Consider the following 228508-nt stretch of genomic DNA (forward strand, 5'->3'; position numbering starts at 1 on the left):
ATGACGGTAGACGAAGCCAACCACGCCAACACGGTCGGAAGTTCCTGGCGGCGGGTGCTGAGCCTGCTGGAACAAGACGATCGCGTCACACCCCGGCAGCGCGGTTTCGTTATCCTTGCGCAGGCGCAGGGCCTGATCGGTTCGACCCTCCTGGTGGCCGTACCCAACGAGCTCACCCGCGAGGTCCTCCAGACGCAAGTCAAGGACGCCCTCGATGATGCCCTCCGCAGCGTCTTTTCCGACGACATCCGGTGCGCGATCGACGTCGACACGGATCTGGTGCCCATCCACGAAGAGCCGGCCCCCGCCGTCGAACTCGCTTCCGCGAACGACCTTGCCGTGGAATCTAAGCCACAGCCCACCCCGCCGAGTACTTCGCACGAATTCGGCCGGCTCAACCCGAAGTACGTCTTTGACACCTTCGTGATCGGTTCTTCCAACCGGTTCGCCCATGCTGCCGCCGTCGCGGTCGCGGAAGCACCGGCCAAGGCCTACAACCCTCTGTTCATCTACGGTGACTCCGGACTCGGCAAGACGCACCTCCTGCACGCGATCGGCCACTACGCCCGCCGGCTCTACAGCGGCATCCGGGTGCGCTACGTGAATTCCGAAGAGTTCACCAACGACTTCATCAACTCCATCCGCGACGACGAGGGCGCCAGCTTCAAGACCACGTACCGCAACGTCGACGTGCTCCTGATCGACGACATTCAGTTCCTGGCAGGCAAGGACCGCACGCTCGAGGAGTTCTTCCACACCTTCAACGCCCTGCACAACAACAACAAGCAGGTGGTCATCACCTCGGACCTCCCGCCCAAGCAGCTCGCCGGTTTCGAGGACCGCATGAAGTCCCGCTTCGAATGGGGCCTGCTGACCGATATCCAGCCGCCCGAACTCGAAACCCGTATTGCGATCCTCCGCAAGAAGGCCCAGAGCGAAGGATTGTCCGCCCCCGACGACGCCTTGGAATACATCGCTTCCAAGATCTCCAGCAACATCCGCGAACTCGAAGGCGCGCTGATCCGCGTCACTGCGTTCGCCAGCCTCAACCGCCAGCCCGTGGATGTAGCCCTCGCCGAGATGGTACTCAAGGATCTGATCACCGACGACGGTGCCCAGGAGATCACGGCCGACCAGATCCTGAAGCAGACGGCCGAGTACTTCAAACTCAGCATGGAAGAGCTTTGCAGCAAGTCCCGTACGCGCACCTTGGTGACCGCGCGGCAGATCGCTATGTACTTGTGCCGCGAGCTCACGGACATGTCCCTGCCGAAGATCGGCCAAGAGCTTGGCGGCCGCGACCACACCACAGTGATCCACGCGGACCGCAAGATTCGCGAACTGATGGCCGAGCGTCGTGTGATCTACAACCAGGTGACTGAGCTGACCAACCGCATCAAGCAGCAGCAACGCGATTCCTAAGCGGCCACTACATACCTTATTAACAGGCACATGTGGATAAGCCTGTGGATACTTAAGGGGACAAACACGGTTAATGGGCTTAAAACCCTTAAGTCGTCTGTGGATCGTTAAAAAAGGCCCTGGGGGTTATCCACGTCCACACCCTGTTTAAAACCCCTGTCACCCACATATGGTGAACAGGGCTTAACCGCGGAATTGCGGGTCCAGAGGCGGTTATCCACAGTTTCCACAGGAGTTATTAACACTACTAATCCCAAAAAAATGAATTCCCTCAAATAACAATCTCCTTCCGCCCACCCAGCGACGCAGCCCGAGGCTGCTTCGAACCACAAGCCAGCAACCCGGGGATGGGTTAATGCCCGAAGTTCCGGCTAAGCTGTCTGCATCGCGTCCATCCTTGGCGCTGCTTTGTAGTTCGCTCGCTGCGGACCATGCAGCTCTTGGGTTCCGGGCGCTGATTTTCGGGACTCCTGGGGGAGTTTCCGGTGGAACACTGGCAGCAGCAATGAAAGGCGGCACCCTTCCGTGAAGTTCAGAGTCGAGCGGGATGTCCTGGCAGAAGCCGTCACATGGACAGCCCGGTCCTTGTCTCCGCGGCCGCCCGTCCCGGTACTCTCAGGCCTCCTGCTCAAGGCAGAATCCGGAACAGTGAGTCTCTCGAGCTTTGACTACGAGACTTCCGCCCGCCTTGAGATTCCGGCGGACATCACCACCGAGGGAACCATCCTGGTTTCCGGGCGCCTTTTGGCCGATATCTGCCGCAGCCTCCCTTCGGCTCCCGTCGACATCGAAACCGACGGCAGCAAAGTGACTCTCACGTGCCGTCGAAGCAGCTTCCATCTCGCTACGATGCCGGAATCCGAATACCCGCCGCTTCCGGCGCTTCCCGCCATCAGCGGAACCTTGCCCGGCGACGCCTTCGCTCAGGCTGTTTCCCAGGTCATCATCGCCGCCAGCAGGGATGACACCCTGCCGATACTCACCGGCGTCCGGATGGAGATCGAGGATGACATGATCACCCTGCTCGCCACGGACAGGTACCGCCTCGCCATGCGCGAAGTCCCGTGGAAGCCCGTCACTCCGGGAATTTCCACAAGTGCTTTGGTGAAATCCAAGACACTCAACGAGGTGGCAAAGACCCTCGGTGGCAGCGGCGACATCCATCTCGCCCTCGCCGACGACGACAGCCGTCTGATTGGCTTCGAAAGCGGCGGACGAACCACCACTTCCTTGCTCGTCGACGGCGACTACCCCAAGATCCGGTCGTTGTTCCCGGACTCCACGCCGATCCACGCAACGGTCCAAACCCAGGAACTTGTTGAGGCCGTTCGCCGTGTGTCCCTGGTCGCCGAACGAAACACCCCGGTTCGCCTGGCGTTCACGCAGGGCCAACTAAGTCTCGACGCCGGTACAGGCGAAGACGCGCAGGCATCCGAGGAACTGGAAGCCCAGCTCAGCGGCGAAGACATCACAGTAGCCTTCAACCCGCACTACCTGGTGGAAGGCCTGAGCGTGATCGAGACCAAGTTCGTGCGTTTCTCGTTCACCACGGCACCGAAGCCGGCCATGATCACCGCCCAGGTCGACGCCGACGGCGATGACAAGGGCGACTACCGCTACCTCGTGATGCCTGTCCGCCTCCCCAACTAGCTAGCAGTTGATGTCGTTTTGGGGGCCCAGAACGACAACAAATGCGAGTCAGTTGGGACAACACAACAACCAACGCAGAAAAGAGTTCACACCGTGCACATCGGACTGATCGGCCTTGGAAAAATGGGTTTCAACATGCGCGAACGCATGCGCAAAGGCGGAATCGAAGTCACTGGCTTCGACCGCAATCAGGACATCGCCGACGTCGCGTCCGTTGATGAACTGATTGCCGCCCTTCCGACGCCGCGCCTTGTCTGGGTCATGGTTCCCTCCGGAGACATCACCAATGCCGTGATCAGCGAGCTCGGCGAGAAGCTTTCTGCAGGTGACATGGTGATCGACGGCGGCAACTCACGTTTCACCGAAGACCAGAAACACGCGGCATTCCTGGACTCCAAGGACATCCGCTTCGCTGATTGCGGTGTTTCGGGAGGTGTCTGGGGCCTGCAAAACGGCTACGGGCTCATGGCAGGCGGCGCGGACGAGGACATCGAACTCGCCATGCCGGTATTCGACGCCCTCCGCCCTGAAGGCGATCGTGCCGACAGCTTCGTCCACGTGGGCGGTGTCGGAGCGGGCCACTACGCGAAGATGGTCCACAACGGCATCGAGTACGGCCTCATGCAGGCCTACGCCGAAGGCTACGAATTGCTCGCGGCCAAGGACATCATCAAGGACCTTCCCGGCACCTTCCGTGCTTGGCAAAAGGGCACAGTTGTTCGTTCCTGGCTGTTGGATCTCATGGTCAAAGCCTTGGACGAGGACCCGGGCCTGGCCTCCATCGGGGACTATGTCGAGGACTCCGGCGAAGGCCGATGGACCGTCGAAGAAGCCATTGCCAACGCGATCCCGGCGCCGGCAATCACCGCGGCGCTCTTCGCCCGCTTCTCCTCCCGCGAAGACAACTCACCAGCCATGAAGATGGTGTCAGCGCTGCGCAACCAGTTCGGCGGACACGCCACCCGTCCGGCCAACTAGGCCCAGGCCAACCAGCAGCACGCGTGTACCTCGAACATCTTTCGCTGACCGATTTCCGCAGCTACGCGCAGGTTGACCTCAAACTCGGTCCCGGTGTCACGGTCCTGGTGGGGTCCAACGGCATCGGCAAGACCAACCTCATGGAAGCCATCGGGTATCTGGCTACCCTGAGTTCGCACCGCGTGAGCACGGATGCGCCCCTCCTGCGCTTCGGCACGGACCGGGCTTTAATCAGGGCGAAGCTTGTCCGCGGTGAACAATCGACGGTGGTCGAGCTCGAAATCAATAACGGCCGCGCCAACCGTGGCCGTATCAACCGCGGAAATCCTGTCCGTGCCCGCGACATCCTGGGCATTTGCCAGACGGTGCTTTTCGCCCCCGAGGACCTCGCCTTGGTCAAGGGTGATCCGTCCAACCGCCGGCGGTTCCTCGACGAACTGCTGGTCAGCCTCATGCCGGTTCACGCGGCCACGCGCAGCGACTACGACCGCGTGCTCAAACAGCGCAACGCCTTGTTGAAATCGGCCCGCACCGGGAAATTCACCTCGGGCCACGAAGCAACGCTTGATGTCTGGGACCAGCATATGGCGCGGGCCGGCGCGGAACTCCTGCATGCGCGGCTGGAACTCGTGGAACGCCTGCGTCCCCACCTCAAGAGTGCCTACGCGCAACTAACGGACGGATCCAAGGAAGCGGGAGCGGTCTACCGCTCCACCATCCAGGGCGTGTTGGACGACGACGGCGTGTCCGCCGAGGGTCTCACTGATGGTTCAGAGGGGGTTGAGGACCTCCGGTCGCTGTCCGTGGAGCAACTCACCGAGCGCTACGTCCAAGCCTTCGCAGGATCGCGCCGCAAGGAGTTGGAACGCGGGATTTCCTTGGTCGGACCCCACCGCGACGAACTTGAGCTGGTTCTCGGCCAGGCTCCGGCAAAGGGCTATGCCTCCCATGGCGAAACATGGTCCATGTGCCTCTCCCTGCGCTTGGCCTCGTACTATGTCATGCTCGATGACACCCGTACTGGCGGTTCGGCTCCCATCCTCATCCTCGACGATGTCTTCGCCGAACTGGACGTGCAGCGCAGGCGTAAACTGGCTGGAATAGTGGCCGGCGCCGAGCAGGTTTTGGTGACGGCCGCCGTCGACGCCGACATTCCCGAAGAGCTGGCGGGACGACGCGTGAAAGTTGTGCCCGGAGGCATTGATGGAGAAGGATAGCCCCGGCGGACGCCAGCCGGGCAGGGACCCTGACGAGATCGACGCCGCCCAATCGGCGTTGAACCGGATGCGCGAAGCGGCGGCCGCGCGCGGCGAAATCCGCCGCGCTGCCCCGCGGACAGGCGCCGCGCCTCAACGTAAGGGCGTCCGCGACACCCGAGGATTCAGCCAATTCCACGGCACGGGCCGGGATCCGCTTGGCCTGGGGAAGGTCGTCGGAAGGCTTGTGGCCGAACGCGGCTGGACGTCACCAGTGGCCGTCGGCTCCGTGATGGCCGAGTGGGATGCCCTGGTAGGGCCGGAGATTTCCGCGCACTGCACCCCGGAGAGCTTCACCGACACCACGCTTCATGTCCGCTGCGATTCCACCGCTTGGGCAACACAGCTCAGGCTCTTGAGCACCAGCCTCCTGGACATGTTCCGAACGGAACTCGGAGACGGCGTAGTGACGTCGATTCAAGTGCTCGCGCCCACCGCACCGAGCTGGCGCAAGGGCGGCCGAAGCGTCAACGGGCGGGGCCCCCGGGATACTTACGGGTAACTTCCCGGGCACCCGTGTCTGCACTTTTGCTTGAATGGCGCACAGGGGCGAGAAACCTCCCCGGACCGTACAGCTCCCTAGAGGGTGCCGTTTTGGCAGCTTGCAGATGGGGCCAGCGGCCTCCCAGAGCTACTTTCCTGATCATAAGGGCCGGGTTTTGCAAGGAACTGCGCCCAGTCACGATAGAATCGGCATAGACAACTGGGCGCCGGTGAACGTTGATTGGCTCCGCTGAACAGCACTTGTAAAAGCGGATCCGCCAATCACGAAGTAGCCGGCGTTAGCAGTGACGTCCCTGTTGGCGGCTGCCGTATCCCTGTGGTGTGTCCTGACGGACGTGCTTCCTTGGTGCGGTGACGGCCGGCGACCATCGAACACGGAGGAGTCGAAAGCGCCTGTGGCTAACGACAATGCAGAGACCTTGGCAGTAGATCCCGCAAAGGAGAACGCCCATAAGCCTGACACACCCTCGGGGTCGAAGGAGTACGGTGCGAGCGACATTACCGTTCTTGAAGGTCTCGAAGCGGTGCGCAAGCGCCCGGGTATGTACATCGGATCCACAGGCCCGCGCGGCCTCCACCACTTGGTGTACGAAGTGGTGGACAACTCGGTGGACGAGGCCCTTGCCGGGTACTGCAGCCACATTGAAGTGACTCTCCAGGCCGACGGCGGCGTCAAGGTCGTGGACGATGGCCGCGGCATCCCGGTGGATATGCACCCCACGGAGAAGAAGCCGACAGTCGAAGTCGTCATGACCATCCTCCATGCCGGCGGCAAGTTCGGCGGCAGCGGCTATGCCGTCTCCGGTGGACTTCATGGAGTGGGTATTTCCGTTGTCAACGCGCTTTCGCGCAGGGTCGACACCGAGGTGCGTCGCCAGGGCCACGTTTGGCGGATGACCTTCGCCGACGGCGGCAAGCCACAGGGCGGACTCGTCCAGGGCGAAGAAACGGACCAGACCGGAACGTCCCAGACGTTCTACCCGGACGGCACCATCTTCGAAAGCACCGATTTCGATTTCGAAACCCTCCGCGCGCGATTCCAGCAGATGGCCTTCCTCAACAAGGGCCTGCGCATCACCCTGACGGACGAGCGTCCCGTCGCCGGAGCAGCCGACGATGACTTGGATCTTGACGCGGTTGCCACCGACGGCGAAGTGGCGGCAGAACACCGCACGGTGGTTTACCAGTACGACGACGGTCTGCTCGACTACGTGAAGCACCTGAACTCGAACAAGAAGGTGGACGTCGTCCACGAGGACGTCATCGCCTTCGAAACCGAAGACACTGAGCGGCACATCGCCGTCGAGGTCGCGATGCAGTGGACCACGGCCTATTCCGAGAGTGTGCACACTTACGCCAACACCATCAACACGCACGAGGGCGGCACGCACGAAGAAGGTTTCCGTGCCGCGATGACGTCGCTCATCAACCGGTACGCGCGCGAGAAGACCATCATCAAGGAAAAGGAAGACAACCTCACTGGTGACGATATCCGGGAGGGCCTCACGGCCGTCATCTCTGTGAAGTTGTCCGAACCCCAGTTCGAGGGCCAGACCAAGACCAAACTGGGCAACTCCGAGGTCAAGGGCTTCGTCCAACGGGTCGTTACCGACCAGCTTGGCGACTGGTTGGAACGAAATCCCGGGCCGGCCCGCGATGTAATCCGCAAGGCTGTCCAGGCGGCCCAAGCCCGCATGGCCGCCCGCAAGGCACGTGACAACGCACGTCGCAAGAGCCCCCTGGAATCCTTCGGCATGCCGGGCAAGCTGTCCGACTGCTCCTCGAAGGATCCCGCGCGCTGCGAGGTCTACCTCGTGGAGGGTGACTCAGCCGGCGGTTCGGCCAAGCGTGGCCGTAACCCCGAGACCCAGGCCATCCTGCCGTTGCGCGGCAAGATCCTGAACGTGGAACGCGCACGGCTGGACAAGGCCCTCGGCAACAATGAAGTCCAGTCCATGATCACGGCCTTCGGCACGGGCATCGGCGAGGACTTCGACATCTCCAAGCTGCGGTACCACAAGATCGTCCTCATGGCCGACGCTGACGTGGACGGCCAGCACATCACCACGCTGCTGATGACGCTGCTGTTCCGCTACATGCGTCCGCTGATCGAGAACGGCTTCGTCTACCTGGCCCAGCCGCCGCTGTACCGCATCAAGTGGTCGAACGCCCCTCACGACTACGTGTACAGCGACCGTGAACGTGACGCCAAGCTGGTCTCCGGCCAGGCCGCCGGCCGTCGCATCCCGAAGGACAACGGCATCCAGCGCTATAAGGGCCTCGGCGAAATGGACTACACCGAACTCTGGGACACCACCATGGACCCGGACCACCGCACGCTCCTGCAAGTCACCATGGACGATGCCCTGGCGGCGGACCAGACCTTCTCCGTACTGATGGGTGAGGACGTGGAATCGCGCCGGAACTTCATTCAGCAGAACGCCAAGGACGTCAGGTTCCTGGATATCTAGAGACTTCAAAGCCCCTAGGAATATTCCAGTACTGACATATACCTGAAACGGAAATCATAAACTATGAGTGAAGAAACACCCGAGGTTCCCGCCGAGTCGGCCGGCATTCCGGAACCCGTACTTGAGGGCGATGTGCTGACGGACCGCGTAGACCAGGTGGACCTGCAGACGGAAATGCAGCGTTCCTACCTGGACTACGCAATGGCGGTGATCGTTGGCCGTGCGCTTCCGGACGTCCGCGACGGCCTGAAGCCCGTCCACCGCCGAGTGCTCTACGCGATGTTCGACGGCGGCTACCGCCCGGACCGCTCCTTCAACAAATGTGCCCGCGTGGTGGGCGAGGTCATGGGCCAGTACCACCCGCACGGTGACACCGCGATCTATGATGCCCTGGTCCGCCTCATCCAGGACTGGACGATGCGCTATCCGCTTGCGCTGGGCCAGGGCAACTTCGGTTCCCCGGGCAACGACGGCGCCGCTGCTCCGCGATACACCGAAACCAAGATGGCTCAGCTGGCCATGGAAATGGTCCGCGACATCGACGAGGAAACTGTCGACTTCCAGGACAACTACGACGGCAAGAACCAGGAACCCACCATCCTGCCGGCGCGTTTCCCCAACCTGCTGGTCAACGGTTCCTCCGGCATCGCCGTCGGCATGGCCACCAACATTCCGCCGCACAACCTTCGCGAAGTCGCCGATGGCGTGCAGTGGTATCTGGCGAACCCCACGGCGAGCCGTGAAGAGCTGCTTGAGGCGTTGCTCGTGCGCATCAAGGGTCCGGACTTCCCAACCGGTGCCACCATCCTCGGCCACAAGGGCATCGAGGATGCGTACCGGACGGGCCGCGGTTCCATCACCATGCGTGCCGTAGTGAACGTCGAGGAACTCCAGGGCCGCACGTGCCTGGTGGTCACCGAGCTTCCGTACCAGGCAAACCCGGACAACCTGGCGATCAAGATCGCCGAACTGGTCAAGGACGGCAAGATCCAGGGCATCGCGGACCTCCGCGACGAGACGTCCGGCCGTACCGGACAGCGACTGGTGATCGTGCTCAAGCGCGACGCCGTTGCCAAGGTGGTGCTCAACAACCTCTACAAGCACACCCAGCTTCAGGACAATTTCGGTGCCAACATGCTGGCGATCGTCGACGGCGTGCCCCGCACCCTGAGCCTGGACGCCTTCATCCGGCACTGGGTCGCCCACCAGATGAGCGTCATTGTCCGGCGGACCCGCTACCGCCTGCGTAAAGCCGAGGAAGAGGCGCACATCCTGCGCGCACTTCTCAAGGCCCTGGATATGCTGGACGAGGTCATTGCGCTCATTCGGGCCTCCAACACCACCGAGGCTGCCCGCGATGGCCTGATGGGACTCCTGGACATCGACGAGCTCCAGGCCCGCGCCATCCTCGACATGCAGCTCCGCCGCCTTGCCGCGTTGGAACGGCAGAAGATCCAGGACAGGCACTCTGAGCTGGAAGCCATGATCACGGAGTTCAACTCGATCCTGGCCTCCGAGCAGCGCCAGCGCGACATCATCAGCCAGGAACTGGCTGAGATCGTGGCCAAGCATGGTGATGACCGCCGGACCCACATCCTCATGGGCTTCGACGGTGACATGTCCATGGAAGACCTCATCCCCGAGGAAGAAGTGGTGGTCACCATCACCCGCGGCGGATACGTCAAGCGCACCCGCAGCGACAACTATCGTTCGCAGCAGCGAGGCGGCAAGGGCGTCAAGGGTGCCCAGCTGCGCGGCGACGACGTCGTGGAGCACTTCTTCGTTACAACAACGCACCATTGGTTGCTGTTCTTCACCAACTTGGGCCGCGTGTACCGGGCCAAGGCGTACGAGCTGGCCGAGGCCGGCCGCGACGCCAAGGGACAACACGTGGCAAACCTGTTGGCCTTCCAGCCGGACGAGCACATCGCGCAGGTCCTGGACTTGCGCGACTATGAGCAGGCCCCGTATCTGGTACTCGCCACCAAGAACGGCCTTGTGAAGAAGACGCGCCTGGAGGACTACGACACCAACCGCACAGCCGGCGTCATCGCCATCAACCTTCGCGATGAGGACGAGCTCGTCTCGGCGCAACTTGTGTCCGAGACGGACGATCTCCTCTTGGTTTCCCGCAAGGGCCAGTCGATCCGCTTCACGGCCACCGACGAGGCACTGCGTCCCATGGGGCGCGCCACCTCGGGTGTGACCGGCATGAAGTTCCGCGAAGACGACGAACTCCTCGCGGCCGATGTCGTCCAGGATGGCTCGTTCGTGTTCGTGGTGACCGAAGGCGGATACGCCAAGCGCACCGCGGTCGAGGAGTACCGGCTCCAAGGCCGTGGCGGCCTGGGCATCAAGGTGGCCAAGCTTCAGGAAGAGCGAGGCGACCTTGTCGGTGCGTTGATCGTCAACGAAGAAGACGAAGTCCTGGTGGTCATGGAGGGTGGCAAGATTGTCCGCTCCGCCGTGGCCGGTGTTCCTGCCAAGGGCCGTGACACCATGGGCGTCATTTTCGCGAAGCCTGACAAGAACGACCGCATCATCGAGGTGGCCCGCAACAGCGAACGCGGCCTTGAGGAGTCCGACGAACAGGGCGAGGGCTCAGACGACGCCCCAAGCGTCAATAGTGTCGAAAATCCCGCCGGAGGAACGTCTGAGGCGGACGATGACGTAACGTTGGCTGCAAACGGCGGCGCCGATCAGGCGACCGCGACGGCCGAATCGGGATCGGCCGCAGGATCCGGCAATGGGTCCGGCGTCGAGCTGAACGAAGACAACACCGGAGGTAACGAGTGAGCAATTCGGACTCATATCCCAAGCCGAGTACGGGTGTCCCTGGAGGATTGCGGCAACCGTCGGCTACTCCGCGGGTAGACGCACCGGCCCGTCCCCAGCAGCGCCCTGCAGCATCCGCGTCGGGTGCGGCAGGAACTGGCGCGGAGAGGGTCCCGGGTCAGCGCCCGGCCGTCCCAGGCCAGCGCCCCGCCGTCCCAGGCCAGCGTCCCGCAGGGACGCAGCGCCCGGCGGGCCAGCGTCCCGCAGCGCCCGGCCAGAGGCCCGTGCAGGGCCAGCAGCGGCCAGCCCCCGGGGCTCCGGGGCTTGTGAAGCCGGCACCCAAGGCGAAAGTCCGCCGCGCCCGGCTGCTCGTCAGCAAGGTTGATCCTTGGTCCGTCCTGAAGATGGCGTTCCTGTTGTCCGTTGCCTTGGGCATCGTGACTGTGATCGCCGCAATCGTGCTTTGGACCGTCCTGGACCTCACCGGAATTTTCAACCAGGTGGACAGCCTTCTGGGCACCCTGGCCGGCTCGGAAAGCGGTGGTTTCGAACTCAAGAAGGTCGCATCACTCGGACAGGTTGCATCCTTCGCCACCATCATTGCCGTGGTGAATGTTGTTCTGCTGACTGCCCTGTCCATGCTGAGCGCCGTGCTTTATAACATTGCCGCAACACTCGTCGGCGGCATTGGCGTGACCCTCACCGACGACTAACCCAAACGGTCGGAAATTGAGGGAAACTGCTGGAAAACAGTGGTGAAAATACCTCGATTTGAGATCGGGCCGGGATGTGCTGTAAAGTCATGTCTCGGCCCGAAGAGGTATCGGGGCGTATAGCTCAGGCGGTTAGAGCGCTTCGCTGATAACGAAGAGGTCCCAGGTTCAAGTCCTGGTACGCCCACGGAACCTGCACAGGTTTTGCTAAAGGTTCGGGAAACTGAACCGGAACGGGGTGCGTGTGAAGAAGTTGCTCATAGTCGCAGCTGCAATCGCAGGCGTCCTGCTCTACAGAAAAGTGCAGGAAACCGAAGCCCAGAAAACGGTCTGGAGCAAGGCAACCGACACGGTTGACTAGCGAAGGCGCCCCAGCCTGGAGATGGTGAAAACCATTGAAGGAACTAGGGTAAGATGGACGGGTTGCTTCTTATGGGGGCATGGCGCAATTGGTAGCGCACCTGCTTTGCAAGCAGGGGGTTCGGGGTTCGAGTCCCCGTGCCTCCACCATAAGAAAGAGTCCCGGTCAGAAATGACCGGGACTCTTTGCTTTAAGCCGCCCCACTAAGGTTGGAATGTGAACTTCATTGTTGCTGCTTTGGGTGTGCTCGGCGTCGCATCATCCGGGCCCCTCATCGCCGGAACGCTTGGAGCTACTTCCGTCACCGCACTGGCCATCGCCTTCTGGCGCAACGCGATCGCCGCCGTCGTGATGGCCTCGCCGGTCCTGATCCGTGAACCGCGCCAGTTCCGCAAGATCACCCGCAAGGAGTTCACCTGGTCTGCTGTCGCAGCAGTGGCACTGGCCTTCCACTTCGCCTGCTTCATCACCGCGCTCCAGCTCACGTCAGTCGCTGCCGCCACCGCGTTGGTCTGCCTGCAATCAGCATGGATCGCCGTTTTCCAGCTCCTCCGCGGCACCAAGCACCGCTGGCCTGTCCTCGTGGGCCTGGGTATCGCGCTGGGGGGCGTCGCGGCCATCACCGGCTTCGATATGGGTTCCTCACCGAAAGCCCTCCTTGGCGACATCCTGGCCCTCGCCGGAGGCGCCTTGGCCGGCCTCTATACCTTGGCTGGGGGCAAGGCCCGGCAGAGCATGGGCATTGGAACGTACACGACGCTTTGCTACGGGATCTGCGCGGCCATCGTCGCCGTGCTGGCCCTCGCGGGCGGCCAGCCGCTTGTAGGGTTCGACGCCGGCGGCTGGCTGGGGATCGTGGCCATCACCGTGTGCGCGCAACTGGTGGGCCACACCGCCTTCAACCATCTCCTGGCGACCATGAGTCCGCTCCTGGTGTCCATGATCATCCTGCTGGAGATTCCGGGCGCAGCCCTGCTCGCTGCGGTCTTCCTGCACGAGACCCTGCCGGCCGGTACTTACGCGGGACTCGCGTTGATCCTGGTTGGACTCGCCGTCGTCGTCGCCGGTCAGCGGCGCGGCAAGGGCGATGCTGAGGGCAAGATCGCCGAGCTCGGTGCCGACTGAGCGGTATTCGTGGGGCTACAGGCCGCCGCGGCGGACGCCCTGGCCTGCATTGGCCGTGTGAATGGCCCGGAGAAGTTTGGCCGGGAAGTAGACAGAGAAGAACACCACCATGGGGGCCTTCAGGGCCATCTTCTTGACGTTGTGGGCCTTATAGGTGCGGTCGAAGCGGGTCACGTAATAGCGGTAGTCGCGTGGTGAATCCTCAAGCCTGCGGGCAGACATGCCCGAGACCATCTGCGGCCAGTACTGCACCCTGAGATCGTGGTCGGAAAGGTGCAGGGAAAGATCGATGTCCTCGTGCATCTCGTCTTTCTCATCCAGGCAGGTTTCGTCCCGGATGATTTCCCATGCGGAACGGCGAAGCGCCATATTGGATCCAAAAAGGAAATGGTACTGGTGCTTCGCAAGCCGAAGCATGAGCTGGCGCATTTTGTCGTCGGCCTTGAGTCCGAATCGACGCATAGGCATGTCGTAGTAGACCACCGGACCCGTGGCCGCTTGCACCGAGGGATCGGCGAAGGCCTTTTGGACCTGCTCAACCCAGTCAGGTTCCACGACCGAGTCGGCATCGATCCGGCCGAGGATATCCGACGTGGCCCTATTGAGGCCAAAGTTCCGTGTAGGGATGAGTCCCTGCGCCTGCTCCTGGCTCAGCAGGATGATAGGGCTTTCCGGGTATTCCTGCTGCATCTGGTGGACGATCTGCACAGTGCGGTCGGTGGACCTGTTGTCCACGACGATGATCTCGTCGGCAGGTACTGACTGGTAAATGGCCGCGATCAGGCATTGCCGTATGACGCTTTCCTCGTTGTATGCCGGGATGACGATTGAAACACTCGGCCTTACGGGAGCGACGGCTGCGTTGGTGGCTGCATCTACGAAAGATCTATCGGCTGGCATCTCCATAAATCTAACATCAGGGCGGTGTTCCTAGAGGAAGCCTCCGGTGACAAGTGGCCAAACAATTGAAGGGATCCCGGCGAACCGGAATCCCTTCAACGTGGAGCAAATATGGCTGTCGCCTAGGCCTCGTGTTTGCCGGTTTCGTCGGTAGCTGCTTCGTCCTTCGCTGCTTCGTCCTTGTGCAGGCTGGCGGCGATGTTCTTTACCGCGGTCTTGGCGTCGGTTGCCACCTTGGCTGCGGTGTCCGTAGCGTCCTCGACAGCGTGCTTTGCCTTCTCGGCTACGGTTTCGGCTTTATCAGCTACGTTGAGTTTCACCTCGTCGACCTTGTCGGCTACCTTGGTGGCGGCCTCGTTGGCCTTGTCGGCGACCTTCTCGGCTGCCGCTGCGGCCGGCACGGGTGATGGTGTTACCGGGACTGGAGTCTTCCACGGGTCCTCCACCGGACGGCTGGCCTTCCACGCAGCGACGCCGGCCGCGGCTGCTGCTGCGATGATCGTGAAGATCAGCAGTCCCCGCTTTTTGGGCTTCCGGGTCTTGGCGAGTTCTTTCGAGACTGTTTTGGATGCTTCCTCGGCCGCGGCTTTCAGTTGGGCCCCTGTGGCTTGTGCTTGTTCCTGCAGATTGTGAACCACTCCCGAGTCCACCAGCTTCTGGGCGACGGCGTCCACCTGCGCGGGTGCATTCTCAAGGGCTTGATGAACCACCACGGAGGCTTGCCCGAGCTGCTCTGAGAGCTTGGGCAGGTACTCCTCAACAACTTTGTCCCGTGCGTGGCTGAGCGCCGGAGTGGCTTTGTTAAGGGCTTCCTGGATCTTGGGCGAGGCGTCCTCGACGACGTCGTGGATCTTCGGTGCGAGGTTCGCCAGGCCTTCCTGAAGCTTCGGCGTGACGGTCGCAACGCCGTCGGCGAGGTTGTACGCAGCTGACTTCAGGCCTTCCTGAAGCTTCGGCGAAGCGGTGTCGATTCCGTGCTGGATGCGGGGAACCGCCCAGTTCACAGCTGCTTCGACGCGCGGTGTCGCCCAGTCCTTGGCATTTTCGACACCATTCGCAACGGTGTGTTCAAGTTCGCGGGCAATCCGGTCCGATTTCTTCACAACTACCTCCCGATCAACATGCTCGTTTGTTGTTAGCCTACGTCGCTTGGTCGGCACCGGCTATTCATCCAGCGGATTCATGGAAGATTTCACCTAGCGCGGAACCGCCTTCCTGGCCGCCTCGGCGTTGACCCTGCGTGAAACAATGGCGATATGACCATCGCAACCGCAAAAGCAACTTTCCACACGAGCCTCGGTGACATCGTGGTTGACCTCTTCGGCAACCACGCGCCCAAGACGGTCGCCAACTTCGTTGGCCTGGCCACAGGCGAAAAGTCCTGGACGCACCCGGAGACCGGTGAAGACAAGACCGGTACCCCGCTGTACAACGGCACCATTTTCCACCGCATCATCAAAGACTTCATGATCCAGGGCGGCGATCCCCTCGGTCGCGGCATCGGCGGACCGGGCTACAAGTTCGACGACGAGATCCACCCGGAACTCAACTTCAACGCCCCTTACAAGCTGGCCATGGCCAACGCCGGCGTCCAGATGGGCAAGGGCACCAACGGTTCCCAGTTCTTCATCACCACGGTCAACACCGACTGGCTTTTCGGCAAGCACTCCATCTTCGGTGAGGTTGCTGACGAAGAGTCCAAGAAGGTCGTAGACGCCATCGAGGCTGTCCGCACCGGCATGGGCGACCGTCCTGTTGAAGACGTCGTCATCAACAGCATTGACATCGTCCAGCTCTGATACCCGGAGCCTGACCAGCATATGAGTTACGGAATCCCGGCGGCAGAGCCGTCAGCAGACATTCCGGTGTGCCCCAGGCACCCGGACAGGCCCTCCTATGTGCGGTGCCAGCGTTGCGGGCGTCCTGCATGCCCCGAGTGCCAGCGGGCGGCCGCCGTCGGGTTCCAATGCATTGACTGCGTCAATGAAATGAAGCGTTCGACGCCGGTAGTGCGTTCCGCCTATGGCGGCGCCGTCGCGACCGGCCGCCCCTTGGCGACGTACATACTTATCGGGCTGTGTGCCCTGGTGTACGTGCTGCAATGGCTGATTCCCGCCGGCGCGGTTTTCCAGCAGTTGGCTTTCGCGTCCGTTTACGCCAGTCCGCAATACGGGGCATTCGAGCCATGGCGGATGCTGACGAGCGCTTTCGTCCACTCACAGGGCTTTGTGTTGCACATCGTGCTCAACATGTACATGCTGTGGATTTTCGGCCAGGTACTCGAGCCCGTCCTAGGGCGTGTTCGCTTCCTCGCCGTTTACTTGTTGTCCGCAATTGGTGGCTCTGTCGGTTTCCTGCTGCTGACGCCGGCGTTGCCTGCGATCCCGGTGGTAGGTGCGTCAGGTGCGATCTTCGGCCTGTTTGGGGCACTGTTGGTGATCCAAAGCCGGAGCGGCGGCGACACCCGGCAATTGTGGATCCTTATCGTCATCAACGGGGTGATTGGCTTTGTCGTCCCGGGAATCGCCTGGCAGGCCCACTTGGGCGGCCTTGTCACGGGCGGCCTGTGTGCTGCCGTGATTGCTTTTGCACCGCGTGGACCGCGCCAAGCGCTGTTGCAGAGTGCGGGCATGGCCCTGGTGGCCGGAGTCCTGGTCCTGGCCACCGTCCTTCGGGCCACGGCGGGCTAACAGCTCCTTAGTCCTCTACCCCAGGAGCTCCTCCAAGCGGTCCATCGACTCTTTGATGCCCACATCCATGCCGCTGGCTACTGCCATGTCACGGGCCTCCACCGAAGGAAACACGGAGTGCTGCACCACACGTGTGCGGCCTCCGAGGTCCTCAAACCTGGTGGTATCCAAGGTAACTTGGCCCGGTGCGCCGTCGAATTCGAAGGTCTGGATGATCCGCAATGGCTCCTGGACCTCGTGGAAGACCCCGCGGAAACCGAACTCGTTGCCCTGCCCGTCCACATGCGTATAGCGGTAGCTGCCGCCCGTCCGCGCGTCGTAGGACTCCAGGCGCATTTCCAGGCGACGCGGACCCAACCATTTGACGACGAGCTCGGGGTCCGTGAATGCCTGGAACACGCGCTCCGGTGCGGCGTCGAAGTCGCGGCTCGTGTCGATGAACGGCGTGCCCGCCGCGACGTCAATGGTTGTTGTGTTGGTGCTCATTGTCCTTCTCCTTTTGCGGATTATCCTTGTGGGTTGTGCTGGCCAATAGTTCGTCCAGTCGGGCGAAACGCTCCTCGGCCTGACGACGGTAGTTCTCGATCCACTCGGCCAAGGGACCCAGCGCTGCGGTGTTCAGGTGGCAGGGACGGCGCTGCGCTTCCCGGCTCCTCGTGATGAGCCCTGCACCCTCGAGCACTTGAAGGTGCTTGGAGATGGCTTGGAGGCTGACTGTGAAGGGCTGCGCGATCTCATTGACAGTGGCATCGCCCAAGGCCAACCGTGCCAGGATCTTGCGCCGGACAGGATCGGCGAGGGCCATGAACGCCCTGTTGAGCTGGTCTTCCGGATCCAGCACCGCTGTACCCATCGTGTCCGGCATGCGTCTCCCCTGCCTGGCTCGAGACTCAAGCATCACGGGTCTCCGAGTCTTCCGTAGTGCTCAATCAAGTGGTTTATCAACTGGATCATTGAATAATGTCAGCTTAAAACTGTGCACTGAGTCCGTCAAGACCCTTTAGGCAGGTTTTCCACAGGGGTTATCCACAATGTGCGTAACTTACAAACGTGTAGTTCGATGCTGAATGGACTCTTTGGAGCGAGATGGCAGGGGCTGCGCTTTCCCCTGGGGATTAACGTCCACACCTGTGGATAACTTTTGCCCACGCGCCTGTGGGTATGTGGATAAGGCGTGCGTTTTCCGGGCGCATGTGGACAACCTCGGCATGAGGAGCTGCAACGGCGGAGTATCAACAGAGTTATCAACATTGTTAATAACTCACAACCCTGTAGTTCGCTGTTTTTCCTGCAGCTTGAGGCCCGCCGTTCTGGGAGTTTTCCACTCTGCGGGCACAGCTTTTCCCCAACTGTGGATAACTTGTGGGTAGCTGCCTGTTGTTAAGTGTGTAACTCCGGTTCGAGCCACAGGTGCCGGATCAGGTGGCAAGCCTGAATCGCGGACTGGAGTCAGACCGGCACGTGTTCGGTCTGCGAAGCGACCGTCTGGGGCCTGCGGGCTGCGTCGCTGATCCGCAACAGCAGGGCGACGATGATCCAGTTGGCCAGGAGGGAGGACCCGCCCGCGGAGAGGAACGGCGTCGTCAGCCCGGTGAGGGGAATAAGGCGGGTGACGCCGCCGATAATAATGAAGCACTGGAGGGCCATGGAGAATGCGAGCCCGCAGGCAAGGAGCTTCCCAAAGGCATCCCGGATGCCCAGGGCGGCCCGGAATCCCCTGGTGAAAAGCAGCAAATAGAGGAGTACGATCGCGAAAAGCCCGATCAGGCCGAGTTCTTCACCAAGGGAAGCGATGATCATGTCGCTGTTCGCGAAAGGCACCAGGTCCGGGCTTCCGAGCCCGAGGCCTTTGCCGATCAAGCCGCCGTCGGCCATTCCGAAGAGCCCCTGGACAATCTGGGCGCTGCCTCCCGGGAAGCGGGTGTAGACCTGGGGGTCGAAGGCGTTGATCCAGGCGTCAATGCGCAAGCCGACATGGGAAAAGATCTTTGCTGCCGCGTAGCCGCCCAAAAGCATGAGCACGACGCCGAGGACGAGCCAGCTGGCCCGGCTCGTGGCAACGTAGATCATCACGATGAACAGTCCGAACAGCAGTATCGACATTCCGAGATCGTGCTGGAAGACCAGTACGCCCACGCTTGCTGCCCAGGCGGTGATCATCGGACCGGTGTCCTTGATCCTGGGGAGCTGGAGGCGTCCGAATTTCCTGCCGGCCAGCAGGATCAAGTCCCGGTTGGATGACAAGTAGCCTGCGAAGAAGACGGCCAGCGTAATCTTCACGATCTCGCCGGGCTGGAACTGCAGCGAACCGAGGCGTATCCAGACATTCGCGCCGTTGATGTCGCCGGCCGAAATGCCCGGCACGAGGGGAAGGATAAGGAGGGCGGCGCTGACCGCAAGTGCAATGAAGGTGTACCGGCGCAAAAGCCGGTGGTCCTTCAAAAGCCACAAAACGGCGGCCGCGACCAGGACCGAGACGATCGTCCATGTGAGCTGATTGGCCCCGGCAGTCGTACCGTTTGAGGCATCCAAACGCCGGATCATGGCAATGCCGAGGCCGTTCAAGGCCACCACTATCGGGAGGATCACCGGATCCGCATACTTTGCCTTGAACCGCAGGACAACGTGGAAGATTGCGGCCAGCGCCGCCAAGGTACCGGCCTGAAGCCAGAATCCAACGTCGAGGGCTTCTTTCTTGTCGACGCTGGTCATTGCAAGGGCACCAATGCCGACGCCAAGTGCCAGGACCAACAGCACCATCTCCACGTTTCGGCGAGGCTTCGCCAGAATCGCTTGCTGGCTCATGGGCATCTTCTTTCGTGGATCCGGGGCGGCCGGCGGATCCGGTTCGATGGCTCAAGATCGGGTCAGCGGCTCAACATAAGGTTCAGTGGGCCATCATAGCCGCAGCGGCTGTGCAGCGGTTGGGAACAGGATCCGGCTGATCAGCGGCCAGCTTCCGTAACGGTCTGTATGACCATGTCGTCGAGCTTAGGGAGCGCGTGTTCAAGCCGGTGCCTGGCCTCCCCGACAGTTTCTTCCACCCCTGACAGTGGCGCGTTCGCGACGACGATGGTGGCGGCGCCCTGGAGGCGATGGCCGACCCAACGAAGTTGGAGCCTTGGTACCGAGAATACGCCGGGTGTCATTTCCAACGCCGCCTGCGCGCTGTCCAGCAGTTCCGGCTCTATACCGTCCATCAAGCGCCGTCCGATGCTGCGCACGGTACCCCAAAGCAGGACGATGATGGCCGCCGAAATCAGCAGGCCGACAATCGGGTCCGCCAACGGGAAGCCGAGCAGCACGCCGCCGGCTCCAAGGACCACTGCGAGGGAGGTGAATCCGTCAATGCGCGCATGCACGCCGTCGGCAACCAGCGCGGCGGACCCGATCTGCCGGCCGACCCTGATCCTGTAGACGGCCACAATTTCATTGCCCGCAAAGCCGATGATTCCGGCAGCAAAGACCCACCACAGATTGTGCAGGGGTTGCGGGTGGAACAGGCGATCGATGGATTGCCACGCGGCGACCACCGCCGATAGCGCCACCACGCCGACGATGAACAGTCCGGCGAGGTCCTCCGCCCGCCCGTATCCATAGTTGTAGCGACGGGTTGCCGCACGACGTCCCAGAATGAACGCAATCCACAGTGGCACTGCGGTGAGTGCGTCCGAGAAATTGTGGATGGTGTCGGCCAGCAATGCGACGGAGCCGCTGATGAGGACCACCAGGAACTGAAGGACGGTGGTTCCAAGGAGTATGAAAAGGCTGATCTTCAGTGCCCGGACGCCCTGTGTACTGGACTCGAGCGCGTCGTCGATTGAATCGGCGGCATCGTGGGTGTGCGGGACGAAAAGCTCATACAGCCACCCCTTGAGGCCCTTGTGGTGCTCGTGCGAGTGTCCGTCGTGGTCGTGGTCGTGGTCGTGGTCGTGGTCGTGCACGTGGTGCTCGTGATGACCAACTTGCTGGTGACCGCTCATGCCGATTCCTGTTCCGAGCGGTGGTGTGCGGGGGTGCCGCCCAACGCGTGCTCTGCCTGGAAAATTGCATCCGCGACCAGCTGGCGGGCATGCTCGTTCTCGAGGCGGTACATGACCCTGGTTCCGTCCTGTCGCGTGGAAACCATTCTCGCCAAGCGCATTTTGGCAAGGTGCTGTGATACTGCGGCCGGGGACTTCCCGACGACGTCTGCCAACGCTCCGACGGCCATTTCTCCGTTCCGGAGCGCGAGGACGATCCGGACCCTCGTGGCGTCAGCCAGCATCGCGAACACTTCCACAGCCAATTCAACGTATTGGCTGTCGACGCCCAGCGAGCAAGAACTCTTATCTGCATTCATATGCAGATTCTTTCACATATTCCGGCCGAACCACGTCGAGGGCACGGGATGGCGATCCGGAGGTCGATGAGGCGCAGCTATCGGCGGGGCCAGAATGAAGTTCTCAATACCTCGGGAGTGAACTCTCAGTGAACCCGCGGACACTATCCACAGCCTTGTGCACACTGGGTAAAACCGCAGATCCAACGTGTATGGCCCCGGTTATCACCTGAATATCGGGGATCCTGGCTTCATGTACATGGATGTCCACATGAATTGTCCACAGCTGTGGATAAAGTTACGCACTTCTGTGGAAAGCGGTGTATATCAGAGCCAAACTCCGGAGCTGCCACGACGGTGGCTGTCAAGAAGGTGGGTATCGATCATCCCGATCGCCTCCATCAGCGCATACATGGTGGTGGGGCCCACGAAAGCGAAGCCCTTCTTACGCAGGGCTTTGGACAGAGCAACTGACTCCGGCGATTGGGTGGCGACGTCGGCAAACGTACGCGGTTCCGGCGTCGACTCCGGTTGGAACGACCACACGAAGTCCACTAACCCGCCCTCGGTCCGCAAGGCGATGGTGGCCTTGGCGTTGGTGATGGCTGCACGGATCTTGAGGCGGTTGCGCACGATTCCCGAATCCTGCATCAGCCGTTCGACGTCGGCCTCCGTGAAAGCCGCAACGCTTTCCGGGTGGAAGTCCAAGAAGGCGGACCGGAAGCCGTCGCGCTTGCGCAAGATCGTCGCCCAGGACAAGCCCGCTTGGAATCCCTCGAGGCTGATGCGCTCATACAAGCCCCGCTCGTCCCGGACGGGCATGCCCCACTCGTGGTCGTAGTACTCGCGCATGAGCGGATCGACGGAAGCCCACGGCGGACGCGCAAGGCCGTCGTCGCCAATGATGGTGCCGTTCTCGGGCGGGTTCATAGGTGTTCCTCCAGAGGGAGCCGGGCAAAAGCTGTTGTTGACATTGTGCCCCCGTCCTACGACATTCCCGTGGCACGCATGGTGATGTTGATCCGCCCCCGCGGCAGCCCGCAGCCTTCGGGAGCCGTTCCGGGGAGAACCTTGGTGACTCCGTGGTACGCAAAGCGGGATGCGCCACCGAACACGAAGAGGTCTCCTGAGGAGAGTTCGACGTCGGTATACGGCTTGGTGCGCGTCTCCGTGTTTCCGAAGCGGAAGACGCAACTGTCTCCGATGCTGAGCGACACCACAGGGGCCCGGGACCTTTCGTCCTTGTCCTGGTGCATCCCCATCTTGGCGGCCTCGTCGTAGAAGTTCACCAGCGCAGTGTCCGGCGCGTAGCTTGCGGCTTCGGCGGCGTCGCCGTAGGCCTCGAAGAGCGCTTTGCGGCCCAGGCGCACCATCCAGTCAGGAAAGTCGAGGACCCGCCGCCCGTTGACGTCAAAGGCCTCGCGTGTGTACCGATAGGGCTGCCAGTGCCAGCCGAGGCAGACCGTCCGGACGGACATCGGGTGCCCGCCTGGAAGGACGGCGGCGCGCAAGGGGACAGGACCCCGCGTCCACTCCTCGAAACGGGCTGCGATCCACTGTTGCTGCTCAAGGCTCAACCAGCCCGGAACGTGCACCGCGCCGGGCGCGATCTCCCGGGGACCGGCGTCGGGCGGGTCCGGCAACTCAAGCGGAAACAGCGGCTCCGTCCACCCTGAACTCATGCCGCCTCCAGGGCCAACATGGTGCGGTTGGCCTCCGCGACCAGCTCGAACGGCTTCTTGGGCTCCATTAGAAGAGCTTGCTTTCCTTCGCCGCCGCTGGTTCTTCGAGTTCCAGGAGGAACCGTTTGTTGTCGAGGCCGCCGGCGTATCCGGTGAGCTTCCCGTCGCGCCCCACAACCCGATGGCACGGGATGATGACGCTCAATGGATTCCGGCCAACTGCCGAGCCGACGGCCTGGGAAAGGTTGCGATCGCCCAGTTCAGTCGCCAGCTCTCCGTAGCTGACGGTTTCCCCGTACGGAATTTCTTCGAGCCTTGCCCAGATCCGCTGCTGGAACGGGTTCCCGGAAGCCTTGAACGGGACGTCGAACACCGTCCGCTCACCAGCCAGGTATTCGCCGAGTTCAACGGCAGTTTGCTGGAACAGGGGATCCTCGGCCGGGACGGCTTCACCGAAGAATTCCGAAGGCGGCATATGCCAATGACCCTCGAAGAAAATGCCGGTCAGCTGATCGTCCTGGGCAGTCAGTGTGAGCCGGCCCAGCGGGGAATCAATCGTTGTGTGCCTAGTGGTCATGTCTAGTAGACGCTTCAGGCGGCGGAAATGTGAGGTCGCCGCTCAGGAACGCCAGCGCGTGGTCATGAGGAAGCCGACAATTGCGATGCCGAAACCTGCCACGATGTTCCATGACGCCCATGCGGCCACGGGAAGCTGGCCGCTGGTGATGTAGAAGGTGATGATCCACAGCAGGCCGATGATCATGAGACCGAACATGACAGGCTTGTACCAGATGGGGTTCGGCTTGTATTGCTGTGCGGTGGCCGCCTCGGTGGGGCGGGCGGCCCTCTTGCGGGGCTTGGACTCGGGCACGGATCCTCCTTGGCCGGCTGAATGAAAGGCCGCGCGCCAGCTTGATATCCTGCAGGAAGGAAAATTCCAGCGGTCAACGCGCACGCGGCAATTCCGGGGTTCGTTCTAGCAGTCAAGTCTAGCCGGATTTCGGAGGCTGCTCGTCGTCGGGCATCCGCGCCTGCAAAGAGGAGATCCAGTGGCGCAGCAGCAGACGCAGCAAGCCGCTGCCGTGCCGGACGACGGCACAGGAACCGGCGCGGAGGGTCCCCGCACGAGGGGACACAAGACGCGCTCGGCGAGGCGCAAGGGACGGTCAAGCACGGGCGACGCTGTGCGCAAGATCGTCCAGATCGTAGGCGAGTTGCTTGTCACCGCGGGACTCATCCTGTTGCTCTTTGTGGCTTGGGAACTGTGGTGGACCAACGTCGAAGCCGACGCCAAGCAAAGCCAGGCCGTCCAGGGTTTTGCGAAGAGTTTTGCGGGACCTGTGGCGCCCGTTGCCCCCGCCAACCCTGCTGCACCGCCGGACTACGGGAAGCCCGTGGTTGCCGAGGCTCCCGAGCACGGCGGCATGATCGGCGTCATGTACATTCCTCGATTCGGCCCGGATTATTCGCGGCCCATCATCGAGGGAACCGGTTCCGACATTCTGGACACGCTGGGCCTTGGCCACTACGGGACCACAAGCATGCCGGGAGCCCCGGGCAACTTCGCCGTCGCGGGGCACCGCCAGACCCATGGCGCCGTGCTCGACAACATCCATCTCCTGGTACCGGGCGACAAGATATATGTGCAGACCAAAGACGGTTATTACACATACGTTTTCCGCAACAACCAGATCGTGCTGCCTTCCCGGACGGACGTCCTTCTTCCGGTTCCCACACAGCCTGGTGCGACGCCCACCCAAAGCTACTTGACCATGACCAGCTGCAATCCGCGCTTCGGTGCGCAAGAACGCATCATTGCTTACTCCGTTCTGGAAAGCTGGCAGCCGGCATCCGCCGGGCCACCACAGGACATCGCCACGCAAGTCGCCCAGACGGCCGGAAAGGGTTAAGCCATGTACGGATGGATCTTCCGCCACCTACCGGGACCCCTCTGGGTGCGTATCCTGACATCAGCGGCCCTCGTGGCATGCGCGCTTGTCTTGATGGTCCAGTTCCTCTTCCCCTGGATGTCACAGTTCACAACTTTCACCGACTCAACGATTGGTTCAGCACAGCAGCCATGAGCACAACAAAAATCCTCGTCGTGGACAACTACGACAGCTTCGTCTACACCTTGGTCGGCTACTTGCAGGAACTCGGTGCGGAAACCACAGTGGTCCGGAACGACGACGTCACCCTCGCCGAAGCGATCGAGCTTGCGGACGGACGCGACGGCGTGCTGATCTCCCCCGGCCCTGGCACCCCGGCGGACGCCGGAGTCTGCATTGAGTTGATCAGGTGGTGCGGAGACAACAACAAACCGATGCTCGGGGTCTGCCTCGGGCACCAGGCCCTGGCCGAGGCCTACGGCGGGACCGTCACGCACGCGCCAGAGCTGATGCACGGCAAGACCTCACCTGTGCAGCATGACGGCAAAAGCGTTTTCGCCGGTCTGCCTTCGCCGGTAACGGCCACCCGCTACCACTCCCTGGCGGCTGTCCGGGAAAGCATTCCCGACGTCCTGGAAATCACCGCCGAAACCGCCAGCGGGGTTGTCATGGGCCTGCAGCACCGTTCGGCGCCGCTGTGCGGTGTGCAGTTCCACCCGGAGTCGGTGCTCACCGAAGGTGGCTACCTCATGCTCGGCAACTGGCTTGAATCACTCGGGATGCCCGGGGCGGCCGCCCGTGCAGCCACCCTGAGCCCCCTGATCCAGCGCTAGCCGCCTAGTCCGCCCAGGCCTCCGCCGCCCTTGGTGTCGCTCGGAGACGGAGTAGGGGTCGGAGTGGGACTCGGGGGCGGGGCGGGAGCCTTCGCGACAATCACGCTGATGGTCTTGCCCTGCTCCACGAGGGAATTGAAGGCATCTCCCTGGCCAGTCACCTTTCCAGGGGCTACTTGCGAATTCTCCTGTTCGGTGACCGCGATGGCCAGGCCGTTTTGCTTGAGCAGTGCCTCGGCATCGGCCTTGCTCAATCCAACGAGTTGAGGCACGGCTACTTTGCCCGTGGACACCACCAAGTCAACGGTGCTGCCCACGCCCACCACGGCTCCGGAAGCCGGCTTCGTGCTGATGACGGAGCCCGCGGGGACCGTGGCACTATTGGCCAAGGTGCTTGACCCGCCTACGAGTCCGGCCTGGCGCAGGAGGTCGCGGGCAGCGGCTTCGGTGAGGCCGCTCAGGCCTGCCGGGACGGTCGCCGAGACCGGCCCGTCTGAAACCTTCAGCGTGACTTGTGATTTCGGCGCCACTTGGGACCCCGCGCCGGGGTCGGTGCTGATCACTGTCCCCTTGGGTACCTTGTCATCCGGGACATGATGAGACTCCGGGCTGAGATTGGCGCCGTAAAGCGTCTGCAATGCCGTGGCCTCGCTCATGTTGGCGACCGCCGGTACCGCGATCAACGGGGGCGGGGGCGGCTTCTGGTTCACCGTGGTGTACACCCAGAATCCGCCGCCGGCCAAGACCAGCAGCACCAAAATGACCACCACTGCGGTCCACGCACGGCGGCGGGACTTCTGCCTGGCGGTCCGCTCCCGTTCAGGGGCGAAACCAAGCGGCATGGCGCCGTCGTGCTCTGCCTCAGACTCCGATTCGGCTGCCTCCCGGGCGAGCAGGTCCTGGTCGCCGGCGGCCTCGTCGTTGCCTGGCCCTCCGCTCAGGGTGCTGTCCAGGAATTCCGCGCCCATCAGGCCGCGAGCCAGGCCGCCTTCCGGAATCTGCTGTGTCGACGGCACCGCCTCGTGGACGTCGGTGGGTGTTCCGGCGGCAACTGCCGGAACCGCAACACCGTTCTTGGCCGCACGCAAGGCGCGCCGGAAGGCAGCAGCATCCTGGAAACGATCCGCGCGGTTCTTCTGCAGGCCTTTGGCCAGGACACTGTCCAGTGCCTCTGAAACGGCCGGATTGAAGGTGCTGGCGGGTTCCGGGATCTCGCGGACGTGCTGGTAGGCCACCGAGACAGGGCTGTCGCCCGTGAACGGAGGACGGGACGTCAGCATTTCGAACAGGAGGCACGCTGCAGAATACAGATCGCTGCGGGCATCCACGGTCTCGCCGAGGGCCTGCTCGGGCGACAGGTATTGGGCAGTACCAACCACGGCCTGCGTCTGGGTCATGGTGGCCGCGGAATCGGCCATCGCCCGCGCGATTCCGAAGTCCATGACCTTCACATCATTTGACTCCCCGGTCACCATGACGTTGGCCGGCTTGATATCGCGATGGACGATTCCGGCCTTATGGCTGTATTCCAGAGCGGCGAGGACGCCAAGGATGAATTCGATGGCTTGATCGATGTCCAGTTCCTTGGCCCGGATCAGATCGCGGACAGTCCGGCCGGACACGTATTCCATGACGATGTAAGGGACCCGGACGTCCTCGCCCGGGCCACCGGGCACGGTGTACTCGCCGGTGTCGTAGATGGCGACGATCGAGGAGTGGTTCAGGGCCGCCACCGCCTGGGCCTCGCGCTTGAAGCGGGCATGGAACTGCGGATCGCGGGCAAGATCGGCACGGAGCAGTTTCACCGCGACAGTTCGTCCGAGCACCGTGTCGACGCCCTTGTAGACATCGGCCATGCCACCACGGCCGAGCAATTCACCGAGTTCGTACCGCCCGTTGAGGACGCGCTGGGATGTCATTGGAGTGCTGTCCTCTCTGTGGGCAGGGGTGGGGCGTCCGGTTGGCATGGTGTCCTACGGGGTGGTCTTAGGGGAAGGAGACGACGGGTTCGCGGCCGGCTTGGACAGGTGATAGGTCACGACGGACCCGGCCGCTACTTTCTGCCCGGCTGCAGGATCGGAACTGACGAATGTTCCCGGCGCCTGGCCGGTTGCTCCGTCAACGGCGGCTCCGGTCACCCAGCGCAGGCCGGCACCTTCGATGATGGCCTGTACTTGTGATTCGGTGGCTCCCTTGCCGATGGTCGGCACCGTGACCATCTGCGGTCCCTTGGAGTAGTTGACGGTGATGGTCGATCCCTTGGCCACGGGACCGGAAGGATTGATGTCGATGACAGTGCCGGGCGTGGATGGATCGAAGACCTGCACGCCGTTGACCGCGAGGCCGAGTGCATTGAGGTCCGAGCGCACCTTGTCGTACGGCTGTCCCTTGTACTGCTCAGGGATCAGGTTGATCGTATCGGGGGTGGACGTGGTGGGCGTGGGGCTGGCCGAGGTCTCCGTGGGGCTCGGAGTTGCCGAGGTTGGCGGTGCGCTCGAGACCTGGGCCGGAGGGGTGGTGCCGGCCGGTGCCGGCCTGCTGGGCGAGAACAGCCCGGACTGGGTCAGGATCGCCCCCACCACGGCGAGCAGCACGAGCACGATCAGTGCAATGAGCGGCCACGTCCACGGGCTGCGTTTCTTCCGCGGCGGCTCCTCCTGGTACTCCTCTTCCTCATGGATGTACTGGTTGTGCTCGCCGGCCTGATCCAAACTGCGTTCAGCAGCCAGGGCGTTGGCACGGGCCAGCGGATTTCCACCTTCGGCTGCGGCCCCTACCGCTGCGGCTCCCGCGGCGGCGGCGCCGACCACCGGGAGCGCCGACGTCGACGTCGACCGTGCTTCCCTGCCGTACGGCGAGGTGACAATGCCGGTGGGCGCGGTGGCGATGTCCGTGGGTGCGGTGATGGGGCCCGTTGCGGATTCGAACAGCAACATCCCGGGCACGGCGGCGTGTGCCTTGGCAATATCGCCGGCGCGGATCGCCTCTGCGGCTTCAGCCAGCTTGATGGCATCCGCAGGACGGTTCTTCGGATCCTTGGCGAGCATGGACATCAGCAGGGCGCGTACCGGGGTAGGCAGGCTTTCAGGCAGCGGCGGCGGGGCGTCGTTGACCTGGGCCAAGGCTATCGCGATCTGGGATTCGCCGGAGAACGGGCGATGCCCCGTGAGGCACTCGTAGCCGATAATCCCGAGGGAATATATGTCCGAGGCGCCTGTGGCCGTTTGTCCGGTGGCCTGCTCCGGAGCCAGGTACTGCGCCGTACCCATGACTTGGCCGGTCTGCGTGAGCGGAACCTGGTCTGCAAGGCGGGCGATACCGAAGTCGGTGATCTTGACACGGAAGTCCGGCGTGATCAGCAGGTTGCCCGGCTTGATGTCCCGGTGCACCAGACCCTGGGCATGAGCGGGGGCCAGCGCCCGGGCTGTCTGGGAAATGATGGACAGGGTGCGGTCCGGGGAAAGGACCTGCTCGTGTTCCAGCATGCTGCTCAGCGGCTGACCCGGTACCAATTCCATGACCAGGTAGGCGGAGCCGTCTTCCTCTCCGTAGTCGAAGACGTTGGCGATTCCCACGTGATTAAGCAGCGCAGTGTGGCGGGCCTCGGCGCGGAACCGCTGGAGGAACCCGGGGTCACCCGTGTATTCCTCCTTGAGTACCTTGATGGCGACGATCCGGCCGAGGATCTGGTCCTTTGCCCTCCAGACCTCTCCCATGCCGCCAATCGCAATGCGACTGGTCAGCTGGAACCTGCCGCCGAGGGTGATTCCTGACGTAGGCCTCACTTGTTCAACACCGCCTCAAAAATCTTCTTCGCGTTCGGACTGGTTAGCTTTGCGCCTGTAGACACATCAACGCCTTCCATGACAATGGTGACGGCTACCTGCGGGTCGTTGGCCGGGGCGAACCCGGTAAACCATGAGTTGTTCAAGCCTGAATCGCCGAGTTGCGCCGTACCGGTCTTGCCGGCCACCTGGACTCCCGGCACGGCGGCACCGCTCGCAATGCCCTTGGATACGACGTCGGTCATCCACTGTGTGATCTGGCTGGCGATATCGGGCGTGGTGGAAGTACGCAGCGCCTCGGCCTTGGGCTCGCTGATGACACGCAGGTCAGGTGCCCGCACAGTCTTGATGAGGTTCGGCTTCATCTGGACGCCCTTATTGGCAATAGCGGCGGTCATCATGGCGATTTGCAGGGGAGTGGCCCTGACGTCACGTTGCCCGACGGCGGACTGGGCCAACGCCGCCTGGTCCAGATTCTTGGGGAAGACACTGACCGCTGACTGCAGCTTGAGGTGGTCCCCGAAATCCTGTCCGAAGCCGAACTTGCTGGCCTGGTCCGCGATGGCGTTCTGACCCAGGTCCAGGGCGATGCTCGCGAAGGGCGTGTTGCACGACTGTTCCAAGGCGAAAGGGAAATCGGCTGTGTTGCGGGTTGAGCAGTTGCCGCCGGCATAGTTCGGCAGGGAGGCGTTCGAACCGGGCAAGGGCAGGCTGTCCGGGTTCGGCAAGACACTGTCCTTGTTGTACTTCCCGGAGCTCAATGCAGCCGCGGTATCGACGAGCTTGAACACGGAACCGGGCGCCAACAGCTCGCCGGTGGGCCCGCTCACGGACTGGTTGAGATTGATGCCGGGGACCTGGTTGATTTGATCGTAACCGGCCTTTTCCTTGGCGGGATCGTGCGTGGCGATCAGGTTGGGGTTATAGGACGGCTTGGAAACCATCGCGATAATGGCGCCCGTCTTCGGGTTGGTGACGACAATTGAGCCGCGCTGACCGTCAGGAATGAGGTCGTAAGCCAGCTTCTGGATCACGGGATCGAGGGTCAATTCCACCGAAGCGCCCTTCGGCTGGCTCCCGAGGAAAATCTGGCTCACACGGTCAAGGAAGAGCTGGTCGGAGCTGCCTGCCAACTCATCCCGGAGCTGCTGCTCGAGCCCGGTGGATCCGTAAGTCCTGGAGAAGTAGCCCGTGATCCCGGCATAGAGCTCCGGTTGCGCGTAACTGCGCTGGTACTTGCAGGTTTCGTCTCCGGCGACGGATTCAGCGATCGGCTTGCCGCCCACGATGATGGCGCCGCGGTCGTTGCAGTAGTTCGCCAAGACCGCGCGCTGGTTCCACGGATTGTCATTGAGGTCGCCGGCGCCGATGACCTGGACATAGCTGATCGCGCCAAAGAGCAGGGCGAACATGGCAACTGCTGCCATCCACGCATTGCGTATGGAATGGTTCATGAGGTCTGCACCGCCTCTGTGGGGGCATGGGTAATGGGCGTAGTGTCCACCGGGCCGCGCGCGGTGTTCGAAATCATGAGTAGCAGGCCCACGATGATCCAGTTGGCAAGCAAGGAGGAGCCGCCCGCCGCAAGGAATGGAGTGGTCAGCCCCGTCAGGGGGATGAGCCGCGTGACGCCGCCGATCACTACGAAGCACTGCAGCGCTATGGCAAAGGACAGGCCGCAAGCCAAGAGCTTGCCGAACGCGTCCCGCGCGCCAAGAGCCGCGCGGAACCCGCGGGTGAAAAGGAGCATGTAGAGCATCACGACGGCAAAGAGACCGATCAGTCCGAGTTCCTCACCGATGAGGGCCACGATCATGTCGCTGTTGGCAAACGGCACCAGATCCGGCCGGCCTTGTCCGAGCCCTGTGCCTCCGAGGCCGCCATCGGCCATGCCGAAGAGGCCTTGGACGATCTGTCCGCTGCCGCCCGGGGAGCGGTCGAAGACTTCCGGGGTGAAGGCGTTCCACCAGCTGTCCAGGCGGAACGCGACGTGCGAGAAGAACCTGGACGCCAGGAATCCGCCACCTATGATCAGCGCGACGCCGATGACCACCCAGCTGATTCGGCTTGTTGCCACGTAAATGATGACGATGAACAAGCCGAAGAAAAGGATTGACGTGCCAAGGTCCCGCTGGAACACGAGGATGCCGATGCTCACGAGCCAAGCCGTGATCATCGGTCCAAGATCCTTGAAGCGCGGCAATTGCATCGGGCCGATTTTTCGGCCGGCAAGCAGGATGAGGTCCCGGTTGGAGGAAAGATAACCTGCGAAGAATATAGCCAAGGTGATCTTGGCGATTTCGCCTGGTTGGAAAGTCATGGGACCGAGCCGGATCCAGACGCTGGCGCCGAGCACCTCGCCAGCCGAGATGCCGGGAACGAGCGGCAGTACAAGGAGAACTGCGCTGGCCGCCAGCGAAATAAAAGTGAAACGGCGAAGGAGGCGGTGATCCTTGAGGAACCAAATCACGACGATTGACACCGCCATGGCCAGGAGGGTCCAGCGCAACTGGTTGTTACCCGTGTCCTCGCCTGGCTGGTCCATGCGATGGATGAGGGCCAGTCCCAAGCCGTTGAGGGCAACGACGATCGGAAGGATGATCGGATCGGCATATTTTGCGCGGAACCTGAGGATCATGTGAAAAGCGAATGCCGCGACGATCAAGAGACTCGACTGGAACCAGAAATCGCCGTCGAAAGCGGCCGGACTGTTGAGCCCGACCATGGCGCTGGCGCCGATTCCCACAGCGAGGGCAAGGACCAACAGGACGAGCTCGACGTTGCGGCGCGGTTTGGGTGTGGTGATGGCCAGGATCATGGCGCCACCGCGCACGTAGGGGCAGCCGTGGAGGTGGGTGACGATGTTGGCGGGTTCGAAGGACTCGGGCTTGCCGGCGTCGGGCTTGCCGTGGGGGTGGGACTCGCCGTCGGCTTGGCTGTGTCGGTGGGGCAATTGACGGGCAGCCCGGTGGTGCCCTTTTCCTGCAGGTTTTTCACGATCTGCTGGGCATCGGAGAGATCCCGCGCCGGAACGGTCTGGCGAACGACTTGTTGCGTGAATTCAGGCAAAGAATCCATGCGGATGTTCGTCGTGGCCTCTACTTTCGAGAGCTGGAACGGGCCAAGGCTTTGTGAAATGCCGTTGAAAATCGCGACGTGCTGATTGAATTCACCGACGTAGTAGCGTGTCTGGGTCCACGCATAGCCGAGCCACAGCCCGGCGACCACGAAAATCGCCAAGACCGCGGCAACGGCCGGCGTAAGCCAGCGCCGTTTCCGGGCGACAAGCGGTTGTGGATCCTGGCGGTCCTGTTCAGCCTTGTGGGTCAGCACCGTGGCAGCCCGGCGTGCAACGCTGCGTCCGGCTACGGTCGGGATCGAACCCGTGTCGGCCGCCGTCGCGGCAGCACCGACCAGTTCGTGGGGACGGCTTGCGAGCTCTTCGCGGAGGATCTCGGCCGACAGGTGCTCGCCAAGGTGCGGGTCTGTCGCCGTCGGAGGCTCAGGAGCCCCGGCGGGTTTTGCCGAACCCGCTACGGGACCCGCCGCCGCGGTGGGATTTGCGGTGGCCGCCGGGCTGTTGGCTCCGGACTCTTTGGGCGAGGCCGCCGCATCTCTCTCGTGCGCGCTGTCTTTGATCGGCGCGGACTTTCCGGGATCGGCCGCTTTCGGCGGCGCTGGGGCTTCCCGGACGACGTCGACGGCGGCCGTGCTGAGGTTTTCGCCGGTCTCTTCCACGATTTCCAACAGCACCACGGTGACGTTATCCGGAGCGCCGTTGGCGAGCGTGAGCTCAACGAGGAGCTCGGCGCACTCGGCGAGGTCCTTGGTTTCGCGGACGACTTGCTCCACGACTGCGCCTTGGACGTAGTTCAGGCCATCGGAGCAGAGGAGCCAGCGTTCGCCCGGTACGACGTCGAGCTCGTCCAGGTCCAGCTCGGGGCTCGCGTCCACGTCGCCCAGAACGCGCATGAGGACGTTTTTGTGCGGGTGGGTCTCGGCTTCCTCCGGGCGCAGGCGGCCTTCGTCGATCAGCCTCTGGACGAAAGTGTGGTCCACGCTGATTTGCTCGAATTTGCCATTGCGCAGGCGGTAGGCGCGGGAATCGCCGATGTGCGCGAAGTGCAGCCGCCTGCCTTCGAGGAGCAGGGCGGTGACCGTGGTGCCCATGCCTGCGAGCTTCGGGTCTACGTGGACGAGCTCGGAGAGGAGGGAATTGGCGGTCTGGATTTCGTCTGCCAGGACTGTTTCCGCGCCATCCGGGTAGGAATCGTGATCGAGGTGGATCATGTCCAGCACGGTGGATGCCGAGGCGACGTCCCCGCCCGCGTGTCCGCCCATTCCGTCCGCGACGACGGCGAGATGCCGGCCGGCATACGCAGAGTCGTCGTTCTTCGAGCGGACACGCCCGACGTCGGACCGCGCCGCGTAACGCATGATCAGGGGGAGTTCCGGGGGCAGAGCCTTGCCCTCGGAAGCCTGGGGGGAAGCCATGGGCTACGCCCTCAATTCGATGACCGTCTTGCCGATCCTCACGGGGACACCAAGCTCCACCGGCAGGGCGCGAGTCAGTTGCTGATCGGCGAGGTAGGTGCCGTTGGTAGAGCCAAGATCTTCGATGAACCATCGGCTGCCCTGGGGGAACAAGCGCGCGTGCCTGCCCGAAGCATAGTCATCCTCGAGGACCAATGTGGCTTCTTGTGCGCGGCCCAGCAGAATCGGGCTCGCGGCCAAGGGAAGCGTGGTCCCCTTGAGCGGGCCTTCGACGACGACGAGTTGGTGCGCCTGTTGCTTCACGGGCTGGGGTGGCGAGGGTGCGAGTTCCGGGTGCTTGCGTACTTCGCGCGCCGTCGGAGTTCCCATGGCTGCTTTGCGGCCGATCACGAGATCACGACGCATGGTCGAGACGATGCTGAAGATCAAAATCCACAGCAACAGCAGGAAGCCGAAGCGGAGTGCGGTGATGGTCAGTTCACTGATGTCGCTCACGGGCGCCCACCGGCGGGCTGGGGGAGAAGTCTGAAGATGATCTTGGTCCGTCCCATGGTGATGGTGGATCCGTCAGTAAGTTCCACACTGCCGTCCACTTTATGGCCGTTGACGTAGCTTCCGTTGGTGGAACCGAGGTCGACGGCGCGGATGACTCCGTCCGCCGTCTGGATTTCCAAGTGCTTGCGCGAGACGCCGGTATCGTCCACCAGGATGTCGGCCTCGGATGACCTGCCCAGCACGATGGAAGGCGCGTTGAGGGAATAGCGTTGTCCGCCGATGTCCAGGACAGGCTGGAGCCGCGTGGGCTCGCGGTTCGGCGCCGCGGGGACAACGGGCCGAGGAGCAGCGGGCGCGGCAGCCCCGTCGGATTTCTCCGTGCGGGACGTGATTTCGAAATGGCCTTCGCGCTGGGCACCGTCGTGACGGAAGGAAATCCGTACCGGACCCTGCAGGATGTAACCCTGGCTGCGCACGTGCTGGATGACGACGTCGCACAATTCTTCGGCCAAGGGAGTTCCCCAGTCCTGGGCGCGCGCGAAGTCTTGATCGCTCAAGAGGACATCGAAGACGTTGGGAGCCAAGGTACGGCCGGCCGAAATAGTGATGGACTGGTTGTCCAGTTCCCGGCGGAGTTTGCTCGCTATCTCTACCGGCTCCACCCGAGCCCGCGAACCGGTGGAGAAGACGCCGCGGACGGCCTTTTCGATGCCACGCTCAACCCTGTCAAGCAAGCCCATGGTCTTTCTCCTTCCGCTTCGTTGACCCTGCAGTATCAGTAGCCAAGACGAATCCCCACAGAGGCCGGAGCGCACGCGGGAAGCCTGTCTTCAACCCCGATACTACTGGGCAAGACTGTGAATGGCCTTATTCCACAACGGCTGGAACGCCGGAAAAGTTCGCCGGCGTGCATCATTTCGGGATGCTCCTCGCGGGATTTGCGCATCCCGTGGGCAACCGGCAATCCGTGGCGTCACGGGGTTTTACGGCCTCGTCCCTGGTCGATTGGTGTTTTCAACGGGTTGTCCGTTATGCTTGATCTCGCTGCTTTCGCAGGGGTAAGGCCGGGGAAACCTGGCACGGCCCGGGCGAAGGAAGTTGCGCGCGAGTGGCGGAACGGCAGACGCGCTGGCTTCAGGTGCCAGTATCCGAAAGGGTGTGGGGGTTCAAATCCCCCCTCGCGCACGCAATTCAAAGGAACCCCGGTCTTCTGACCGGGGTTCCTTTGTTTAACGCCCCAACTCCCTCTTAACACCCAACTAGCTCGCATTTGTTGTCGTTATGACGGCCCATAACGACAACAAATGCGAGTCAGTTGGGCTATACGCGGAGCGCGCCGAGCCCGGTGATCAGCGCATCCAGGCCCATGCTGAACGCGAGGTCGGACGGGTAGTTGTTCCGTTCGGGTCCAAGGCTGCGGACCGCCGAAGTGAAGTGCGGCGTGGAGTCGGCCAAGCGGCCGGAATCGAAAATGTCCGCCGGCGCGTTCGCGTCGAAAGCAGCCCCGAAAATATAAGCCTCGAGGGCCACGATGCTGGGGATGATCTGCTTCTCCGGGAAACCCGCACGGAGAAATCCCTCCGTGACGGCTTCGTACATCGCGAGCGTCTGCGGGGCGTCCGTCACGGGAAGGACCGCGATCACCGAGATCAGCGGGGTGTGCCTTGCGAAGATGCCGCGGTAGGAATATGCCCATTGCCTGACGGCCTCCTCCCAAGGGAGCGTGCTGAAACCGCCGAAGTCGACCTTGGACATCAGGTCTTCTTCCACGAGCTTGAGGACTTCATCCTTGGAGGACACATGGTTGTAAAGGGCCGACGGCGCCACCCCCAGGGAGCGCGCGAGTGCGGCCATGGTGAGACCGTCGTAGCCCTTCTTGCTGATCAGTTCCAGCGCCGCTGCAGTGATGCCGTCCTGGTCCAGGACCGCCGCCATTGGCCGTCCTGCCCTGCGGCGCGCTTTGGTCTCGCCGGGGGCGGGGGTGGGTTCAGGCATCGCTGACCTTTCTGGAGGCTGTGTCAATGCATTATTCCATTTGGGTCTTCACAGCCGGGGCCAAGCCAGCTACAGTTGAGATAAATGAACGTCATTCATTTATTGGTCAGCCAACGGGGACGGCCACAGAAAGGACATCATGTTGAATCTTGATCGCGACGTCGTAATTGTCGGTGCCGGTCCGTCGGGACTGACGGCCGCCCGCGAATTGAAGAAGGCCGGACTCAGCGTTGCCGTGCTCGAAGCGCGCGACCGTGTCGGGGGCCGCACGTGGACCGACACCATTGACGGGGCCATGCTGGAAATCGGCGGACAATGGGTGTCCCCGGACCAGACCGCACTCATGGGACTCCTGGACGAACTGGGCCTCAAGATGTACTCCCGCTACCGCGACGGCGAATCTGTCTACCTAGCGCCGGACGGCAGCCGCACCCGCTACACCGGGGCTTCCTTCCCGGTCAGCGAAACCACTGCAGCCGAGATGGACAAGCTCATAGCCATCCTGGACGGCCTCGCCGCCGAGATCGGCCCGGAGGAGCCCTGGGCCCACCCCAAGGCCCGCGAACTGGACACCATCTCCTTCCACCACTGGCTGCGCCAGAACTCGACGGACGAGGAAGCCTGCAACAACATCGGCCTCTTCATCGCCGGCGGCATGCTGACCAAGCCGGCCCATGCTTTCTCAGCCCTGCAAGCAGTGCTGATGGCAGCTTCGGCGGGATCCTTCTCCAATCTGACGGACGAAGACTTCATCCTGGACAAGCGGGTTATCGGCGGCATGCAGCAGGTCTCCCTGTTGATCGCCGCGGAACTGGGTGACGACGTCGTACTTAACAGCCCGGTCCGCACCATCAATTGGGAGCCCGCCGGTGAAGGCCACCGCGTCACCGTCGAGTCCGAGCGTGCAACCGTCAACGCACGATTCGTGATCATGGCCGTTCCGCCGAACCTGTACTCCCGCGTGTCCTACAACCCGCCGCTGCCGCGCCGCCAGCACCAGATGCACCAGCACCAGTCCCTGGGCCTGGTCATCAAGGTCCACGCCGTCTACAGCACGCCGTTCTGGCGCGAAGACGGACTGTCCGGCACGGGCTTCGGCGCTGACGCCCTCGTCCAAGAGGTCTACGACAACACCAACCACGGGGACACCCGCGGCACCTTGGTGGGCTTCATCTCGGACGAAAAGGCCGACGCCGTCTTCGAACTCAGTGCCGAGGACCGCAAGAAGAAGGTCCTTGAGTCCATTGCGAGCTTCCTGGGAGACAAGGCCCTGGATGCCGAGGTCTACTACGAATCCGACTGGGGTTCCGAGGAATGGACCCGCGGAGCCTATGCGGCCAGCTATGACCTGGGCGGCCTGCACCGCTACGGCAAGGACCAGCACGCCAACGTCGGACCCATCTACTGGTCCTCCTCCGATCTGGCCGCGGAAGGCTACCAGCACGTGGACGGAGCAGTCCGGATGGGCCAGGCAACGGCCGCGAGGATCGTCACCGCCAACAACCGAGTCGCTGCGGTACCGGTGGCGTAGTCGATCCAATCCAAACGTGAGGTCTCGGCTCTTTCGCTCGTTGAAAGGGACGAGACCTCACTCTTGGAATCAGGGCAACGGAGCCCGCGAGCAAGATTGTTGAACAATCTTGGCGTTTCAGGCATGATGGTGAGGTATTCAACCTGAGACGGGGATCACAATGCCTTATATCGACCTCAACAGCGACGTCGGAGAATCCTTCGGCAACTGGACCATGGGCGACGACGCTGCAGTCTTCCGCCACGTGTCGAGTGCCAACGTGGCCTGCGGATTCCACGCCGGAGATCCCACCACCATCGCCAGGACCTGCCGCGAGGCCGTCGCCGCAGGAGTGACCATTGGTGCCCACGTGGGTTATCGGGACCTCGCGGGTTTCGGCCGCCGCTTCCTGGATTGCTCCGCAACCGAACTGGCCGACGACGTTCTGTACCAACTCGGCGCACTCCAGGCGTTGGCCCACGCGGCCGGTTCCGAGATCAAATACGTCAAACCGCACGGCGCACTCTACAACGCGATCGTCCACCACGAAGTCCATGCCCAGGCAGTGGCCGACGCCGTCCATGCCTTCAGTCCCGGACTCCCGCTTCTTCTCCTGCCGGGCTCCGTCGCACTCGCCAAAGCCGAAGCGAAGGGGCTCCGGGGAGTCGCCGAGGCGTTCGCCGACCGTGCCTACAATGCGGACGGCACCCTCGTATCGCGCCGCGAAGAAGGCGCCGTGCTACACGACCACGCCGCGATCACCGAGAACATGGTCCGTCTGGCAACGGAGGGCAAAATCGTGGCCAGCGACGGTTCTGTCCTGAACGTCCACGCCGAAAGCATCTGCGTCCATGGAGACACTCCCGGCGCCGTGGCGATGGCAGCCGCCGTCCGCGCGGGACTCGAAGCAGCGGGCGTCACCGTACGGAGCTTCGCGTGAGCCTCACGGGAATACGATGGGCGGGCCCGCGCGCCCTGCTGGTGGAACTTTCCGACCTCCCTTCCGTGCTGGCGTTTCATTCCCGGCTGCTTGCCGAGCCCCTGCCCGGCCAGCTCGACGCGGTCGCGGCGGCAGCCACCGTACTTCTCACGTTCGGCACGCATGCCGAGGCACTCGCGGCGCGCACCGCCGTCGGGCATGTTGACCTGGGAGCGGTGTCACGCGACAGTTCCCGCGACGTCACCATCGAAGTGGCGTACGACGGCGAGGACCTCGCAGAGGTGGGCATGCTCACCGGTCTGGGCCCGGACGGCGTCGTGGCCGCCCACACTGGACAGCTCTGGACCGCGGCTTTCGGCGGCTTCGCCTCGGGCTTCACGTATTTGCTCGGCGAGAACCACAGCCTCGACGTTCCGCGCCGCAGCTCGCCACGCACCGCCGTTCCGGCCGGTTCCGTGGCGCTCGGCGGGACGTTTTCCGCCGTCTACCCGCGGCAATCCCCGGGCGGTTGGCAACTGATCGGACGCACGACGGCGGTCCTCTGGGATCTCGAGCGGGAGTCACCGGCTCTGGTTCGTCCGGGAGACAAGGTCAGGTATGTGGCCGTCCGCGAGGCCGTTGCCCTGACTCCCGCACCGCCTGCGGCACCGCCCGCTGTCCCCGAAGTCACCGGCCCCGCCCTGGTGGTGGACTCACCCGGACTGCAATCGCTCGTCCAGGACCTCGGCCGCCCCGGGCTGGGCGACTTGGGCGTGTCGGCTGCGGGCGCTGTGGACCAGCAATCGACCCGTCAAGCCAATCGCTTGGTGGGCAACGAAGCCGGTGCCGCGGTTGTGGAAACGGTGCTGGGTGGACTTTCGGTTCGGGCCGTCGGTGACCAGGTGCTCGCTCTTGCCGGAGCGGTGGTGCCCTTGGAAATCCGCGATTCATCCGGCGCTCCGGCACGCAGGGTGGCTATGTGCGCGCCCTTCGCTCTCCTCGACGGCGAAACCCTCAGCCTGGGAGAGCCGACGCTCGGGGCCCGAAGCTACCTTGCCGTCCGCGGCGGGATTGACGTGCACCCGGTGCTCGGCAGCCGATCAAGCGACTCGATGTCCGGAATCGGTCCCGCGCCGCTGTCGGTCGGGACCCGCCTCCCAGTTGGAAGAGCGCCGCTGTTCCAACTGGTCGGCGCTCCGGAGGAAACGACGCTGCGGCTAGGGGTGGCGTCCGCGGAACTCCGCATCACCTTGGGCCCGCGGGACGACTGGTTCGATTCCCGTGCCTTGGAGACGCTCACGGAGCAGGACTGGATTACCAGCGAGCAGTCCAACAGAATCGGTGTCCGGCTCAGCCCCGGCGGCGGCCCTGCGCTCGAACGAAACGCCGACCGGGGCGCCGGCGAGCTTCCCAGCGAAGGGGCGGTTGCCGGCGCACTCCAAGTGCCACCCAGCGGACACCCCGTCCTTTTCCTGGCCGACCACCCGGTGACGGGCGGGTATCCGGTGATTGCCGTCGTCGTACCCGAAGACCTGCCGACAGCGGCGCAATTGCCGCCCGGCCACAGGGTGCGGTTCACGATCGTGGACCCCGCAACCCTTGAACCCCTTGAACCTGCCGCTTCCGGCGCTGTCTCCGAAGGAACCCAGCCATGAAAAAGGTCCTGATCGCCAACCGCGGCGAGATCGCCGTGCGGATTGCCCGCGCCTGCTCCGATGAGGGCTTGGAGTCTGTTGCCGTGTACTCGGACCCCGACGCCGATTCCCTTCACGTGCGGTTTGCAGACGAGGCCTACGCACTGGGCGGTTCCACCGGCGCCGAGACGTACCTGGACATCGCCAAGCTGATCGACGTCGCCCGCCGCGCCGGTGCCGACGCCGTGCACCCCGGATATGGCTTCCTGTCCGAGAACGCCGACTTCGCTCAGGCCGTGATCGAAGCAGGGCTTACGTGGATCGGCCCGGCTCCGCAGTCGATCCGGGAGTTGGGCAATAAAGTGACGGCCCGGGAGATCGCCGTCCGTGCCGGGGCTCCTCTCGTTCCTGGCAGCGACGGTCCGGTGGCCAACGCGGCCGAAGTACTTGCGTTCGCCTTGGAATACGGCATGCCAGTGGCCATCAAGGCTGCTTTTGGCGGGGGAGGCCGCGGGCTCAAGATTGCGCGGCGCCTCGAGGATATCGAGGACGCATTCGAATCGGCCGTGCGTGAATCCAAGGCAGCCTTCGGACGGGACGAATGCTTCGTGGAGCGCTTCCTGGACCAGCCGCGGCACGTCGAGGCCCAGATCCTGGCCGATATGCATGGCAACGTTGTGGTCCTCGGAACCCGCGACTGCTCACTGCAGCGCCGCAACCAGAAGCTCGTGGAGGAGGCTCCGGCACCCTTCCTGAGCCCTGAACAGCGCACGCTCATCCACGAATCGGCCAAGGCCATTTGCCGCGAGGCCGGATACTACGGTGCCGGAACCGTCGAATACCTCGTGGCCGTGGATGGCACCATCTCCTTCCTGGAGGTCAATACGCGCCTGCAGGTGGAGCATCCCGTCACCGAAGAAACCTCCGGGGTGGACCTGGTCCGCGAACAATTCCGGATTGCCGCAGGCGGCAGGCTTTCCCTGACGGAAGACCCTGAGCCCCAAGGACACGCCTTCGAGTTCCGTCTCAACGCCGAGGATCCCGCGCGCGGCTTCCTGCCGGGGCCCGGCACGGTGGACGTCTTCGAAGCGCCCACGGGTCCGGGTATCCGAGTGGACTCGGGGGTTCGCTCGGGCTCGGTGGTTCCCGGAGAATACGATTCCCTCCTGGCCAAGCTGATCGTCCGGGGAGAGGACCGGCAGCAGGCCCTGCGCCGCGCCCGGGCTGCCCTGGACGAGATGCAGATCAAGGGTTTGCCCACCGTGCTTCCTTTCCACCGGGCCGTGGTCCGCCACGAGGCCTTCACCTCGGAAGACAAGCTCGGCGTGTACACCACGTGGATCGAGACAGAGTTCGCCGAAGAGCTTGCCGCGTCCCCCGAGATCGCCCGCGTGGCCCCCGGCTCCGAACGCAGCACGTTCACGGTGGAGCTGGATGGAAAGGCAGTACAGCTTGGACTTCCCCTTCGCTTGTTCGAAGCGCTGATGAGCGGAGGTGGCGGTTCCGTCGCTGCTGTTTCGGCTCCGGTAGTGGCCGACGACGCCGGGCTGGCCTCACCGATGTCCGGCTCGCTGGTGAAATGGCTGGTTGAGGACGGTGCCGTCGTGGAAGCCGGGCAGCCCGTGGCGGTGTTGGAGGCCATGAAGATGGAAACCACCGTCCCTGCCCACCGTTCCGGCACCGTGGCGCGTGGTCCGCAAGAGCCAGGTGCCGCCGTCGGGCGCGGAGACGTGCTCGCGAGCATCGGCTGAGGTCCGGCCAGTTCACGGGGGTTGCGGGCACATTCTGCTGGATCATTCGTGGCGGCACGGACTTTTACCGCGGATTTCCGGGCTTCGTCCGAAGCGTGGACGGAGTGATCCAGCAAAATCCGTCGGCCATCGCCGTTCGGTAGATTTGGGGCATGCCCATGAACGCTGCGCTTCAAGGAATCGCCGACGCCGGCCACGCCACCCACGCCCACACCGGAGCGTGGGTTGCCGCCCAGCTTCGCCAGCGCATCTCCCAGGGCCTGTTGCCGCCCGGCACGAAGCTCTCCGAACAGACCTTGTCCGAGGCGCTCGGCGTGTCCCGGAACACCCTGCGGGAGGCCTTTACAGTGCTTGCCGGTGAATCCGTGGTCCAGCGGATTCCCAACCGCGGCGTGTTCGTGGCCGCCCCCGGCGCCGATGACGTCCGGGAGATCTACCGGGTGCGCCGACTGATCGAGCCGGCGGCCGTGCTGTGGGGCGATGTCCCGTCGGAAGCCCTCGACGCTATGGACGCCATCGTCGACAAAGCCCGGGCTGCCCTCTCGGAGGGATCGGTGGCCGGCATGGCGGATGCCAACCAGGAGCTGCACAAGGCCTTGGTGTCGTTGTCCGGAAGTGCCTCCCTGGACGTATTGATGGAGAAGGTGCTGGCCGAGATGCGGTTGGTCTTCCACGCCATGGCCACCACTCCCGACTTCCACAGCCACTACGTGGAACGCAACGCCGCCTTGGTTGCCCAGATCCGTAGCGGACAGCGTGAAGAGGCTGCTGCCGAATTGCGCCGCTACCTCGACGGTGCCGAGCACGAACTCCTGGTGCACATCGGGGCAATACCGTAGGCACTTTCGCGACGACTAAGGGCGTGACCTAGCTACGGAGCAGAAACGCCCGCTGCAGCCTCGGCTTCGGCCATCGCAACATCCAACTGCTCGACGGCGCGGGCATAGTCCGTCCCCGCTGTCGGGCGGCAGCGTTGGGCTTCCTGCAGCGCGCGGACCAACGCGGCGGTCTGCGGAACGTTGACGTCGCTCATTCCGGGGAAGTCGATGCCCTTGGCGGGATCCAGTTCATACCTTTGCCAGCGGGCCAGGAGGGCATCGTGACGGGTCGCCGCTTCCGTGAAACCGCTGCGGCTTTGACGCTTCTGCTCCAGCCTCCGGCCGACGGCAAATGCGGTAACAGCGGAACTTATGCCGAGGAAGAGCATCAAGAGCCCGACGGCGGGCGAGGCCAAGGCGGGAATGACGACTGCCGGAACAATCACCACGAGTCCGGCGAAAATGTTCCAGAAGGTGGCGTCCGGCTCCTTGACGAAGTCCCGATCGCGGTGGCCGAGAGGCCCCTGCGCGGCGAGGGGGCCGCCGTCGGGGGCTCCATGGATGACCCCTTTGCGGACGGTGTTGACGGTGAAGGCCACCGCGCACATGAGCAAAATTGCCCACAGCCCGATCTCCCAGACCGTCAGCTGGATTCCAGTTGTGGCGGGCAATCGGACCACCTCCACGCGAATGCGCACCCCTTTGAAATCAGTATGCGCCGAGTCAGGCCCGGAGGCGAGGGCCCGAATTGCGCTTAAAAGCAGCAAGGCAGGACACCCCGTCGGGAGTGTCCTGCCTTGCCCGGCAAGTCCGGTTGGAGCTTAAGCGTGGTCCCGCTTGGATGCCTTGGGCGCGTCCCGCTTGGCGGTGGCGTTGGTTTTGGCTTCCTTCGTAGCTTCCTTCTTGGCAGCTTCTTCCTTGATGCGCTTTGCCTCGGAGCGTACGGCTGCGTGCGTGGCGCGTTCGACGACGAGCCACTGCGGAGGAGCTTCCAGCAGTTCGGTGATTTCCGCCGTCGTCAGGGGCTCGGTGATTCCGCCGCGGGCGAGGCCGCTAATGGAGATATTCAGCTTCTGTGCCACCACGGGACGCGGGTGCGGACCCGTCCGGCGCAGTTCGGCGAGCCACTCCGGGGCATTGGCCTGGAGCTCGGCGAAGTCGGCGCGGGTGATTTCCGAATCCTGGAACTCCTGGGGTGTTGCAGGCAGGTAGATGCCAAGTTTCTTGGCAACGGTGGCCGGCTTCATGGACTGGGAGTTTGCAGAGGTCATGGTTCAAGGGTATCCGCCACCGCAGCGAAGTGGCACAGCCGCTGTTCTAGGATGAATCCATGCCGCACATAAGAGTCGCCGGGGCCGCCCGGAAAGTCCTGGTGACGCAAGCCTCGGCGTACCGCAGGCGTTGATGAACTTCAGCGGGATTCCACGGTGGGTCTATGGCCTTGCGGTAGTTGGCGGTTTGTTCGTCCTGTTGCCGCTGGCTGCCATGGTCGCGAAGGTCAATTGGGCGCAATTCATCCCGCTGGTGACCTCCGAGTCCTCGCTGACGGCGTTGGGGCTCAGCCTCCGTACATCTGCCGCGAGCACAGCACTCTGCGTCGTCCTGGGCATCCCCCTGGCCCTTGTCCTTGCCCGCCGGCCCTTCCGCGGGCAGCGGCTCCTCCGTGCCTTCGTCCTCCTGCCCCTGGTGTTGCCGCCCGTGGTGGGCGGTATCGCGCTGCTCTACACGTTCGGGCGGCAGGGACTTCTGGGTAAGAGCCTTGAGCTCGCGGGCATCCAGATCGCCTTTTCGACGACGGCGGTGGTCCTGGCCCAGACGTTCGTCGCCCTGCCGTTCTTGGTGGTCAGCCTCGAAGGTGCCTTGAGGACGGCCGGCAACCGCTACGAAGCTGTTGCCGCGACGCTCGGCGCCCGCCCCACCACCATCCTGCGTCGCGTGACCGTACCTATGGTCCTCCCGGGACTCGCGTCCGGTGCGGTGCTTTCCTTTGCCCGCAGCCTGGGCGAGTTCGGGGCCACGCTGACTTTCGCAGGGAGCTTGCAAGGTGTTACTCGGACCCTGCCGCTGGAAATCTACCTGCAGCGCGAGACCGACGCGGATGCCGCCGTCGCACTTTCACTCGTGCTCGTCGCCGTGGCCGTGATCGTCGTCGGGCTGTCTTACCGGCGTCCGCACCGCGCGGACATTCCCGCGGAAGCTGCCGCATGAGTTTCCACATCGACGCCACCGTCCGCGCCCGCAACCTGGACGTGTCCTTGAGCCTCGGACAGACGGAAACCGTGGCGATCCTGGGACCCAACGGGGCCGGAAAGTCGACGCTCCTTTCCGTTGCGGCGGGGCTCGTGCGGCCGGACGCCGGCTCCGCCCGACTGGGGGACCAGGTTCTCTTCAATCTCGACGGCGGCAGCCGGGTATGGACTCCTCCGCACCTTCGAGGTACGGCGCTGTTGGCCCAGGAACCGTTGCTGTTCCCGCACCTGAGCGTCCTCGACAACGTGGCTTTCGGTCCGCGTAGCGCCGGCGCTTCCCGGGCGGAATCACGCGAGGCTGCGCGGCACTGGCTTGCCGAAGTCGACGCCACGGAGTTTGCGGGGCGGAAGCCCGGGGAGTTGTCCGGGGGACAATCCCAGCGTGTTGCAGTGGCCCGCGCGCTGGCGGCCAGTCCCGAGTTGTTGCTCCTCGACGAGCCGATGTCCGCCCTGGACATCCACGCCGCTCCGCACTTGCGCCGGCTCCTCAAACGCGTCCTGTCCGGACGTCGCGCCCTGATCATCACCCACGACGTCCTGGATGCCCTCATGCTCGCGGACCGCGTGATCGTCATGGAAAAGGGCAGGATTGTGGAAGAAGGCGCCACCCGTGAGGTGTTCCGGCGTCCGCGTAGCCAGTTCGCGGCTGGCCTGGCCGGGGTGAACCTCATGGCGGGCACCGTCACGGACGACGGACTCAGGACGTTCGCCACCGACGAGCTTCCCGGACTGCACGTTGCGGGACATCTCGATGACGAAGCGGAACCCGGCCAGCCCGGCGTCGCCGCTTTCCCGCCGTCGGCCGTTTCCATCTTTCTGGACGCCGCCCACGGTAGCCCGCGCAACTCGTTCCCGGTTGCAATCACCGATCTTGAACCGCACGGGGACCACATCAGGGTCCGGGCCGGCGATTTGGCAGCGGACATCACGCCCTCAGCCTCCGCCGAGCTGGGACTCGAACCCGGCTCGCGCGTCCACTTCGTGGTCAAGGCCACGGCGGTCCAGGTCTACGCGGCTTAGCCTGGACCGGCGCTGCGTTGGCTACCGCCCGCGCGGTACTGTGAACTGGTGCCATCCGATCAAGAATCCCTGCCCGCCGTCGGTGCCCCCGACGCCTCCGAAGCTGAAACAAGCGCTCCTGAGGGGCTGACTTTCGCTTACGTCGCCGGCGTGACGCCCGGGAAATGGATTCGGCGGTGGGAAGAGCGCATGCCCGATGTTCCGCTGCACGCGTTCATGTCCGACGACGGCGCGCAGCTGGAGGTTCTGCGCGATGGTTCCGCGGATCTCAGCTTTGTGCGCTTGCCCGTGGATCGCGATGGACTCCATGTCATTCCACTCTACGAAGAGCAGCCAGTGGTCGTGGCCCCGAAAGGTCACGAAATCTCAGTGTTCGAAGAGGTGGCGCTGGAGGACCTCGCGGAGGAGAACTTCCTGGATGTCGCCGGTATGGGCGGGCCGGAGATGGCCATGCAAGTGGTGGCCTCGGGTGCCGGCCTCGTGATCCTGCCGATGTCCGTGGCCCGGCATTTCAGCGTCAAGGACACGGTGGCGCGGCGCCTGACCGGGTCCGAAGGCACGCAGATCGCCCTCGCCTGGCCGAGCGACTCCACCAGCGAGGTCATCGAGGAATTCATCGGCATTGTCAGGGGCCGGACCGCCCAGAGCTCGCGGCAGCCTTCGGCTCAACAGGAGAAGCCCAAGAAGGCACCGAAGCCGGACCGGCGCGGCACCGGCGCCAAAAAGCCGGCGGTTGCCCAGCGTTATGCCCCGAACCCGAACCCGGACAAGGGCCGGGGCAAGGGCTCCCGCAAGAAGGGAAAGCGCTAGGCCATGGGACTTGGAGCGAAGCCGACCATCCGGGACGTCGCCAAGAGCGCCGGCGTTTCCCTCACCACGGTGTCCTACGTCTTGTCCGGGCGCCTCGGGGGCACCACTCGTATCAGCGAAGCAACACAAGAGCGGGTCCAGGCCGCGGCCAAGGAACTGGGTTACGTACCGAACCAGGCGGCCCGCGGAATGCGACGCGGCAAGACCGACCTTGTGGCGATTGCCATTGGCGACCTGGAATGGCCGTGGGACCGGGCCTTGGCAACGGCCGCCGCACGCATTTTGCCCCAGCACGGCTACCAGCCCGTGATCCTCATCGGCGAAGGGTGGCGGAGGTTCATGCTGTCCGGCGGTGCCGACGGCGCAATCATCGGGGCTCTTCCGCCCGGGACCCTTCTTGACCTCACGGTGGGCGAGCTGGCCCGGCGCGGAGTAGCACAAGTCATCATTTCGGACACCATGCAGCCTGCCGGCTTCGATGTCCTGGCACCTGGATCCGCGGGCGGGACCCCGGAACCGGAAGCCCTCGAAGGAGCCATCACTCTGCTTCTGGACCGGCTTGCCGGCCGCACCATTGGCGCGGGAACAACCAAGGCCGCGCCGTGGGAGTTCAAGGCCCCGTAGCCTCCCAACTGACTCGCATTAGGTGTCGTTTTGGCGGCTCATAACGACAACAAATGCGAGCTAGTTGGGGGGCGGAGCTAGTTGGGGCGGCGGCGTTAGCCTGCGTTGAGCTTGCCTGCGAGCCGCTCGCGCATCCGTACGCTTGCCGCGTTGAGGCCTATCAGCTCCACCTCCCGGCCGTGCCTTCGGTATTTCTCGGTAACTGAATCCAGCACCGCAACGGTGGAAGCATCCCAAATATGCGAGGCGTGCAGGTCGATGACCACGTGGTCGATTCCCTCCGAGGAATCCTTCGCGTAGTCGAACTGCGTGTACAGGTCGTTGGAGGAAGCGAAGAACAACTCGCCGTCCACGGTGTAGCTCGCCACGGTCCGGCCGTTGATCTCGACTTCGCTTCGCTCCACCGTGGCGAAGTGGGCCACCCGGCGGGCAAACAGCACCATGGCCGTGAGGACGCCGGCTCCCACCCCGATGGCAAGGTTATGGGTCGCCACCACCACGGCCACCGTCACGAGCATGACGCCGGTCTCGGACTTCGGGAGTCGCTTGAGCGTCGCGGGCCGGATCGAGTGCCAGTCAAACGTGATGAGGGAAACGAAGATCATCACAGCCACCAGAGCGGCCATGGGAATCATGCCCACCACGTCCCCGAGCACCACCACGAGCACCAGCAGGAAAGCTCCGGCGAGGAAGGTCGACAGCCGGCTGCGGGCACCCGAACCCTTGACATTGATCATGGTCTGGCCAATCACGGCGCAGCCGCCAAGGCCACCCAGGAAACCCGTGACGATGTTGGCAATGCCTTGGCCCCATGAGACCCGGGTCTTGTTGGAACGGGTGTCTGTGATGTCGTCCACGAGCTTGGCAGTCATGAGGGACTCCAGCAGGCCCACAAGCGCCATGGACAAAGCGAACGGAGCAATGGTCTGGAAGGTTTCCCAGGTCAAAGGCACGTCGGGCAGGAAGAAACCGGGAAGGCTGTTGGGGAGTTCGCCCTTGTCATGCACCGTGGGGACGCGGATTCCGGCCAGCGTCGTGATGATCGTGAGGGCGACGACGGCCACCAAAGGTGCGGGCACCGCCGTCGTGATTCTGGGCAAACCGAAGACGATCAGCAGCCCGATGGCAACAATCGGGTAGACCATCCAAGGGACGCCGATCAGCTCGGGCAACTGGGCCATGAACACCAGAATGGCCAAGGCGTTCACGAATCCGATCATCACCGAACGCGGGATGAAGCGCATGAGTCGCGTGACACCCAGGACAGCCAGGACGATTTGGAAGGCCCCGGCGAGGATGACCGTGGCAATCAGGTAGTTGAGCCCGTGTTCCTTCATGACTGGGGCAATGACGAGCGCGACGGCGCCGGTGGCCGCGGAGATCATGGCGGGCCGGCCGCCCACGATCGCGGTGGTGACTCCCATGGTGAAGGACGCGAAGAGCCCGATCCGTGGATCCACCCCGGCGATGACGGAGAACGCGATGGCCTCGGGAATGAGCGCAAGCGCCACCACCAGGCCGGCCAATGCTTCCGTCTTGAGCCTGCGGGGCGAGCGCAGGGTGAAACGGAGGGACTGGAGCTGCTCGGGTGTCATGGGTCCTTAGCTGTTGGTCAGGCGGTACCGCTCAATCTGCTTGAGACGCCGCTGGAGGCTGTCCCGCCGGGGGTGGGGGACGACGTCGGGCGCCTCAGCGGTGAGGTCGATGTGTTCAGTGCCGTACTGCCACAGCAGGAGGTCATCCAGGAGGCGGTCCGGTCCAGGGGAGTAACGGTGGTCCAGGGCTTTGCGGACCTCGGTGATCCGGTTGGCGCTGAGGAGTCCGGCGAGTTCCACGGTCTTGTTCAGTCCATGGGCCGCAAGAAGCTCGGCAGCCCAACCCCAGTCGTCATCAACTTTACGGTCAACGTGGGGAAGCAGCGTCCGCCACACGTCACGCACACGGTTGGGCGTGAGGGGCATGGAACCCTCGCCCTCGAGATCCCAGTAGCCGCGGACTTCCTCATAGCGTTCGTGGAGGTCTGCGAAGGCGCTCTCCACGGTTTCCAGCATTGCCGCCGTGGCAGTGAACTGGCGGTCGAAATGCGGCGTCCAGGCGCGCGGATCCTCGGCCTTGAAGCGGATGTCGTGTTCTATCTCGCTCCAGGCGTGCGCAAAAACCGTACGGATCTGGCATTCGAAGAAGTAGCTGCCATTCGGCTGAATGTCCGGATTGAAGACCTGTTGGTACGCCTTCACGGACTCGTTCTGGATGGTGCGGAGGATAAGATGGCGGCTCGAGTATCCGTAGGTGCCGGATTCGATGGAGCCGATGTCCTTCTCAAGGTCGCCACGGCAATCGAAAAGCTGGCGCTGGCGCTTGATCAGGTTGGCAACCGCGGCGTTCTCGGCCGGAAGCTTGGTGATGACGCGCAGCCCCACCATGTCGTTCAGGGTCCGGAACGGGTCCGGGAACTTCAGGACCCGTGGACCCCCCTCCAAGGGCACCTCGGTGCGGGAAATCTTTTCCCGGAAAGATTCGACCGTCTTGGTGCGTCCCGTGACGAAGAGGGGCACGGACTCGCTGTTTTTGAGCATGTCCCGCAGGGTCAACAGGACGTCGCGGGTGACGAGTTTCAGGGCAGGACGGACGCGCTCGTAAAGCTCCACGTTCGCCTGTACTGATTCGCGCAGCTGAGGATCCAAGCTGTCCCAATTGCTAGCCATGCCTCCAGCTTACGGGGGAGGACCGACAGTGAAGCGGAGCCGGACGCGCCAGCAATTCGGGATCAGCCTTGTACCTCGCTAGGAGGAGGACGCGCCGGCGTTATCGCTGAGACACCTGGAAGCAGGCAACGTCGTATTGGGAAGTGGGGGAGTAATGCTGTCCTCCCACGCCGCCGTTGATGCTGTTGATGCCCGGCTCGTTGAAGGGAGATCCTGGGCTGTTGGCGGCGTTGCCGGGCGTGTTCGGTTCGAGGGATTGACAGGACTGATTGGGCTTTCCTGTTCCAGGCGGGTTTGCCGCCGAAGCCGGCGAAGCCACAGCCAGCACGCTCAAAATCAATGCCACAAGAACCGACGCGGAGATACGACGGATCATTGAAATCACCTCCGGGTAAAGAAGCGTTCCCGCAAAAAACACGGGAGTGAAGCGAGGGTGGCGCTTCACCCCTGAGGGTACGCTCGGGCGGTGGCTTCAGGAAGGCTCCGCGTTGCTCCTTAGACCATGGCTCCCGCTCCGCGGCGCTCCTCCGCGATAGGCTCGGCACAAAGGAGGACACGATGAAGCGGCACAAGTACTACTACGGCCAGCACTCCAGCCAATGGGGCGAGCTGTTCGTACCAGATTCGCTGCAGCCACACCGCACTCGACCCGACGGAGTGGTGGTGGTGATCCACGGGGGCTATTGGCGCTCCCAGTACGGCGCGGAACTCGGTGAGCCGATTGCCAGGGACCTCGCTGCGCACGGAATTTCTGCCTGGAACCTTGAATACCGGAGGGCCGGAAACGGTGGCGGCTGGCCGCATACGTTCGAAGATGTCCTCGACGGGATCGACCATCTGGGCGAGATTGCCGGCAAGCATGAACTCAACTTGAACAAAGTGGTGGCGCTGGGACACTCCGCAGGGGGCCATCTCGCAGTTTGGGCAGCGGGGCGGGAAAAGCTCTCCAAAATCGGTGCCCCCGACGCCGATCGGCAGCTCCATCGGCATGAGAACGGCGCGGCAGTGCGGCTGACCGGCGTCGTGAGCCAATCCGGACTGTTGAACCTGGCGGACGCCGAGCGGCTCAACCTGAGCAACGGCGCCGTTGACAACCTCATGGGTGGCGACTCGGTGAGATACCCCAAACGGCATATCTACGCGGACCCCATGAGGTCGCTGCCTATCGCCGTTCCGGTCTTCGCGGTCCACGCCGCATCGGACGAGGATGTCCCGTGCAGCCAGTCCGAGGCTTATGTTGCCGCAGCCACCGCTTCCGGCGGAGCGGCCCAGTTCCTCAAAGTGCCCGGCGACCATTTCGACCTGATCGACCCTAGGGCCGTTGCGTACAAGAAGTGCCGGGAGTTGGTACAGCGGCTGCTGGCGTGACGGATTGCCGACAAAGTCACCGGCTGTCATCGCAAGACGTACACCACATCCGCGTGGCAGAGTTGTCCCATGCTGACAGTGATAGGTGAAGCGTTGGTTGATGTCGTCCAGCGTTCCTCGGGAGTCGACGCCCACGTGGGCGGAAGTCCGCTCAACGTCGCCGTTGGGCTGGCCAGGCTGGACCATGCAGTCCAGTTCATCGGCCGTTTCGGGAAGGACGCTTACGGGGAATCGATAGCTGCGCATCTGCGCTCCAGTTCCGTCATGGTTCCGCTACCGCCCGACGAGAGTCCCACCAGCGTGGCCACGGCCCTGATCGACGACGACGGCGCTGCCAGCTACACCTTCGACCTCGCCTGGGAGCTTCCCGGCCTCGCAGCGCGCCTCCCCTTCATGCTTCAGGGGACATCACTCCTGCACACGGGCTCGATTGCCACCATGTTGGAGCCGGGCGCAGCGGATGTCCTTGCCGCCGTCGAGCATGCCCATCCGAATGCGACCGTTAGCTTCGATCCCAACTGCCGGCCCAGCATCATCAAGGATCGCGACTATGCGCGAGCCCAAGTGGAGCGTTTCGTGGCGCTTGCCGACGTGGTCAAGGCCTCCGACGAGGACCTTGAGTGGCTCTATCCCGGCGTCGACGTCTTGGAATCGGCCCGGCGCTGGCTGGCCCTGGGCGGCAGTGGGGGACCCGCCGTCGTGGTCGTCACGCGAGGCGCAGACGGCCCCTGGGGCGTCACGGCCGCGGGCGAGGCCCAGGTGGACGCCCCGAAGGTAGAGGTGGCGGATACGGTGGGTGCCGGCGATTCCTTCATGGCCGCGCTGCTCTCGGGGATCGTTGACCGCGGACTGGCAGGGGCCCAAAACCGGGAAGAGCTGCACGCCATGCCCGCCGAAGTGCTTGAAGGGATCCTCAACCATGCGGCGCGAGCCGCCGCAATCACGGTTTCCCGGCCGGGCGCGAACCCGCCCACCCGGGCCGAACTCAACGCCTTGGGCGTCCCGGAGTCCGGGGTAGGCGTCGAAAGGCAGCCATGAGCTACGCCGACCTTCCACAGGTCCCGTCCTTCGATGTCACCAGCAAGTCGTTCAAGGATGGTGACGTACTCAGCAGCGCCCAGACCAGCAAGCGCTTCGGCGTGGCGGGCGGCAAGGACGAATCCCCGGAACTGAGCTGGAATGGAGCCCCGGCGGGAACCAAGGGCTACGTCGTCACAGTCTTCGACCCCGATGCACCCAGGGCCGGTGGCTACTGGCACTGGGCCGTGGTCAACATAGCCGCCGGTACGAACTCCTTGCCGGCTGGTGCCGGCGTTCAGGGCGGCTCGCACCTGCCGGCGGGCGCGTTTCAACTCAAGAACGACGGCGGGTTCCCCGGTTACCTAGGTGCGGCGCCTCCGCCTGGGCATGGCCCGCATCGGTACATCGTGGCCGTGCATGCCGTCGACGTCGAAGAGCTGGGTCTCGAAGCCGGTGCCTCCACGGAAGCCCTCGTCCGCAAGCTGGCAGCCCACACCTTGGGCAGGGCCGTCATCACGGGCCACTTCGAGCGGCGCTAGCTTGGGGGCGACTTCCGTGTCGGCCGTCCCACGTAGACTGACATAATGCGGCTCGTAGCAAGTGACATTGACGGCACCATCCTTGGCCATGACGGCAAGATCAGCAGCCGCACGATCCGCGCTTTCCATGCCTGCCGTGACGCGGGCATCGAGGTGGTGTTCGTGACAGGGCGGCCGCCGCGCTGGCTCTACCCCCTCCGGGAGCAAATCGGGCACAGCGGCATCGTGATTTGTTCAAATGGGGCAGTGGTGTGGGATCTTGAAGCTGACAAGCTGATTTCGGCCAATGCCTTGAGCATCGAGTCCGTGCTGGAGGCCCGCCGGATCATCAAGCAGCTCCGACCCGACGCCTTGTTCGCGACCGAAACCCTGACCGGATTCCATCTCGAGCCCGGGTTCATCGAGAACGAAACCAGCGAGCTCCTGGCCGAGTTCACCCCTGCTTGGTTGGACGAAACGCTGACCGCGGACGACGCCGTCGTGAAGTTCCTTGCGGTGACGCGGAGCGGCACCCCGGATGATTTCCTGGCAACGGTGCAGCCTGCCGTCGCGCATCTGGTGGAAACCACCCACTCGGCGCCGCGGACCGCGCTCTTGGAAATGTCGGCGCTCGGTATCAACAAAGCCGTCACACTCGCTGAATATGCGGCGTCCCGGGGCATCGAGGCTGCTGACGTGGTGGCTTTCGGCGACATGCCCAACGACGTCGAGATGCTGCGTTGGGCGGGCGACGGTTACGCGATGGCCAGCGGCCATCCGGAGGCGATCAGCGCAGCCGGCCAGCAAGCACCCCATTTCGACGACGACGGCGTGGCCCAGATCCTCGAGGCAAAGCTCGCTTCCCTGCGGGTCTAGGCAGCCCTGGGTTCCCTGGCCGCTGCGCACCGGCCGCTAGCTCGGCGCCCGCAGCCCGTGGCTGTGCGCCAAGGCAATGGCTTCTGTTCGTGAACCTACGCCGAGTTTCCTGAAGATATTCCTGACATGGAATTTAACGGTGTTTTCGCTGATGTGTAGCTTGGCGGAGATGGCTCGGTTGCGCTGTCCGGCCGCCAACAGTTGAAGAACTTCCATTTCGCGCTCGGCCAGGCCCCATCCACCGATATCGCCCACGGGGGCTGATGGCGGGTCCAGCGGCATGACCACCTGCACGTCCGCTCCCCAGCCGGCCATGACCTCGATGTTCATTCGGCCGTCCAGCGCTGCCACTCTGCTGTTGAGCCGCGCAATGTTGGGCGAATCCGCAGTCAGTTCACCCAGGCCGTCGTCTCGCACATTGATGAGCAGGTTCACGCCGTCGCAATCCCACTGCACCCGGACGCGCCTCACCGCAGGCTGGTCCACGATGGCCAGTACCAGACCCCGCACGATCGCCCGGGCAGCGTGCGCGACTTCGCCGGGCAAGGCGCGCCCGTTCACCGGCGGTTCGATGAACTGGACGTCGAGTCCGCTGAAGTGCATGAGTGGCCGCAGGTCCTCCCGCAGCCTTTCAAACGCCGTGGCCACAGGCTCTTCTACGAGATCCGATGTGCGGTCGCTCAAGGTCCGCAGATTGACGAGCGAGGTCGCGGCAAGATCCGTGACGGCCTTGCGGGCCGCGGCGTCGTCGAGGGAGCTTGATCGTAGCGCCGCCAACATCGTCTCGAGCGTGGTGGAATGCCTGTCCACGAGTTCGGCAGTGACGCGGAGCCGCTCGGCGGACGCCGCCCGGGATTCCAAGAGGTACGACGGCGGCGCGTCCGCCACCTTCTCCTGGATGCGCCGTGCCGTGAGTTGCCACAGATAGTCGAGCACCCGCAGCGCCGACTCCCGCTCCAGCGGTTCCTTGGGCAGGACCGGCTCCGTCAGGGCCAGCAGCGCATTGGTCTCGGACGTCAAGGAAAGAACGGGAAGCCGGCCTCCGGCGATGATCGCGTCTCCCTGCCAAGCCTCGCCTTCCGCAACATGGGAGCGCAACTGGTCCAGTTCAGGAATGGAGACGCGGCTGATGATGGCTTCCGCCCCGGCCTTCTTCTGGGGCCGGCCAGTGCAGTCCTCGGTGAAAATGACCAGCGCGCTGCTGCCCACATAGGGCAATGCTGCTTCACGAAGCCGTTCGGCGATGCTCATCAACGGGGCGTTCGCTAGTGCGGCAATTGCTTCGAGGAGCGTCCACGTGCTGGGAGTCATCCCGCCACTTTAGCGGCTCACGTCTTGCGCATACTACCCAAACGGGTAGCCAACACTGCCCATGCTTAGCGTTACACCTATCCGTTCAATCCAGAACGATTGACTCAGACGGAGGATTCACCTGAGCAGGAGATAACGCATGACCACCACCACAGAGACGTTCCACGCCGCCTCGGATGCCCAGCCAAGCGTGGATGTCGAGCTAAGCCTGGCCCTCGTGGGCAGCGAGATCGCAGAAACGGCCGCTGAAGTTGACCTGGGGCAGCTGTCCCGCCTGGCCACGGAAGTCCAGATCGCTGGGAACTCGGCCACGGGAAGGATCTTCGTTGCAGGAGCCGGCCGCAGCGGCCTTGTCCTGCGGATGGCCGCGATGCGGCTGATGCACCTCGGATTCGCCGTGCACATCGCAGGGGACACCACGACGCCGGCCATCCGTTCGGGCGACCTCCTGCTGCTTGCCTCTGGCTCCGGGACGACTTCCGGCGTCGTGCGGGCTGCCGAGACGGCTTCCAAAGCCGGCGCCAGGATCGCCGTGTACACCACGAACGCAACCTCCCCGCTCGCGGAACTGGCCGACGTCGTCGTCATCATTCCTGCGGCGCAAAAGACGGACCACGGATCCACACTGTCCCGCCAGTACTCCGGCAGCCTGTTCGAGCAGGTACTCTTCCTCGCTGCCGAAGCCGTCTTCCAGACCCTGTGGGACAACGACGCAACCCCGGCCGAGGAACTCTGGCTCCGCCACGCCAACCTCGAATAGGCCCTGATATCCACCGCACCAACACCACAACCAACGACGGAAAGAGATCCCCACCATGAAGCTGCAAGTCGCCATCGACGTCCTCACCACCGAAGCTGCCCTCGAAATCGCCGGCAAAGTGGCCGAATACGTTGACATCATCGAACTCGGCACCCCGCTCGTGAAAAGCGAAGGTCTTTCGGCCGTGACCGCACTCAAGGAAGCCCACCCGGACAAGATCGTGTTCGCCGACCTCAAGACCATGGATGCCGGCGAACTCGAAGCCGACATCGCTTTCAAGGCCGGCGCAGACCTCGTCTCAGTGCTCGGCGGCGCGGACGACTCCACCATCGCCGGTGCAGTCAAGGCGGCCAAGGCACACAACAAGGGCATCGTGGTGGACCTGATCGGAGTCTCGGACAAAGTGACCCGAGCGAAGGAAGCCCGCGCCCTCGGTGCCAAGTTCATCGAGTTCCACGCCGGCCTCGACGAGCAGGCAAAGCCGGGCTACAACCTGGACGTCTTGCTGAGCGCCGGCGAGGAGGCCCGCGTGCCGTTCTCCGTCGCCGGCGGCGTGAACCTGTCCACCATCGGAGCCGTCCAGCGCGCCGGAGCGGATGTCGCCGTCGTTGGTGGTTCCATCTACGGCGCAGACGACCCCGCCCTTGCCGCGAAACAACTCCGCGCAGCCATCATCTAAGGTCCAGTTTCCGCCGGGCGCTCCCAACTAGCTAACAGTTAACGTCGTTTTCAGGCCTCTAAACGACAACAATTGCTGGCTAGTTGGGAGCGCTCACCCATTACACAGCTTCAGTCCAACTGCCGTTCAACTACTCCCCGTAGGCTCTTGCCATATTTAGATGCCGATCACAGGGGACATGATGGCCAAGAGAAAGACGACGGGGTGGCCCGAGGCCCCCGTTCGCCGCGCAGTGCCGGCCGAACATTGGAAGCAGTTGCGACGCGGAGACCGGGTGAGAGTCAAGCTCGCGCCCGGGTTTGAGAACCCCGGCCAGGTGGACGCCGTTTCGAGCGACCACAGTGTGGTCTGGGTAAACCTCGACGGCGGTCGCGGCCGCACGCTGGTGCACTGCGGCGACGGCGTAGAGATCGTCCCGCAGGAATCCTGACGGGGTCGCGCGCGGCACAGCCGGGTTACGCTACCCGTGTGAGCCCGCATTTGCCCTTCTTCAGTCGCCCGGACGGACAATCCGCTCCGCTTGCCTTCGCGCACCGCGGTTTTTCGCCGGATGGCCTTGAGAACACGGCCGCGGCATTCAGGGCCGCGCTTGAGCTTGGCTTCACGCACCTTGAAACCGATGCCCGCACCACTGCCGACGGCGTGGTGCTCCTTTTTCACGACGACACCCTCGACCGTGTCACAGATGCCCACGGCCCCATCTCCAGCCTCAGCGCTGCCGAGATTGCCAAGGCGCGGATTGGCGGCCGCGAAGCAATTCCCCGCTTGGCAGACGTCCTGACGGAATTCCCCGAGGCGCGGCTGAACGTCGACGTCAAGGATTGGCATACCGTCAAACCCCTCGCCGGAGTCATCGACCAACTCGATGCCCATGACCGGGTGCTGATCGCGAGCTTTTCCGACCGCAGGCGCCGCGCGGTCCTGCGCTTGCTCCGCCGTCGAACGGCATCTTCGGCGGGCATCGTGTGCAACGCCGCCTTTGCCCTTCTGGGACCGCTTGTTCCGGAAGGATGGCTACGGAAGATCCTGCATGACGTCGATGCCCTCCAGGTACCCGTCCGCTACGGCCCCCTGACGGTAGTGACGCCCGGTTTCCTGCGGCGCGCGCATCGGCTTGGGCTGCAGGTTCACGTCTGGACGGTCAACGATTCCACCGAGATGGCCAGGCTGCTGGACATGGGCGTGGACGGCCTGGTCACGGACCGCGCGGATCGTCTGAAGTCGGTGCTGCAAGGCCGGGGCCAGTGGTGGTGAGCACCCAAACGCGCCCCTCCAGGAAGTCTCGCTCCGCGTCGTTATCCGTGCGCTCCTGCGCGGCCCGGTAAGCGGCGACAGCCTCTGTGTTGCGGCCGAGGCGCCGGAGCAGATCGGCCCGCACGGCGTGGAACAGGTAGTAGTTGCCTAGTTCAAGGACGTCGACGGCGGCAAGCCCCGCGGCGGGCCCTTCCACCTCCGCGAGTGCCACGGCCCGGTTCAAGGCGACCACCGGTGTCGGCGCCATTGCCAGGAGTTGCCCGTACAACGCCAGGATTTGGCGCCAATCCGTGTTCGCGGGCTGTGCGGCATCGCTGTGCACCGCGTTGATGGCAGCTTGCAATTGGTACGGTCCGGGCTGGTTCCGCTTCAGGCATTGCCGCACCAACGACTGCCCTTCCGCTATTTGGTCCCGGTCCCAGAGGCTGCGGTCCTGGTCCGCGAGGAGAACGAGGCCGCCGTCGGAAGTTGTCCGTGCTGCGCGGCGGGCATTCAGCAGGAGCATGAGGGCCAGGAGCCCTTTGGCTTCCGGCTCATCAGGCATGAGTTCCACGATGAGACGGCCCAGGCGCAAGGCCTCGCGGCAGAGGTCTTCGCGCACCAGTCCCGCTCCCGAGCTTGCCGCGTAGCCCTCGTTGAAGACCAGGTAGACCACGGCCAGGACCGACTTCAAGCGCTCGGGCAGCTCGGCCCCGCTCGGTACCCGGTAGGGGATATGGGCGTCACGGATCTTGCCTTTGGCCCGCACGAGGCGCTGGGCCATGGTTGGCTCGGGGACCAGGAAGGCGTGCGCGATTTCGGCGGTGCTGAGCCCGCAAAGGAGCTTGAGCGTCAGGGCGACTTGCGCGGCCCGGTTGATGGCGGGGTGGCAGCACGTAAAGATCAGGCGAAGCCGGTCGTCTTCCACGGCGTCCACCTCGATTCCTTCGGGTTCATCGCTGCTTTCATCGCGGTTTTCATCGCCGTGCAGGAGGGCAGCCTGAGCGAGTTTCTCCCTGCCGGAGGCCTCGCGGCGGAGCCGGTCGATGGCGCGGTTGCGGGCGGTGGTAATGATCCAGCCGGCCGGGCTTGGCGGCAGCCCGGCGTCGGGCCAACGGGCCACGGCCTCGGCGAAGGCGTCCTGGACCGCGTCTTCGGCGGCTTCGATGCTGCCCAAAACGCGGACCAGGACAGCCACGGAGCGTCCATACTCTTTGCGGAATATGTTCCCGATCTCCGAAATATGGACCATGGGGAAACTATTCCCGGTAGCCTGCGAACGGCCGCACCTCGATAGGCAGCGTGGTGGCTTGGGCGGCCTTGCGTCCCCAACCGAGTGCAACATCCAGGTCCGGGGCTTCGATCACCCACAGGCCGCCCACATGTTCCTTGGCCTCTGCGAAGGGGCCGTCCGTGGTGAGTACTTCGCCGTCGTTCACACGCACCACTGTGGAGGTGCTGGCCGGGTGCAGGCCGCCCGTGAAAACCCAGGCGCCGGCGTCGCGCATTTCCTGGTTCAGAACGTCAAGATCGGCCATGATTTTGTTGAGGACTTCGGGTTCCGGGGCGGGGCCGTCGGGCTGGTAGATGCTGAGCAGATAGCGTGACATGACTGTTCCTCCTTGGGATGTGGCGCCGGCACCTTGCCTGCGTCTCACCCTCTATACGAACGGCGTGGGCTGTTTTCGACATCTCCACGCACGAATCTGCGAAAAGCTTAGCCCCGCTGGCAGGATGGGAGCATGCGCATCCTGATTGCCCCGGACAAGTTCAAAGGTTCCCTCACCGCCGCCGAAGCGGCTTCGGCGATGGCCGAAGGGGCACTGCGCGTCTATCCGGATGCCGTGGTGACGCAGTTTCCCATCGCCGACGGTGGTGAAGGAACGCTGGAGGCAGCCGTGGCGGCAGGCTATGAAGAGCGGATCAATGCCGTGGTCGGTCCAATTCTCAAGCCGGTGGGCGCCGCGTGGGCCATCCGGCAAAATGCCTTCGGCGGAGCCACTGCGGTGATCGAAACTGCGCAGGCGTCCGGATTGGCACACATGGATCCGACGCCGGAAAACGCCTTGCGCGCCCACAGCTACGGTTGTGGCCAGCTGATCGCCGCGGCCCTCGACGCCGGAGCCACCGAGATTGTGCTCGGCGTGGGCGGTTCCGCGATGTCCGACGGCGGCAGCGGCGCCTTGCGTGCTCTCGGGCTGAAGCCCTTGGACGCGGCCGGAAACGTGGTTCCGCTCGGCGGTGGCTCGCTCGCCGACGTCGTCTCCCTCGACGTCTCCGGGCTTGATCCGCGCCTGACCGCAGTGAGGTTCCGGATCGCCGTCGACGTCCAGAACCCCCTCTTTGGCAGCGACGGCGCCGCGCATGTTTTCGGTCCGCAAAAGGGTGCGGACGAAGACGCGGTGGAACTGCTCGACGCCGGCCTGCGTAACTGGGCTTCCCTGCTGCGGGCAGTGGTCGGACAGGACGTCAACGTTCCCGGAGCCGGGGCGGCTGGCGGATTTCCGGCGTCGTTCCTGGCCTTCACTCAAGCGACGCTGGAAGGCGGGTTCGCACTCGTGGCGGGACTGACGGGGCTGCCCGAGCAGCTCGATGGCGCGGACCTGGTGATCACCGGCGAAGGATCCATGGACTCGCAGTCGCTGACGGGCAAGGCACCCATCGCTCTGGCCGATTCGGCACACGGCCAAGGCATTCCGGTGATCGTGGTGGCCGGCAGGATCCTGGTGACCCCCGAGGAACTAGCCGGCCACGGTGTGGTGGCGGCGGCGCAGCTGCTCGACGTCGCGCAGCGCCGGGATGGAGTGCCAGACGCCGCGGACGCCGTGGCGAACGCGGCCAAATACCTCGCATGGGCCACGAGCCAGGTGCTCGAAGGGGTCTAAGCTCCCGTCCACCAAGGGACATGCCCCCCGGTGGATGCGAGGAGTGGACATAGTGCGAATATGCCCATTCCTGAGTGCCGAGAGGGGGCATGCTCAGAGTTTGATTGTGGGTTACTCGGCCTCACCGGGCAGATAATTAACGTACAAAGCATGGCTCTGACCTCTGCCATGCACCTACGATGCGACGACCCCGCCCGGGACGCCGTCACCGCCTGCCGGGCTGGCAGCCGGCCAGTACGGCACCATCGAATCGAGGAGCACACCATGTCCACCTTGAAGGAGCGGCTGCACGCAGACGTCGTCAGCCACATGAAGGATGGCAACCGCATCGCCCTGAACGCCACACGCAACGTCCTCAGCGAGATTGACACCCGTGAGAAAGCCGGCCAGACGCCGATCCAGCTTGACGACGCCCAGATCACCGCCATGTTGCAGAAGGAGGCTTCCGAATATCACGAGGTCGCCAGGCTTTACGAGGAGGCCGGAGAGTCCGAGCGTGCTGCTACGGAGATCGCGGATGCCGAGGTAATCGAGGCCTATCTGCCGGAACCACTGGCCGTAGGGGAAGTTGAGTCCATCGTTGACGAGGTCATCGCCTCGCTCAAGGCCGGCGGCGTGGAGCTGAGCCTGATGCACATGGGTTATGTCATGAAGCCGGTCACCGAAAAGGTCGGCGGCCGCTTCGACGGCAAGGCGCTCAGCGAGATTGTCCGCACGCGCCTCTCATAGCCGGCAATGGAGTCTGTACAGATCGTGTCCTTTAAACGTGCGCTTAGGGGACACGATCCGTACACAAAGTCGAGAGGCTAGGGTTCCATCTCCGGCTCGGCAACCGTCCCGCGCCAACGAGCGAGACCCTTCATGCCGTGGTAGACCACCAAGGCAGCGGCCGAGCCCAGTGCGATGCCCGTGAACTTCAGTTCGCCGATGGTCCACGTGTAATCCGCGATCCCGATAATCAAAGCAACCGCGGCAGTGGTCAGGTTGATGGGGTTGGAGAAGTTGACCTTGTTCTGCACCCAGATCTTCACGCCCAGGACGCCGATCATCCCGTAGAGCATCGTCGCGGCACCGCCCAGCACGCCGGGGGGAACGGTGGCAATCAGTTCGCCGAACTTGGGCGAGAAGCTCAGCAGGATGGCAAAGGCGCCGGCAACCCAATAGGCCGCCGTCGAGTAGACCTTCGTGGCCGCCATGACGCCGATGTTCTCGGCATACGTCGTGGTGCCGGAGCCGCCGCCGAATCCGGCGAGGACAGTCGCGACGCCGTCGGCCATCAACGCGCGGCCGGAGACGTCGTCGAGGTTTCGTCCGGTCATCGCCGCCACGGACTTCACGTGCCCCACGTTCTCGGCCACGAGCACCAGGACAACCGGGACGAACAGGCCCACGACGCCGAGGTGGAATTCGGGAGTCTGGAAGTGCGGCAGGCCGATCCACGAGGCCGAGTCCATCTTGGAGTAGTCCACCTCGCCGCGTGTCATGGCGGTGAGGTAACCCACCACCACGCCCACCAGGATGCTCAGACGGCCCAGAATGCCGCGGAAGAGGACGCTCACCAGGATGATCGTCACCAGCGTCACGAGGGCGGTGACCGGGGCCTTATCGAAGTTCGCCTTAGCGGCTGGCGCCAAGTTCAGGCCGATCAGGGCCACGATTGCGCCCGTGACAATAGGCGGCATGGTCCGGTTGATCCACTCAGCGCCGAACTTCTGCACCACCGCGCCGACAAGCGCCAGTACGACGCCGGCAAGCACCACGCCGCCCAGCGCGCCGGGAACGCCGAACTGCTGCTGGGACGCCAGGATGGGGGCGATGAAGGCAAAGCTGGAACCAAGGTAGCTGGGTACGCGGCCCTTCGTGATGACCAGGAACAATAGCGTGCCGATGCCGGAAAAGAGCAGTGTGGTGGCCGGTGGCATGCCCGTGATGATGGGCACCAGGAAGGTGGCTCCGAACATTGCGACGACGTGCTGCAGGCCGACGCCGATGGTCAACGGCCACGCCAGCCGCTCCTCGGGTGCCACCACGTGTCCCGGCCGGATCGTCTTGCCGTTGCCGTGCAGCTTCCATTTGGTTCCGAGCATGCTCATCGACGGGAGCCTTCCCTGAAAGTTGTGATTGTCCGGGTGCAACCTTACCGTCCGGACGGCCTGCCGATTCCTGTGTGTGGAACGTCACGTGGCTTCACGGGAAGAGGCGAGGGGAAGTTGAAGTTGCAACCATGGAAAGCATAAGCGCCCGGCCGTCCACGGCTGCGGGCACAGCGAAAGGTACGCGAATGACGATCGCCCACGAAGAAGCAGTGATTGACGCCGCAGCAGTCGACGCCATCTTTGCCGAAGCCCGCACCGCCAACTCCTTTGCCGGCGAGGTCTCCGAGGAGCAGGCACAGGCCATCTATGAACTGACCAAGTTCGGCCCGACGGCGTTCAACTCCCAGCCGTTGCGCGTCACCTATGTCCGCTCGGACGAGGCCCGCGCCAAGCTCGTCGAGACCCTCTCCCCGGGAAACAAGGCCAAGACCGCCTCTGCTCCGCTGGTCGCCGTCCTCTCGTATGACACCGCCTGGCACGAACAGTGGGACAAGTTCCTCCCGGTCTACTCCGCCCCGAAGGCCATGTACGACGCCAACCCTGAGTTCACCGCAACCACGGGCAACAACAACGCCCACCTGCAGGCCGGCTACTTCATCCTCGCCGTCCGCTCCCTCGGCTTCGCTGCCGGCCCGATGACCGGTGCCGACTTCGCTGCGATCGATGCCGAATTCTTCCCTGCTGGCGACCAGAAGAGCTTCCTCGTGGTCAACATCGGCCACCCGGGTCCGGACGCCTTCGGCGAAGCCAAGCCGAAGTTCGCGTACGAGGACGTCGTCCGCACCGTCTAACCCTCGCTCACTTTTAGGGCCTTTTCCGCCGACGCTCGCTCACTCTTGTGAGCGAGCGTTCGCGCTTAAGGCGGTATATCTGAGCGGGCGTTGGTGTTAGGGGCGATATATCTGATGGAGGGTTTTCAGTTCAGGCCAGATATGCGAGCGAGGGTTTTCCTCGACCGACGCTCGCTCACCTTTGGCGCCTTTTTCGCCGACGCCCGCTCACGTCTGTGATTCGGAGCGGCGTCACGGTGGCAAGATTTCCTTATGCGGAACCTGATTCTGGTGGCGTTCGTCGAAGCCGTGGCTGATGGGCTGGTCTTCCCGCGCAGTGACTGGCCGCTACACATCACCCTGTTGAGGTTCGACGTCGATCCCTCCGATGAGGACGACGTCGCCGCGCGCCTCACCGAGCTTGTCACCGCTCCCGCGATGGGCGCCTTGGGGGCGGATCTCACCGTAGGGCCCGACGCCGGATTCGGTCACCAAGGATCGATCCCGGTGAGCCTCGTGGAACACCATCCCATTTTGCAGGGCCTCCACGAGGAATTGTTCGACGCCGTGGCAAGCGTCGGAGGGCGCGCAGCGACCCCGCGCTACGTCATGGAGAACTACCGTCCGCATATTTCGCATCACGACGGCAAGCGCCCCAAGCCGGGTGACGCCGTCGTGCTCGACCAGATCGCGCTGGTGGACATGGCGCCGGAAGGCAACCACACCATTCGCCGGATCCTCAAGTTGTGGCGCCTCCCGGCCGGGCCAAACTAGCGCGGGCTAGGAGATCACGCCGTCCACGAGCGCCTTGGCCTCGTCCTGGACCTGCTTGAGGTGGTCGGCACCCTTGAAGGACTCGGCGTAGATCTTGTAGACGTCCTCGGTTCCGGACGGGCGGGCCGCGAACCAGGCGTTCTCCGTGACAACCTTGAGGCCGCCGATCGAGGCGCCGTTGCCGGGAGCCTCGGTCAGCTTGGCAGTGATGTCCTCGCCCGCCAGCGTGGTGGCGGTGACATCCGCGGCGGAGAGCTTGCCGAGCTTGGCCTTCTGCTCACGCGTGGCGGCGGCGTCGATCCGTGCGTAGACGGGCGCACCGAACTGGTCCGTGAGGCCCTTGTACAGCTGGGACGGCGACTTGCCCGTGACAGCCGTGATCTCCGACGCCAGGAGGGCCAACAGGATGCCGTCCTTGTCAGTGGTCCAGACGCTTCCATCGCGCTTGTTGAAGGAAGCGCCCGCGGATTCTTCGCCACCGAAGGCGCCCTCGCCGGAGAGCAGGCCGGGGACGAACCACTTGAAGCCCACGGGGACTTCCACGAGCTTGCGGCCCAGTCCGGCAGCTACGCGATCAATGATGGAGGAAGACACGAGGGTCTTGCCGACCACCGACTCCGGGTTCCACCCTGTGCGGTTGCGGTACAGGTAGTCGATCGCGACGGCGAGGTAGTGGTTGGGGTTCATCAGCCCGCCGTCCGGCGTCACGATGCCGTGGCGGTCGGCATCGGCGTCGTTTCCAGTGGCGACGTCGAAGGCGCCCGTGCCTGCCGAAGCGCTGTCCGACATGCGCTTGATAAGAGAGGCCATGGCCGACGGCGAGGAGCAGTCCATGCGGATCTTCTCGTCCCAGTCGAGGGTCATGAAAGCCCACTGCGGGTCCACGGTGGGGTTGACCACGGTCAGGTCGAGCTGGTGACGCTCGCCGATTTCACCCCAGTAGTCCACTGAGGCGCCGCCCATGGGGTCCGCACCGATGCGCACGCCGGCGGTGCGGATCGCATCGAGGTCCAGGACGGATGGGAGGTCGTCCACATAGCTGCTCAGGAAATCGAACTTGCCCGTGCCATCCGCTTTGAGGGCGTCGTTCAAAGGTATCCGCTTGACGCCGCGCAGCCCGTTTTCCAGGAGCTCGTTGGCGCGGTTGGCGATCCAGCCGGTGGCGTCCGTGTCGGCAGGGCCGCCGTGAGGAGGGTTGTACTTGAAACCGCCGTCGGCCGGAGGGTTGTGGCTCGGGGTGACCACGATGCCGTCCGCCTGGGGCTGCCCAGGGCCGGCTTCGTTGTTGTACTTGAGGATCGCGTGGCTCAGGGCCGGGGTGGGCGTGTAGCCGTGGCGCGCGTCGATCAGCACATTGACGCCGTTGGCAGCGAGCACTTCGAGGGCGGAATTCTGCGCTGGTTCGCTGAGCCCGTGGGTGTCCTTGGCCAGGAAGAGAGGACCGGTGATGCCCTGCCCGGCGCGATATTCCACAATCGCCTGGGTGATGGCGAGGATATGCCCTTCATTGAATGAGGCCTTGAGGCTCGACCCCCGATGCCCGGAGGTGCCGAAGGCAACGCGCTGCGCGGGATCACTCAGATCCGGCGTCACGTCGTAGTACGCGTCAAGAAGAGCGGTGATGTCTACAAGGTCCTGGGGAAGGGCAACAGTGCCCGCACGGCTAGCCATTGACCCAGCATGCCAGACCGTCAGGTGAGCTTGAAGAGAAAACCCACTATTGCGGTGCCTGTGACTTCGTATTTCCGTTTGACCGACGAAGATTCACCGCCCGTTTACCGGAGCGCGGCATGGGGTTGGGAAGCCGGGGCTCCGGAGCTTATGTGCGCCTTCGCTCGGCGGTAGGCTGGGCACAAAGACTCGCAAGGGGGATTTTCCATGACCGACCAGCCAGCTAAACCCGAGAACGCTCCCGAGGGCGACGAACCGCCCAAAGGCTACGAACCGCCGTCGTACATTCCGCCCGCATCCCAACCCGGCGAAAACCCGTACGGCGGGCAGCCGTTTGCCTCGCCGGCGGCTTCCGGCCCCTATGGCCAGCCGCAACAGCCGCAATCGCCTCAGTCGCAGGAACCGTACGGCCAGCCCCAGGGCGGCCCGGCGCAATTCGGCCAGCCCGCCTACGGACAGCAGCCGCCGAGCCCCTACGGACAGCCTGCTTCGCCGTATGGGCAACCTCCCCAAGGGCCCCCTGCATACGGTCAGCCGGCCAGCCCTTACGGACAGCCCGCGTACTATGGCATGCCTGTCGAGCCCAAGGGCTTGAGTATTGCGAGCATGTGCTGCGGGATCGCGGTCTTCGTGGGCTTGGGCTTCTTCGTCTTGCCCCAGATTGCCGCTGTGATCCTCGGCCACATGGCCCTCAGGAAGGAACCGGCCGGTAAAGGCATGGCCATTGCCGGCCTTGTCATGGGTTACCTGGGCATTGTTGGCGTGATCATATTCTGGGTCTTTATCGCGATTTTTGCCGCGACTGCTTCACGCTACAACTACAACTACTAGCAACAACGACGGCGGCCGGTGCGCCTGGCGGGAAACCCACCAAACGCACCGGCCGCCGTCGCGGTTAAGTCGGCTACGTGACTAGCGCACGCCGCCCATCAATTTCTTGATGGCGGGGGAGCCGGCTGCCAAGGCCACAGCGATGACCACGGCCGTGCCGCCGACACCCAGGAAATACGGCAGTTCGTTGTCAGGGTTGTACAGCCCGGCCAGGATGCCGGCCAGCGCGGTGCCGAGGGACACCGAGAGGAAGAACAGGGCCACCATCTGGGTGTGGAAAGCCTTGGGGGCCAGCTTGGTGCTCACCGACAGGCCGATGGGGGACAGGAACAACTCTGCCAGGGTGAAGAGGAACAGGATTCCCACAAGCACCAGCAGCGGGGTCTTTCCGGCTCCGGTCAGAGGGATGAAGGCCAGGAACGCCAGGCCCATGACGAAGAGTCCGGCAGCGAACTTGATGGGGGATCCCGGCTGCTTCGGACCAAGTTTTGTCCATAGGGCAGCCATGACGCCTGCGAAGACGATGATGAATACAGGGTTGATGGACTGTACCCAGGCTGCCGGCATTTCCCAGCCGAACAAGTTGCGGTCCAGTTTTTCCTCCGAGTACACGGCAATGAACGTGAACTGCTGCTGGAAGAGTGCCCAGAACGCTGCCGACGCGATGTACAGCGGAATGAACGCGACAACACGCTTGCGCTCAAACGGTGTGACCTTCTTGCTTCGGAAGATCAGCGTGAAATAGATGACCGAGGCGACAATGGCGGCGTAGGCCATGCTGCGGGCCAGGTTGCCCGGGTTCACCACACCGGTCATTAGCAGCACGGCGATCACGACGGCGATCCCGAGGAAGATGAGCCCGTAACGGCTCCGCTGTGCGGAGTGAAGGGGGTTGGGGACGCGGTGGGCTTCTTCCGGGAGCTTGTTTCGGCCGAGTGCGTAGATGGCGAGGCCGATCGCCATGCCGATTGCGGCAGCGCCGAAGCCCCAGTGGAAGCCGTTGCTTTCCTGCAGCCAGCCGGTAACAAGCGGTCCAATGAGGGCTCCGAGGTTGATGCCCATGTAGAAGATGGAGAAGCCGGCGTCACGCCGTTCGTCCTTCTCCCCATAAAGGGTGCCGACCAGTGCGGTCGCGTTCGCCTTGAGGCCACCGGATCCGATGCCCACCAGCACCAAGCCTGCCACCAGGCCCGGGATCCCGGGCAGGAGGGCAAGGGCGATGTGGCCGGCCATGATCATGATGGCGGAACCGAAAAGTACCCGCTCGGAGCCGAAAAGCCGATCTGCCAACCATGCGCCCAGGATCGTGGAGAGGTATACGCCTCCGCCGTACGCGCCGACCAGTCCGGCGGCGAGCGATTTGTCGATCGAGAGTCCGCCGTGGTCCGCGGTGAAGTACATGTAGTAAAGCAGGATGCCCTGCATGCCGTAGAAGGAGAATCGTTCCCACATTTCTACGGAGAAGAGGCTGGCCAGCATCTTTGGGTGGCCGAAAAATGACGTATCGCCCGCGTTTTTGGCGGGCGTCCGCGTGTCAAGAGTTGTGCTCATCTGATCCATGGTGACATTGACTGAGCGCATTGTCACATCATTTAGATGCCTAGGGCAACTAATTGCCGTGGTGGAGCGTCGGTTTTTGCTGCCCTTCAAGCTGCCTTGCGAGCCGCAGGAGAAGGAGCTCGGATCCCTGTTTTCCGATGAGCTGGATGCCCATCGGAAACCCCGTTCCAGGCATTGGGCCTGTCCAATGAACGGGCACGGTGATCGCTGGCAGCCCGCACACGTTCACCATGGAGGACCAGGGCGCAAACTCGCATTGCTTGCGGTAGTCGTCATCTGCGTCGCCGGGCCAATCGGGAGCCGGCCATTGCTCGCCTCCGGGCATCGCCCCGGTGAACCAGCCCACGGGCCGTGGCGTCTGTGCCAGCGACGGCGTCAGGACGAGGTCCCACTGCGCATACTGGGTGACCGTGTCGTGGGTGAACTGCCGCAGGAAGCTGAGCGCCTCGTTGACCTTGCCTGCGCTCCGCTGTTGCGCCCGACGCCGGAAGGTCCGGGTCAGCGGGGTCAGCAAGGCTTCGCGCTGGGGCAGGATCCGGGCGCTCCCGACGCCAGCGGTCCAGGCGGTCGTGAACGCTTCCGGATAGCGATTGTCGTAGCGGATCCCGGCGTCGAGCACTGAATGGCCCGCTTCCGTCAGTAATTCGATGCCCTTGGCGAGGGCATCCAGGGCCTCCCGCTCAGGGGCGAAGGGAAAGGCGGTGGACCACGGGCTGTCGAGGCTCACGCCGATGCGCAAGGTCGCGGGCGCTTCCTCTAGGCCCGTGAGGTAGCCCCGGTTCGGCCGGATTCCGTGCGGGACGAGGGCGTCCATCATGAGAGCGGCGTCGGCGGAGGAGCGCGCCAGAGGCCCGGCCACCACGAGTCGTGCCGCGTCTCCGACGCTTTCCCCGGCCGGCACCAAGCCCCGGCCCGGCTTCAGCCCCAGCAGTCCACATGCCGCGGCGGGAATACGAATGGACCCGCCGCCGTCGCTCCCGGGCGCGAAGGGAACCAAGCCCGCGGCAACCGCGGCAGCGCTGCCTCCCGAAGACCCGCCGGAGCTGCGGCTCAAGGCGTGTGGATTGCGCGACGGCGGTGCGATGCGGTTTTCGCTGTAGGCCGTGAGTCCGAATTCCGGAACCTGAGTCTTGCCCAGTGAGATGGCACCGGCGCCTCTAAGCGTCGCGGCAAGGGCTCCGTCCTCGGGGGCGGGCTTACGGTCCAGGGCTCCACTGCCGTGAGTGGTCACGACTCCGGCAACATCGGTGAGGTCTTTGAAAGCCAGCGGCACGCCGTGCAGGAGGGGAAGTTCGGGACCTCCGTTGCGCCGGCGAACGTACGCTGCGTCAGCGGCTTGGGCGTCGAGCAGGGCCTGGTCTGCCGTCACCGTGACGAAGGCCCCCAGCGTCTGGTTCAGCCGTCCGATCCTCGCAATGAAGTGCTCCGTCGCCTCAGTCGCAGAAAGCTGACCGCCAGCCAAGGCTTGGCGCAACTCGACGGCGCCGAGTTCGTGGATGTCAGCCAAGGAAGCGGGGCTCCAAGCGCTCCTCCACGGCGATGGAAACGGCGTCGGCCGATTCGCCGAGTGCCGCGGTGACGCGGTAAGCAGCCTTGCCCCTGACTTCGGCAACCACGTCCACAAGTTCCGTGCCTCTGTAAACGAGCCCGACGCCGTCGTCGGTGCAGTGCGTTTCCCCCAGCGCCCCCTCTGCCACCAGTTGGTGGACAAGCGGGCGGCGGCCCGGCTCGGAGTCATAGTGGACACCGTTGGCGTAGGGGAGGAAGCCCAGTCCGTTGGTCACGGCGCGCAATTCAGGGCCGTAGGAATCCGTAGTGCCGCCCTGGTACCAACAAATCGAGCCCGCGGACACTCCGGCCAGCACTACACCGTGTTCCCAGACGCGCCTCAAAATGCCGTCCAGTCCGTGCGCACGCCATACGGCCAGAAGATTGACCACGGAACCACCGTTGACCCACACCACGTCCTGTTCCAAAAGGTACGCCTCGGGATCGCCGTAGTTCGGCATCGTGAAAAGGTTCAGGTGGCTGAAATCGAAACCCGAAACCCGGGCGGCTTGGTCCAATTCCGCGGCGAACCAGCGCTGGTCTCCGGAGGCTGTGCCGATATGCGCCACTCGCGGCGCGCGTCCGCTCACCCCGGAGAGTTCGACGGCGTGGTGAACCAGGAGGTCGAACTCCATCCTGGTGCGATGACCGGACTTATAGCCTCCGGAGGTTGCCAGAATGGTGGGCTCGTTGGCGGCCATGGTGCCTCCTCCCTGCCTTGAGTGGTCTCGCTCGCGACAACGGCGAACATTTAGCGCCAACACTAGTGCCGCAGCGGTGGAGTGAGGAAGTACCGTGACCCTCGCCGTAGCGAAGCGAGGTAAGGGTAGCGGCGGGTGGGCCCACGCCGCGAGGGTTCCAGTGATGATGGTCCCGTAGCGGGCGGGGACTAGGCTTGATTTGGAGATTTGAATCAACTGGAAGGGACCCACGTGAGCGATTACGAGACCGTGCCTGTCGGCGATGTTCCGGCGGACGCGAAAATCCTGGACGTCCGGGAGGATTACGAATGGGTAGCGGGCCACGCCGAGGGTGCGCTGCATATTCCGCTGGACCAGATCCCGGGCCGCCTCGACGAACTTGACCCCGACGATGACCTTTATGTCATCTGCCGTACGGGCGGGCGGTCCTACCGTGCCGTTCAATGGCTGGTGGGGCAGGGCTACACCGCCACCAATATCGCCGGAGGCATGGACATGTGGTTCGAGTCCGGTCGGCCGATGGTTTCGGAGAACGGCCTCAAGCCAGTTGTCCTCTAGTCCCTACGCATAACCCTAAAGGAATATTCAATGTCGGGATCCGCGCTCACCTACACCTTCCTCGGTCCTGAAGGCACCTTCACCGAGGCTGCCCTCTTGCAGGTCCCCGGCGCGGCCGATGCCAACAGGGTCCCTTGCACCAACGTGAACACGGCGTTGGAGAGGGTTCGACAAGGCGAGGCGGATGCGGCCATGGTGCCGATCGAGAACTCGGTGGAGGGTGGCGTGACCGCCACCCTGGATGCCATTGCCACCGGAACAGAGCTGCGGATCATCCGTGAAGCGCTCGTTCCCATCACCTTCGTGCTGGTTGCCCGGCCCGGAGTTAAGATCTCGGACATCCGCCGGGTATCCACCCACGGCCATGCCTGGGCCCAGTGCCGGCTGTGGGTCGACGAAAATATCCCGAATGCGGAATACGTGCCGGGCTCCTCCACGGCGGCAGCCGCCGTCGGGCTTCTTGAAGGCGAGGCGCACTATGACGCCGCCATCTGCGCCCCCCTTGTCGCGGCCGAGCGGCCGGGCCTGAATATCCTTGCGGAGAACATCGGCGACAACCCCGGCGCGGTGACCCGCTTTGTCCTGGTGAGCCGTCCCGGTGCACTGACTGAACGCACCGGCGCGGACAAGACCACCGTCGTCGTGCCCCTTCCGGAAGACCGCCCGGGCGCCCTGATGGAAATCCTGGACCAGTTTGCCACCCGAGGAGTCAACCTCAGTCGCATCGAATCCCGGCCCACCGGCCAGTATCTGGGTCACTACTTCTTCAGTATCGACGCCGACGGCCACGCGTCGGACGCCCGGGTAGCCGATGCCCTGGCGGGCCTGCATCGGATCAGCCCGGCCACCCGATTCCTGGGGTCCTATGCGCGGGCGGACGAGCAGAAAGCCTTGGTTGCGCCGCATACCTCCGACGCCGCGTTCGCATCCGCACATGCCTGGGTTCGGGGCATTCTGGGTGCGGAACCGGGCGCTTGACCGCCCCGAATCCGCTTCGCAAAGCGTTGGATAATTGACTCTTCAACCCCTATCGCGTGGATAAAACTGTGCGTATGCTTGCTTGATCCACAATTGATGGACGCATGCCCCTAACGGAGGGAGCGGGCCATGTCAGGAAATAGCAATGACACCAGCGGCCAGGGAATGATCGTCAACCCTAAGCCCAAGGCGGACAACCAGGACTGGGACGGCGACGACGCCGACCGGGCTGATCGGCTGCGCTTTGAGGAAGAGCAGGCCATGATTCGCGAGCAATCGGAAGCGCGCGCGGCCGCCAAAGCCCTGGCAGAACGTAACTTGGCGGAACACAAAGCAGCTGACGCGGCGAAGAACGCCAAATAGCGCGTCGCGCTATTGCACGCGCACCGCTTATTGCACGCGCACGAGGAGGGAACGCGGCTCCACCTTGACGGTGACTTTCGTGGCCTCGCCCGAGGGATCACCGTCAAGTTGCGTGGCCATCGGTTCGCTGGTGCTAATGACCACTTTGCCCGAACGGTAGAAATTCATGACCGGCAGGTTCCGGTTGTGCTTGAACAAGATCTTGGCGTACACCGCGATCCAGCCGATGGCGCTGCGGGGACTCATGACCACGACGTCGAGGACGCCGTCGTCGATCATCGCGCCGGGGATGAAGTCGATGCCCCCTGGAATCAGGCCGCAGTTTGCGAACAAGACGCTTCGGATTTTCCGGGATTGCTCGGGCTCGTCGTCCATGGCAATGGTGACCCGTTTGCGCCGGCCGGGCAGGTGGCGGACGCCCGCCTCGGTGTAGGCCAGCCATCCGACTGCCTTCTTGAGGCCGTCATTGGTGTCGCCCACAACCTCGGCGTCCAGGCCCATGCCGGCGATCACCAGGAATGCATGCTCGGAAGAGGCGCCTGTCCGTTCGTTGTGGATCGCCATTCGGGCGGTGTCGATGTAGCGCTGGTGGCCGAAGAGGGCTGTGTGGACGTTGCCGCGGAGATCGTTGACATCCAGATTCACATTGCGTGCCAGCAGGTTTCCGGTTCCCAAGGGAATCAATCCCATTGCCACGTTGGTGTGCGCGAGGGACTCTGCCACCACACGAACGGTACCGTCGCCCCCGCCGACGAGCACGACGTCGGGCCTGTACGCCAGTGCCGCTTTGGCTTGCGAATGGCCGGGGTCCTCCGCTGTGGTGTCGAAGAAGCGGGGCTCGTCCCAGCCCGCGAGATTGCAGGCATCCCGGATGATCCTCCGTGCGTCCTCGGCCTTCGCCTTCACCGGGTTGAGGATCACGGCCACCCTTTGCAAGCCGGCTTCGGGCTTGTGCGCGTCTTCGCGCACGGCGCTGCGGGTATGCCTGGCCCGGAGCCGGCGCACGCCCCACCAACTGGAGACGGCAAAGACCACGCCCCCAGCCAGAATCACGTACAGGATCCAGTTGCTCATGGTGCTTCAACCCTATCCCGCTACGGGTGCGGCCGTGCACGGCCGCAGGGGTGCCGGCCGCCGTCGGGGGCTGGCCACGGGGCTGCGTGCTCATTCGATACTCTTGTCTGGTGATCGACGTAAAAGACCTCAGCGAAAACCCGGACAAGTTCCGTGCCAGCCAGCGCGCCCGCGGCGCCGACGAGTCCGTGGTGGACGCGATCATTTCCGCCGACGCAGACCGCCGCGCGGCACTGATCCGCTACGAAAACCTCCGTGCGGAGCAGAACGTCTTCGGCAAGAAGGTGGCACAGGCCAAGGGCGAGGAAAAGCAGGCGCTGCTGGCCGAGGTCAAGGAACTGGCCAACTCGGTCAAGGCTGCCTCTGCCGAAGCCGACGCCGCCCAGGCCAAGCAGGAAGAGCTGCTCCGTGTCATCCCCAACCTGATTGAGGACGGCGTGCCCGAGGGTGGCGAGGACGACTTCGTGGTGGTCAAGACGGTCGGCACACCACGCGAATTCCCTGATTTCGAGCCACGGGACCACCTGGAAATCGGCGAACTCATCGGGGCGATCGATATGGAACGCGGCGCCAAGGTGTCCGGTGCGCGCTTCTACTTCCTCCGCGGTGTGGGTGCCCGCCTGGAGATGGCGTTGCTTCAGATGGCCATGGACCAAGCCATCGAGGCCGGCTTCGTGCCGATGATCACCCCCACGTTGGTGCGTCCGGAGATCATGCAGGGGACCGGTTTCGATGTAAAGCACGACGCCGAGATCTACCGTCTCGCCGAGGACGACCTCTACCTTGTGGGAACCTCAGAAGTGGCCCTCGCCGGCTACCACTCGGACGAGATCCTGGACCTTTCCGCCGGCCCGATCCGCTACGCCGGGCAGAGTTCCTGCTACCGGCGCGAAGCAGGTTCGCACGGCAAGGACACCCGCGGCATCATCCGCGTCCACCAGTTCAACAAGGTGGAAATGTTCATCTACACCACGGTTGAAGAGGCTGCTGCCGAGCACGAGCGCCTCCTGGCCTGGGAAGAGGAAATGCTGGCCAAGGTCGAGCTCCCGTACCGCGTGATCGACACCGCGGCGGGCGATCTCGGCATGTCCGCGGCCCGGAAGTTCGACTGCGAAGCCTGGGTCCCCACCCAGAACGCTTACCGAGAGCTCACCTCGACGTCAAACTGCACCACCTTCCAGGCCCGCCGCCTCAACATCCGCGAGCGTGCGGTCAATGAAGACGGCGTAGCGAAGGGCACCCGCGCTGTCGCCACCCTCAACGGCACGCTGGCCACCACCCGCTGGATCGTTGCCATCCTCGAGCACCACCAGAACCCGGATGGCTCGGTCAACGTCCCCAAGGCACTCCAGAAGTACATCGGCGGCCTTGAGGTCCTCCCCGTTCTGTAACCCTTGTGGGCGCTGCGGGGTATGGGCGGACCCGTCCTCCACAGCCGGGCTTGTCCACATGGAGCCAGAGCACGGCTGACGCTGCAGAACGATCCATGGATAGTAATTCCATGGACATCCCTCCGCAGCTCATCGTCTCTGCCGAGCAGCTGGCTCTCACCGGCTCCACGGCCGTGGTTCACCGGCCGTTCAGGGCAGGACGCCTCGTCCGGCTGAGGCGCGGGTACTACGTGAAAACCTCCACCTGGGTGGAAGCGACGCCTGCCCAGAGGTTCGAGTGGTCCGCAGCAGCGGTCGGGCTGGCATTCGACCGGCCCGTGTTTTGCGGTGAGTCCGCAGCTGTCGTGCTCGGCGTCCCTACACTTCGCCCCCCGGAGTTCGTCGATCTAGCCACGTCCTCGGAGCGAATTACGGGACGGCGGCCAGCAACGTTTGTGGTCCACGGGAACAGCGCGCTTGCCGAACAGGCACGGAACGCAGGCAACCATCCCGTGCGCTACGTCCTTCGACGCGACGCGCAGCCCGTAGTTTCCGGCCAGTTTTCCTGCACAAGTCCGGTGCAGACGGCCATGGATGTCATGTGTTCCTCGTCCTTCAGCCGCGCGCTCGTTGTAGCTGACGGAATCGCACGAATGCTCTGGGAACAGGGTTTGCTAGGGCAGGATGCCTGCTTGATCGAACACCCTGGGATCGCCTTGGCGCTGGACGGGATCGTGGCTGATGCCACCAAGCACCGGGCAGTCCGGATCGCGAGCTTGGCTAACACGAAGGCCGAATCGGCAGGGGAGTCGTTCAGCAGGGCTGTCATCGAGCTGCTGGGCTTTGAGCAACCGCTCCAGCAGCACATGATTGTTGACTCCGGCCAGTCCGTTGCCCGAACCGATTTCTGGTGGCCGGAGGAGTTGGTCGCTGGCGAATTCGATGGCAAGCAAGAGTGCTCGGACGAGGAGATGCGAGGGGATTGGTGCGCGGAAGAGCTCGCGTATCGGGAGAAGCTGCGTGAGGACAGCATCCGTGCACTGGGGTTCACCGTCGTCAGGTGGAATTGGGCGGATTTGGAGCAGCCAGGCCGTCTTCGGCAGAAGCTCCTGCGCGCCGGACTACGGCCTCGCGCCAGGGCTTGAGGTTAACACTCACACTGTGGACAAACGTGGGAGTATTCACCGCGTGTTAATCCGTTGCTGTGGTCTGCGTCCTAGCTGGTGTCGTGCGGGGTCTGCTTCACTGGAGGCATGACTATTTTGACTGGTACCTCAGTCGCTGGCATCGATGACCAGCGGAATTTGAATCACAAGCTCATGATCGCGCTGGATGTCGACGGAACTCTCGTGGATCACGATGGCCACATGTCGCCAACTGTCCGCGACGCCGCAAGGGCAGTCGTCGCCCACGGACACGACGTCCTGATCGCCACCGGCCGCTCGTTGAACGCCACCTTGCCCATCATTGAGCAGATTGGACTGGAACGCGGTTATGCCGTGTGCTGCAACGGCGGTGTCACGTTGCGGCTCGACCCCCAGTTGGACACTGGCTACGAGATCATTCACAAGGCCACGTTCGATCCGGCCCCGGCGCTGATGGCTCTTCGGGAGCAGCTTCCGTCCGCCAAGTACGCGCTCGAGGACGAGGACGGGAACTTCCTCTCCACCGAGCGGTTCCAGGACGCCAGCTTCGGTGTTGAGGCAATCGGCGTCGATTTCCAGACGATGCTCGACGCCACTGCGGTGCGTGTCGTGGTGTTCAGCAGCGAGAACACGGCCGAAGAGTTTTCCACAGCCATTCGCAAGATCGGACTGTCCGGGGTCACTTACTCGGTGGGCTGGACTGCCTGGCTGGACATCGCAGCCGCCGGGGTCACCAAGGCCAGCGCCTTGGAGCAGTTGCGCCAGCGGCTCGGCACGCACCCCCGGCACACGGTGGCAGTGGGGGACGGCCGCAATGATATTGAAATGCTCAGCTGGGCCGGGTGCGGTGTCGCCATGGGCCAAGCGCCTGAAGAAGTCATTGCCGTCGCGGATGAAGTTACCGCTTCGGTGTACGACGACGGTGCTGCCCTCATCCTGCGGCGCCTGCTGTAACAGCCCCGCGCAAGCGGGCCGGCCGCGGCAGCTTGTCGCAGCTCAGGCGGCCTCGGAGACCGCGGTGATCATACGCCGCAAGCTCATGGCCACCGACGCGGTGGCGGTAACAGGCGCTTGGCCGGCCGCGGCCTCCGTAACGGTCTCACTTAGTTTTGCCACGCTGTCCCGGGCTTCGTCCAGGGCGATCTTGAAATCCTCCGCGTCCTCATGCCTCCATTGCCGGATCATTGCCGCAACGTCCTCCAGCGCCTCAGCCAAATTTGGCGGGACACCCTCCGGAATGACCGTTCCCGCGTTCTCTTCCCAGATCGCGCTTGACAGGACGTCGGTGACGTCCTGGACGTGGAAGGTCAGACGTTCCACCGTGCGCAAACCCGCCAGGTCACCGGGCAGGCGCCCGGCTCGACGGCGGGATCGCGGGTTCGCTTTGGTACTCAACTTGGCCGCCTGGACGGCCGTCCGTACCGCGGTCGCCGTGCGTGCGAGCTCGCCGCTGCGGCTCGCCCATTCTTCATGGTCCGGTGGCCAGGATTCCGTCATGGCGCTGGCCATATCCGTGAGTTGCCTGGACAGTGCCCGCTGGTGTCCGTCGATGGCCGGATCGATGCCTTCGAGATGGAGGGGCGGGAAGACCAGCCAGTTCACTGCGAAACCGACTGCCACCCCCATGCCCATTTGCAGGACGTAAGCGAATGAGAAACCCTGCGCATTCGAATAACCCAGGACCAGTACGAACAGCGCCGCCATGGGAACCCACTCGGAGGCGCTTCCAAGTCTTGGCAGGCCGCCGATAACCACCCCCAGCCCGACGACGACGGCCACCGCCAATGCGGTCGGGGTGGTGACTGTGGTCACTGCGAAGGCCATGGCAATGCCCAATCCGAGTCCCAGCAGGCTTTGCAGCCCGTGCTTGGCGGAAGCCGCGACGGTGGGGTGCATGCTGACCAAGACACCCAAGGGCGCGTAGTAAGGATAGGAAGCGGCTGTCCCGGGCATCAGCGGCGCAAGGTACCAAGCCAGCCCGGCCGCGACGGCTGTCTTTGCGGCAAACAGGAGGCGGTGGCCTGTGACAGCCTGCCTGAGAGCGGGAAGAATCCGCCCAAGCCTTTGCTTGGAGATCATGGACTCAAGGTAGGCCGGGAGGAATGGGTGTGTCGAGGACAAGATGACTGAAGGAGTTCCGACGCAAAATCAGTAAACCTCGAGGATCAACTGCAGCAATCGCGCTGCGGCCGGCCTGGCGGCGTGCTCCTCCACCCATTGGGCGCGGGCCAGGGCCTTGCTCACGGCCTGGGTGCTGATCCCCAGTTCCTGGGCCACGGCCTTCTGTTGTCCACGCACGCCGGGCGTCAGCAGGTCCAGGACGCGCCACTCGGCTATGCTCCGATGCTGAACAATGTGCCCAAGGAGCCGCAGTACAGCCTCCGATTCGGCAGCGAGGGCAGCGATCGGCCCCTCGACCGCCACAGGAACCCGCTCTTTGCCATTCCGCAAGCGGTCAACGGCGCGGCGTGCGTAGACCAGGCCGTGTCCGGAGGCGTCTTTGATTTGCCTGGGCAGGGGTTCGTTGACCGGTCCGACGCCGATTCCCACGTACCACTGTCCGCTCCGCAAGGCGATGAGCGCCGAATCCACGGCCTGATGCGGGAATTCCACGATGCCCTGGACTTCGTCCTCCACCGAGCGGTCAAAGTCCAAGCACGCCGGGATGTGGCGCAGGTCTTTGAGCAGCTGCGGTACGAGGTCTCCGTTGCCGCGGCTGTCGCGTTGGTTGATGGTCAGCGTGAACATGGTGGATCAAACATTACCGGCAGGTAGCTGACTTTCAAGCGGTTAATCCAGAGCCAACTTCTCGTTACGACGCCGGGCGCCCGGCGATTGTGAGCCGGACCGTTGCGCCTCGGGGACCTACCCGTTAACGACGACGGCGGCGGGTGCGGTTCGCATGGAACCGCACCCGCCGCCGGACGCGTTGCTCGTCGAAGTGTTGCTAGTGGGCGGCCGGAACGTAACGCTTGATGGAAGCTTCCAGCTCGGCTTCGGCGGCGGCGCGGTCGGCCCAGCCCTCAGCCTTGACCCACTTGCCGGGCTCAAGGTCCTTGTAACGGGTGAAGAAGTGCTCGATCTCCTTGATCAGGAATTCGCTGACATCCGTGATTTCCTGGATGTGGTCGAAACGCGGGTCGGCCGGAACGCAGAGGACCTTGGCGTCTCCGCCGCCGTCGTCGGTCATGTTGAAAACGCCGATGGGGCGGGATTCGACGATGACGCCGGGGTAGAGGTCGAAGTCCTGCAGGAGGACCAGCGCGTCCAGCGGGTCGCCGTCCTCGCCAAGGGTGTTCTCGAAGAACCCGTAGTGCGTGGGGTACTGCATGGAGGTGAACAGGACGCGGTCCAGGCGGACGCGGCCGGTCTCGTGGTCAACTTCGTACTTGACGCGCGACCCCTTGGGGATCTCGATCGTGACGTCGTGCTTCATGGAATGCTCCTTGACGGTATTGGCATGGGCGCGGCAACAGAGCAGCCGACGCCGCCGACTACTATTGAGGATATAGCGAGAGGCCCAAGTTTCTTGAAACGGTGGGGACATTCAAGACTTTGAGGACTAAGGCTGCATGAAGGGCGTTGACGAGGCGGGGGCTGAAAAGCAGGCTCCGGAACAACAGGAGACTCCCGTTCTCAGACCCAGGAAGCACAGGCCCGGGAAGCCCAGACCGGGGAAGCCCAGACCGGGGAAGCCCAGACCCGCGAAGCCTGCGTCGAAGGGCGTCGTCCGCTTTCTGCCGCTGGTCTTGTTGACCTTGGTCATTGCAGCATTGGCGGTGCCGATGGGCCTCGGGGTCGCACCCGGATTCTTCGGTCCCGGCTCTTTCGGGGCCGCCGGTACGCCCGCACCCAAGGTGCCGGTCTGGCAACAGGTCCCCAAGCAGCTGAGCCGCACGCAGGTCGTTGCGCCCTTGGACGCTTCTGCCCCGGTCCCCTTGCCGGCTGACGTCACAAGCCAGCTCAACGCCCTCCTGACGCCCGACGGCGGGGGAGACTTCACCGGCGTCGTTGAGGATGCGTTGACCGGGCTTCCGCTTTACGATCGCGACGGCGCCAAGAACCGGGTGCCGGCCTCCAACATGAAGCTGCTCACCGCAGTCGCCGCGCTGCGGGCGATCGGGCCGGAGACACGCTTCAGCACGCGGGTGCTGGCGGGACCTTCGGCGTCGACCATCATCCTGAGCGCCGGAGGTGACGTCCTGCTCGGCGACGGCCCGTCCCGGCCAAGCGAGGTACTTGGCCATGCCGGCCTCGAGACCCTCGCCAGCGATGCGGCAAAAGCGCTCCAGGACCGCGGAGTGAAGGGCCCGGTCACGGTGCAATTGGACGATGGACTATTCACCGGTCCGGCTTTGAATCCGGCGTGGAGCCTCGACGACGTCGCTGCGGGCGAAACCGCACCAATCTTTCCGCTCGCACTGAACTCGGCCCGGACAAGCCCGGGTTCGACCACCGGTCCGCGTCCGCAGGACGCCGCGCTCACTGCCGCCGCGGCTTTCGCCGGGAAGCTCCAAGCGGCGGGCGCCGCTGCCGGATTCACGGTGGTCCCGGGTGTGGAACGTGCCACCGTTCCAACCGGAAAGCAGGACGTGATCGCCAGCGTGGTGTCTGCGACCGTCCGCGAGCAGGTGGACTTGATGCTGGAAACCTCGGACAACTACCTTGCCGAGGTATTCGGCCGGATGGCCGCTCTGTCCGCGGGAAAGCCGGGATCGAATGACGGCGCGACGGCGGCCGTGAGCGCCGCGGTGGCGGAACTGGGGATCGCCACGGATTCCATGCACCTGGCGGACGTGTCCGGCCTTGCTTTGGGCAACCAGGTGTCGGCGCGGCAGTTCGCGGATGTGGTGCGGGCGATTACCTCGGGACCGGACACCCGTCTCCGTGCCGCCCTCGCCGGGTTCCCGGTGGCCGGGCTGACCGGGACGCTCGGCGACCGCTACGGAGACGCCAGCACCTCCCAAGGGGCGGGACTGGTGCGGGCCAAGACCGGCACCTTGAATTCGGTGATCGCTTTGAGCGGCTACGTGGTGGACGCGAACGGCCGTCTTCTGGTCTTTTCCTTTATCGGCAACGGGCTGACGCCGGGCGCGGCGGGGAACAAGGTAGCGCTGGACCGGTCGGCCACGGCACTCGCGTCATGTGGTTGCCGGGCCGGCTGACGTTCGCCGCTGCCTGACGTTCGCCGCTGAGCGAACTTAAGGGTGCAGATTCAGACTGTTGTGTTCTGATGGTTCGTATGGAGTCTCAGCAGCAAGCTCAGTCCCTCATCAACTGGGAGCTGGCCGCCTCCACGGCCGCCCGGCTCGCTCCCCCCGGCCCAGTACTAAGTCCGGCCCAGATCGGCAAAGCCGTGGACAGCCTGCGTTTGAGCGCGGACATCTCGGTGCCGCATGTGCATGACATCACCGGTTTGGAAGCCGCACGCGATCTCCGCGATTCCCATGTGCTGGTAGTTGACCGGGCGTCGTGGGCAAAGGCCAACACCCAGAGTTTTGCCGTGATGCTCCAACCGGCCCTTAAGCAAATGCTGGATTCCCGGCGGGGACCGGCGATGACACCGGCCGCCGCGGCCGCGAGCGGCGCCATCACCGGCAGCCAGCTCGGGGCTGTGCTTGCCTTCTTGTCGAGCAAAGTCCTGGGCCAATACGATCCCTTCGCCGCGCTCGCCCCGGACTCGAAAGCGCCACCTGCCGGCCGGCTCCTGCTGGTGGCTCCGAACATCATCTCCGTGGAGCGCGAGCTCAACGTCGATCCTGACGATTTCCGGCTCTGGGTCTGCCTTCACGAGCAGACCCACCGGGTGCAGTTCGCCGCCGCACCCTGGCTCCGGACCCACATGCTTGAGGAAATCGAGCGCCTGAGCGCCAACCTCATTGGCAATGTGGACTCCATCATGGACCGCGCCACGGCCGCCGCCCGGTCCCTGCGCGACCGCTCCACTGGTGCCGTGCCCGGCCGCGGCGCCATCCTGGACCTGCTCCAAAACCCCGAGGAAAAGGCCTCGCTTTCGCACCTCACAGCCGTCATGAGCTTGCTGGAAGGCCACGCCAACGTGGTGATGGACGCCGTCGATTCCACCCTGGTCCCTTCAGTGAAGACCATCCGCCAGCGCTTCAACGCGCGGGGCAAGGACCGCGGAGTGATCGAGAAATTCATCCGCAACATCCTCGGCCTGGACGCCAAGATGCGCCAGTACAGCGACGGTGCCAAGTTCGTCCGCGAAGTGGTTGCGGTGGCCGGCATGGAGGGCCTGAACCGGGTCTGGGAATCGGCCGAAAAACTGCCCACCGAAGCCGAAATCCACGACTCCAAGCTGTGGCTTGAGCGGATGGGGCTGTGACAGCAGGCACCACATCGGGCCCCCCATCAAGCGGTAAAAGTGCGCCAAACAGCAGTAGCAACTCACCAAGCAGCGGACGACGGCGTCCCGGGCGTTTGGTGCCGGTCGTCGGCAAAGCGCGGAATATGTTGCAGGACGCACTGGCCTCCGTGGGCTATCCCGAACGAATCCTGGTGGCATGCAGCGGCGGCCCGGACTCCTTGGCGCTTGCCTCAGTGGCGGCCTATTTTGCCCGTCGAGGCCACGTGCACGGCCGGCCCGTGAGCGTAGCCGCCGTCGTGGTCGACCACCAGTTGCAGGAAGGCTCGGCTGAGGTTGCGGCACGAACCGTGTCGATCCTGGAGGGCCTGGGACTCTCGCCCGTCCAGCTGCGGACCGTGGAGGTGGCAGCTACCGGGTTCGGGCCGGAGGCGGCAGCCCGGGACGCCCGGCACGCGGCGCTCGAAGCAGCCGCCACCGAACTCGATTGCGGAGCAATCCTGCTGGGGCACACACTCGACGACCAGGCCGAGCAGGTCCTGCTGGGCCTGGCCCGGGGCTCGGGAACCCGTTCCCTCGCCGGGATGCGGCCAGCCCGCGGCAAACTCCTTCGTCCCTTCCTCGGGCTTCGCCGCGCGGAAACGCTCGAAATCTGCGAGGTCGAGGAACTCGAAACCTGGCACGATCCCAGTAACGCTGACCCCGCCTTCGCCCGCTCGCGGACCAGGGTTGAGGTGATGCCCTTGCTTGAGGACAAGCTGGGGCCCGGTGTTGCCGAATCACTCGCCCGCACCGCCGCGATCCTCCAGCAGGATGCCGACTTCCTGGAGCAGCTTGCCGCAGAGAGCTATGCGCGCCTCGTCAACCGGACCGACGACGGGGTCTGGCTTCCCGAAGACGCCTTGAGGGAATTGTCCCCCGCGCTGAGGTTCCGGGTGATCGCCAAAGCGGCGGCCGACGTCGGGGGCCAACAGCCCGGCTACGGGCGGCTCCAGGCAGCCGAAGCTTTGCTGCGCCGGCAGGGATCTGCGGGTCCTGTGCAGCTTCCCGGAAACGTCAGCGCCTACCGCGTATCCCTGAGCGAATTGGAGCGGGAGGCCTCAGCCGGGGGAACTGCCGTTCCCCGCGAAGGCGGCGGCTGTGGGAAGCTAGTATTCCGGCATCAAAGATCGCCCCAACAGTAGCCGCACCCACGCATCAACACAGGAGCCATTGGTGGATTCAAACGACGTCCAGGCAGACCTCAAACACGTTCTCTACACCAAGGAGCAGATCCAGCAACGGATCGCCGAACTTGCTGCACAGATTGACAAGGACTACGAAGGCCGTGAGCTGCTGATCGTGGGCGTGCTCAAGGGTGCCGTCATGGTCATGGCAGACCTCGCGCGTGCGCTGCACAGCCACGTCAGCATGGACTGGATGGCGGTGTCATCCTACGGCTCCGGTACCCAGTCCTCCGGCGTGGTGCGCATCCTCAAGGACCTTGATACCGACCTGATGGGCAAGGATGTCCTGATTGTCGAAGACATCATCGATTCCGGCCTGACCCTCTCCTGGCTCAAGACCAACCTCGAATCGCGAGGCACCGCTTCCGTGGAGATCTGCACGGCTTTCCGCAAGCCTACGGCCGCCAAGGTAGAGATCGACGTCAAGTATGTCGGCTATGACATTCCCAACGAATTCGTCGTCGGCTACGGCCTCGATTACGCCGAGAAGTACCGCAACCTGGACTTTGTGGGAACCCTCGCCCCGCACGTTTACGAATAACTCTTTAGTAGCGAGACCATCGCGGCATTGCCGCGAAATGAAAGCAGGAGAAGTCGGCCGTCCCATTGGGAGGCCGACTTCATCTTTTTAACTCATTCGGGGAGGGCTAGCGATACTGGGCAATTTGCATGTTAGCGTTCAGCTCATTAGTCGTTTGACTTGACCTGTGGGGGGCATTTTGAGTACGAGTTCAGTTTCAATGTCAAAGCGTGGAAAGATGCGGGCGCTTTTGGCTGGCGGCTTGGTTCTGGGGGTCGGTGCGGCGGTTGTGTTGGCCGCGTGGAACGATTCCGAGTTCGCCACCGGGACATTCACGGCGGGCACCTTCAATCTTCAGGGAAGCACAGACGGCGCGTCGTACGCGGATCACTCTGCTTCCCCCGGAGCCACCCTGCCGTTCACCCTCAACCCGTCCAACCTGGCGCCGGGGGACACCGTCTACGCACCCTTCGCGGTACGGTTGGCGGCCAACACCACCACGGGGTCCACGGTCACGGTGAACACAGCCACGGCCACCGGCTCGGTCGCGAACCTGAGCTTCGAACTCGTTGAACCCACTTCCTTCGGATGCTCCAGCAGCACCACGGGAACTCAATTGGTGCCCGCGGGTACCGCCCTCAACGGAGCGCTGAGCGGAGTTACATTCACGCTCAACGCCGGCAGCCCCTCGAGCGATCCCGGTGGTCCGGTCTTCCTCTGCTTCAAAGTGACTGCCGCTGCGGGCTTGGTCCAAGGGCAAAGCGGTACGGCCACGTGGCAGTTCGCTGCGGCATCCACCTCCTGATCAGCCACGATGAACGGACGCAGGGCGACTCGTCGGCCTGAGAGGGGTCGTCAGCGCTTCCTTCGCGTGCGCGCCATCCTGGCCGGTGGCCTGGTTCTCGGTGTTGGATGCACGCTGACCCTCGCTGCCTGGAACGACTCCGAGTTCGCGGCCGGAACGTTCACGGCCAGCTCGTTCCAGATCGAATCCTCCGTCAATTCAGGAGGCGCATGGCTGGCACACCCCACGTCGGGATCCGCCGCCACCATGGCATTCAATGCTGCAGGAATGTCACCAAGCTCCGTGAACTACGCTCCCATCTGGATCCGGACTACGGCGGGGTCGCTTTCCGGAACCTTGACGCTCCGAGGCGCCAGCAATGACAACGCCGCCTTGGCCGCCGCCCTGGCCTATCGCGTAGTCCGGTACTCGTCCGGAACGTGCGACTCCAGCCAGTTCACAGCCGGTGCGAGCTACCTCGTCGGGACCTCGGCGTCGAAGGTGCCGCTAACCACGTCCGGGAGCGCAACAGCGGTGGCCGCGAACTCGCTGAGCCCGACGCAGATGTGCTTCGAGGTCACCATGCTTGCCTCCGCAGACAACTCCCTGCAGGGGGCCACGGTGACGGCGACCTGGGAAATCAAGGGGACGCCTGACTCATGAGCGGGGCGTTTGATCCGGTGGGGTCCCGACGACGGGCGGCCAACAACCGCAGGCGCCCCGCCGACGTCGTGCGCGAGACGCTGCTCAACCTCGCCGCGATCGGCGGCGCGATCTGCATCCTCCTGACGTTGGCTGCCGTCCTTTTCCACATCACGCTCATCATGTTCAAGACCGGCTCCATGTCTCCCACCATCCCTGCCGGATCACTGGCCGTAGTTCGCGAGGTCCCGGCGACGGAAGCGCGGATCGGGGACGTCGTCACCGTGGATCGGCCGGGGCAGTTGCCCGTCACCCACCGGGTCACATCCTCCCGGATGGTCGACGCCACCACAGCCATCCTCACGCTCAAAGGCGACGCCAACCCGGTGGAGGACCCCGCTCCATACACCGTCTCCAAAGTCCGCACGGTGCTCTATTCGGTGCCGGGCATTGCCTACTTTGTCGCGGGAGCATCGAACCCCTGGGTGCTTGGCGGCACCACGGTTGCCGTCTCCGCCTTGGTGACCTGGGCGCTATGGCCCCGGCCGGAGAGAGCCCCGCGGGCGCGACCCAAGGCGAAGGCATGATCGAACACGTGAGCCGCCGGCGTTACGCGGCAACAGTCGCCTCGGTATTGCTTGGCCTGCTGAGTGCCGCTCCGGCGTCCGCAGCGACAGACGGGCCGGACCTGATCCTGACGCACGGCGGTAGCAATCCGCCAGCCGTCCTCGCGCCCGGATCTACCAGCAGATGGAGTATCGGGGTGACCACCAGGGCCGTGACGCTGCGCGATTTGACGATGCGGCTGAGAGCGGAGGATCCCCTCGGACAACTTTCCGCATCGGACCCATTGGCGCGACTTGTCACCGTGGACGTACGCAGTTGCCCCACGGCGTGGGTGTCGGAAGTCTGTCCGTCTGGCGAAAACACCGTTATTTCGGCGACGACACTTGCCTCGCTGAGCGACACGGGCGCAGTCAGCCTCGCAAATCCCGACGGCGGGATCCCGGCCGGCGTCGAACTGCTGCTCAGCGTCACATTGTCGCCAGCGGCCGGCAACGGCGTGCAAGGGCTTTCAACCAGGATTGCCGCCCGGGTTGACGCCGCTGGCGAGCCCGTGTCGGCGCGTGACTTTCCAGGTATCGCCCTCTCCGATACCGGATTTCGCCTGGGCATCTTTGCGCTTCTGGGCATTGGCGCCGTCCTGGCCGGGGCCGCCGCATCGAGGTTCGCCGGTGTCCGTGCTGTCGCGACGGCCGATGGAACCGCGCCCGCCCGTGACCCGGGTGGTGACTGATGTTAAGACCCCCGACGTCGCGCAAGCTGAGATCGCAGCTCGCGGTGGCCGGGGTCGCGGCCGCCCTGTTGGTGGTCCCGGCTGGAACCGGAACGACGGACGCGAGCTGGAGCGCCTCCGACTTTGGTGCCGGAACCCTGAACGCGCTCAGGGTTCCGCCTACCGTCATGATCGGCCCGTGCACCCTCAGCCCGGGGTTGGCCGGGGCCAACCCCGTGATTACCGTCAACTGGCAATTCCCCGCGGGAACCGGGTATGTGGCACCCGCCAACGTCAACTACTACGTAGCCAGTGGGGGGTTGCTTTCAAACCTGACTCCCGTGACCCCTGGAAGCAGCCTGGCCACCACCGGCCCCGCAAATGGGGTGTATACGACGCAGTTTAAGTCAGGCATCCTGAGCGGATTACTCGGCGGAACTTACAGCGTCTATCTGCAGACGAAGGACGGCTCGGGGTGGGTCTCCACCTTGGCGACGGCAAACGCGTCCATGGGACTGGCCGGCTCCAACCCGGTATGCACCTTGCAGTAGTTCCAACCGGCCGGCGATTGCGTTCGACCCCTAGCGCGGGGCTCCTGAAAGAACCATGGATTTCCCCCGGGAGTTTCCGGAATTCCGCGATCATGTACGCCTAGAGGGAACTTTTGCCTCTCACTGTGCGTGAATCACTCCGAACGGTGTAAAGCTAGAAACTGACGCAGCACCACACGCGCGCAGACACTGCGCCGTGCAGCACTACCAGGAGGGACGGGGCGGAGCCCCCGAACAGATGAAAGCTAAGAGTTTCTTCAAGGGCCCGGGCATCTGGATTGTTGTCGTAGTCGGCTTGCTCCTGGTGGCATTTGCAACCCTTGCCCCCGGCGGATCCACCCGTATCGACACCGACAAGGGCCTCGCGATCCTCGCGCAGAGCGGCAAGGTGGCCCAGGCCAAAATCTACGATGCCGAGAACCGCGTTGACCTGACGCTGAAAGACAACCTCGTCATCGATGGCCAGGACAAGGGTAAAAACGTCCAGTTCTTCTACGTCACCGCGCGAGCCGGGGATGTCGTCAAGGCCGTCACCAACGCCCAACCATCCGGTGGCTTCACAGACCAGCCCGTCGAGAACAACTGGTTCTCCGGACTGTTCTCGCTCCTCATCCCCGTCCTCCTGCTGGGTGTGCTTTTCTGGTTCCTGCTCTCGCGCATGCAAGGCGGCGGTTCCAAGGTGATGCAGTTCGGCAAGTCGAAGGCCAAGCTGGTCAACAAGGACATGCCCCAGGTCACCTTCTCGGATGTCGCGGGTGCCGATGAAGCAGTCGAAGAACTCCAGGAGATCAAGGAATTCCTCGCGGAACCGGCAAAGTTCCAGGCCGTTGGCGCAAAGATCCCCAAGGGTGTGCTGTTGTACGGCCCTCCCGGCACCGGCAAGACCCTCCTGGCCCGCGCCGTCGCAGGCGAGGCCGGCGTCCCGTTCTTCTCGATCTCCGGCTCGGACTTCGTTGAAATGTTCGTAGGTGTCGGCGCTTCCCGTGTCCGCGACCTCTTCGAACAAGCCAAGGCCAATGCGCCGGCCATCATTTTCGTTGACGAGATCGACGCCGTCGGACGTCACCGCGGCGCCGGTATCGGCGGCGGCAACGACGAGCGCGAGCAGACCCTTAACCAGCTCCTCGTCGAGATGGACGGCTTCGATGTCAAGACCAACGTCATCCTGATCGCTGCAACCAACCGTCCGGACGTCCTGGACCCTGCCCTGCTCCGTCCGGGCCGCTTCGACCGCCAGATCACTGTTGAAGCACCGGACCTGATAGGTCGCGAACAGATCTTGAATGTCCACGCCAAGGGCAAGCCCATGGCCCACGGCGTCGACCTCAAGGGTGTCGCGAAGAAGACCCCGGGCTACACGGGTGCCGACCTCGCCAATGTGCTCAACGAGGCCGCCCTCTTGACGGCAAGGTCCAATGCAAACCTGATTGACGACCGCGCCCTGGACGAGGCAATCGACCGTGTCATGGCCGGCCCGCAGAAGCGCAGCCGCGTCATGAAGGAAATGGAACGCAAGATCACGGCCTACCACGAAGGCGGCCACGCCCTGGTGGCGGCAGCATTGCGCAATTCGGCCCCTGTCACGAAGATCACCATCCTGCCCCGAGGCCGCGCACTCGGCTACACGATGGTTGTCCCCGAGGACGACAAGTACTCGATCACGCGCAACGAACTCCTGGACCAGATGGCCTATGCCATGGGTGGCCGCGTCGCAGAGGAAATCGTCTTCCACGACCCCTCCACGGGCGCCTCGAACGATATCGAAAAGGCCACCGGGACGGCGCGCAAGATGGTCACCCAGTTCGGCATGAGCGAGCGCATCGGCGCCGTGAAGCTTGGCGCAGGCGGCGGCGAGCCGTTCCTTGGCCGGGATATGGCACAGGAACGCAACTACTCCGACTCGGTGGCGTACATCGTTGACGAGGAAGTGCGGCGCCTGATCGATCAGGCCCATGACGAGGCCTATGCGATCCTGACCGAGAACCGCGACGTCCTGGACCAGTTGGCCCTCGAACTGCTTGAGCGCGAAACGCTGAACCAGGCGGAGATCGCCTACATCTTCCGCGACATCCGCAAGCGTGACTTCCGCGAGGTGTGGCTCTCCAAGGAGTCCCGTCCGGTCCAGACCATCCCGCCGGTGGAATCCCGTGCAGAGAAGGCTGAACGTGAGGCACAGGAAGAGGCCAAGGCGGCTCGTCTCGAAGAGCCTTTGGATGCCCAGTCCCCGCATCCGCAGGGAGTCGGCAGCCAGGAGTCATTTACCGGGCAGGGACCGGACGCGGGCACCGACGTTTCGCATCAGGGCTAAGCTTTCTGCTGTGACTCACATCGACGACGACGACTTCAGCGGTGCCGCCAGTGATGACTTTGGCCGCACTTCCGGGGGGAAACCAGGTGGCCACGGCCACGGCCATGGCCATCACTCATATAAGGTCGACCGCCCCCGCATCGAGGCGGCCGTCCGCGAGATCCTCATTGCCGTGGGCGAGGACCCGGACCGTGGCGGCCTGGTGGATACGCCGAAGCGCGTTGCCAAGGCTTACGCCGAGGTCTTCGCGGGCCTGCACCAGGACCCGGAGGATGTCCTGTCCACCACGTTCGACCTCGACCATGAGGAACTCGTGCTGGTCAAGGACATCCCGTTCTATTCCACGTGCGAGCACCATTTGGTACCGTTCCACGGCGTCGCGCACGTTGGATACATCCCTTCCCACGACGGCAAAGTGACGGGGCTGAGCAAGCTGGCCCGTCTCGTGGACATTTTTGCCCGCCGCCCCCAAGTGCAGGAACGCCTGACCACCCAGATCGTCGAAGCGCTCGTGACCCACCTCAAGCCCCGGGGCGCGATCGTCGTCGTCGAATGCGAACACATGTGCATGTCCATGCGTGGCATCCGCAAGCCCGGCGCCAAGACCGTCACCAGCGCAGTGCGTGGGCAACTTCATGACCCGGCCACCCGTGCCGAAGCCATGAGCCTCATACTCGGAAGGTAACAAAGACCATGGACTCCCTCGCAGCAGCACCAGGAACGGGCCCGGCTACCAGCCCCCTGCCCATCCTCCGCAAACCCCGTCCAGCCGCCCGCTTCGCGGACCTGCCGGCCGACCGCACGCTTGTCATGGGAATTCTGAACGTCACGCCGGATTCATTCAGCGACGGCGGCAAGCATCCCACGGCGGACACCGCGATCGCCCACGCTTTGCGCATGTTGTACGCCGGAGCGGACATCATCGACGTCGGCGGCGAATCGACCCGTCCGGGCGCCGAGCCGGTTTCCCCGGAAGAAGAGCAGCGCCGGGTCTTGCCGGTGATTCAAGCACTCGTGAAGGCCGGGGCGCTCGTCAGCATCGACACGACGCACGCGTCCACGGCCGCCGCTGCCGTGGAGGCCGGCGCCGCGATCATCAACGACGTCTCCGGATTGAGCATCGAACCTGAGATGGCCGAACTCGTCGCACGCACCAAGGTGCCCTATGTCTTGACGCATCGCCGGGGCGACGCCGAAACGATGAACACCCTTGCCGACTACGGCAACGTCGTAGAGGAAGTCATCGAAGAGCTCAAGGGCGTCCGCGACAAGCTCTACGCGGCAGGCGTCACAGCGGAACAAATCATTGTGGATCCCGGCCTGGGCTTCTCCAAGGACGAGGACCAGAACTGGCAGCTCCTCAAGTACATCGGCAAGCTGGACGAACTTGGCCACAAGGTCCTGATCGGAGCTTCACGCAAACGATTCCTGGGTACGCTCCTGACCGTGGCCGGCAAGGCGGCGGCGCCCGAGGAACGGGATCATGCCACCGCTGCCATCACGGCAATCAGTGCCGCGAACGGCGCCTGGGCCGTGCGCGTCCACGACGTCGGCCCCAGCCTTGACGCCGTCAAGGTCGCCGCGCGCATCAGACACTAAACTTGGTGAACAGAGGGGGAGGGACCGGTTTGGACAAGATCACACTGACCGGCGTGACCGCCGTCGGGCACCACGGCGTCTTCGACTTCGAGCGCCGGGACGGACAGCCTTTCGTCGTCGACGCTGTGCTGTACACCGATTTCAGCAAGGCCGCGGAAACGGATGACCTGCAGTTCACGGCTCACTACGGTGAAGTGGCCGAGTACATTACGTCACTCATTTCGGGCGAGCCACTGAACCTTATCGAGGCTCTCGCGGTGCGGATCGCGGAGGGGATTCTGGCGGGCTTCAACGTCGCCGCCGTCGATGTCACGGTCCACAAACCCAAAGCTCCCATCGAAGTGCCCTTCGGTGACGTCACTGTCAGTGTCCACAGGGAGCGTGCATGAGTTCCGGTTTCACGAAAGCCATCCTGGCCCTCGGCAGCAACTTGGGCGAGCGGAACGACACACTGTCCACCGCCGTTGCCGACCTCGTTGATCGCCCGGAAATCCGCCTGCTCGGTGTCTCTCCCGTGGTGCAGACCAAAGCCGTGGGCGGGCCCGCGGGGCAACCGGATTTCCTCAACATGGTGATTGCCATTGAGACGACCCTTGCGCCGCTGGAACTCTTGAAGCACTGCCACGACGTCGAACAAATGCACCACCGGGTCCGCGAGGTCCGCTGGGGCCCCCGCACATTGGACGTGGACATCATCGTCTACGGCGAACTCGCGAGCGACGACGAAACGCTGACTCTGCCTCATCCGCGTGCTGCGGAGCGCGCCTTCGTGCTCTATCCATGGGCCCTCTTGGACCCTGCGGCGCGGCTCAACGGTGAAAGCGTCGCCGAGCTGGCCGCCAAGGCAGAGGACTTTCCCGGGCTTCGGCCTTTTGACGGGTTCGACGGATCCGGCAGCGTCGCTGCCGCGGGAGCGGTGGAATAGTCCATGAAGGCCATGCGTCCGCTTTTGTTGGCGATCATCGCCGTCGTTCTTGCCGCAATTGGCTGGCTGACCACCGTGCTCACCACGCGCTACAGCATGGCGACGCCGGTGCTTCCTCCTTCCGCGTTGGTGACCATGGGCTTCATCGCCGTGCTCACCTTGATCATGGGCATAAGGGTCCTGCGATGGCGCAACGGCAAGAAGAAGACCATGCTCAACCCCATCCTGGCCGCGCGAACCCTGATTCTGGCCCAGGCCTGCGCTTATGCGGGCACCGTGCTGCTGGGCTGGCACGCGGGAATCGTGATTGAGCAACTCCGGCTTTGGAGCTTCCGCAGTGACCAAGGCATCTTGTGGCTCGCGCTGATCATGGGCGGCGGCGGTCTCATCATGACCGTCGTGGGGCTCGTGGTGGAGCGGTTCTGCCGAATTCCTCCGGAAGACCTGGAAGGCGGCCCGGGCGTCAGGGATCCACACCGTGGCGAGGCCAAGGGCGAAGGCGAATATGCATACCGAGGCGATTGATCCTCCTGGCATCCAGTGGCTGCGTGTATCGCCGAAATACGTGACGGTGCGGCTCGTCGAGTGGGCTATCGGGAACGTGATCACGATCGGCCTGTTCAGCCTGCCCTTGCTCTTCGTGGCACTGGGATGGTGGAAGTGGCCGCCATTGTGGCTGGCCGTCGCCGTTCCCGCAGCCTTTCTGTTGCTTGCCCTGTGGCGGCTCGTGTTGATCCCGAGGCAAGTGAGGGCCATCGGCTATGCGGAACGCGACGAAGACCTGCTGATCCGCCGCGGCATCTTCTTCCAGCGGACCATGGTGGTTCCCTACGGCCGGATGCAGTACGTCGATGTCGCGGTTGGACCCGTTGAGCGGGTCTTGGGGCTGTGCAACCTCAAACTCCACACCGCCTCGGCTGGAACCAACGCCCACCTGCCCGGACTTCCCGCCACTGAAGGTGCGCGGCTGCGCGAGCAGCTTTCGGCCCGCGGCGAAGCGAGGCTGGCCGGGCTGTGACCCAGGAACAGGCCGTCGTCGACGGCGACTGGCACCGCGTCCACCCGGCGTCGCCATTCGTTCGGGGATGGGTGGCACTTGCGGCGATCATCTATTTCTTCGGCCGCGATACCTTCGAACGGGCCCTTCAAGGCCGCGGGACCATTGGCGACAACTTCAACGAACGCACGCTTTGGCTTCTGGCCGGGGGCGGCGTCGTGCTGTTACTGGCTTTGGGGTCCTTCGTCCTCAGCTGGTATTTCACCCGGTATCAGCTTGCCGAAGGCTATGTCCGGGTCAACACGGGGTTCCTGTTCAAACAGCAGCGACAGGCGCGGCTTGACCGGGTCCAGGCCATCGACATCGTGCAGCCCCTGCTCGCCCGGATTTTCGGTCTCGCGGAGCTGAAGTTCGAGGTGGCCGACGCCGGCCACTCGGCGGTGCGGCTCTCGTACCTCAGGCTCGCGCAGGCCAAACAGCTCCGTGCCACCATCCTGGGCCGGGCAGCCGGTATTGCCGACGGGAGCGAAACGGTCCAGGTGCCCGAGGCACCCGAGCAGGTGGTGCTCTACGTGCCGCCTGGAAGGCTTGTCGGTTCGCTCATCCTGAGCGAGCAAAGCCTCTTCATTGTGCTCAGCGCCCTCGCGTCGGTCCTGGTGTCAGTGCTGACCGAGTCCCGGGCCTTCATCCTTTACCTGATACCGGCAATCCTCGGCTTGGGCACCGCCTACTGGCGCTCGTTCAACACCGGCTACAACTTTACGGCGGCAATTTCCCCGGACGGGATCCGTCTGCGCTACGGACTCCTGGATACCCGGGCCCAGACCGTGCCTCCCGGCCGCATCCAGGCGCTCAAGGTCACGCAGCCGCCGCTGTGGCGCGTTCTCGGCTGGTATCGGATCCACGTGAACGTTGCCGGCTACGGTGAACACCACCGCAGCGAAGGCGAACACCGGACCTTGCTGCTTCCAGTCGGTCGGAAGCCCGAGGTGATGATGATGCTCTCCCTCGTCTTGCCCGATCCTGGTACCGCCGACCCTGAGCGCGTGTTCACCGCCGGGTTGACCGGCCTGGATTCCAGCGCCGGCTTTGTCACCACCCCCAAGCGTGCCTGGATACTTTCCCCGCTGGGTTGGCGACGCAACGGCTTCCTTTCAACGGACACGGCCCTGCTGCTGCGCTCCGGCCGTTTGTGGCGGAAGCTGGTGATGGTCCCGCACCAACGAACCCAGTCCATCGCCGTCCACCAAGGTCCGTTGGCCCGGCTGTTCGGCGTGGCCGACCTCGTGTTGCATACGACACCAGGGCCGGTGGCGCCCCGGCTCATCCAGGCAGCCACAGAGGAAGCACTCGGCTTGTTCGACCAGCAGGCAGCCCGGGCCCGGAAAGCCCGCAAACTGCAGAGTAGCGAGCAGTGGCTAGCGCAACTTCCGCCCGTGGCGATGCCGGCCCCGGCCCCGCCGACCACGCATGCCATGCAGCGTGCATCAACCCAGGAGGGACACGACCATGGCTAGGCCAGGACGACTCGGCGTAGGAATCATTGGCGCCGGCAAGGTGGGTGCCGTATTGGGTGCGGCCCTGCGCGGAGCCGAGCACGCCGTCGTCGGGGTTTCCGCAGTGTCGGAAGCGAGCCGGGAGCGGGCGGAGACGCTGCTGCCGGGGGTCCCGATCCTCGAAATCCAGGAGATCGTGGAACGGTCCGAGTTGGTGCTCCTCGCCGTTCCGGACGATGCCCTCGGCGAACTAGTGACAGGACTGGCCAAGCTCGGAGCGTGGCAGCCCGGACAGCTCGTGGCGCACACTTCCGGCCGCTTCGGCGTCGGAATACTGAAGCCGGTCCGCGCGGCAGGTGCCATTCCGCTCGCCCTCCACCCGGCCATGACGTTCACGGGCATGAGCCTGGACCTGACCCGGCTTTTGGACTGCACTTTCGGGGTCACCGCCGACGCCGCGATGTTGCCCATCGCCCAAGCCCTCGTGGTGGAGATGGGTGCCGAACCGGTGGCCATTGCCGAGGCCGACCGCACGCTTTACCACGCAGCCCTCGCGCACAGCTCGAACCACATGGTCACCCTTGTGGCCCAGTCATCCCAACTGCTTCGGGACATCGGCGTCGACGCGCCGGAACGAATGCTCGGCCCGTTGCTCCGCGCCACCTTGGAAAACGCTCTGGCCTCAGGCGAGTCCGCGTTGACCGGGCCCGTGGCCCGCGGGGATGTGGGAACCGTGGCCGCCCATGCGGAGGCCCTCAAGGAGTACGACGGCGGTGCCGGCGGCGATGTCCTCGTCGCCTACCGGGCCATGGCGCGCGCCACGGCCCGCCGGGCGGTCAATCGCGGACTGTTAAAGCAGGGCCAGTTTGGCGACATCAACAATGCCTTGGACGGCCCAGGCACGGCGGACAACGGTGAGGATCGTCCAGGCAGCGACGCTGCCGGGACGCAGGAAGGAAACTGAGAATGGCCATCAAACTTGTGACCACCGCGGCGGAACTGCGGGCCGAAAGCGCGCGGTTGCTCGCGGAAAAGCGCGGCAGCTCGCAAGGCCTCGTCCCCACGATGGGAGCGCTGCACACCGGTCACGCAGCACTGGCCCGCACCGCCGTCGAGCAGAACGACGTGGTGGTGGTCTCCATCTTCGTGAACCCCCTGCAATTCGGCGAGGCCGCGGACCTCGAACGCTACCCGCGCACGCTCGATGCCGATATGGCCCTCCTTGACGCCGAGGGCGTGGATCTCGTCTTCGCCCCTTCCGTTGACGAGGTTTATCCCGGCGGGGAGCCGTTGGTCCGGGTGACTTCGGGACCACTGGGCGAGAAATGGGAGGGGGCCTCGCGTCCCGGCCACTTCGACGGCGCCCTCACTGTGGTCGCCAAACTGCTGCACTACGGCCTGCCTGGCGGTCCAGCCGCCGACGGCGGTGCTGCCGCGTACCGCGCGTACTTCGGCCAGAAGGATGCCCAGCAGTTAGCCCTCGTGAAGAGGATGGTGGCCGATCTCAGCTTTCCGGTGGACATCGTGGCCGTGCCGACCGTGCGCAACACGGAAGGGCTGGCGCTTTCCAGCCGGAACCGTTTCCTTTCCGAAGAAGAGCAAGAAGCCGCACTGGTGCTGTCCCGCGCCCTTCGCCTCCTCGAGTCCCGCGCCCTGGCGAACGAACCGCTCGAGCTGGACTCCGCCGTCGCGCTCGTTGAATCCCAGCCCCTCGTGAAGCTGGACTATTTCGACGTCGTCGACCCCCGGACGCTGGAACCGCTCGCGGAAAACTGCAAGGAAACTCCGTTCCGCGGTGAAGGGCTTGCGATCATCGCGGCGAAGGTCGGGCCCGTGCGCTTGATTGACAACGTGCCGCTGAGTTCCTGAACACTCTTAACTTTCGGATGCCCGTACGCAAACGTTTGGATTAAGCTGCTGACGGGAATGCGGTTGAGGCTTAGACTGTTGCAATCTTCATCGGTGCCGAGCGCCGGAAACCATCGCACCCAAAGCTGAGGGATCCTCATGTCTACCGACGTCACATCAGACGCGTCCGGCAGCCCCGTGCCGGAAGCGGGGACACAACAAGCCAGCGACAGGATGTCGCGCGAGTCTGTCACCATCATCGTCACGCTACTTGTGGCCACCTTCGTGGTGATCCTCAACGAGACCATCATGAACGTCGCCTTGCAGCGGCTCATGACGGACCTCAACGTCGACGCACCCACAGTCCAGTGGCTCTCCACCGGATTCATGCTGACGATGGCCGTGGTCATACCCACCACAGGCTTCATCCTCCAGAGGCTCACCACTAGGGCTGCGTTCCTTCTGGCGATCGGACTGTTCAGCGCCGGCACCCTGCTCGCGGCACTAGCCCCGGGTTTTGGAGTGCTCTTGTTGGCTCGGATCGTCCAAGCGGGCGGCACCGCGATCATGCTCCCGCTGCTGATGACAACCATTTTGACCCTGGTGCCCCTGTCCCGCCGGGGGGCGGTGATGGGCAACGTGACCATCGCGATTTCGGTTGCGCCGGCGCTGGGCCCCACGGTTTCCGGCATCATCCTTGACCACTTCTCGTGGCGATTCATGTTCGTCTTCGTGCTTCCGGTGGCCTTGCTGGCCATGGGCATCGGTGCCAAGTTCCTCACAAACGTTGGCGAGCGAGGCAATGTGAGGCTGGACTTCGTCTCGGTGGTCCTGACCGTTCCTGCGTTCGGCGGGTTGGTCTATGGGCTGAGCCAGATCGGCGGCCACACGGGAGCAACCGCCGTGCCGATCGTTGCGCTGGTGATCGGTGTCTTGTGCATGGTGGCCTTCGTTCTCCGCCAGCTCAAATTGCAGAAGTCCGACGCGCCCTTGCTGGACCTCAGGGCATTCAACTTCCGCATGTTCACGGTGTCGGTCCTGCTCATGGTGGTTGCCATGATGGCCCTGTTCGGCGGAGTGATCCTGTTGCCGCTCTACCTCCAGAACGTCCTCCACCTGCAGCCGATGGAGACCGGCCTCGCGCTCCTTCCGGGCGGCTTGGCGATGGGCCTGCTCGGGCCGGTTGTCGGCAGGTTGTTCGACAAGATAGGTCCGCTGCCGCTGACTGTGACAGGTTCCATCCTGCTGGTACTCACGCTGTGGCAGTTCTCGATGCTCACCGCGGCTAGCCCCTTGTGGTGGGTCGTGGTCCTGTACGCAGTACTCAGCCTTGGCTTGGCTTTGCTGTTCACGCCGGCGTTTACCACCGGCCTCAACCCGCTCCCGCCCCACCTCTACTCGCATGGCTCGGCCATCATGAGCACGCTGCAGCAGGTGGCGGGAGCCGCAGGGACGGCACTCCTGGTTTCGATCTTCGCCGTGGTCTCGGCCTCGTCCGGCTTTGTGGCCGGGATGCAGGCCGCCTTCCTGACAGCCACTTTGATTGCGGTGCTTGCCGTAGTGCTGTCCACCATGATGCGCAAGACCGAGGGCGCAGCCGGGCACTAGTGGCTTTTGTTTGCTGGTGCGGCGCGTTGTTTGTGATGCACGGCATGTTTGTGGCTTGCGGCCCTAAAGGCTTTCATTCAGGTGGCGCTGGGCCCGAAATCGCCGTGTTGTAGCGGGTTTTGGAGCGCAGGATGGTGGTACGGGGGTGATTTGCGCCGGGTCTTGGGGGTGTGTAAAGTAGTTCGAGTCGCCGCCGCTGATGCGGAAAAATTGCGACAGACTCCCTTCCAAATGGAAACCAAATTCCTGGTTCGCTTTTGTGCGTTCCGGTGTGGTTTCCCGGGGGTCACGGATGATGTTTTGTCCGGTGCGGTTCCCGGGATCGGGAGTTGTGCGGAGAGAGTGCATCTGGTAAGTTTGGGAAGTTGCTCCGGAGCGAGTCTGGGCCCTTTGGGGTGTGGGTGGTGCCGGGTGTGTCTGTTGTTTGAGAACTCAATAGTGTGCCAAGTTTGTTGATACCGATTTTTTATTAAATTGGTTGTTTTGGCTGGTCCTGTGTCACCTCCGTGGTGCGGGGCTGGTTTTTTACAGCTGGTTTCAAATTTTGTGCAGCCGTTCTGCCGTTATTTCCGGTGGTTGTGGTTGTGTCTGTTTTTGTTTTACTTCAACGGAGAGTTTGATCCTGGCTCAGGATGAACGCTGGCGGCGTGCTTAACACATGCAAGTCGAACGATGATCTCCAGCTTGCTGGGGGGATTAGTGGCGAACGGGTGAGTAACACGTGAGTAACCTGCCCTTGACTCTGGGATAAGCCTGGGAAACTGGGTCTAATACCGGATACGACCGCTCACCGCATGGTGTGGTGGTGGAAAGCTTTTGCGGTTTTGGATGGACTCGCGGCCTATCAGCTTGTTGGTGGGGTAATGGCCTACCAAGGCGACGACGGGTAGCCGGCCTGAGAGGGTGACCGGCCACACTGGGACTGAGACACGGCCCAGACTCCTACGGGAGGCAGCAGTGGGGAATATTGCACAATGGGCGGAAGCCTGATGCAGCGACGCCGCGTGAGGGATGACGGCCTTCGGGTTGTAAACCTCTTTCAGTAGGGAAGAAGCGAAAGTGACGGTACCTGCAGAAGAAGCGCCGGCTAACTACGTGCCAGCAGCCGCGGTAATACGTAGGGCGCAAGCGTTATCCGGAATTATTGGGCGTAAAGAGCTCGTAGGCGGTTTGTCGCGTCTGCTGTGAAAGACCGGGGCTCAACTCCGGTTCTGCAGTGGGTACGGGCAGACTAGAGTGATGTAGGGGAGACTGGAATTCCTGGTGTAGCGGTGAAATGCGCAGATATCAGGAGGAACACCGATGGCGAAGGCAGGTCTCTGGGCATTAACTGACGCTGAGGAGCGAAAGCATGGGGAGCGAACAGGATTAGATACCCTGGTAGTCCATGCCGTAAACGTTGGGCACTAGGTGTGGGGGACATTCCACGTTTTCCGCGCCGTAGCTAACGCATTAAGTGCCCCGCCTGGGGAGTACGGCCGCAAGGCTAAAACTCAAAGGAATTGACGGGGGCCCGCACAAGCGGCGGAGCATGCGGATTAATTCGATGCAACGCGAAGAACCTTACCAAGGCTTGACATGAACCGGTAACGCCTGGAAACAGGTGCCCCGCTTGCGGTCGGTTTACAGGTGGTGCATGGTTGTCGTCAGCTCGTGTCGTGAGATGTTGGGTTAAGTCCCGCAACGAGCGCAACCCTCGTTCTATGTTGCCAGCGCGTGATGGCGGGGACTCATAGGAGACTGCCGGGGTCAACTCGGAGGAAGGTGGGGACGACGTCAAATCATCATGCCCCTTATGTCTTGGGCTTCACGCATGCTACAATGGCCGGTACAAAGGGTTGCGATACTGTGAGGTGGAGCTAATCCCAAAAAGCCGGTCTCAGTTCGGATTGGGGTCTGCAACTCGACCCCATGAAGTCGGAGTCGCTAGTAATCGCAGATCAGCAACGCTGCGGTGAATACGTTCCCGGGCCTTGTACACACCGCCCGTCAAGTCACGAAAGTTGGTAACACCCGAAGCCGGTGGCCTAACCCTTGTGGGGGGAGCCGTCGAAGGTGGGACCGGCGATTGGGACTAAGTCGTAACAAGGTAGCCGTACCGGAAGGTGCGGCTGGATCACCTCCTTTCTAAGGAGCACCATTATCGCTTCCTGTCCTGCCGCATGGCGGGGTGGGGGGTGTGTGGAAGCAAAGCCCATTGCGCAGGCGTCTGTTCTGCGGTGGGTGCTCATGGGTGGAATATCAGCAGATAGCGGCCGGTTGGTTCTTTCCTGCCCCTAGTACGGATGCTTTCGAGTGTTTTGGAACGGTGCGGGTGGGGGTTGTCCGGTTTTCGTGTTTGGCACACTGTTGGGTCCTGAGGCAACAGGGCCGTGGCGTGGGAGTGTGTGGCCTGTTTGGGTTGCGTGGTTCCGTGGTGCGGGTTTGTGTGTTTCTGGTTTCCTGGCTGCATTGTTTCCGTGCGTTTGGTGGTTGTCCCTTTTTGGGTGGCCGGTGCGGGGGGTGTGGTACGGGGTTGTTGTTTGAGAACTACATAGTGGACGCGAGCATCTAGGCACGCGCATGGTCATTGTCTCCTTTTTTGGGGGGTGGTGGGGTGTGTGTGTCTTACAGCAATTTCTTTTTATGAACCCGGCCCTTCCTTGTGGGGGGTCTGGTTCTCTCGAGAAGTTTTTTGATCTTGTGTGGTCAAGTTTTTAAGGGCACACGGTGGATGCCTTGGCATTAGGAGCCGAAGAAGGACGTAGGAATCTGCGATAAGCCTGGGGGAGTTGATAACCGAACGGTGATCCCAGGATGTCCGAATGGGGAAACCCCGCCAGACGCGTTTTGCGTGATCTGGTGACCCGCATCTGAACACATAGGGTGCGTGGGGGGAACGCGGGGAAGTGAAACATCTCAGTACCCGCAGGAAGAGAAAACAAGAGTGATTCCGTTAGTAGTGGCGAGCGAACGCGGATGAGGCTAAACCGTTCCATGTGTGATAGCCGGCGGGCGTTGCATGGGCGGGGTTGTGGGACTTTCCGTACTGGTTCTGCCGGACCGGTGGGGTGAGAGCATGGACATAGGTGAACGGTCTTGAAAGGCCGGCCGGAGAGGGTGTTAGCCCCGTAACCGTAATGTTGTGTGCCGCCTGGAGAGGATCCCAAGTAGCACGGGGCCCGAGAAATCCCGTGTGAATCTGTCAGGACCACCTGATAAGCCTAAATACTTCCTAATGACCGATAGCGGACCAGTACCGTGAGGGAAAGGTGAAAAGTACCCCGGGAGGGGAGTGAAACAGTACCTGAAACCGTGTGCTTACAATCCGTCGGAGCCAGTCTGATTCTGGTGACGGCGTGCCTTTTGAAGAATGAGCCTGCGAGTTAGTGTTACGTCGCGAGGTTAACCCGTGTGGGGTAGCCGTAGCGAAAGCGAGTCTGAACAGGGCGAGTGTAGTGGCGTGATCTAGACCCGAAGCGGAGTGATCTACCCATGGCCAGGTTGAAGCGACGGTAAGACGTCGTGGAGGACCGAACCCACTTCAGTTGAAAATGGAGGGGATGAGCTGTGGGTAGGGGTGAAAGGCCAATCAAACTCCGTGATAGCTGGTTCTCCCCGAAATGCATTTAGGTGCAGCGTTGCGTGTTTCTTGCCGGAGGTAGAGCTACTGGATGGCCGATGGGCCCTACAAGGTTACTGACGTCAGCCAAACTCCGAATGCCGGTAAGTGAGAGCGCAGCAGTGAGACTGTGGGGGATAAGCTTCATAGTCGAGAGGGAAACAGCCCAGACCACCAACTAAGGCCCCTAAGCGTGTGCTAAGTGGGAAAGGATGTGGAGTTGCGAAGACAACCAGGAGGTTGGCTTAGAAGCAGCCATCCTTGAAAGAGTGCGTAATAGCTCACTGGTCAAGTGATTCCGCGCCGACAATGTAGCGGGGCTCAAGTACACCGCCGAAGTTGTGGATTTCAGATAGTAGACAAGCCTTCGTGGTTCAGTCGTCTGGAGTGGTAGGGGAGCGTCGTGTGGGCGGTGAAGTCGCGGTGTAAACCAGCGGTGGAGCCTACACGAGTGAGAATGCAGGCATGAGTAGCGAAAGACGGGTGAGAAACCCGTCCGCCGAATGATCAAGGGTTCCAGGGTCAAGCTAATCTGCCCTGGGTAAGTCGGGACCTAAGGCGAGGCCGACAGGCGTAGTCGATGGACAACGGGTTGATATTCCCGTACCGGCGAAGGACCGCCCATGCCAAGCGGGGGATACTAACCGCCCGGAGCCTGCCCAATCACCCTTGTGGTGTGCGGGTTTTGGCCGAGCGCGGGACCTGATCCCGGGAGGTAAGCGTATTAACAGGTGTGACGCAGGAAGGTAGCCGGGCCGGGCGATGGTTGCCCCGGTCTAAGGATGTAGGGTCAGCGATAGGCAAATCCGTCGCTGTGTCTTTGATGACGTTCCTGAGATCTGATGGGACCCCCGTCATGGGGGGATCCGGTGATCCTATGCTGCCTAGAAAAGCATCGGCGCGAGGTTCCAGCCGCCCGTACCCCAAACCGACACAGGTGATCAGGTAGAGAATACCAAGGCGATCGAGAGAATTATGGTTAAGGAACTCGGCAAAATGCCCCCGTAACTTCGGGAGAAGGGGGGCCCCAACCTTGAACACCACTTGCTGGTGGGAGGGGATCGGGGCCGCAGAGACCAGGGGGAAGCGACTGTTTACTAAAAACACAGGTCCGTGCGAAGTCGCAAGACGATGTATACGGACTGACTCCTGCCCGGTGCTGGAAGGTTAAGAGGACCGGTTAGCCGCAAGGCGAAGCTGAGAATTTAAGCCCCAGTAAACGGCGGTGGTAACTATAACCATCCTAAGGTAGCGAAATTCCTTGTCGGGTAAGTTCCGACCTGCACGAATGGAGTAACGACTTCCCCGCTGTCTCAACCATAAACTCGGCGAAATTGCAGTACGAGTAAAGATGCTCGTTACGCGCAGCAGGACGGAAAGACCCCGAGACCTTTACTATAGTTTGGTATTGGTGTTCGGAGTGGCTTGTGTAGGATAGGTGGGAGACGTTGAAGCCCGGACGCCAGTTCGGGTGGAGTCATCGTTGAAATACCACTCTGGTCACTTTGGACATCTAACTTCGGCCCGTGATCCGGGTCAGGGACAGTGCCTGATGGGTAGTTTAACTGGGGCGGTTGCCTCCTAAAAAGTAACGGAGGCGCCCAAAGGTTCCCTCAGCCTGGTTGGCAATCAGGTGTCGAGTGTAAGTGCACAAGGGAGCTTGACTGTGAGAGAGACATCTCAAGCAGGGACGAAAGTCGGGACTAGTGATCCGGCGGTACATTGTGGAATGGCCGTCGCTCAACGGATAAAAGGTACCTCGGGGATAACAGGCTGATCTTGCCCAAGAGTCCATATCGACGGCATGGTTTGGCACCTCGATGTCGGCTCGTCGCATCCTGGGGCTGGAGTAGGTCCCAAGGGTTGGGCTGTTCGCCCATTAAAGCGGTACGCGAGCTGGGTTTAGAACGTCGTGAGACAGTTCGGTCCCTATCCGCTGCGCGCGCAGGAAATTTGAGAAGGGCTGTCCTTAGTACGAGAGGACCGGGACGGACGAACCTCTGGTGTGTCAGTTGTACTGCCAAGTGCACCGCTGATTAGCTACGTTCGGATGGGATAACCGCTGAAAGCATCTAAGCGGGAAGCTCGCTTCAAGATGAGATTTCCATACACCTCGTGTGTGAGAGGCCCCCAGCCAGACCACTGGGTTGATAGGCCGGATGTGGAAGACAGGACTAAAGACTGTTGAAGCTGACCGGTACTAATAGGCCGACAACTTACACCACACAAACACGATCACTGCTTGCGTCCACTATGTGGTTCCCGAACAACAACCCGACCGCGGGTGTGTTCCTGGAACCGAACAACTGAATAACAACACCACAGTTGTAACCACCAGTCTTCCCACCCCGCACCCGTGCGGGGACGGGTAACAAGGTTACGGCGGTCATAGCGTGGGGGAAACGCCCGGTCCCATTCCGAACCCGGAAGCTAAGACCCACAGCGCCGATGGTACTGCACCCGGGAGGGTGTGGGAGAGTAGGACACCGCCGGACAACCATTAACGGCCGGGCCCCGACACACACGTGCCGGGGCCCGACCCATTTAAACACCCACGCCCCAAACACACCCCCATATCAACGGTTGCGGAACGACCCCGGCTCACCTATGTGCCGGAAAACCCGAACCCCGACTCACGTATGTGCCGGAAATCCCAAACGCCCGCTCACATATCAACGGCTGGGGGCGGACGCCCGCTCACCTATGGACCCCTCCGAGATGCGGGTTCGCGTCACCCGTACAATGTCAGGATGAGTAGCATGCAACAGGTTACTCCCGGGGTGTCGCTGACAGCGCAGGCCACAGACATGCTGCGGGCGGCAATCACGTCCGGCGAGATGAGGCCCGGGGAGCATTATTCCGCGATCGGGCTAGCCGAGAGACTCGGCGTGTCCAGGACGCCTGTACGTGAGGCTCTGCAGCTGCTCGAAAAGGAGGGCATTGTCCGGATCGAGAAGAACCGCGGTGTTCGGGTGCTACAGATTTCACTTGATGAGATTGTCCAGATCTTCCAGATCCGAATTCTTCTTGAGCCCCCTGCTGCGGCACGGGCCGCCGAGGTTATCAACAAGGATGACTTGGAGCGGTTCCGGGTGCTGCACGGGCGCATTCTGGATGCTGCCGCCGGCGATGATGGTCCAGGCACCCTCCACGCGGATAAAGAGTTCCATTTGTTTCTCATGGGATTGGCGGGTAATCCCCGGCTAACGGCGCTGGATGGTGAACTCCGCAATCTTGTTCTTGCGCAAGGGTTGGTAACCATCCCTTCAATCCGAAGCAGCCAGGACTTGGCCGACGACCGTCGAGGCATTCTCTATGCATTGGAGCGACAGGACCCGCAGGCTGCAGCGGCTGCGGTTCGCGAACATGTCACCCGCACCGCCCGGCTTCTCATTACAGGTGTTTGCGCGAAGACGCCCGGACTATCCGCCGATGCGTATCTTGCGAAGCTGGATCAGCTGACGAAATTCCGCGGCTGACTTCGATACGACCAAAAAGTGTTTACACGCCGGGAACGCTGCCCTACAGTTGCATGCAACATACAACCATCGAAGGAGATATGTGGTGACGTCCACAGGGGGCAGCCCAAGCGGTTTGCCGCAGCCTTTGGCGGGGATACGGATCGCGGACTTTTCGCGGGTTCTAGCCGGACCACTGTGCTCCATGATGTTGGCCGACTACGGTGCCGAGGTCATCAAGATCGAAGGTCCTGCCGGCGACGATACCCGGGCGTGGATCCCGCCTGTGGAAGCCGATGGGACCGGCACTTATTTTGCAAGCGTCAACCGGAACAAGAAATCCGTTGTTGCCGATCTCAAGTCCGATGAGGGGTTGAGCTGTGCCCAGGCCCTCGTGGCCGGTTGCGACGTCGTCATCGAAAACTTCCGTCCTGGTGTCATGGCAAAATTCGGGATGGATTATCAGACCATCTCCGAGAGCCGGCCGGACATCGTCTATTGTTCAATCTCGGGCTTCGGGGCTGGCTCCGGTGCGGATCTGCCTGGCTATGACCTGCTCGTGCAGGCGCTTGGCGGTCTGATGAGTATCACCGGCCACCCGGAAGGAGAACCCAGCAAGGTTGGGGTTGCCCTGGTTGACGTCCTTACCGGGCAGAATGCCCTAGCGGGGATCCTGATGGCGCTACGGGTACGCGATGCCACAGGGGCCGGCCAGCAGGTGCAGGTCAACCTCCTTTCCTCGCTCCTGGCAGCATTGGTGAACCAGGGCGCGGCTTGCTTGGCCACTGGCAACTCGCCTGGCAGGCTCGGTAATGCACACCCCAGCATCGCCCCATATGAGACATTCCGCACTGGCGGCGGCACACTCGCCATCGCGGTCGGCAACGATCGGCAATTTGCTGCGCTGGCGTCAGTCCTAGGGCTCAGGGGGTTGCCCGAGCAAACGAGATTCCTCACTAACGAACGCAGGGTAGCCTCCAGCGAGGAGCTTCGTATTGTGATCGAGGCCGCACTCCAAGCTGACACTGCTGCGAATTGGCAACGGAAACTCCTCGCTGCAGGCGTTCCTGCGGGCAGGGTCAACAGCGTCAGCGAGGCTTTCGAGCTGGCTGAGAGCCTGGGGCTGGAGCCGTCAATCGTTGTCACTGATCCCGCCACAGGCCGGGCGTCCCGGCAGTTGGCCAACCCCATCCGGCTGTCCGCAGCAGCACCAAGCTACCGGCAAGTTCCCCCGGCCCTAGGCGAGCACCAAGGGGCCACCTTCGCTGTCCATTCCCCGAACGCTTCCGTGAAAGGCGCATGAATGTCCGATATCAGCGATCTGATTGATTTTGACTCCCTCCTTAGCGCGGATGAACGTGCGCTGCGCGATTCGGTGCGCGCCTTCGTGAATAGCGAAGTCAAACCACACATCGCAACCTGGTATGAAAATGCCATTTTCCCGCTGGAACTGGTCCCGGAGCTGGCCAAAATGGGCCTACTGGGCATGCACCTGAAGGGCTACGGATGCGCCGGACGATCCGCCGTCGAGTACGGGCTGGCCGGAGCGGAACTTGAGGCCGGCGATTCCGGGCTGCGCACTTTCGTCTCGGTGCAGGGCTCATTGGCGATGAGCGCCATCTACAAGCACGGTTCGGATGAACAGAAAGCCGAATGGCTGCCGGCGATGGCCGCGGGGGAAGCGATCGGCTGCTTCGGACTGACGGAACCCGCGGCGGGATCGGATCCGGGTGGCATGACTACCTTCGCGCACCGCGACGGAGGCGACTGGATCCTCAACGGATCAAAGCGCTGGATCGGCCTGGCGTCGGTGGCCAAAGTCGCCATCATCTGGGCCCAGACCGACGACGGCGTCCGCGGCTTCGTAGTCCCCACCGAGACCCGCGGATTCACGGCTACCCCGATCGAGCCGAAACTGTCCATGCGAGCCTCCATCCAATGCGACATCGAATTGTCCGATCTGCGACTGCCCGAGAGTGCGGTGCTGCCGAACGCCGTTGGGCTCAAGGGGCCCTTCTCCTGCCTGAACGAGGCGCGCTATGGAATCATCTGGGGCGCCATGGGCGCCGCCCGCGATGCGTTCGAAGTAGCCCTCGACTACTCCAAGGAACGCCTGCAGTTTGGCAGGCCGCTGGCCGGTTACCAGCTAACGCAGCAGAAGTTGGTTGACATGGCTCTTGAGATCAATAAGGGATTCCTCCTCGCCTTGCACCTCGGGCGCATGAAGGACAGCGGCGCTTTGCAACCGGACCAGATCTCCGTCGGCAAACTGAACAACTGCCGCGAAGCCATCAAAATTGCGCGGGAAGCCAGGACCATCCTCGGGGGCAACGGAATCACGCTGGACCATTCACCCTTGCGGCATGCCAACAACTTGGAATCGGTTCGCACCTATGAAGGCACCGACGAAGTCCACACCCTCATCCTGGGTAGCAAGCTAAGCGGTATCGCCGCATTCCGTTAGGCGGGGCCCGACGGCGGAACCCGCGTTCCGCCGTCGACGCCGCCCCGGCGCATCAATCAGACTTGTCGGTCAGCTTGAGCGGGAGAATAGCGGGGCGTTATTGCTGGATTTGCGCGGGGTGCGGAAGCCGTGTAATGTCTTCTAAGTCGCCGCGAGGGAGACAGCCTAGAGCTGGGAACCACAGGCGGCCACCCCCTTTGAATAAAGCCCGAAACGGCTGGTGCTTTGTGCGCCGCGATTCGAGGGGAATTCGAATTGTTACCCTGAAATCGGTTGAGATACTGATTTGCAAAGCGGTAATGATTCGGGTAAGTTTGGGAAGTTGCTCCGGAGCGAGTCTGGGCCCTTTGGGGTGTGGGTGGTGCCGGGTGTGTCTGTTGTTTGAGAACTCAATAGTGTGCCAAGTTTGTTGATACCGATTTTTTATTAAATTGGTTGTTTTGGCTGGTCCTGTGTCACCTCCGTGGTGCGGGGCTGGTTTTTTACAGCTGGTTTCAAATTTTGTGCAGCCGTTCTGCCGTTATTTCCGGTGGTTGTGGTTGTGTCTGTTTTTGTTTTACTTCAACGGAGAGTTTGATCCTGGCTCAGGATGAACGCTGGCGGCGTGCTTAACACATGCAAGTCGAACGATGATCTCCAGCTTGCTGGGGGGATTAGTGGCGAACGGGTGAGTAACACGTGAGTAACCTGCCCTTGACTCTGGGATAAGCCTGGGAAACTGGGTCTAATACCGGATACGACCGCTCACCGCATGGTGTGGTGGTGGAAAGCTTTTGCGGTTTTGGATGGACTCGCGGCCTATCAGCTTGTTGGTGGGGTAATGGCCTACCAAGGCGACGACGGGTAGCCGGCCTGAGAGGGTGACCGGCCACACTGGGACTGAGACACGGCCCAGACTCCTACGGGAGGCAGCAGTGGGGAATATTGCACAATGGGCGGAAGCCTGATGCAGCGACGCCGCGTGAGGGATGACGGCCTTCGGGTTGTAAACCTCTTTCAGTAGGGAAGAAGCGAAAGTGACGGTACCTGCAGAAGAAGCGCCGGCTAACTACGTGCCAGCAGCCGCGGTAATACGTAGGGCGCAAGCGTTATCCGGAATTATTGGGCGTAAAGAGCTCGTAGGCGGTTTGTCGCGTCTGCTGTGAAAGACCGGGGCTCAACTCCGGTTCTGCAGTGGGTACGGGCAGACTAGAGTGATGTAGGGGAGACTGGAATTCCTGGTGTAGCGGTGAAATGCGCAGATATCAGGAGGAACACCGATGGCGAAGGCAGGTCTCTGGGCATTAACTGACGCTGAGGAGCGAAAGCATGGGGAGCGAACAGGATTAGATACCCTGGTAGTCCATGCCGTAAACGTTGGGCACTAGGTGTGGGGGACATTCCACGTTTTCCGCGCCGTAGCTAACGCATTAAGTGCCCCGCCTGGGGAGTACGGCCGCAAGGCTAAAACTCAAAGGAATTGACGGGGGCCCGCACAAGCGGCGGAGCATGCGGATTAATTCGATGCAACGCGAAGAACCTTACCAAGGCTTGACATGAACCGGTAACGCCTGGAAACAGGTGCCCCGCTTGCGGTCGGTTTACAGGTGGTGCATGGTTGTCGTCAGCTCGTGTCGTGAGATGTTGGGTTAAGTCCCGCAACGAGCGCAACCCTCGTTCTATGTTGCCAGCGCGTGATGGCGGGGACTCATAGGAGACTGCCGGGGTCAACTCGGAGGAAGGTGGGGACGACGTCAAATCATCATGCCCCTTATGTCTTGGGCTTCACGCATGCTACAATGGCCGGTACAAAGGGTTGCGATACTGTGAGGTGGAGCTAATCCCAAAAAGCCGGTCTCAGTTCGGATTGGGGTCTGCAACTCGACCCCATGAAGTCGGAGTCGCTAGTAATCGCAGATCAGCAACGCTGCGGTGAATACGTTCCCGGGCCTTGTACACACCGCCCGTCAAGTCACGAAAGTTGGTAACACCCGAAGCCGGTGGCCTAACCCTTGTGGGGGGAGCCGTCGAAGGTGGGACCGGCGATTGGGACTAAGTCGTAACAAGGTAGCCGTACCGGAAGGTGCGGCTGGATCACCTCCTTTCTAAGGAGCACCATTATCGCTTCCTGTCCTGCCGCATGGCGGGGTGGGGGGTGTGTGGAAGCAAAGCCCATTGCGCAGGCGTCTGTTCTGCGGTGGGTGCTCATGGGTGGAATATCAGCAGATAGCGGCCGGTTGGTTCTTTCCTGCCCCTAGTACGGATGCTTTCGAGTGTTTTGGAACGGTGCGGGTGGGGGTTGTCCGGTTTTCGTGTTTGGCACACTGTTGGGTCCTGAGGCAACAGGGCCGTGGCGTGGGAGTGTGTGGCCTGTTTGGGTTGCGTGGTTCCGTGGTGCGGGTTTGTGTGTTTCTGGTTTCCTGGCTGCATTGTTTCCGTGCGTTTGGTGGTTGTCCCTTTTTGGGTGGCCGGTGCGGGGGGTGTGGTACGGGGTTGTTGTTTGAGAACTACATAGTGGACGCGAGCATCTAGGCACGCGCATGGTCATTGTCTCCTTTTTTGGGGGGTGGTGGGGTGTGTGTGTCTTACAGCAATTTCTTTTTATGAACCCGGCCCTTCCTTGTGGGGGGTCTGGTTCTCTCGAGAAGTTTTTTGATCTTGTGTGGTCAAGTTTTTAAGGGCACACGGTGGATGCCTTGGCATTAGGAGCCGAAGAAGGACGTAGGAATCTGCGATAAGCCTGGGGGAGTTGATAACCGAACGGTGATCCCAGGATGTCCGAATGGGGAAACCCCGCCAGACGCGTTTTGCGTGATCTGGTGACCCGCATCTGAACACATAGGGTGCGTGGGGGGAACGCGGGGAAGTGAAACATCTCAGTACCCGCAGGAAGAGAAAACAAGAGTGATTCCGTTAGTAGTGGCGAGCGAACGCGGATGAGGCTAAACCGTTCCATGTGTGATAGCCGGCGGGCGTTGCATGGGCGGGGTTGTGGGACTTTCCGTACTGGTTCTGCCGGACCGGTGGGGTGAGAGCATGGACATAGGTGAACGGTCTTGAAAGGCCGGCCGGAGAGGGTGTTAGCCCCGTAACCGTAATGTTGTGTGCCGCCTGGAGAGGATCCCAAGTAGCACGGGGCCCGAGAAATCCCGTGTGAATCTGTCAGGACCACCTGATAAGCCTAAATACTTCCTAATGACCGATAGCGGACCAGTACCGTGAGGGAAAGGTGAAAAGTACCCCGGGAGGGGAGTGAAACAGTACCTGAAACCGTGTGCTTACAATCCGTCGGAGCCAGTCTGATTCTGGTGACGGCGTGCCTTTTGAAGAATGAGCCTGCGAGTTAGTGTTACGTCGCGAGGTTAACCCGTGTGGGGTAGCCGTAGCGAAAGCGAGTCTGAACAGGGCGAGTGTAGTGGCGTGATCTAGACCCGAAGCGGAGTGATCTACCCATGGCCAGGTTGAAGCGACGGTAAGACGTCGTGGAGGACCGAACCCACTTCAGTTGAAAATGGAGGGGATGAGCTGTGGGTAGGGGTGAAAGGCCAATCAAACTCCGTGATAGCTGGTTCTCCCCGAAATGCATTTAGGTGCAGCGTTGCGTGTTTCTTGCCGGAGGTAGAGCTACTGGATGGCCGATGGGCCCTACAAGGTTACTGACGTCAGCCAAACTCCGAATGCCGGTAAGTGAGAGCGCAGCAGTGAGACTGTGGGGGATAAGCTTCATAGTCGAGAGGGAAACAGCCCAGACCACCAACTAAGGCCCCTAAGCGTGTGCTAAGTGGGAAAGGATGTGGAGTTGCGAAGACAACCAGGAGGTTGGCTTAGAAGCAGCCATCCTTGAAAGAGTGCGTAATAGCTCACTGGTCAAGTGATTCCGCGCCGACAATGTAGCGGGGCTCAAGTACACCGCCGAAGTTGTGGATTTCAGATAGTAGACAAGCCTTCGTGGTTCAGTCGTCTGGAGTGGTAGGGGAGCGTCGTGTGGGCGGTGAAGTCGCGGTGTAAACCAGCGGTGGAGCCTACACGAGTGAGAATGCAGGCATGAGTAGCGAAAGACGGGTGAGAAACCCGTCCGCCGAATGATCAAGGGTTCCAGGGTCAAGCTAATCTGCCCTGGGTAAGTCGGGACCTAAGGCGAGGCCGACAGGCGTAGTCGATGGACAACGGGTTGATATTCCCGTACCGGCGAAGGACCGCCCATGCCAAGCGGGGGATACTAACCGCCCGGAGCCTGCCCAATCACCCTTGTGGTGTGCGGGTTTTGGCCGAGCGCGGGACCTGATCCCGGGAGGTAAGCGTATTAACAGGTGTGACGCAGGAAGGTAGCCGGGCCGGGCGATGGTTGCCCCGGTCTAAGGATGTAGGGTCAGCGATAGGCAAATCCGTCGCTGTGTCTTTGATGACGTTCCTGAGATCTGATGGGACCCCCGTCATGGGGGGATCCGGTGATCCTATGCTGCCTAGAAAAGCATCGGCGCGAGGTTCCAGCCGCCCGTACCCCAAACCGACACAGGTGATCAGGTAGAGAATACCAAGGCGATCGAGAGAATTATGGTTAAGGAACTCGGCAAAATGCCCCCGTAACTTCGGGAGAAGGGGGGCCCCAACCTTGAACACCACTTGCTGGTGGGAGGGGATCGGGGCCGCAGAGACCAGGGGGAAGCGACTGTTTACTAAAAACACAGGTCCGTGCGAAGTCGCAAGACGATGTATACGGACTGACTCCTGCCCGGTGCTGGAAGGTTAAGAGGACCGGTTAGCCGCAAGGCGAAGCTGAGAATTTAAGCCCCAGTAAACGGCGGTGGTAACTATAACCATCCTAAGGTAGCGAAATTCCTTGTCGGGTAAGTTCCGACCTGCACGAATGGAGTAACGACTTCCCCGCTGTCTCAACCATAAACTCGGCGAAATTGCAGTACGAGTAAAGATGCTCGTTACGCGCAGCAGGACGGAAAGACCCCGAGACCTTTACTATAGTTTGGTATTGGTGTTCGGAGTGGCTTGTGTAGGATAGGTGGGAGACGTTGAAGCCCGGACGCCAGTTCGGGTGGAGTCATCGTTGAAATACCACTCTGGTCACTTTGGACATCTAACTTCGGCCCGTGATCCGGGTCAGGGACAGTGCCTGATGGGTAGTTTAACTGGGGCGGTTGCCTCCTAAAAAGTAACGGAGGCGCCCAAAGGTTCCCTCAGCCTGGTTGGCAATCAGGTGTCGAGTGTAAGTGCACAAGGGAGCTTGACTGTGAGAGAGACATCTCAAGCAGGGACGAAAGTCGGGACTAGTGATCCGGCGGTACATTGTGGAATGGCCGTCGCTCAACGGATAAAAGGTACCTCGGGGATAACAGGCTGATCTTGCCCAAGAGTCCATATCGACGGCATGGTTTGGCACCTCGATGTCGGCTCGTCGCATCCTGGGGCTGGAGTAGGTCCCAAGGGTTGGGCTGTTCGCCCATTAAAGCGGTACGCGAGCTGGGTTTAGAACGTCGTGAGACAGTTCGGTCCCTATCCGCTGCGCGCGCAGGAAATTTGAGAAGGGCTGTCCTTAGTACGAGAGGACCGGGACGGACGAACCTCTGGTGTGTCAGTTGTACTGCCAAGTGCACCGCTGATTAGCTACGTTCGGATGGGATAACCGCTGAAAGCATCTAAGCGGGAAGCTCGCTTCAAGATGAGATTTCCATACACCTCGTGTGTGAGAGGCCCCCAGCCAGACCACTGGGTTGATAGGCCGGATGTGGAAGACAGGACTAAAGACTGTTGAAGCTGACCGGTACTAATAGGCCGACAACTTACACCACACAAACACGATCACTGCTTGCGTCCACTATGTGGTTCCCGAACAACAACCCGTTCCGGAACAAACCACAACTGAATAACAACACCACAGTTGTAACCACCAGTCTTCCCACCCCGCACCCGTGCGGGGACGGGTAACAAGGTTACGGCGGTCATAGCGTGGGGGAAACGCCCGGTCCCATTCCGAACCCGGAAGCTAAGACCCACAGCGCCGATGGTACTGCACCCGGGAGGGTGTGGGAGAGTAGGACACCGCCGGACAACCATTAACGGCCGGGCCCCGACACACACGTGCCGGGGCCCGACCCATTTAACACCCACAACACACCCCGGCCGGCGTCCCGCCCGGACCGGGCAAAAGTGAGCTCGCGTCCGGTCAGAACCGGTTATTTGTGAGCCGGCGTCCCGCCAAAGCCCGGCATATGTGAGCCGGCGTTTAGCCCGAGAAGAAGTCGGAGAGCTCGGCGATGAGCTTGTCCGGTGCGCGGATCACTCCGTCGTGGCCGTGGCCGGGCAGGATGGTGTAGCTCGATCCGGACAGGACGTCGTGGATCTGGCCACACGCCACACCGAAGTACGCGGGGCTCTTTTCCCCGACCACGATGAGCGTCTCCAACGGCAGCTCAAGGAACGGTTCTGCGGGCATGTCCGCGGCGATGACTGCCTTGATCTCACGCACGCCGGCCTGCATGAGCTCACGCATCTGCTTGCCCATGGGAGTGCCCGACGTCAGCTTGGTGACGAGTGTCAGCATGGACAGCGGCATCCGCGCGAAGGCGCCCTCGGTCTCGACGCCCTTCACGAGCACGGCGAGCCCGCGGTCAAAGTCTCCAGCCGCCGTCGCGCGCTCGTATTCGCTCGTCCACTCGGCCTTCACGCTGTGGTTGACGGAGACTGCGGGGTCGTAGACCGCCAGGCGTTCCACCGGCAGCGTGCGCGCCGCGTGCAGGGCCACTGCGCCTCCGAAGCTGTGGCCGAAGACATCGGTGCTGGCCGTGTGCTTCATGACTTCGGAAAGATCCCGGATGTCGACGTCGAGGGTGTAGTCCTCGGGCTGCGGCGACGATTCTCCACGGCCGCGGCGGTTGAAGGTGTGCACCGGGCGGCCAAGGGCGGCACTGAGTTTCTGGGCAAACTTGGAGTAGTCTGCGGCGGTCACCATCGAGGCGGGCACGACGACGACGCCGGAGCCGCCATCGGCAAGCTCACCACCCGTCGTGAAGAGCTCGAGGGTTCCGCCGTCGGCCGTTGTGATGTTCTCGCGCGTCATGCTTCGAGCCTAACGGAGCCGCGGGGTTCCGTCAGTCCTTGAAATAGCTGGAAATGTCCGTCACGAGTTCCTTGACCGCGGCAGGAATGGATCCGTGGAAGCCTTTCGGCGATACCACCAGCGTGCTTCCGGGGACGGCTGCGTATAGCCGCTCCGCCGTGACCTTGTAGTATTCGGGGCTTTTGCTGCCCACGATAAATCGCGTGCTTCGGGGTAGGACGGAGAAGTCCCGCGGGCGCGCAGCTTCGTCGTAGGCGGCCTTGAGTTCTGCCACGCCCGTTGGCATGAGTCCCCTGAGGACCTTGTTGACCTTGGTGTGGGAAACGAGAGCCATGAGTCCGGCCAGGATGGGCTCCGGGATTCGCGCCAAGGCGGTGCCAGGCTGCATGCCCCTCTTCATCCTGGCCATGGCACGCCCTATGTTTCCGCTATCCACGGATTCGGCAAAGCCTTCCAACCAGCCCATGTCCCTGCTCCCGTCGATGTTCACGGCAGCGTCGTACACGGCAAGCTTGTCAGGTTCGTAGCTTGTCCCCGCAAACTCCTGCACGGCGTTCAGTGCCACGGATCCGCCAAGGCTGTGGCCAAGGAGGTTCCTGGCGCCTGTGGCGTCCATGATGCTCCGCACGTCCGCAATCTCCGTGGCCATGGAGTAGTTTGCGGGTAGTTCCGTCGAGCTGCCGCGGCCCCTGCGATCGTAGACGTCGACTGCCCAACCTTCGCCGAGCCCGTTGGATAGCGCCATGGAAAAAGGCCTGTAGATGAGCGCGGTCAGGAATGCGCCCCCGATGAGCAACACGCGGCGCTCTCCCGGAGCATCCACCGAGCCATAACTGTACAAGGCGAGCTTGCCGCCGTCGGGGGTGGGGACCTCACGTTCTATCACCGCTTCATCCTAGGGTGACGGCGCCTTGTGCCAGGTAGCGGGCAATCCTCACAGCGAGCTGCTTGCCCGGCCGGAGGGGACCCTCGTGGAACTGGAGTGGGACTACCGAGAAGTCCACCGCCGGTATGGCAGCTGCCAGCTGCCGGCCGGTTTTGGCAAAGTACGCCGGACTCCACCCGCCACTCAGCATCAGCGTTGGCGTTTTCAACTCCGCATAGTCTTGGATATGCGAGTCGGCGTCAATGATCGCGCGCATCTCCAACACCGCCGTCGGCAGGAGTTCCCGCATCTCGGATCCCAGCCTCGTCTTGGCGGAGAGGATGCTGATCACCCGCAGAGCCCCGAGCGGCAAATAGGAAATCGGGCCGGCCGTGCCCAGCCCCTGGACCAAATGCGCCCAGGCGTTGTCGAGCTGGCCCGCGGTGACGGCCTCTTCCAATTGTGGTCGCCAGCGCCCGTTCAAGTTGCCGGAGAGGGAAACCGCGGCGTCGTAAGTGACGAGACGGGAAATTGGTGCGCGCAGCGCCGCCTGGAGCGCGACGAATCCGCCATAGCTGTGGCCAACAACATCGGTGGATCCGCTCATTTCCATCACGGAAAGCAAGTCGCTGGTCTCCGTCGCAGCGGAGTAACCGGGCGGCTGAGGTGCCGACCGGCCGCGGCCGCGCCGGTTGTAGGAGTGCACCGGCCGGCCAAGCAGGACGCTCAGGTTCCGGGCGAATGGCCAGTAAAGGGAATCGGTCACCAAGGTGCCGTGAACGAGCACGACGCCGGGCTCCTCCATAGCGCTCGAAGCGCCGGGAATGGACGCCTCGGCTGCCGGCCGGAAGGAGTGCACCTCGAGGTGCCCGCCGTCGTCGTCCGTTTCAACTGTCCATGTCTCCACAGCCCGAGTCTATGTTGCCGCGGGGGCGGGAGGGGAAGATAGGGAACTCTAAGGAATCCCCGGTAAACTTGTGGATTGTGACTTCCGCAAACACCCCATCCCCGCACACCGCCGCCGAGCCAGCCGACGCCAGCGAACAGATGCGCATCCGCATGGAAAAGCGCAGCAAGCTGATTGAGCGCGGCACCGAGGCCTACCCGGTGGGTGTTGAGCGGACGCATTCCCTTGCCGAGATCCGTGAGAAGTACGCCCATCTCCAGGCTGACGAAACCACCGGCGACGTCGTGGGCATCACCGGCCGCGTCGTGTTCGTGCGCAACACGGGCAAGCTTTGCTTCGCCACCCTCCAGGAGGGCGGTGTGGACGGGAAGGGCGTGCGCCTGCAGGCGATGCTCAGCCTCGCGAATGTCGGCGAGGAAACCCTCGCGGACTGGAAAGCGCTGGTGGACCTCGGAGATCACGTCTTCATCAAGGGCGAAGTCATCTCCTCCAGGCGTGGCGAGCTGTCCGTCATGGCCGACTCCTGGTCCATGGCCTCCAAGGCCTTGCGCCCGTTGCCGGTGCTGCACGCCGAGCTGAATGAGGAAACCCGTGTCAGGCAGCGCTACGTGGACCTCATGGTCCGCGACGAAGCCCGGGAAATGGTCTACACCCGCGCAGCGATTACCCGCTCGGTCCGCGACACCCTGGACCGCCGCGGCTATGTGGAAGTGGAGACCCCCATCCTGCAGCTCGTTCACGGCGGTGCCACGGCCCGCCCGTTCGAGACGCACATGAATGCCTTCGACCAGAAGATGACGCTGCGTATCGCCACCGAGCTCTTCCTCAAGCGCGCCGTTGTGGGCGGAATCGACCGCGTCTACGACATGGGCCGCGTCTTCCGCAACGAAGGCGTCGACTCGACGCACAGCCCCGAATTCACCACGTTGGAATGCTACGAGGCGTGGGCGGACCAGTTCGTCATGGCCGAGCGCATGAAGGAAATCATCCTTAACGTCGCCGACGTCGTGGGCACCCGCACCATCCAGACTGACGCCGGAGAGATCGACCTCGACGGCGAATGGGCCTGGGTTGCCGTCTACCCGGGGCTCTCCGAGGCGATCGATGAGGAGATCACTCCGGACACCACGGTGGCGGAACTGCAGGCGATTGCCGCCAAGCACGAGGTCAAGGTGGATCCCAAGTGGGACGCCGAAAAGCTCGTCGTAGAGCTGTTCGGCGAGATCGTCGAACCCACGCTGCTCAACCCGACCTTTGTCTACAACTACCCTCCCTCCGCGCAGCCCCTTGCCCGGCCGCATCGGGAGGACGGCCGCCTGATTGAGGCCTGGGACCTCATCATCGGCGGAATGGAACGCGGCACGGCCTTCTCCGAACTGATCGACCCCGTCATCCAGCGCGAACGCCTCACCGAGCAGTCGCGTCGTTCGGCAGCCGGCGATGTCGAGGCCATGCAGCTGGATGAAGACTTCCTGCGCGCCCTCGAGTACGGCGCTCCGCCCATGGGCGGCATCGGCCTAGGCATCGACCGCTTGGTCATGCTGTTCACCGGAGCAGGCATCCGGGAAACCATCCTGTTCCCACTCCTCAAGCCCGAAGGGCACTGACCATGGAATACATTGCCGTTCTTGCACCGTCCGTCGTTGTCGGGCTGCTCTTTTGGTTTGCCATGAAGGCTATCTTCAACGCGGACAAATCAGAGCGCCAAGCAGAAGCCCGCGCCCAGGAAGAAGCCGGATTCGGAATTGCCAAGCCGGCGGGTGACGGCTCAACCCCTGCCAAATAGCTCTTTCTCCGGCCGCTCCTGACGATTTAATAGTGTCTTTGGCGATCCCTTTGAGGATGCCTTTGACGGAGCCTTTGACGGGGTGCCTTGCGCTGGACGATAATCTTTAATTAGTAGTCTAGCTATTCTGCATATCCGACCCCTCCAAAAGAGAGTCTTTTCATGGCACAGAAAGTCAAAATTATCCTCGTTGACGACCTGGATGAGGGCTCTGCGGATGAAACTGTCCGCTTTGGCCTTGATGGAGTCAGTTACGAAATGGACCTGTCCAGTGCCAACGCTGCGAAGCTGCGGGACGCTCTTGGGCCATTTGTCGCTAAGGCGCGCAAGACATCGACTGGCCGTGCAACGCGTAGCCGCGTTGCCGCAGGGAGAAACCAGGACTCCGCACAGATCCGTCAATGGGCGCGCGACAACGGTTATACCGTAAACAGCCGTGGCCGCATTCAGGCCGAAATTCAGGAAGCCTACCAGAAGGCCAATTCCTGACACCAAGTATCAATACCCCGGCCCTGCGGCCGGGGTATTGTCATTTAACCGCCCGGCTCGCCGGGATAACGATGTCGTTTGGCAGCATGGTGCCACTATTCCCGGGAAGGTTTGGAGCCGACTGGGCATATCCGGTGGACAGTCACCACGTTGCCGCGAAGAACGACGGCGGCCGGCCGGCTCGCGGGGGTATCGACGGATGCGCAGCGTGACCGTGGAACCCCTGGATTCGGTCTCCGCCGTGATCCCGGGGTCCGCGGACGAGTTGACCGGACTTATTCCCGGTGCGGCCATGTTTCCCCTGTGGCGAACACGCCCCAAAATTCCAGCGTTGCCACGTAGCATCAAAGTACGTCGTAGCTAGGAGTGTGGCGAAATGTTTGAGAGATTTACGGACCGTGCCCGTCGCGTTGTTGTGCTTGCCCAAGAAGAGGCACGCATGCTCAACCACAACTACATCGGTACCGAGCACATCCTCTTGGGTCTGATCCACGAGGGTGAGGGCGTTGCCGCCAAGGCGCTGGAGTCCCTGAGCATTTCGCTCGATGGCGTCCGCGAGCAGGTACAGGAGATCATCGGCCAGGGCCAGCAGGCCCCGTCCGGCCACATCCCCTTCACCCCGCGCGCCAAGAAGGTGCTTGAGCTCTCGCTCCGGGAAGCCCTGCAGCTCGGCCACAACTACATCGGCACCGAGCACATCCTGCTCGGCCTCATCCGCGAGGGTGAAGGCGTTGCCGCGCAGGTCCTCGTCAAGCTTGGCGCCGACCTCAACCGCGTCCGCCAGCAGGTCATCCAGCTGCTTTCCGGTTACCAGGGCAAAGAAACTGCCGGTCCCGGCTCAGGCCCGGGCCAACAGGAAGGCACCCCGGCCGGGTCGGTGGTGCTGGACCAGTTCGGCCGCAACCTCACCCAGGCCGCGCGGGAAAACAAGCTCGATCCCGTGATCGGCCGCGAGCTGGAGATGGAACGCGTCATGCAGGTCCTCTCCCGCCGGACCAAGAACAACCCAGTGCTGATCGGTGAGCCCGGCGTCGGCAAGACCGCCGTCGTCGAGGGCCTTGCCCAGGCGATCGTCCGCGGAGACGTGCCGGAGACCATCAAGGACAAGCAGCTCTATACGCTTGACCTCGGTTCCCTTGTTGCCGGCTCCCGTTACCGTGGTGACTTTGAAGAGCGCCTGAAGAAGGTCCTGAAGGAAATCCGGACCCGCGGCGACATCATCCTCTTCATTGACGAGATCCACACGCTCGTGGGTGCCGGAGCTGCAGAGGGTGCCATCGATGCCGCGTCCATCCTCAAGCCGATGCTGGCCCGTGGTGAACTCCAGACCATCGGGGCCACCACCTTGGACGAGTACCGCAAGCACATTGAGAAGGACGCCGCCTTGGAGCGCCGCTTCCAGCCGATCCAGGTCAAGGAGCCTTCCGTCGCGCACGCGATCGAGATCCTCAAGGGCCTGCGTGACCGCTACGAGGCGCACCACCGGGTGACCATCACTGACGGCGCGCTTGCCTCTGCCGCAACGCTGGCCGAACGCTACATCTCGGACCGCTTCCTGCCGGACAAGGCGATCGACCTGATCGATGAAGCCGGCGCTCGGCTGCGCATCCGCCGCATGACGGCTCCGCCGGAGCTCAAGGCCATGGATGAGCGCATTGCCGAAGTGAAGATGGAGAAGGAATCGGCCATTGACGCCCAGGACTTCGAAGGCGCCGCATCGCTGCGCGACAAGGAGCAGAAGCTCATTGCCGAGCGTGCCGAGAAGGAACGCAGCTGGAAGTCCGGCGGAATGGACGATATTTCCGAGGTGGACGAGGAGCTGATTGCCGAGGTTCTCGCGAACTCCACCGGCATCCCGGTGTTCAAACTCACCGAGGAAGAATCCAGCCGTCTCCTCAAGATGGAAGACGAGCTGCACAAGCGGGTCGTCGGCCAGGACGAGGCCATCCGTGCCCTCTCCCAGGCTATCCGTCGCACACGCGCAGGCCTGAAGGACCCCAAGCGTCCGGGTGGCTCGTTCATCTTCGCCGGCCCCACCGGCGTCGGCAAGACCGAGCTCGCCAAGGCCCTGGCCGAATTCCTGTTCGGTGAAGAGGACGCCCTCATCACGCTGGACATGTCCGAGTACTCCGAGAAGCACACGGTGTCGCGTCTCTTTGGTGCTCCCCCGGGCTACGTCGGCTACGAAGAGGGCGGGCAGCTGACCGAGAAGGTCCGCCGCCGTCCGTTCTCCGTGGTGCTCTTCGACGAAGTGGAGAAGGCCCACGCCGATCTCTTCAACTCGCTGCTACAGATCCTGGAGGACGGCCGCCTGACCGACTCCCAGGGCCGGGTGGTGGACTTCAAGAACACGGTGATCATCATGACCACCAACCTGGGTACCCGCGACATCTCCAAGAGCGTCGCAACGGGCTTCCAGTCCGGCACGGACACCACCACCGGTTACAACCGGATGCGGGCCCGGGTCACTGAGGAGCTCAAGCAGCACTTCCGTCCCGAGTTCCTCAACCGTGTTGACGACGTCGTGGTGTTCCCGCAGCTCACGCAGGACGAGATCATCGAGATCGTTGACCTGTTCGTCACGCGCCTCGAGGGCCGCCTGAAGGACAAGGACATGGGCATCGAGCTCACCACGGCCGCCAAGGTCCTCCTGGCGACCCGGGGATACGATCCCGCCATGGGTGCCCGGCCGCTGCGCCGCACGATCCAGCGCGAGATCGAGGACCAGCTCTCCGAGAAGATCCTCTTCGGCGAACTGCACCCCGGTGACATCGTGGTGGTCGACGTGGACGGCGAAGGCGACGAGGCAAAGTTCACCTTTGCCGGCAATGCCAAGCCGCGCATCCCGGAGATCGCTCCGAGCGCCTAGGTTCCGGTTCCGCCGACTCAAGGGCCCCGCCCGCTCCCCTAAGGAGCGGGCGGGGTTTTTGCGTTAGCCCGACCCAAGTAGATCGCATTTGTTGTCGTTTTGAGCGGCCATAACGACAACAAATGCGAGCCAGTTGGGTGAATATCTGAAATAAGTGTTTCACTCCTAGTGAACCTTTTGTGATCTGCGGCACATTACGTGTTGAATCAGAGCATGGATTCGAATGCCTCAGAGACCCCGAGCACACAACCCGAAACTCCTTTCCACGATCTCGACCACTACCTGGCCATTCCCCGGGTCGGCGGTCTGGCTCTCAGCGCGGACGGAAGCCGCCTGGTCACTACGGTTTCCACGCTCAACGCCAAGGGCACTGAATACGTCACGGCCCTTTGGGAGCTTGATCCTGCCGGAAAGAAGCACGCCCGCCGCATCACCCGCAGCGCCAAGGGAGAAACCGGCGCGGTGTTTGCTGCCAACGGTGACCTCTACTTCACCTCAGCCCGGCCCGATCCGGACAGTCCCGAAGCGGATCCCGTGAGCGCGTTGTGGCTCCTGCCTGCCGACGGCGGTGAGGCCCGGGTGGTGCACTCCCGCGCCGGCGGCATCGGGGGCGTCATGGCCGCGTCAGCCGCGGACGCAACGTTCGTGACGGCCTCGGTCCTTGCCGGTTCCACCGATGAGGAAAATGACGAGGAGCGGCGCAAGAGCCGCAAGGACAACAAGGTAGCGGCCATTCTGCACACCGGCTACCCGGTGCGTTACTGGGACGCAGATCTGGGGCCGGCCCAGCCCAGGCTGTTCGCCGTGGAAAACGGAGGCGCAGCTGAGTCCGGGAAGCCCGCGACCGTGGACGCAACCGCGCCCCTGAAACTGCGCAATCTGACGCCCGACGTCGGCGGCAACCTCCGCAACACCCACGCGGTGGTCAGCCCGGACGGCAAGACGATCTATACGAGCCTGGCCAAGCCGCTCGCGAACGCCGACACTCGCTTTGTGCTCGCCGCTGTCGATGTGGCCTCCGGCTCGGTCAAGGTGCTCCTTGACCATGAGGGAATGAGCTATTTCCCGGGCCCGGTCAGCCGTGACAACAACATGCTCTCGGTAGTCAGCGAAAGCGACAGTACTCCCGGGCAGGCACCCCAGGTCAAACTCCACCTCTTGAACGTCGGGGCGGGAGAAACCCTTGACCTGGAGCCCCTCGCGCCCGCTTGGGACCGCTGGGGCAACCCCGCAGCCTGGCTGCCGGACGGGCACTCGCTCCTCGTCACAGCCGACGACGACGGCGCGACGCCGGTCTTCCGGGTCGCCGTCGCAGACGGTACGGTCACCAGGGTGACGCAGGACGCGGCGGCGTACACCGACGTCGTGGTTTCGCCGGACGGGCAGAGTGCGTTCGCGCTGCGCAGCTCGTATGAATTCCCGGCGGAAGCGGTTCGGATCGATCTTGCCTCGGGCGACGTCGAGCGGCTCCCCGCACCCGCTGATCGCCCCAGGATCAAAGGCGCCTTGGAACGGGTGGAGACGAGCGCTGCTGATGGGTCGAGGGTTCCGGCTTACCTTGCGCTCCCGGAAGGCGCGTCCGATGCGAATCCGGCGCCCTTGCTGTTGTGGATCCACGGCGGGCCGTTGGGCTCGTGGAATGCCTGGACCTGGCGGTGGAATCCATGGCTGCTCGTGTCGAAGGGGTATGCCGTGCTTCTGCCGGACCCGGCACTGTCCACGGGGTACGGCCAGGAATTCATCCAGCGCGGCTGGGGCGAATGGGGCAAGGCGCCGTATACGGACCTCATGTCCATCACCGATGCAGTGGTCCAGCGGCCCGACATTGACCAGACGCGGACAGCCGCCATGGGTGGGTCGTTCGGCGGATACATGGCCAACTGGGTGGCCGGGCACACGGATCGTTTCAAGGCGATCGTGACGCACGCCAGTTTGTGGGCCATGGACCAGTTCGGGCCCACAACGGACGCTTCGCAGTACTGGCTCAAGGAAATGACCGCAGAGATGGCGCTGGACAACTCGCCCCATCTCCATGTCGGGAAGATCAAGACACCCATGCTGGTGATCCACGGTGACAAGGACTACCGAGTGCCGATCGGCGAGGGCCTGAGGCTTTGGTACGAACTGCTTTCCAGTTCCGGGCTGCCCGCCGATGAGAACGGCGAGACCCAGCACCGCTTCCTGTACTTCCCTGACGAGAACCATTGGATCCTGCAGCCGCAGCACGCCAAGGTCTGGTACGGCGTCGTGGAGCACTTCCTGGCCAGGCAGGTACTCGGGCAGGAGGTTCCTGTTCCTGAGGACCTGGGACTTTAGGCGGCTTTCGCCTCGTAAGATTGGGGCTGTGACTTCGACCTTCAGTATCCGCCCTGCCCGCACCAGCGATGTTGCCGCGATCAAGCGGCTTGTAGCGCCTCTGGCGGAGCAGCGAATCCTGATGGCCAAGGAGACCGTGGCCTACTACGAGAGCCTTCAGGAGTTCCGGATCGCCGAATCGTCCGACGGCGAGGTGATCGGTTGCGGTGCCTTGCACGTCATGTGGGAGGACCTGGCCGAGGTGCGCACTTTGGCGGCCGACGACAAGTGGCGGGGCAAGGGCGTGGGCCATGTCCTTGTCCAGCAGCTCCTGGAGGACGCCCGGGCGTTGGGGGTTGCGCGTGTCTTCTGCCTGACGTTCGAAGTGGACTTCTTCAAGCGCCACGGATTCGAAGTCATGGCAGACCAGACCGCCGTCGACCCCCAGGTCTATTCGGAATTGCTGCGTTCCCATGACGAAGGCGTGGCCGAGTTCCTCGATCTGGCCCGGGTGAAGCCCAATACCCTGGGCAATACCCGCATGATCAAGGTCCTTTAGCTCCCTTCTTCTCCTCGGTTCCTGGACGTCTTGGTCCGCAACCCTTTACGTATATCAACTTGATGGATAAACTAGTTGAGGCTCGGTTGCGGCGGGCCAACCATACTGTGGAGGCGAGAAATGAAGTACCACGTTATGTTTCCGGACTTTTCAGGTTTCCAAATCGACATGCCGCGTCCCGGCGCCACACCGGAGTCGCGCAAGCGGGGGACCGGGGGTTGCATGCGGTCCGGGTGCGCGGATCTTTGGCCCGACTCGATGGCCAAAGAAGCAACACCCCAAGACTTCGGCATCGGTCGTTTGACGGTGGGCGGGCCGCCTCACTGACCGGGCGGATGCCGGAAGGTTTTTCAGAAGGGACAACCATTGGGGGTTGTCCCTTCTGCGTTTCCGGGTTCCGGACTCTCCACATACGGACCGTCCCCTACCGTGCCCGAGGCGCTGGTAGTAGGGTCAAATCACCTACCAGCAACGCCCCAGGAGCGCGCCATGAAAAAGCTCATCAACGATCCCCGCTCGGTGGTGGACGAGTCTGTCGAGGGTTTCGGCATGGCCCATGCCGATCTCGTGGACGTCCATACGGACCCCATCTTCGTCGTTCGAAAAGGAGCGCCCGTGGCCGGCAAAGTGGCGCTTGTGTCGGGAGGTGGGAGCGGCCACGAGCCGCTTCATGCCGGCTTTGTGGGGCACGGAATGCTCGACGCCGCCGTGCCGGGTGCCGTGTTCACCTCGCCCACTCCTGACCAGATCATTCCGGCGACCGCCGCAGTCGATTCAGGCGCCGGCGTCATACACATCGTGAAGAACTACACCGGTGACGTGCTGAACTTCGAGACCGCGGCAGAGATGGCCCAGGCTGAAGGAATCAGCGTCCGCTCCGTCCTTGTTAACGACGACGTCGCGGTGGAGGATTCCCTGTACACGGCAGGCCGTCGCGGCGTGGGGGGCACTGTGCTGGTCGAAAAGATTGCCGGCGCGGCAGCGGAGCGTGGGGATTCGTTGGAAGCTGTCGCGGGGGTGGCGGAGGGGGTTGTCCGGAACGTGCGCACCATGGGCGTCGCCTTGTCCGGCTGCACCGTGCCGCATGCCGGGGTGCCTAGCTTTGAGCTCGCTGACGATGAAATCGAAATCGGCATTGGTATTCACGGTGAACCAGGCAGGCACCGGATCGCGATGGAGGGCGCCGACGCCATCACCAGCCGCCTCCTGGACCCTGTCCTGGAGGACCTCGGGATCAAGGCCGGTGAAGAGGTGCTGCTCTTCGTCAACGGAATGGGCGGTACGCCCCTCAGTGAGTTGTACATTGTCTACCGCCGGGCGGCCCAGATCCTCGCGGAAAGAGGAGCCAAAGTGGAGCGCTCACTGGTAGGCAACTATGTCACGTCGCTTGAGATGCAAGGCTGCTCCATCTCGGTACTGCGGCTCGATGACGAACTGACCGCCCTCTGGGACGCACCCGTCCACACTCCGGCCCTGCGTTGGGGGATGTAACAGTGGGCCTGGGGGTCGAATGGGCGGTCCAATGGTTGACCCTCTCCGCTCGGCTCATGTCCGAGCATCGGGAGGAATTGATTGCGCTGGACCGTGCGATAGGCGACTCCGACCACGGTGAAAACATGGACCGGGGATTCCAGGCTGTCATGGAGAAACTTGCCCAGACTCCGCCCGAGACACCTGGCGCAGCCCTGAAGCTGGCTGCGATGGCGCTGATGTCCAAAGTGGGCGGGGCAGCCGGACCGCTATATGGAACCGCGTACCTCCGGGCGGCCACGGCGCTGGGAGAAAACGCAGACATTGACGCGGCAGCGCTCGCCGGAGCACTGACCGCTGCTCGGGACGGAATTGTTGCCCGCGGCAAGGCGGAGCTCGGCGATAAAACCATGGTGGATGCCTGGTCTCCGGCTGTGGAAGCGGCGGACGAGGTCCTCGTTGCCGGTGGAGATGCTGTGGCGGTGTTGGCTGCGGCGGCCGAGGCTGCCGAGGTTGGTGCCGTCACGACAGATCCGTTGGTAGCCCGCAAGGGGCGCGCAAGCTACCTCGGTGAACGCAGCGCAGGTCACCGCGATCCCGGGGCTGCGTCTTCCGCCCTGTTGTTGCGCGCAGCCGCTACAGCTGCGGGTTTCCCTGAAGGGGCCGCTGAATGACGGTGGGCTTGGTGGTGGTCTCGCACAGCCGGAAAATCGCGGAAGGTGCGGTGGAGTTGGCTGCGCAGATGGCTACCGATGTGAAGTTCTACGCCGTCGGCGGCACGGATGATGGCCGGATAGGCACCGACCTGGAGAAAACGATCGCCGCATTCGAGGCAGGAATCGGGGAGGCTTCAGGGGATGGCGTGGTGGTCCTGACGGATCTAGGTTCGGCCGTTATGACGGCAGAATCAGCGGCCGAGTTCTGCAGCGAGCCGGAAAAGGTCCTCCTTGCCGACGCTCCCTTGGTTGAGGGCCTGGTTGCCGCCGCGGTGGCCACCCAGGGTGGTGCCCCGGCGGCCGCAGTGAAAGCCGCCGCCGAGGCGGTCCGTTTCGGTCAGGAGCCGGTTTTTGAGACGGCGGGGCCGGCAGGATCCCAAGGCAGGGGCGAACCGGCGGAAAGCGGTGAGTTCGAGCTCGTAAACCCCATGGGAATGCACGCCAGGCCTGCGGCCAAAATTGCTGGCGGACTTGCCGGCCTGGATGTGGAGGCAACTGTAAACGGCGTTGATGGCACCTCCATCATGGAGCTCATGAGCCTCGCCGTGGGCAAGGGCGGCAAGCTCAAGGTCGAGGCTTGGGGGAAAGATTCATCCAAGGCCGTGGATTACGTCAGGCGACTGGTGGAACAGGGATTCGGCGAGATCTGACGCCGCGCCGAGATGTCGCTGTATGTCGGAAATTGCCGCGGCGCGCAGGGGGTGTTCAGGACTGCCGCAGGCCGTGGGCATCGAGCACGAGGCTTGCCGTGATGGTGGTCTGGCACTGCTCGCCCCACGGTTTGGCGCTTGTGGGTGTAAAGCTGAGTGTCCTGGCCGGCAACGTCGCGCCGTTTGTTCCCGTGCCAGTCACTTCGGCATCGATGGGCGAGGACGTCAGTGTTCCCATGTTGAGGAAGCCGTATCGGGTGCCATCCGGTGACGCGACGGCAGAGCATGACCCCTCGGGTTCCGGCCCGCAGGATTGAGGGAGCGACACGCTGCCCGGGCGCAGCTCCACATCGGCCTCGCGGCATCTCCCGTCCTGGCACGCCTTCAAATGGACGGTTTTGACCATTGGCGCGTACTCTGCCGTGATTGTCAGGGAGACCACGGGGGCCATCGCAATTGCCGGGCAAACGGTGACTTGAGGTTCGCATCCCGACCAGAGCGCCGCCGTCGTGGTCAATGCTATGGCGGCCCACAACCTGCGCATACTTGAGAATAATCCCGCACCCGGGGCCCGGAACGGGATATCTGCAACTGGCAGGCACATCGTTACCGACATCTACGCATCGTTGCGGCTCCGCGACCTCAAGGCCTGGTCATGGGCGGGTTCGGCAGGGTTTTCTCAGGGCGCAGGGAATGCGCCGGCCGCACAGAATAGGGTTCTTTGCATGACTGAACCCTCGGATCTGCTTGCCACCCGCGCCGCCTACAACACGGTAGCCGCCGATTACGCTGAACTCCTGCGCAACGAACTCGACACCAAACCCTTTGACCGGGCCATGCTCGGCACGTTCGCCGAGCTCGTGCGTTCCTCCGGAGGCGGGGCGGTTGCAGACATCGGTTGCGGGCCCGGACGGATCACGGCGTACCTGGATTCCCTCGGGCTGGCGGCTTTCGGCATCGACCTCTCCCCGGAGATGGTGACAGTAGCCCGCAAGGACCACCCCGGCCTGCAGTTCGATGAAGGGTCGATGGAGGCCATGGAGCTGGCGGACGGCACTCTGGGTGGCATCGTTGCTTGGTATTCGATCATCCATACGCCGCCGGCCCGTTTGCCCGGAGTGTTCGCGGAGTTCCACCGGACCCTTCTGGACGGCGGCTTGCTGCTGCTCGCGTTCCAGGCCGGCGACGAGCCAAGGCATTTGGACTTCGCGTATGGCCACGAAATCGACCTCGACGCCTACCGCTTGCCGCCTGAACGCATCATGGAACTCCTCCTTCAGGCTGGCTTTGTTGTTGAAGCGCAGCTTCTCCGCGAGCCGGACGGCAGGTACGAGAAGACCCCGCAGGCGTATCTCCTAGCCCGCAAGCCGGCCCGGTCGTAGCGGAAGCGGTGCAAAAGGAGGCCTAGGCCGGGAGCCGCAGCCCGCCGTCGTGCATCTCGGCCAAGCCGTCACTCAGTAGCCCCTGAAGTGCGCGCTCCAGCTGCTCGGGGGCCGAATTCAAGCGGTGCAGGGCAGCCAGTGGTACGGCCGCGCCCTCGGCGGCAAAACCGAGGTCAGCTGCGGGTCGTTCGAACAGTTCAGGGGCTACCGGCGACTCTGCAACTCGCAATACGGCCATGACTGCACCCCGCAGCTGCCGGTCTGTGCCGTGCCACGCCTGGCCCTTGGGCGTATACGTGGGTGGCGGTTCACCTGCGGCAAGCCACGCGCAGGAATCGCGGACGGGGCAGTCCAGGCATTTGGGGGAGCGGGCGGTGCACACGAGCGCTCCGAGTTCCATGACGGAAGCGTTCCAGCGGACGGAGAGCCCGACGTCGTCGGGCACGAGTGATTCGGCGAGGCGCATCTCCGATGCGGTGAGCGACGGCGCCGGAAGCGCAAGTCCCGAAACGAGCCGGGCATGCACTCGCCGGATGTTGGTGTCTACGACGGTTTCGCGGCGACCGAAAGCAAAGGCAGCCACGGCAGCGGCCGTATAGTCACCGACGCCGGGAAGGCTCAACAGCGATGCATGCGTGTCCGGCACCCTGCCTCCATGCTGTTCCACGATCGCGACGGCGGCCGCATGGAGCCTGAGCGCGCGGCGGGGATAACCGAGCCTTCCCCAATGTCGTACGGCCTCGCCCGAAGGCTGCTTTGCGAGATCCGCGGGTTCCGGCCAGCGTTCCATCCAGTCCCTCCACACCGGCAGTACGCGGACTACCGGAGTCTGCTGCAGCATGACCTCGCTGACCAGGATCCCCCATGGGCTGCAGTCCGGCGACCTCCACGGCAAGATGCGGGCCACCTCGGAGAACCAGCGGTCCAAGGACTGGTGCAAGTCCGTAAGGCGATGGGTGCCGGCAAGTTCAGTGGCGCCTGGCAGTGACATGGAGATCCTTGCTGCGGTTCGTGGGGGGCCCTGTTGGTGGCCGATTCCTGCCATCCACTGTAGTGGAGCCGGCCGAATGACGTAGGTCATACTGGCTCCGATCACGCCCTGGCGGCGTGGTGCGGCACCATCCAGGCCTTGCGTTGCCTAGCCTAGAAGCATGGTCAACAAGGGCAAGCAACCGCCGAGGGCGCGCACGTCGCCGTCGGCGAAAAGCCGTGCCCGGGCCGGAGGCACAAACCGTTCGGCGAACGGGGTCCGGCCCCAAAGGCGACGGACGAGCCCTGCCGTTTACCGGCGTCGGAGGCTGGTTGTTTTCGGCGCGCTCCTGATGGTCCTGGCGATGCTCGTGGCCGGGGTAGTGGCTATGAGTTCATCCCTTGCAAGCAAGGCTGATCCCCGCGCATCCACGACCCCGGGGGTCGGAGCCGCTCCGGCGAGCCAGGCCCCTACGACGGATCCCATCGCGGCCACCACAACGCCCACGGCCACGCCGGTGTGCGACCTCAATCTGGTGACGGTAACGGCGTCCACGGACCAGCCTGCGTATGCGGCCGGGCAGAACCCCGTGCTGAGCATGAAGATCACCAATGGCGGAGCAGCACCGTGCCAGGTCAACGTCGGCACGTCCCAGATGGAGTTCCTGGTGATGAGCGGCGAGGACCGGATTTTCTCCTCCAAGGACTGCCAAGCGAAGGGCGATGACCTCGTGAAGCAGATTGATCCGGGCAAGAGCGAAACCGCCAACTTCCCGTGGCAACGCAACCGGACGACGGAGGGCTGCGGCGTAATCTCGGCCAAGCCTGCCACCGGCACCTACACCTTCAAGGCCGTACTCGGAAACAAAGCGAGCACCAAAGCGGTCTTCCAGCTGGGTTAGAGGAACCTGTCCAGGAGGCTTGCTTCGGCCATCCGGCTGAGCCCTTCGCGGACGGTCCGGGCGCGCTGGTCCCCGATGCCGTCCACGGTCATGAGATCGTCGATAGTGGCGGCCATGAGGTACTGGAGTCCGCCGAAGTGCTCCACCAGGCGGTCGGCCACGGCTTTCGGAACCGACTTCAGCCCGGACAAGAGGCGGTAGCCGCGCGGCTGAACACCCGCGTCGAGCACGTCCATGCCCCCGGCGAATCCGATGATCCCGGCGATCTTGCCCAGATCGATCAGCTCCGCCGGGCCAAGATCCAGAAGGGCCTGCACCGCACCGTCGATGTCCTCGGGCGAGGCGTCGGCGCCGGCGTAGTCGCGGATGATCACGTCGCTGCCCGGGCCGCGGCCGGTGGTGAGCTCTTCCAACTGCAGCGAGAGCAACCTGCCGTCCTCACCCAGCTCCAGGACATACTGAGCGATTTCCTCGGCAATGCGCCGGACCATTTCCTGGCGCTGGAGGGTGACAGCCACATCCCGGACGGTGACCATGGCTTCGATTTCGAGGGCCGACAGGGCGCTGGTGACCTGGTCCAGGCGGGCGCTGTAACGTTCGAGGGTTGCGAGAGCCTGGTTGGCGCGGGCGAGGACTTTCTCCGAGCCCTCCAGCACGTGCCGCAGGCCGTTGACGTAGAGGGCGATGATCTGCATGGACTGGCTGACCGAAATCACCGGCACTCCGGTCTGGATGGCCACGCGCTCGGCCGTCCTGTGACGCGTTCCTGATTCCTGGGTCTCGATGCTGGAGTCCGGCACAAGCTGTACCGCGGCACGAAGGATGTTCCCGGCGTCCTTGTCGCAGATGATGGCACCGTCCATCTTCGCGAGTTCACGCAACCGCGTCGGGGAGAAATCGATGCCGATTTCAAAGCCGCCCGAGCAGATGGATTCGATGGTCCGGTCCGTTCCCAGCACAATCAGGGCACCGGTGCGCCCACGGAGGATGCGTTCCAGGCCGTCGCGCAACGGTGTTCCGGGGGCCACCCTGCCCAGAGTCGCCTTGAGCGAATCTTCGGGGCTCCGAGCCATAGGTGTTCCCTTCAAAGGTGCAGGCAGGCGCGCCCGCAATTGTGCCGTTTTCCAGCAGTGAGTCGACGGGACCAAAATGCCAGGTTTCCCGCAAGCACAATGATAGAGGTATAGACCGGCAACAACCGCACGGGCAAGCCTTAAAGTGCCCCAAAGAAGGCTATGTGGCGGGCGCTTCGAAACGCGTTCGACGGCGGCCGCCGCGCCGCCACTTTCAGCTCGGTCCCTGGACCCGCAGTTCGGTCCCGGAACCTCAGTGACCCTTGACCCTCACGGAGCCGTCCGAAGGCGCGCGAGTCGCTCAAGGTCGCGACGGACGCTCTGCAGCGCAGCTTCCCGGGAGGCAGCCCTTCCCGTGTCCGGATGCGCTTGCCTCGCAGGAGGGTGGACCCCACCTCTGCCGGGGTTCGGCCGGTGCCCTTGCTGGTTCGCAGCGGGGTTCCCCGCAGGGGAGGGGCCGAAGGGATCGTAGAACAAGTCATTCCCTGGATTCATTGATGCCATGTTCCTTTCATGCCGTCGTCGGCTGCTCGGGTTTTTCCTGGCGGATGGCTCCAATCCGGGCCGGACGCGTCCGCTATGAGTTCAAACTATCGGCAGGTGATTTCGGAGGTTTGTGCACCTCGTTTCGATCCTGTTAAGCGCTGGCCCGGGACCCTGCCTCCGGCGTGGTCCCGGGCTGCGATAAACTTGGTATCTTGGCTGGCGCGCAAATCGTGCCGCTCCCTGAGTTGGCCCCCGGCCGGCACGGGGCCAGTATCCAGCCTCCATCCCACGTTCGGCCCGTCGTTCCAATGCGGGCAACGCCCAGATCGCAGCGAAAGTAGCACCGTGTCCCAAGAAGTCCTGAGCCCCGCCCGAGTCCAGGAAATTCACCATGAGGCCTCCCGGCGTCGGACTTTCGCGGTCATTTCGCACCCTGACGCCGGCAAGTCCACGCTCACGGAAGCCCTCGCCCTGCACGCCAAGGTCATCGGCACCGCCGGTGCGTCCAGCGGCAAGGCCAACCGCAAGGAAACTGTTTCCGACTGGATGCAGATGGAAAAGGACCGCGGTATTTCCATCAGCTCCGCGGCATTGCAGTTCTCCTACCGGGACACCGTGATCAACCTGCTGGACACCCCGGGCCACGCCGATTTCTCCGAGGACACCTACCGCGTCCTGGCCGCCGTCGACTGCGCAGTGATGCTGGTGGATGCCGCCAAGGGCCTGGAAACGCAGACCATGAAGCTCTTCGAGGTCTGCAAGCAGCGGAACCTTCCGATCATCACGGTCATCAACAAATGGGACCGCCCGGGCCTCGACGCCCTCGCGCTGATGGACGAGATCACGGAACGCACCGGACTCCAGCCGATGCCCTTGACGTGGGCCGTGGGCATTTCCGGCGACTTCCGTGGGGTCTGGGACCTGCGCAACGACCGCTTCGCGCGGTTCGCGCGCAACAATGCCGGTGCCAACATCGCCATCACCGAGTACTTCACTCCGGAGGAAGCAGCCGAAACCCAGGGCAACAACTGGAGCGACGCCGTCGACGAAGCCGGACTCGTGATCGAATCGAACCTCGAGTTCAACGTTGAGAGCTTCCACGCCGGAACGGCAACACCTATCCTCTTCAGTTCGGCGGCCCTGAACTTCGGGGTCAAGGAAATCCTTGACGCCCTGGTGGACTTCGCGCCTCCGGCCGCACCCCGCCCCGACGTCGACGGCGAGCCCCGTTCGGTAGACGCTCCCTTCGCGGGGTTCGTCTTCAAGGTCCAGGCAGGTATGAACAAGGCCCACCGCGACCACGTCGCGTTCATCCGCGTGTGCTCCGGCGTCTTCGAGCGCGGCATGGTCGTCACGCAGACCCGCACCGGAAAGTCCTTCGCCACGAAGTACGCCCAGCAGGTGTTCGGGCGCGAACGCGAAGTCATCGACGAGGCCTATCCAGGCGACGTCGTTGGCCTGGTCAACGCGTCCTCGCTGCGCGTAGGGGACAGCCTGTTCCTCGACCAGCCCGTGGAATTCCCCGCCATTCCGCTCTTTGCCCCCGAGCATTTCCAGGTGGCCCGGTCCCAGGATCCCAGCCGGTTCAAGCAGTTCCGCCGCGGCATTGAGCAGCTTGAGCACGAAGGCGTCATCCAGGTACTCCGTTCCGACGTCCGGGGCGACCAGGCACCTGTGCTCGCGGCTGTCGGTCCCATGCAGTTCGAGGTTGTGGAAGACCGCATGGCCCACGACTTCAACGCCCCGATGCGCCTGGAGCGCCTTCCGTACTCGATGGCAAGGATCTCGACCGCGGAGGCCATGCCGGCGCTCGCCAACGTCCCGGGCGCAGAGGTGCTGCTGAGGTCCGACGGCGAATACCTCGCGTTGTTCAACGATGTCTGGGCACTGCGCCGGATCGAGAAGAACCACCCGAAGCTGACGCTGGTCCCGATCGGCACGCACAACCCGGCAAAATAGTATTCCCCTGGACATGCCCCTCGCATGAGCTGAGGGCTGGACATAGTACTGTTATGTCCAGCCCTTGGCTCGAACGGGGGGCATGTCCGGTGGGGAGCGTGGGCTTGGGGGAGTGGTCAGTAGCTCACTTGGCGTTCGAGCTTGTTTCCCAGTCCCAGCATGGCGAGGCTCACCGCGAGGAATCCTATGGAGATCGCGACGGCGAAGACCGCCACCCCGCCCCAACCGCCCGCGCGCATAGGGTCGATGAACCAGTAGGCGTACCAGTTGACGAAAGAGCCCCGGATCAGGCTGTAGACGAGATACGCAACGGGGTAGAGCAGCCAGTACCAGAGGTGCTTGATGGTCAGCCTGGAGCGCGGAGGCTGGAACAGCCAATCGGCCACCATGACAACCGGCATCAGGTAGTGGACCACGAAGTTGACCCAGGGGAGCAGGGAGCCGAGGTCCTGCCCCGCCAGGAGTGCGCCGAAGACGAGTCCCACGACGGCCATGGCGATCGTCGCAGTGCCCCGGGTGGCGTCGTCGAGCTCGCTCGGCCGTTTGCCAACCAGCACGCGGTAGCCGCTGATCAGCAGCACCACGGACGCGAAGATGTTGGACAGGTTGGTGAAGTAGCTGAAGAAGTTCCATGGATCGAAGCCCAGACCGATGTGGACCGTGAGCTGCGTCCCGACCGCAACAAGGGTCAAGAGGCCAAAGAAGAGGCGTCCCCCAATGAGCACATTTCTTTTTGTCATGGGGATAATTTTCCGGTGGGCGAGTCCAACCCATGCCCCCGACACTCCGAAGCCAAGCCGCCCGCTAGGTGATCAGCAACTCCAAGGCCTCGGCCAGGTGTGCCACTTCGCGGACCGAGAAACCCTCCGGGACGGGGCCCGGTCCGTTGGGACTCGCCGGCACCACGGCGTGGGTGAACCCAAGCCGCTGCGCCTCGTGGATGCGCTGGTTGATCCCGGGCACCGGACGGACCTCGCCGGCCAGGCCAACCTCGCCGAAGGCAATGAGCCGCTGCGGCAGTGCCTTGCGCGCCTTTGCCGAGGCCACGGCAAGCGCCACAGCCAGGTCGGTGGCCGGTTCGCTCAATTTCACTCCTCCGACAGTGGCTACGTAAGAGTCGTCCTTGTGCAGGATGCAGCCAGCGCGCTGTTGGAGCACGGCCAGGAGCATGGCCACGCGCGAGCTGTCCAGTCCGCTCGTGGCCCTGCGGGGTTGTGAGCTGGTACTTTCGGCCAGGAGGGACTGCACCTCGGCCAGCAGCGGGCGCCGGCCTTCCATGGTCACCGTGATGCAGGTGCCGGACACCGGCTCGCGGGTCCGCGATACAAAAAGGCCGCTGGGATCGGCGAGGCCTTCGATACCGGCCTCATTGAGGTCGAAACAGCCGACGTCGTCCGTGGCCCCGTAGCGGTTCTTAACCGCGCGCAACAAGCGCAAGCGCGAATGGCGCTCGCCTTCGAACTGGCACACAACGTCCACCAAGTGCTCCAAAAGACGCGGACCGGCAATAGAGCCGTCCTTGGTCACGTGGCCAACCAGCAGCGTGGTCATGTTGCGGCGCTTCGCGGCGGCGATGATGGAAGCCGCGACTTCCCGGACCTGAGAGACTCCGCCAGCGCTGCCTTCGACATCGGCGCTGCTGAGGGTCTGCACCGAGTCCACAATCAGCAGCTTCGGCTCAAGCTTCTCCACTTGCCCCAGCGCCTGCCCGAGGTCCGTCTCCGCCGAGAGGTAGAGGGTATGCGCGACCGCGTCGATCCGCTCCGCACGGAGCTTGACCTGAGCCGCCGATTCCTCGCCCGTAACGTACAGGACGTCCTGCCCAGTGCGGGCGAATTTCGCGGCGACATCCAGGAGGAGGGTGGATTTCCCGACGCCGGGTTCCCCGGCGAGCAGGATCACCGCGCCGGGAACCAGCCCTCCGCCCAGGACGCGATCCAGTTCGTCGACGCCGGTAGGCAGGAATGCGGCCGTGGTGCCGTCTACCTCGGCAATCCGGCGGGCCGGCTCCAAAACTGTTGTGGCCGCCGTCGTACGCGCAACCGTGACGCCTGTTTCCTCCACGGTGCCCCACGCCTGGCACTCACCGCAGCGCCCCACCCACTTGACCGTGGTCCACCCGCATTCGGCACATTTGTACGCGGGCGTCTTGGAGGTGCGTGCGGTCTTGGAAGCCATGCCTACAAGGCTAGTGGAGGGGTAGGACAGTCAAGTGCGCCTCACTGCAGGGGAGGAAGAACGTCGCGTGCTTCCCGCGGGTCCATGCCCGCGGCCTCGAGCAAGTCCACCATGAGCGGGCGGAAGAGCATCACCACGGTTTCGCCCTCAAGCTTCTGGACGTGCAGCATTTTGGGGTGCAACCGGGTGGCAATGTCGGCCAGGTCCTGGCGCGCACCGCGCAGGTGGGCGCGGCGGGCGCCGTCGTGCACCTCCGCGAGACCGAGCGACAGTTCTTCGACCGCGGCGGAAGTGTCCTGAAGGACCTCAGCAATGCTGTCCGTCGCCTCATCCGTCAATGCCGCATGGTTGATGGCGCTCGTGAGCCTCCGCGCGAACACCCGGCCGTTGCGAAGGGCGAGGTCGATCGAATCCAGCGATTCCTCGAGCATGGTGAGCTCGTCACGGTGCCGCCGGTACGCCGGGGCCAGCGTGGCCACTTCTCCGGAGGCCTTGAGGGATTGGCGCATCCGGTCCACGAGGGGCTGGCAGTTCCGCCCCCGGATGAGGGCATGCCAGGCCTGGGTCGAATCGCTGTTGATCAGGGCGTCTGCACATTCACGGAGGACCTCCGAGAGTTCGTGCAGGAGTTTGCGGACGTCCTGGCGCGGCTCCCGGCGCGGGTCCTTCGGGACCAGCATGGTGACCAGCAGTGCGAAAACCCCGCCCACTACGGCGTCGATGCTCCGCGTGAACGGCCCGCCGGCCGGCGCAGGCAGCAAGACCACGAGAAGCGATTGCAGGCCCAGTTGGGTGGTGAAGATGGAGCCACCGTCCAGGAAACGTGCCAACAGGATGGAGAAAAGAAGGACGACGGCGGCCTGCCAGATCCCTGAACCCAGCCAGTGAAGGAGCAGGTCACCCACGACGATCCCGAGGGTGCAGCCGAAACCGACTTCCACCACTCGGCGAAGCCGTGGATCCCGCGAGAAGCCGAGCGCGATCAGTGACGAGGTCGCAGCGAAAAGGGGACCTGAGTGCCCCAGGATATATTCAGCGAACGCGTAGGCGCCCACGGCGCACACGGTCATCTGGACCGCCGGAAGCAACGAGTTCCGGCTGCGGACGAGGCCGGTGCGCAGCCGCGCCCGCAGGAATTTCCTGCTTGCTGAAAGTCCTTGGGGGGCGGTCATGGCTCAAGTCTATTCAGGAGAGGCTTACGGGGTGCGGGTCGCTGAGTTTCAACCAGGCTTCTCGCGGTGCTTCCGGCCCTGACGAAGTCACCAGGGCCGGAAGCGAAGCACTACGTGTTTGTGAGCGTCTAATTTAGTAGTCGCAACCTCTGTTAAAGGAGTTGATGCTCCCGTCAACAACGCTTAGCCAAGCTGATCCGTAACTGCTCGGTCCCCAAAGCACCGTGAAGCCGTTGGCATATGCGGCCGCATAGTTGCTCGGGTTGTAGTAATTTGCTCGGACGTAGCCATTTGCCGAGACGCTGATCCAAGAGTTGTATCCGCCGCAATTGAGTGGGCCGAAGTAGTTGACCCGAATCTCCTCGGCGTTCGACGCGGGTGGCGCTGCCAGCATCAATCCAGCCGTCGCAAGCAGCGCTGCAGCGAATCGGGTGCCCTTGCTTTTTCTCGACAGTTTCATTTCATCCCCATTTCAATATATCCAGATTGCCTGGACTTACCTGTCGGCGCTGGTGCGCCCGCCTCAATGATGCACGCGAGAACTTGCCAACTAGGCCGCCGGCAAGGAAGGCTTCACCGAGTATTTTGGCTGCGTTAACGTCACGGTCAGGAGAGGCTTACGGGGTGCGGGTCGCTGAAGGAACCGCGAAGTGAGGGGCGTCACTAAATCCCCCAGGGGGCGCCAAACGCAAGGGCGACGCTGCACATGTAAGCCAATAGTCCACAGTCGTTCACCTTCCGTTCACTTTGGACCGCCGGTCCCGTTACCTGCGGCTCCTACCGTCAATAAAGGTACAAACACGTACGCATATCTTTCGTATGCCGACTTTCTCCCTCGGCACGCATCAGAGAATCCCTGGAAGGGGTACATCCCAGTGAAGGCAACTCGCTTCGGCCGCAACGCGGCAATCGCGGTCCTCGCAGTCGGCGCACTTGCGCTGACCGCTTGCGGTTCGGATAACGCAACCAACGCCCCGGCGGCAACCCAGTCTTCCGCGGGCGTCAAGGTCACCGGCACCCTGACCGGCATTGGCGCCTCCTCGACCGGCGCGGCCATGGACGCTTGGAAGGCCGCATTTGCGTCCTCCAACCCCGGCGCAACCGTGCAGTACTCCCCGGATGGTTCCGGCGCGGGCCGCAAGGCAATCATCGACGGTTCGGCCCAGTTCGCCGGCTCCGACGCATACCTGACCGACGCTGAGCTCGCCAGCTCCAAGACCAAGTGCGGCACCGACGGTGCCATCAATATCCCGGTCTACATCTCCCCGATCGCTGTCGCCTTCAACATCCCCAACGTCAAGGACTTGAAGCTCGACGCCGACACGGTTGCGAAGATCTTCCGCGGCCAGATCACCAACTGGAACGATCCCGCTATCGCGGGCCTGAACGCCGGCGTCACGCTTCCGGACCTCAAGGTCACCCCGGTCAACCGCTCTGACGACTCTGGCACCACCCAGAACTTCACCGACTACCTGGCTGCCGCCGCTCCCTCGGTCTGGACCGACAAGGCTGCTGGAGTTTGGCCGGCATCCCTGAAGGGCGAGAACGCCAAGGGCACCTCCGGCGTCGTCAAGACCGTTACCGACACCCCGGGTGCCGTGACCTACGCCGACGACTCGTACGTCTCCGGCAAGCTTGGCACCGCTCAGATCAAGGTTGGCTCGGACTTCGTCAAGATCTCCGCTGACGCCGCAGCCAAGGCTGCCGAACTCGGCAAGCCCGTTGCTGGCCGCGCAGCCAACGACCTCTCCATCAAGCTCGACCGCACGACCACAGCTGCCGGCGTATACCCGGTTGTCCTCGTTTCCTACCACGTCGTCTGCACCACCTACGACAAGAAGGAAACCGCTGACCTGGTCAAGGCATTCGAGAGCTACGTAGTCTCCGACGCCGGCCAGCAGGCTGCCGCCGGTGCCGCCAAGTCCGCACCGCTCTCCAAGGCTCTGCAGGACAAGGCGAAGGCCGCTGTTGACTCCATCAAGGCCAAGGCCTAAGGACCACAACGGAGTAGTGGTGCCGCCGACCGCGGCACCGCTACCCTGAATATCGAGGTTCCCTGTCCCGCGCTGGTGAAGCATCACCAGGCGGGGCGGGGAACTTGGCCATTCTTGAACGAATCTGAAGGATCGTGAAGTGACCACCAACTCCTTGACCACTTCCCAAGGTGCCGGGCGCACCGGGGACAAGGTCTTCTCCGGAGCCACCCTGGCCGCAGGATGCCTGATCCTCGTGGTCCTCTTCGGCGTCGCACTTTTCCTTGTAGTCCAGGCCATTCCGGCGCTAGTGGCTCCGGCCGCGGACATCCAAGGCGGCCACGGCTTCTTCGCTTACATCGGCCCGATCGTGGTGGGGACCCTGATTGCCGCCGTCATCGCGCTTGTGATCGCTACCCCCGTTGCCATCGGCGTCGCGCTGTTCATCTCGCACTACGCGCCCCGCAGGCTCGCCTCCGGTCTCGGATACGTAGTTGACCTCCTGGCTGCCATTCCTTCCGTGGTTTACGGCGCATGGGGCGCCGCCTTCCTTGCCCCGCAGATTTCGCCCGCCTACACTTGGCTGGCCACCAACTTGGGGTGGTTGCCGATCTTCCAGGGGCCGGCGTCGGCTACTGGCAAAACCATCTTGACCGCAAGCATCGTCCTCTCCGTGATGGTTCTGCCGATCATCACGTCCCTGGCGCGTGAAATCTTCCTGCAGACCCCGAAGCTCCACGAGGAAGCCGCTCTGGCCCTCGGAGCGACCCGCTGGGAAATGATCAAGATGGCTGTCCTGCCGTTCGGCCGGCCGGGCATCGTCAGCGCCATCATGCTGGGCCTCGGCCGCGCTCTCGGCGAGACCATGGCTGTAGCGCTGGTGCTGTCCTCCGGCGTATTGACCGCGAGCCTGATCCAGTCCGGCAACCAGACCATTGCCGCCGAGATCGCCTTGAACTTCCCTGAAGCCAGCGGGGTCAAGGTCAATACTTTGATCGCTGCCGGATTGGTATTGTTCGTCATCACCCTGGGTGTCAACATGGTTGCACGCTGGATCATCACCAGGCACAAAGAATTCTCGGGAGCCAACTAATGACTGTGACCGCCCCCGTCGCGCGCAAACGCTCGGCCCTCACCAAAGGCCAGCTGCCCGCCTTTGCGCCGTATATCGTCCTGGCTGTCGCCCTGGTGCTCGGCGCAGCGATCCTCGCGCTGATCGGCTTCAACGCCTTCGGCTGGGGCATCGTGTCCGCCATCCTCTTCGCGATCGGCCTGGTCGGCTGGAGCGCAGCCGTCGAAGGCGGCCGCAAGGCGAGCGACAAGCTTGCCACGTGCCTGGTCGTCGGCTCTTTCCTCGTGGCGCTGCTGCCCCTGATTTCGGTGATCTGGACTGTCCTGGTGAACGGCATTCCTGGCATCATCACCCCTGGCTTCCTGACGACATCCATGAACGGCGTCACGGGGGCCTTCGACAACAGGAGCGCCGAAGAAGGGACCAAGGTGCTTGGTGGCATTTACCATGCGCTCATGGGGACCGTGCAGATCACATTGCTTGCCACGGTCATCTCGGTTCCGGTGGGCTTGCTGACCGCAATCTACCTCGTGGAGTACGGCAATGACCGGGCCCTCGCCCGTGCCATCACGTTCTTCGTCGACGTCATGACCGGCATCCCGTCGATCGTAGCGGGCCTCTTTTCCGCAGCATTCTTCTTCGCCGTAGTCGGACCGGGCACCAAGACGGGTGCGGTCGCCGCCGTCGCGCTTTCAGTCCTGATGATTCCGGTGGTGGTCCGCTCCAGCGAGGAAATGCTGAAGATCGTCCCGAACGAGCTCCGTGAGGCGGCTTATGCGCTGGGTGTCCGCAAGTGGCGCACCATCGTCAAGGTGGTCATCCCGACGGCGATTTCCGGCATCGCGTCCGGCGTCACCCTGGCGATCGCCCGGGTGATCGGCGAGACGGCTCCGATCCTGGTCACCGCAGGTTTCGCCACAACGATCAACAACAACGTGTTCGGCGGCTGGATGGCCTCGCTGCCTACGTTCATCTACACGCAGATCCTGAACCCGACCTCGCCGTCCAACCCGGACCCGTCGAGCCAACGGGCATGGGGTGCCGCGCTGGTCCTGATCATCCTGGTGATGCTCCTGAACCTCGGCGCAAGGCTGATCGCCCGGATCTTCGCCCCCAAGGCCGGCCGTTGAGCCGCCAGGCCACACGCAAACTTCCAACCACAGCACCGAAGGAACACCATGTCTAAGCGGATCGACGTCAAGGATCTGAACGTCTACTACGGCAGCTTCCTGGCCGTTGAAGGCGTCAACATCAACATTGAAGCCAAATCGGTCACGGCATTCATCGGCCCGTCCGGTTGTGGCAAGTCCACGTTCCTGCGCACCCTGAACCGCATGCACGAAGTACTTCCCGGTGCGCGTGTTGAGGGCGAAGTCCTGCTCGACGGCGACAACCTCTACGGCCCCGGCGTGGACCCTGTGACGGTCCGCACCCAGGTTGGCATGGTCTTCCAGCGGCCCAATCCATTCCCCACGATGTCCATCCGCGACAACGTGCTGGCCGGCGTGAAGCTGAACAACAAGCGGATCAGCAAGGGTGCGGCCGACGCGCTCGTGGAGAAGTCCCTGCGCGGCGCCAACCTGTGGAACGAGGTCAAGGACCGCCTCGAGAAGCCGGGCTCCGGACTCTCCGGCGGCCAGCAGCAGCGGCTCTGCATTGCCCGCGCCATTGCTGTGGAACCGCAGGTCATCCTCATGGACGAGCCCTGCTCGGCGCTGGACCCCATCTCTACTTTGGCCGTCGAAGACCTCATCAATGAGCTCAAGGACGAATACACCGTGGTAATCGTGACCCACAACATGCAGCAGGCCGCACGCGTTTCCGACAAGACCGCGTTCTTCAACATCGCCGGCACCGGCAAGCCGGGCAAGCTCATCGAGTTCGCGGACACCACCACGATCTTCAACAACCCGTCCCAGAAGGCCACGGAAGACTACGTCTCCGGCCGGTTCGGATAAGTCCCCACCGGCTCCCAGCCTTCGCAAGCTCAGGCCGGGGCCCTCGCCGGCGTGGGCCCAGCCACCGGCTCCCGGCCTTCGCAAGCTCAGGCCGGGGCCCTCGCCGGTGTGGGCCCACTGCGAAAAGCCCGACCGCGACGGTCACCTTCCGAGGTGACTGCCGCCGTCGGGCTTTTGCGTGCTTGGCGGGACTCGCTCAACTCAACGCGACAGCGGCGAGAGCGCCAGCCCGAGGACGAACGCCACTGCGGCGGTAACGATCGGCGTCGCGACCCAGAACCCCAGGATCCGCAGCACCATCCGACGGTTGGTGACGGAAAAGTTCTGGTTGGTTCCTGCGCCGAGCACTGCGGACGTCACAGTGTGCGTCGTAGAAAGCGGCAAGTGGAAGCCGATGGCACCGACGAACAGCATCAGCGAGGTCAGGCTCTGGGCAATGAATCCCCGCATCGGGTCTACCCGCGTCAGCTTGTAACCCAGGGTGTACGAGATGCGCCAACCACCGCAAAGCGTTCCCGCCGTGAGCATGACGGCCGTCAGCAGGATGACCCAGATCGGGAGGTCATTGGAGCCGGACACGCCTGCCGCCACAGCGCCCAACAGGATCACGGCTACGGTTCTCTGGCCGTCCTGCAAGCCGTGGCCGAGCGCGACGGCGGCGGCCGAGACGGACTGTGCGTGGCGGAAGCGGCCATGCACGACGTCGGGCTGGGTGTAGCGGGCCGCCCACGTTACAGGCCACACGAGAAGATAGGCGCCAAGGAAGGCAATCACCGGGGACAGCAGCAAGGGCAACACCACTTGCGCCAGCAAAATACCGTCCACCCCGCTGATGGAGCTGCCTCCCATCACTGCGCTTGCGGCTCCGGCGCCCACCAGGCCCCCCACCAAGGCATGGGTTGAGGAGAGCGGCACACCACGCCACCAAGCGTAGATTCCCCAAAGGATGGCGCTGCACAACCCCGCGGCGAGCATCGTAAGCCCGTTCATTCCCGAGGGGAGAATCACCCACGACTGGCTGAAAACCAGCGCGAAACTGCCGCTGAGCAGCACGCCGGCAAAGTTGAAGATGGCCGCCAACACAACGGCGACAGACGGAGTCAGGGCACGTGTCCGCACGGAGAGTGCGACGGCGGTCGAGACGTCGCGGAAGCCGTTCAGGAATGCGAAGCCAGCCGCCAGCACCACCACAAGGGCGAAGAATGCGACCGCCACCTCATGCTTCCTTGACGATGATGCTGCCTACCTGGGTCGCGACGCGGCGCATGTCCTTGGTAGCGTCCACTAGTTGATTGGCTACGTCGCGGTTCCGCGAAAATTGGGTGGACTTCATGTCGCGGAGCATCTCGGCCACCCAGGTCCGATGGCTGCGCTCCGCACGCTTGGCCAGCCGCAAGACCTCGATCCAGTAATCCTCGAGTTCGTCCAGATCGTCGAGCTGGCGCATTGCATCAACCGTGAGTTCCGCCTGGCGGCTGATGATCTCCAACTGGTCCGCCGCGCGCTTGGGCAGCCGGTCCAGTTTGTAGAGCGCCACGAGCTCACCTGCGGCATCCAGCTTTTCCATCGCCTCGTTGAGGAAACGGGAGAGGGCGTACATGTCCTCGCGGGGGAGCGGGTTCACGAAGCTCGTGCGCATGTGGGTCAGGAGGGCGAAATGCAGATCCGTGGATTTCGCCTCGTGTTCGTGCATCTCCTCCACAAGCCGTTCGTGCTCCGCGACAGGAGCTCCGAAGATCTCCGAAAGCGTCCCGGTTGCCTCAAGAATCTGGCGGGCCATTTGCGACAACAATTGCAACCCGGCGGGTTCCTGGGGGAAGAGACGCAGCTTCATTTGGCTTCCGGTAGGCGGGAGGGATAGGGGTGGGGCGGCGTCTTCGCCGAAGGGCATAAAAATGGTGCCGAACCGGATACGCCTCTCGGCGGTAGGCCGCTCGAAGCGGCTATAAGTTGAAGCCCGGGGGTTTCGCGGTTCGACACCAGTTTCAGTTTTCTACGTCGTCCGAGCTAAGTCAATCTTGACAGCTGGCGCCGGGGGTGGTTGTGACGGTCCCTCGCCCTTATATTTCATGTCAGTCCAGCTCTCCCAGGCGCCACGCATTGGCCGCGTGCTCGAGATCTTCCGCGGTCTTTACCAACTGGTGGGAGTTCCGGGTCAGCTTGCTTGCATGGCCTTCATTGGAATGCTCTGCACTGTCCGCCAGGGTGGCTTGGCCCAGCGCGACGACGCGGCAAAACGCGGCTGAGCGTTCCAGCGCGACGTCGAAATCGCCGTCGAACGCTCCCGAAAGAATGGCGTCCGCCATTTGCTTCATTTCGTCGGCTCCCGGCGGCTCGGCAGCGCCCGCCACAACGTGGGAAACCTGGGCGGTGTCCCGGCCGGCCTTGAAGTACACGGAAATCCGCTCCGAGTTCTGCATAGTGGCCGCGCGCAACGCGTAGAGCCGCCACAAGGCACCCGGCAAGGACCGGGCGGGGCTCTCGGCCCACATTTCGGCGATGGCCTCCAGGCCTTGCTCATCAGCGAGCTTCACGAGGCGCCTGGTGATCTTGGGATCATCGCTATCCCGACCTCGCCGCACGAGGGCTTGAGCGGCAAGGTGCGCGGCTTCGGACACGCGCGCGGGGTCCGCTCCGCCGGCAAACGGCTCGAAGTCAACCGGCGCGAAGGGTTTCGGCTTGTGGTGCCTATTTGCTCCGCCGTACACAGGAGGTCCCGATTGTTCGCTCATGCCCCAACGCTACTCCTGTGTTTTCGCTCGTGCACTCTTGACTGGGGCTTGTTGCAACCTCCCCATGTATGGATCCGTGGGAGCGGCGACACACCGTTGTTGCCGCGCGTCGTCGTCGGGGTTTGGTTCAAAGGTGGGGAGAACGCTGCCGGCCCGGTCACGACGGCGCGGGTGCGACGCGTGTCAAAACGGCCTTGAGCTTGAGGTACAGTATTTATGGCTGTTTCTACAGTCAGCAGGGGCCTTTAGCTCAGTTGGTAGAGCATCGGACTTTTAATCCGTGGGTCGTGGGTTCGATCCCCACAGGGCCCACCCTCTTACCCCCGGAACCGCGCGGTTCCGGGGGTTTACTTGTGCCAAACGAAAACTAGGCCGTGGCCCACACCGCCGGGTGGCGGCCGAGTGGTCCGGCTTGTTGCGACCAATGCGCGGGGGAGCCGTCGATTCGCCCTGGAAGCGGCACGCGGCGTGCCGGCCCCCAGTCAGTGGTGGTTGCCGTGAGGGTGAAGTCATTCGGTGTCGGTACCGATAGGTGGTCGTTCGGCGGAGTCAGCGAGTACAGCAGATTGGCCGTGCCGATGAGTGAGCCTTGGATGCGGGCAGTCGCCGAGTGGGTGAGCCGTCGAGTCAAGGCACGGGCGACGGCCGCGGCCAGGAGCCAGCCGGTCGCGTGGTCGAGGGCTTGGACGGGAAGCGGGACCGGCTCCGCTTGGCCCGTGGCGGTAGCGCCGTCGTCGGCGATCCCGCAGCTCATCTGGACCAGGCTGTCGAACCCGCGGCGGTTGCGCCATGGGCCATCCCAGCCGTAGGCGTCCAGGCTGGCGATGATCAAGCCGGGGTTCAGTGCGGTGAGGGCCTCCTCGTCGTAGCCCAGGCGTGTCAGGGCGTCGCCTCGCAGTCCCGACACGAGCACATCCGCACCCGCGAGCAGTTCCTCGAACATCGCGCGGTCGCTTGAGGCGGTGAGATCCAACGCGGCGGTACGTTTGCCGAGCGTCGTCTCAGGCAGTAGCGACGGAACCTCGTCAAAGCCGGGCGGATCGATCCGGAGCACGTCCGCGCCGTAGCCGGCAAGGAACTTGGTGCAGACCGGTCCAGCGATTACCCGAGTCAGGTCGAGGACGCGCACGCCGTCGAAGGGCAGTTTCCCGTCGGCGTCCGGCATGCGGGCACCGGATGAGCGGCGCTCGACGACGGTCAGGGGCGGCGCGTCCGCGGTCGCCGCCCCTGGAGCCGAGGCAAGCCACCGGACGCGGTTGTGCATGACGGCGGCGCATCCGCCCGCCTCCACGATGGCCGTCTCCAATTCCTCGGCGGGCAGCCCGGCCACCGCGGCCTGGACTGTTTCGCGGTCATGGGCTCCCAGCACCCGCTCGACGGCGGCGCGGTGGCTGGCGTAGTTGGTGTGGAGCCTGATCCAGGCGTCGGCCGCACGATAGTTGCCGGCGATGGGGTCCCAGAGCGGTGGCCGGTTCCAGCCGACTGGGGTGAACAGCCTCTCGGACGCGAACGCGGCGCATGACTCCCGACTGTCTACCGTCACGGCCGGCTGTCGTGACTCTCGGCGGGCTGCCAGAAACTGTGCTGCCGCCACCGTTGCCGCGGCAACCGCCCCCGTGGCCAGCCCGGTTACGTCGAAAGCGGCAGGGAGCACCGCCCGCGGCCCGGTCGTCGTGAGCTGAGCGGCCGCCAAATCCGCATCTTCGGCACCGAGTGCGTGCCACAAGCGGGAGGTCGCATCAGCGAAGCTGTCGTTCACACTCACCATTGTCAATGGGCCTACACGGAACGGGCAACGGCAGCCGGATCTGATGCCTCCTGCCCAAGTGGGCCTTCAACTGCCAGACTGTTCTTCATGCATGCGCTTTTGGACGGACTCTTGAACACCAGCCCGCTCGTGATCGCGTGCATCGTTTTCGCCCTCGTGTTCGCTGAGGATGCAATCTTTGTGGGGTTTGTGATCCCCGGCGAAACGGCGGCGGTGGTCGGCGGGGTGATTGCGAGCCGAGGGCTCTTCGAATTGTGGGTCATGATCGCCATTGTGGTGACTGCCGCGATCACGGGAGACACCGTGGGCTACGAAATAGGCAAGCATTTCGGCCCGCGGGTAATGGCCTTGAAGATCCTGGACAAAAGACGAGCCCAATTGCAGAAGGCCGAAGACTTCCTCAAAGACAAAGGTGGCGTCGCGGTACTTTTGGGCCGGTTTACGGCCTTCTTTCGTGCCGTCATGCCCGCGCTCGCCGGACTCAGCCGCATGCCTTACCGGCGCTTCGCGTTCTGGAATTTCAGCGGCGGCATTATCTGGGGGTCCTTGTTCGTGACGCTCGGTTTTGTGGCCGGAAATTCGTACGAAGAAGTGGCCCGCGTGGTGGGCCGGGGGGCGGCGGCTGTGGTGGCAGTTATTGTGGTGGCGATTGTGCTGGTGTGGCAGGTCAGGAAGCACCGCGCCAAGAAGGCCTGATGCACGGGAGTGCGGAAATCCGGCGGAAACCTTAAAGCTTTAGGCTGGTCACAATTCGTTCGGGAGGGGCGGTGAAGGGGCGAACTGGATATGTCTGACGTTTGGCGTTATAACCGTAGTAGCTGCCCCGACGTCCTCGGCTTTTCTGAGCCTCGAGTGATCTGATGTCCGCTTCTGCAGCACAGAACTTTAAGGAGAACCGATGCATCTTTTGCCCCGTGAGCAGGAAAAGCTCATGATCGTGGTCGCGGCCGACCTCGCCCGCCGTCGGCAATCCCGCGGTCTGAAGCTCAACTTCCCCGAAGCCGTGGCGATCATCAGCTACGAACTGATTGAGGGGGCTCGTGACGGGAAAACCGTGGCTGAACTGATGAGCTACGGGACCACCCTGCTTGGTCGTGAGGATGTCATGGAAGGCGTGCCCGAGATGATCCATGACGTCCAGATCGAGGCCACATTCCCCGACGGGACCAAGCTCGTCACCGTCCACGACCCGATCCGCTAGGAGGCCAACATGATTCCCGGTGAATACCGTCTCCAAACAGAGCCCATTGCCTGCAACAGCGGACGGGAGGCAGTCGCCGTCGACGTCGTCAACCGTGGCGACCGCCCGGTCCAGGTGGGCTCGCATTACCACTTTGCCGAATCGAATCCCGCGCTCGATTTCGACCGCGAAGCCGCTTACGGCCGCCGCCTCGATATCCCTGCCGGAACGGCCGCGCGCTTCGAACCCGGCGATTCCAAGACCGTCAAGCTCATTGCGCTTGCGGGCAACCGCGAAGTCTACGGCCTGCGGAACGCCGTCAACGGTCCCCTTGATGCGGACGCCGGAAAGGACGACGGCGGCGCTGCCGCTGCCACCGAAGGGACCGGAGCCACCGAAGGGTCCGAAGCAGGCAAGGAAGGGACAGCCCAGTGAGCTTCGAAATTTCGCGCAAGCAATACGCAGACCTCTACGGCCCGACGACCGGCGACTCGATCCGCTTGGCGGACACCGAACTTTTCCTTGAGATCGAGAAGGACTATACGGTCTACGGCGAAGAGGTCATGTTCGGCGGCGGCAAAGTGGTCCGGGACGGCATGGGGCAGAACGGTCAAGTGACCCGGGATGAGGACGTTCCGGACACCGTCATTTCAAACGTGGTGGTCCTCGACTACACCGGAATTTACAAGGCCGATGTGGCGCTCAAAGACGGCCACATCTTCAAGATCGGCAAGGCAGGAAACCCGCAGATCGCCGACGGCGTGGACATCGTGATCGGGGCCAGCACCGAGATGATTGCCGGGGAGGGGAAGATCCTCACCGCAGGCGGGGTCGACACCCACATCCACTACATTTCCCCGGACCAGGTCCCCACGGCCCTGTGCAGCGGCATCACCACTATGGTCGGCGGCGGTACGGGTCCGGCGGAAGGAACCAAGGCCACCACCATTACTCCCGGCAAGTGGCACATTTCACGGATGCTGCAAGCCGCGGAAGGGCTGCCGATCAATATCGGCCTCTTCGGCAAGGGCCACGCGTCCGCCATCGAGCCGCTCGCCGAACAGATCCGCGCAGGAGCGGTCGGCCTCAAAGTGCATGAGGACTGGGGCGCCACGACGTCATCCATCGACATGTCCTTGCAAGTAGCTGATGAATACGACGTCCAGGTAGCCATCCACACGGACACGCTCAACGAGTGCGGATTCGTGGAGGACACCATCAAGGCCATCGATGGCCGGGTGATCCACACCTTCCACACCGAAGGCGCCGGCGGCGGCCACGCTCCGGACATCATCAAGATCGCCGGATTGCCCAATGTGCTCCCGGCATCCACCAACCCGACGCTCCCGTACACGCGGAACACCATCGAAGAGCACCTCGACATGCTCATGGTGTGCCACCACCTCAACCCGGACATCCCGGAAGACGTGGCCTTCGCCGATTCCCGCATCCGGGCCGAAACCATCGCCGCCGAAGACGTACTCCAGGACCTGGGCATCTTCTCCATGACCTCCTCGGATTCCCAGGCCATGGGCCGCGTGGGCGAAGTCGTCATCCGCACCTGGCAAGTGGCCGACGCCATGAAGCGGCAGCGAGGCGTCCTCAAAGACGCGTCAGGTGCGAGCCACGGCGCTCCGAACGGCCTGGGCGCGGAAAGCGATAACTTCAGGATCAAGCGCTACATCTCCAAATACACCATCAACCCGGCGATCGCGCAGGGCATGGCAGACTCCATCGGCTCCGTGGAGGTGGGCAAATTCGCCGACCTCGTCCTGTGGAATCCGGCCTTCTTCGGCGTGAAACCGGAACTGGTCATCAAAGGCGGGCAAATCGCCTACGCGCTCATGGGCGATTCCAATGGCTCCATCCCCACCCCGCAGCCGCGCACCATGCGCCCGATGTTCGCCACCTACGGCAAGGCGCTGCAGCAGTCCTCCATCACCTTCCTGTCCAAGGCGGCCATCGACGCCGGCGTGCCGGAAGAGCTTGGCCTGGAACGGGTCATCCGCCCGGTGTCCGGCATCCGGAACCTGAGGAAGGCGGACCTCAAGTTCAACGGCGAAACGCCCGATATCGCCGTCGACCCCGAAACCTACAAAGTGACGGTCGACGGCCAAGACGTCACCTGCGAGCCTTCCGACGTGCTGCCCATGGCCCAGCGCTACTTCCTTTTCTAGACGGCCGGAGGAGAACCACATGATCATCGAAAAGATCCTCGGCAACCTGAACGAACTGCCCGATCCCGAACAATACGCCGGCCTCCACAAGGAGAAAGTCGTGCTGCCCAGCGCCCAACTGGTCAAACGCATCCAACGCGTCACCACGGACCACGGGAAGGAGCTCGGCATCCGGCTCCCCGCCGGATCCGGAGACCTGCGCGACGGCGACATCCTCGCCGTCGAGGACGCTAACCTGATCGTGGTGTCCGTGCTGCCGAGCGACGTCCTGGTCATCGCCGCCCGAAGCATCTACGAAATGGGCGTCGTGGCGCACTCCCTCGGCAACCGGCACCTGCAGGCCCAGTTCTTCGACGCTGCGTCCGAGTACGGGGCCGAAGTCATGGTGTGCCAGTACGACCACACGGTCGAGGACTACCTCAAGCACGTCGGTGTGCCTTACGACCGCCAGGAACGCGTAATGCCGGTGCCTTTCCGCCATGCTGAACACACGCACTAGGCCGGTCCCGGTGGTCGGCGGCTTGTCGTCTCGCCTTGAGGGGGCGGCATGACCTCTTATCAACTAGCTCTCCAGCAGCTCACCGACTCTGCCCTGCCCACGGGGGCGTTTGCTCATTCTTTGGGGTTTGAGACGTACATCGATCGTGGGCTCGTAGCTGATGAGGGGAGTTTTGGGGTCTGGCTGTCCGCGTTTGTGGGGCAGCAGTTGACTTATTCCGATGGCTTGGCCATTCGGTTCCTGTACGAGGGAGCGGACCTGGGTTCGTTGGATGAGCATTTGAGCGCTCAGCTCTTGCCTCGGCAGGTGCGGGAGGCCAGTACCAAAATGGGCGGGCGGCTGATCGAAATCGGGACCGAAGTCTTTCCGTCGGCCGAGCTGGAAGCGTACCGGACTCTCGTGACCACGGGCCGGGCTGCCGGGCATCAGCCGCTGGCGTTCGCCGTCGTCGCGCGCTCGCTGGGCGTGCCGTTCGAAGAAGCGCTCGCCGCTTACCTTTTCGCGACGGTCACCTCCCTGACGCAGAACGCCGTGCGCGCCATCCCGCTCGGCCAGAACTCCGGGCAGCGGCTGTTGCGCAAGGCGCACGACGACGTCGCTGCCGCCGTCGAACATGTCCGGCACCTCAGCTGGGACGACTTCGGAGCCGTCAGCCCGGGGCTGGAAATTTCGCAGATGCGGCACGAATGGCAACGTGCGCGCATGTTCATGAGCTAGAACCACAGGAGGACACATGTCTGAACCCATCAAGATCGGCATCGGCGGCCCGGTAGGTGCCGGCAAAACGCAGCTCGTGGAGCGCCTGACCCGGCACATGAGCCGGGAAATCTCCATGGCCGCAATTACCAACGACATCTACACGATTGAAGACGCCAAAATCCTCGCGGCCAACGGCATCCTGCCGGAGGACCGCATCATCGGCGTCGAAACGGGCGGCTGCCCGCATACCGCCATCCGCGAAGACACCTCCATGAACACGGCGGCCATCGAGGAACTCAAGAAGCGGCACCCCGACCTGCAGGTCATCTTCGTCGAATCCGGCGGCGACAACCTCTCCGCCACATTCAGCCCCGAACTCGTGGACTTCTCGATCTACATCATCGACGTCGCCCAAGGGGAGAAAATCCCCCGAAAGGCCGGCCAAGGCATGATCAAGTCGGACCTCTTCATCATCAACAAGACCGACCTCGCCCCGTTCGTCGGCGCGGACCTGTCAGTGATGGAACGGGACTCCAAGGAATTCCGCGGCGACAAGCCGTTCTGCTTTACCAACCTGAAAACCGACGAAGGGCTCGACAAGGTCATCGCATGGATGCGGCACGACGTCCTGATGCTCGACCTGGCGCAATGAGTTCACTCGCGAACGCTCTCATCTCACCTGGGCCTTCATCCGCGTCCGCTGATCGGCCCGAGATGGGTCGCCTTGCGCTCGTCATAGGGAAACGTGCCGGTCGTTCCGTGGCCGTGCAGCAGTTTCATCAGGGTGCGTTGCGGGTTTTGAGGCCGCACTACTTGGATGGGTCCGGGCAGGTTTGTTATGTCATGGTCAATCCGGGCGGGGCGTATTTGGGGGCGGATCTCTATGTTGTGGATGTGGAGGTCGAGGCCGGGGCTTCGTTGCTTTTGACGACTCAGTCGGCCACGAAGATCTATCGGACTCCGGGGTCCTTTGCCGAGCAGCGCATGACGATCCTCCTGGGGGAGGGTGCGGAACTGGAGTTGGCTCCCGACCAGCTCATCGCCTACCGGGACGCCTGCTATCGGCAGAATACGCACATCACGGTGCATCCGACGTCGAGCCTCATCATGGCGGAAGTCATCACTCCCGGCTGGTCGCCGGACGGCGCCTCCTTCCGGTACCGGGAACTCCGCCTCCGGAACGAAATCCACGTGGAGGGCGACCACGGCGCGGTGCTGCTCGCCCTGGACAACCTCCTGATCCGGCCGCCGCTGGGTGATGTGACCGGAATGGGCTTCATGGAGGGGTACAGCCACCTGGGATCGCTCATTGTGGTGGATCCGCGGGTTGACCAGGCGCTCGCCGATGAGCTGCGCGGCCTGACGGCGGGGTATGACGCTTACTTGGGCTTGTCGCTGACCCGGACCCTTACGGGCACAACGGGCTTGGTCCTACGCTCCCTCTCGAACAGCACCGAGGAACTGAATCGGTTGCTTGGTGCCTGTACCGGCCTTTTGCGCGAACGCTGGTACGGCAGGGCGGCGCTCAACCTCAGGAAGTACTGATGACCTCACTCGCGGAGTTCGCCTCGATGTACCGCCGGCGTGAGCATCTTCCGCTGAAGTCGCGCCTCGCTTTCATGTTCGGCTCCGTCGTCCTCCTGCACCTTGCCGCCGTCGTGCTCCTGCTGGTGGGTGCCGCCGGTGGAGGGCAGCCCCTGGCGCTCGGCCTCGTGCTGACGGCATATGTGGCCGGCATCAAGCACAGCTACGACTGGGACCACATCGCCGCGATCGACAATTCCACACGAAAATTCGTGGCACAGCGGAAGGACCCCGTGAGCGTCGGCTTCGCCTTCAGCCTGGGCCACAGCTCCGTGGTAATCCTGGCCGGGGTGATGGCGGTCGGTGGCGCCAGCCTGGCGGGCCAGCTCATGGAGGACGGCACCCCCGGGCACCTCGTGCTCGGGCTGATCGGCAGCGGCGTGTCGGGGCTCTTCCTCCTCGCCATGGGCGTCTTCAACGGCTCTGCTTTCCTCCGCACGATGCAGCTGTACCGCGCCGCCCGGGCTGGCGGCGCGATCGCCGTCGACGACCTCGAAACCAAAGGGTTCATCGCGCGGCTCCTGGCCAAGCCGCTATCCAAGGTCCAGCGACCGCGGAACATCTACGTCATCGGGTTCTTGTTCGGGCTCGGCTTCGACACTGCTACCACCATCGGGCTGCTGGTGCTCACGACGGCGGCGTCGCTCGCGGGTGTATCCGTTCTCGCCCTCCTGGCTCTGCCGCTGGCTTTCACCGCTGCGATGACGCTCTGCGATTCCGTCAACGGCGTGGCCATGATGCGAATGTATAAATCCGCCATCCACGATCCCCAACGCAAGCTTGGATTCAACGCCATCATCACCGGTATCTCGGCCTTCTCGGCGCTCTTCATCTCGGTCATCACGCTGGGCGGTTTCCTCAACGCGGCTTTCGGGCTGAGCGATCCTGTCACCACCTGGCTGGGCGAGATAGACCTCGGCGACGCCGGGCTGGTGCTGATTGCGCTGTTCGCCCTCGTATGGGCGGTCGCGGCCCTGCGGTTCCGGGTCCGCGCGGCGCTCCGTGGGAAGCCTGACGACGCCCGCTCACTTATAACCTGAATTCTGACGACGCTCGCTCTCTTATGCCGGGAAAATCGAGGACGCTCGCTCTCTTATGGGGCTATTTTTGTCAACCCTCCTGCAGTTGTATCGCCGGGGGGGCGGCACTGGGCGCGGAAGTCGCCGTCGGGCATTGAATAGTTGGCGGCGACGACGGGCTATAGCTTGTGCTGGAGCCACTCCAGAAGCCGATCCACCGGCCATGTTGTGATGATCCGATCGGCGGGTACGCCGTTGGCTTCCGCCCGCTCGGCACCGTATTGCAGGAAATCGAGCTGGCCTGGGGCATGCGCGTCACTGTCGATGCTGAAAAGGCAGCCAGCGTCGAGGGCAATACGAATCAATTCGTCCGGCGGGTCCTGGCGTTCGGGCCTTGAGTTGATCTCGACGGCGACTGAGTGCTCTGCGCATGACCCGAATACATTTTCTGCGTCGAACTCCGAGGGGGGCCGTGTTCCTCGTGATCCTTTGACCAAGCGGCCGGTGCAGTGCCCAAGGACGTTGGTGTGGGGGTTTTCGATGGCGGCGAGCATGCGTCGAGTCATGGTCCGTTTGTTGGATCGGAGCTTCGAGTGGACACTGGTCACCACGACGTCGAGTTGGCCCAGCAGTTCCGCGGACTGGTCCAACTCGCCGTTTTCAAGGATGTCCACTTCGATTCCCGTTAATAGTCGAAAGCTGGACGATTGGCCGTTGTTGATCCCATCCACAACCGTGAGCTGCTCCATCAAACGCTCCGGACTGAGCCCGTTGGCGATGGTGAGGTTGGGGGAATGATCAGTCAAAGCGAGATATTCCCGTCCGAGAATACGGGCCGCATCGGCCATGTCCTCGATCGCTGAACCGCCATCCGACCAGTTGCTGTGGCTGTGCAGATCGCCCCTGAGCTCGGCGTGCAGCTTGTGTCCGCCGTCGACCAAAGGTGCGGCCCCTCGGCGGCGGAGGTTCTCGAGGTAGTCGGGAACGGCGCCGCTCAAGGCCTGGCTGATCACTTCGAAGGTCCGGCTGCCGATTCCCTTGGTTCGCTTGAGGCGGCCATCCTTGACTCGTGCAGCCAGTTCCTCTTGGCTCAGTCCGGCGATAACGCCCGCAGCCCGTCGGAACGCCTGGACCTTGAAGCTTTCCGCGAGTTCCCGTTCCAGCCAGAAGGCGGTTTCGTTGAGCGCGTCTATGGCGTCCATAGCTCAATCATGTACCACGCGGCGCCCAGACGTATGTGAGAGAGGGTTTGGGTTTTGACGGTTGTTTGTGAGAGAGGGTTTGGATTTTGGTGCCGATAGGTGAGCGAGGGTTTCGGGTTGGGGGCGTCATGCTGTCGGAATAACTGCGGCTGCCCCAGCCGCCCTGCAATAATCGGAACCAGTTGCCTCGCTCGAGTTGCACGCGGGGCGGTATGCACCTTCGGACGAATCACATCGCAGACGAGGCGGACATGACCAACACTCCCATCCAGCAGGACACCGACACCACGGCGATGCCAACCGCCCCGAACATCGCCATCGACGAGGACCTGCTTCACCAGCTCGCGGACGCTCATGGCGTCGGGACATCGTTCCACGGCTGGGATGGGCTGCAACACGACGTTTCGCCCACCACGCTGATACAGGTACTGGGTGCCCTGGGAGTCACCGCCCATTCCAACGGGCAGATCGCAGCGGCCCTCGCGGACGCGGAAGTGGCACCATGGCGGCGGATGCTGCCGCCCGCCGTCGTCGTCCAAGAGGGAACAACGGCGGCTGTCCACGTCCACGTCCGCGACGGTTCGCCGGCCCGACTGACGATCTCACTCGAGGACGGAACGGAACTCGCCGCCATCCAGCAGGAGGATTGGGCGCCGCCGCGCGACGTGGATGGAGTGTCTACGGGCCGTGCCACCTTTGAGGTGCCGGCGGGCTTGCCGCTCGGCTGGCATTCGCTCACGGCCGAGTCCGACGGCGTGACCGCCACCGCCGCGCTGGCCGTGGTCCCAGCCAGGTTGCAGACGGCAGCACAGCTGGAGGAACGGCGCGGGTGGGGACTCGCAACGCAGCTGTATTCGGTACGCTCGAAGCGCTCATGGGGTATCGGGGATTTCGCGGACCTGGCCGATTTGGCGTCGTTGGCCGGCGCACGCGGCGCCGACTACGTCCTGGTCAACCCCTTGCATGCCGCAGATCCGGTGCCTCCGGTTCAAGCGTCACCGTATTCTCCGTCGACCAGGCGGTTCTTCAACCCCCTTTATATTCGGATTGAAGAAATTCCCGAATTGGCATATGTCAAGCCCCGGAAACGGGCCACGGTGGACCGGCTGCTGGATCACGTCCATGCCCTCAACAAGGACGCGGAACGGCTGGACCGGGACCAGATCTTCGCCGCCAAGCTTGCTGCCCTGGAACTCCTGCACACAGTCAAGCTTTCTCCGGCCCGGCAACGTGCCTTCGAGGAATTCTGCCGCGAGTCGGGCCCGGGCCTGGACGATTTCGCCCTTTGGTGCGCCATTCGCGAGGACCGGTCGCCGGACGACCCCTTCTGGCAGGACCCAGCGGCCACCCTCGGTTCGCCCAAGGTTGAGTCGATGCGCCAGGCTTTGGCCGATCGGATCGGTTTCCACCGTTGGCTTCAGTGGATCTGCGATGAGCAGCTCGAGTCGGCCCAGGCCGCGGCAAGGCGGTCTGGCATGCGGCTGGGAGTGGTGCACGATCTCGCGGTCGGGGCGGACCTCAGCAGCGCCGACGCCTGGACCCTGCGTAGCACCTTCGCGCCGGGTGTCAGCGTGGGCGCCCCTCCGGACATGTACAACCAGCTCGGCCAGAACTGGAACCAGCCGCCGTGGCACCCGGTCCGCCTTGCCGAGGCGGGCTACGCCCCATTGCGCGCGATGCTCTCCACCGTCCTTCGCCATGCCGGCGGAATCCGGGTGGACCACATCCTGGGGCTGTTCCGCTTGTGGTGGGTGCCGGCCGGGAACTCCGCCCGCGACGGCGCCTACGTCAGGTACGACCATGAGGCCCTCATCGGCATCCTCGCTTTGGAAGCGCACCGCGCGAGCGCGGTGGTCATCGGCGAAGACCTGGGCGTCTTCGAGCCATGGGTGCGGGACTACCTTGCGGCCCGCGGCATCCTGGGCACGTCGATTCTGTGGTTCGAGTACGACGGCGACTCGCCCCTGCCGCCCGAACGTTACCGAGTGCAGGCCCTCGCCAGCGTCAACACCCACGACCTCCCGCCGACTGCCGGGTACCTCGCCGGCGATCACGTGGAACTCCGGAGTCAACTGGGCCTGCTCGAACGGAGCGTGGCCGAGGAACGGGCCGAGCACGAGGCCAGCCTGGACAAGATGATGGCCTTGCTATGGGATCGGGGCCTGCTGCCGGCCGACGGAAAAGCGCTTGGCGAAGAGCAAGTCATTGAGGCGCTGCATCGGCTGCTGGCACTTGCGCCGTCGGTCCTGCTGGGCGTTGCGTTAGTGGATGCCGTGGGGGAACGGCGCGTGCAGAACCAGCCGGGAACGACGTCGGAGGTCTACCCGAACTGGCAAGTCCCGCTAGCCGACGAGCGCGGACGCGCGGTCCTCATCGATGACCTCGACGCGAACCCGAGGTTCAACTCCCTGCTGGCGGCGGTTGACGAGGCCGTACGAGGTTAGGCGTCGGCATCGAGACGTGAGATCTCGCCTCTTTCGGGTCGGGAAAGGGGCGAGATCTCACGCATCGATGAGCCGCTACAGCGCCGGGACCAACGCGGTGGGGGAACCCGCGTTCAGCTGGTCGAGGACTTCGCCCGGGATGCCGGTGGCAGGGTTCAATGCGAACGTGGCGACTTGGTTGGAACGCTCGTGCGCCACGTGGAGCCAGCCGTCACGGACCAGGTGGTGGCGGGGCCAGTCTCCTCCGCTGGGGACATCTGCCACAGGACGGAGCCGGGTTCCGCTGCCTTCGACGGCCAGTACCGAGATCCGGTTGGAGCCGCGGATGCCCGCGTAGACGAAGCGATTGTCCGGAGACAGCGCGATTTCGGCGGCAGCATCGCCGTCGGCTGCGCCACCCACCGTCGCGGGACCGCGACGGTGGAGCACAAAGCGGCCGTCCGCGCCGGGCAGGAGCACCACCACTTCGATGGAATATTCGGTCACCACGAATACGGCGTCGGCGGAGGGGTGCTGGACCAAGTGGCGTGGACCGCTGCTCATCGGGAGTGCGACTTGGTGGTCAGGAAGCAGGCCGGTGTCTGGGAAATAGTTCCACACCCGTACAAGGTCGAAGCCGAGGTCGGTGGTCATGATCCGGCCGTCCTCGAGCATGAGGCTCGCGTGGGCACGGCTCACCCGGGCGCCGCCCGTGGCGATGTCGATCCCGCCGTCGACGCCGTCGTGCGGGTCCTTCGCCGGCGGCGCGGCAAAGCGCGATGTGATCCCGCCGTCGTCGTCGAGTCCGTACAGCAGCACGTTCCCGTCGCCCCAGCAGTTGACCACGATGAAACGGGCGGAAGGGTCGACGGCGACATGGCAGGCCGCATCTCCAGCCGGCCAGGCATCCCCCAAGGGTTCAAGGCCGAACGGCCCGGTCCGCCGGTACGCCCGGACCGTCTGCGCGGCCTCGGCTACCGCATAGACCACCGGCAGCGTGGGGTGAACGGCAAGGAACGACGGCGAGGGTGCTTCGACGGCGGTGCCCAGCCAACTCAGGCTGCCATCTTCCCGGGCCGAAACTGCCCCAATGCCCGTTCCGTTCCCGTCGCTGTCCGCGGTGTACGCACCTGTCCAAATGAGCGTTCCCTCGATGTTTTCTGCCATGCCGTCCTCAGTGCTGGTGATGGAATGCTGCCTCAGTGGCCTTGTACATCCGAGTCGACGCCGGCATCGGCACCCGCGTCCAAGGTGGCGATCGCGGACAGGTCGTCGTGGTCCAATGCGAAGTCGAAAACGTCCAGGTTTTCCTTCATGCGCAGCGGATTGGCGGACTTCGGGATGGCCACGAGCCCCTCCTGGACGTGCCAGCGCAGCACCACCTGACCCGGAGTCTTTCCGTGTTTCTTCCCGATCGCGGCCAACACCGGGGCATTCAGGAGATCGCGGCCGGCCCCCAACGGACTATACGATTCGGTGACGATGCCATGGTTGCCGTTGAAGGCCCGCTCATCGATCCGGGTGATGGACGGCGAGATCTGGATTTGGTTGACGGCGGGCACCACCGACGTTTCCTCCAGAAGCCGCTCGAGATGCGCGGGCTTGAAGTTGGACACGCCGATTGAGCGCACCTTCCCTTCAGCCCGGAGCCGCTCGAAAGTCTCCCAAGTGGACACGAAGTCATTCCGCTGCGGGAGCGGCCAATGGATCAGCAAGAGGTCCACATAGTCCAGCCCGAGCCGCTTAAGGGAGCCCTCGAGCCCGTCGACGGCGCGGTCGCGGCCCTGGTGGGTGCCGTCCAGCTTGGTCGTGATGAACAGTTCTTCGCGCGGGATGCCGCAGTCCCGCACGCCTTGCCCGACGCCGGCCTCGTTACCGTAGCGGTACGCCGTGTCGACGTGCCGGTAGCCAAGCTCGACGGCGGACACCACTGCCTTGGCGACCTGGGCGTCGTCGAGCGGCCAGGTTCCGAGGCCGATCTGCGGAATGGCATTACCGTCATTGAACCTGACGGTCGGAGCAAGTGCCATGGTCCTGTCCTTTCGGTTGCTAGATCGGCCTCCGTGACCATTGGACCAGTTGATCGCTGAGTTTCATGAAGTCCTGGTCCACGTGCTTGATGCCTGGATGTTCATCATGCCACCGGACGATCTCCCGAGCGCCTGCCGCGAAAGGAATTTCTGCGCGATACGAGGGAACGAGCGTCTTGATCTTGGTGTTGTCGAAGACCACGGAGTGGGACCTGTCCCCGAGAAGACCGGGACCAAGCTCCGGGGAGTGCGCGGCAATGGTCTCCGACGCGATGTGCACCAGTTCGGGGTCCGGCACTCCAGCCGCCGTGGCGAAGAGCCGGTAGACCTGGTCCCACGGGAGCGCTTCGTCAGAGGTGATGGTATAGCTTTCACCAACAGCCTGCGGCTGGCCCAGGAGGCCGAGGAAGGCCACCGCAAAATCATTCGCATGCGTGAGGGTCCACAGCGAGGTACCGTCGCCGTGGACCACCACAGGCAGGCCTTCCCGCATCCGATGGATGTCCGTCCAACCGCCCAGAAGGGCGATCCGCGTGCGGTCGTAGGTGTGCGAAGGCCGAACGATAGTCACGGGGAATCCCTCGTCGCGGTAGGCCCGCACAAGAAGGTCTTCGCACGCGATCTTGTCCTGGGAGTACTTCCAGAACGGGTTCCTTAGCGGGGTCGACTCAAGGATCGGCAAGTGTGCGGGCGGCTTCTGGTAGGCCGAAGCCGAACTGATGAACACGTACTGACCGGTCCGGCCGCGGAACAGCTCCACCGCGGCAGCCACATGCTCCGGCGTGAAGGAGATGAAGTCGGCGACGACGTCGAACTCGCGGCCGTTCAGCACCTCCGCGACCTCGACGGGGTTGCGGATATCTGCCTGGAGCAGTTCCGCGCCCGGAGGGGCCGGCCTTTCCGAGCTCAGTCCGCGATTGAGCATGGTGAGCCGGTGACCCAGCGCGACGGCGCGCTCCGCCGCCGCCGCGCTGATGGTCCCGGTCCCGCCAATGAACAGCAGCCGTAACGGTGCCGACGTCACCACGCGTAGTCTTCCGGCGCGGTCCGGTGGCCCGGGAAGATGTCGTCGAGCCGCTTGAGGGCATCGGCGTCGAGGGTGACATCCAAAGCCCTGATGGCGGCGTCCAACTGCTCCTGCGTGCGCGGACCCACGATCGGTGCGGTCACAGCCGGCTGGTGCAGCAGCCAGGCCAAGGCCACATCGCCGGGCTCGTGGCCAAGGTCGTCGGCGAGGTCCTCGTACTGGCGGATCTGGTCTTCGTGCTTCTTGAGGGTCTCGGCCGCGCGGCCCTCAAGGCGACGGACGCCGTCGCGCTCTTTCTTCAGGACGCCGCCCAGAAGGCCGCCGTGAAGCGGCGACCACGGGATCAGCCCGAGGCCGTACTGCTGGGCGGCCGGGATGACCTCCAGTTCGACGTTGCGGGTGAGCAGGTTGTAGATGGACTGCTCGCTCACGAGTCCGTTGTAGTTGCGCCGCGCGGCGGCCTCCTGGGCTTGGGCGATGTGCCAGCCGGCGAAGTTGCTGCTTCCGGAATACAGGATCTTGCCCTGCTGGACCGCTACCTCAATGGCCTGCCAGATCTCGTCCCACGGCGTGTTCCGGTCCACGTGGTGGAACTGGTACACATCGATGTAGTCGGTCTGAAGGCGCTTGAGGCTGGCGTCCAAGGCACGCCGGATGTTGAGGGCGGAGAGCTTCGACTCGTTGGGGCGGTCCGTCATGGTTCCATAGAGCTTGGTGGCCAGGACGACGCGTTCTCGGCGCTCGCCGCCCTTGGCGAACCAGCGGCCCAGGATTTCCTCGGTCCATCCCCGGTGCTCCGTGCCGCCGTAGACGTTGGCGGTATCGAAAAAGTTGATGCCGGAGTCCAAGGCTGAGTCCATGATGGAGTGCGCTGCGGATTCCTCCGTCTGCGGGCCGAAGTTCATGGTTCCGAGGCACAAGCGGGAGACGCTGAGGCCTGAGCGGCCCAAGTGGGTGTACTGCATGGTTGGGGTTCCTTACGCTGCGGTGGTTTCTACATCTGGCTGAAGGACGCGACGGCGGGGTCGGCGCCGAGGCGGGCACCGGCGTCGAGCGCGCTGATGGCTGCCAGTTCGTCCCGGGAGAGCTGCAACGACGCTGCCGCGAGGTTCTGGCGGATCCGTTCCGGGTGGACGGACTTAGGGATGACGATGTTGCCGGTTCCCAGATGCCAGGCCAGGACGATCTGTGCCGGGGTGGCATCGTGCGTTTCGGCGAGTTCGGTGACCGTTGCCGACCCCAGGTCCGCTCCCTGTCCCAGCGGGCTGTAGGCCTCGACGGCGATCCCGTGCGAGCGGCTCTTCGCTGCAAGTTCCCGCTGCTGGAAGGTCGGGTGCAGTTCGATCTGGTTGACGGCGGGTACGACGTCGGCGAACTCGAGGAGGGTATCGAGGTGTTCGGGCAGGAAGTTGGAAACCCCGATGGCCCGGGCGCCGCCGTCGGCATGGATCTTTTCCAGGGCCTTCCACGCGTCGACGAACAGGCCCTGGGACGGCACGGGCCAGTGGATCAAGTAGAGATCAATGACGTCGAAGCCGAGTTCGCGGCAGCTGTTGCTGAACGCTGACGCTGCCTGGCCTTGTTCGCCATTGCGGAGTTTGGTGGTGATGAAGAGTTCCTCCCGGGCGATCCCGGAAGCCTTGATTGCCGCGCCGACGCCGGATTCGTTCCGGTAGGCCGCAGCCGTGTCGATGTGCCGGTACCCGGCTTCAAGGGCGTCCTCAACGGCCTTCTGGGTCTCGGCAGGCGGGACCTGAAAGACGCCGAAGCCGAGCTGGGGGATGGTGACCGAGTTGTTCAGGACGAGCCCGGGAACGGTTGAATTCTGAGCGTTGGACATGTCCGGCCCTTTCGTCGCTGGTGGGTGGATTGCCTGACTGGCTTTTTCGAGCCTATGCACTTTCGGCACAACAAGCAGTAGTTTTGACGCCCCCTGCTTTTCCTAGGACTCGCAGTCCTACCTTGGCCGTAGAAACAGGCCGCTAGGGAGGGAAGAATGGGAACATGGGTCAGAGCGCCGAATTCGGAAAATTCCTCAAAGCCATGCGTGCCCGGATGTCGCCGGAGGATGCAGGGTTGCCGGACGCGTCCGGCGCGCGCCGGGTTCCCGGGCTGCGCAGGGAAGAGATTGCCCGACTGGCCGATGTCAGCACGGACTACTACACGCGGCTCGAACAAGGCCGCCATATCCATCCGTCCCGGGCAGTCCTTGAATCGGTGTCGAGGGCGCTTCGCCTGGACTCAAGCGAGCACACCCACATGATGGACCTCCTTGAGCATTGCGCGTCGAGCGCCAAGGCACCGACTCCCGCACCACGGGTGCGGCCGGCCTTGCGTCAACTTCTGGACGCCGTGGGCGACGTTCCCGCGCTCCTGCTTGGCCGGCGCAGCGACGTGCTCGGAGCCAATCGGATGGCGGTCTTGCTCTTTGCCGACTTCCCGGCCATGCCCGCTGCCGAGCGGAATCTCACGCGCTGGCTGATCCTGGACCCCCAGGCACGCGAGCTGTTCCGGGACTGGAAGACGGTTGCCGCGGAAGCCGCCGGTGCACTGCGTGCGGATATCGGGCGGCACCCGGACGATCCCCAAGCCAACCAGCTCGTGGGCGAACTCGCCGTCAACAGCGAACACTTCCGCCAGTGGTGGGCAGGGCATCGAGTGGCCGCCCGTTCAGCCGGGACTGTCCGCCTGCACCACCCCACGGTGGGGGACGTGGAACTGAACTTCGAGAACCTGTCCCTGCCGGAGGATCCGGACCAGGTCTTGCGGGTCTATTCCGCGAAGGCGGGTTCGCCGTCGGACGATGCCCTGAAGTTGCTCGGTAGCTTTGGTGCGGGAACGGCGTTTGGTGCCGGAACGGCGACGACGGGCCCGGAGCTGTCCGAGCGTCATGCAATGGGCGAAAGCTGAACCAGTTTCAGCCAAAAGTGCTCCACGTCACTGTGCTGCTGCATAGTGATTTGGCGTGATTTTGTCTTAGTGCCCATTGGGCGGCTTTTGAATCGCGTTTACGCTGAATCCAGACCTTTTCGCATATCAAGGATGGAATTCAACGATGAAACGCATCGCGCTGCTCAGGGAGCGGGCAACCACCGCCGGGTCCGCCGGATCCACGGGCTCGCATTGCCCGGCATCCGGTCAGTGGAGCCCTGAAGGAGAACCCCACGTGGTGCGCACGTTCTTCGAGGGCCACGTCTTCCCGTCCCACAACGGCGCGGCAACAGTCTGGCGCCGCCAGTACTTGCTCGCTGAGTCCCGATGAGTCCTGAAACCTTGGGCGTGTGGGGCCCAAGCCACTTCACGACGTCGGCCCAACGGCCCGCTGGAGCGGCCCTTCGCCTGCCGCCGTCGAAATGGTCGGAACTCAGCCGCGGCGAAGCCGTCTGGATCCACGAGGAAAAATGGGGTTTCGACGCCGGCCTTGTGGACGAAGTTTCTTCCGACCACGAATTCCTGTGGATCGATTTTGCCGGCCGTGGCCGGCGACTCCTCTGTGGCGGTGACCCCGTCCAAGTCTGGACCCGCGGGTGAGTCCAGCCTCGCAACTGATGGCCGCCAGCCTTTCCACAGAAGGGCTGGCGGCCATCGTCGGTTTCGGGGTGTTGAGGGCTTGTTAACGCTCCAGGCGGAATCCGAGTTTGATGGTTACCTGCCAGTCGGCAACGGCGCCCTCGCTGAGGTGGCCGCGGATTTCCTTGACCTCGAACCAGTCGAGGTTCCGGAGGGTCTGGCTTGCGGCCGCAATCCCGTTCCTGATGGCGGCGTCGACGCCCTCGGACGAAGTTCCAACAATTTCGGAAACGCTGTATGTGTGGTCAGCCATTCTTGCTCCTCATGATCGTCCTTGATGCCTGAACTGCGGGCCTGGCAGGCCGTGAAAGCAGACTAGCCGACGCAGGGCCAGGGGACTAGGGTCTGGTCCCCGCCGACGCTCGCTCACCTATGGTTTGTCCCCTCCCGACGCTCGCTCACCTACGGGGCCTTTCGGCCGAACGCCCGCTCACCTATGAGGCCTTTCGGCCGAACGCCCGCTCACCTACCGGGCCGATGGCCAAACGCTCGGTTGGGGCCCCGGTCAGCACCGGCTTCGGACGTCACGTGCGGAGGGATGCGGCTTCCTCAAGGTTCTGGCCTTTGGTCTCAGGAGCCATGAAGTAGCTGACTGCTGCGCCGATGAGTGCGATGCCTGCCGCAATCCACATGGTCCCGGAGAGGCCGAGGTGCGTCAGTGCTAGCGGGGTAGCGAAGGTGCCGATGGCGGCTCCGACCCGGCTTGTTCCGGTGCGCAGGCCGACGGCGGTCGCCCGCACCTTGGTCGGGAAGAGTTCGTTGGGGTAGATCCATTCGAGAATTGAAGGTCCGCCGTTGAAGATGGCGTAGAAGGCGAAGGCCAGTGCGATCAGGGCGAGCGGCGCGTTTGGGAAAATTGCGAGGAAAAGCAGCCCGACGCCGGAGAGGACAAAGCCCCAAATCAGGACCGGCCGGCGGCCGAGTTTGTCCACGACCAAGAGAGCGACGATGTTGCCAACGAGGAAGAAAAGGTTGATCAGTCCGTAGCCGATGTTCGCCTCGTCGCCAGACTGGAGGTTGAACAGTGCGAGGATCTGTGGACCGAAGGCGTAGATCGAGAACAGCGTGACGATGGTGCAAGTCCAAAAAATTGAGATGAAGACAACTCGATTCAGATAGCCGCCAGTCAGCACGAGCCGGAAGGCTTTCGCGGTACTGAGCTTGGCTGCGTTCGGATCGTGTGCCGTGATTCCGTCCAGAGTCGCGCCCTCCCCGATGGTCTTCTTGAGGATGTCGAGGGCTTCCTCGCGACGGCCTTTCCCGACGAGCCAATGGGGAGATTCGGGGATGGTGGCCCTTGCGATGAGGATCAGCACCGCGGGAACGGCAGAGGACAGCAACATCCATCGCCACCCATCATCCAAGGACAGAAGCCAATAACCGACGAAGGCGGCTACCGTCGCCCCGACAAACCACATCGCATTGAGGCCGCCAAGGAGTCGAGCACGCCAATTCTTTGGGACAAATTCTGCGACGAGAGCTGTTGCAATGGGGTAGTCAGCGCCCACCGCGATGCCGATCATGAGCCGCAGGACGAACAGTTGCCACGGTTCCTGAACGAAAAACTGGGCGATGGAGAACACGATGATGGCAATGAGGTCGATCGTGTACATAAGCTTGCGCCCGATTTTGTCGGTCAGGTTTCCGAAGATCAAGCCTCCGAGGAAGACGCCGATCAGTGCGGAGGCGCCAATGAGACCGTTCCACCAGTCATTCATATGCCAGGCGGGAATTATCTGCACCAAAGCTATGCCGATGATTGCGAGGATATATCCGTCGAGAAACGGACCCCCTGAACTGAATAGGGTAAGGCGTTTGTGGAACGAATTGAGCGGTGCCGAGTCGAGGGTAACCTCGACCGTTTTGGTTGGGAGGAGCATGATGGTTCCGATCCGGGAAGGGGATAGCGTCATTGGATACCCCAGCAGATCCGTATTTTTATACGGTCACGCTGTTGTTGTTGCGATGGCATCGATTTCGATGCGCTTCTCGCCCCTGAACCTTGCAACCTGAACGGTGGTGCGGGGAGGCAAGGGGTGGCCGCTGAGCCTTGTGAGGTACGCGGCGTTGTATTGATCAAACTCGTCGAGGTCGGCTAGGAAGACGGTAATTTTGAGAAGGTGCGACAAACTCGACCCCGCGCACTTGAGGGCCGCTTCCAGGTTGTCGAAGGCCTGGACAACCTGGCCAGAGATGTCGGCTGGTACGGTTCCGTCGTCGCAAGACGGTACCTGGCCGCACATGAAGATGAGGCCGCCGACTGCTGCGGAGGCCGAATAAGGCCGGGGATTGCCGTCGGTGAACTGGGTTCTCACGATGGTGTTCATGCGTCCGGTACCAGGAATTTCCGGGACAACTGGTACATCTTCTGCCATTCTTCTTCACTGACTTTCAGGGGTTTGGCGGGAATGGAACTTGTCTTGAGATCGATCGGGGAAGCCGCTGGCAACACGATGATGCTGGTCACCTCTCGTTCCTGATGCCCGTCGGGAACTGAATCGATCAGGTCGTGGGGAGGCTCTTGGCTGGCGATGACGCCTTGGCTGGTGAGGGTCCGGTCTTCGATTCGGGCGAGGTTCCCCGTCTCGTTGCCTGCAGTGGATGTGACCAGGATGATCGTCCTTTGCAACGAAGCTGAGCGCCGGATCAACAGGTCGTTCCAGAGCTGCGCTTGGATGCAGGGACTGCTGGTTCGAGCCGCGGAGACTTCGTCCGCGGGGTAGTCCAAGGCACAATCTATGAGCTGGAGGGCCGTCCGCAGCCTGGGTTGGCGGGTGGTGACGAGCTCCGTCAGGTTCCCGCCGCCCCAGAAGGCGGGGGCCGCCGTCGCCGGCTGGGACGGTGTTTCCCAGTCCGCGTCAAGCAGTGCCATGAGTTGACTGAGTCCGTCATGCTGGTCGCATTCCGAGCGGAGAATCGCGAAGGCTCCCTCCTGGGCCTCGGCTGGGTCTGCCCCTGCCGCACAAAGTGCCCTGTAAGCTGCCTCCTTGATTTCGCGCGGCTGGATGGAAATCGTCCGGGCCGCTGGATCGGCTTTGCGTGTCGTCCGGGCGGTGGTGTCAGACATGCGCGTGTTCCTTCGTGGTGTCCATGACTTCGGTGAAGAGCCGGCTCCAGTTGCCGCCCATGACAGCGCCGATGACGTCGTCGGTAAGGCCTGTCGAGGACAAACCCTCCGTTAGCCGGGGGAAGTCCAGGGGGCCGCTGAACCAGTTTGGCCACAGTGGCCACGTGGGGGCATCTTCTGGATGAGTGGGTTGCCAGCGGCCATTGCGGAGCCAGCCGACAAATTCCTGGTCCCAGCCTCTGGTGCAGTCACTTCCGATGCCGATACTGGTGGGACCGTACAGGTCGACCATTCGAGAGACCATGCTGCAGAAACTTTCGAGGGTGACCCCCTCCCCGCCGCTGACAGTCGGATACAAGCAGCAGCCGATGACGCCGCCCCTCTCGACGAGGGGCTGGATGACCTCGTGGGGTTTGTTGCGGGGGGTGTCATAGAACCAGAGAGGGTTGGAATGGGTGATGGAGACCGGGACCGCTGAGGCTTCGATCGCCTCACGGCTCGTCCGATATCCGACATGCGAAAGGTCGATGAGCATTCCCACCCGATTCATCTCCTCCACAACTACTCGGCCATACCGGGTGAGGCCGGCATCGCTTGACTCAAAGCACCCGCTGCCGAGAAGGTTTTGGTTGTTATAGGTCAGTTGGGCTATCCGGACTCCGAGTCGATGGAACAGCTCGACGTTTCGGTAGTCGTCTTCGAACGGGCTTGTGTTCTGGAATCCCAGGAACACGGCAATCCTGTTCTGCCGCTTCGCTTTGTCGATGTCCTCTCCGGTTGCTGCAAGGAACACTAGATCCTGATTGCGGTTCGCGAGTTCCAGCCATTGGCCGACCGACCGGAGGGTATCGGCGGCGTTTTCCCAGACGGCGCAAGTGGCGTTGACGGCGCTGACGCCGCCAGAACGCAGTTCCTCCAGGACAGGACGGTTCCAATTGCTGATCTGGAGTCCGTCCACGACGGTAAGCCGCTCATGAAGACTCATCGTGCCGAGTCCTGGGGCGCGGTGGGGAAGAGCCAATCATCGGCGTCGGTGCTGTTATTGATGTCCGCTGCCCGGGGTGCTCCGCTGAACAGGGTGACGCGCAGCCAGTCGGTGGATTGGGGGCTGAAGTTGTTCATCCCGTACGTTGCCAACTGAAAGCGTTGTGTGCTCAAGGGCAGAAACTCGGCGTCGACAAGGTTGTCCCGGAGCTCTCCGTAGTAGTAAGGCCGTGTTTGTTGAACGCGTGCTGCGGCAAAGCGGTGCATAGGGTAGGCCAGGAGAAACTCCGTGATGCTACTGTGGGCCGGAAAACTTTCAAGGTCCTCCGTGAGGGCGCTGATCCGGCGAGCGATGTCAGTGCAGTGTTCTACCGTGCCAGGGCGGCGGCCAGCGCGTGGTGCCCGACGGGGTTCTTCATTGGCTTCGGAGGAGAACCAGTAGTAGCTTGCGCGTTCCGGGTCCACGAAGTCGTAGGCTCGGACCCAGCCGTAGTTTCTGTCGAGCAACTGCTTCAGCTCCCAGCAGCGCATGGTCGTGTCGGTCCATGTGGTGTCGGGAACCGTGAGGAGGGCCTCCGCAGCGTCGTCAAAGTCGGAGCGCAGTTCAACGACTATGGAGGCGAAGAGTCCGCGGGCTTCCGGACTCAGGGCCGTCGCGACCTCGTGGAGTCGGTCGAGCACCCGAGCGGGCTCGGACCCGGTGGACCTGTATGTCTGCAAGTCTGCGAGGAGTTGCTGTAGTTGAAGCCTGATCGCTTCGGCGGGCAGGAACGGGGCAGTTTCGAGTGCGTGTTTCTCTGCGAGATAGCGGTCCGCCTTTCTGAGCAGCTCCGCTACACGTGCGAGGTCAGGATGGTCGGGGCGATAGTCCTGGCCGAGACCTGCAGCGAGGGGAACTTCCCGCAACCTGCACCACGCGTCCAGATAGCCGGGGTGGTTGATGACGAAAGGGACCATGCCCAGGCCGGTCGCGTTGCCCAGTCCCAGATATTTGCTCCACTCGGTATTGAGGGACGCGGCCGTGGTGCCGCGTTGCACGGCCTTTTCGCGGGCGACGTGTTCCACCATGTCCATGCTGAGCTCGCGCAGGAGCCAGGCGGTGAGCATTTGGGAGCGGTATGGGACGGCCAAGGGGTGGTCCGTAGGGAAGTCCGCGAACTCCTTCAGGCCGAATTTTCCATTGCCGTAGAACGCGGTGCTGCGGATGAGGTACGGGCTGGGTCCGATGAAGTCGACATCCGGTTGGTCGCCGGCGGCTAGGCAGTCGCTGACGTAGTCAAAGAAGCGGGCACTTCGATTGGCTCGGGTGAGGATGATCGTGTCCGGGTCAACGCGGCCGCGCTCCTGGACGGGGACATTTCGTCGCAAGTCCGCTTCCCGTTCGGGGTTGAGATCGCCTTCGATGAGGGCTGCGGTGACGTCCCAGGCATCAGCGATGACGCGGTCCGTGCGTTCGCTTTCATCCAAGGTGCGGGAAAAGGCGATGAAGCTCAGCTTCCGGCCTTCGGCATCCACGGTGTAGACCGCCGTACCGCAGCCCTCCGCATCGAATTCGAGTCGGGTACGGGTTACGGACCATTTCCGGGCTGCGGCTCGACGGAGGAAGGTGCGGGCGAAACTGTGACGTGTGGCCCAGGCTCCGTTCATGTCGGTGCCGGAGAGAACCTCGTGTGGAGGCCGTAGCTTGGGTACGACTCGGTGGTCCAAGAGTGTCATGATCATGCCTTTTCGGGTGCAAGGCGCAGGTACGCAGTCTTTTCATGGGTGAAGAAGGCTGCAGCGGCTGCATTGTTCTGTTCGCGGGGCCCGGCGAACGTCGAATCTTTCATTCCGCCGAATGGTGCGTGCAGTTCCGATCCAGTGGAGGGTGCATTGACCTTCACCAGCCCGGCGTCCAAATAGGTGACGCATTTTCGGACGGCGCGTTCATCGCTCGTGAACACTGCTGCTGTCAGCCCGAAGTCTGTGCTGTTCGCCAACGCAATGGCGTCATCCAGGGTGGAAGCCCGTAGGACCGTCACAACGGGTCCGAACACCTCTTCATGGCAGATAGTCAACGATGCCGGCCCGGTCAGGACAGTAGGCGGAACAAAACATCCGTCCGAGTCCGGAACCGCGGCCTGGGCGATGATTTGCCCGCCTTCGGAGAGAGCTTGGCCGATCGCCGATGTGATCTCGTCCCGCGCGGAAGCCGACACTACCGGGCCAATCTGCACCGACGGATCCGTGCCCGGCCCCACAGACAAAGCGGCAACCTTCTCCCTCAGCTTTGTGAGGAATTCCTCATGCCCGTCGCCGACGAGAATTATCCGGCGCGTTGCTGTGCATTTCTGGCCGGTGGATCCCATGGCCGCGTTGACGGCACTACTGGCAGCCAGTTCAGGGTCGGCGTCAGGGAGAACCAGCGTTGCATTGTGTCCGCCTAGTTCCATTTGCAGCTTCGCTCCGCGACCACAGACGAGGGCACGGATCTGGTGGCCCACGGGAACGGAGCCGGTGAATGTCACCCCGGCGACTTTCGGATGGGACACAAGTTCAGAACCGAGCGAACCTGGTCCTAGAAGCAGGTTCGCGACGCCGGCTGGAAGCCCGGCTTTCGCAAGGATGTCCATCAAGAGGACGGAGACGCCGGGGGTGTTGCTTGCCGACTTCCAAACCACCGTGTTCCCATGCAGCAAGGCTGGGGCGATTTTCCAGGCCGGGATCTGCAAGGGGAAATTCCATGGAGTGATCACGCCGACGATGCCCAGGGGTCTGCGGACTGTAACGATGCGCTCGTCAGGGTGGCTGGAAGGATAGTCAGCGCCAACCGGGTTACGGGCAGAGCCGGCGTGGTAGTCAAATGTGTCAGCCGAGGCGTCGACCTCCAGCCGCGATTCGGCCAGTGTCTTGCCGTGTTCTGCTGTCATCGTCCTAGCGATCTCTTCGGCTCGTTCGCGGATCATCTGGGCGACAGTCGACAAGACGCGACCTCTGGCCAGAATTCCGAGCCGGTCCCAAGCTGGCGCAGCCACAGTGGCAGCCTGTATCGCCTTTGCCAGATCCTCGGAACCTGCTTGACGGTACGCGGTAACCGCTTCGCTCGGTGCTGCCGGGTTGAAACGGTAGGTGATAGCCCCGGCGCTTTCTATCCAGGCGCCGTTGATGAAACTGCTGGCGGGCTCGGTCAATACGGGCATTATCTAACCTCTTGCTGATTGGTGATTTGTGACTGTCCTCACGATCAACGGTAGACCTCGCGGTCCCGCCACTGAAGTATCTATTTGACGGCCATCGATATCTGTTTAGTCTTGTTCTATGAACCTTCGACGCCTTGAACTGTTCGTCGCAGTGGCTGAGGAATTGCATTTCAATCGCGCGGCCGAGCGCCTGCACATGGCCCAGCCACCCCTTAGTCAGCAGATCCGAAAGCTCGAAGAGGAATGCAAGGTGCAGCTCTTCGTGCGCAATTCGCGCAACGTCCAACTCACCGCCGATGGCGAACTGCTTTTGACGCACGCCAGGAAAGTCCTGAGCCAATACGCGGCCATGGCCTCGGCACTGCGTCAGGCACGAAACGGGGAAATCGGGCGGCTTCGCCTGGGCTTCGTCTCGTCGGCCGCGATTTCAGCAATCCCACCCGTCGTCAGATACCTCCGATCTGAGTGGCCGGGCATCGAGCTTGATCTCAGGGAAGTAACCACGGATGAACAGATGGACCTCATCGCCGCAGGAAACTTGGACGCTGGCATCGCGAGGGAGGTCAGGGCGGGTCCGGGGATATCCCAGACCCTTCTGCGAAATGAACCCCTTGTAGTTGCGGTTGCTTTAGATCATCGGCTGGCCGCCCGCTCCTCGGTAAGTTTGGGAGAATTGGCGGGGGAGAAGTTCATTGCCTTCCCGAGGAGCCGCATTTCGCGGTTGTTCGACCACATCGCAGCGCTACTCCATTCCGCGGACGTCGAGTTCGACATCGCTCAGGAAGCTGTTCAGTTCCCCACAATCCTGGGCCTCGTGGCTGCGAGGCTCGGCGTCGCTGTTGTTCCGGATTCCCTCAAGGCATTTGCTATTCCGGGGCTGACCTACCTGGACATCGAGGACTCGAGTGCGATATCGAAGGTCAGCTTGATCTGCAGTTCGGAGATGTCGGAGTCCCCACTTGTGAGCAAACTCAGGATCGCGTGCCTCGACGCGCTGATCTGAGGGACACTTGGCTTGAAGCAGCCACGCTCCGTGGAAATGGCCCGTATATGTGAGCGGGGGTCCACCCACAACCGTTGATATGTGAGCGGGCGTTCGGGAAACGGCCCTGATATGTGAGCGGGGGTCCCAGGGGATCGGGGCGTTAGGCCTCCAGGACGTACGTCCTGAGATCGTCGAGGGTCTGCTGCATGTGTGCGTCCATCGCCTCGCGGGCTCGGGGCGAGTCGCCGGCTTCGAGGGCTTTCAGGATGGCCCGGTGATGTCCGATCGCGTGCCGCTGGATATCCGGGATTTGCGACGTCTGGGTACGCCGGGCTTCCAGGACGCGGTGCAGGGGTTCGAAAAGCACGGCCACGAAGACGTTGCCGGAAGCATGGAGGATGACATCGTGGAAGCCCAGGTCCGCCTCGACGAACGCGCGCACATCATTGGAATCGTGGGCTTTCTGCATGGCGGACACGTGAACCTGCAGTTGGTCGATTTCCTCGGGGGAGATCCGTGACGCAGCGAGTTCGCAGGCGCCGGTCTCGAGCATGCGGCGCAACTCAATGAGCTGGACGGACGCTGCGGCGTCGTTTTTCCCCTCCGATGCCGCCCGCAAGACAGCTTCGAGGGACGCCCAGCGGTTCAGCGGGTTGACGAACGTTCCCCGGCCGCGCTCCACGCTAAGGATTCGCTGGGCCTCGAGGGTCTTCATGGCCTCGCGGACAGTCATGCGGCTGACTTCATGCTTGGCGCTCAACTCGAGTTCGCCGGGAACCACTGTGCCCGGCGGAAATTCGCCCGCGACGATGCGGTCCAGCAGCTCGTCAGCGACGACGCCGACCAGCGACTTGCGTGCCATGGTGCTCCGTTCCTAGATGTCTGACATCTTACGCTGGCGGCTGCCGGCTTTCGTTCCAAAACGCGCCGAGCGCCAGGGCACAAGCACGCGGCTGCTCCCAATGCACGCTATGTCCGGAGTCGCGGATTGCCACAAGCCTCCGCAGCGGGCTTGCTGCCACGAAGGCTTCCACCTGGTCCAGTGAGCGTAGGCGGTCCCCGACGCCGGCAATCACCAGCGTCGGCGCCGTCACCTTTTCGGGGACATCCGCAGCCACTCCGGCCATCGCCGCGAGGCCGCTGGGGCCGAGGACCTCGAAAGGCAGCTCAAATCCGCGGCTCAGCAAGCGATGGTCTTCGGGGGACAATGTCCCGAACCAGGCGTTCATGCATTTCGCGCGCGTCGCGTCGTCAATGAAGCCTTGCCGTAACTGGGACTCGAGCATTGATTTGAAGCCTTCGTTCGGGGGAGCCGGAACCATGCCGACCAGGGCCACGCTCGCCACCAGCTCCGGATGCGCCGCCGCCAGCGTCAGCGCCACGCTGCCGCCCATTGAATGGCCCACAATGTGGACGGGCGACGCGTGCCGGGCAGCAGCGGCAGCAACGGAATCCGCCGCTGATTCCAGAGTCCACCGGAAGCCCGGAGGCAATGCGTCCCCGCGGTGATACCCGGGCAAATCGACGATCCAGACGATTCGCCCGGTGTCGAGCAGTTCGGTGGCGAGTGGCTCCCAATAGGCGGATGTCGAGGCCCAGCCGTGCAGCAACAGGACGGGAGGCTGGGACGGTTTTCCCGACGTCGTGCTAGCAACCGTTGGAAGGCGCATGTCCACATGTAGCGCCGCGACGGCCGGAGGCTCTGGAAGCATGCGCCAAGCATAGTGACCGCTGACACTTGCACAGCCGAAAGAGGGTGTGTCACACTAGCATTCAAATATTAGATGTCTGACATCTTACATTTACCTTCAAAACCACGATGGAGTGCATAGTGACCCTCGAAGCCGATGTTCTGGCCGCCTTCCCGGCGGAAGTCCAGATCCCCGCTCAGCTGGTTGCCGACGCCGTAGCAGCGTCTTCCACAGCCTCGCCCCGCGTCCTGGTAGTCCTCGACGACGACCCCACGGGCACCCAATCAGTCGCCAACCTGCCGGTACTCACCCGCTGGGAGGTCACCGATTTCACATGGGCGTTCGCTCACATTGCGGAAAGCCGGTCCCAGCCCGCGGTCTACGTGCTGACCAACACGCGCAGCCTGGACCCGGTTGAGGCCGCTGCCCGCAACGAGGAAATCGTGCGCAACGCCCTCGCCGCATCGGGCCAGAACTCTGGCGGCTCCAAGCTTCGCTTGGGGTTCGTCAGCCGCTCCGACTCCACCCTCCGCGGCCACTACCCGCTGGAACCCGACGTCATCGCCGCCACGATCGCCGACGTGACCGGCGAGGCCACCGACGGCGTCGTGATCGTCCCGGCGTTTCCCGACGCCGGTCGCGTCACCATCGGCGGCGTGCACTACATGCGCGGCACCGGGGACAATGCCGGCAAGCTCACCCCGGTTTCCGAGACCGAGTTCGCCAAGGACGCGAGCTTCGGCTTCGCCAACTCCGAGATGGCCAAATATGTGGAGGAAAAGTCGCAGGGCCGCTTCCCGGCCAGCGATGTGATCGTCCTCGACCTCAACATCATCCGCGCCGGCGCGGCCGCCGCGAACGGATCCGCCGGAGATCCCGAGCTCTCGGCCAAGGCCATCGCCGACGCGATCGAACCCGCCACGAACTCCACGCCCATCGTCGTGGACATCGTCACCGAGAACGATTTCCGCGCGCTCGCCCTCGGACTGGAAGAAGCCGAACGCCGCGGCAAGAAACTGCTGTACCGCGTGGGGCCGCCCTTCGTCCGCGCCCGGATCGGCCAGGAAATCCGCGAAGCGCTCAGCGGCGAGGAAGCCTACGAAGGCAACTCCCCCTCCGCGGCTGGCGGCTTGATCGTTGTCGGCTCGCATGTCGGCCTCACCACGCGCCAGCTCAACACCCTGGCGGCCCAGCACAGCGCAGCCCGCATCATTGAGATCGATGTCGAGAAGCTTCTCGCTAGCGGCGCGGAAGCCTACCTGGACGAGACGGTCACCGCCGTCGTCGACGCCCTCCACACGGGCGACGTCATTGTCCACACAAGCCGCCTTCTTATCAAGACCGACGACGCCGCAGCGAGCCTGAAGATTGCCCGCACCGTCTCTGCCGCCGTCGTCGCGATCGTGAACCGGACGCTCAAGACCTTCCCGCCGCGCTTCGTCATCGCCAAGGGCGGCATCACATCGTCGGACGTGGCCGCGCACGGCCTGGAAATCCGCCACGCGATTGTCCGCGGCCCGATGCTGCCCGGCATCGTCTCGCTGTGGGAACCGGTGGACGGACCCGCGAAAGGCATCCCGTACATCGTCTTCGCAGGCAACGTGGGCGACGACGAATCCCTCGCGCAGGTCACGCGCAAACTCAGCGCCACCTTCTAACCCCAAATTCAATGGAGAACACCATGACCAGCAATTACACCGTCGCCGTCCTCGGCCTGGGCGCGATGGGCCTGCCGATGGCCACCCGCCTGGCAACCCGGCTCACCGTCCACGGCTTCGACATCGCCGAACCGCGTCTGAAGCTCGCCGCCGACGCCGGGATCCGCACCTTCGCTTCGGCGCGCGAAGCCTCCGAAGGCGCCGACGCCCTGCTCCTTGCCGTACGCAACGGCGAACAACTCGATGACGTCCTCTTCGGCGAGAACGGCGTCGCCCCTGTGCTCACGCCGGGCGCCGTCGTGATCCTTGGCAGCACCGTCGGTACCGAAGCCATTCCGGACACCGTGGCCCGCCTGGCCGAGTACGGCGTCGAACTCGTTGACGCACCCCTTTCCGGCGGCCCCAAGCGTGCCGGCGAAGGCGATCTCCTGATCGTGGTGGGCGCGACACCGGCCGCCCAGGAAAAGGCCCGGCCGGCGCTGGAACTGCTGGCCTCCACCCTGAGCATCGTGGGTGACAAGCCCGGCGACGGCCAGGCACTCAAGACTGTCAACCAGCTGCTGTGCGGCGTGCACATCGCCGCTGCCGCCGAGGCCATGGCACTCGCGGACGCCCTCGGACTGGACCAGGCGAAGACCCTCGCTGCCCTGGAGGCAGGTGCGGCCGGCTCGTTCATGCTGTCCAACCGCGGCCCCCGCATCCTTGAGGCATACAACGAGGAAGGCGCGGAGGTCCTCAGCCGTTTGGACATCTTCGTCAAGGACATGGGCATCGTCGGCAAGGCCACGCGCGCCGCCGGCCTGGCCGCACCGGTTGCCGCCGCTGCCGAACAGCTCTACCTCCTCGGCCAGGCCCAGGGCCTCGCCGCCGCCGACGATTCCGCCGTCATCAAGGTCGTCGCGCCCACCAGGCGTACCAACTAACCCCTCGCACAACGTGCGACGACGGCGGTCCCCCCTCCGCCGTCGTCCCCGCCTCTCTTCCTGGCCTCGAGTCGAGGCCAGCTCTGTCAAAGGAGACACCCCCCGATGAATCCCCTCATCAATACCTTGGCGGTCCGGGCAGCTGATGCCCCTGCCATCAAGCCCGCCGTGGACCTTGGGACCCCGCTGCTGCTGACCATCGCCGTTGCCGGCGTCGCACTCTTGCTGCTGATGATCATCCGCTTCAAGATCCAGGCCTTCGTCGCATTGCTGGCAGTGAGCATCCTGGTTGCCGTCGCCGCACAGATCCCCTTGGCTGACGTCTTCACCGTGGTGGCCAACGGCGTGGGCGGAACCATGGGCAAAGTCGCATTGCTGATTGCCCTCGGCGCCGTGCTTGGCCGCATGATCGAGGTGTCGGGAGGCGTTCAATCGCTGGCCAACCACTTCACCGCGAAGCTCGGCGCCAATCGAGTCGCAGTGGCACTGACCGCCGTCGGCTTCCTCGTTGCCATTCCCGTGTTCTTCGAAGTGGGCGTCATCGTCCTGGTGCCGATCGTCTACGCCTTCGCGAAGATCGCCAAGCTGCACCCCATCAAGTTCGGCCTTCCCATGGCCGGCATCATGCTCTCCATCCACGTCGCGGTTCCTCCCCACCCGGGCATTGTTGCCGGGGCAGGCGTCATGGGTGCCGACATCGGACTCATCGCGATGATTTCACTCATCATCTGCGTGCCGCTGGGTTTCCTGTCCTACTGGGTCGCCAGCATCATGAACCGCAAGGACTACGAACTGCTTCCGGGCGTCCGTGACCAGATTGAAGAATTCGGCTCGGATTCGCTCGTGCGCGTCGGCCACGACGGTCCCGGTGCCAGCGCAGTCGCCGCGCCGCGTCCGGGCCTGATCATGTTCCTCATCGCCGCCCCGATCGTCCAGATCCTGCTCGGCACAGCCGGTACCCTCCTGATCAACAAGAAGGACTACTGGTACGGCGTCGCATCTTTCGTGGGCAACCCGTTCTTCGCCTTGCTGGTGGCCGTTGCGCTCGCTTTCTTCCTGCTGGCAGTCCGCCGCCAGTGGTCGCTCAAGGAAACCGGCGAGATCTTCGAAGGCGCACTGCCTCCCATCGCCTCGATTCTCATGGTTGTGGCCGCCGGTGGCGTGTTCGGCGGTGTCCTGCAGGTCTCCGGCATCGGCGCGGCACTGTCCCAGACGCTGGATTCCCTGGGCGTGCCGATCATCCTGCTCGGCTTCATCATCTCCCTGGCATTGCGTGCCGCACAGGGTTCGGCCACGGTTGCCATCGTCACCACCACCGGACTCCTCTCGGCCGCCGTGGCGCACGGCGGCTACACCCCCGCGCAGATTGCCGTCATCGTGATCGCGATCGGCTTCGGCGGACTGGGCCTGTCCCATGTGACCGACGCCGGCTTCTGGGTGGTGGTGCGCTACTACGGCCTCACGGTGTCCGACGGGCTCAAGACCTGGACCGTGCTCACGACCATCCTGGGTGTCGCCGGCTTCCTGCTCAGCTATGTCGCCTGGATCCTGGTGGGAGGCCTGGCCCACTGATGCGTGTACGCCTTGACGATCTTGTAGGCTCCGCGCTGGAGCGAGGGGCAGCAGTCCCGGCCTTCACCTGCTACGACTTCACCACCGCCCTGGCCGTGGTGGCCGCTGCGGAGAAGTCCGGACATGGAGTCATCTTGCTGGTGGCACCGAAGACAGCGGCCGCCCCGTTCGGCTTGCGGCTCATCACCGCCCTGCGAGCCTTGGCCGACGACGCCAGCGTGCCGGTCTCGGTGCAGCTGGACCACGCCTCGGATCTGGACGTCATCCGTGATTCCGTGGCCGCCGGTGCCGACGCCGTCCTCGCCGACGGCTCGTCCCTCCCCTTCGAGGAGAACGTGGCCCTGGTCCGTGAAGTCCGCGCCGCGCTGGACGCTCACGGCGCCTCCGACGTCGTCATCGAAGCGGAACTCGGCGGGCTCGACGGCGACGAAGACAAGGCTTTCGGTGCTTCGGCAGGCGTCCATGCCGTAGGCCTGACGGATCCCGGCCAGGTGCAGGAGTTCGTCTCGCGCACCGGCGCCCAGCTGCTGGCCGTGGCTGTCGGAAATGCTCATGGCCGCTACACCGGCGAGCCCAAGCTGCACTGGGACGTGCTGGAGGCCATTGCCTCGCGCACGGAGGTTCCGCTCGTACTCCACGGCGCGTCGGGCATCCCCGCTGCGGACGTCGTCAAGGCCACGTCCATGCGGGTGGGCAAGGTGAACTTCAACACCGAGCTCCGGACCGGCATCCTCGCCACCCTCGAGTCCGAGACCACCGCTCACCGGGCCGACGGCGAGAACCTCCAGGGCCTGCTGGGACGCTGGAGTTCCTCGGCGTCGACGTTCGCTGGAGCAACACTGGACACGCTCAGCCGCTAGGCGCGGCTGGCGAACCCGCGTAACGCAGGGAGGCTACGATCAGCACATGATCGTAGCCTCCCTGATTTTCGCCCTCCTTGCCGGCCTGCTGCACGTCTACATCTTCAGCATGGAGTCCATTACGTGGACCCGTCCGGCCACGTGGAAGCGGTTCAGCGTCGCTTCCCAGTCCGATGCCGAAACCACCAAGCCCCTCGCGTACAACCAGGGTTTCTACAACCTCTTCCTCGCCATCGGGGCGCTCGCCGGGATCGTCTTTGTCGTGCTTGGTCATCCGCAGGTGGGCTGGACCCTCGTCTTCAGTTCGTGCGGCTCCATGCTGCTGGCGGCAATCGTGCTTGCCTTGAGCGGCAAAAAGTACCTCCGCGCCGCGGTCCTTCAGGGCACGACGCCGCTACTCGCCGTCGTGCTCGGCATCCTGGCCGTAGCGCTCGGCTAGGCGCAACCCTCGCTCACGTATGCGGTATTTCCCCCCGACGCTCGCTCACGTATGTGGGATTTTGGGATGATCCTCGCTCACCATTGCCTGTCGAGTCTGGTCACGAGGGTTTGCCCGTCAACACCCTGAATCCCAGTTCCGCATTGAAGCCGTGGATTTCCCGGGTGTCCAGTGCCGACATGAAGGCCAGGATTTCCTCCGTGATCACCTGCCCGGGAACCAGGACAGGGAATCCGGGCGGATAGGGGGTGACGAAGGAGGCAGAGACCATCTCCTCGCCAGCGGCAACCCTTCGCGCAAGTTCGGCCGCACTGAAGTATTCGCAGGATCCGGCCTTGTAGCTCTCGAAGTAGGCTGCGCGCATGTTGCCGTCGGGGGTTTCCGCGTCCTTGCGGAAGCGTTCCGCGAAGCGGCTGAAGTCCGGCAAGGGCGGCGGTGTGCTGGTCAGCGCCGCGACACGCGCACGGCGTGCCCGCTGCCCCAGACCGCTCAGGCCGGATTGCTCGTCTTCGAAGGTTTCGGCCAGCTTGACCAGGACCTCGACGAGGTAGGCAACGGCGCTCCGCGAGGTGCCGATGTTGGTCATGAAGAGAACGCTGTTCCTTGAGGTCTTGTTGACCTGGATCCCGTACTTGTCCATCAGGAAGTCGTGCTTGAAGGTATCTCCGTCCACCCCGGTGAGACCGATGTGCAGGGTCAAACGGCTCGGATCAACAACGAATTCGTCCCGCTCCCAAGCTTCAGACATGGCCGCGAGCCCGTCGCGGAGCGGCATCTGCCGGCTTGTTTCGCGGTACTGCGCAGGGATGAGGTCCCTGGTGCCGAGGATGCGGAAGTACTTCTTCAGCAAGGGATGTCTCGCCACGGCCTGGGCGATGCTGACCGCGAGATCTGCCTGCCGTTGCACGAGCTCATAGCCTTCGAACTCGACCTGCCTCCGCCCCATGTCCAGCGAGGCCAGGATCTGGTAGTTGGGCGACGTGGAGGTGTGCGTCATGTACGCCTCCCGGAAGCTCTCCTCGTTCAACTGGCCGAAGTCCTGGTCATGGATGTGGATCATGGACCCCTGCCGGAGCGACGTCAGGGTCTTGTGGGTCGACTGGGTGGAGTAGACCCGCACCCGAGCCTTCGCCGGATCGGGCACCAGCCGCGTCTTCAGGAGCAGCTCATCGTTGACGTGCCCGACGCCGGGACCCGGGCCGCCGTCGTCGGGCTCGCCGCCCGCTTGGCCAACCTCCGCCCCAAGGTCCCGCAATTGCGCGGCGTGGCGCCGGGCGTAGGCCGGATCCGCGAACTTTGCCTCAAGCGATCGGGCCGAAGCCATGGCAGTTCGACGGCGGTAGATGTGGTGGAAGCCCGCGAATGCGAACCACGCCTCGTCCCACAGGAAGACCAGGTCCGGTTTGATGGCGAGGCACTCTTCCATCACTCGTTCGACGTCGTACACAATCCCGTCGAACGTGCAGTTGGTGAGGGCGAGCATCTTGACCTCGTGGAGCCTGCCGGCGCGGCGGTAATCCAGGAGCATCCGCTTGATGCTTTCCAGGGGAACTGCGCCGTAGAACGAGAAATCGTTCAAGGGGTACGCATCCAAATACGAGACCTGCGCCCCGGCCAGCATGAGGGCGTAGTGGTGCGATTTGTGGCAGTTCCGGTCCACCAAGACAACGTCGCCGGGAGCCAGGATCGATTGGTGCACGATCTTGTTGGCCGTCGACGTTCCGTTGGTGACAAAGAGCGATTTCTGGGCACCAAAAGCCCGGGCAGCCAGCTTCTGGGCCTGCTTAAGCGACCCATGCGGATCCAACAGTGAATCGAGCCCGCCGGAGGTGGCGGAGGTTTCGGCAAGGAGCAGGTTGAGGCCATAGAACTCGCCGAGATCGTTGATCCATTTGGAATGGATGACCGATCCACCACGGGACACCGGCAGGGCATGGAAAACGCCGGCGGGTTTGCGACTGTATTGCTGGACAGCATGGAAGAACGGCGCCTCATACCGTTCCGCGATGCCGGCCAGCAAGGACAAGTGGAGTTCCAGTCCGTCCTGGCGGCGGAATATCCGGCGGAATTGGCGGGTCAAGGAACCGGCGAGTTCTTCGATCCCCACTCCGGCCACCAGGTAGAGATCAAGTTCGGGGCGGAGCTGCCCCAGCCTCTCCGCCAAGCTCAGGATGCGGTCCAACGGTCGCTGGGGCAGCGACTTCCCCAAGAACCTGTCCAGGAAGCTGCGCACATCCCGGCTCAGGCGCTGCCTGCTGTCGGGGACGAATCCAGGCCGCAGCACACAGGCCTGGATGTCCGGGTTGAGCAAGATAGCCACGATGGCGTCCTCGAAGCTCGGCACGAACACGAGCTCGTAGTTGAAGGCGTCGGCGGGGCGGCGCTGGTTGAGCAATTCTGTTTGAAGGGCTTCACGGTCGACGCTGGAGACGTCATCGATCACGAGGACCTCGAACCGCTTGCGTGATTCGGCGGGTTCTTCAACGCGGTCCACTTCGCGTTCGGGGTCCGGTGCGGGTTCCTGGGCGTGTTGGTTGTGGCCGGCAACGCGTCGCGCGACCGGTTCGATGAGGCTTAGCGCCTCAAGGTAGTCCCCGGCATCCAGGACCCGCCGCAATTCCATGACATATTGCTGCCCCGGAGACGCCCAATACATCTCGAGGGATTCCAGCAGTGGCAACAACCTTCGAACCTCGCGCGGCAGTTCCCGCGACTGGCGGGCGCCCCCGGAACGCGACGTGGCGGCAGCCAGCTGTTTGACGGCGTAGCCAAGGAACTCCCAGGCGTCAGCCCGCACCCGCCAGGCGCTGCTGGGGACCTCGCCGCCGGACCCGGAATCGCCGTCGGCGTTTGGCCTCGCCGCCAAACCGAGGCCAAGCGATGCGCCACCGGCAAGGGCGGCTGGAGCGAGGGGAAATGGGGCTGACTGCACTGTCGCGAAATCGGCGCGTGCCACGATGACTCCTTTGTCATGGATTGATAGCACTCTCTACTAAACGCCGCGAGCCGTCGCGGCGCACGGCAAATGTTCGGGTTGCCGTCTGGGTGTCCAGATGGGAGCGGCGCGTCCCGTCATTGGTGAGCGAGCGTTGGGGGATTTGGCGTCATAGGTGAGCGAGCGTTGGGGGATTTGGCGTCATAGGTGAGCGAGCGTTTTTGACGAGGAGGGCAGCTAGCCTTCACGCCACAGCGGCAACGGGACCACGCTGCGGCTGCGTCCTGACTCGTCCAACACGTGCCCGAGGCGTTTGTAGTTTCGCACCACGGCTTGCCGGGAGATCACGGCGCTTCCCGGCGCGCGCTCCGCCAGTTCGCGCTCGTGGCCCTGGACCTCCAGATAGTCGCGGACCCACAGTGTCACGAGCAGATTCTGGGCGCCCAGAACCTGGGCGCTGAGCCTGCAGTTCGGCAGGGCAGCGAAATAGCGCCCGACGGCGTCAACATGGTGGGCGGGCACGTTGAGGATCAGGCTCACTTCCCTGAGTCCTTGCTGGGCGGAAACGGACGTATCGCACCTCAGCGTCATGTAGCCGGACGCGAGGAACCGCTCCACCCGCCGTCGTGCGGTTTGGGGAGAGACGCCGCAGGCGGCTCCCAGTTCCGCCCAACTGGCCCGTCCGTCCTTCGCCAGTTCCTCCAAGAGGGACGCATCCAGCCGGTCGGGGGCGTAGGCCGCCGGGGCAGGCAGGGGATCCGCCGACATGAGCCGGGCCCTCGCCGGTTCAAGGGTGCCGCTGCGCCAGTCCGAAGCCTGCCGGTACAGCTTGGTGACGAAAACGACTTCCCGGTGGGTCACTCCGGGGAGGCCTGCGAAGGAGCCGGTGACGATGTCCATGAGCTCTTTGTGGCTCGAGGCGAAGCAGTCCACGAAGAGATCGTGGGAGCCGGACACCAGCGAAACGGTGCCGAATGCCGGCTCGGCGCAGAGCTTTTGAACCAGGGTTTCGTTCTCGCTTGGAAGTGAAGAAAGGCTAATGAACGCCGACCAGCCAGCACTCAGATATCGCGGACCAGGGGCCGGGGTGATCCAGGCCAGCCCCTGCTCAGCAAGGACGTTCCAGCGGCGCGCGACGGTGGGCCCCGACAAGCCCAGGACATCCCCCAAGCGGCTCCAGTCGGCACGGGGATTGATCTGAAGGGCGTTGACGATCTCAAGATCAATTTCGGAGATCATGGCTGATTCCTTCAAAATTCACGGTTCTCAGAGGATTTCAAACAAATTCCTAGCCAGTGTAGACGGCGGACCTAACGTTGTGACTCGCATCACCCCCGCCCGCATCCCAACGCCCAGGCAAAGAAGCCCCCAACACTCAAGGAAGCACATGGCAAGCAAGACAGCACCTCCAGCGACGGCGGCCGTCGCACGCCGGACCATCACCGGAATGATCGTGGCGATGGCCCTCATCGAATCGCTCAGTGGAGTCACCCAGGGTTACCTCAACCCCATCCTCCCGGCCTTGGGGCCGAGCTTTTCGATCGATGACCCCACCATCAACGGCATTTTCCTGATCTCAAACGTGAGCTTTGCCGTGCTCACACCGATCATCTCGCGGCTCGGCGACAGCTATGGCTACAGGCTCGTGCTCCGCTGGTCGACGGCGGTAGTCGCTGCCGGCGTCCTCATGATGGCGTTGTGGCCCTCGCTGTGGACGGTGACAATCGGCGTCGTGATGCTCACGTGTGTGGTTGGCTTCATCCCGTTGATGATGGGCATCCTGCGGGTGAGCAGCCCGGCGCAGACCCGCACCGGAGTCAGCGTGATGATCGGCATGCTCATGATCATGGTTGGCGCAGGCGGCCTGCTTGCCGGGATCATCGGCGTCGACGATCCCACCCTCGGGTTCTGGGTAGCGGTGCCGTTCGCGGTTGTGGGGCTGCTTTGTTCCTTCGTCCTGCCCGACGCCGGGACCCCCACCCGCGAAGGACTCGCCGTGGTGCCGCTCCTGGCATGTTCCCTCGGACTGATCGGCTTCGTGGTGGCACTGTCGATGGGCCCGGACTGGGGCTGGCTGGACGCCAAGACCATCGGATCCGGAATCATCGGACTCGCGCTGTTGGCCTACTGGGTGGTCCTGGACGCTCGAGGCGTGAACGGGAAGCGCTTCATGGACCTGCGGATGCTCGCCATCCCGCGCATCCGGACGGTCTCGATGGCCACTTTCTTCTTCGGTTTCGCCTCCATCAGCTATTTCGGCACGAACGGGATCTTCCTGTATTCAAACCCGGACAAGACCGGCTACGGCTTCGGGCTCAGCCCGCTCATGATTGCCATCGTCCTGGCCGCCGCATCCGTGCTCTCGCTGCTCGCCTCCCTTCTGACCTCAAAGGCGCTTAGCCTGTTCGGCGAACGCGCTACCTTGGTATTCGCCGGTCTCTTGCTCGCTGGCGGCTTCCTGTCCATGGCAGCTGGGCACGGCTCCCTGGCCGGCTACTGCACCGGCTTCGCCATGTTCAACCTGAGTCTTGGCATGTACCAGGCAGGAACCCGGGCGCTGTCCGTGGAGGGCGTTCCGATGGAGGAAACCTCGACGGCGGCCGGCCTCAACGAACTGGCGCTATCCGTTGGCATTGCGGTGGGCGCCGCCGTCGTGAAGCTCATCTCCTCGTCTTCAGTTCAGTCCGGGCACATCAGCGAGGGCGGCCTCCTGTCGATCTGGATTGCCCTGGCCATCGCGGCCCTGGTTGCTGCGGCAGCAGCCGCCCGTTATCCGAAGCGCCACGCAGCCGCGACAGCCGCATGAAAGCCGCCTCCATGAAAGCCGCCTCCATGGAAACCGCAACGCCCGCCACGACCTCTTCGGCCGCCGTTGAGCGCTCCGTCTCCGCCGCGCTGGAAAGGTGGGAGCCGGAAGTCCTTGGCCTGAGCCACGCGATCCACGCCGATCCGGAGCTCAGCGGGCAGGAATTCCGGGCCGCCAGGCGGGTTAGCGGGCTGCTCCGGAGGGCGGGCTTCGGCTTTGACGGTCCGCAGCCGCTCCTCCCTGCCTCCTTCAGCGCGCGGTTCGGGACCGGTGAACTGGTGGTCGCCCTGTGCGTTGAATACGACGCTTTGCCGACCATTGGCCACGCGTGCGGACACAACGTGAACGCTGCCTGTGCTGTGGGCGCGGCACTCGCGCTCGCCTCCGTCGCCGACGAGCTCGGGATCACTGTCAAGGTCCTCGGCACTCCGGCGGAAGAGACAAGCGGCGGCAAGGTCGATCTCATCGGCGAGGGCTTCTTCGAAGACGTATCCCTGGCGATGATGGCCCATGCCGGCGCCGAGGACGTCATCGGCGGCTCGTCCCTGGCCATGGGTATGTGGGACGTGCTCTATGAAGGGCGCCCCGCGCATGCCGCAGCCGCTCCGTCCGAGGGGGTCAATGCCCTCGACGCGCTCGTGATTGCACAGACGGCCATTGCCTTGGGGCGGCAGCAACTTCCGCCCGGTTCGGTTGTTTCGTTGATCGTGACGGAAGGCGGGAGCGCCGTCAACGTCATACCGGAGCGGGCCCGGGCGAGCGTGGAAATGCGTTCACCGAGCCTCAAGAACCTGCGAACCATCGAGGAACGCGTGCGGCGCTGCCTGGAGGCGGGCGCACTTGCCACCGGGAGCGCCCTCAAGGTCACGCCCATGGGCAATGCCTACGCCGAACTCAGGCAGGATCGGTACCTATCCGAGGCCTACCGGGAAGCGATGTCCGCCCGAGGGAGGGCTGTTGCGTTCAACGAAGATCCAGTAGCTTCCACGGATATGGGCAACGTCTCGCAACTGGTCCCAAGCATTCATCCGCTGCTCGGCTACGACGTGGGCGGCGCCGCCCACCACACCGCCGAGTTTGCTGCCCACGGCTCCTCCGCTTCCGCCGACCGGGCGGTCCTGGACGGCGCCTTCGGCCTGGCCCTGGCGGCGTGCGCGGCGGCCAACGATCCGCGGCAACGGGAACGGCTGCTGAACGTCCGTCGCTAAAGCCGCGACCGTGGGTGCGGTTCCACAGCTGCGTTCCGGAACGCAGCCCCCGGGCCGCACCCACGAATTCTCGCCGGCCGCCCGCTCTGGCTCCGGCCGTCGAGCGGGCGGACAATGATCTCAGCAGTTCGCGAGGGAGCGTAATGGGATTCTCGAGGCAACAAAAGACGTCCGTGGCCATGGCCGCATTGGGCCGCTCACGTGATCCCGTGATCGATCTCGCCCGGTTCTTCTGCCTCATCCTGGTGGTGCTCTCGCATTGCATGATGGTCAGCCCGGTTCTACACCCGGACGGCACCGTCACCACCGAAAACACGCTCATGGAGCAGCACTGGTTCGAACCCGTCCTGTGGGTGTTCCAAGTGATGCCGCTGTTCTTCGTCCTTGGCGGCATCACGGGACTGGAATCGTGGCGTCGCCTGCGTGCGCGCGGCGGCTCCGGCGTCGACTATGCGCAACTGCGGCTCTTACGCCTCATCCGTCCGGCAACGGCGCTACTGGCCTCGATGTTCGTGGGGCTGTGGGCCGCGCGGCTACTTGGCGTGGACCCGGAAGTGGTCCAGCTCATCGCGACTGGGGCGGGCATGCCCTTGTGGTTCCTGGCTGCGTACCTCGCCACTCAATTGAGCGTCCCCTTGCTGGCCAGGCTGCACGGACATGCCCCGTGGTTGACCCTCGGCGGGCTCGTGGCCGCCGTGATCACCCTTGACTCCCTGCGCGGGGCGTTTCCGATGCTCGCTTTCGTCAACATGCTCTTTGTGTGGTGCGCGGTCCAGCAATTCGGCTTCTTCATTGCCGATGGCATCTTCGCTGGACGCAGCCGGGGCTGGTTCGCGGGGTTGATCGTCGGCAGCAACCTGCTGTTGGGCTTCGTGACAGGGATCGGGGTCTACTCAGGAAACATGATCGTGGACCTGAATCCGCCCAACTTCTGCATGCTGCTACTGGGACTGTCCCAGGCGGCAACGCTCCAATTGCTGCGCCCCGCCCTTGCCTGGGTGGCTGGGGTGCGCTGGATCCGTTGGGTCGTGGCCGTGGCGGGCCGGCGGTCCATGACGGTCTATCTGTGGCATTTGCCGCTGCTCGCAGCCATGGCGGGGCTGCTTCTCCTCACAGACTTCCCCAAGCCAGAGGCCGGTACCGCCGCATGGTGGTGGGCCCGCCCGCTGGTGTTGCTGGGCGTCCTCGTGCTTCTCGTCCCGGTCCTGCTGCTGTGCGGCAGGCTTGAAGAGCGCCCGACGGCGGCCAGCCACGCGCGCGGCAGGACGCATGTCGCGGTGGTGACTGCCGGCGTCGTGGTCTTCATTCCGGTGGTGGACGCCGCCTTCAACGGACTCACGCTGACCCTTCTCGGTGGGGGAGCGGCGTGCTTTGCGCTGGGAGTGTTACTGCTGGGACGGGTGCCGGCCGGAGTCCTTTCCGCAGCGGTTCCCGACGGCCCTGCCGTCCCATTGCCAGAGCCCGGTTTACGTGCGAATCTCGACTCATGACTGAGTTCACGGATTCAACCGCAGAGTCGTTCAGCCCGGACGTGACAACGGTCAGGAACGACAAATTCCACCGCTACGAGCTTCTGGTTGACGGTGAAGTAGCCGTGATCTCGCAGTTTATGGACAAACCCGGCCACATCGACTTTCTCCACACAGAGACGCGCCCGCAGTTCAAAGGCCGCGGGCTGGCCAAGGTCCTGGCGCACTTTGCCTTGGACGACGTCGTCGCCTCCGGCAAGCGGATCATTCCGCATTGCCCGTTCATTGCGGCCTATCTGCGCAAGCATGAGGGCTACGAGCTCGACGTTGATTGGCCACCGGAACCGCCGGTGGGGGAACCGGACAACGAGTAGTCATTCGGCCGGCTGTGCTGCTCCAGCACCCAGGGCGCGTGCCTGTGTGCATGGCAAAGGCAATGGCATACGGCGCACCCTGCGTGGACCCCGTCCCTGCAATCAAGGGTCAGGTAGAACACCTTGGACTTTCCGTCGCGGGCTCGCGGAGTGCGTTGAATCATCTGAACTTCCCGTCGACTGCAATGAGTGTCGTGTCACTAATGAGTGGGTGCGGACGCGGGATCGTGACGCAGTTTTGCTTAAGATCTATTGTTTGAGGGCCACAATGGCGTCGTGTTCGTCGCGGATTACCCGGCCGCGGGACATGGCCGTGACTCCCATGGCGCTGATAAGTTCGCCTCCGTGCCGGTGATCGGAGGCACTGACCAGATACGAAAAGCTCAACATTGTTGATTCCCCGGCGCGCAACGTTCCGATGCGCAAGTCCTTGTCGAGGGGCCTCGACGTGTAATCAAGGCTCTCCATTCCTTCGTTGGTGAAGGAGCGAAGGATGAGGCACACATTGTGGAGTTGGCCCATGGAATCATTGATGATCCATGCGCTGAATATAATGGTCTCCCCCTGGGCCGCCACCGACTTGTCTGCCCCGTAAACGAGGACAATATTCCCGACATCTTTCTTTCGGGAGAGCGGTCCTGGGTGGAGTGCGGGAACTTCACGCCCGGCTGTGGCTTCTTGTGGTGGGCGGCGAAGACGGCGGAGCCAGTTCATGTCAGTTGAGTGTGGTCCGGGCCGGAATCGTGTTGCCATGGGTCAAACTCGCCGCCGCCGAATAACCGGGTCGGCGTAAGATTCAAGTCACATGCAATTTCGGCTGTCACACTGGGTTGCTATGGGGCAGGTTTCAGAGGACGGTTCGACTGGCGGAGACGCATCGTTGGATGTCGGGCACAGCGACCCTCACATCATGGCCATGGTGCGTGACGGTGATGCTTCCGCCTTCGATGAGCTGTTCCGGCGACACGTGGCAGCTGCCCAATTTGTTGCCCGCGCCCAGACGGACAATGTCAGCGACGCCGACGACGTTGTGTCCGAGGCGTTTGCTTCGATTTTCCAGGCCCTCACCGAGGGCAAGGGACCGGACCAGTTCTTTCGATCCTATCTTTTGACTGCAGTGCGGCGAATTGCCTACGACCGGAACCGGAAGGCCAGGCGTACTCAAGTCGTCGGCGACGTCGACGTCCTGGATACCGTTGCCATGGACGCGGACACCGTTCTAGACGCTTTTGAGTCCACCACCATGGCCAAGGCGTTCAGATCGCTTCCGGAACGCTGGCAGGCGGCCCTCTGGCACGTGGACATCGAAGGCCTGAAACCTGCCGCTGCCGCACCCTTCATCGGATTGAGCCCCAACGGCGTCTCGTCGCTCGTGATCCGGGCGCGAGAGGGGCTCCGGCAGGCCTACTTGCAAAACCACGTGACGGTGGTGAGCGACGACTCATGCGCTGAATTTTCGAGCCAGCTCGGAAAGTACGCCCGCGACGGCCTGAAGCGCGCGTCGCGGGAAAAGGTCAGGGCACACCTGGAAGAGTGTCCGAAGTGCACGGCTGTGCTGGTGGAACTCAACGATGTCCAGGCAGGCATGAGGGCGCTTGTTTTCCCCTTGGTTGTCGGGGTGGTCTTCACACCGGCAGCGGCCGCCGGATTCCTCCCCGGAACCGCAATGCTGGAGACCCTTCTTTCTGGAGGGGTTCTCCCGGAGCCGTTCCTTCCCGAGCAGTTCGTTACGGGAGGGGCCGAACCGGCCGCCGCCGAACTGCGGTCGGTGGGGGGATTTTGGAAGATCGCAGTCGCCGCGCTGGTCCTTGGAGGCCTCGTGATTGCAGGCATCCTCATGTGGCTTGGACAGACTAGCCCGGCGCCCATCGCTGAAGCCGATGTTCCGAGCATCGCTCCGTCAGCCCCGCAGTCCGCGCCGGAACGTGCCCCGACGGCACCCCCGCCAAGCCCGGTGCCGACGCCGGACCCGCCCGCCATAGCGGTGCCGCGACCCCTTGCGCCCGTGCCCATCGCTCCCGAAGCGGCTCCTATGCCGCAGGCGACGGTAAGGGTGGCTGATCCCGGAACCGGCATCACGACACCCATTCCGCGGACGGGTTCCCTGACGATCCATAAGTATGAGAAGCCGGCGACGCCGACCGGCTTGCCTCACGACGGAATGGCCCTGACTGCGGCCCAGTTGGAGGGAATGACACCTATGGCGGGGGTGACGTTCACGGTGCAGAAGGTCAACAACATTGACCTGACGACGAATGCGGGCTGGGCTGCGGCGGCCGCCTTGACTCCGGCGCAGGCCGCGGCGCAGGCGGCCACTCCGGGCTCCACGGCCACGACCGATGCGAGCGGAACAGCGACCCTGGGGAACCTTCCGCTGGGCCTGTATCTGGTGACGGAGACCGGTTACCCGGCGGGCGTGACTCCTTCGGCCCCGTTCCTGGTGACTCTTCCCATGACCGACCCCGCGGGCGGGAACGGCTGGATCTATGACGTGAACGTCTACCCCAAGAACGCCGTGACCACCGCGACGAAGACCGTGAATGATGCGTCGGTGGTCAAACTCGGCGACAACGTGCAGTGGACCATCACGTCAGATATCCCCAACGTCAATCCGATCGATGGGTACCGGATTGTCGACAAGCTCGATTCGAAGCTGAGCTACGCGAACTCGGCGGTGGCGCTCTCGAACAACGCGGCACTGGTGTTGGACACCGATTACACGGTCGTGTTCGATACGGCCTCGAACACGCTCATGATCGACTTCACCGCGAGCGGCCGGGCCATCTTGGCTGCGAACCCCACGGCCAAGGTCCTGGTGACGGTGAACTCCACCGTCAGTACGGTCGGTGAGATCGCGAACACGGCTCTTGTCTACCCGAACGCGGCCAGCTTCGCCATCACTCCGGGCCAGCCCGGCGGTCCCGTCCTCACTCCTCCCGTAAGCACCACCAAGTGGGGCGACATCGTGCTGCACAAGAAGGATTCCCAGAGCTCCGCGGCCCTGTCCGGTGCCGTGTTCTCGGTCTACCCGAGCCGGGCCGATGCCCTGGCCGGCACCAAAGCGATCAGCGTCGGAGGGGTCAGTTCCTGGACCACCGATGCCAGCGGCAACCTGGTGATCTCCGGACTGCGCTACTCCAACTGGGCCAACGGAAAACCCGTGGGTCCGGGCCAGCCCGGCTACCAGAGCTACTGGCTTGTGGAGACCAAGGCCCCGGCCGGCTACGAGCTTCTCGCCCAGCCGGTCGAGACAGCGGTCACCAGCAACGATCCCTCCGCCGTGACGGTGACGATCGGGAACATCAAGCAGAACACCGGATTCCAGCTGCCACTCACGGGTGCGGGAACCTGGCCCCTGACCGCCGGCGGGATCCTCGTGCTGGCAGGAGCAGGCCTGTTCATGGCCACCGGCCGCCGGAAGCCGGCCGAAGCCAAATAGGCGGCTGCGGGCCGCCCGGGACATGACCAAGGGATCTCACGCTCCGAAAATAGATTCCAATTTTCGCGTCACGATCTACGAGTTGCACCCACTGTTCCAGTGGGTGGCCGTTTCTCCCCCACTTCATTCAAAAAATTGAACCCGTTTTCTGCGACACGAACCGCCGGAAGCGCGCACTTGATGGCTAGAGACCACCTGCGTGCCCGCTCCCGAAAGTGAAGCAAGAAAGCCTATGAAGCAGTCCCTTCCAGCCAAGCTACTGGCAATTCTCCTCACCACAACGATTGTCGGCCTTGGCTTGGGCGGCACCCTGCTTTCACCCGCATATGCGACGACGCCGGGAACCCCGGGAGTGCCTCAGGCGGGTACGCCGGTTTACACCGAAGACTTCAGCAGTCAGGATGCTTCGGCGGCTGCCATCAACATCCTGAACTACACCGGCGGTGCGGCAGCCGCGTTCTCGACGTACACGGCGGACCCGCAATGGACGCCGGCTGGAAACCAGTGCAACGGCTGGATCATGAGTTGGACCACGCCCAACCCTCCGGCCTCAGACGCTGGTTGCCAGCGCAACCTCGGCACGACGTGGCCCTCGCTACGGAGCATGGCCCAAGCGCTCGGCGTAGCGCAGGGGCAGAGCCCGGCGCAAGCACAAACGAATCAGGCTCTGACGGAGTACACGAATGCCTTGAGCGGTTCCATCACAGCCGGCACGGAATTCCGCACAGTGAAGACCATTCCCGCGATCGCCGGGCACTACTACGCCGTGTCGGCCTATTTCGCGGCTGTGAACTGTCCTGCCCAGGGCGGCGCCAGTCAACCTCAGGAGACGTTCAGTCTTCTCGTGAACGGCACTCCGATCGTGCTGAGCTCCGGGCTGAACCCATGCACCAGTTCCACTGACTGGTCGACTCAGGTGACCAAATTGCAGTCAGCGGCGTACATGATTCCGACCGGAACGACCGCGAACCTCGGGCTGTCTCTGTACAACGCCCAGACCAGTGGCTCGGGTAACGACGTGGCGTTCGACCTGCCCCAGATCGTCGACGTGACCCCGCAGTTGGACAAGTCGTTCAGTCCTGCGCTCATTGCCCCCGGCCAGGCCTCCACCGTGACGCTCACCGTGACCAATACCAGCGACCTGAAGGCGAAGAACGACTGGAGCATCACCGATACGCTGCCCGCCGGCGTCGTGATCGCCCCTAACCCCGCGATCGGCGGAACGTGTGCCCAGGTGACCGGTGCCGCATTCGTCAAAACGGGAGCCGCCGGATCGAACACCTTCACGGCCACGGGCGGTGATCTTGCCGTAGGGCAGGCATCCTGCACCATCACGTTCAATGTGACGGCAGCTGGAGAGGGGACGTATGTCAACGGTCCCGCGAACATCGTGACCAACCTCAACCCGCCCGCGAACGCCACTCTTACCGTCCGGGCGCCGCGGATCACCTTGACCAAGGCCCTCGGAGCACCGCGTCAGGCGGCAACGGACCAGTTCGCCGTGCAGATCCGCACCGGCGGGGCGGCAGGCGCGGTGGTTAACAACACGACCAACTCGACCACGACAGGTACGGGATCGTCAGTAACTGCGGGAACCGGCACCACCGGCGCCTACGTGGCCACCGCTGGAACCGCGTATACCCTGACCGAAGCGGCCGCCGGTACGGCCAACCTTGCGAACTATGCCGGCACCATTACCTGTACGGACTCGTTCAGCCTGCAGACCGGTTTGCCCGTCGGTGCAGCGTTCAGCGGTTCGCTGGCCATCACCCCGGTGGCCGGGGCGAACATTACCTGCACCCTGTCAAACACCGCCCAGCCGATCATCAACGTAGCCAAGCAGCCCGGCACGGTCACCGGTCCGGATGCGAACGGCAACTTTGTCGCCAACTACACCGTCACCGTGGCCAACACCGGCTCGGTGGCCGGGACCTACGGCACCCTGGCCGACACTCCGGCGTTCGCCCCGAACCTGGCTGCAACGAGTGCTGCTTGGACGACTACCGGGAGCGGTGCTCCTGCTGGTGGGTCGTCGTCGACCGCCGGTCCTTACACCCTGGCTCCGGCGGGTTCTGCCATCGGTCCAGGGGTCACGCAGACCTTCAACCTCGCGGTGACGTTCCACTACACCAACACCACTCCATTGCCGGCGTGCGCCGGCCCGGGGACAGGTCTGTTCAACTCGGTTGCGTTGCCGGCTGGCCAGGAGCAGGGCCCGACGACGGACAACTCCGCCTGTGACTCCCTGACGCCCAATCTGGTGGCCTCCAAAAACGTGGATCCGGTGGCCGGGACCATGGTCCAGCCCGGGCAGGTTCTGAGCTACTCGCTGTCCTTTGACAACACCACCGGCACCGCCCCGGCTGCAGTCAGTTACACCGACTGGCTCGCGGACGTTCTGGATGCCTCGACTCTCGTAGCCAACTCCATCACCACGACGGCCACGAGCGGGACTCCCTTGGTTGTCACGAACAACTCGGGGGCAGCGCCGAGAACCCTGGCCGTCACGGGCACCGTCGCTGCCGGCGCGAAGAGCGTCGTCACGTATCAGGTGAAGGTCAATAGCGCCGGCAATCTGGGTGATGCTTCGCTCGAGAACTACCTGACACCATCAACCACCATCACTCCGCCAACGAGCTGCCCGGCCGGAAGTGCCACCTGCACGGTCAATCCCGTGGGCGTGTGGACCCTGGGCAAGACAGCATCCCCTGCTTCCGGAACCTCCATCAACCCGGGCGATCCAAGCGCAAACAGGGTGATCACGTATACGGTGACCGCCACCAACTCCACCGCCAATCCCATCACCGGTGTCATCCTCACCGATGACCTGAGCCAGGTACTGAACAACGCCACGTTCACCGCCGGGTCCGCGAATCTGACCGTCAATGGCAGTACACCCCTCGCAGTCCCGGATCCGGGTACCGGCAGCACGTTGGCGACTCCTTCATTCACTCTGCCCGGCAACAGCACGGCAGTGTTGACCTACTCGGTGACGGTCAACGCGAATGCATGGCTCGTCACCGTGAAGAACGGGGCAACCGGCAACGGGATCGTCCCTCCGGCACGATGCGTCACCGGAGGCTCGGCGCCACTTGACCCTGCATGTTTCACCACGAATCCGACTACCGGCCACCTGTTCGTGCAAAAGGCAGGACCCGGGACAACCCAGGGTTCCACCGTCCCGCTGACCGGCTCGACCTTTGAGATCCACAACGATGCTGCAGGGCAAATGGGTCCCACCGTCGTCGGAGTGAACAGCCCAGTATCGGGGTCACCCGGACTGGTCGAGGTCAGGAATTTGCTTCCTGGGACCTACTGGCTGCTCGAAACCAAAGCCCCGGTCGGCTACTCGCTTCTGGCCACCCCCGTGAAGTTCACCATTGCGCCGAACGGCAGCATCGCCTTGGACCCGGCCACCGCAGGAACGTCAGTAACAGCAAACAACCGGACCATCACTGTTCTGGATATGGCGTCCGTCAAGCTTCCATTCGCCGGTGGGCCAGGCACTGCCGGCATCTTCGGCGGAACGGTTCTCGGGATCCTCGCGCTCATGACTTCCCTCGCCCTCATCGTCTTCAGGCGAGCGAACAAGACCCCACAAACCCAAACTCCTTAGCGCAGCTCCGCGCAAATCAATGGGGGAAACAAGAAAGGAACACGATGAAATCATCGAAGGTGAGGCGCGGCATAAGAGCCTCTCTGGCCGCAATAGCCTCAGCTGGGATGCTCGCCCTCGGAGCCGGAGGTGCACACGCGGCGAACACCGCGAACATCGATCCGTCCAAGACAGGTTCGTTGACAATCCATAAGTACGAGAAGCCGGCGACGCCGACGAACCTGCCCAACGATGGAACGGCACTGACCCCGGCCCAGACCGCGGCACTGACCCCGATGGCCGGGGTGACGTTCACGGTGCAGAAGGTCAACAACATTGACCTGACGACCAACGCCGGCTGGACTGCCGCGGCAGCCTTGACGCCGGCCCAGGCCGCGGCGCAGGCGGCCACCCCGGGCTCCACGACCACGACGGACGCGAGCGGAACGGCGAGCCTGGGGAACCTTCCGCTGGGCCTGTATCTGGTGACGGAGACCGGCTATCCTGCCGGTATCACTCCCTCGGCCCCGTTCCTGGTGACCCTTCCAATGACGGACCCCGCGGGCGGGAACGGCTGGCTGTATGACGTGAACGTCTACCCCAAGAACGCCGTGACTACAGCGACGAAGACCGTGAACGACGCCTCCGCGATCAAGCTCGGTGACGCGGTAACGTGGACCATCACGTCCGACATTCCCAACGTCAACCCGATCGATGGGTACCGGATTGTCGATAAGCTCGATTCGAAGCTGAGCTACACCAGCTCGACAGTTGCGCTTTCGAACAACGCGGCACTGGTGTTGAACACCGATTACACGGTCGCGTTCGATACGGCCACGAATACCCTCACGGTCGACTTCACCGCCACCGGCCGGGCCGTGCTCGCGGCCAACCCCACGGCCAAGGTCCTGGTCACAGTGAACACCACCGTCAGTACGGTCGGTGAGATCGCGAACACGGCTCTTGTCTACCCGAACGCGGCCAGCTTCGCCATCACTCCGGGCCAGCCCAACGGTCCGGTCGTCACTCCTCCAGTTATTACCAAGTGGGGCGACATCGTGCTGCACAAGAAGGATTCCCAGAGCTCCGCGGCCCTGGCCGGCGCCGTGTTCTCGGTCTACCCGACCCAGGCCGACGCCCTGGCCGGCACGAACGCGATCAGCGTCGGAGGGGTCAGTTCCTGGACCACCGATGCCAGCGGCAACCTGGTGATCTCCGGACTGCGCTACTCCAACTGGGCCAACGGGGCAACAGTGACCCCGGGCCAGCCCGGCTACCAGAGCTACTGGCTTGTGGAGACCAAGGCCCCGTCCGGCTACGAGCTGCTCGCCCAGCCGGTCGAGACCACGGTCACCAGCAACGACCCGTCAGTGGTCACAGTGACGATCAACAACGTCCCGCATAACGCCGGGTTCCAGCTGCCCCTCACCGGTGGTGTGGGAACCTGGGCCCTGACCGCCGGAGGGATCCTCGTGCTGGCAGGCGCCGGTCTCTTCATGGTCACCGGCCGACGGAAGCGCAACGAGGCAAAGTAAACACCCCTCGCTGACCCGCATCCCTTGATGCAGGGTATGGGTCATCCACCAGTATGGTGGATGCCCCATACCGCTCCCGTCCATCAAAGCAAGAGGCCCCAATGACCCAAACCCTCAAAGAATTCATGGAGGGTTCCGAACCTGGCCCGGAAGGCCCTCCTCGGCGCCATAGGACGCGGAGACCGGCGGCGGGAAGCAAGCGCATCCGATCAGGTCTTGCTGACCGCAGGCTTTTCACGATGATGGTCATCGCCGCAATCGGCCTGGGCCTGGTCCTTTACCCCCAGGCAGCTGACTGGTTCAGCTCGATATCCCACAGCAGCCAACTTTCCGGCTATGCGCAGGAAGTCGAACAGCTTGAACCCTCGGCCCGGACGAAAGTGTTGGACCGGGCACGCGAATACAACTCCCGGATCCCCGGCGGACAACTGCGGGACCCCTACTCCGCCCAGGCCCCGATGCCGGCATTGGAAGGGCAGCTGCGGGATTATCAGAGCCAGTTGAACGTAGCCAACGACGACGTGGTCGGAAGATTCCGCTACCCGTCCCTGAACATTGATCTGCCGATCTTCCACGGAACCAGCGATGACGTTCTAGCCAAAGGCGTGGGCCACCTCTACGGCTCCTCCCTTCCCGTAGGCGGCCCGGGCACGCACAGCGTCCTGACATCGCACTCGGGGATTCCGAATGCGGAACTCTTCAATCCCCTCCACAGCGCGAAAACGGGTGACATCTTCTCCACCGAAGTCATGGACCACACGTTCCTCTACAAGGTAAACAGGATCGAAGTGGTCAAACCGGATGACATTTCCTCACTGAAAATCACCGCGGGGGAGGACTCCATCACTTTGGTAACGTGTACCCCCATCGGAGTGAACTCGCACCGGCTCCTAGTTCACGCATCCCGGATCGCAGACATCCCCAAAGACGCACCGGAACAGAAAACGCTGGCAGGGCGCCAAGCCAACATTGGATTCCCGTACTGGATCGTCTACTTCGTGGGAGGCTTGCTGGCCTTCTACCTGGCTTTTCTTGCCTGGAACCGTCGACGAGTCCGATGAATCCAAAGGCCTGGGGCGTGCAAAGGCCCGGGGCGCATCTACCCCCAGACAAGGAAGCACCACAATGGCCTCACAATTCAATCTCTACGTTGACGCGGATGCCTGTCTGCGGTTCCAACTTATTACCGGAAATGGGGACGTGCTCCTCACCTCCAAGGCATTCAATGACGAGGATGCGGCAATCGCTGCGATCTGGTCAGTGCGCGAGGCCGCGGCCAACGGGCGCATCGTTGATCTCACCGGTTCGGTGCCGGATGACCACCCCGCCAGCTAAGTCATGGCCCCTGCATTGGGCCACTTGAGCAAGCCAAATATCGGCCTCGACGGACTTCCGCAGATATCTCGCGAGGTTCGCGACACGATTCACTCCCCGGCGACACATAGTTAGTGCCTGGCGTACGAGGATGCGAGGCTCCTCGCGGACCTGTTGGGGGCCGCTACGGAGGCTCCGTTCTCGACGGACCGGAATGCCAGGCCGTGCCCTATGCGGTCGTGCGCCCCCATGCGACTCACGGCCTGGGGCACGTGTAGGGATCTAAGGATCCCTACACGGCGTGCGGCTGGATCTGAGACCCCAGCCGCACGCCACTTCCGTCTCTGCCGTAAGCAAGCCGAATTCCCGCCGCTTCTGTCCTGCCATTTCAGGCAGGTGCCTACTTCTGCGCTTTCTTTTTCTGCCATTGCCATGCGTGCCAGAACAGCAGTGTCGCCAGGATCAGAGCGGCGGCCTGGAGAAGCGGTGTGGTCATGGTTGTCAGGACGTAAGCCATCGGCATCGTATTTCCCGGACTGGGGGTGTACGGGGTCATTGCCTCATTGATGATCACCATGATGGCTATGACGAGCGCCAGCTCCAGCACCCATAGCCCGATGATGAACGGGTTCACCGAGGCCCTCGTAGTCGCTTCAGGGTTCTCCAAGTGATGCTCCAGCGCATTTCCGTGCTCGTCGATTTCGCGGAATTCAATCCTGGCATGAGCCTCGTCCATTGTCCGTTCCCCCCGGGTTTGGCGGCCGTTGTCCCGCCCCTCGGGCTTGTGCGGCTCACTTTTGAGGCACTCTACCGCGAGGGTGGGCAATGCACGAGTACCGCCGTCGAGACGGCACCCGCCACACGGACGGTCAACGGGGCTAGTCTGGGCGCATGACAACTCGTGCCAACGAACTCACCGCCTTGGTCACCGGGGCTACTGCCGGACTCGGTGCTCAATTCGCCCGCCAACTGGCCCAATCAGGTCATCACCTCGTCCTCGTGGCCCGCGACGAAGGGCGGTTGCGGACAAGCGCTGAGGTCCTTGAGCGGGACTTCAGTATCTCGGTGGAGGTCCTCCCCGCGGACTTGACCTCCGACGTCGGGGTTGAGGCCGTCGCGGCCAGGCTGCGTGACGCCTCGCGGCCTGTGGATGTGCTGGTCAACAATGCCGGAATCGGTTTGCTGGGCTCTTTCGAAAAGAACGATCTGGAAGACGAAAAACGGCATCTGCGGCTTCATGTCCAGACACCCATGGAGCTGTGCCACGCGGCCTTGGAGGTGATGTTGGCACGCAAGTCGGGCCGGATCATCAACGTCGCGAGCGTTGCGGCGTTCGCGAACCGGGGAAGCTATTCGGCAGCCAAGGCTTGGCAAGTCAGCTTCAGCCGTTGGGCGAACACTGCCTATGCCGGCAGCGGAGTGAAAGTCACCGCGGTATGCCCGGGCTTCACCCACACGGAATTCCACGATCGCATGGGCATGGACAAGTCAGTGGCCCCGCGTTTCCTGTGGCTGAAGGCCGAGCGGGTTGTCCGGGAAGGACTGGAAGACAACGCCAAGGGCAAAGGGGTATCCATCCCGACGAAACGCTACAAAGCGATCACCGCTGTCATGCGTTTCCTGCCGGCGAAGCTTACGTCGGGTCCGCCCCGGAGGCCTCTGAAATAGATCTGCGCCGCGAAGCAAGCCGGGGCACCTGGACCAGCACCGCCACCGCAATCCCGATCACGGCTCCCACGAACGTCTCCACCCCGCGTTCCAGGACGAGCACGCCAGGGTCCGCGGGCGCAGCCAGTTGGGTCATCAGCAGGATGACCGGGGTGAAGAACACCATCGCCCAGCCGTAGTGCCTGCTCATGAACAGCTCAGTAGGGAACTGGAAGCCGATCACCAGCAGGGCAAGGATGACGGTGGTTTGCCCTGGGAAATAGTGCAGCGGGGACAGCGGACCTGGAAAGAGCACGACGGCGACAATCGCCAAGCCGAGGAACGTCCCCACGATGCGGTGGATGCCGCGATGTAGCCGGCTGGGCATATCGGCTCCGGCGAGCGGAACGGCGGCGGCGGCCATGGCCCAGTGCGGATGCCCGCTGCCCGTGAGCACCCCGCAAGCACCTGCCGCGCCGACGGCGAGCACATACCGGGCCGCGTGAAGCCCGGCTGCCTGGCGTAGCTGAGTGCTGAATGCCGGAATATCCCGGATGGCGCCACGTTTCCACACCCGGTACCGAAGCCACCCGGCAAAACCGACCATTATCGAGAACGCTGCCGATGCCGCGCAGATCAGGACCGCGGCAATGAAGGGGATGGTCGCGGGAACGGAAGCGCATGCCCCCAGGGCCAGGATTCCGAAGAACGGGCCGTTGGGCTTGAGCCGTACCTTGTCCGAGAACAGCGAGCCCACGCCTGCCAAGAGCGCCTCGACTACTACCAATCCCCATGAATGGATGTGCGAGACGGACAAGAACGTGCCCACCGAGACGCCGGCCAAGAGCACGGCAGCGGCTTGCGCTTGGTGCTTGAGCCGCAGTTGGTGTGACTCGGCACGGCCGTACATGCCGGTCAGGGCGCCGAACACGGCGTAAATGATGAGGTCCGCCCGGCCAACCGCGAGAAGCACAAGCGCCGGCACGGCGACGCTCAGTGCGACGCGGACGGCAGCCAGGTGATCGTTGCTTGCCGGTGGAACGGTATTGAGCGCACGGAAATGGGCCATGATTGATCGCAACGGGACACCACCAATCAATTCAGCCGATCATTGAGAAGTTATCAACACCCCAAGATCCGCGCCATTAGTTGGGTCACAACGTTTCTTTGCGGGTCGCGCTGGCAGTTGTTATTGGTCGTAGCGAGGCTAGCGGCATCCCCCGGAATCCCATTTGTAATCGATCCAAGCGGTGAACCCTTCGCAGCGCTCGAACATCGTGCGGGGCTCGGCGCCGTGTCCCTCGATCCATAGGATGGCTCCGTCCGGGGTGACGCCGTCGACGCGACCGGTGCGGACTGTCCTGTCATCCACCCTGATCTGGATCACTTCGCCGAGTAGCGCCACCCAGTCATGCTGGAGGTGCATCCTTTTGGCGACCGCTTTTGTCGCGGCCGAAGTGCCCGAAAGGCTCGTCACGCCGGGAAGCATCGCAGCGCCGTCGAACGGGCGGATTCCAGCGCTTCGCGAACGGGACGTGAGCGGTGCTGTTCGGAGAGGATTTCCACACCCCATGGCCCTTTGAAACCGATGGCTTGGAGCGTTTTGATAAACCCGGGGACGTCTTGGTCTCCTTCTCCACAAAGACGGCGATTGTCCCGGGTGTCCTCGAAGAGCGTCCCCTTGATCTCCGCGTCCGCATCATTGAGTTCGACGCCGAATATCTGCTCGGCGGTGAGGCTTCGGGACAGTTCCTCCAAGCTCGTTCCGGCCCGGAAGACATGCCAGTAGTCAACCACCAGGCCACATTCGGGCATGTCGACCGATCGCATCAGCTCGGCCGCAGCCGGCATCGACCCGACCATCGAGAACGGCATGGGCTCGAGGGCGATGCGCGTCCCTCTTTTGGAGGCCTCGGTTGCCAGCCGTCGCAGTGGCTCCACCAGGAAATCAAGGTCATCCAAGGGCTCGCCGAACGCTGTTCCAATCTTGATGAAGCGCGCCCCCAGTGTTTCGGCGGCGTCAAGGAGCAGCTCGAACTGCGGCATCCATTCATGGGACAGGGAGTCGTCCCACCAGTTGGTGAGCAACTCGACTTCGACGTGGCGGAAGCCTGCTTGGTCAATGAGATTCTTGAGCCCGGAGAAACCGATGGTGTCCCTTGCAGCGACGAGGTCGTCGTACGCCAATCCAAAGCCTGCCCATCCGGTTGAGGCGATTGCTTCCAAACGCTCGACGATGGGGACGGGACTGATCTCTGGGCTATTCAACGGCGCGATATTCCCTGCGCTGGTCCAGCAGGTCGCGATTAGTTCGGGGGTGCTTGAGTACGTCATCGTTCTCCTCGCGCCGGTGCGCGGCTAGTTGCGGCAGGTGAGGGCGTGGATACCCAGTCACCATCTAATTGGAACGCTCCATTGACAATTGGTCAAGCCTTGATTTAGCGTTGGAGCGTTCCACAAAGCGATGTGGATCACATCCGTTCACAGCTAGATGGTTCCGTCCTCCCACCATGCCTTAGAAGGCACAGCAATGGGGTCGACGGTCGAAGTACGCGACATCAAAGGAGATCTCACGTGGCAAAGTTCAATTGGCGGCGGGGCGCAGTGGCGCTGGCCGTAGTACCGCTTCTGGCCTTGGCAGCATGCTCAAGCGGGGGCGGGAAGCCGGCCGACACCGCCAATGCCGCCGGTGGTGGGCAGGCGGCAAGCACTCCGCGGATCAAGGTGGCGCTGATTACCCACGCCGAGGCTGGCGACACGTTCTGGGACATCGTGCGCAAGGGTGCGGAGGCCGCGGCAGCGAAAGACAACGTCGAGGTTCTTTACACGAGTGATGCCGACGCGGGGCGCCAGTCCCAGCTGGTGCAGCAGGCCATCGACCAGAAGGTTGACGGCATCGCGGTTACGATCGCCAACCCGGGCGCCATGAAGGACGTCCTGAAGAAGGCCACCGACGCGGGCATCCCGGTGGTGAGCTTCAACGCTGGTGGGGACGTCTCCGCGCAGATGGGGGCGTTCACCCACTTCGGATCCAACGAGACCCTGGCTGGCGAGGCGGTCGGCGCCAAGCTGGCAGGGGGCGGCTACAAGCACCCGATCTGCGTGATCCAGTCACAGGGACAGGTGCAACTCGAACAGCGGTGCGCGGGTGTGAAGACGAAGGTGCCGGGCACTGAGATCCTGTATGTCAACGGGGCCGATATGACGGCGGTGCAGTCCACCGCGACGGCGAAGCTCCAGGCCAGCAAGGATGCTGACGTGATCATCGGGCTCGGCGCCCCTATCACCTTGACCGTTATCAAAGCCGTGGCAGATGCCAACAGCCCGATCAAGGTGGCCAGCTTCGACCTGAACCCTGCGCTGGCGCAGGCGATCAACGATGGCAAGGTCCTGTTCACTGTGGACCAGCAGCCGTGGCTCCAGGGCTACATGTCCATTGACGCGATCTGGCAGAACAAGCTTGGTGGTTTCAAGATCGGTGGCGGCCAGCCTGTCCTCACGGGCCCGACGATCGTCGACAAGTCCAATATTTCCGATGTGCTGAAGTTCGTTCAGCAGGGCATCCGCTAATCCGATGATGGTTCAGCTCGCGCGGCAAGACTTCCTTGCCGCGCGAGCTGACAGAGAAGGAAGTGTGTTCCATGGCTTTAGTTACTGCCCCGGCACCCAAAACTGCCGCGGATGAGCGGGTCGCGAAGCGGAGCCCGTTGAGCAAGTTGATGGCCCGTCCTGAGGTCGGTGCCCTGGTGGGGGCGGTTGTCCTCTTCATTTTCTTTGCTTCGGTGTCCGGGACGTTCACCCAGCCGAATGCTTTGGCGACGATCCTTTATGGTTCCTCGACGATCGGGATCATGGCGGTGGGGGTGTCGTTGTTGATGATCGGTGGCGAGTTCGACCTCTCCACCGGTGTGGCCGTGATTTCCTCGGCCCTGACCGCGTCGTTGTTCAGCTGGTATTTCTCCATGAACGCCTGGGTCGGGGTGGTCATTGCCCTGCTGGTTTCCCTGACGATCGGTTTCATCAATGGGTGGATCCTGGTCAAGACGAAGCTGCCGTCCTTCATCGTGACGCTGGCGACGTTCCTGATGCTCACGGGCCTGAACCTGGCCCTGACCCGGCTGATCGGGGGCTCGGTGTCTTCCCCGTCGATTTCGAAGCTGGACGGTTTCGATTCGGCCCATGCGGTGTTCGCTTCCTCGATCAGCATCGGCGGGGTCGAGGTGAAGATCACGGTGTTCTTCTGGATCATCCTGGTCGCGGTCGCGTCCTGGGTGCTGCTGCGCACGAAGGTCGGCAACTGGATCTTCGCCGTGGGCGGGGACGCGAACGCGGCCCGCGCCGTGGGTGTGCCGGTCACGAAGACCAAGATCGGGTTGTTCATGGCGGTCGGGTTCTGCGGCTGGATCCTGGGCATGCACAACCTCTTCGCGTTCGACGCGGTGCAGTCCGGCGAGGGTGTGGGCAACGAGTTCCTGTACATCATCGCCGCGGTCATCGGCGGCTGCCTGCTCACCGGCGGCTACGGTTCGGCCGTGGGCGGGGCGATCGGCGCGTTCATCTTCGGGATGGCGAACAAGGGCATCGTGTACGCGCAGTGGAACCCGGACTGGTTCAAGTTCTTCCTGGGCCTGATGCTGCTGCTGGCCACCATCGTGAACCTCATCGTCAAACGCCGCGCAGAGCTCAAGTAGAAAGGCCGCCGAAGAAATGAATGCCAAACAGATCGACCAGCAGACCCTGCTCAAGGACGAGAAGGACCCGCTGACCCACACCCCCGTGCACCTGCTCTCCCTGGACGGCGTGGGCAAGCACTACGGGAACATCATCGCCCTGCGGGACGTGACCATGGCCGTGGACAACGGCCGCGTCACCTGCGTGCTGGGGGACAACGGCGCCGGCAAGTCCACGCTGATCAAGATCATCGCCGGCCTGCACCAGCACGACGCCGGGACCCTGAAGATCATGGGCCAGGAGCGGAAGTTCAACTCGCCCCGCGACGCCCTGGACGCCGGCATCGCCACCGTGTACCAGGACCTGGCCGTGGTCCCGTTGATGCCGATCTGGCGCAACTTCTTCCTCGGCTCGGAACTGACCACCGGGTTCGGGCCGTTCAAGTCCATGGACGTCCAGAAAATGAAGGACATCACCCTGAAGGAACTGGCCGAGATGGGCATCGACCTGCGCGATGTCGAACAACCCATCGGCCAGCTCTCCGGCGGTGAACGCCAATGCGTCGCGATCGCCCGGGCCGTGTATTTCGGGGCGAAGGTGCTGATCCTGGACGAACCCACCGCCGCCCTGGGCGTCAAGCAGTCCGGTGTGGTGCTCCGCTACATCCTGCAGGCCCGCGACCGGGGACTGGGCGTCATCTTCATCACCCACAACCCGCACCACGCCTTCCCGGTCGGGGACCGGTTCCTGCTGCTCAAGCGCGGCAAGTCGATCGGCTACTACGACAAGAAGGACATCACCCTGGACGAACTGACCGCCCAGATGGCCGGCGGCGCGGAACTGGCCGAACTCGCCCACGAACTCGAACAACTCGGCGGACACACCCAAGCCCTCAAAGAAGTCCAAGCCGAAGTCGCCGAAGTCGCTGACGCGGCATACGAAAGCAACGCCAAGCGCCACTGAGCGCAAAAGTTCACAACCTGATGGAGCAACCATGGAAATGCTAATAGCTGGAAACTGGCGCGGTGCCGCCGACGGCAGGACCGAGGAAGTCCGCTCGCCCTTCGACGGCCGGACGATCGACACAGTCCCCGTGGCGACGGTCCAGGACGCCCAGGCGGCACTTGACCGGGCCGAGATCGGCGCCCACCTGCAAAGGACCACGCCGGCCCATGTCCGCGTCGACATCCTCCTGCGGGCAGCCGCCCTGGCGGATGAACGCGCCGAGGACATCGCCCAGACCATTAGCGCCGAAACCGGGAAGCCCATCACGGAGGCGCGGGGCGAGGCCAGCCGCTCCGGCAACATCATCCGCCTTGCTGCCTATGAGGGAAGCCAGCTGTATGGTTCCACGCTTCCTTTGGACGCAAACGCCGGGACAGGCTTGGATAAGATCGGCTTCACGTTGCGGCAGCCCGTGGGCATCGTCGTCGCGATCACACCCTTCAACTACCCGGCCCTGCTGGTGTTGCACAAAATTGCACCCGCGCTGGCAGCCGGTAACGCCGTCGTACTTAAACCCGCCCGCGCAACGCCGCTGACGGCGCTGAAGCTGGCACAGTGCTTCGTCGACGCCGGCCTGCCGCCTGAAGCCCTGTCCGTGATCACCGGACCCGGCAGCTCCCTCGGCGACGTCCTGGTGACGGACCCGCGGGTCCGCAAGGTGTCCTTCACCGGATCCACCAGCACCGGGACGCGCATCAGTTCGATCGCGGGAGTGAAGAAACTGTCCCTCGAGTTGGGGGCCTCATGCCCGGTGATCATCCTGCCGGACGCGGACCTCGAACTCGCCGCGACCGCGGTGGCTGCCGGCGGCTACGTCAACGCCGGGCAGGTATGCATTTCCGTTCAGCGGGTCATCGTTGACCGTCGGGTGGAGAAGGACTTCCTGGATGCGTTGGTCCCGAAGGTCGAAGCGATCGCCGTGGGCAACCCCAAGGAAGAAGACACCCGGCTCGGCTCGCTGATCTCCGAAGAGGAAGCAGCACGCGTCCACACGTCCATCCTTGAGGCCCGCCATTCGGGCGCCCGGGTACTCACCGGCGGTGAGCGCGACGGCGCCGTGGTGACTCCCGCCGTCGTCGCCGGGGTCGATCCCCGGTCGCCGCTGAGCCGGAACGAACTGTTCGGCCCCGCCGTCGCCGTTTCGTCCGCGCAGGACATGGAAAGCGCCATCGCGATGGCGAACGACAACGAATACGGCCTGGGCGCCGGCATTTTCACGAACGACGTCGCCGGAGCGGTCCAGGCCATGCGGCAGATCGACGCCGGCAACATCCACATCAACTGGTCGCCGCTGTGGCGGGCCGACCTCATGCCCTACGGCGGCTTGAAAGGCAGCGGCATCGGCAAGGAAGGCGTCCGCTCTGCTGTCCAGGAAATGACCGAAGAGAAGACGGTCGTCCTGCACGGGCGCCCCTGGTAACCACGACAACGGGAATAAGGCAATGACCACACCATCGCAGACCATCAGGCTCACCACGGCCCAAGCGGTCATCAAGTACCTGTCCGCTCAGTATTCGCTGGCCGACGGCGTCCGCCGCCGCCTGGTCCCCGCAGCCCTCGGTATCTTCGGCCACGGCAACGTGGCTGGCCTGGGACAGGCATTGGACGAACTGGCCGACGACATGCCGTTCATCCAAGGCCGGCATGAGCAGTACCTGGCCCATATCTCCACCGCGTATGCGAAGGCGAGCCGTCGCCAGGCAGTCCTCGCCGTCACGGCCTCCATCGGCCCGGGCGCCCTCAACCTCGTCACCGCCGCCGGCCTGGCAACGGTCAACCGGATCCCCCTGCTGCTCCTGCCCGGTGACACCTATGCCACCCGGCACCAGGGCCCGGTGCTGCAGCAGCTGGAACACCCCACCGAGGCTGATGCCACGGTCAACGACGCGTTCCGCCCTGTATCGCGCTTCTTCGACAGGATCAACCGTCCAGAGCAGCTCCTGACCGCGCTTCCGCAGGCCATGCGCGTGCTCACAAGCCCCACGGACACCGGCGCCGTGGTCCTTTCGCTGCCCCAGGACGTGCAGTCCCACGCCTACGACTTCCCGGCCGAATTCTTCGAGCCGCGCGACTGGAAGATCCGACGGCCGCTGCCGGACCTGGAAGAGGTCGACGACGTCGCCCGGCTCATCCGCTCAGCCGAGCGTCCGGTGATCATCGCCGGCGGTGGCATCCACTACTCCGACGCCCACGCCGCACTCGAGGCGCTGGCGGGGCAGACGGGAATTCCCGTCGTCGAGACCTTCGGCGGCAAGGGCGCCGTGACCAAGGACGAATGGTGGCAAGTGGGCGGCGTCGGGCTGGAGGGCAACTTCGCGTCCAACACCCTCGTCAAGCAAGCCGACCTGGTCCTGAGCGTCGGCACGCGCCTCACCGACTTCGCCACCGGCTCCCAGTCGATCTTCGAAAACCCGGACGTCCGATTCGCGTCCTTGAACATCGTGGATGCCGATACCCGCAAGCAAGGTGCCACCGGCATCCTGGCGGACGCACGCCTCGGCCTGGAAGCACTTGCCCAGGCCTTGGAGGGCCACAGCACCAGCGAAAAGTGGCAGGAAACGGTCCATTCCGAGAAGGCAAAGTGGGCCCCCATCCGGTCCCAGTGGCTCGACGCCGACACTCCCTACCGCCCGGAAGACCACCCCGACGCGCCGGTCACCGGTGCTGTCCTGACCCAGCCGCAGCTGATCGGCCTGATGCAGGAGCACGCCCGCTCCGGAGACACCATCATCGCCGCGGCCGGAGGACCTCCCGGTGACCTGCAAAAAGTCTGGGACGCCACGGGCAACCGCAACTGCCACCTGGAATTCGGATTCTCCTGCATGGGCTACGAAATCGCGGCAGGCATGGGCGTCCGGCTGGCCGAGGGCAACAACGACAACCGCGTGGTCACCTTCATCGGTGACGGTACCTTCCTCATGGCACCCACCGAAATCCTCACCGCGGCCCAGGAAGGCCTCAACGTCACGATTGTCGTCTCCGAGAACCACGGCTACCAGGTCATCCACCGCCTCCAGATGAACCGCATGGGACGCGAGTTCGGCAACGAGTTCCGCTACCGCACCACCGGTGGAAGCGTCGCCGTCGACGACGCCCCCAAGGCGCGGCTGGATGGTGATTACCTCAAGGTGGACCTCCGGCAGATCGCCGAAGGCCTCGGCGCCCTCGCCATCCGGGCAAGCACTGCGGCAGAGGTCCGGGAGGCGCTGGCTTCCACCCGCGACACCCAAGGACCAGTTGTCATCGTGGTGCCAACCGTTCCCCACGTTGACTTGCCCGGCGGCGATGTCTGGTGGGACGTGGCTCCCGCAGAAGTGTCCGGACAGGAATGGGTCCGTTCGTTGCGCTCGGACTACGAGCAGGCAAAGAGCCGCCAGCGGTGGTTCGGATGAGCGCCTCGGGCGGCAGCAATTACGACGGCGGACCGCTCGACGGCGGCCGGCTGCGGCGCCGCTTGGCGGCCGGGGAAGTCACAGTGGGGACCTTCGTTGGCATGGCTTCGGCCACCGCGGTAGAAGTGTGCGCCGCTGCCGGCGCGGACTGGGTGCTGATCGATCTTGAGCACGGCTCCGGCGGTGAAGATGCCGTGCGCGATGGTGTCCTTGCGGCCGGAAGCTACGGCGTCTCCACCCTTGTTCGCGTGGAAAGCGCCGAGCGCATCCGCATCGGTCGCGTGCTGGATCAAGGCGCGGCAGGCATCATGGTGCCCCGCCTGAACTCCGTTGAAGAAGCCGGCCAAACCGTGAAGCACATGCTTTATCCGCCCTACGGCGACCGTGGAGTGGCAACGTACAACCGCTCCTGCCGCTGGGGCATGGACCGGGCTCCGCTGAGCGCGGACCAGCAATCAGCCGTGGGAATCATCCAGATCGAGACCCTCGACGCGCTGGAACACGTCGAGGAGATCGCGGCGCAGGACGGCGTGGATGTCCTCTTCGTCGGACCGATGGACATGTCCTTCGCTTTGGGTGTGCCGATGCAACTGGATAGCGGCGCCTTTCAAGAGGCGCTGCATCGGGTGGTCGCTGCCGCGCAACTGCATAACAAAGCGGCCGGGATCCTCGCGGTGGACGGCATGGCGGCAGCCAAGTACGTCCGCCAAGGCTTCCGGTTCGTGGCCATCGGCTCGGACTCCACCATCATGGCGGCGGCGTTCCGCGACGCTTTTGACACCGCCCGCAACTGACAAGAATTTTCAACGAGAAAGGCAATAACGTGAGCCAAGAATCCCGCACAGTCGGTGTCGGCCTTATCAGCGTCGGGTGGATGGGAAAGCTCCACTCGCGCGCCTACCAGACGGTCCCGTACGCCTACCCGGAGCTTGGTTTGACCACCAAGCTGGTCATCGCGGCGGACACGGCACCGGACCGGGTGGACTACGCCCGCGATGTCCTCGGCTTCGCGGAAGGAACCACGGACTACCACGATGTCCTGAACCACCCGGACGTGGACGTCGTTTCGATCTGCGCCCCCAACTTCCTGCATGCCGAAATCGGCATCGCAGCGGCCAAAGCCGGCAAGCATTTCTGGATCGAAAAGCCCGTTGGGCGTGGCTACGAAGAAACCGCAGCCGTGCAGGAAGCAGCCGTGGAGGCCGGCGTCGTGACCTCCATCGGCTACAACTACCGGCATGCCCCCGCGGTAGAGCACGCCAGGAAGCTCATTGCGGACGGGCGCCTCGGCCGTATCACCAATGTCCGCGCGGTGTTTTTCTCAGGGTATGCGTCGGAGCCCAACGGCGCCCTGTCCTGGCGGTTCGACCGGAAACTAGCCGGCACCGGCGTGCTGGCGGACCTGTTCAGCCACGCAACGGACCTGTGCCAATATGTAGTTGGGCCCATCGCCGAGGTAACCGCGCTCACAAGTACGGTCTACACGCAGCGACCCAAGCTGGCGATGGGGTCAGGGACGCACTTCGCGGTGATCGAAAACGGTGAAATGGGAGAGGTCGAGAATGAGGACTACGCTGCAGCGCTGGTCCGCTTCGGCCCGTCCGCCCGCGGGGCAGGCGCCGTGGGCACCATCGAATCCTCACGCGTTGCCGTTGGACCCGAATGCGGTTACCAGATCGAGGTCTACGGGACCGAAGGCTCGCTCAAATGGGACTTCGAGCGCATGAACGAACTCAAGGTCTGCCTGGGCCGCAACAACGATGAGCAGGGCTACACCACGGTCAACGCCAGCCCCCGCCACGGCGACTACGCACACTTCCAGCCGGGTCCCGGCAACAGCATGGGCTTTGACGACCTCAAGGTCATCGAGGCCAAGAAGTTCCTCGTCGCCGTCACCGGAGGAGCACAGGAAAACTCCAACATCCACGACGCCGCATCAGCCGCAGCCATTGTCAGCGCCGCGGAGGCATCCTCGCTGTCCGGTCAATGGCAGAAGATCGAGGAAATCCACGGCACCACGGCAGCGCGGGCGTAACCATGGCACCTCCATCCGCCCGGCGGCCAACGATCATGGACGTGGCCGAACGCGCCGGCGTTTCCAAGTCGTTGGTCTCACTCGTGCTGCGCGACTCACCGCGCGTCAGTGACGAACGCCGCCAGCGGGTGCTCAAGGCCGTCGAAGAGATGGGCTTCGAGTTGAACCTCGCAGCCCGGTCCCTGGCAACACGGGACAGCGGAACCATCGGTGTGCTGGTCAGCGATATGCACAACCCGTGGGCCTTTGACGTCGCCGACGCCGCACGGACCGTACTTGAAGAGGCCGGGCACACCGTCCTCTTCAGTGCGGTCACGGCGGCCGGCAGGGGAGTGGACCAGTCCATCCTCCAGGCCTTCCGGGACTTACGGGTCGCGGGCCTGCTCGTCGTCGGAACGGTGCCTGACAAGGCACCCTTCAACCGTGCTGTTTCCGGAGGGGCCGTGGTCTTTGCCGGTGGGGGACCGGATTACATCGACACGGCCGATATCGTTCGAAGCGACGATGCCCTTGGCATGTCCATGGTTGTTGAGCACTTGATCGCCCAGGGACACGAAAACATCGTGCACCTCGGCGGCCTTGGTGGTTCGGTTGGCCGGGAACGTGTGGACGGTTATTCGGCGGCAATGGAAGAGCACGGGTTGGCCCGCTATATCCGCGTGGTCGACGCCGACTTCTTCCAGGAGTCCGGCTATGTTGCCGCGCAACGGGCCTTGGGTTCGCGCTCCGAGCACCAGCGCCCCACAGCGCTGGCCTGCATCAACGACCTCGCCGCGTTTGGTGCCATGACAGCTGCCGATGAACGCGGAGTCGAAATAGCCGTCACTGGTTATGACAACATCGCGCTGGGTGCGATGCCGCGCCTGGGCCTGACCACCGTCGATCCCGACAGCTCCACCATTGGCGTCACAGGGGCCAAAACCCTCCTGGAACGCATCCATGGTGAAGGCAGCGGGTTCGTCCACCATTCCGTCACGCCCCACTTGGTCGTGCGGAAATCCAGCCTCCTCGGCCTTTAGAACACACAGGCCTCTAGACCACACAGGCCTTTAGAACACACAGGCCTCTAGAAACGCCTCCAGCAACACCGATAACAGCGCAATTTCCGGCGCAATCCCATACCCACATCTTCAAGGATGACGATGGCTTCCATAACCACACCCCAAATCTTTGTCGCTCTCGGCAGCGTAGAGCCGGACCTCGTGGAACCGCTCCTCTCCGAACACCAGCGGCTCATCCAGGACCCCACCGCCGAGGACCTGGCCAATGCCGATGCCGCGATCGTCAGGGCTGCCTACCGCGTGGACCGGGAACTGTTGGACCGCATGCCCGCCCTCAAAGTCATCGCCAGGACCGGCGTCGGAACCGACCTTGTGGACGTCGCCGAAGCCAGCCGACGCGGAATCCCGGTGGTCATCACGCCCGGAAGCAACACCGCCTCGGTGGCCGAAGGCGTGTTCGCCCACCTGCTGGCGCTCGTCAAGAAGCTCTCTCCACTGACCGCGCTGGTCCGCGAGGGACGCTGGGAGCAGCGTGCCGCCGTCGGCGTCGGAGACCTCGAGGGATTCACGCTCGGCATCATCGGTTACGGCCGCATTGGCCGCCGGGTGGCGCGTATCGCCGAGGCCTTCGAGCTGAAGGTACTGGCCTACGATCCTTTCGCCGAAATCCCCGCCGAGATCCGCTGTGACACCGTGGAGGAGCTCCTTGCAGGCAGCGACTTCGTCACCCTCCACGCGCCCCTCACACCGGAAAACCACAACCTCATCAACGCGGACCGGCTCAAGGCCATGAAGCCCGGAGCGATCCTCGTCAACTGCAGCCGCGGAGGCCTCGTCGACCTCGACGCCGCCCACGAAGCATTGCAGTCCGGCCATCTTTCCGGGCTCGGGCTGGACGTGTACGATCCCGAGCCGCCCGCCCACCACCCATTGTTCGATCTCGAAAACGTCGTCCTGACTCCGCACCTGATGGGATTCACCCGCCAAGGCATGGCCCACACGGTCAGGGATGCTGCCCAAGGCGCGGTTGACGTCCTCGCGGGCCGCGCACCCGCCGCGGTGGCAACGCCGTGACGGCTCTGAACTTGGGCGCGTCCCCGTCCACCATCCAGAACCAACCCAAGTCCGGATTTTCCCGGGCAACCCGCTAGAAAGGACCCCACACATGTCCACTGAACGCCTCCTGAAGGTCGCGCTGTTCGGTTCCGGCCGCATCGGGCAGGTCCACGCCCGGAACATTGCCGAGCACCCGGACCTGGAACTGGCATGGATCGCCGACCCATTCATTGAAGGAGCCCGCACGTTGGCGGCCGGGACCGGCGCTATCGCCGTCGAGTCAGCCGACGAGGTTTTCGCGAACGGTGACCTTGACGCCGTCGTGATCGGATCGCCCACCAGCACGCACGTGGACCTGATCTCGCGCGCCATGGCGCAAGGCGTGGCAGCCCTCTGCGAAAAGCCGATCGACCTCGACATCGAGCGGGCGCTCGCTTGCCGGGACGCGATCAAGGGCAACAACACGCCCCTCATGCTCGGGTTCAACCGGCGCTTCGATCCCCACTTCGCGGCCATCCAGTCGCGCGTCGCTGCGGGTGAAATCGGCCGCCTCGAACAGCTGACCATCATCAGCCGCGATCCCGCTCCTGCACCCGCTGCCTACATCGCCACCTCTGGCGGGATCTTCCGGGACCAGAGCATCCACGACCTGGACATGGCCCGGTTCTTCGTCCCTGACATCATCGAGGTTTCGGCCACCGGCTCTAACTTGTTCTGCGACTACATCGAGGAAGCCGGGGACTTCGACTCGGTTGTCATCACCCTCAAGGGCCGCGACGGCGAGCTGGTCACCATCACCAACTCCCGCCACAGCGCCTTCGGCCACGACCAGCGACTGGAGGCGTTCGGCAGCGAGGGGATGCTCAGCGCAGGCAACGTCACCCCGACGACGGTGCGCAAGTATGGCGCCGCGGGCACCGAAGAGTCCGATGCCTACTTGCCGTTCTTCCTGGAGCGTTACGCCGCGGCTTACCGGAACGAGTTGGACAGCTTCGCCAAGGCCATCCGCGCGGGCACCCCCTGCAGCCCGGGATTCGACGACGGCCTGCAGGCACTCGCTTTGGCCAACGCGGCCGAAGAGTCCGCCCGCTCCGGCCGCGCCGTCAGGATCGAAAATTCGGTCAAGATCGGGCAGCTGTAGCCATGCCACTTCTCCAGGACAAAGTCATCCTGATCAGCGGGGGCACGCAGGGTTTGGGCGCCGGAGTCGCGAGACGCGCGGCGGCCGAGGGTGCAGCCGGGATCGCCGTCACAGGCCGGAACGCGGACTCGGGTGAGCGGCTCGCCGCGGAAATCACGGCATCCGGCGTCGAAACCCGGTTCATCAAGACCGATCTTACCGACGTCGAACAGGCCCGGAACTCGGTGCTCGAGACGATCAACGCCTTCGGCCAACTCGACTGTGCGGTCAATGCGGCCGGCCTGACCACCCGCGGCACCATGCTGGACACGACGCCCGAACTTTTCGACGCGCACATCGCGGTGAACCTGAAATCGCCGTTCTTCATCATGGCCGAAACCATCAAGCATCTTTGTAGCAGGGGTGTGCCAGGAAGCATCGTGAACGTGATCTCCATCGCCGAACTCGGCGGGCAGCCGTACTTGGCGCCGTATGTGGCCGCCAAGGCCGGCCTGGCCGGAGCAACCCGCAACGCGGCACATGCCCACCGTTGGGACAAGATCCGCATCAACGGGCTCGACATCGGCTGGACCGCCACGGACGGCGAAGCCGAAACCCAGAAGAAATTCCACGGCGCAGGGGACGACTGGCTGGAGAAAGCCAACGCATCCGTCCCCATGGGAAAGCTCGGACAAGTGGACGAGATCGCCGAATTCATTGTCTTTCTCCTCTCCGACCGGAGCGGTGTTGTCACAGGTTCGGTCATCGACTGGGACCAGAACGTATATGGAGGATCAGATTGAGTACCATCACCAAGCGCCTTGCCGCAGCACCCATTTCCTGGGGCGTCTGTGAAGTCCCCGGATGGGGCCACCAGCTCGAGGCGGAGCGGGTCCTGTCCGAAATGACCGCGCTGGGCATCAGCGCCACCGAGTTCGGCCCCGCCGGGTTTCTCCCCGAACAGGCCGCCCAACGCGCGGAAGTGCTGAAGCGGCACAACCTCCAGGCCATCGGCGGCTTCTTCCCCGTCATCCTGCACGACCCGTCCAAGAACCCCTTGGACGTCATAGCGGCCGAGCTGGACGCATACGAAGCCGCCGGGGCTAGTGTCATGGTCCTCGCCGCGGAGACCGGCGTTGCAGGTTACGACCAGCGCCACGAGCTCGACGCCGAAGGCTGGGAACTGTTCGGCAGGAACCTTGACGCCGTGGTCAAGGCAGCCGCGGACAAGGGCATCCAGGCAGTGGTCCACCCGCACGTGGGAACCATGATCGAAAGCACCTCGGACGTGAACCGGGTCCTCAACGACACCGCCGCAAACCTGTGCCTGGACACCGGCCACCTGCTCATCGGCGGAACCGACCCCGCCCTTCTGGTTCGCGACTACGCCTCACGAATCGGCCATACCCACCTGAAGGACGTGCGCAAGGCCGTCGCGCAGCGGGTCCAGGCCGGCGAGATCTCCTATACGGACGGCGTCAAGGCAGGCATGTACGTGCCGCTGGGCCAAGGCGACGTCGGCATCGCCGGTATCGTCCGCGACCTGCTGGGCGCCGGGTACGAGGGCTGGTTCACCATGGAACAGGACACCATCCTCGAAGCCGAACCTACCGGCGACGGCCCGGTCCAGGATGTCCGCCAGTCAGTGGCCTTCCTGCGTCAACTCGAAACGGAAATCAACCGATGAGCGCGGTCCGCTGGGGAGTGCTGACCACGGCGCGGATCGCCCAAGGCAGGTTCCTGCCCGCCATGAGCCGGGCCCGGAACGCGGTGGCATCGGCCATCAGCAGCCCGAACGGAAAAGCAGCCGAAGTCGCAGAGCGCTTCGGCATCCCGGCCGCCTATTCTTCCCACGAGGAATTGCTGGCCGATCCAAGCATCGAAGCCGTCTACCTGCCCTTCCCCAATTCGCTGCACGCCGACTGGATTGTTGCGGCCGCGGAGGCTGGAAAGGACATCCTCTGCGAGAAGCCGCTCGTCGCCAACACCCACGACTATCGCCGGGTGCTCGAAGCCTGCGAACGCAACGGCGTGAACCTGATGGAAGCGTTCATGTACCGCTTCCACCCCCAGCACCAGAAGGTCCGTGAGTTCATCGACTCGGGCAAGATCGGCGACTTGGTGTCCATGCATGCCCGCTTCCACTTCGTCATGGACCGAAGCGAAGGCGAGGTCCGCCTCCAGCCGGGAATGGACGGAGGTGCACTCAACGACGTCGGATGCTACGCCGTCGACATCATGAACATGGTCATGGGCCGCGCGCCGCAAACCGTCTTCGGCAAAGGCACAAGCCGCACGGACGCGGTGGAAACCACTATGGCCGCGATCCTGGACTATGGGGACGTCCTGGGAACGCTCGACTGCGGTTTCGAGGGCCCGCGCACCAACACGTTCCAGATCATCGGTACGAAAGGCCAGATCACCCTGGACAAGGCCTTCGACCCGGATCCGGGCGAAATTGCCCGCGTTACGGTGTCCTTCCGCGACGGCCGGACTGAGTCTGTCGACATCGGGGAAGACCCGTTCAAGACCGAAATCGAACGGTTCAGCGCGTGGGTGCGCAACTCCGGACCCGAACTCGTCCAGAGGGAATTGACCGAACAGAACCTGGCTGTGCGCCTGGCGCTCCAGGAATCACTTGCCACCGGCTTGCCACGGGATGTCAATGACGTACATGCCGTGGAGCACCACCTACTACAGGAGCAGTAATGACCATCATCAACCACTTCATCAGCGGAGCCGAAGCTGCCGGTAGCGGAACGGGCACCAAGCCCGTCTACAACCCGGCCACGGGTGCCGTGACTGCCCAGCTTCGCCTGGCCGACCTGGCTGATCTCGACGCCACCGTCGCCGCCGCAAAGGAGGCCGCTGCGAGCTGGGGCGACATTTCGCTGGCCAAGCGCACTGCCGTGCTGTTCAAATTCCGTGAGCTTGTCGCCGCGCATGTGGACGAACTCGCGGCCCTGATCACCGCCGAACACGGCAAGGTCCTCAACGACGCCAAGGGCGAGATCGGCCGCGGCCTGGAGGTCATCGAGTTCGCCTGCGGCATCCCGCAGTTGCTCAAGGGCGAGTACTCGGACCAGGTCTCCACCGGCATCGACGTGTTCTCGTTCCGGGAGCCCGTCGGCGTGGTGGCGGGCATTACCCCGTTCAATTTCCCGGTGATGGTGCCGCTGTGGATGGCTCCCATGGCGATCGCCACCGGCAACGCGTTCATCCTCAAGCCTTCCCACCGCGTGCCCTCGGCCGCGATGCTGTTGGCAAAGCTGTGGAAGGACGCCGGCCTGCCCGACGGGGTGTTCCAGGTCCTGCACGGTGACCGCGATGTCATCTCCGGGCTCCTGACGCACCCGGACGTGGACGCCATTTCCTTCGTGGGCTCCACCCCTGTTGCGAAGCACATCCTTGAAGTGGCAACGGCCCACGGCAAGCGGGTCCAGGCCTTGGGCGGGGCGAAGAACCACGCGATCATCATGCCCGACGCCGACCTGGACAACGCTGCCGACCATCTGGCCGCAGCGGCCTTCGGTTCCGCCGGGCAGCGTTGCATGGCAATCTCGGTTGCGGTCGCCGTCGGCGATGCCGCCGATCTGCTGGTGAAGAAGGTCGAAGAACGCGCCCTCGACGTCAAGGTCAAGAACGGCACCGAAGCCGACGCCGACATGGGTCCTGTCATCAGTCCCGCGTCCCGGGAGTTCATCGTCAAGACGGTGACCGAGGCGGAGCAGGCCGGCGCCGCGATGGTCGTGGACGGCCGCGACCTCGTGGTCCCCGGCCACGAAGAGGGCTTCTGGGTCGGCCCCACCGTGATCGACCACGTCAAGACCGAAATGAGCGCCTACACGGAAGAAATCTTCGGCCCGGTCCTGGTCGTCCTCCGGGTCGAGGACCTCGACGAAGGCATCAAGCTGATCAATGCCAATCCCTACGGCAACGGCACGGCGATCTTCACGTCCTCCGGCGCCAGCGCCCGCAAGTTCCAGCGTTCCGTGGACGTCGGCATGATCGGCATCAACGTGCCCTTGCCGGTTCCTGTTGCCTACTACTCCTTCGGCGGCTGGAAGGCCTCCCTCTTTGGAGACAAGCACATCTACGGTCCCGAAGGCGTCTCCTTCTACACCCGAGGCAAGGTCATCACGTCCCGCTGGCCTGAGTCGACCCACGCCTCGGGAGCGTCGTACAACTTCCCGTCGAACTAACCCCCACCGGCCCAACTGACTCGCAGTTAATGTCGTTTTGAGCCCGCATAACGACAACTACTGCGGGTCAGTTGGGTCGACGGGTGTTTCGAAACAGTGGCAGGATCGAACCATGACTGTGTCGTTCACATGCCATACGCATATCGGAATGGAACCCGGGGAACTCTTCGACCTTGCCCGCAACGTCGACGCCCACGTTGGCTCGATGGCCACGTCCCGGGAGCGCGCAGTGGCCGGCGTCGTGTCCGGGCTGCTGTCGGAAGGCGACGAGGTCACCTGGCAGGCCTGGCATTTCGCTGTACCCCTGCGAATGAGCAGCCGCATCACCCGGTTTCGCTTCCCTGATTCGTTTACGGACGAGCAAGTGCGGGGTCCCTTCCGGTTCTTCCGGCACGTGCACGAGTTCCTTCCCGACGACGACGGCGGCACGCTCATGATCGATCGCGTCGAGTTCGCGGCGCCCTTCGGCGTCGTGGGCCGGCTTGCGGAGAAAGCTTTCCTGGGGCGATATCTGCGTAACCTCATCGAACGGCGCAACGAATACCTTGCCCGCAACGGTGCCGCCGCATGATCAGGACGGCCCGAGCGGACGAACTGGAACGGCTTCGCGGGATCGAATTCGCGGCCGGGGAGATCTTCCGTTCCTGCGGAATGGACGCCATCGCAGACGACGAGCCGTTGACCGTCACCGAGCTAGCTCTCTACCAGGCGCGCGGCGGTGTTTTGGTGTTTTCCGACGCGTCAGACGTGCCCGTGGCCTATCTCCTGCTTGAACGCCTCGACGGAAATGCCCACGTGGAGCAGTTGAGCGTCCACCCATCGCACGCGCGGCAAGGCCTCGGGAGCGAGCTGCTGGACGTCGCCGAAAAGTGGGCACACGCCGAGGGCTTGGAATGGCTGACCCTGACCACTTTCCGCGATGTTCCGTGGAATGCGCCCTACTATCGCAGGCTGGGTTTCGAGGAACTGGATCCGGAGATGTTGGAGGACGGACTCCGGGGCATCCTGGAATGCGAGGGCTTGGTGGGCCTCAGCCGTTGGCCGAGGATCGCCATGCGGCGGCGCGTCAGATCAATCCTCACTCAGGGGAATTCCGTCAGTCTGTATTGACACGCGCATGCTGTCAGTTCAAACTGACAGCATGAACGGTGATGAGCTGACTTCCCACATCCCTGCGACGGATCCCGCAATCGGCCTCCGCGCGGTCGGTGCCCTGCATCGCTTGGCCGAAAAAGTCGAGGCCACCAACGTGGGCCTTGCGCGGCAGCAGGGCTGGTCCTGGGAGCAAATCGGTGATGCTTTGGGCGTCTCCAAGCAGTCGGTCCACGCCAAATACGGAAAGTGAGCCTGCCATGTTTGAACGATTTGCCGGAGAAGCCAGGACGGCTGTCCATGCCGGCGCCGAGGAAGCCAAACGCCGCGGAGACCGGAGAATCGGCACGGACCATTTGCTGCTGGGATTGCTCCACGACCCCGAGAGCTGCCGTACTTTGGAGACGGACCTGGAGTCGGCCCGCGCCCAGCTCGATGCCCTCGACCAACAGGCGCTGGAAGCCGTGGGCATCACGCTGGGGGACTTCGGCCCGCTGGATGCGCCCAAGGGAAGCAGCCGAACCACCTTCACCTCGGCCGCCCGCTCAGTCATTCAAGACTCCTTGGTACTGACCACCCGGGAGGAGGCCCGCAGGATCAGCGCGCGGCACCTGCTGCTCGCCCTGCTGGAGCGGCAGGAACCAGATCCGGCCGCCGTCCTGCTCCATACCCTGGGCGTGGATACGGCGACACTCAAGGCCCGGCTCCAGAATCCGGGTGCCTAGGCGCCCGTCCCCTACCCCGCAACCAGTTCAACCTCGTAGCCGTCTGTATTCACCAAATAGGCGGCGTAGTGGTCGGCCCCGCCCGCGTGGGGATATTTGCTCTCGAACATCTCGTACCAGCCCGAGTCGGCCCCGAGCTCCCGGAGCCGGTCCACGTTCTCCCTGGTGCCAGCATGGAAGGCGAGGTGGTTGAGCCCGGGCTCTGTCCTGCGGTGCGTGCTTCCCGTGAGCGCCGTGGACTGTTCGATCACGATGTATGTTCCCCCGAGTTTCCAACTGCAGCCTTCGGGCCACTCCTGGAATCGTTCGTAGCCCATCTCGGCCAGCAGCCAGCCCCACTCTTCCTGCGCCCGGCCGATGTGAGGCACCCAAATCTCTACGTGGTGCAGCGAACCCACTGGAACATCAGCCATGCGCAGATTCTACGTTTGCCGGGAGCCGGCGGGAATGCCCGGCACCTCCACCACGAATGCCGCGCCGCCCTCGGGCGCAGAACGCACGCTGATGCGGCCACCCATCCGCTGCACGATCCTTGCGGCGATGGACAAACCCAGCCCGCTACCAACAGGCCGTTCTCCGCTGTATCTGGCAAAGAGCGCACCGCGTTCGAACGCGACGGCGGCATCCGCCTCCGTGAGGCCAGGGCCGCCGTCGCGCACTTCCACGGTGAGCCCGCTGCCGGAAGCGTATGCGGCGAGCACCACGGGAGAGCCTTCAGGTGTCACGCGCAGCGCGTTTTCCAGCAAGCCGTCCACCACTTGGCGCAGCCGTTGGCCATCGCTGCGGACCGGCAATGGCCCAAGAGGCAGTTCGAGCCGTCCCGCGACCCGGTTCTGGACGCACACCGCTTGCCAGGCCTGCCAACTCTCGCGCAGGATCAAGGATGCGTCCACGGGCTGGATTTCCACCCGGAAATCATCGGACTCGAGCCGGGCCAATTCCAGGAGATCGCGGACAAAGCGGTCGAGGCGGTTGGTTTCGGCCACGAGGGTCCGCCCCACCCCGCTCACGTCGTGTCCGCTCACCACTCCATCGGCAAGCGCCTCGGCATAGCCCCGGAGCGCGGTCAGGGGTGTCCGGATTTCATGCGAAATGGAGAGCAGGAACTCGCGTTGGCGCCCCTCGCTGGTCCGGAGCGCGGCGTCGAGGGCCGCCAGCGCTTGCGAAACCTCCACCACTTCGGCCGGGCCGCCGGGCGTCACGGCCACGGATCGTTCTCCGGCTGCGAGCCGATGGGCCGAATGTGCCGTGCGCACCAAGGGCCGGCTCAACCATTGTGCCAACAGGCCGCCGGCCACAATGGCGAACACGAGGCAGACCGCGAGGGCGATCAGCATGCGGCTCAGCAGGGGAGCGGTGGCGGCGCGGATTTCGGACACAGGCTGAGCCAGTACTACGCCACCGCCAGCCGCCAACGGCCGGGCCTCGAGGACCACGGTGTTCTGTGGACCGTTCACCGATGTGGAGACCGACTTTCCGGCGAGGACATCCGCCACTGTCTTGGCATCCACCAGCCTTGCCCCGCCGCCTGTCACGCGGCCGTCGGTGCTGATTTGCGCCAGCCTCGCGCCGTGCGTGAGCAGGTCTGCGCGCAGGTCCTGCAGGCTTCCAATGCTTGACTGCTTGCTGAGGGAATCGGCCTCGACCGCGAGATACTTCTTGGCTTCGTCCACCGCTGTGGCGTTGACCAGTTGCGCCGCCAGGAGGCCGGCAAGCACGACGGCGACAGTCGCGACGGCGGCGATCACCGCCGTCGTGCGCCCGGCCAGTGTGCCGAACCAGCGCCTCACGTTGCTTCCCCGGCGGCGGGGCGGGGGCCGGATGTTGCCGGAGCTGCGGCCGAATAGCCGACGCCACGGCTCGTGGCGATGGGGGAGTGTCCGCCGAGCTTGGCGCGGAGCTGCGCGATGTGCACATCCACTGTCCGCCCGGCGGCATAACTGGCCTGCCCCCACACGGCGGACAGGAGTTGCTCGCGGGAAAAGACCCGGCCGGGTTGGGCCATGAGGTACGCGAGGAGGTCGAATTCGGTGGCGGTCAGCGTGAGTTCCTCGGCGCCGGCGCGTGCGGTCCTGTTCAGCGGATCCAGTTCGACGCTGCCCAGCACCAGTGGTTTGGACCGCGGGGCGCCTTCGGTCCGGCGCAGGACCGCCTTGACCCGGGCGACCAGTTCGGAGGGCGAAAACGGCTTGGTGAGATAGTCGTCCGCGCCCAATTCCAAGCCAAGGACGCGGTCCACTTCCTCATCGCGGGCCGTGACGAACAGCACCGGAGTCCAGTCCTCCGCCTGCCGCAGTTGCCTGCAGAGCTCGATCCCGTCCATGCCGGGCAGCCCGACATCGAGGATCACCGCGACCGGCTTGAGCCGCTTGATCTGTGCCAGCGCGGAAATCCCGTCCCGCTCAACATGTACGCCGAAACCTGCGCGCCCCAGATATAGGCGCTGGATATCGGCAATTGCCTGTTCATCCTCGGCAATCAACACCAATCCTCGGCTGTCCTCCATGCGTCCATTCAACAGTAAGGACGGACTGCTTGGAGCGTCGTTGTCAGCCGGCGGGGACGGTTTTACATTCCTCGAACATTGGCCGAACAGTCAATTCATGCGGCCGGAGCAGAGTGAAGTGCAGAGCGCCGGCGGATCGACCACCGGCCGGAACAAAGGACACGGACCATGAAGAACACCACCCCGAGCTCCAGTACCCCAGCCCCGGGCCGCAAACACACCAAGGCCCGCACCGCCGTCGTCGGGGTCCTGGCAGCAGGACTCCTGCTTGGCGGCGGCGTGATCGCCGCCAACGCAGCTACCCCAAGCGGCACAAGCCCGACGGCGGCAGCCACCTCCCAGCCCACTGCGACGGCTGCCGCTGCCGCCAAAACGGCCCTGACGCGGCACCCGCTGGCGGTTGGCCTGCGGTTCTTCGTGAACGGTGACAGCAGCAAGCCGAACTACGGCCAACGCGCCGCGAAGATCGCCACCTTCATCCTGGACAAGCGCCCGAAGCTGGCCGCAAAGCTTCCAGCCGCGTTGCAGGCGGACCTGAAGGCGCTGAAGGAAGCGGCGGACGGAGACCGGGTTGCGAAAGCCACCCACATCAGGGACACCGCGCTGAACGGCGGCTACGGGCCGAAGATCCAGGCGCAGGCAAAGCGGATGCAGGAGCAGAAAGCCGACCGCAAGGCTTAAACGACGGCAAGGCTGGTTATTTGTGGCGATCCCGCTACAAATAACCAGCCTTGTTCTGCCGACGCGGGCCGCCCGCAGCCCGCGTCCGCCGGTGCCTAGGCCGGGACGTGCTCCCGGTCCGGCTCCGCTGCTACGAGGGTGCCGTCGTCGAACGGCATTTCGTCCAGGTCGATTAACGGGTTGGTGTCCTGGGTGGCCACCAGCTCGCGAGCCTCTGCCTGGGTGTCCACACTCGGCATGGAGCCCGGGAGCGGACGTTGGGCGGATTCGCGCAGGAAATAGATGGCGATAGCGCCGACCACGGACGTGCCCATGAGGTAATACGCGGGCATCATGTCGTTGCCGGTGCCTTGGATCAAGGCGGCGACAATGAACGGCGTGGTGCCGCCGAAGATCGCTACGGAGAAGTTGTAGGCGATGCCCATTCCCCCGTAGCGGCTCGAGGTCGGGAACAGTGCCGGCAGCGCAGAGGCGAGGTTTGCCACATAGAACGTGACCGGGAAGGCGATCAGGGCCAGGCCGGCTAGGGTGGACCAGATATCGCCGATGCCGATCAGCAGGAAAGCCGGAATGGCGAATACAACGGTACTGATGGCACCGATCCACAGGACGGGCCGGCGGCCGATCCGGTCGGAGAGCTTGCCCGTCAGCGGGATGCAGACTGCCATGACGACCAACACAGGGATGGTCAGCAGCGTGCCGTGAACGGGGTCGTAGCCCTTGGACTCGGTCAGGTACGTGGGCATGTAGGAGGTCAGCATGTAGCCCACCGTGTTTGCGGCGGCGGCAAGGATCATGGCGAGGATGATCTGGCGCCAGTAAGCCTTCACGATGCCGATGGGGCCCTTGGCTACCGCGGCATCGCCCGCTGCGGCGTCCGCCGCGAGGGCTTCCTGGGCATCCAAAGTGGCTTGGAACTGGGGTGATTCCTCGATCTTGCTACGGAAGTACACGGCGATGACGCCAAGGGGACCCGCGAGGAGGAACGGCAGCCGCCAGCCCCAGTCCTCCATGGCCGATTGGCCGATGGTGAGCTGCAGGATGGAAACGAGGGCCGCACCCAGGGCGAAGCCGATGTACGAGCCCATATCGAGGAAGCTCGCAAAGAAGCCGCGGCGCTTGTCCGGAGCGTATTCGCTCACGAACGTCGTGGCGCCGGCGTACTCGCCGCCGGTCGAGAAACCCTGGACGAGTTTCAGGATGACAAGCAGCACGGCTGCCCAGATGCCGATTTGTGCGTATCCGGGCAGGAGTCCGACGGCGAAGGTGCTTGCCGCCATGAGCAGGAGTGTTGTGGCGAGCACCTTCTGGCGGCCCACCTTGTCACCCAGCCAGCCGAAGACGACGCCGCCAAGCGGCCGTGCCACGAAGGTTGCGGCGAAGGTTCCCAGCAGGAACAGGGTCTGCACGGCCTTGTCGGCCTCGGGCAGGAAGACAGGCCCCATTGTGGTGATGAGGTAGCCGAACACGCCGACGTCGTACCACTCCATGGTGTTACCGACGATCGTGCCGCCAAGTGCTTTTTTCAGCATGGGCTGGTCAACGACGTTGACGTCGGATACCTTGAGTCGACGGCGCGTTGGAAGTTTCAATCTTGAGGCACCGCGTGGTGCTGTCTTACTCGTTGCAGCGGCGTTCCTAGCGCCTGCTGAAGAGTCGGTAATGCTTCGGTCTGTGGGCATTTGTGTTTCTCCTAGGGAGATCATTTGCTTGCGACATACAGCTGCTCCGCTCTGGGCAGGGTTTCAATTTTACGCGAGATTCGTCGAATCTGAGAGCCGGAGTCCCAATTCCGGGGCTATTCCGGCCCGCTTTGGGCACAAATGTCTGACATCCATTTGCCGCCTACAGCCCCGGAATCACGCGGATTTTGGCGCGCTCCGGGGGTGCGTTACCAAATTGTTTGGTTCAGGACCCTGAAACGCACAGTTTGCTGATCACTTCCGGTGGATATCCTGCCGTTTTCCCAGCACCACCGTTGCGTCGAATTCCTCAGAGCGGGCCACCCTCGCGGACAGGCCAGCTTGCCCGAACAGGGCAGCCGTCGTGGGGGCTTGCCGGACGCTCGTTTCGATCAGCAGCCTGCCCCCGGGAGCCAACCATAACGGAGCCTCCCGCGCGATCCGGCGCTGCACGTCCAAACCGTCGGCGCCGCCGTCGAGCGCCACCCGCGGTTCATGCAGCCGGGCCTCCGGCGGCATCATCCCGATCGAGTCCGTGGGGACGTAGGGGGCGTTGGCCACCAGGACGTCCACCCGGCCGCGAAGAGTGTCCGGAAGGGCCGAAAAGAGATCGCCTTCATGCACTTGTCCGCCTGCGGGCCCGATGTTGCGGCGGGCGCAGCGGACCGCCGCGGGGTCGACGTCGGCCGCATGAAGCTCGATGCCGCCGGCGGCGGCAGCCAAAGCGGCGCCCACGGCACCCGAACCACAGCAAAGATCGACGACGACGGCGCCCGGCCGGACGAGGCGGGCAGCCTCCTGCACGAGGTACTCCGTGCGGCGGCGGGGGACGAAGACACCCGGGTCCACCGCAATGTGCTGGCCGCAGAACTCCGCCCAACCCAGAAGATATTCAAGGGGCAAGCCTGAGACGCGTTGTTCGAGCAACCGCTCTAGGTCCTCGGGGGCGTGCGCCGCGGCGATCAGGAGCCTGGCCTCGTCTTCGGCGAAGACGCAACCGGCCGAACGGAGCCGGGCCGTGACGGCGGAACGGGAAGGCTGGAACGTGGGTGCTGACATGGAGAGCCTTCCGGGATGCCGAGGGGTGCTCTCCGGGCCATGCTAGCCGAGAGCGGAGGTAGGGGCCACGCGTGAAACGGCTTCGACAAAAACCGGGGTTCACAAACACGGCCCGGAGTGTCTAGGGTGGGTGCATGGGAACACTGATTTTTGAATAGACCAGCGGGTCCTGGTTCGTCGCAGATGCTGGTCACGGCGCTGTTGACGTTGATCCGATGCCGCTGAGTTTGATCCGACAAAAATCCACGCCTGTTGAGGCTTCGCCTCCGCGCCGTTCCTGTTATTAGGCCCAGGGTCTCGCAGCGGACGTCGCATCCCGATACCTCCTCCGGCAAATCAAGAGCTTCAAGGAGTCCACTGCATGACACCGAACACACCCGAAACCAACGCCGAGCAGGAATCAGTAGCGCAGGAAACCGAAGCACCGGCTGCCGGTGTCAGATCGAAACTGACTGACGCGCAGAAGGAGATGCTGGCCAGCAAGTCCCGTGGCGGGGCAGCGAATAGCTGGCAGAGCACCGGAAAAGGACACAAGCCCACTCAGGCGAGTGGCAAGCTGGCCAAGTCCGAGAAGAAAGTCCGCTGGTAAACGCTGCAGACAAGCGGACCGCTCCCACCTAGTATGGAAAATCCCTTCGTTTCAATGCAGAAAGGAAGAACAATGGCTGCGAAGCACGTTGAGCAACAGATCAACCCCGAGGTGGCCAGCCACTTGGTCGAGTCCATGGACAAGGCGCCGATGCCGGCCCCGGCAACCGTGGCGATGGCACTGGGCTCGACCCAAGGAACGGCCTGGCCAGACGGTAGCGGCAAGACCAGGCACCCCAAGGATCGCGGCGCCAGCCACGGCCGCGTAGGCCAGCAAGCGGCGGTCACTGCGGTCCACCGCACCAGCCGTCCCCAGATGCCGCACTCTTCTTAGGAATATTCGCCCTCCTCAGCCCAACTGACTCGCACTTAATGTCGTTATGAGCCCTCATAACGACATCTGCTGCCAGTCAGTTGGGCTGAGCTACGTGCGGGAGGCGGGGGAGGCGTGCGGGAGGCGTGCGCGTGGCGCTGGGCTAGGCGCGCTCGACGTCGGCGGGAGACTTGTCGGGGCGCCATCCGCGCCAGACGGGATGGCGCATTCTCTCGGTGCCGGTCCAGTCCCCGAATGTCACCTCTCCCACGAGCTCGGGGGACACCCAGTGCGCGGTGGCGGCATCCTCGGCCGGGATGTCATGGAAGGGGGAGTCCGGGCGGTCGAGCCCCTGCATGCGCTTCAGGATGTCGCGCAGCTGCCAGTCCTTGAAGCCAGTGCCCACCCGGCCCGCGTAGCGCAGCTTGTCGCCGTCGGGAATCCCCACCAATAACGCACCAATGGTTCCGAGCCTCGCCCCGGCACCGGGCCGCCAGCCACCCACCACCACCTCCTGCGTACGTTCCAGCTTGAGTTTGATCCAGGACCTGCTGCGCCGCCCCGGCTGGTAGCGGCTGTCCGCGCGCTTGGCCATGACGCCCTCCAAGCCGAGCTCGCCGGCGCTGTCCAGGATGTCGTCGAGGTCATGTTCCAGGATCTCGGATATATGGATCGGGGAGCCCTGGGCCGGCAGCTTGGCATGGAACTCCGACAACTTGTTCCGGCGCTCGCTGAGCGGCAGGGAGGCGAGGTCGGCGCTGCCGCGGGATCCGGCGTCGTACAGGAGATCGAACACCATGAGCTGCACGGGGACCGCTGCCCGGGCGCGTTCGACGTCGCCGGGTTTGAAGAGGTTCATCCGCTTCTGGAGCAGCTCGAAGCTGGGCCGGCCGTTCTTGCTGAGTGCGACGAT

At 63.6% G+C, this 228508-nt stretch carries 209 protein-coding genes, 4 tRNA genes and 6 rRNA genes (1 of these 219 cut by a window edge); 141 read left to right on the forward strand and 78 right to left on the reverse strand.

The window, feature by feature from the left end; all coding sequences use genetic code 11:
• The 12 genes from dnaA (at position 1) to LFT47_RS00060 (ending at position 13255) form a co-directional block, all read left to right on the forward strand.
• Entirely contained in the window at positions 1-1422 is a 1422-nt protein-coding gene (gene dnaA / locus LFT47_RS00005; RefSeq protein WP_236813927.1) for a chromosomal replication initiator protein DnaA, read from the forward strand.
• A gap of 525 nt (positions 1423-1947) precedes the next feature.
• Positions 1948-3072: a DNA polymerase III subunit beta gene (dnaN, locus tag LFT47_RS00010; protein WP_236813929.1), complete on the forward strand. Its 1125-nt coding sequence runs from the start codon at positions 1948-1950 to the stop codon at positions 3070-3072.
• Between the two features lie 93 nt (positions 3073-3165).
• Positions 3166-4050: a phosphogluconate dehydrogenase (NAD(+)-dependent, decarboxylating) gene (gnd, locus tag LFT47_RS00015; protein WP_236813931.1), complete on the forward strand. Its 885-nt coding sequence runs from the start codon at positions 3166-3168 to the stop codon at positions 4048-4050.
• Between the two features lie 23 nt (positions 4051-4073).
• A complete protein-coding gene (gene recF, locus LFT47_RS00020; protein WP_236813933.1) occupies positions 4074-5267 on the forward strand; it encodes a DNA replication/repair protein RecF in 1194 nt (397 codons plus the stop codon).
• Entirely contained in the window at positions 5254-5808 is a 555-nt protein-coding gene (locus LFT47_RS00025) for a DUF721 domain-containing protein (RefSeq protein WP_236813935.1), read from the forward strand. Before recF ends, LFT47_RS00025 begins: the two co-directional genes overlap by 14 nt.
• Before the next feature lie 397 nt (positions 5809-6205).
• Positions 6206-8281 (forward strand): DNA topoisomerase (ATP-hydrolyzing) subunit B, encoded by a 2076-nt coding sequence (gene gyrB / locus LFT47_RS00030; RefSeq protein WP_272909602.1) that lies wholly within the window; start codon positions 6206-6208, stop codon positions 8279-8281.
• Between the two features lie 63 nt (positions 8282-8344).
• Entirely contained in the window at positions 8345-11077 is a 2733-nt protein-coding gene (gene gyrA / locus LFT47_RS00035) for a DNA gyrase subunit A (RefSeq protein WP_236813937.1), read from the forward strand.
• A complete protein-coding gene (locus LFT47_RS00040; protein ID WP_236813939.1) occupies positions 11074-11769 on the forward strand; it encodes a DUF3566 domain-containing protein in 696 nt (231 codons plus the stop codon). Before gyrA ends, LFT47_RS00040 begins: the two co-directional genes overlap by 4 nt.
• Positions 11770-11882: 113 nt before the next feature.
• Positions 11883-11956 (forward strand) — tRNA-Ile (locus LFT47_RS00045).
• Positions 11957-12013: 57 nt separating this feature from the next.
• Complete coding sequence (locus tag LFT47_RS00050) at positions 12014-12130, forward strand: DLW-39 family protein (protein WP_236813941.1); 117 nt, start codon at positions 12014-12016, stop codon at positions 12128-12130.
• Positions 12131-12203: 73 nt separating this feature from the next.
• A tRNA-Ala gene (locus LFT47_RS00055) sits at positions 12204-12279 on the forward strand.
• A gap of 67 nt (positions 12280-12346) precedes the next feature.
• A complete protein-coding gene (locus LFT47_RS00060; protein WP_236813943.1) occupies positions 12347-13255 on the forward strand; it encodes a DMT family transporter in 909 nt (302 codons plus the stop codon).
• Positions 13256-13270: 15 nt separating this feature from the next.
• On the opposite strand, the gene LFT47_RS00065 is transcribed toward LFT47_RS00060, so the two are convergent.
• Both LFT47_RS00065 and LFT47_RS00070 read right to left on the reverse strand, forming a co-directional pair.
• Positions 13271-14155, reverse strand: a complete 885-nt coding sequence (locus LFT47_RS00065) for a glycosyltransferase (RefSeq protein WP_236813945.1) — start codon at positions 14153-14155, stop codon at positions 13271-13273.
• Between the two features lie 122 nt (positions 14156-14277).
• Complete coding sequence (locus LFT47_RS00070; protein ID WP_236813947.1) at positions 14278-15258, reverse strand: hypothetical protein; 981 nt, start codon at positions 15256-15258, stop codon at positions 14278-14280.
• Between the two features lie 153 nt (positions 15259-15411).
• Here LFT47_RS00070 and LFT47_RS00075 point away from each other — a divergent pair, with 153 nt between their 5' ends.
• Complete coding sequence (locus LFT47_RS00075; RefSeq protein WP_236813950.1) at positions 15412-15954, forward strand: peptidylprolyl isomerase; 543 nt, start codon at positions 15412-15414, stop codon at positions 15952-15954.
• 21 nt (positions 15955-15975) lie between these two features.
• Positions 15976-16845, forward strand: a complete 870-nt coding sequence (locus tag LFT47_RS00080) for a rhomboid family intramembrane serine protease (protein ID WP_236813952.1) — start codon at positions 15976-15978, stop codon at positions 16843-16845.
• Between the two features lie 15 nt (positions 16846-16860).
• Here the strand turns inward: LFT47_RS00080 and LFT47_RS00085 are convergent, their stop codons facing one another.
• From LFT47_RS00085 to LFT47_RS00125, 9 genes are all read right to left on the reverse strand, one after another.
• The gene (locus LFT47_RS00085) at positions 16861-17331 is read right to left on the reverse strand and encodes an SRPBCC family protein (RefSeq protein WP_236813954.1); all 471 of its coding nucleotides are present in this window, start codon (positions 17329-17331) and stop codon (positions 16861-16863) included.
• A complete protein-coding gene (locus LFT47_RS00090) occupies positions 17306-17710 on the reverse strand; it encodes an ArsR/SmtB family transcription factor (protein WP_236813956.1) in 405 nt (134 codons plus the stop codon). Before LFT47_RS00090 ends, LFT47_RS00085 begins: the two co-directional genes overlap by 26 nt.
• Positions 17711-18294: 584 nt before the next feature.
• Positions 18295-19650: an FtsW/RodA/SpoVE family cell cycle protein gene (locus LFT47_RS00095; protein ID WP_236813958.1), complete on the reverse strand. Its 1356-nt coding sequence runs from the start codon at positions 19648-19650 to the stop codon at positions 18295-18297.
• A gap of 140 nt (positions 19651-19790) precedes the next feature.
• The gene (locus LFT47_RS00100) at positions 19791-20828 is read right to left on the reverse strand and encodes a cation diffusion facilitator family transporter (protein ID WP_236813960.1); all 1038 of its coding nucleotides are present in this window, start codon (positions 20826-20828) and stop codon (positions 19791-19793) included.
• A complete protein-coding gene (locus LFT47_RS00105) occupies positions 20825-21187 on the reverse strand; it encodes an ArsR/SmtB family transcription factor (RefSeq protein WP_236813962.1) in 363 nt (120 codons plus the stop codon). Before LFT47_RS00105 ends, LFT47_RS00100 begins: the two co-directional genes overlap by 4 nt.
• A 306-nt stretch (positions 21188-21493) precedes the next feature.
• A complete protein-coding gene (locus LFT47_RS00110; RefSeq protein WP_236813964.1) occupies positions 21494-22096 on the reverse strand; it encodes a DNA-3-methyladenine glycosylase I in 603 nt (200 codons plus the stop codon).
• Between the two features lie 56 nt (positions 22097-22152).
• On the reverse strand, positions 22153-22848 hold the full coding sequence (locus tag LFT47_RS00115) for an alpha-ketoglutarate-dependent dioxygenase AlkB family protein (protein ID WP_236813966.1): 696 nt from the start codon (positions 22846-22848) through the stop codon (positions 22153-22155).
• Between the two features lie 67 nt (positions 22849-22915).
• Complete coding sequence (locus LFT47_RS00120; RefSeq protein ID WP_236813968.1) at positions 22916-23425, reverse strand: methylated-DNA--[protein]-cysteine S-methyltransferase; 510 nt, start codon at positions 23423-23425, stop codon at positions 22916-22918.
• Positions 23426-23467: 42 nt separating this feature from the next.
• A complete protein-coding gene (locus LFT47_RS00125; protein ID WP_236813970.1) occupies positions 23468-23719 on the reverse strand; it encodes a cell division protein CrgA in 252 nt (83 codons plus the stop codon).
• A 313-nt stretch (positions 23720-24032) separates the two neighbouring features.
• Here LFT47_RS00125 and LFT47_RS00130 point away from each other — a divergent pair, with 313 nt between their 5' ends.
• Both LFT47_RS00130 and LFT47_RS00135 read left to right on the forward strand, forming a co-directional pair.
• Positions 24033-24758, forward strand: a complete 726-nt coding sequence (locus LFT47_RS00130; RefSeq protein ID WP_236818753.1) for a class E sortase — start codon at positions 24033-24035, stop codon at positions 24756-24758.
• A gap of 170 nt (positions 24759-24928) precedes the next feature.
• Entirely contained in the window at positions 24929-25570 is a 642-nt protein-coding gene (locus tag LFT47_RS00135) for an aminodeoxychorismate/anthranilate synthase component II (protein WP_236813972.1), read from the forward strand.
• Here the strand turns inward: LFT47_RS00135 and pknB are convergent.
• The 7 genes from pknB to LFT47_RS00170 are packed head-to-tail and all read right to left on the reverse strand — an operon-like array spanning position 25567 to position 35084.
• A complete protein-coding gene (gene pknB, locus LFT47_RS00140) occupies positions 25567-27537 on the reverse strand; it encodes a Stk1 family PASTA domain-containing Ser/Thr kinase (RefSeq protein ID WP_442863422.1) in 1971 nt (656 codons plus the stop codon). The genes LFT47_RS00135 and pknB overlap by 4 nt on opposite strands.
• Before the next feature lie 6 nt (positions 27538-27543).
• Positions 27544-29355, reverse strand: a complete 1812-nt coding sequence (locus LFT47_RS00145; RefSeq protein WP_236813976.1) for a protein kinase domain-containing protein — start codon at positions 29353-29355, stop codon at positions 27544-27546.
• Positions 29352-30809, reverse strand: a complete 1458-nt coding sequence (locus LFT47_RS00150; protein ID WP_236813978.1) for a penicillin-binding transpeptidase domain-containing protein — start codon at positions 30807-30809, stop codon at positions 29352-29354. Before LFT47_RS00150 ends, LFT47_RS00145 begins: the two co-directional genes overlap by 4 nt.
• Positions 30806-32173, reverse strand: coding sequence for an FtsW/RodA/SpoVE family cell cycle protein (locus LFT47_RS00155; protein ID WP_236818755.1), 1368 nt, complete (start codon positions 32171-32173; stop codon positions 30806-30808). The genes LFT47_RS00150 and LFT47_RS00155 overlap by 4 nt, the downstream gene beginning before the upstream one ends.
• A complete protein-coding gene (locus LFT47_RS00160) occupies positions 32170-33849 on the reverse strand; it encodes a PP2C family protein-serine/threonine phosphatase (protein ID WP_236813980.1) in 1680 nt (559 codons plus the stop codon). The genes LFT47_RS00155 and LFT47_RS00160 overlap by 4 nt, the downstream gene beginning before the upstream one ends.
• Positions 33850-33852: 3 nt before the next feature.
• Complete coding sequence (locus LFT47_RS00165) at positions 33853-34335, reverse strand: FHA domain-containing protein FhaB/FipA (protein WP_236818757.1); 483 nt, start codon at positions 34333-34335, stop codon at positions 33853-33855.
• A gap of 5 nt (positions 34336-34340) precedes the next feature.
• Positions 34341-35084: an FhaA domain-containing protein gene (locus LFT47_RS00170; RefSeq protein ID WP_236813982.1), complete on the reverse strand. Its 744-nt coding sequence runs from the start codon at positions 35082-35084 to the stop codon at positions 34341-34343.
• A 362-nt stretch (positions 35085-35446) separates the two neighbouring features.
• Between LFT47_RS00170 and LFT47_RS00175 the strand changes: the two genes are divergently transcribed.
• Positions 35447-35529, forward strand: a tRNA-Leu gene (locus LFT47_RS00175).
• Positions 35530-35664: 135 nt separating this feature from the next.
• Here LFT47_RS00175 and LFT47_RS00180 read toward each other — a convergent pair.
• Entirely contained in the window at positions 35665-36339 is a 675-nt protein-coding gene (locus tag LFT47_RS00180; protein WP_236813984.1) for a TetR/AcrR family transcriptional regulator, read from the reverse strand.
• A gap of 139 nt (positions 36340-36478) precedes the next feature.
• Between LFT47_RS00180 and LFT47_RS00185 the strand changes: the two genes are divergently transcribed.
• From LFT47_RS00185 to LFT47_RS00205, 5 genes are all read left to right on the forward strand, one after another.
• Positions 36479-37870 carry a flavin monoamine oxidase family protein gene (locus LFT47_RS00185; protein WP_236813986.1) on the forward strand — a complete coding sequence of 464 codons (1392 nt, stop codon included), beginning with the start codon at positions 36479-36481 and terminating at the stop codon, positions 37868-37870.
• Positions 37871-38030: 160 nt separating this feature from the next.
• Positions 38031-38789: a LamB/YcsF family protein gene (locus LFT47_RS00190; protein ID WP_236813988.1), complete on the forward strand. Its 759-nt coding sequence runs from the start codon at positions 38031-38033 to the stop codon at positions 38787-38789.
• The gene (locus LFT47_RS00195; protein ID WP_236813990.1) at positions 38786-40423 is read left to right on the forward strand and encodes a 5-oxoprolinase/urea amidolyase family protein; all 1638 of its coding nucleotides are present in this window, start codon (positions 38786-38788) and stop codon (positions 40421-40423) included. Before LFT47_RS00190 ends, LFT47_RS00195 begins: the two co-directional genes overlap by 4 nt.
• Positions 40420-42153, forward strand: a complete 1734-nt coding sequence (locus tag LFT47_RS00200; RefSeq protein WP_236813992.1) for an acetyl/propionyl/methylcrotonyl-CoA carboxylase subunit alpha — start codon at positions 40420-40422, stop codon at positions 42151-42153. The genes LFT47_RS00195 and LFT47_RS00200 overlap by 4 nt, the downstream gene beginning before the upstream one ends.
• A gap of 152 nt (positions 42154-42305) precedes the next feature.
• On the forward strand, positions 42306-42992 hold the full coding sequence (locus LFT47_RS00205) for a GntR family transcriptional regulator (RefSeq protein WP_236813994.1): 687 nt from the start codon (positions 42306-42308) through the stop codon (positions 42990-42992).
• A 32-nt stretch (positions 42993-43024) separates the two neighbouring features.
• Here the strand turns inward: LFT47_RS00205 and LFT47_RS00210 are convergent, their stop codons facing one another.
• Positions 43025-43642, reverse strand: coding sequence for a hypothetical protein (locus tag LFT47_RS00210; RefSeq protein ID WP_236813995.1), 618 nt, complete (start codon positions 43640-43642; stop codon positions 43025-43027).
• Between the two features lie 150 nt (positions 43643-43792).
• Positions 43793-44242, reverse strand: coding sequence for a DUF5997 family protein (locus tag LFT47_RS00215; RefSeq protein WP_236813998.1), 450 nt, complete (start codon positions 44240-44242; stop codon positions 43793-43795).
• 133 nt (positions 44243-44375) lie between these two features.
• Here LFT47_RS00215 and LFT47_RS00220 point away from each other — a divergent pair, with 133 nt between their 5' ends.
• The 4 genes from LFT47_RS00220 (at position 44376) to LFT47_RS00235 (ending at position 47674) form a co-directional block, all read left to right on the forward strand.
• Positions 44376-45179 carry an ABC transporter permease gene (locus LFT47_RS00220; RefSeq protein ID WP_236814001.1) on the forward strand — a complete coding sequence of 268 codons (804 nt, stop codon included), beginning with the start codon at positions 44376-44378 and terminating at the stop codon, positions 45177-45179.
• Complete coding sequence (locus LFT47_RS00225) at positions 45176-46240, forward strand: sulfate/molybdate ABC transporter ATP-binding protein (RefSeq protein WP_236814003.1); 1065 nt, start codon at positions 45176-45178, stop codon at positions 46238-46240. The genes LFT47_RS00220 and LFT47_RS00225 overlap by 4 nt, the downstream gene beginning before the upstream one ends.
• 69 nt (positions 46241-46309) lie before the next feature.
• Positions 46310-47050 carry a LysR substrate-binding domain-containing protein gene (locus LFT47_RS00230; RefSeq protein ID WP_442863484.1) on the forward strand — a complete coding sequence of 247 codons (741 nt, stop codon included), beginning with the start codon at positions 46310-46312 and terminating at the stop codon, positions 47048-47050.
• 3 nt (positions 47051-47053) lie between these two features.
• On the forward strand, positions 47054-47674 hold the full coding sequence (locus LFT47_RS00235) for a LacI family DNA-binding transcriptional regulator (RefSeq protein WP_236814005.1): 621 nt from the start codon (positions 47054-47056) through the stop codon (positions 47672-47674).
• A 95-nt stretch (positions 47675-47769) separates the two neighbouring features.
• Here the strand turns inward: LFT47_RS00235 and LFT47_RS00240 are convergent, their stop codons facing one another.
• The 3 genes from LFT47_RS00240 to LFT47_RS00250 all read right to left on the reverse strand — a co-directional run bounded on the left by LFT47_RS00240 (position 47770) and on the right by LFT47_RS00250 (position 50797).
• Positions 47770-49269, reverse strand: coding sequence for a SulP family inorganic anion transporter (locus LFT47_RS00240; RefSeq protein WP_236814007.1), 1500 nt, complete (start codon positions 49267-49269; stop codon positions 47770-47772).
• Positions 49270-49275: 6 nt separating this feature from the next.
• Positions 49276-50379, reverse strand: a complete 1104-nt coding sequence (locus LFT47_RS00245) for a GTP pyrophosphokinase (RefSeq protein WP_236814009.1) — start codon at positions 50377-50379, stop codon at positions 49276-49278.
• 100 nt (positions 50380-50479) lie between these two features.
• Positions 50480-50797: a hypothetical protein gene (locus LFT47_RS00250; RefSeq protein WP_236814011.1), complete on the reverse strand. Its 318-nt coding sequence runs from the start codon at positions 50795-50797 to the stop codon at positions 50480-50482.
• 140 nt (positions 50798-50937) lie between these two features.
• Here LFT47_RS00250 and LFT47_RS00255 point away from each other — a divergent pair, with 140 nt between their 5' ends.
• The 4 genes from LFT47_RS00255 (at position 50938) to LFT47_RS00270 (ending at position 54161) form a co-directional block, all read left to right on the forward strand.
• Positions 50938-51747: an alpha/beta hydrolase gene (locus LFT47_RS00255; protein WP_236814013.1), complete on the forward strand. Its 810-nt coding sequence runs from the start codon at positions 50938-50940 to the stop codon at positions 51745-51747.
• Positions 51748-51816: 69 nt separating this feature from the next.
• Positions 51817-52785: a carbohydrate kinase family protein gene (locus LFT47_RS00260; RefSeq protein ID WP_236814015.1), complete on the forward strand. Its 969-nt coding sequence runs from the start codon at positions 51817-51819 to the stop codon at positions 52783-52785.
• Entirely contained in the window at positions 52782-53306 is a 525-nt protein-coding gene (locus tag LFT47_RS00265; protein WP_236814017.1) for a YbhB/YbcL family Raf kinase inhibitor-like protein, read from the forward strand. The genes LFT47_RS00260 and LFT47_RS00265 overlap by 4 nt, the downstream gene beginning before the upstream one ends.
• 45 nt (positions 53307-53351) lie before the next feature.
• Entirely contained in the window at positions 53352-54161 is an 810-nt protein-coding gene (locus LFT47_RS00270) for an HAD family hydrolase (RefSeq protein ID WP_236814019.1), read from the forward strand.
• A gap of 36 nt (positions 54162-54197) precedes the next feature.
• Here LFT47_RS00270 and LFT47_RS00275 read toward each other — a convergent pair whose 3' ends face one another.
• On the reverse strand, positions 54198-55472 hold the full coding sequence (locus tag LFT47_RS00275; protein ID WP_236814021.1) for a helix-turn-helix transcriptional regulator: 1275 nt from the start codon (positions 55470-55472) through the stop codon (positions 54198-54200).
• A 139-nt stretch (positions 55473-55611) separates the two neighbouring features.
• On the opposite strand from LFT47_RS00275, the gene hxlB reads away from it, so the two are divergent.
• The 4 genes from hxlB (at position 55612) to LFT47_RS00295 (ending at position 58165) form a co-directional block, all read left to right on the forward strand.
• Complete coding sequence (hxlB, locus tag LFT47_RS00280) at positions 55612-56232, forward strand: 6-phospho-3-hexuloisomerase (RefSeq protein ID WP_236814022.1); 621 nt, start codon at positions 55612-55614, stop codon at positions 56230-56232.
• A gap of 55 nt (positions 56233-56287) precedes the next feature.
• A complete protein-coding gene (hxlA, locus tag LFT47_RS00285) occupies positions 56288-56911 on the forward strand; it encodes a 3-hexulose-6-phosphate synthase (RefSeq protein ID WP_236814024.1) in 624 nt (207 codons plus the stop codon).
• 160 nt (positions 56912-57071) lie between these two features.
• Entirely contained in the window at positions 57072-57341 is a 270-nt protein-coding gene (locus tag LFT47_RS00290) for a hypothetical protein (protein ID WP_236814027.1), read from the forward strand.
• A gap of 38 nt (positions 57342-57379) precedes the next feature.
• Positions 57380-58165 carry a glycerophosphodiester phosphodiesterase gene (locus LFT47_RS00295; RefSeq protein ID WP_236814028.1) on the forward strand — a complete coding sequence of 262 codons (786 nt, stop codon included), beginning with the start codon at positions 57380-57382 and terminating at the stop codon, positions 58163-58165.
• Here the strand turns inward: LFT47_RS00295 and LFT47_RS00300 are convergent.
• Both LFT47_RS00300 and LFT47_RS00305 read right to left on the reverse strand, forming a co-directional pair.
• Positions 58107-59396 (reverse strand): RNA polymerase sigma factor, encoded by a 1290-nt coding sequence (locus tag LFT47_RS00300; RefSeq protein ID WP_236814030.1) that lies wholly within the window; start codon positions 59394-59396, stop codon positions 58107-58109. The two genes, LFT47_RS00295 and LFT47_RS00300, sit on opposite strands and share 59 nt — an antisense overlap.
• Before the next feature lie 7 nt (positions 59397-59403).
• A complete protein-coding gene (locus LFT47_RS00305) occupies positions 59404-59754 on the reverse strand; it encodes a YciI family protein (RefSeq protein ID WP_234753028.1) in 351 nt (116 codons plus the stop codon).
• A 132-nt stretch (positions 59755-59886) separates the two neighbouring features.
• Here LFT47_RS00305 and LFT47_RS00310 point away from each other — a divergent pair, with 132 nt between their 5' ends.
• The gene (locus LFT47_RS00310; protein WP_236814032.1) at positions 59887-61029 is read left to right on the forward strand and encodes a glycerate kinase; all 1143 of its coding nucleotides are present in this window, start codon (positions 59887-59889) and stop codon (positions 61027-61029) included.
• 150 nt (positions 61030-61179) lie between these two features.
• On the forward strand, positions 61180-61758 hold the full coding sequence (locus LFT47_RS00315) for a GatB/YqeY domain-containing protein (protein WP_336885424.1): 579 nt from the start codon (positions 61180-61182) through the stop codon (positions 61756-61758).
• A 77-nt stretch (positions 61759-61835) separates the two neighbouring features.
• Here the strand turns inward: LFT47_RS00315 and LFT47_RS00320 are convergent, their stop codons facing one another.
• Positions 61836-63122: a uracil-xanthine permease family protein gene (locus tag LFT47_RS00320; RefSeq protein ID WP_236814034.1), complete on the reverse strand. Its 1287-nt coding sequence runs from the start codon at positions 63120-63122 to the stop codon at positions 61836-61838.
• Between the two features lie 188 nt (positions 63123-63310).
• On the opposite strand from LFT47_RS00320, the gene LFT47_RS00325 reads away from it, so the two are divergent.
• Both LFT47_RS00325 and LFT47_RS00330 read left to right on the forward strand, forming a co-directional pair.
• The gene (locus LFT47_RS00325) at positions 63311-63916 is read left to right on the forward strand and encodes a malonic semialdehyde reductase (RefSeq protein ID WP_236814036.1); all 606 of its coding nucleotides are present in this window, start codon (positions 63311-63313) and stop codon (positions 63914-63916) included.
• 252 nt (positions 63917-64168) lie between these two features.
• The gene (locus LFT47_RS00330; RefSeq protein WP_236814037.1) at positions 64169-64669 is read left to right on the forward strand and encodes a 2'-5' RNA ligase family protein; all 501 of its coding nucleotides are present in this window, start codon (positions 64169-64171) and stop codon (positions 64667-64669) included.
• A 6-nt stretch (positions 64670-64675) separates the two neighbouring features.
• Here the strand turns inward: LFT47_RS00330 and pgm are convergent, their stop codons facing one another.
• Positions 64676-66340 (reverse strand): phosphoglucomutase (alpha-D-glucose-1,6-bisphosphate-dependent), encoded by a 1665-nt coding sequence (gene pgm, locus LFT47_RS00335; RefSeq protein WP_236814039.1) that lies wholly within the window; start codon positions 66338-66340, stop codon positions 64676-64678.
• 207 nt (positions 66341-66547) lie between these two features.
• Here pgm and LFT47_RS00340 point away from each other — a divergent pair, with 207 nt between their 5' ends.
• Positions 66548-67171, forward strand: coding sequence for a DUF4190 domain-containing protein (locus LFT47_RS00340; protein WP_236814041.1), 624 nt, complete (start codon positions 66548-66550; stop codon positions 67169-67171).
• Between the two features lie 81 nt (positions 67172-67252).
• Here the strand turns inward: LFT47_RS00340 and LFT47_RS00345 are convergent, their stop codons facing one another.
• The 3 genes from LFT47_RS00345 to LFT47_RS00355 are packed head-to-tail and all read right to left on the reverse strand — an operon-like array spanning position 67253 to position 70980.
• Entirely contained in the window at positions 67253-68731 is a 1479-nt protein-coding gene (locus LFT47_RS00345; RefSeq protein WP_442863485.1) for a peptide MFS transporter, read from the reverse strand.
• A gap of 49 nt (positions 68732-68780) precedes the next feature.
• Complete coding sequence (locus LFT47_RS00350) at positions 68781-70238, reverse strand: amidase (protein ID WP_236814045.1); 1458 nt, start codon at positions 70236-70238, stop codon at positions 68781-68783.
• Positions 70231-70980 carry a peptidase E gene (locus LFT47_RS00355; protein WP_236814047.1) on the reverse strand — a complete coding sequence of 250 codons (750 nt, stop codon included), beginning with the start codon at positions 70978-70980 and terminating at the stop codon, positions 70231-70233. Before LFT47_RS00355 ends, LFT47_RS00350 begins: the two co-directional genes overlap by 8 nt.
• Before the next feature lie 231 nt (positions 70981-71211).
• On the opposite strand from LFT47_RS00355, the gene LFT47_RS00360 reads away from it, so the two are divergent.
• The 3 genes from LFT47_RS00360 to LFT47_RS00370 all read left to right on the forward strand — a co-directional run bounded on the left by LFT47_RS00360 (position 71212) and on the right by LFT47_RS00370 (position 72879).
• Positions 71212-71538 carry a rhodanese-like domain-containing protein gene (locus LFT47_RS00360; protein ID WP_236814049.1) on the forward strand — a complete coding sequence of 109 codons (327 nt, stop codon included), beginning with the start codon at positions 71212-71214 and terminating at the stop codon, positions 71536-71538.
• A gap of 30 nt (positions 71539-71568) precedes the next feature.
• Positions 71569-72516: a prephenate dehydratase gene (pheA, locus tag LFT47_RS00365; protein ID WP_236814050.1), complete on the forward strand. Its 948-nt coding sequence runs from the start codon at positions 71569-71571 to the stop codon at positions 72514-72516.
• Positions 72517-72645: 129 nt separating this feature from the next.
• On the forward strand, positions 72646-72879 hold the full coding sequence (locus LFT47_RS00370; protein ID WP_236814052.1) for a hypothetical protein: 234 nt from the start codon (positions 72646-72648) through the stop codon (positions 72877-72879).
• 27 nt (positions 72880-72906) lie between these two features.
• Here LFT47_RS00370 and LFT47_RS00375 read toward each other — a convergent pair whose 3' ends face one another.
• Positions 72907-73953 (reverse strand): diacylglycerol/lipid kinase family protein, encoded by a 1047-nt coding sequence (locus LFT47_RS00375; protein WP_236814053.1) that lies wholly within the window; start codon positions 73951-73953, stop codon positions 72907-72909.
• Between the two features lie 110 nt (positions 73954-74063).
• Here LFT47_RS00375 and serS point away from each other — a divergent pair, with 110 nt between their 5' ends.
• From serS to LFT47_RS00390, 3 genes are all read left to right on the forward strand, one after another.
• On the forward strand, positions 74064-75344 hold the full coding sequence (gene serS, locus LFT47_RS00380) for a serine--tRNA ligase (protein WP_236814055.1): 1281 nt from the start codon (positions 74064-74066) through the stop codon (positions 75342-75344).
• Between the two features lie 110 nt (positions 75345-75454).
• Positions 75455-76468: a hypothetical protein gene (locus LFT47_RS00385; RefSeq protein ID WP_236814057.1), complete on the forward strand. Its 1014-nt coding sequence runs from the start codon at positions 75455-75457 to the stop codon at positions 76466-76468.
• Positions 76469-76576: 108 nt separating this feature from the next.
• The gene (locus tag LFT47_RS00390) at positions 76577-77422 is read left to right on the forward strand and encodes an HAD family hydrolase (protein ID WP_236814059.1); all 846 of its coding nucleotides are present in this window, start codon (positions 76577-76579) and stop codon (positions 77420-77422) included.
• 42 nt (positions 77423-77464) lie between these two features.
• Here the strand turns inward: LFT47_RS00390 and LFT47_RS00395 are convergent, their stop codons facing one another.
• The 3 genes from LFT47_RS00395 to LFT47_RS00405 form a co-directional block, all read right to left on the reverse strand.
• Complete coding sequence (locus LFT47_RS00395) at positions 77465-78547, reverse strand: aromatic acid exporter family protein (protein ID WP_236814061.1); 1083 nt, start codon at positions 78545-78547, stop codon at positions 77465-77467.
• Positions 78548-78616: 69 nt separating this feature from the next.
• Positions 78617-79216, reverse strand: coding sequence for a hypothetical protein (locus LFT47_RS00400; RefSeq protein ID WP_236814062.1), 600 nt, complete (start codon positions 79214-79216; stop codon positions 78617-78619).
• A gap of 199 nt (positions 79217-79415) precedes the next feature.
• On the reverse strand, positions 79416-79904 hold the full coding sequence (locus LFT47_RS00405) for an inorganic diphosphatase (RefSeq protein WP_236814064.1): 489 nt from the start codon (positions 79902-79904) through the stop codon (positions 79416-79418).
• A 349-nt stretch (positions 79905-80253) separates the two neighbouring features.
• Between LFT47_RS00405 and dacB the strand changes: the two genes are divergently transcribed.
• The 29 genes from dacB (at position 80254) to rrf (LFT47_RS00550) (ending at position 114138) form a co-directional block, all read left to right on the forward strand.
• Positions 80254-81633, forward strand: a complete 1380-nt coding sequence (gene dacB, locus LFT47_RS00410; protein ID WP_236818764.1) for a D-alanyl-D-alanine carboxypeptidase/D-alanyl-D-alanine endopeptidase — start codon at positions 80254-80256, stop codon at positions 81631-81633.
• Between the two features lie 77 nt (positions 81634-81710).
• On the forward strand, positions 81711-82814 hold the full coding sequence (locus LFT47_RS00415; protein ID WP_236814066.1) for a zinc-dependent metalloprotease: 1104 nt from the start codon (positions 81711-81713) through the stop codon (positions 82812-82814).
• A 125-nt stretch (positions 82815-82939) separates the two neighbouring features.
• Positions 82940-83977, forward strand: coding sequence for a tRNA lysidine(34) synthetase TilS (gene tilS / locus LFT47_RS00420; protein ID WP_236814068.1), 1038 nt, complete (start codon positions 82940-82942; stop codon positions 83975-83977).
• 31 nt (positions 83978-84008) lie between these two features.
• Complete coding sequence (gene hpt, locus LFT47_RS00425; RefSeq protein ID WP_059388924.1) at positions 84009-84560, forward strand: hypoxanthine phosphoribosyltransferase; 552 nt, start codon at positions 84009-84011, stop codon at positions 84558-84560.
• A gap of 217 nt (positions 84561-84777) precedes the next feature.
• Positions 84778-85344 carry a SipW-dependent-type signal peptide-containing protein gene (locus LFT47_RS00430; RefSeq protein ID WP_236814070.1) on the forward strand — a complete coding sequence of 189 codons (567 nt, stop codon included), beginning with the start codon at positions 84778-84780 and terminating at the stop codon, positions 85342-85344.
• A 66-nt stretch (positions 85345-85410) separates the two neighbouring features.
• Positions 85411-85986 carry a SipW-dependent-type signal peptide-containing protein gene (locus LFT47_RS00435; RefSeq protein WP_236814072.1) on the forward strand — a complete coding sequence of 192 codons (576 nt, stop codon included), beginning with the start codon at positions 85411-85413 and terminating at the stop codon, positions 85984-85986.
• The gene (locus LFT47_RS00440; protein ID WP_236814074.1) at positions 85983-86552 is read left to right on the forward strand and encodes a signal peptidase I; all 570 of its coding nucleotides are present in this window, start codon (positions 85983-85985) and stop codon (positions 86550-86552) included. The genes LFT47_RS00435 and LFT47_RS00440 overlap by 4 nt, the downstream gene beginning before the upstream one ends.
• Entirely contained in the window at positions 86549-87262 is a 714-nt protein-coding gene (locus tag LFT47_RS00445) for a hypothetical protein (RefSeq protein WP_236814076.1), read from the forward strand. Before LFT47_RS00440 ends, LFT47_RS00445 begins: the two co-directional genes overlap by 4 nt.
• Positions 87262-87792: a hypothetical protein gene (locus LFT47_RS00450; RefSeq protein WP_236814077.1), complete on the forward strand. Its 531-nt coding sequence runs from the start codon at positions 87262-87264 to the stop codon at positions 87790-87792. The genes LFT47_RS00445 and LFT47_RS00450 overlap by 1 nt, the downstream gene beginning before the upstream one ends.
• Positions 87793-88030: 238 nt before the next feature.
• Entirely contained in the window at positions 88031-90100 is a 2070-nt protein-coding gene (gene ftsH / locus LFT47_RS00455; protein ID WP_236814079.1) for an ATP-dependent zinc metalloprotease FtsH, read from the forward strand.
• A 10-nt stretch (positions 90101-90110) separates the two neighbouring features.
• Complete coding sequence (folE, locus tag LFT47_RS00460) at positions 90111-90785, forward strand: GTP cyclohydrolase I FolE (protein ID WP_236814081.1); 675 nt, start codon at positions 90111-90113, stop codon at positions 90783-90785.
• A gap of 8 nt (positions 90786-90793) precedes the next feature.
• A complete protein-coding gene (folP, locus tag LFT47_RS00465) occupies positions 90794-91699 on the forward strand; it encodes a dihydropteroate synthase (protein WP_236814083.1) in 906 nt (301 codons plus the stop codon).
• 29 nt (positions 91700-91728) lie between these two features.
• The gene (gene folB, locus LFT47_RS00470) at positions 91729-92088 is read left to right on the forward strand and encodes a dihydroneopterin aldolase (protein ID WP_236814085.1); all 360 of its coding nucleotides are present in this window, start codon (positions 91729-91731) and stop codon (positions 92086-92088) included.
• Positions 92085-92624: a 2-amino-4-hydroxy-6-hydroxymethyldihydropteridine diphosphokinase gene (gene folK / locus LFT47_RS00475; protein ID WP_236814087.1), complete on the forward strand. Its 540-nt coding sequence runs from the start codon at positions 92085-92087 to the stop codon at positions 92622-92624. Before folB ends, folK begins: the two co-directional genes overlap by 4 nt.
• A 3-nt stretch (positions 92625-92627) precedes the next feature.
• Entirely contained in the window at positions 92628-93149 is a 522-nt protein-coding gene (locus LFT47_RS00480; RefSeq protein ID WP_236814089.1) for a DUF3180 domain-containing protein, read from the forward strand.
• Positions 93130-93642, forward strand: a complete 513-nt coding sequence (locus LFT47_RS00485) for a PH domain-containing protein (RefSeq protein ID WP_236814091.1) — start codon at positions 93130-93132, stop codon at positions 93640-93642. The genes LFT47_RS00480 and LFT47_RS00485 overlap by 20 nt, the downstream gene beginning before the upstream one ends.
• On the forward strand, positions 93639-95138 hold the full coding sequence (locus LFT47_RS00490; RefSeq protein ID WP_236814093.1) for a PH domain-containing protein: 1500 nt from the start codon (positions 93639-93641) through the stop codon (positions 95136-95138). The genes LFT47_RS00485 and LFT47_RS00490 overlap by 4 nt, the downstream gene beginning before the upstream one ends.
• Positions 95131-96081, forward strand: a complete 951-nt coding sequence (locus LFT47_RS00495) for a Rossmann-like and DUF2520 domain-containing protein (RefSeq protein WP_236814095.1) — start codon at positions 95131-95133, stop codon at positions 96079-96081. The genes LFT47_RS00490 and LFT47_RS00495 overlap by 8 nt, the downstream gene beginning before the upstream one ends.
• Positions 96082-96083: 2 nt before the next feature.
• On the forward strand, positions 96084-96986 hold the full coding sequence (gene panC / locus LFT47_RS00500) for a pantoate--beta-alanine ligase (protein WP_236814097.1): 903 nt from the start codon (positions 96084-96086) through the stop codon (positions 96984-96986).
• A 138-nt stretch (positions 96987-97124) separates the two neighbouring features.
• On the forward strand, positions 97125-98573 hold the full coding sequence (locus tag LFT47_RS00505; protein ID WP_236814098.1) for a DHA2 family efflux MFS transporter permease subunit: 1449 nt from the start codon (positions 97125-97127) through the stop codon (positions 98571-98573).
• Between the two features lie 604 nt (positions 98574-99177).
• Positions 99178-100700, forward strand: a 16S ribosomal RNA gene (locus tag LFT47_RS00510).
• Between the two features lie 559 nt (positions 100701-101259).
• A 23S ribosomal RNA gene (locus LFT47_RS00515) occupies positions 101260-104399 on the forward strand.
• A gap of 153 nt (positions 104400-104552) precedes the next feature.
• A 5S ribosomal RNA gene (gene rrf, locus LFT47_RS00520) occupies positions 104553-104669 on the forward strand.
• The 16S, 23S and 5S rRNA genes sit together here, the layout of an rRNA operon.
• A 255-nt stretch (positions 104670-104924) precedes the next feature.
• Positions 104925-105653, forward strand: coding sequence for a GntR family transcriptional regulator (locus LFT47_RS00525; protein ID WP_236814100.1), 729 nt, complete (start codon positions 104925-104927; stop codon positions 105651-105653).
• 85 nt (positions 105654-105738) lie between these two features.
• On the forward strand, positions 105739-106935 hold the full coding sequence (locus LFT47_RS00530; protein ID WP_236814102.1) for a CaiB/BaiF CoA transferase family protein: 1197 nt from the start codon (positions 105739-105741) through the stop codon (positions 106933-106935).
• Positions 106936-108096 (forward strand): acyl-CoA dehydrogenase family protein, encoded by a 1161-nt coding sequence (locus LFT47_RS00535; protein WP_236814104.1) that lies wholly within the window; start codon positions 106936-106938, stop codon positions 108094-108096.
• A 561-nt stretch (positions 108097-108657) separates the two neighbouring features.
• A 16S ribosomal RNA gene (locus tag LFT47_RS00540) occupies positions 108658-110180 on the forward strand.
• A 559-nt stretch (positions 110181-110739) separates the two neighbouring features.
• A 23S ribosomal RNA gene (locus tag LFT47_RS00545) occupies positions 110740-113879 on the forward strand.
• 142 nt (positions 113880-114021) lie between these two features.
• A 5S ribosomal RNA gene (rrf, locus tag LFT47_RS00550) occupies positions 114022-114138 on the forward strand.
• A gap of 175 nt (positions 114139-114313) precedes the next feature.
• Here the strand turns inward: rrf (LFT47_RS00550) and LFT47_RS00555 are convergent.
• Genes LFT47_RS00555 through LFT47_RS00565 form a run of 3 tightly spaced genes read right to left on the reverse strand, consistent with a single transcriptional unit; the run spans position 114314 to position 116919 of the window.
• Positions 114314-115147, reverse strand: a complete 834-nt coding sequence (locus LFT47_RS00555) for an alpha/beta fold hydrolase (protein ID WP_236814106.1) — start codon at positions 115145-115147, stop codon at positions 114314-114316.
• A 31-nt stretch (positions 115148-115178) separates the two neighbouring features.
• A complete protein-coding gene (locus LFT47_RS00560; RefSeq protein WP_236814108.1) occupies positions 115179-116033 on the reverse strand; it encodes an alpha/beta fold hydrolase in 855 nt (284 codons plus the stop codon).
• 4 nt (positions 116034-116037) lie between these two features.
• Entirely contained in the window at positions 116038-116919 is an 882-nt protein-coding gene (locus LFT47_RS00565) for an alpha/beta fold hydrolase (RefSeq protein WP_236814109.1), read from the reverse strand.
• Between the two features lie 77 nt (positions 116920-116996).
• Here LFT47_RS00565 and lysS point away from each other — a divergent pair, with 77 nt between their 5' ends.
• From lysS to dhaM, 9 genes are all read left to right on the forward strand, one after another.
• Positions 116997-118526, forward strand: a complete 1530-nt coding sequence (gene lysS, locus LFT47_RS00570; protein ID WP_236814111.1) for a lysine--tRNA ligase — start codon at positions 116997-116999, stop codon at positions 118524-118526.
• 2 nt (positions 118527-118528) lie between these two features.
• Positions 118529-118705 (forward strand): hypothetical protein, encoded by a 177-nt coding sequence (locus tag LFT47_RS00575; RefSeq protein WP_172465751.1) that lies wholly within the window; start codon positions 118529-118531, stop codon positions 118703-118705.
• 162 nt (positions 118706-118867) lie between these two features.
• Entirely contained in the window at positions 118868-119194 is a 327-nt protein-coding gene (locus tag LFT47_RS00580) for a histone-like nucleoid-structuring protein Lsr2 (protein ID WP_236814113.1), read from the forward strand.
• A 376-nt stretch (positions 119195-119570) separates the two neighbouring features.
• Entirely contained in the window at positions 119571-122063 is a 2493-nt protein-coding gene (locus tag LFT47_RS00585; protein ID WP_236814115.1) for an ATP-dependent Clp protease ATP-binding subunit, read from the forward strand.
• Between the two features lie 213 nt (positions 122064-122276).
• On the forward strand, positions 122277-124379 hold the full coding sequence (locus LFT47_RS00590; RefSeq protein ID WP_236814117.1) for a S9 family peptidase: 2103 nt from the start codon (positions 122277-122279) through the stop codon (positions 124377-124379).
• A 28-nt stretch (positions 124380-124407) separates the two neighbouring features.
• Positions 124408-124917 carry an amino-acid N-acetyltransferase gene (locus tag LFT47_RS00595; protein WP_236814119.1) on the forward strand — a complete coding sequence of 170 codons (510 nt, stop codon included), beginning with the start codon at positions 124408-124410 and terminating at the stop codon, positions 124915-124917.
• Positions 124918-125406: 489 nt separating this feature from the next.
• The gene (dhaK, locus tag LFT47_RS00600; RefSeq protein WP_236814121.1) at positions 125407-126408 is read left to right on the forward strand and encodes a dihydroxyacetone kinase subunit DhaK; all 1002 of its coding nucleotides are present in this window, start codon (positions 125407-125409) and stop codon (positions 126406-126408) included.
• Positions 126409-126410: 2 nt separating this feature from the next.
• Positions 126411-127061: a dihydroxyacetone kinase subunit DhaL gene (gene dhaL, locus LFT47_RS00605; RefSeq protein ID WP_236818239.1), complete on the forward strand. Its 651-nt coding sequence runs from the start codon at positions 126411-126413 to the stop codon at positions 127059-127061.
• A complete protein-coding gene (gene dhaM / locus LFT47_RS00610) occupies positions 127058-127753 on the forward strand; it encodes a dihydroxyacetone kinase phosphoryl donor subunit DhaM (RefSeq protein ID WP_236814123.1) in 696 nt (231 codons plus the stop codon). The genes dhaL and dhaM overlap by 4 nt, the downstream gene beginning before the upstream one ends.
• A 55-nt stretch (positions 127754-127808) precedes the next feature.
• Here the strand turns inward: dhaM and LFT47_RS00615 are convergent, their stop codons facing one another.
• Positions 127809-128159 carry a hypothetical protein gene (locus LFT47_RS00615; RefSeq protein ID WP_236814125.1) on the reverse strand — a complete coding sequence of 117 codons (351 nt, stop codon included), beginning with the start codon at positions 128157-128159 and terminating at the stop codon, positions 127809-127811.
• A gap of 319 nt (positions 128160-128478) precedes the next feature.
• Here LFT47_RS00615 and LFT47_RS00620 point away from each other — a divergent pair, with 319 nt between their 5' ends.
• Entirely contained in the window at positions 128479-129135 is a 657-nt protein-coding gene (locus tag LFT47_RS00620; RefSeq protein ID WP_236814127.1) for a class I SAM-dependent methyltransferase, read from the forward strand.
• A gap of 22 nt (positions 129136-129157) precedes the next feature.
• Here the strand turns inward: LFT47_RS00620 and LFT47_RS00625 are convergent, their stop codons facing one another.
• Positions 129158-130126 (reverse strand): A/G-specific adenine glycosylase, encoded by a 969-nt coding sequence (locus LFT47_RS00625; protein ID WP_236814128.1) that lies wholly within the window; start codon positions 130124-130126, stop codon positions 129158-129160.
• 160 nt (positions 130127-130286) lie between these two features.
• On the opposite strand from LFT47_RS00625, the gene LFT47_RS00630 reads away from it, so the two are divergent.
• Entirely contained in the window at positions 130287-131006 is a 720-nt protein-coding gene (locus LFT47_RS00630; protein ID WP_236814130.1) for a hypothetical protein, read from the forward strand.
• Here LFT47_RS00630 and disA read toward each other — a convergent pair.
• The gene (disA, locus tag LFT47_RS00635) at positions 131003-132079 is read right to left on the reverse strand and encodes a DNA integrity scanning diadenylate cyclase DisA (RefSeq protein ID WP_059388344.1); all 1077 of its coding nucleotides are present in this window, start codon (positions 132077-132079) and stop codon (positions 131003-131005) included. The two genes, LFT47_RS00630 and disA, sit on opposite strands and share 4 nt — an antisense overlap.
• Positions 132080-132910: 831 nt before the next feature.
• Here disA and LFT47_RS00640 point away from each other — a divergent pair.
• Positions 132911-134524 carry a peptide chain release factor 3 gene (locus tag LFT47_RS00640; RefSeq protein WP_236814132.1) on the forward strand — a complete coding sequence of 538 codons (1614 nt, stop codon included), beginning with the start codon at positions 132911-132913 and terminating at the stop codon, positions 134522-134524.
• 116 nt (positions 134525-134640) lie between these two features.
• Here the strand turns inward: LFT47_RS00640 and LFT47_RS00645 are convergent, their stop codons facing one another.
• From LFT47_RS00645 to LFT47_RS00660, 4 genes are all read right to left on the reverse strand, one after another.
• Positions 134641-135264, reverse strand: a complete 624-nt coding sequence (locus LFT47_RS00645; RefSeq protein ID WP_236814134.1) for a Pr6Pr family membrane protein — start codon at positions 135262-135264, stop codon at positions 134641-134643.
• Between the two features lie 64 nt (positions 135265-135328).
• Positions 135329-136702 (reverse strand): DNA repair protein RadA, encoded by a 1374-nt coding sequence (radA, locus tag LFT47_RS00650; RefSeq protein WP_236814136.1) that lies wholly within the window; start codon positions 136700-136702, stop codon positions 135329-135331.
• 41 nt (positions 136703-136743) lie between these two features.
• Positions 136744-137874: an FUSC family protein gene (locus LFT47_RS00655; RefSeq protein ID WP_236814138.1), complete on the reverse strand. Its 1131-nt coding sequence runs from the start codon at positions 137872-137874 to the stop codon at positions 136744-136746.
• A 133-nt stretch (positions 137875-138007) separates the two neighbouring features.
• Positions 138008-138334, reverse strand: a complete 327-nt coding sequence (locus LFT47_RS00660) for a hypothetical protein (RefSeq protein WP_236814140.1) — start codon at positions 138332-138334, stop codon at positions 138008-138010.
• A gap of 415 nt (positions 138335-138749) precedes the next feature.
• Between LFT47_RS00660 and pstS the strand changes: the two genes are divergently transcribed.
• From pstS to pstB, 4 genes are all read left to right on the forward strand, one after another.
• Positions 138750-139868 carry a phosphate ABC transporter substrate-binding protein PstS gene (gene pstS / locus LFT47_RS00665; protein WP_236814141.1) on the forward strand — a complete coding sequence of 373 codons (1119 nt, stop codon included), beginning with the start codon at positions 138750-138752 and terminating at the stop codon, positions 139866-139868.
• A 139-nt stretch (positions 139869-140007) separates the two neighbouring features.
• Positions 140008-140940, forward strand: coding sequence for a phosphate ABC transporter permease subunit PstC (gene pstC / locus LFT47_RS00670; protein WP_236814143.1), 933 nt, complete (start codon positions 140008-140010; stop codon positions 140938-140940).
• Positions 140940-142049, forward strand: a complete 1110-nt coding sequence (gene pstA / locus LFT47_RS00675; RefSeq protein ID WP_236814145.1) for a phosphate ABC transporter permease PstA — start codon at positions 140940-140942, stop codon at positions 142047-142049. The genes pstC and pstA overlap by 1 nt, the downstream gene beginning before the upstream one ends.
• Positions 142050-142097: 48 nt before the next feature.
• A complete protein-coding gene (gene pstB / locus LFT47_RS00680; protein WP_059388353.1) occupies positions 142098-142877 on the forward strand; it encodes a phosphate ABC transporter ATP-binding protein PstB in 780 nt (259 codons plus the stop codon).
• Between the two features lie 201 nt (positions 142878-143078).
• Here the strand turns inward: pstB and LFT47_RS00685 are convergent, their stop codons facing one another.
• The 3 genes from LFT47_RS00685 to LFT47_RS00695 all read right to left on the reverse strand — a co-directional run bounded on the left by LFT47_RS00685 (position 143079) and on the right by LFT47_RS00695 (position 145609).
• Positions 143079-144092 carry an inorganic phosphate transporter gene (locus LFT47_RS00685; RefSeq protein WP_236814147.1) on the reverse strand — a complete coding sequence of 338 codons (1014 nt, stop codon included), beginning with the start codon at positions 144090-144092 and terminating at the stop codon, positions 143079-143081.
• A gap of 1 nt (position 144093) precedes the next feature.
• Positions 144094-144711: a DUF47 domain-containing protein gene (locus tag LFT47_RS00690; RefSeq protein WP_236814149.1), complete on the reverse strand. Its 618-nt coding sequence runs from the start codon at positions 144709-144711 to the stop codon at positions 144094-144096.
• Between the two features lie 238 nt (positions 144712-144949).
• Positions 144950-145609 (reverse strand): hypothetical protein, encoded by a 660-nt coding sequence (locus tag LFT47_RS00695; RefSeq protein WP_078106945.1) that lies wholly within the window; start codon positions 145607-145609, stop codon positions 144950-144952.
• 239 nt (positions 145610-145848) lie between these two features.
• Here LFT47_RS00695 and LFT47_RS00700 point away from each other — a divergent pair.
• Positions 145849-145921: transfer RNA gene (locus LFT47_RS00700), tRNA-Lys, on the forward strand.
• A 55-nt stretch (positions 145922-145976) separates the two neighbouring features.
• Here LFT47_RS00700 and LFT47_RS00705 read toward each other — a convergent pair.
• Positions 145977-147368, reverse strand: coding sequence for a CoA transferase (locus LFT47_RS00705; protein WP_236814151.1), 1392 nt, complete (start codon positions 147366-147368; stop codon positions 145977-145979).
• 96 nt (positions 147369-147464) lie between these two features.
• On the opposite strand from LFT47_RS00705, the gene LFT47_RS00710 reads away from it, so the two are divergent.
• The 9 genes from LFT47_RS00710 (at position 147465) to LFT47_RS00750 (ending at position 154556) form a co-directional block, all read left to right on the forward strand.
• Positions 147465-148073, forward strand: a complete 609-nt coding sequence (locus LFT47_RS00710) for a DedA family protein (protein ID WP_236814153.1) — start codon at positions 147465-147467, stop codon at positions 148071-148073.
• 202 nt (positions 148074-148275) lie between these two features.
• On the forward strand, positions 148276-148578 hold the full coding sequence (locus LFT47_RS00715) for an urease subunit gamma (RefSeq protein ID WP_236814155.1): 303 nt from the start codon (positions 148276-148278) through the stop codon (positions 148576-148578).
• Between the two features lie 9 nt (positions 148579-148587).
• Positions 148588-148992: an urease subunit beta gene (locus LFT47_RS00720; protein ID WP_236814157.1), complete on the forward strand. Its 405-nt coding sequence runs from the start codon at positions 148588-148590 to the stop codon at positions 148990-148992.
• A complete protein-coding gene (ureC, locus tag LFT47_RS00725) occupies positions 148989-150734 on the forward strand; it encodes an urease subunit alpha (RefSeq protein ID WP_236814159.1) in 1746 nt (581 codons plus the stop codon). The genes LFT47_RS00720 and ureC overlap by 4 nt, the downstream gene beginning before the upstream one ends.
• 19 nt (positions 150735-150753) lie before the next feature.
• Positions 150754-151233, forward strand: a complete 480-nt coding sequence (gene ureE / locus LFT47_RS00730) for an urease accessory protein UreE (RefSeq protein ID WP_236814161.1) — start codon at positions 150754-150756, stop codon at positions 151231-151233.
• Positions 151234-151281: 48 nt separating this feature from the next.
• On the forward strand, positions 151282-151950 hold the full coding sequence (locus tag LFT47_RS00735; protein WP_236814163.1) for an urease accessory protein UreF: 669 nt from the start codon (positions 151282-151284) through the stop codon (positions 151948-151950).
• 16 nt (positions 151951-151966) lie between these two features.
• Positions 151967-152584 (forward strand): urease accessory protein UreG, encoded by a 618-nt coding sequence (gene ureG, locus LFT47_RS00740; RefSeq protein ID WP_078106937.1) that lies wholly within the window; start codon positions 151967-151969, stop codon positions 152582-152584.
• Positions 152581-153477, forward strand: a complete 897-nt coding sequence (locus LFT47_RS00745) for an urease accessory protein UreD (RefSeq protein WP_236814165.1) — start codon at positions 152581-152583, stop codon at positions 153475-153477. The genes ureG and LFT47_RS00745 overlap by 4 nt, the downstream gene beginning before the upstream one ends.
• Positions 153477-154556: a HoxN/HupN/NixA family nickel/cobalt transporter gene (locus LFT47_RS00750; protein WP_236814167.1), complete on the forward strand. Its 1080-nt coding sequence runs from the start codon at positions 153477-153479 to the stop codon at positions 154554-154556. Before LFT47_RS00745 ends, LFT47_RS00750 begins: the two co-directional genes overlap by 1 nt.
• A 158-nt stretch (positions 154557-154714) precedes the next feature.
• Here the strand turns inward: LFT47_RS00750 and LFT47_RS00755 are convergent, their stop codons facing one another.
• Positions 154715-155737 carry a PHP domain-containing protein gene (locus LFT47_RS00755; protein WP_236814169.1) on the reverse strand — a complete coding sequence of 341 codons (1023 nt, stop codon included), beginning with the start codon at positions 155735-155737 and terminating at the stop codon, positions 154715-154717.
• Positions 155738-155988: 251 nt separating this feature from the next.
• On the opposite strand from LFT47_RS00755, the gene malQ reads away from it, so the two are divergent.
• The gene (gene malQ / locus LFT47_RS00760; protein WP_442863423.1) at positions 155989-158181 is read left to right on the forward strand and encodes a 4-alpha-glucanotransferase; all 2193 of its coding nucleotides are present in this window, start codon (positions 155989-155991) and stop codon (positions 158179-158181) included.
• A gap of 75 nt (positions 158182-158256) precedes the next feature.
• Here malQ and LFT47_RS00765 read toward each other — a convergent pair whose 3' ends face one another.
• From LFT47_RS00765 to LFT47_RS00785, 5 genes are read right to left on the reverse strand one after another with little or no spacing between them, the layout of a single operon-like run.
• Positions 158257-159327, reverse strand: coding sequence for a lactonase family protein (locus tag LFT47_RS00765; RefSeq protein ID WP_236814171.1), 1071 nt, complete (start codon positions 159325-159327; stop codon positions 158257-158259).
• A gap of 32 nt (positions 159328-159359) precedes the next feature.
• On the reverse strand, positions 159360-160190 hold the full coding sequence (locus tag LFT47_RS00770; protein WP_236814173.1) for an aldo/keto reductase: 831 nt from the start codon (positions 160188-160190) through the stop codon (positions 159360-159362).
• A 19-nt stretch (positions 160191-160209) separates the two neighbouring features.
• A complete protein-coding gene (locus LFT47_RS00775; protein WP_236814174.1) occupies positions 160210-161214 on the reverse strand; it encodes an NAD-dependent epimerase/dehydratase family protein in 1005 nt (334 codons plus the stop codon).
• The gene (locus LFT47_RS00780) at positions 161211-162182 is read right to left on the reverse strand and encodes an aldo/keto reductase (RefSeq protein ID WP_236814176.1); all 972 of its coding nucleotides are present in this window, start codon (positions 162180-162182) and stop codon (positions 161211-161213) included. The genes LFT47_RS00775 and LFT47_RS00780 overlap by 4 nt, the downstream gene beginning before the upstream one ends.
• A 29-nt stretch (positions 162183-162211) precedes the next feature.
• Complete coding sequence (locus LFT47_RS00785) at positions 162212-163057, reverse strand: aldo/keto reductase (protein WP_236814179.1); 846 nt, start codon at positions 163055-163057, stop codon at positions 162212-162214.
• A gap of 164 nt (positions 163058-163221) precedes the next feature.
• On the opposite strand from LFT47_RS00785, the gene LFT47_RS00790 reads away from it, so the two are divergent.
• From LFT47_RS00790 to LFT47_RS00800, 3 genes are all read left to right on the forward strand, one after another.
• A complete protein-coding gene (locus LFT47_RS00790) occupies positions 163222-164127 on the forward strand; it encodes a helix-turn-helix transcriptional regulator (protein WP_236814180.1) in 906 nt (301 codons plus the stop codon).
• A 145-nt stretch (positions 164128-164272) separates the two neighbouring features.
• Positions 164273-164479 (forward strand): hypothetical protein, encoded by a 207-nt coding sequence (locus tag LFT47_RS00795; RefSeq protein WP_236814183.1) that lies wholly within the window; start codon positions 164273-164275, stop codon positions 164477-164479.
• Positions 164476-164748, forward strand: a complete 273-nt coding sequence (locus tag LFT47_RS00800) for a hypothetical protein (protein WP_236814184.1) — start codon at positions 164476-164478, stop codon at positions 164746-164748. The genes LFT47_RS00795 and LFT47_RS00800 overlap by 4 nt, the downstream gene beginning before the upstream one ends.
• An 82-nt stretch (positions 164749-164830) precedes the next feature.
• On the opposite strand, the gene LFT47_RS00805 is transcribed toward LFT47_RS00800, so the two are convergent.
• The 7 genes from LFT47_RS00805 to LFT47_RS00835 all read right to left on the reverse strand — a co-directional run bounded on the left by LFT47_RS00805 (position 164831) and on the right by LFT47_RS00835 (position 172017).
• Entirely contained in the window at positions 164831-165040 is a 210-nt protein-coding gene (locus LFT47_RS00805; protein WP_059388369.1) for a dodecin, read from the reverse strand.
• Positions 165041-165311: 271 nt separating this feature from the next.
• A complete protein-coding gene (locus tag LFT47_RS00810; RefSeq protein ID WP_236814186.1) occupies positions 165312-166667 on the reverse strand; it encodes an MFS transporter in 1356 nt (451 codons plus the stop codon).
• Between the two features lie 66 nt (positions 166668-166733).
• The gene (locus tag LFT47_RS00815) at positions 166734-167114 is read right to left on the reverse strand and encodes a RidA family protein (protein ID WP_236814188.1); all 381 of its coding nucleotides are present in this window, start codon (positions 167112-167114) and stop codon (positions 166734-166736) included.
• The gene (locus tag LFT47_RS00820; RefSeq protein ID WP_236814190.1) at positions 167111-167854 is read right to left on the reverse strand and encodes a hypothetical protein; all 744 of its coding nucleotides are present in this window, start codon (positions 167852-167854) and stop codon (positions 167111-167113) included. The genes LFT47_RS00815 and LFT47_RS00820 overlap by 4 nt, the downstream gene beginning before the upstream one ends.
• Positions 167847-168839: a membrane dipeptidase gene (locus LFT47_RS00825; protein ID WP_236814192.1), complete on the reverse strand. Its 993-nt coding sequence runs from the start codon at positions 168837-168839 to the stop codon at positions 167847-167849. Before LFT47_RS00825 ends, LFT47_RS00820 begins: the two co-directional genes overlap by 8 nt.
• Positions 168836-170554 (reverse strand): hypothetical protein, encoded by a 1719-nt coding sequence (locus LFT47_RS00830; protein WP_236814194.1) that lies wholly within the window; start codon positions 170552-170554, stop codon positions 168836-168838. Before LFT47_RS00830 ends, LFT47_RS00825 begins: the two co-directional genes overlap by 4 nt.
• A 2-nt stretch (positions 170555-170556) precedes the next feature.
• Positions 170557-172017, reverse strand: coding sequence for an aldehyde dehydrogenase family protein (locus tag LFT47_RS00835; protein ID WP_236814196.1), 1461 nt, complete (start codon positions 172015-172017; stop codon positions 170557-170559).
• Between the two features lie 118 nt (positions 172018-172135).
• On the opposite strand from LFT47_RS00835, the gene LFT47_RS00840 reads away from it, so the two are divergent.
• Entirely contained in the window at positions 172136-173020 is an 885-nt protein-coding gene (locus LFT47_RS00840; RefSeq protein WP_236814198.1) for a LysR family transcriptional regulator, read from the forward strand.
• 142 nt (positions 173021-173162) lie between these two features.
• On the opposite strand, the gene LFT47_RS00845 is transcribed toward LFT47_RS00840, so the two are convergent.
• On the reverse strand, positions 173163-173864 hold the full coding sequence (locus LFT47_RS00845) for a FadR/GntR family transcriptional regulator (protein WP_236814200.1): 702 nt from the start codon (positions 173862-173864) through the stop codon (positions 173163-173165).
• A gap of 28 nt (positions 173865-173892) precedes the next feature.
• Entirely contained in the window at positions 173893-174714 is an 822-nt protein-coding gene (locus LFT47_RS00850) for an alpha/beta fold hydrolase (protein WP_236814202.1), read from the reverse strand.
• A gap of 119 nt (positions 174715-174833) precedes the next feature.
• Here LFT47_RS00850 and LFT47_RS00855 point away from each other — a divergent pair, with 119 nt between their 5' ends.
• From LFT47_RS00855 to LFT47_RS00875, 5 genes are all read left to right on the forward strand, one after another.
• Positions 174834-176351, forward strand: coding sequence for a four-carbon acid sugar kinase family protein (locus LFT47_RS00855; protein WP_236814204.1), 1518 nt, complete (start codon positions 174834-174836; stop codon positions 176349-176351).
• 23 nt (positions 176352-176374) lie between these two features.
• A complete protein-coding gene (locus tag LFT47_RS00860) occupies positions 176375-177274 on the forward strand; it encodes an NAD(P)-dependent oxidoreductase (RefSeq protein WP_236814206.1) in 900 nt (299 codons plus the stop codon).
• 105 nt (positions 177275-177379) lie between these two features.
• Positions 177380-178846: a GntP family transporter gene (locus LFT47_RS00865; RefSeq protein ID WP_236814208.1), complete on the forward strand. Its 1467-nt coding sequence runs from the start codon at positions 177380-177382 to the stop codon at positions 178844-178846.
• On the forward strand, positions 178846-179706 hold the full coding sequence (locus LFT47_RS00870; RefSeq protein WP_236814210.1) for a class II fructose-bisphosphate aldolase: 861 nt from the start codon (positions 178846-178848) through the stop codon (positions 179704-179706). Before LFT47_RS00865 ends, LFT47_RS00870 begins: the two co-directional genes overlap by 1 nt.
• A 46-nt stretch (positions 179707-179752) precedes the next feature.
• A complete protein-coding gene (locus LFT47_RS00875; RefSeq protein ID WP_236814212.1) occupies positions 179753-180145 on the forward strand; it encodes a DUF1304 domain-containing protein in 393 nt (130 codons plus the stop codon).
• A gap of 100 nt (positions 180146-180245) precedes the next feature.
• Here LFT47_RS00875 and LFT47_RS00880 read toward each other — a convergent pair whose 3' ends face one another.
• The gene (locus LFT47_RS00880) at positions 180246-183101 is read right to left on the reverse strand and encodes an aminotransferase class I/II-fold pyridoxal phosphate-dependent enzyme (RefSeq protein ID WP_442863424.1); all 2856 of its coding nucleotides are present in this window, start codon (positions 183099-183101) and stop codon (positions 180246-180248) included.
• Between the two features lie 216 nt (positions 183102-183317).
• Positions 183318-184319 (reverse strand): Lrp/AsnC family transcriptional regulator, encoded by a 1002-nt coding sequence (locus LFT47_RS00885; RefSeq protein WP_236814214.1) that lies wholly within the window; start codon positions 184317-184319, stop codon positions 183318-183320.
• Between the two features lie 148 nt (positions 184320-184467).
• On the opposite strand from LFT47_RS00885, the gene LFT47_RS00890 reads away from it, so the two are divergent.
• The 4 genes from LFT47_RS00890 (at position 184468) to LFT47_RS00905 (ending at position 188937) form a co-directional block, all read left to right on the forward strand.
• Positions 184468-185886, forward strand: a complete 1419-nt coding sequence (locus LFT47_RS00890; protein WP_236814216.1) for an MFS transporter — start codon at positions 184468-184470, stop codon at positions 185884-185886.
• Positions 185887-185897: 11 nt separating this feature from the next.
• On the forward strand, positions 185898-187094 hold the full coding sequence (locus LFT47_RS00895) for an amidohydrolase (RefSeq protein WP_236814218.1): 1197 nt from the start codon (positions 185898-185900) through the stop codon (positions 187092-187094).
• Positions 187095-187237: 143 nt separating this feature from the next.
• On the forward strand, positions 187238-188584 hold the full coding sequence (locus tag LFT47_RS00900) for an acyltransferase family protein (RefSeq protein ID WP_236814220.1): 1347 nt from the start codon (positions 187238-187240) through the stop codon (positions 188582-188584).
• Entirely contained in the window at positions 188581-188937 is a 357-nt protein-coding gene (locus LFT47_RS00905; RefSeq protein WP_236814222.1) for a GNAT family N-acetyltransferase, read from the forward strand. The genes LFT47_RS00900 and LFT47_RS00905 overlap by 4 nt, the downstream gene beginning before the upstream one ends.
• Positions 188938-189186: 249 nt before the next feature.
• On the opposite strand, the gene LFT47_RS00910 is transcribed toward LFT47_RS00905, so the two are convergent.
• Positions 189187-189651 (reverse strand): hypothetical protein, encoded by a 465-nt coding sequence (locus tag LFT47_RS00910; protein ID WP_236814223.1) that lies wholly within the window; start codon positions 189649-189651, stop codon positions 189187-189189.
• Between the two features lie 121 nt (positions 189652-189772).
• On the opposite strand from LFT47_RS00910, the gene LFT47_RS00915 reads away from it, so the two are divergent.
• From LFT47_RS00915 to LFT47_RS00935, 5 genes are all read left to right on the forward strand, one after another.
• On the forward strand, positions 189773-192376 hold the full coding sequence (locus tag LFT47_RS00915; RefSeq protein ID WP_236814226.1) for a SpaH/EbpB family LPXTG-anchored major pilin: 2604 nt from the start codon (positions 189773-189775) through the stop codon (positions 192374-192376).
• A gap of 232 nt (positions 192377-192608) precedes the next feature.
• Positions 192609-195992, forward strand: coding sequence for a DUF7927 domain-containing protein (locus tag LFT47_RS00920; RefSeq protein ID WP_236814228.1), 3384 nt, complete (start codon positions 192609-192611; stop codon positions 195990-195992).
• 44 nt (positions 195993-196036) lie between these two features.
• On the forward strand, positions 196037-197506 hold the full coding sequence (locus LFT47_RS00925; RefSeq protein ID WP_236814230.1) for a SpaH/EbpB family LPXTG-anchored major pilin: 1470 nt from the start codon (positions 196037-196039) through the stop codon (positions 197504-197506).
• A gap of 239 nt (positions 197507-197745) precedes the next feature.
• Positions 197746-198567: a class C sortase gene (locus LFT47_RS00930; protein ID WP_236814232.1), complete on the forward strand. Its 822-nt coding sequence runs from the start codon at positions 197746-197748 to the stop codon at positions 198565-198567.
• A gap of 64 nt (positions 198568-198631) precedes the next feature.
• Complete coding sequence (locus tag LFT47_RS00935; protein WP_236814234.1) at positions 198632-198841, forward strand: YegP family protein; 210 nt, start codon at positions 198632-198634, stop codon at positions 198839-198841.
• Positions 198842-199220: 379 nt separating this feature from the next.
• Here the strand turns inward: LFT47_RS00935 and LFT47_RS00940 are convergent, their stop codons facing one another.
• Positions 199221-199556: a hypothetical protein gene (locus tag LFT47_RS00940; protein ID WP_236814236.1), complete on the reverse strand. Its 336-nt coding sequence runs from the start codon at positions 199554-199556 to the stop codon at positions 199221-199223.
• 155 nt (positions 199557-199711) lie between these two features.
• Here LFT47_RS00940 and LFT47_RS00945 point away from each other — a divergent pair, with 155 nt between their 5' ends.
• The gene (locus LFT47_RS00945) at positions 199712-200488 is read left to right on the forward strand and encodes an SDR family NAD(P)-dependent oxidoreductase (protein ID WP_236814238.1); all 777 of its coding nucleotides are present in this window, start codon (positions 199712-199714) and stop codon (positions 200486-200488) included.
• Here the strand turns inward: LFT47_RS00945 and LFT47_RS00950 are convergent.
• From LFT47_RS00950 to LFT47_RS00960, 3 genes are all read right to left on the reverse strand, one after another.
• The gene (locus LFT47_RS00950; RefSeq protein ID WP_236814240.1) at positions 200454-201536 is read right to left on the reverse strand and encodes an FUSC family protein; all 1083 of its coding nucleotides are present in this window, start codon (positions 201534-201536) and stop codon (positions 200454-200456) included. The two genes, LFT47_RS00945 and LFT47_RS00950, sit on opposite strands and share 35 nt — an antisense overlap.
• A gap of 138 nt (positions 201537-201674) precedes the next feature.
• Complete coding sequence (locus tag LFT47_RS00955) at positions 201675-201944, reverse strand: hypothetical protein (protein WP_236814242.1); 270 nt, start codon at positions 201942-201944, stop codon at positions 201675-201677.
• A complete protein-coding gene (locus tag LFT47_RS00960) occupies positions 201941-202801 on the reverse strand; it encodes a sugar phosphate isomerase/epimerase family protein (protein ID WP_236814243.1) in 861 nt (286 codons plus the stop codon). The genes LFT47_RS00955 and LFT47_RS00960 overlap by 4 nt, the downstream gene beginning before the upstream one ends.
• Positions 202802-203041: 240 nt before the next feature.
• Here LFT47_RS00960 and LFT47_RS00965 point away from each other — a divergent pair, with 240 nt between their 5' ends.
• From LFT47_RS00965 to LFT47_RS01050, 18 genes are all read left to right on the forward strand, one after another.
• Positions 203042-204037, forward strand: coding sequence for a substrate-binding domain-containing protein (locus LFT47_RS00965; protein WP_236814244.1), 996 nt, complete (start codon positions 203042-203044; stop codon positions 204035-204037).
• Positions 204038-204108: 71 nt separating this feature from the next.
• Complete coding sequence (locus tag LFT47_RS00970; protein ID WP_236814245.1) at positions 204109-205158, forward strand: ABC transporter permease; 1050 nt, start codon at positions 204109-204111, stop codon at positions 205156-205158.
• 16 nt (positions 205159-205174) lie between these two features.
• Entirely contained in the window at positions 205175-206101 is a 927-nt protein-coding gene (locus LFT47_RS00975) for an ATP-binding cassette domain-containing protein (protein ID WP_236814247.1), read from the forward strand.
• Between the two features lie 31 nt (positions 206102-206132).
• Positions 206133-207563: an aldehyde dehydrogenase family protein gene (locus LFT47_RS00980; RefSeq protein ID WP_236814249.1), complete on the forward strand. Its 1431-nt coding sequence runs from the start codon at positions 206133-206135 to the stop codon at positions 207561-207563.
• A 22-nt stretch (positions 207564-207585) separates the two neighbouring features.
• Positions 207586-209535, forward strand: a complete 1950-nt coding sequence (gene iolD / locus LFT47_RS00985; protein WP_236814251.1) for a 3D-(3,5/4)-trihydroxycyclohexane-1,2-dione acylhydrolase (decyclizing) — start codon at positions 207586-207588, stop codon at positions 209533-209535.
• Positions 209532-210329 carry an HpcH/HpaI aldolase family protein gene (locus tag LFT47_RS00990; RefSeq protein ID WP_236814253.1) on the forward strand — a complete coding sequence of 266 codons (798 nt, stop codon included), beginning with the start codon at positions 209532-209534 and terminating at the stop codon, positions 210327-210329. Before iolD ends, LFT47_RS00990 begins: the two co-directional genes overlap by 4 nt.
• Before the next feature lie 29 nt (positions 210330-210358).
• Positions 210359-211570, forward strand: coding sequence for a Gfo/Idh/MocA family protein (locus LFT47_RS00995; RefSeq protein ID WP_236814255.1), 1212 nt, complete (start codon positions 210359-210361; stop codon positions 211568-211570).
• Between the two features lie 2 nt (positions 211571-211572).
• Positions 211573-212589: a LacI family DNA-binding transcriptional regulator gene (locus LFT47_RS01000; RefSeq protein WP_236814256.1), complete on the forward strand. Its 1017-nt coding sequence runs from the start codon at positions 211573-211575 to the stop codon at positions 212587-212589.
• Between the two features lie 123 nt (positions 212590-212712).
• Positions 212713-213645 (forward strand): hydroxyacid dehydrogenase, encoded by a 933-nt coding sequence (locus LFT47_RS01005; RefSeq protein WP_236814258.1) that lies wholly within the window; start codon positions 212713-212715, stop codon positions 213643-213645.
• A 91-nt stretch (positions 213646-213736) separates the two neighbouring features.
• Complete coding sequence (gene iolG, locus LFT47_RS01010) at positions 213737-214768, forward strand: inositol 2-dehydrogenase (protein WP_236814260.1); 1032 nt, start codon at positions 213737-213739, stop codon at positions 214766-214768.
• 2 nt (positions 214769-214770) lie between these two features.
• Positions 214771-215550, forward strand: a complete 780-nt coding sequence (locus LFT47_RS01015) for an SDR family oxidoreductase (protein ID WP_236814262.1) — start codon at positions 214771-214773, stop codon at positions 215548-215550.
• Positions 215547-216434 (forward strand): sugar phosphate isomerase/epimerase family protein, encoded by an 888-nt coding sequence (locus LFT47_RS01020; protein WP_236814264.1) that lies wholly within the window; start codon positions 215547-215549, stop codon positions 216432-216434. The genes LFT47_RS01015 and LFT47_RS01020 overlap by 4 nt, the downstream gene beginning before the upstream one ends.
• On the forward strand, positions 216431-217456 hold the full coding sequence (locus LFT47_RS01025) for a Gfo/Idh/MocA family protein (protein WP_236814266.1): 1026 nt from the start codon (positions 216431-216433) through the stop codon (positions 217454-217456). The genes LFT47_RS01020 and LFT47_RS01025 overlap by 4 nt, the downstream gene beginning before the upstream one ends.
• Positions 217456-218949, forward strand: coding sequence for a CoA-acylating methylmalonate-semialdehyde dehydrogenase (locus tag LFT47_RS01030; protein ID WP_236814268.1), 1494 nt, complete (start codon positions 217456-217458; stop codon positions 218947-218949). Before LFT47_RS01025 ends, LFT47_RS01030 begins: the two co-directional genes overlap by 1 nt.
• A gap of 112 nt (positions 218950-219061) precedes the next feature.
• On the forward strand, positions 219062-219520 hold the full coding sequence (locus LFT47_RS01035) for an SRPBCC family protein (RefSeq protein ID WP_236814270.1): 459 nt from the start codon (positions 219062-219064) through the stop codon (positions 219518-219520).
• On the forward strand, positions 219517-220059 hold the full coding sequence (locus tag LFT47_RS01040; protein WP_236814273.1) for a GNAT family N-acetyltransferase: 543 nt from the start codon (positions 219517-219519) through the stop codon (positions 220057-220059). The genes LFT47_RS01035 and LFT47_RS01040 overlap by 4 nt, the downstream gene beginning before the upstream one ends.
• A gap of 31 nt (positions 220060-220090) precedes the next feature.
• Positions 220091-220294 (forward strand): hypothetical protein, encoded by a 204-nt coding sequence (locus LFT47_RS01045; protein WP_236814274.1) that lies wholly within the window; start codon positions 220091-220093, stop codon positions 220292-220294.
• A 7-nt stretch (positions 220295-220301) separates the two neighbouring features.
• Entirely contained in the window at positions 220302-220766 is a 465-nt protein-coding gene (locus LFT47_RS01050; RefSeq protein WP_236814276.1) for a Clp protease N-terminal domain-containing protein, read from the forward strand.
• An 11-nt stretch (positions 220767-220777) separates the two neighbouring features.
• On the opposite strand, the gene LFT47_RS01055 is transcribed toward LFT47_RS01050, so the two are convergent.
• The 3 genes from LFT47_RS01055 to LFT47_RS01065 are packed head-to-tail and all read right to left on the reverse strand — an operon-like array spanning position 220778 to position 223272.
• Complete coding sequence (locus LFT47_RS01055) at positions 220778-221179, reverse strand: VOC family protein (protein WP_236814278.1); 402 nt, start codon at positions 221177-221179, stop codon at positions 220778-220780.
• Between the two features lie 9 nt (positions 221180-221188).
• Positions 221189-222556, reverse strand: a complete 1368-nt coding sequence (locus LFT47_RS01060) for a sensor histidine kinase (RefSeq protein ID WP_236814280.1) — start codon at positions 222554-222556, stop codon at positions 221189-221191.
• A complete protein-coding gene (locus tag LFT47_RS01065; protein WP_236814281.1) occupies positions 222553-223272 on the reverse strand; it encodes a response regulator transcription factor in 720 nt (239 codons plus the stop codon). Before LFT47_RS01065 ends, LFT47_RS01060 begins: the two co-directional genes overlap by 4 nt.
• Positions 223273-223440: 168 nt before the next feature.
• Here LFT47_RS01065 and LFT47_RS01070 point away from each other — a divergent pair, with 168 nt between their 5' ends.
• Entirely contained in the window at positions 223441-223953 is a 513-nt protein-coding gene (locus LFT47_RS01070) for a hypothetical protein (RefSeq protein WP_236814283.1), read from the forward strand.
• A 95-nt stretch (positions 223954-224048) separates the two neighbouring features.
• Here the strand turns inward: LFT47_RS01070 and LFT47_RS01075 are convergent, their stop codons facing one another.
• Both LFT47_RS01075 and LFT47_RS01080 read right to left on the reverse strand, forming a co-directional pair.
• Positions 224049-225635 (reverse strand): MFS transporter, encoded by a 1587-nt coding sequence (locus tag LFT47_RS01075; RefSeq protein WP_236814285.1) that lies wholly within the window; start codon positions 225633-225635, stop codon positions 224049-224051.
• Positions 225636-225890: 255 nt separating this feature from the next.
• Complete coding sequence (locus LFT47_RS01080) at positions 225891-226694, reverse strand: putative protein N(5)-glutamine methyltransferase (RefSeq protein WP_236814287.1); 804 nt, start codon at positions 226692-226694, stop codon at positions 225891-225893.
• Between the two features lie 361 nt (positions 226695-227055).
• Between LFT47_RS01080 and LFT47_RS01085 the strand changes: the two genes are divergently transcribed.
• Both LFT47_RS01085 and LFT47_RS01090 read left to right on the forward strand, forming a co-directional pair.
• Complete coding sequence (locus LFT47_RS01085; RefSeq protein WP_236814289.1) at positions 227056-227283, forward strand: hypothetical protein; 228 nt, start codon at positions 227056-227058, stop codon at positions 227281-227283.
• A 72-nt stretch (positions 227284-227355) separates the two neighbouring features.
• Positions 227356-227616 carry a hypothetical protein gene (locus LFT47_RS01090; protein WP_236814291.1) on the forward strand — a complete coding sequence of 87 codons (261 nt, stop codon included), beginning with the start codon at positions 227356-227358 and terminating at the stop codon, positions 227614-227616.
• A 142-nt stretch (positions 227617-227758) separates the two neighbouring features.
• Here the strand turns inward: LFT47_RS01090 and LFT47_RS01095 are convergent, their stop codons facing one another.
• Positions 227759-228508, reverse strand: partial view of an ATP-dependent DNA ligase gene (locus tag LFT47_RS01095; protein WP_236814292.1) — the 3' portion only. It continues 1725 nt past the right edge of the window; only the last 750 of its 2475 coding nucleotides appear in the window; its start codon lies beyond the right edge, outside the window; it ends in the stop codon at positions 227759-227761.

The sequence above is a fragment of the Arthrobacter sp. FW306-2-2C-D06B genome (assembly GCF_021789175.1).
Lineage (GTDB): Bacteria > Actinomycetota > Actinomycetes > Actinomycetales > Micrococcaceae > Arthrobacter.

What these genes read in the sequence shown, in the direction of transcription:
- dnaA (WP_236813927.1), top strand. Translation starts at nt 1, where the DNA reads ATGACGGTAGACGAAGCCAACCACGCCAACACGGTCGGAAGTTCCTGG.
- LFT47_RS00025 (WP_236813935.1), top strand. Translation starts at nt 5,254, where the DNA reads ATGGAGAAGGATAGCCCCGGCGGACGCCAGCCGGGCAGGGACCCTGAC.
- gyrA (WP_236813937.1), top strand. Translation starts at nt 8,345, where the DNA reads ATGAGTGAAGAAACACCCGAGGTTCCCGCCGAGTCGGCCGGCATTCCG.
- LFT47_RS00065 (WP_236813945.1), bottom strand. Translation starts at nt 14,155, where the DNA reads ATGCCAGCCGATAGATCTTTCGTAGATGCAGCCACCAACGCAGCCGTC.
- LFT47_RS00075 (WP_236813950.1), top strand. Translation starts at nt 15,412, where the DNA reads ATGACCATCGCAACCGCAAAAGCAACTTTCCACACGAGCCTCGGTGAC.
- LFT47_RS00080 (WP_236813952.1), top strand. Translation starts at nt 15,976, where the DNA reads ATGAGTTACGGAATCCCGGCGGCAGAGCCGTCAGCAGACATTCCGGTG.
- LFT47_RS00085 (WP_236813954.1), bottom strand. Translation starts at nt 17,331, where the DNA reads ATGAGCACCAACACAACAACCATTGACGTCGCGGCGGGCACGCCGTTC.
- LFT47_RS00090 (WP_236813956.1), bottom strand. Translation starts at nt 17,710, where the DNA reads ATGCCGGACACGATGGGTACAGCGGTGCTGGATCCGGAAGACCAGCTC.
- LFT47_RS00095 (WP_236813958.1), bottom strand. Translation starts at nt 19,650, where the DNA reads ATGAGCCAGCAAGCGATTCTGGCGAAGCCTCGCCGAAACGTGGAGATG.
- LFT47_RS00100 (WP_236813960.1), bottom strand. Translation starts at nt 20,828, where the DNA reads ATGAGCGGTCACCAGCAAGTTGGTCATCACGAGCACCACGTGCACGAC.
- LFT47_RS00105 (WP_236813962.1), bottom strand. Translation starts at nt 21,187, where the DNA reads ATGAATGCAGATAAGAGTTCTTGCTCGCTGGGCGTCGACAGCCAATAC.
- LFT47_RS00110 (WP_236813964.1), bottom strand. Translation starts at nt 22,096, where the DNA reads ATGAACCCGCCCGAGAACGGCACCATCATTGGCGACGACGGCCTTGCG.
- LFT47_RS00115 (WP_236813966.1), bottom strand. Translation starts at nt 22,848, where the DNA reads ATGAGTTCAGGGTGGACGGAGCCGCTGTTTCCGCTTGAGTTGCCGGAC.
- LFT47_RS00120 (WP_236813968.1), bottom strand. Translation starts at nt 23,425, where the DNA reads ATGACCACTAGGCACACAACGATTGATTCCCCGCTGGGCCGGCTCACA.
- LFT47_RS00135 (WP_236813972.1), top strand. Translation starts at nt 24,929, where the DNA reads ATGAGCACAACAAAAATCCTCGTCGTGGACAACTACGACAGCTTCGTC.
- pknB (WP_442863422.1), bottom strand. Translation starts at nt 27,537, where the DNA reads ATGCCAACCGGACGCCCCACCCCTGCCCACAGAGAGGACAGCACTCCA.
- LFT47_RS00150 (WP_236813978.1), bottom strand. Translation starts at nt 30,809, where the DNA reads ATGAACCATTCCATACGCAATGCGTGGATGGCAGCAGTTGCCATGTTC.
- LFT47_RS00155 (WP_236818755.1), bottom strand. Translation starts at nt 32,173, where the DNA reads ATGATCCTGGCCATCACCACACCCAAACCGCGCCGCAACGTCGAGCTC.
- LFT47_RS00160 (WP_236813980.1), bottom strand. Translation starts at nt 33,849, where the DNA reads ATGGCTTCCCCCCAGGCTTCCGAGGGCAAGGCTCTGCCCCCGGAACTC.
- LFT47_RS00170 (WP_236813982.1), bottom strand. Translation starts at nt 35,084, where the DNA reads ATGGGCTTGCTTGACAGGGTTGAGCGTGGCATCGAAAAGGCCGTCCGC.
- LFT47_RS00180 (WP_236813984.1), bottom strand. Translation starts at nt 36,339, where the DNA reads ATGCCTGAACCCACCCCCGCCCCCGGCGAGACCAAAGCGCGCCGCAGG.
- LFT47_RS00185 (WP_236813986.1), top strand. Translation starts at nt 36,479, where the DNA reads ATGTTGAATCTTGATCGCGACGTCGTAATTGTCGGTGCCGGTCCGTCG.
- LFT47_RS00190 (WP_236813988.1), top strand. Translation starts at nt 38,031, where the DNA reads ATGCCTTATATCGACCTCAACAGCGACGTCGGAGAATCCTTCGGCAAC.
- LFT47_RS00200 (WP_236813992.1), top strand. Translation starts at nt 40,420, where the DNA reads ATGAAAAAGGTCCTGATCGCCAACCGCGGCGAGATCGCCGTGCGGATT.
- LFT47_RS00205 (WP_236813994.1), top strand. Translation starts at nt 42,306, where the DNA reads ATGCCCATGAACGCTGCGCTTCAAGGAATCGCCGACGCCGGCCACGCC.
- LFT47_RS00215 (WP_236813998.1), bottom strand. Translation starts at nt 44,242, where the DNA reads ATGACCTCTGCAAACTCCCAGTCCATGAAGCCGGCCACCGTTGCCAAG.
- LFT47_RS00220 (WP_236814001.1), top strand. Translation starts at nt 44,376, where the DNA reads ATGAACTTCAGCGGGATTCCACGGTGGGTCTATGGCCTTGCGGTAGTT.
- LFT47_RS00225 (WP_236814003.1), top strand. Translation starts at nt 45,176, where the DNA reads ATGAGTTTCCACATCGACGCCACCGTCCGCGCCCGCAACCTGGACGTG.
- LFT47_RS00235 (WP_236814005.1), top strand. Translation starts at nt 47,054, where the DNA reads ATGGGACTTGGAGCGAAGCCGACCATCCGGGACGTCGCCAAGAGCGCC.
- LFT47_RS00240 (WP_236814007.1), bottom strand. Translation starts at nt 49,269, where the DNA reads ATGACACCCGAGCAGCTCCAGTCCCTCCGTTTCACCCTGCGCTCGCCC.
- LFT47_RS00245 (WP_236814009.1), bottom strand. Translation starts at nt 50,379, where the DNA reads ATGGCTAGCAATTGGGACAGCTTGGATCCTCAGCTGCGCGAATCAGTA.
- LFT47_RS00255 (WP_236814013.1), top strand. Translation starts at nt 50,938, where the DNA reads ATGAAGCGGCACAAGTACTACTACGGCCAGCACTCCAGCCAATGGGGC.
- LFT47_RS00260 (WP_236814015.1), top strand. Translation starts at nt 51,817, where the DNA reads ATGCTGACAGTGATAGGTGAAGCGTTGGTTGATGTCGTCCAGCGTTCC.
- LFT47_RS00265 (WP_236814017.1), top strand. Translation starts at nt 52,782, where the DNA reads ATGAGCTACGCCGACCTTCCACAGGTCCCGTCCTTCGATGTCACCAGC.
- LFT47_RS00270 (WP_236814019.1), top strand. Translation starts at nt 53,352, where the DNA reads ATGCGGCTCGTAGCAAGTGACATTGACGGCACCATCCTTGGCCATGAC.
- LFT47_RS00275 (WP_236814021.1), bottom strand. Translation starts at nt 55,472, where the DNA reads ATGACTCCCAGCACGTGGACGCTCCTCGAAGCAATTGCCGCACTAGCG.
- hxlB (WP_236814022.1), top strand. Translation starts at nt 55,612, where the DNA reads ATGACCACCACCACAGAGACGTTCCACGCCGCCTCGGATGCCCAGCCA.
- hxlA (WP_236814024.1), top strand. Translation starts at nt 56,288, where the DNA reads ATGAAGCTGCAAGTCGCCATCGACGTCCTCACCACCGAAGCTGCCCTC.
- LFT47_RS00290 (WP_236814027.1), top strand. Translation starts at nt 57,072, where the DNA reads ATGCCGATCACAGGGGACATGATGGCCAAGAGAAAGACGACGGGGTGG.
- LFT47_RS00300 (WP_236814030.1), bottom strand. Translation starts at nt 59,396, where the DNA reads ATGGTCCATATTTCGGAGATCGGGAACATATTCCGCAAAGAGTATGGA.
- LFT47_RS00305 (WP_234753028.1), bottom strand. Translation starts at nt 59,754, where the DNA reads ATGTCACGCTATCTGCTCAGCATCTACCAGCCCGACGGCCCCGCCCCG.
- LFT47_RS00310 (WP_236814032.1), top strand. Translation starts at nt 59,887, where the DNA reads ATGCGCATCCTGATTGCCCCGGACAAGTTCAAAGGTTCCCTCACCGCC.
- LFT47_RS00315 (WP_336885424.1), top strand. Translation starts at nt 61,180, where the DNA reads ATGGCTCTGACCTCTGCCATGCACCTACGATGCGACGACCCCGCCCGG.
- LFT47_RS00320 (WP_236814034.1), bottom strand. Translation starts at nt 63,122, where the DNA reads ATGAGCATGCTCGGAACCAAATGGAAGCTGCACGGCAACGGCAAGACG.
- LFT47_RS00325 (WP_236814036.1), top strand. Translation starts at nt 63,311, where the DNA reads ATGACGATCGCCCACGAAGAAGCAGTGATTGACGCCGCAGCAGTCGAC.
- LFT47_RS00330 (WP_236814037.1), top strand. Translation starts at nt 64,169, where the DNA reads ATGCGGAACCTGATTCTGGTGGCGTTCGTCGAAGCCGTGGCTGATGGG.
- pgm (WP_236814039.1), bottom strand. Translation starts at nt 66,340, where the DNA reads ATGGCTAGCCGTGCGGGCACTGTTGCCCTTCCCCAGGACCTTGTAGAC.
- LFT47_RS00340 (WP_236814041.1), top strand. Translation starts at nt 66,548, where the DNA reads ATGACCGACCAGCCAGCTAAACCCGAGAACGCTCCCGAGGGCGACGAA.
- LFT47_RS00345 (WP_442863485.1), bottom strand. Translation starts at nt 68,731, where the DNA reads ATGGATCAGATGAGCACAACTCTTGACACGCGGACGCCCGCCAAAAAC.
- LFT47_RS00355 (WP_236814047.1), bottom strand. Translation starts at nt 70,980, where the DNA reads ATGGCCGCCAACGAGCCCACCATTCTGGCAACCTCCGGAGGCTATAAG.
- pheA (WP_236814050.1), top strand. Translation starts at nt 71,569, where the DNA reads ATGTCGGGATCCGCGCTCACCTACACCTTCCTCGGTCCTGAAGGCACC.
- LFT47_RS00370 (WP_236814052.1), top strand. Translation starts at nt 72,646, where the DNA reads ATGTCAGGAAATAGCAATGACACCAGCGGCCAGGGAATGATCGTCAAC.
- LFT47_RS00375 (WP_236814053.1), bottom strand. Translation starts at nt 73,953, where the DNA reads ATGAGCAACTGGATCCTGTACGTGATTCTGGCTGGGGGCGTGGTCTTT.
- LFT47_RS00385 (WP_236814057.1), top strand. Translation starts at nt 75,455, where the DNA reads ATGGACATCCCTCCGCAGCTCATCGTCTCTGCCGAGCAGCTGGCTCTC.
- LFT47_RS00390 (WP_236814059.1), top strand. Translation starts at nt 76,577, where the DNA reads ATGACTATTTTGACTGGTACCTCAGTCGCTGGCATCGATGACCAGCGG.
- LFT47_RS00395 (WP_236814061.1), bottom strand. Translation starts at nt 78,547, where the DNA reads ATGATCTCCAAGCAAAGGCTTGGGCGGATTCTTCCCGCTCTCAGGCAG.
- LFT47_RS00400 (WP_236814062.1), bottom strand. Translation starts at nt 79,216, where the DNA reads ATGTTCACGCTGACCATCAACCAACGCGACAGCCGCGGCAACGGAGAC.
- LFT47_RS00405 (WP_236814064.1), bottom strand. Translation starts at nt 79,904, where the DNA reads ATGAAGCACGACGTCACGATCGAGATCCCCAAGGGGTCGCGCGTCAAG.
- dacB (WP_236818764.1), top strand. Translation starts at nt 80,254, where the DNA reads ATGGGCCTCGGGGTCGCACCCGGATTCTTCGGTCCCGGCTCTTTCGGG.
- LFT47_RS00415 (WP_236814066.1), top strand. Translation starts at nt 81,711, where the DNA reads ATGGAGTCTCAGCAGCAAGCTCAGTCCCTCATCAACTGGGAGCTGGCC.
- tilS (WP_236814068.1), top strand. Translation starts at nt 82,940, where the DNA reads ATGTTGCAGGACGCACTGGCCTCCGTGGGCTATCCCGAACGAATCCTG.
- LFT47_RS00430 (WP_236814070.1), top strand. Translation starts at nt 84,778, where the DNA reads ATGCGGGCGCTTTTGGCTGGCGGCTTGGTTCTGGGGGTCGGTGCGGCG.
- LFT47_RS00440 (WP_236814074.1), top strand. Translation starts at nt 85,983, where the DNA reads ATGAGCGGGGCGTTTGATCCGGTGGGGTCCCGACGACGGGCGGCCAAC.
- LFT47_RS00445 (WP_236814076.1), top strand. Translation starts at nt 86,549, where the DNA reads ATGATCGAACACGTGAGCCGCCGGCGTTACGCGGCAACAGTCGCCTCG.
- LFT47_RS00450 (WP_236814077.1), top strand. Translation starts at nt 87,262, where the DNA reads ATGTTAAGACCCCCGACGTCGCGCAAGCTGAGATCGCAGCTCGCGGTG.
- ftsH (WP_236814079.1), top strand. Translation starts at nt 88,031, where the DNA reads ATGAAAGCTAAGAGTTTCTTCAAGGGCCCGGGCATCTGGATTGTTGTC.
- folP (WP_236814083.1), top strand. Translation starts at nt 90,794, where the DNA reads ATGGACTCCCTCGCAGCAGCACCAGGAACGGGCCCGGCTACCAGCCCC.
- folK (WP_236814087.1), top strand. Translation starts at nt 92,085, where the DNA reads ATGAGTTCCGGTTTCACGAAAGCCATCCTGGCCCTCGGCAGCAACTTG.
- LFT47_RS00480 (WP_236814089.1), top strand. Translation starts at nt 92,628, where the DNA reads ATGAAGGCCATGCGTCCGCTTTTGTTGGCGATCATCGCCGTCGTTCTT.
- LFT47_RS00485 (WP_236814091.1), top strand. Translation starts at nt 93,130, where the DNA reads ATGCATACCGAGGCGATTGATCCTCCTGGCATCCAGTGGCTGCGTGTA.
- LFT47_RS00495 (WP_236814095.1), top strand. Translation starts at nt 95,131, where the DNA reads ATGGCTAGGCCAGGACGACTCGGCGTAGGAATCATTGGCGCCGGCAAG.
- panC (WP_236814097.1), top strand. Translation starts at nt 96,084, where the DNA reads ATGGCCATCAAACTTGTGACCACCGCGGCGGAACTGCGGGCCGAAAGC.
- LFT47_RS00505 (WP_236814098.1), top strand. Translation starts at nt 97,125, where the DNA reads ATGTCTACCGACGTCACATCAGACGCGTCCGGCAGCCCCGTGCCGGAA.
- LFT47_RS00525 (WP_236814100.1), top strand. Translation starts at nt 104,925, where the DNA reads ATGAGTAGCATGCAACAGGTTACTCCCGGGGTGTCGCTGACAGCGCAG.
- LFT47_RS00535 (WP_236814104.1), top strand. Translation starts at nt 106,936, where the DNA reads ATGTCCGATATCAGCGATCTGATTGATTTTGACTCCCTCCTTAGCGCG.
- LFT47_RS00555 (WP_236814106.1), bottom strand. Translation starts at nt 115,147, where the DNA reads ATGACGCGCGAGAACATCACAACGGCCGACGGCGGAACCCTCGAGCTC.
- LFT47_RS00575 (WP_172465751.1), top strand. Translation starts at nt 118,529, where the DNA reads ATGGAATACATTGCCGTTCTTGCACCGTCCGTCGTTGTCGGGCTGCTC.
- LFT47_RS00580 (WP_236814113.1), top strand. Translation starts at nt 118,868, where the DNA reads ATGGCACAGAAAGTCAAAATTATCCTCGTTGACGACCTGGATGAGGGC.
- LFT47_RS00585 (WP_236814115.1), top strand. Translation starts at nt 119,571, where the DNA reads ATGTTTGAGAGATTTACGGACCGTGCCCGTCGCGTTGTTGTGCTTGCC.
- LFT47_RS00590 (WP_236814117.1), top strand. Translation starts at nt 122,277, where the DNA reads ATGGATTCGAATGCCTCAGAGACCCCGAGCACACAACCCGAAACTCCT.
- dhaK (WP_236814121.1), top strand. Translation starts at nt 125,407, where the DNA reads ATGAAAAAGCTCATCAACGATCCCCGCTCGGTGGTGGACGAGTCTGTC.
- dhaM (WP_236814123.1), top strand. Translation starts at nt 127,058, where the DNA reads ATGACGGTGGGCTTGGTGGTGGTCTCGCACAGCCGGAAAATCGCGGAA.
- LFT47_RS00615 (WP_236814125.1), bottom strand. Translation starts at nt 128,159, where the DNA reads ATGGTCAAAACCGTCCATTTGAAGGCGTGCCAGGACGGGAGATGCCGC.
- LFT47_RS00620 (WP_236814127.1), top strand. Translation starts at nt 128,479, where the DNA reads ATGACTGAACCCTCGGATCTGCTTGCCACCCGCGCCGCCTACAACACG.
- LFT47_RS00625 (WP_236814128.1), bottom strand. Translation starts at nt 130,126, where the DNA reads ATGTCACTGCCAGGCGCCACTGAACTTGCCGGCACCCATCGCCTTACG.
- LFT47_RS00630 (WP_236814130.1), top strand. Translation starts at nt 130,287, where the DNA reads ATGGTCAACAAGGGCAAGCAACCGCCGAGGGCGCGCACGTCGCCGTCG.
- disA (WP_059388344.1), bottom strand. Translation starts at nt 132,079, where the DNA reads ATGGCTCGGAGCCCCGAAGATTCGCTCAAGGCGACTCTGGGCAGGGTG.
- LFT47_RS00645 (WP_236814134.1), bottom strand. Translation starts at nt 135,264, where the DNA reads ATGACAAAAAGAAATGTGCTCATTGGGGGACGCCTCTTCTTTGGCCTC.
- radA (WP_236814136.1), bottom strand. Translation starts at nt 136,702, where the DNA reads ATGGCTTCCAAGACCGCACGCACCTCCAAGACGCCCGCGTACAAATGT.
- LFT47_RS00655 (WP_236814138.1), bottom strand. Translation starts at nt 137,874, where the DNA reads ATGACCGCCCCCCAAGGACTTTCAGCAAGCAGGAAATTCCTGCGGGCG.
- LFT47_RS00660 (WP_236814140.1), bottom strand. Translation starts at nt 138,334, where the DNA reads ATGAAACTGTCGAGAAAAAGCAAGGGCACCCGATTCGCTGCAGCGCTG.
- pstA (WP_236814145.1), top strand. Translation starts at nt 140,940, where the DNA reads ATGACTGTGACCGCCCCCGTCGCGCGCAAACGCTCGGCCCTCACCAAA.
- pstB (WP_059388353.1), top strand. Translation starts at nt 142,098, where the DNA reads ATGTCTAAGCGGATCGACGTCAAGGATCTGAACGTCTACTACGGCAGC.
- LFT47_RS00690 (WP_236814149.1), bottom strand. Translation starts at nt 144,711, where the DNA reads ATGAAGCTGCGTCTCTTCCCCCAGGAACCCGCCGGGTTGCAATTGTTG.
- LFT47_RS00695 (WP_078106945.1), bottom strand. Translation starts at nt 145,609, where the DNA reads ATGAGCGAACAATCGGGACCTCCTGTGTACGGCGGAGCAAATAGGCAC.
- LFT47_RS00710 (WP_236814153.1), top strand. Translation starts at nt 147,465, where the DNA reads ATGCATGCGCTTTTGGACGGACTCTTGAACACCAGCCCGCTCGTGATC.
- LFT47_RS00715 (WP_236814155.1), top strand. Translation starts at nt 148,276, where the DNA reads ATGCATCTTTTGCCCCGTGAGCAGGAAAAGCTCATGATCGTGGTCGCG.
- LFT47_RS00720 (WP_236814157.1), top strand. Translation starts at nt 148,588, where the DNA reads ATGATTCCCGGTGAATACCGTCTCCAAACAGAGCCCATTGCCTGCAAC.
- ureE (WP_236814161.1), top strand. Translation starts at nt 150,754, where the DNA reads ATGATCATCGAAAAGATCCTCGGCAACCTGAACGAACTGCCCGATCCC.
- LFT47_RS00735 (WP_236814163.1), top strand. Translation starts at nt 151,282, where the DNA reads ATGACCTCTTATCAACTAGCTCTCCAGCAGCTCACCGACTCTGCCCTG.
- ureG (WP_078106937.1), top strand. Translation starts at nt 151,967, where the DNA reads ATGTCTGAACCCATCAAGATCGGCATCGGCGGCCCGGTAGGTGCCGGC.
- LFT47_RS00745 (WP_236814165.1), top strand. Translation starts at nt 152,581, where the DNA reads ATGAGTTCACTCGCGAACGCTCTCATCTCACCTGGGCCTTCATCCGCG.
- LFT47_RS00750 (WP_236814167.1), top strand. Translation starts at nt 153,477, where the DNA reads ATGACCTCACTCGCGGAGTTCGCCTCGATGTACCGCCGGCGTGAGCAT.
- LFT47_RS00755 (WP_236814169.1), bottom strand. Translation starts at nt 155,737, where the DNA reads ATGGACGCCATAGACGCGCTCAACGAAACCGCCTTCTGGCTGGAACGG.
- malQ (WP_442863423.1), top strand. Translation starts at nt 155,989, where the DNA reads ATGACCAACACTCCCATCCAGCAGGACACCGACACCACGGCGATGCCA.
- LFT47_RS00765 (WP_236814171.1), bottom strand. Translation starts at nt 159,327, where the DNA reads ATGGCAGAAAACATCGAGGGAACGCTCATTTGGACAGGTGCGTACACC.
- LFT47_RS00770 (WP_236814173.1), bottom strand. Translation starts at nt 160,190, where the DNA reads ATGGCACTTGCTCCGACCGTCAGGTTCAATGACGGTAATGCCATTCCG.
- LFT47_RS00780 (WP_236814176.1), bottom strand. Translation starts at nt 162,182, where the DNA reads ATGCAGTACACCCACTTGGGCCGCTCAGGCCTCAGCGTCTCCCGCTTG.
- LFT47_RS00785 (WP_236814179.1), bottom strand. Translation starts at nt 163,057, where the DNA reads ATGTCCAACGCTCAGAATTCAACCGTTCCCGGGCTCGTCCTGAACAAC.
- LFT47_RS00790 (WP_236814180.1), top strand. Translation starts at nt 163,222, where the DNA reads ATGGGTCAGAGCGCCGAATTCGGAAAATTCCTCAAAGCCATGCGTGCC.
- LFT47_RS00795 (WP_236814183.1), top strand. Translation starts at nt 164,273, where the DNA reads ATGAAACGCATCGCGCTGCTCAGGGAGCGGGCAACCACCGCCGGGTCC.
- LFT47_RS00800 (WP_236814184.1), top strand. Translation starts at nt 164,476, where the DNA reads ATGAGTCCTGAAACCTTGGGCGTGTGGGGCCCAAGCCACTTCACGACG.
- LFT47_RS00805 (WP_059388369.1), bottom strand. Translation starts at nt 165,040, where the DNA reads ATGGCTGACCACACATACAGCGTTTCCGAAATTGTTGGAACTTCGTCC.
- LFT47_RS00810 (WP_236814186.1), bottom strand. Translation starts at nt 166,667, where the DNA reads ATGCTCCTCCCAACCAAAACGGTCGAGGTTACCCTCGACTCGGCACCG.
- LFT47_RS00815 (WP_236814188.1), bottom strand. Translation starts at nt 167,114, where the DNA reads ATGAACACCATCGTGAGAACCCAGTTCACCGACGGCAATCCCCGGCCT.
- LFT47_RS00820 (WP_236814190.1), bottom strand. Translation starts at nt 167,854, where the DNA reads ATGTCTGACACCACCGCCCGGACGACACGCAAAGCCGATCCAGCGGCC.
- LFT47_RS00825 (WP_236814192.1), bottom strand. Translation starts at nt 168,839, where the DNA reads ATGAGTCTTCATGAGCGGCTTACCGTCGTGGACGGACTCCAGATCAGC.
- LFT47_RS00830 (WP_236814194.1), bottom strand. Translation starts at nt 170,554, where the DNA reads ATGACACTCTTGGACCACCGAGTCGTACCCAAGCTACGGCCTCCACAC.
- LFT47_RS00835 (WP_236814196.1), bottom strand. Translation starts at nt 172,017, where the DNA reads ATGCCCGTATTGACCGAGCCCGCCAGCAGTTTCATCAACGGCGCCTGG.
- LFT47_RS00840 (WP_236814198.1), top strand. Translation starts at nt 172,136, where the DNA reads ATGAACCTTCGACGCCTTGAACTGTTCGTCGCAGTGGCTGAGGAATTG.
- LFT47_RS00845 (WP_236814200.1), bottom strand. Translation starts at nt 173,864, where the DNA reads ATGGCACGCAAGTCGCTGGTCGGCGTCGTCGCTGACGAGCTGCTGGAC.
- LFT47_RS00850 (WP_236814202.1), bottom strand. Translation starts at nt 174,714, where the DNA reads ATGCTTCCAGAGCCTCCGGCCGTCGCGGCGCTACATGTGGACATGCGC.
- LFT47_RS00860 (WP_236814206.1), top strand. Translation starts at nt 176,375, where the DNA reads ATGACCAGCAATTACACCGTCGCCGTCCTCGGCCTGGGCGCGATGGGC.
- LFT47_RS00865 (WP_236814208.1), top strand. Translation starts at nt 177,380, where the DNA reads ATGAATCCCCTCATCAATACCTTGGCGGTCCGGGCAGCTGATGCCCCT.
- LFT47_RS00870 (WP_236814210.1), top strand. Translation starts at nt 178,846, where the DNA reads ATGCGTGTACGCCTTGACGATCTTGTAGGCTCCGCGCTGGAGCGAGGG.
- LFT47_RS00875 (WP_236814212.1), top strand. Translation starts at nt 179,753, where the DNA reads ATGATCGTAGCCTCCCTGATTTTCGCCCTCCTTGCCGGCCTGCTGCAC.
- LFT47_RS00885 (WP_236814214.1), bottom strand. Translation starts at nt 184,319, where the DNA reads ATGATCTCCGAAATTGATCTTGAGATCGTCAACGCCCTTCAGATCAAT.
- LFT47_RS00890 (WP_236814216.1), top strand. Translation starts at nt 184,468, where the DNA reads ATGGCAAGCAAGACAGCACCTCCAGCGACGGCGGCCGTCGCACGCCGG.
- LFT47_RS00895 (WP_236814218.1), top strand. Translation starts at nt 185,898, where the DNA reads ATGAAAGCCGCCTCCATGGAAACCGCAACGCCCGCCACGACCTCTTCG.
- LFT47_RS00900 (WP_236814220.1), top strand. Translation starts at nt 187,238, where the DNA reads ATGGGATTCTCGAGGCAACAAAAGACGTCCGTGGCCATGGCCGCATTG.
- LFT47_RS00905 (WP_236814222.1), top strand. Translation starts at nt 188,581, where the DNA reads ATGACTGAGTTCACGGATTCAACCGCAGAGTCGTTCAGCCCGGACGTG.
- LFT47_RS00910 (WP_236814223.1), bottom strand. Translation starts at nt 189,651, where the DNA reads ATGAACTGGCTCCGCCGTCTTCGCCGCCCACCACAAGAAGCCACAGCC.
- LFT47_RS00915 (WP_236814226.1), top strand. Translation starts at nt 189,773, where the DNA reads ATGGGGCAGGTTTCAGAGGACGGTTCGACTGGCGGAGACGCATCGTTG.
- LFT47_RS00920 (WP_236814228.1), top strand. Translation starts at nt 192,609, where the DNA reads ATGAAGCAGTCCCTTCCAGCCAAGCTACTGGCAATTCTCCTCACCACA.
- LFT47_RS00925 (WP_236814230.1), top strand. Translation starts at nt 196,037, where the DNA reads ATGAAATCATCGAAGGTGAGGCGCGGCATAAGAGCCTCTCTGGCCGCA.
- LFT47_RS00930 (WP_236814232.1), top strand. Translation starts at nt 197,746, where the DNA reads ATGATGGTCATCGCCGCAATCGGCCTGGGCCTGGTCCTTTACCCCCAG.
- LFT47_RS00935 (WP_236814234.1), top strand. Translation starts at nt 198,632, where the DNA reads ATGGCCTCACAATTCAATCTCTACGTTGACGCGGATGCCTGTCTGCGG.
- LFT47_RS00940 (WP_236814236.1), bottom strand. Translation starts at nt 199,556, where the DNA reads ATGGACGAGGCTCATGCCAGGATTGAATTCCGCGAAATCGACGAGCAC.
- LFT47_RS00945 (WP_236814238.1), top strand. Translation starts at nt 199,712, where the DNA reads ATGACAACTCGTGCCAACGAACTCACCGCCTTGGTCACCGGGGCTACT.
- LFT47_RS00950 (WP_236814240.1), bottom strand. Translation starts at nt 201,536, where the DNA reads ATGGCCCATTTCCGTGCGCTCAATACCGTTCCACCGGCAAGCAACGAT.
- LFT47_RS00960 (WP_236814243.1), bottom strand. Translation starts at nt 202,801, where the DNA reads ATGACGTACTCAAGCACCCCCGAACTAATCGCGACCTGCTGGACCAGC.
- LFT47_RS00970 (WP_236814245.1), top strand. Translation starts at nt 204,109, where the DNA reads ATGGCTTTAGTTACTGCCCCGGCACCCAAAACTGCCGCGGATGAGCGG.
- LFT47_RS00975 (WP_236814247.1), top strand. Translation starts at nt 205,175, where the DNA reads ATGAATGCCAAACAGATCGACCAGCAGACCCTGCTCAAGGACGAGAAG.
- LFT47_RS00980 (WP_236814249.1), top strand. Translation starts at nt 206,133, where the DNA reads ATGGAAATGCTAATAGCTGGAAACTGGCGCGGTGCCGCCGACGGCAGG.
- iolD (WP_236814251.1), top strand. Translation starts at nt 207,586, where the DNA reads ATGACCACACCATCGCAGACCATCAGGCTCACCACGGCCCAAGCGGTC.
- LFT47_RS00990 (WP_236814253.1), top strand. Translation starts at nt 209,532, where the DNA reads ATGAGCGCCTCGGGCGGCAGCAATTACGACGGCGGACCGCTCGACGGC.
- LFT47_RS01000 (WP_236814256.1), top strand. Translation starts at nt 211,573, where the DNA reads ATGGCACCTCCATCCGCCCGGCGGCCAACGATCATGGACGTGGCCGAA.
- LFT47_RS01005 (WP_236814258.1), top strand. Translation starts at nt 212,713, where the DNA reads ATGGCTTCCATAACCACACCCCAAATCTTTGTCGCTCTCGGCAGCGTA.
- iolG (WP_236814260.1), top strand. Translation starts at nt 213,737, where the DNA reads ATGTCCACTGAACGCCTCCTGAAGGTCGCGCTGTTCGGTTCCGGCCGC.
- LFT47_RS01015 (WP_236814262.1), top strand. Translation starts at nt 214,771, where the DNA reads ATGCCACTTCTCCAGGACAAAGTCATCCTGATCAGCGGGGGCACGCAG.
- LFT47_RS01025 (WP_236814266.1), top strand. Translation starts at nt 216,431, where the DNA reads ATGAGCGCGGTCCGCTGGGGAGTGCTGACCACGGCGCGGATCGCCCAA.
- LFT47_RS01030 (WP_236814268.1), top strand. Translation starts at nt 217,456, where the DNA reads ATGACCATCATCAACCACTTCATCAGCGGAGCCGAAGCTGCCGGTAGC.
- LFT47_RS01035 (WP_236814270.1), top strand. Translation starts at nt 219,062, where the DNA reads ATGACTGTGTCGTTCACATGCCATACGCATATCGGAATGGAACCCGGG.
- LFT47_RS01040 (WP_236814273.1), top strand. Translation starts at nt 219,517, where the DNA reads ATGATCAGGACGGCCCGAGCGGACGAACTGGAACGGCTTCGCGGGATC.
- LFT47_RS01045 (WP_236814274.1), top strand. Translation starts at nt 220,091, where the DNA reads ATGAACGGTGATGAGCTGACTTCCCACATCCCTGCGACGGATCCCGCA.
- LFT47_RS01050 (WP_236814276.1), top strand. Translation starts at nt 220,302, where the DNA reads ATGTTTGAACGATTTGCCGGAGAAGCCAGGACGGCTGTCCATGCCGGC.
- LFT47_RS01055 (WP_236814278.1), bottom strand. Translation starts at nt 221,179, where the DNA reads ATGGCTGATGTTCCAGTGGGTTCGCTGCACCACGTAGAGATTTGGGTG.
- LFT47_RS01065 (WP_236814281.1), bottom strand. Translation starts at nt 223,272, where the DNA reads ATGGAGGACAGCCGAGGATTGGTGTTGATTGCCGAGGATGAACAGGCA.
- LFT47_RS01070 (WP_236814283.1), top strand. Translation starts at nt 223,441, where the DNA reads ATGAAGAACACCACCCCGAGCTCCAGTACCCCAGCCCCGGGCCGCAAA.
- LFT47_RS01075 (WP_236814285.1), bottom strand. Translation starts at nt 225,635, where the DNA reads ATGCCCACAGACCGAAGCATTACCGACTCTTCAGCAGGCGCTAGGAAC.
- LFT47_RS01080 (WP_236814287.1), bottom strand. Translation starts at nt 226,694, where the DNA reads ATGTCAGCACCCACGTTCCAGCCTTCCCGTTCCGCCGTCACGGCCCGG.
- LFT47_RS01085 (WP_236814289.1), top strand. Translation starts at nt 227,056, where the DNA reads ATGACACCGAACACACCCGAAACCAACGCCGAGCAGGAATCAGTAGCG.
- LFT47_RS01090 (WP_236814291.1), top strand. Translation starts at nt 227,356, where the DNA reads ATGGCTGCGAAGCACGTTGAGCAACAGATCAACCCCGAGGTGGCCAGC.